Here is a 230686-nt window from a genome sequence, read left to right as displayed (position 1 = left end):
CCTGTTTATTGGCGGCTAGGGCAGATTTGCAGTGGGCCTGCCAGCGCTCAACCGCCGGCTTACAGATATTGTCAATCGCCGCGTTGCTCTTACTCTTGATAAAAAAGGCTGCGTAGAACTGCTCTACTTCTGGCCTGGTAAAGATGCCCACAGCTGTCGAGAAAATCAAAAATCAGGTCCGGGTCGGTGACGTTGGCCAGCTAGTATTTCAATTGCTCGGAGTAGGGCGCTTGGGTGGCCGCGCTGTCTACGATCAAAGCTAGTTTTTTAGCGGTTATCGGTGAATGACCAGAGCGCAGACATCAACCCAGCCACGCTCACCATCCTAGGCATAGCCACTATCGCAGTCGGCTAGCTAAACAGCATCACCAGCCCAGGCCCGGAGGCACAAATCTGCGTGTTAGCAGGAATCAAACATCTTTAGCGGCATACCCAATAACGGCAAACCCTTCGCACAAGAGGACACCCTAGCGCCCGCCGTCAAGCCCGGGACACTATCGACGCACAACTGCAGCTAGAAGAGCTGGCCATACAAAACGATCCGCCGGGCATTGCCAGTAATAGCGAGCGCTACCTAGTGGCTTCAGGCAGCGGCGCCTGGGCCGGCAAAGTCGGCCAGCTTGCCCGCTATGTGGAAATGTCAGGCTACAGACAATTTTGCCTGGCAAAAGTGGCCCCGAATAAAGCGGACAATCCGCTGTATATGAAAGGCAACAGCGGCTGGCATATCGCTTACCGCTAGGGCGGCTCTGCCGAAGATCATTGGGAGTGCAAGCAGCGATTTGGTTGGGGTGCTGGGGCAGATGTTATCCGCGTTAAATAATATTTACTGGGGTAACCAGGTTAGTTGATCGCTCTGCTTTTAACTGTTGGCTTAGTTGGTACGTATATAAGGTGAAAATTTTGGGGCATGGGGAAAGAATGAAATAAAATACTTCGGATAGTTTTGGCCTAGCTGTTTTAGGGTTGTAGCTCTGTAAAGGTATTTTTTCACAATTTGGAGACGTCCAAGAGTGCGATTAATGCCGATTATCAAGCTGCAGGCCTTATTAGGGTTGGGCATTAAAAAACTGTCCGAAGTTTTATTTGTTTCATAGTATATGTAATAGGTTGTAATTTTGAAAAAACTGGCTACAGAATCCGCTCTGCACAGGGCTGTGTTGAAAAATTCTATCGGTGGTATCACCTTTATCTGTGCATCGGCACTGGTTCATGCGGATACAATCAGTACAAAAATAGATCTAGGTGAGCCATTTCCCTTTAGGATGGAAGATGGAATTAAACATGAGGTGAATTTAGATATTGGCTATCAATTCGATACCATTAAGAAAGTTTGTATCAATACGAAAGTTAAAAATGGAACTGCGGACGGAGTATCTTATGAAACAAAAAGTGAACCTGCAGGACCTTTCACTTTTCCTTATTTTGAATCGCAAGCGTTGATGTTGTTTAGGAGCATAGAGCTTTCAACACCGGAAAACCCTAATCCTGTACCACAGCTGCAAGAAAGCATCAATATCTGTGGGGAAGAAAACAGTCTCTTAGCAAAAAATTTTCTCGATGGAGAAGGTAAATTTACATTCACTGTGTCTGGTGGTTATATAGATTTCTGGGACTTTGAGCTGGTTGTAGAGGGGGATGTCTCTGATACTCAGTTAGCGATTGTGCTTGACGAACCTGTCGAATTTTCAGTTCCTTCCTATGGAGGAAGAGTCAATTATGATGCAAGTATTCGCAATTTAGATTCTTCACAATCATTGGTTACTCTTGAGCAATGGAGCGTGCTCACTCTTCCCAATGGGGATAATTACCCCATTCATAAATCACGTGATGTCGTGTTGAATTATTCTGAGGCAAAGGACTACACTCGAAATTATCTAACGATACCAGGGTGGTTTGAGGCTGGAGATTACGAGCTAACTTGGTATGTCGCTGACCCAAGCACCGGGATTCGGGTGAAAGACAGTCTGCATTTCACAAAAAGTGCTGACTAAGCTTTCATGTTCTAATCATATATGGCTCAGCTATCAAAATAAGCTGACTGCCTTTCGATGTTAAAGCACGGTTATATATTTCCCTTACTTGCCGTAACAGCTACTTTAAACGGCTTCTACTAAACCGAGCTCGAGGCTTATGATCACAAGCAGTGGCTTCCCCAGTGGTCCGATGCCGATGGTGGCTGTCAGAATACTCGCCAAGAGCTGCTGATTCATCTCTACTTGACTCCGGTGAACCTCAGAAATGAAAAGGCCTGTACCGATATGCCGCGCTTATGAAGCGGCCAGTTTTCCAAAAGGCTTCGGATCTGGATGTTGAGCATATAGTCCTGCTCGCTTGAGTCCATAAGTATGGCGGTGCCAATTGGGCCTGCGAGCAGCGCCGCGTCTTCGGCAAAGACCCGGCCACCTGTGGCTGGTGGAAGAGGGTCATAACCAGAGCAAGGGCGATAATGGCCCCGATGAACGGTCCCCTTACCAGAACCATCTACAAGCGGCAGTTTGGGATAGTGGCTAGTAAGTATGGGCTGATGTGGCGCAAAGAAATTAGGCCCGATAAGTAGGGCCTATTTTTTAATTACATGCTCATACCTGAGTTTGAAAAACGTTGCTCTTGCAGAAGGCTTTCAAGTTTTGTAAGCGCAGCAGCTTTGCTTCTGTGAGTGAAGGTGACGCCTACGGGTGTTCTGATTTCATAAGTAGTGGTCACAATGCCTGCGCCATCGACTTTCGTGATTTCATTAAGAATGAAGTCGCTTTCTTGAAGTACATTGGTTTCGGTGTGTACTTCAATTTTCTTTTTTTTTAGAGGTTTCAACATTTATATATTGACTACTTACTAGCCCTTTAATTCAACAAATTATCTATTAAGATAAGTTTCCCTCGGTGTAATGCAGTTAATCGAGAAAATGAATTGGGAGATATACAATCATTGATCAACAACTGTTCGGTTTCGTGCATGTATTGAGGAGGCAGACAATGCCAAGCAATAATTTGATCTGGATCGAATGTAAGCCCGATTTAATAGTTCGCAAACTCTGTGTTGAGAGGGCGTGAATAACCTAGAGAGCATTTCACTGGTACTCATTGCCGGGATGACCTACTGCGAGATCATCCTGTTCCTTTTGCTGGTACTCTTGCAGTGCCTAAAGTTCTCGCCTTGAGGGGGGGGGCACCAAGCATTCCCAAGTGTGTCAATGCGCCCAGGAGGACAGACTGGCGCCGCTTCGGCCCGCCGTCCAAGGTGGTGAGGTTGGAAATTGATAGCAATATGCGGATGCGCTCTATTGAAATCCTAATGAAGTCCAGCAGGCGCCGCATACTGGAGTTTTGGCAAAACCGAAAATCGGGCTTTTAACTCTACATGGTGTTTAGTTAGTTGCGCTAGTCGACAGAGTGGAAAAGTGGTTATGTCCATCTTTAAAGATGCTTTTTGTGAGGGCGTTCAACTGCTTTTGTAGCAGCTTAAAATTTTCTTGGTCCTGAGCAAAAATTCCAGCCGACTGCGAGGCAAGCTCAGTTGATTTCCTCAGATCTTCAATCAGCGTTTGTACTTCTGGCTCGAAGTGCGGCGCCAGTTTCCCCAGCCTTTTATCAGCTTTATTGAGGTGCGAGATGACGGCTTTTTTGGATTTTGTAGCTTTGCAGTCTGGACTATTGTCTTTTCCTATTTTTTCGAATTCAGTAAGAAGAAGGTTTAGTTTCGACTCCAGGCCACTTATCAAAAGCACGGCATTTTCGTATGCCTTCATCTTTTCATCATAAAGGGCTTTTTTCTCAGGAATCCTGTCTTCTAAGCTTTTTAGTGGCTTTGTTACACGCCAGACTATAAAAGCGCTAATTAGGAAAAAGGTTATCGTGACAACGGCAGTGCGAATGATCTTTGTTCCAAGTTCGAGCTCGTCCATGGTTTCTCCTGAGTCATTATTAAAAATAGTCATACGATGCAGCAGCTTCTGAGTGGTTACTCCTCAGTCTTCACCGCAAATAAATCTGGCTGCTATTTCCGTACTATCGAAAACTCGAGCCTGGTAATCAGTCGCCCTGTTGGTTGTTATGGGGCGCACCGTTATTGGGTATAAATTGATTCGCCTCATTTGTACCCCTTAACCTGCGAGAATGTAAACCAGAAATCTGTACACCTTGAAGCGGTCGCTGAAGGCTCCGGGCTTGGGGCCTGTAGGATAGCTGCTATGCCAGCAGTGTGCAGATATTCCGGCCGGACCTGCATGCCCACCGGGTGGTGATTTTCTCCAGCAATTATCCACTGTATGGCGGTACCTTCCAGCGGGTGAAGACCACCCTGCGCGAGTTCGGCCCGAATGTGGAAGTCTACAGCATTGATGAGGTGTTTATGGACCTGCACGGGATGTAAGTGGATTGGCAGGGCTAAGGCCGCAAGATCCGCAATACCCTGTGGCGCAATATCCGCATGCCTGTGGGAAAGGGTATCGCCCCAGTAAGCTGGCCAAGCTTGCTAACCGCGTGGCCAAGGCTTTGGTAAAGATTACAAACCCTTTTGAACCGTGCGGGATGTCCCTAGCAGAGTCAGGGTGCATCGTCGGACTGCGCTAACTCATTTAGTTAGTCAATAATCTCCCTCATCGTTACTGTCATGCAGTGATTGTAAGAGATCTAAAAACTTCTATTCAAGTACAGGAAATTGAGCTAACGAATAAAACCAAAAAAGATGGTACAGAAGAATCTGATAGTCCTTCAACTTTGTTTTTTCGGGCCGGAGATACAAAATCAACTTATTTGAATATCCTGGATGAATTGATGACATCGTATAAGGATGAAGGTCTAACTGCGATGAGCTGGAAGCGAAGTTATATTACTGAAAACACTTCTGTACGAGAGTACTTGGGCCATCCAGACAATAAAATAAAGAGTGAACAAGGTGCGCTGGAGTCATGGATAGAAAGAGCAGCTCAGAAAGTAATCGGTATGTAACAGAGTATCAGCTCCTAATTTTATTAAAATCATGACTATTTAGTATATCTATTGCTTTGTAATTTAAATGACATCTAGCTCATAGATTAAAGTCTACTTGGGCAGTTTGAAGGTTATAGATATCTCTTTAGAGTTAATTGGGGGAGGCTGCTTACTACCCTGTTAATTTAAGTACGCAGTTTTATAAAAATTCTTAATTCCACCTTTTCATAAATTTTTGCTAGGCAACAGCCAGATATTATTGAGGCTGTATTTGGCTTTAGGTGTCCGGTTTGAAGTGGATGAATTTATAACCTGCTACGACCTCAGAAAATAATTATTAGTTGGTACTTATGTAAAGGTTGTTGTGTTTTTAATGATCAGATTTTGGTGATTAGATTTTAAAAATTAATTTCTCCCCTTTAGCATGCGAATGAAAATTTAGAATGTTGTTGATTGTCCTTTTATTCTTATGATAAAAGGTGCGCCTAATTTACAGGGATGTACTGTTTTATTTTTACTTTTAGTGACTCTAACAGTTCTTCCTTGGTGTGAAGCTTTTTCCTGGATGTAGTCTGGCTATGATGAAAAGGATTTCTTTCTTTAGTTGTTTGCTTTTAATACTTTTTACTGAATTTGCTAATGCTGGGGTTTGGGCAAGCACCACGAATTCAAATGGAAAGCATACGATTCGTTGGAGTATAAATTCATCTGCAGAGTACTATGCAATAACCGTCCGTAAGGACTCTAAAAGCATTGCCTCTTATCATTCTTTTAGTAGTACATCTAGAGAATTTACTCACTTAGAAAATGGTATCTATGAATATTCTGTTTCCGCAGTGCCTAATGAAGTATGGAATCCTAGAATCGGGGAGTGGGTTGCGGGAAAACTCATACCATTGGGTAGCGTTACAGTAACAGTAAAATTACAAGCACCCCCTAAGCTAGGCAATCTAACAGCCCCCACAAATAGTTCGAATGGTTCTTTTACCTTATCCTGGCCAGTGCCTTCAGCTGTTGTCTCTCGCTATGAGGTCTATAGGCAGATTAACAACGGGGCTTGGTCTCCCCTCAACGGTATTGGGGCAAGTTCCACCAAGATTTCAGGTTTATCTACAGGAGCATGGGATTTCAAAGTCCGAGCCTGTAATAGTACCGGCTGTGGGGCTTTTTCTAACGAACGCCGGGTCAATGTTGCCCGTACACCGAATACGCCGGCTAGCATTGTCCTTAAGGATATAACAAGTGGCACTGTCGACCGTGAGGGGCGCATAAGCGTCGATTGGTCAGCACCTGGTTCGGGTTATGCTGTTACGGGCTATCAGATACAACAATGTAAAGATTCCTGCTCAGGTTGGACACAAGTTTACTCTAGTGCAAGCACAGCCACTGGGCCGACGCCTGTTCCGGCGTCTGGAAGTACTCCGCTAACTAATGGAACTTATAAGTACCGTGTTAGGGCCTATGCAAAGGGCGGTTCCTATGTCACTTACAGTGGCTGGAGAAATTCCTCTTCAGTGACTGTGAGTCGACAGCCTGATACTGTGCGGAACTTTACGCAACCTGACCACGGGACCCAGAGTAGTAGTTTTAAGGTAGTATGGTCTGAAGTTACCGGCTCATTCGATGCGGTAACACGTTATGAGCTTCAGTGCAGTATCAATGGAGGGAGTTACACCTACGCTAAGTGCGGTAGTTCCAACTTGGGTACAGCAACCTCTATGGAGGTTACACTCAACTCCAGTGATCCCAGTGGCGAATATCGTTTTATGGCTCGGGCCTGTAATGACCATGGTTGTAGTGGTTGGACTCCCAGTGATAGCCGTAAAGTTGTGATGGTCAATGTGCCGTTGCCCGCACCAGACGCACCGAAATTTACTTCTTTCCCTAGTGACAGTGAGTTTGGTGATTACGATCTCAGTTGGAGTGAACCAAGCCTTACATGGACCTCTTTTGAGTTACAGCGTGAGCGCCGCAATGACCCAGACACAAGCTGTGGAAATAGTTGCTGGAAAGTGGTCTCAGGTAATCTAGAAGAAGGGACTTATTCAGCTCGCGGAGACATAGAGGATAAATATCGCTACAGAGTCCGCGCCTGTAATGGTCCTGAGTGCTCTGGATGGACAACAAGTGATTGGATTGATGTACACAATCTGGAGGGTATCGAGCCGGCGGTCAGTCTTGCAATTGCAGATACACCAGGAACTGCAAATTATAGTGCAAACGTTAATTATGAAGGGGACGCGGTTATATCGATTCCTGTCGAAGTAGCGCCGGGGGTTAATAACTTGGTCCCTAGCTTGGGCCTTCAGTATTCAGGTGCTCGATACCGGGAAAGAAATAATGAGATGTTGCCAGAAGATATTCTGGGCTATGGATGGAGGTTGAGTGGTCTGCAGGAGATCCGCCGCTGTGTGAAGAATCGTCCCAACACAGACCGCATTAAGTTGGATGATACGGATTCGCTGTGTTTGAACGGTCAGCCATTGGTCCTTGTTTCCGGTGAATATTGGGCCTCTGGTTCGAAGTACCGAAAGCTTAGAGATGACTTTAGCCTTATTGAACTAAAAGAGACAGGTGGTCAGCCTTGGTTCCTGGTACATAAACCTAATGGTGAAGTTCATGAGTTTGGTAACACAAATAACAGTCGAATCCGCGCTGGGAAGAACCCGAGCTTTGCTTGGAGCATCAACAAGGTTACTGATGCCTTTGGGAATAGCATAACGTATCAATACCATCTTGATACCGTTGAAGGTATTAATTATCCACTAGAAATCACCTACGGTAATGGAAACGATGCACGTATAGAGTTTGCCTATGGCACCCGCAGCGATGCCCCCCCGCAACCACTGGCCTCGGGAGAAATTGAGCAAGAGCAGTTGGTTCTACTCCACCATATTAATGTTTACCTAGACAATAAATTATTAAGAGAGTACCGCTTAATTACTGAGCCAGAACCTGCTAGCAAGTATTCCCAGCATTACCGCCGTCTGCAGCAAGTTCAACTCTGCGGTTATGATAAGCATGGTACTGGCTATCAATGCCTTAACCCCCTCATATTCAATTGGGAAGAGGTTAATAGCTCTAGTGACCTGGATCTCGATACCGGTATCTGGCAAATTATCGATGGTTTAGGCAAAGCTACTAGGTTCTATCACACTACGGTACGTGAGGTAACTGGCCAAGCCTCTGTCTCTGGTAACGCTACTTTCTTGGAAAGGCCCTTTGGGGATGGTGTTCTTCCCGAAAATGCGAAAAATCTTGAGGCCGATAATGGTGACTATCGGACAGTAGTCGGAGAAGTGCACAGATCCAATGGGCTGGCAAATGGTTTGGCAGATGATTTGGAAAATGGTTGGCATAAAACCAAGTATTACTATCAAGGTGTTGGCGTTGTCAGTACCAAGGGATGGGGATTCCTGGGCTTCTACGCACAAAAAATCCATGATTTAGCGTCGGATATCGTTACTTACCGCCAATTCCGTCAAGATTTCCCGCATTTTGGTAAGGTGGCGAGAAAGCTGCAGTTCCAGGGAAGTTATGGTTCTCATGCGCAGAAATTGGCGGATGAGCGTCATCGTTATAGCGTGATGGAGCTATCCACTGGCTTAGATAAGAGTTACTACCCCTTCTTAGAGAAAAGTGTTGAAACCCTGATCGAAAAGAGCCAGGTTCTTGGTTATCGTTCTCTACAAAACAGCTTTGGAAAGAGAAGCTTTGGTACACTCGGAGAGCTGCTTGAGAATCAAACTTCAGTAGAGAAAACAGCGAAATCCCTATCTGGGGCCGCTGATCAAGATGGCTTGGGCGGTATTACTCCCCCTTCCTTTGGACAAACCGATAAACTCCCGACCTTACCAACTAAACCGGTTACCTGGGGCGAAATTTCTGACTTTTCCTTGAGTGGCGTTGAAAGAAGTCGCGAGATTTTCACTAGTTTTGAAAACCGAGTTGGAAATGGTCAATGGTTAGTGGGCTTTGCATCCGGCCTGGAGCTTAGGGAGTATGATGGTGGCCCCAGTGGTACTCCTGATCGTACTCAAACCGTGGTCTCTCTTCCTTATTTATCAACGAACAAGGTCGCAACTAGGGTCAGCTTTCCCGATGATGCAGATCTAAAATTAAGCACTGATTTTGATTATGACACCTCGGGTAATTTGGTCAGTGAAAGTACTAGCGGAGCCCATGTAAAAACAAGAACAACGTCTGCAACTGATTTTGTAGATAACCGCTACCCTGGGACATTAACCAATGCTCTCGACCAGAAGGTCTCACTAACTTACGATCACCGCTTTGGCTTGGTATCTGAGATCACTGATAGCAATATCCGTACTACTAGTGTGCAATATGATGCCTTTGGGCGCGAAATCGAGAAGACCAATACCGATGGAGTGGTGTTTAATACGACATATTCCGAATGCTTTGCTGGCACTTGTCCAGTAGCTGGTAATATTCTTGCAGCTTATAAAATAATCAAAGATTCTTCAATTTCTCCCAAAGTTGAACTCTACTATGACTTGCTGGGGAGAATAGTGCAGCAGGATCAAAAGGCATTTGATGGAACACGTATCGCCCGGCGTGAATTTAATTATGATTTGCAAGGCCGCTTATATCTAGAAACTGATCCCTTCTATCTAGGGGAAAATAAACCACTGACCATCTATCATTTCGATATAAAGGACCGTATTGAGAAAATCACAAGCTCAGATGGTAGTGAAGTCCGCACTAAGTACTATCCAGATACGGCTCAAAAACTAATCAGGGTCGAAGCAGAAGAAGATATCTTGGATAGTAATGGCAGCTTGGTTGAAACTCAGACTAGGCATCACTATTACAATATTTCTGGTAGCCAGGTGAAAGTAGTTGAAGCTGTGGGAACTAATAAACAAGTGACTACAGAATATGACTACTATGGCAGTGGTTTATTGAAATCAGTGCTTGTTAACAATGACTTATCAACTAAAGCCAGTTTCTTTTATGACAATGCTGGTAACAGTACAAAAACCATTGATCCTGCTTTCGGTACTGTGGTCACTCACTACAATGGACTCGGTCAAATAAGAGAACAGATAAATAACAAGGGGGATAGCTTAAGTTATCTCTATGACAAGCTTGGACGTATGCGTGAGCAGGTCGATGCTCTAGGCGTAGCCAGTTGGACTTATGATGCAGCAAATGCAATAGGTAGCATTGCAAATCGAAGTTATAGTCAGAATGGATTAACTCTATTTTCTGAAGACTATATCTATAATTCTGCGGGTCAATTGCAGGATTTAAAAACCTCGTTACAAGTTGGCGATTTGCAGCGCAACTATCAGCATACTTATGGTTATGATAATTTAGGTCGCCTAGATAAACTCGTTTATCCTTCTGGTGCTGAGGCTCGCTATCATTACAATAACCAAGGTTTCTTGTCAGAAATTACTGATGGGATAAGTATCCTGAAAACCTTTAAAGATCGGGATGCTTCAGGGAAAATACTAGAGTTTACCTTTGGTAATTCACTAACAACGAAAAAAAATTACGATCCGAATACCGGCCGTATTACTTCCATTAACACTGCTGCTGGCTCTATCCAGAATAATATTTACAAGTGGCGTTCTAACGGTACACTGGAAAGTCGCTTATCGATGAGCGGAGCCAATAAAAAGGAAGAGCGCTTTTCCTATGATGCACTCAATAGATTGGAAGGCAGCGAGACATTACTGAATGGCAGCCATCTTCGTAGCCTAAGTACACTCTATGGCTCCCTGGGCAATATTCTTAGCAAATCAGCAACGGGAAATGTGAGTAATCAGGTGACTGGTTACCAATATGAGCAGGTTAACAATGCCGGTCCCAATGCTGTAACCCAAGTTAATATCAATGGTGTGGTCAATAACTTAGGCTATGACCAGAATGGCTCTCTAACTCGCTATGATGCTGCTGTGGGTGACGATCGGTGGATTACCTGGAACGCGCGTCAATTGGCTGAAGAGATTACTCTGGGCAGCGCAAAAGATACTGCAACTCCCACAGCAAGAGATCGCTTCCAATACGGCCCCAATGGACAGCGCTACTACCGAGAATCCAGCTGGTGGGACGAATCCAAGCAGAAACTGATGACCGAAAAAGCCTTTATTGTGGGTGACTATGAAGATCTGCTTCCGGCCAATGATCCCGACTATCAGCAGATCGAGAAGGTGCAAATTGGTGGAGATATCCTACAGGTCTCAGCTACCGATCATCTTGGCATCAAGGTTCAGGTCTTCGAATTTTTACACCGTGACCATCTGGGTTCTATTGAGAAGGTAACCGATGAATCTGGGGCTGTTATCCTGGATACGGCCTTTGATCCTTTCGGTGCCCGCAAGAAGAGTGATTGGAGCGGAGAGTTAAGCAAGGCTGATATTGAAGAACTAATAGCAGCGCAGGGGCTAAGCACCAAGAGGGGTTTTACCGGACATGAACACCTGGATAGAACCGGCCTTGTTCATATGAATGGCCGGATCTATGATCCCACCCTGGGCAGGTTCTTAAGCCCTGATCCCATTGTGCAATTTCCATCGACCTCTCAGAATTGGAACAGGTATACCTATGTACTTAACAATCCGCTGAGTTTTGTTGACCCTTCTGGTTTTGCTATTGATGAGGTAACTGTTACAGGTCGTAAGCCTCGCGGAGGCGATATGGGTCTACAGGGAGCGCTTAGTGGGCTTGTATTGACTGGCGCTGGTGCTTCTGCACGCGAGAGTGAGGGAGGATCTTCTAGCTTTTTTTATTCTTCGGTACCTTCGAGCATGGGAGTTCTTAAGTCTGATGATGATAGTGATGACTCGGACTCAAAAGATGAGGAAGATCCTGAAGAGGTAGTAAAAACAGCCAGCTGTGAAGACTATAAAAGAGCTGGTATGTCTTGTGATGGACAAAAGGGGACTTACTGGGATGCGTTCAGTGATAAATGGAATGAGCGTGTAGGCCAAATCACTGGTGCAGCAGATAGAGCTGTTGATTATTGGGTTGAACGTGACAATCCAATAATGGGCACTATGGCGATGATGATGACGGATAAGTACATCGGTTATACAGTGTCTGCATTGACATTACAGGCTGGAGGATTACATGCCATCAGAAATATGAGGCTAGCCTACCAAGCCGGACTTACTCGGGTAGCTGGGTTTGTTAGCAAACCTTATAGCAGAGAGGTTATAGCACGGGGAATAGTTCGTGGGCGAAACCAAATTAAATACCTGACAAGGCCCCCCGGCATTCGGAATTTACTAGGAAGGTACCATAGGCCATTTTCTAGAGATCTGATCTCTCAAAAAGGTGTAGAAGGTGTTATCAGTAGGGGGACGGTTACGAATAACGGTTCTAATAGATGGCTAGTAGGTTGGTAGGCTTTTAAAATGGTTCAACTAGTAAATTTTTTAAATAGATCAGAGAGTTTTCTCTTCGAGAAGAACTTATCCAAGTTGACGCCAAACTCAGTTGAATATTTTAAGTCAGATCAAAGCTCCTTTGGATATGGCGTTTTCTATTTAAGTTTGAAGCGGTGGAGATTTGCATGCTTATATTTAGAAAATGAGAGTTTATTTTTCAGTGCTGATGATTTCTCAATAGAATTAACCCCTGATATACAGTTTGGTTGGAGTAGACCGCTTCCAGGATTTCTTCACAAGTTTTGCGTTTCCTCAAATGATAAGGTTTTAACCAATCAATCTTATGTTAACCCAGTTTTGCAGCGGCCCTTTCTGCTTTTGGATAACAGTTTTGATGGGTTAGATAGGGAGTTTGTAGACTTCTTTTATTGGCTTTCAATTGATCTAAATAGCAAGGAATGGAGAGAAGAAACCATACGGCGGTGGGAAAATGGTATTTGAACTCAATTGGGAAGTATCAAAGTGAGGTAAAACCCGCGTCGGGGCAAAAAAATGATGAAGAGCCAGTGGCGCCGGGAAAAATGGTTGTTAACTCGCTGATTGCGCTAGGGAAAATGGAAAGTTAAGGTACGACTGGCCTCGGGGTGATGTCTTTGCACAAAAGGGTGATTATGGTGTTTTTAGTGGTAATGCCTGCTCTCCATATTATGCCGGTTGCTATTATGCATATAAAGGCTTGTATGCAGGCTGGGGAGCTAAAAATTCTGCTAGGAAAATAGTAGTAATTTTTAGTCAGAAGCAATTAGCTAGGAAATTTAAGCATGCTGTAGATTTCGGTATTACTACAACGAAAAAGAATCCCAAGACTTTCGCTGAATTTCAAGAAGCAATTAAAGCTCATCTTAGAGATGCTGCGACTATGCAAAGAGGAACTTACGGGTTGGTTAAAGGCTCAAGGGTGTTTTTCAATTCACGGACAAATAATGCTGTTGTTTTAGATAGGTCTGGGAGCTTTGTTACTGGTTTCAAGCTCTCATCTGGGACTAAGCAGTTTGATAATTTTATGAATAATGGTTTGTTACGATGAGTACTACAATTTTAGCATTGGCTAAGTCTTTCTCAAAAGAAAGATTAACAGCTGATGAATTTGCAAATGCTTATATAGAGTTATGGAAGTTTGAGCGTGATTGCAATCTGCTCCAAGAAGATGAAGATAACTTGAATGAGTGCCTTTCTAGTATTTTTTGTTTGGCTGATTTATTTAATCCAGATACTGATCGTGAAGAATATGAACTGGATGAAAAGCAGCTTCGCACTAAAGTGATTGAACTTATAGAAAAATTTAAAGTGTAATAAAAAATAATCTTGGGAGATGACTCTGCCGGTTCTCTAGTTGTTCAGCCGTCAGCCACCTGATCTTGGTCGACGTATTAAGCTTACACCTAGCCTGTTCACGCTAGTGTCCTGATCGTAATCTATGGTGCCGGCAGAGTCATATCTAGTGGAGTGTGTTAGTGACAGGCCTGCTGAATCGTAGCTATTAGCATCTCACTAATAAACTTCTAGTTGGCCATGGGGAGTAAGGTCCATCAGGGTTTTGACAATCATGAAATCTATATTTGTTTTTTTGAAAGGGCTTTTTTCCTTTAGGTTTTTCCTGAGTGGTTTTTTTGGGTTGATTACGTATTCAGTCTATTTTTTTAGAGTTGAATTGGGACGGTTTGGTTGGATCCCACTCATAATTTTGGTGTTGTGGGTGATATCTAGCATAATTTTTTATGTAGCCAAAAAAGCAAAGTCTATGTGACATTTTGAAAGAATTTTCTATCAGGATGCCTGTTATAGCCATTGAAAACGAGCTTCTTTCCTATCAGTTAAAATGAGCAAAGCCTCGGCTGAGTAATTTTCCGGGACTTTGTCTTTATAGAATGATATATATTTCCCTCTATTTTTACAGCACCTGGATTGTTTTATGAAATATCTTTTTTACGGAGGGTTGGGTGGGTTGTAGTTTGAGTAAATCCTTAATTTCTAACTATAGATATTTTATTTGTTGAGTTGATTGATAATTAATTAAGTGCCGAGTAATTTTTATGCTGAGAGTTATCTTTTTTGCTATACCGCTATTTTTTTCAATGTTAGCTTTCTCAAAAGAAAACGTCATTAAAGTTGACCCTCCGACAGGTAGCCATATCAAGCGTGTAGCAGTATCTGGAAGAATTCCTTTTGATAGGCCCTATAGTGAATTATCTGAAAAAGAAAAGCGGATATTTACTTCGGATTATGAGAATTTTCAAGAAGGAGATGAACCTCCATTCCCTAAAGAGGGGCTCAAGGCACTACATTGGCCTCTATACAAGGGGCATGAAATATCGATGAAGCGGGGAGTGCTAGATGTTATCGCAGTTATCAATGAGGATGGTGATCTTGAGAAAATCTCAATTTATGAGTCTCCAAATAAGTACATGTCTGACTTAGCCATTGCTGTATTTAGAGAAACAAAATTTAAACCCGCGATATGCTCTGGAATGCCCTGTACTATGGAGTTTCCCTTGAAAATCAATTTTAAAGTTAAATAAATACTTGGGGAAACCTACACAAATATCCGCCAGCTGGATCAGTATCACCTGCGACGGTTCATGCATTCCGCTCACGTACTTGTTGAGGTGGGGTTAGTGGATACCTAGCTTGCAGGCCTGCTTCTTCTGAGGCTAATCCCACAGTTTGCTCAGTTCTCGGAGTCGTTTTCCGTAGGTTTGTATGATGTCCTGATCCTGCATGACTTGCATAGGCCCACCAATGATGGTGCATGAGGAGACTCAGATACACTTCAAGGTTATCAAGCCAGCATTTTGTTCAATGGGTAAAGGAGTAGTAACAATTCCTTCGTGCATCCCAGTATGCAGTTGAGAATGGATTAAACTGGCAAGGATCTCCTGTGATCCATGGGAGTTGGCACAGTATCGGTCCTTGCCAGAAAGCTCTCAATATAAAAAGTATGAAACATTATTGTTAGCTTACATACGGAACTGTCAAAATATACAGGTTATGAGTGATTACCCAACTTAATTTGCACCACAACAAAAAAAGGCTTACGCCGAGAGACGTAAGCCTTTGCTTTGTATGGCGCGCTCGGGAGGATTCGAACCTCCGACCGCCTGGTTCGTAGCCAGGTACTCTATCCAGCTGAGCTACGAGCGCGTTACGGGTGCGGATATTATAGAGACGATTTACCCAAGTCAACTATTTTTCTTAAAAAAATCGTTACAAATCATTGTCTTACCCCATACATACTGATTTTGCCAAGCGCTACACCAAATAGCGGGCCAGGGTGTCCCAGTCGAAGCGCCGTGTTTTGCCATCGCTGAACTGTACCTCCACACGCTGATCCTCCCATTTTAAAACCCGCCCTTGGCCGAGCTTGTTGTGGCGCAGGGCTTCGCCTTGGGTGGGCTTGCGTATGGGGGCGGCGGGTGCGCTGAGGGTTGGGTTGTAGTCGCAGGCCTCTAGGTAGCGCAGGGCTTGGCGGGAGACCGGAATATCGGTATGGATATGCTCGGGACGTTCGCGCAGGCATTGCGCCATCAGCTGGCTGAGGGGCAATTGCATTTCGTCGATAAACAGCGAGGGCTGTGCGGCCTCGGGGTCTTTGCGTTTTGCCTCCTCGGTGGGGGCCAGCAGAAACAGCTTGGACTTTGCCCGCGTCATGGCCACGTACATTAGGCGGCGCTCACTTTCCAGGGAGGCTGGGGTGCTGAAATCCCGCTGGGACTGGTAGGGCATATTGTGCTGGGTGAGGGTGGGAATAATAACCTGGTCCCACTCCAGCCCTTTGGCCTGGTGCATGGTGGTAATTTGGATAGCCTCCGCCGCAGTCTGCTCGCCTTCGCGGTGTTGCCGTTGTAGTTCCTGTAGGTGCGCCAAGGCTTCTGCTGGAGGTTGCTTGAGGGTATCCAGATATTGGCAGAAGGCCAGAATAGTTTGCTGCCTCTCCTCACCCTGCTGGCGGGTGAAGGCGTCTTCGGCAATACCGCTGAGAAGTTCCAGCTCGCCAATATGCCGGCGCAGTAGCTCGCCGGCGTGACCACGCCAGCTCTCTATTTGTATCAAAAGCTCCGCTCTTTGGCGCAGGCGCTTGACCTGCGGTTTGCTTAGGCTCTCGGGCAGTTGCGCAAGCAGCTGTTTGCCCCAGCCTTTCTCTTGTGTGGCGAGGGTGGCACAGAGGGGTTCAAGTACTTTGCGCGGGATGCGCACATGCGGCGCGGTGAGCCATTCGTACAATCCTTGCTGGCGCCGTTTGGGAGAGAGTTCGCTAAAACGGCCCGAGGCGATATTCAGGCTCCAGAACAGTGGCCGCAGTTCACGGCGCGACAGCACCGTGTTGCGGCTGGCGGAATGGTAGGGGATGCTGTTGGCCAGCAGCGCCAGTTCCAGTGGTGCGGCAATGGACCAGAGGCGGACCAGTACGGCGATACCCGCTAAAGATTGGCCCTGCTTTTGGCAACGGCGCAGGTGCTCTACCAGCCAGCGCCCCTCTTTATCGGTGTTCACCAGTTCGATGGGGGTTTGCCGTTCGCCATCGGCGGAGACACAAAAAATCTCGGCACGGTCGCGGTTGTTCTCAATAAAGTGGTTAGCGGCCAGGGACAGCTGATGCCCGTAGCGAAAAGTACGGCTCAAGTGGTAAATGTGAGACGGTGGAAAATCCTGGTCGAATAATTTGAGCAGGAATTCCGGCTTGGAGCCGCGCCACTCATAAATGGTCTGGTCGGGGTCGCCAATGGCGATCACATTGCCATTGCCGCCGTGCAGCACTCGCAACAGAAAGTGCTGTATCTCATTGATGTCCTGGTACTCGTCCACCAGGATATCTTCAAAATTTCCACCGTATTGTTGTGCCAGCTCCGGCTTTTCATGGAGTAATTTTGCCGGGTCGTAAATTAAGTCGGCGTAGGTCACGGCCGCCTGGCTGCGGCGCCAATCTTCAAAGGTGCGGAATACCTGTAAAAAATAACCGTATTCGTCGCCGAGTTTTAGTTCCTTGAGCGCGCTGTGTTCGCCGCAGAGAAGGGTTTTGCTGTAGTCGATAAAAAATTCTGCGGCCTCGATTTCCGACTGCTTGCGTTCGCGAATTTCTTCCAGCTCATGGGTGGGAGCACACTCCTCGATGGCCTTCCAAATTTGTAGCTGTACACTGGATTGTGACAGGGGGCTGAGATTCGCTGTGGCGATATGGCCGCTGGCAATCATGCGCTGGTAGAGGCGGTAGCCGATGCTGTGAAAGGTGTGCACTGCCGGGGTATGGTTGCTGGCCAGCTGGCCCATACGGCGTTCGAAATCTTCCCGCGCGCTGCGGTTGTACATCAATACCAGCAGCTGGGCGGCAGGCGTGCCGGCATCCAGGCGATTTTTTACGTAGTGCAGCAGGGCGGTGGTTTTTCCGGAGCCGGCTACGGCAATAATTTTGGCATGGCCACCGGAGTGATCCGCAATGGCCTGCTGTTCCTGTGTCAGTGTATCGCCAGCCATGGTGTCCTTCGCCCAAATACTGGATATTTTGCCAGTGATTGGTGGTGGCAGACAAGTTTACCAAATTGTGGGTTAGCTGGGGTCGGCGGGGGAGGACGGTGTGTTGGCTTGGCCGTCGTCATGGATATTGTGATGGCGCAGGGCCAGCTCGGCGATATAGGCGGAGAGAAAAACCCGGCCGGTTAATTCCTGTAGCAGCTTGGAGCGCCCCAACCGGTCCAGAACAGGGCCCTTCACCTCTGCCAGGTGCAGGCGGATATTGCGCTCGAGCAAATCTTGGTTGACCTGTTGCAAGCGCTCAATGGCGGTGCTGTCGATACGGTTGACCGAAGAAAGGATCAATACCAGGTCGTGCAGGCTTTTCTGCCGCTGAACTTCCGCAAACAGGCGGTCTTCAATCGCGCTGATATTGCTGAAAAACAAGTTTTCATCGATGCGCAGGAAGAGGATATCTGGTTGGGTTTTTACCGTGTAACGCAGCACATTGCGAAAGTGCTCGGTGCCGGGAACGCGCCCCACCACGGCGATATGGGGGCGGCTGGCTCGCCAGATTAGGGTGGCGAAAGAGAGCCCCACGCCCAAGCCGATACCGGCCTCAACACCAAATAATATAACGCCCAGCAGGGTGCCACCCATGGCCAGGCCATCGGTGCGGTCGTAGTGCCAGTGGTGCGCCAGCGCACGCAAATCGATCAGATTGGCTGCCGCGACAATAATCGTTGCAGCCAAAACGCACACCGGCAGTTCGGTGAATACCTTGGTGGCGTAAAGCAGTACCAGGGCAATAAATATTGCGGCGATAACGCCACTCAGTGGTGATCTCGCCCCAGCCTCATCGTTCACTGCGGTGCGCGCAAAGCTGCCAGTTACCGCAAATCCACCGGAAAAAGCGCTGAGGAGATTGGCGGTGCCGAGGCCACGTAACTCTGCATTGGCGTCGAGCTTCTCCCCCCGCCGCAGGGCGATGGTATGGGCTACCGAGAGGCTTTCGACAAAGCCGATCAGGGCGATAATCAGGGCTGGCAGCAGCAGCTGATAAATCATGGTGGGGTTAAAAACCGGCAGCGTGAAGTCCGGTAGCCCCGCGGGAATTTCGCCTACCACGGGTAAATCCTGCTCCCAGTGAAAGATGGCGGTAAGGGCGATGGAGAGCAGTACAACCAGCATGGGCGCCAGGCGCGATAGCAGCTTTGCCCGTGTGCGCTCAACGCCCAGTGTACGCAGTAACAGGGGGAGCCCGAGGCGGGCGATAACCAGGCTGAACAGAGCGATCAACCCCATTAATGCCGCATCCGGGTCGCTCATGGGGCTGTTGTCTATGGTGCTCAATAGTATCTCCAGGGCCGTGTGGCCCTCACTCTTGGTGCCGAGCAGGGGAGCTATTTGCCCTGCAATGATCAGCACCGCGGCGCCGGAGACGAAGCCGTTGACTACAGGCAGGCTCAGCAGGTTGGAGAGGCTGCCGAGGCCGAGAAAGCCCATCAGTAGCAGCATGATCCCGCTGAGCAGGGCCAGCAGTATGGCCCCGTTGATATATTCGGCACTGCCGGGTGTGGCGATGGGAGTGAGGGCGGATGCGGTCATCAGGGCCAGTATTGCCACGGGCCCTACAGAGAGTACCGAGCTGGAGCCAAACAGGGCATAGCCCACCAGAGGCAACAGGCCCGCATAGAGGCCCAGGTAGGGGGGCAGGCCGGCCAGGGCAGCATAGGCCAGTGCCTGGGGAACCAGCATCATGCTGGCGAGGATTGCGGCAACGGCATCCCCTATCAGCCACTTGGGCCGGTAGTTTTTCAGCCAGGAGGGGATCAGCTGGTGCGCACGCATACCTTTATCTTTTGGGTATCGGCACCCGCTGTGCGAGCGCCCTGAAACAACAAGATAGACCGCTGCGGCGGCGTGGGTTATTCGTAGCAGTCGCCGCCCACAGTCTTTGGCCTTAACCTTGCGCCGGGACCATCTTGCGGGCACTGAGCCTGAAAATCCCCATACCGGCCAGCATGGCCAGGGTGAATATCAGAGCTTTTTCCTGCCCGGCACCACTCGCCACAATGGCCGGGCCGGGGCAGAAGCCCGCCAGCCCCCAGCCGGCACCAAACATCAGGCCGCCAATCAGCAGGCGGCGATCAATATGATTATTTGTCGGCAGCTGTAAGGTTTGCTTCAACAGGGATTGGCTGCGGCCTTTAAATAATTGGAAGGCGGGCAGGCTCACGGCGATAGCACCAGCCATCACCAAAGCCAGGGAGGGGTCCCAAGCGCCGGCAATATCCAAAAATCCGAGGACTTTTTCCGGGTTGGCCATGCCGGATAACAGTAGCCCCAGGCCAAAGATCAAACCCGCCAGCAATGCAGTCAAAGTAGTTTTCACAATTCGATCCTCGCTTAAGCGGCCAGCAGGTGGCGTACAACGTAAACAGTGACAAAACCCGCTGCCATAAATACCAGCGTGGCGACCAGAGAGCGCGGGGAGAGACGGGAAAGACCACAAACTCCGTGGCCGCTGGTGCAGCCGGACCCCAAGCGGGTGCCAAAGCCCACCAGTAGACCGGCGGCGATCAGGGTGGGGTAGCCGGCTTCAATTTCTATGGGCGGCAGGGTGGAAAATACTTGCCAGGCCAGTGGCGCAGCCAACAATCCGATAACAAAAGCCAGGCGCCAGCCGATACCGGGGTTGCCCTCCAGCAGGCCGCCCAAAACGCCAGAGATACCGGCGATGCGGCCGTTAAAAATCAGTAACAGGACACTGGCGAGCCCTATAAGAATACCGCCGGCGAGTGCCGAGGCAGGGGTGAAAGCGGTCCAGTCGATGCTCATGGCATTACTCCGCGCAGTAGAGTTGATAGAGGGTTTGTAAAAGGGCCAGTACCCGTGGGTCGGCTACCCGGTAATAGACGTGTTTGCCCTCCCGACGGGTATCTACCAGCCCCTCGCGGCGCAGGACCCCCAACTGTTGGGAAAGACTGGGTTGGCGAAGCCCCAGACGCTCCTCAAGTTCGCCTACATTTAGTTCTTCCTGGCTGAGCTGGCACAGCAGCAGCAAGCGGTCTTGGTTGGCCAGGGAGCGCAGCATGGCCGCGGCTTGGCCGGCGGAATCACGCATCTTGTCTAAGTCGAGGTTTGTGGTATCGGGCATGAACTTGGCCTGGCAATAATTTACAGATCAATAATATATTGTTTTATATATTATCAAAATGTATATTGTTCTGGTAGTGAAATTTGGAGGGCATAAAATGTCGCAGTTAGAGCAAGGCACCCAGGTGCAGCCATTCCTAGACAAGGAGACCGAAACCTGGAGCTATGTGGTGTATGACAGGGACGGCGGCTCGGCCGCGGTGGTGGATGCCGTGCTTAACTTTAACGCGGCATCTGGGCGTACCAGCAGCAAGGGCGCTCAGGCGATAGTGTCGTTTATCCGCGAAAAGAACCTCACCCTGGAGTGGATACTGGAAACCCACGCCCATGCCGATCATCTCTCTGCGGCACCTTTCCTGCGGGAGCAATTGGGCGGGCGCATCGCCATTGGTGAGCAGATTTGCCAGGTACAGAAGATTTTTCGTGAGGTCTTTAACCTGGAGCGTGAGTTTCTTGCCGATGGCAGTCAGTTCGATCACCTGTTCAAAGACGGTGAAACTTTTCAGGTGGGGACGCTGGAGGCGCGGGTAATTTATAGCCCCGGCCATACGCCGGCGGATATGGCCTGGCTGATCGGCGATGCCCTGTTTGTGGGGGATACCCTGTTTATGCCCGACGTGGGCAGTGCCCGTTGTGATTTTCCCGGTGGCGATGCCGCGCAGTTGTATTTGTCGGTGAAAAAAATATTATCCCTGCCGGACGAAACCCGCATGTTCATGTGTCACGATTACCCGCCGCAAGACGAGCGGGATTATCAGTGTGAAACCACGGTGGGTGCCCAGCGCCGCGAGAATATCCACCTGCGCGACGGCATTAGTGAAAGCGAATTTGTGGCAATCCGTAAAAAGCGCGATGCCAGTCTGCCTATGCCGCGGCTGATTATTCCCTCGGTGCAGGTCAACATCCGTGCAGGGCAACTTCCCCCGGCGGAATCCAATGGCACTGTTTATTTAAAGGTTCCGCTGAATCAGCTATAAAAAACCAGTTAATCCCAGCGCTGTAGTTCTATTTTAATGAGGACTGCTGTCATTTCGAGACGACTATGAATATTAAAAAGTTAGATGAACAGGTGAGTGTTTCTGAACATATTACCTGTGAGGCAATGGCACCGTTGGCACAGAGTGGTGTACAGGTGGTGGTTTGCAATTGCCCGGAGGGAGAGAGTGAAGTACATCCTAGTTACAAAGCTATGGAGCGGGCCGCCCAGGACGCCGGCTTGCGTTTTATTGCGATCCCTTTTACCCGTGGGCGAATGACGCGGGAACACTGTGAGGCCTTTCGTGATGTATTGCAGGGCGGTGAAAAAATCCATGCATTTTGTCTTACCGGCAATCGTTCCAGCCAGGTGTGGGCTGGCGCCAAAGTTTTAATGGGCGCAGATAAAAAACAGTTGTTCGGCCAAGCGCAGATGGCCGGTTTCGATGTCAGTGCCGCGCTGGTTGCTATTGAGCCCTAATAAAGACATTTCAATGGCCGGCTAGGTCATACCCAGAATTGCGGCACAGTTGTGAAAGTGTGCCGCAGTTAAATGCCCGTGATGTGCCGTGATAAAGCGGGAGATACCGGCGTTGTTAAACAACAGAGTGGAAGGTGAACCAAGGTTATGCAGCAACTCTCCCGATGGTTTCCCATCCTCACTACTTTTCAATCCTATAACCGCCGCACCTTAAACCGCGATCTGCTCGCCGCCGCAATTGTCACAGTGCTACTGATTCCCCAATCTCTTGCCTATGCCCTGTTGGCGGGCCTGCCGGCGGAAGTCGGCCTCTATGCGAGCATGGTACCGCTGGTGGTTTACGGTATTTTTGGTTCCAGCAGTACGTTGTCTGTGGGGCCGGTCGCGGTGATCTCACTGATGAGCGCCGCCGCCCTGGGAGAGGTCACCGCCACGGGTGAGGTGGACTACCTGAGCGCTGCCGCCGCGCTGGCACTGCTTTCCGGGGGAATACTTTTTCTGCTGGGTACATTACGCCTTGGTATGCTGGCTAACTTTCTCTCCCACCCGGTGATCTCTGGTTTTATTACTGCTTCGGCATTACTGATTGCCCTCAGCCAGTTGCGGCATTTATTGGGGGTGGCCGCCCAGGGTGATACCGCACCGGAGCTGCTGCTATCACTATGGCAGAACCTGAACAGTATCAATAGCCTTGCTTTGATCACCGGAGTGGGGGTGTTGATTTTTCTCTGCTGGAGCAGGGCCCTTGCTGCAAAATGGCTGGAGAAAATGGGCTTGTCTAGCAGCAATGCCGAACTGTTTGCCAAGGCGGCCCCGGTAGTGGGTGTACTGGTAACCATTGCCTTATCCGTCGCCATAAATTTTGAAGCGCAACAAGTGGCCTTGGTAGGCGCTATTCCTGCCGGTTTACCGCCCCTATCACTGCCGCACCTCTCACTGCCGCTGCTGCAATCTTTATTTGTGCCCGCACTAATGATTGCCATTATTGGCTATGTAGAATCCATATCGGTGGCCAAAACCTTGGCCGCCAAGCGCAGGCAAAGAATTGATAGCAACCAGGAATTGGTTGCCCTAGGGATGGCCAATATAAGCTCAGGCATTTCTGGCGGTTTCCCGGTGAGCGGTGGTTTCTCCCGCTCGGTGGTGAATGATTCAGCGGGGGCGCAGACACAATTTGCCAGCCTGTTTACCGCATTGGGTATCGCCCTGGCTGCACTCTTTTTAACTCCTTTTCTATATTACTTACCGAAAACCACACTAGCCGCCACCATTATTGTTGCGGTTCTCTCCTTGGTGGATTTCTCCATCCTGCGTAAAACCTGGCACTTTGCTAAAGCAGACTTTATTGCCGTTACCCTGACCATCGCCGTTACCCTGCTAATGGGCGTCGAACCCGGTGTGGCCTGTGGTGTTGGCGCATCCTTATTATTATTTATTTATCGTGCTTCCAAGCCCCATATCGCCGAAGTGGGCCTGGTGGAGGGTACCGAGCACTTCCGTAATATTCACCGGCACCAGGTAAAAACCGTTCCCGAGATTCTCACCTTCCGCGTAGATGGTCGCTTAATCTTCTCCAATATCGGCGTATTGGAAGAGCGCATTTATACCGGCCTTGCCAATAACTCACAGGTAAAACATGTCATTCTGATGTGCAGCGCAGTGAATGAAATAGATTGGAGTGCCTTGGAGGTACTTGAGTCTATTAATAGCAATCTATTGGATAGAGAAATTCAACTGCATCTATCGGAAGTTAAGGGGCCGGTGATGGATTGCCTGGAGAGAAGTAGTTTTCTGCAGAAGTTATCTGGAAGTATATTCTTGAGTCAGTACCAAGCGTTTTCTTCTGTTACGGAGTATTAACTACTCGGAATCCACTTAGATTGTTGTTCATTAAAAATGGAGAGCAAGGCTCTCCATTTTTAAGTTATTAGTGATTTCTCTATAGATGAATTAGTTAACACTGTTTGAATGGTAAATCATCGCTTGCCAAACATTTTGCTTGCCGCCACCGTAATTATCATAGGTGGGGTTCTTGATGTATGACCAAGCTACTTTACCGTTGCCAAGGAAAGTGGGTTCATCCAAGCCACCCCAACCAAACTTGGTTAGTTTTACTGGCCCTTCTAATACATTGAGGTCTGCGTCAATCTCCATAACATAATAGGCCTTGGGGACCAGCATACGCATTGCGCCATTCTTCGCTGAACTTCGGTTGTACGATAGGTTATCGGAGATGCACTGAAATTGTGCGTAGCCAAACAGGTAGCGACCATTTTTCAAATCAATAAGTTGAGGATCACTGATTTGACAGTCGGGCTCTTCTACCAGCCATTTAAAGCCTTGCCCCTCGATACTGCCGTTACCATCGACTTTGGCGATACCAATACGGGTTAAAGAAGAGGCGTCCAAGGCATCGCCTCCGCGTAGGCCCTGCCTGGAAATGGTTGGGTTGCTGCTGCTTGACATATAGGAGAAGAAGCAATTCGTACTAACTGAACACTGCTCATCAAAGGGGCCGCCACTACTTGTATCAATGCCGTATTCGCTTTGTAGGAAGCGATTCATTTCCTCGTCATCAATATACTTGGGGGAGACGATAAGCGATAGATTTGTGTCTTTATCAACCGGCACTACCGTGTGCCCACCGCCATTGGAGAAGAATGCATTGTCGGAGGGAACAAGGTAATTGTAACTTCCTTCAAATCTACTGGTAGAGGAAGTATCCTCCATCTTGATCGCAATAGTGTTTAACCCGCGAGACTGATTATATTTTCCGCCATCGCTGGTACAAATTGCTCCATACTTTTCATTACCTGGATTATAGAAGGCGCGAATGTTTAATACGTGGCCATAGCCACAAAGCCAATACCAACCTCTATTATTACTTCCACTCATGTTTAGGGACCAGTTATCCCGATCAATAACCGTCATTCCTGCAGAGTAGTGGGAGCCACCATAGCTGCCGTCAAATACTCGTGCTGTTACGGAGAAGGCATAGCTGGTGCGGCCTTGGCTATCATTGTCCACATAGATAAGCTCCTGGGCTCCGGCATGGCCACCACCGTGCATCTTGTTCACAACATAGGCCGCAGGCTTTTCACTGAGTGGTTGATCGTCCCACTCCATGAGCCAGATCTGGTCGTTATATTTATAACCTCTCTCACGAATGTACTCGACCATCGCGTTATAGTCGGCTTCAGAGAGCTGATCGACGATATAAGCCATCTCCTCTTGCATCTCTTTCCCTTTAATGGTCTTAAAGGATGGAGAATCACCAAAATCGGTCTCTGGGAATTTAGCTTTAAGCCCAGGGAGGAAGTCCTCAAATGTCAGGGTGGCATGATCAGTAAAGTAGCCGATGTACTGACTATGATTGGTTGATATCATCAGGCCGATGTCCCTTTCAATACGGGCATCAATAGGGCTGATGTTATCTTCCATTTTCATCCAATCGCTACCGTATTGCTCTACCAAGTCACCCTGCACCTCATAACGCTTGTTGGCTTGGTATTCCGTGTTGCACAAGACCGCAACACGGGAGCAATCTGAGCTGGCCGCAATACCGTGCGACTCGTAGCATTGTTTTAGTATCGTTGTGTTACCGGTTTGATCGAAGCTTGAAGTCTCTGGGTTATATTGCAGCTCATAAACAGTGCCATAAGTGACTTCATCATCTCCACTACCCTCGCTTAGGGTCTTAGAAACAAACATTCGAGGTTTGTCGGTGTCAGTTGCGCAGGCAGCTGTGTAACTTCTCATGGGGACCGACTTTAGGGTGTCGTCCTGGGTGCTGTCTGTTCTGGCAATATAGTGTGGGAGCCCGTGAACCTCTTGGGCATTGGGTTGGCCATTCGGTAAGGTGATATCCCGAGAAGTGATTCGGGCAAATCCCAAGTCTGCAGTTTCAATATCGCCAACAGTCACTGTGCCGGGTTCATTGTCTGGAAGTGGTGTAGTGCTACCTGATCCGCTGCCGCCAGTGCCGCTTCCTGAGCCCTGGCCACTACCATCTCCCCCTGTGGGTGGGACTGGGTCGGAATCCGAAGAGGAGCCTCCACCGCCGCTGCAAGAGGCCAATACAACAGTAAGCGCCAATGCCAAAACTTTCTTGCTAAATAGCTTATCCATAGTCTGCTCGAAGATACATTATTTAAATCGAATGCAATGTGGAAACTTGTGGACCACTTCACAATATTGAAAAAGTAAAATTAGGGAGACATTCTAGTTTCCTTTATTTACTTTTCTGTGCAGTACTTAATATATTTCCCACTGAACCTTTTTTTGAGCGAGGATCTTGAAAAATTTAGAGAGCACGCAACTCTTGAAGTTTAAAAAAGTATTATGATATGAATCCTCTCTGTTTGGATGGTCTCCAACTAGAGAGGACGTATACAGAACTTTGAGCAATCTCGGATATGTTCAATTCCAAGTGGGAAAATCAATAGGTAGTAAAGAAAGGTGGGCGATCTAGTTGGGAGAGAAATCACCAGTAACTATGGGATTCGAATCTCAAAGTGTCTTGGCTGGGTGCCTGACATATTCAGTACTATCTCGTTGTCGATATAGAATGCGATGTGGTGGTGATTGCCCATTACTGCATAGGCAGCGATATCTAGCGCAAATTTTCCAGCTGGTTTATGCATTTGAAAATCAATCCACAAGCGGAAATATTTGTAGCCTCAATATTCTAAAGACCTAACTTATGAAGGTTGTAGTGGTAGTTATGATATTGATAGCCGGTGTTGTCTATTTTTCCAGACCGGAAAAAGCAAGTGAGTTACTTGCTGAATACTGCAGAGATTCCTATCCCGATAGGTCATTAGAGAAATGCAGACAGCAAATAACGACCCCTAAAATCAGGTGTGATATTCTGAAAGGTACCCTGGAGGAAGGTGATGTGTGTGTAAGGTGGGGGCCTCCAAAAGGTTCTCGGCGGCCTCTTGATAACGATATCAATTTATAAACTAAAGATTTGAGAGGTTTCACTGATTGTAGCCACACATAATAAAGCAACGATACTTGATGCGCTAATTAAGATAGTTAAAACTAAACTCACTTGAAACTAGTAGTCAATACGAGCAACTTCCACGATCTTTTCCCTCAACCATTTATTTGCCGGATCATCCTTATTTTTTAAGTTCCAATAGGCTTTCATAGAGTATTGGGGGAGGGCGATAGGCGGAGTAAAATGCACAATATTGAATTTGCCGGTTATAGACTGGATAAATTTTCTTGGTGCGGTGAGGATTCCGTCACTGCATTCTACGATGTAGGGCGCACTGGAAAAATTTGCTACTTTAAATTGAACATTTCTGGATAAGCCAATTTCTTCTAGTGCCTTATCAACTGTTCCGCGGTTATCTCTCCCCGTGCCTGCCATAATATGCGGATATTGACAAAAACTATGAACATTTTTCTTGTCTTTCAAAAATGGATGATTATTTCTTACCGCTGAGACAAAAGAGTCTTTATACAAGGTTTTTACCATCAGGCTTGGATGACTTGATTCCATAACACTGATAGAAAGATCCGCCTCGCCACTCTCAATCTGGTTGGCGATCCTGTGCTTATCTAACTTTATAAAAATAACCTGAACTCTCGGAGCGTCTTTTTGCAGTAATGCTATTAGGGGGGGAGCGATACTTTGCTCCACCAGGTCGCTCGTCGCGATATAAAAAGTGCGTTGCGTACTTTCAGGATTGAATTCTTCTTGATTTAAAATATTCCGCTCAAAATCACTTAGCCAGCGACTTAACGGGGTTTGTAGGGATTCAGCCCTTGGAGTCAGTACCAGTTGATTGCCTTGTCTTATGACTAATGAGTCATCAAAGCTGTGGCGGAGTTTCTTCAGCGTATGGCTTACCGCAGACTGCGTTAGCCCTGCACGCTCACCAGCCCGGGTCAGGTTTCGGGTCTCAAATATAATCTGCAGGAGCCTTAGTTGGTTCAGCTCAATGTCCGAAATATTGCCCATTCTAACCAGTCTCAGTCATTATTTATGCTCATGCCTATATTAGGTTAATTAATTTCATTAATGAAGCCTGGGGTCCTATTCTGTCGCCACTTCAATTGATTCAACCCTAATTTCGAGGAAGTGATTATGAACTTGAGGAAACTGCTTGCGATGGCAGCATTGCTAGTCAGCCCACTGGCGGTGGCAGATAACGTTCTGGTTGTGATGTCAGACGTGTCAGAAATGAAGCTGAAGGGTGGTAGTGACTACAAAACGGGCTTCTATTTGAATGAGCTTATGGAGCCGGTCAAATTGATGATGGAAGCTGGCCACACAATAACATTCGCTACCCCGATGGGGCTGGCGCCGACATTGGACCCGGTCTCAGACACGCCTGACCATTTCTTGGATACTAGTCAAGAAAACTACAATGCCCATAAAGCTTTACTCAACCAGCTAATGCTGACTGACAAAGATCACAGCCCAGTAGTTAGCTTTGCTCGCATTGAGCAAATCGGTATAGAGAATTTTGATGCGCTGTTTGTACCTGGAGGTCATGCACCTTTAGGTGACTTGGTATCCAATGATCAATTGGGCAGCTTCTTACGTCATTTTAACGCTGAGTCCAAGCCTACCGGTTTAGTGTGTCATGGCCCAGTTGCGCTGTTGTCCGCATTGCCTAACAGCTCTGAATTTGAAACCCAAATGAAAGCCGGTAAGAAAGCTAAAGCTGCCAAGGGCTGGGTATATGACGGTTACAAAATGACCTCTTTTAGTAACTCAGAAGAAGCTGTAGCTACTCAATACTACTTAGGTGGTGATGAGCTGTTCTACTGGCCTCAAAATGCACTCACCAATGCCGGTGGTAATTACTCCCGTAGCAAAGAAGATTGGCAGCCGCATGTAGTTGTTGATCGTGAACTGGTAACAGGCCAGAACAACAAATCCTCCATTGCTGTTGCTCAAGAGCTTCTAAAATTGATGAAATAGTCGTCTATTTTAGTAACAGGCTTCTTCAGGCAAAACTCCATTGAGAGTCTCAAGGCTATAAAGAATGATTTCGGTAAATAGCCTATGCCTGAAGGAGTAGTATTAATACCGTATTTCACAAACTCTAATTTATGTCTTTGACAATAATCCAGGAATCCCAATGAGCACATCTACTATCTTTCAGCCGAATAATGTTGCAGTTATTACTGGTGGTGCCAGCGGAATAGGTTTTGCGGCAGCAAAGGCCGTATCAGAAAGAGGGATGAAGATTTGTTTAGCAGATGTTAACAAAGAAAAACTGGAAGAAGCTAAGCGCGCTCTACCAAATGATACTTTAATAGTAGAAACCGATGTGAGTGATTTTAGCTCGGTAGTAGCGCTCAAAGATCAAGTTAAAAAAGAATTCGGTCGTATCGACTTTCTTTTTAACAATGCAGGAACTGCTGTTAAAAATGGAAGTTGGGAGAATTTAGATGGTTGGAATAAGATTATCAACACAAACCTTTGGGGTGTGATTCATTGTATTCATGCATTTGCCCCCGAAATGATCAGTCAAAACAGCCCATCTGTTATCGTTACGACTGGATCTAAGCAGGGAATTACCACTCCACCGGGAAATCCGGCTTACAACGTTAGTAAGGCTGCGGTAAAAGCTACTGCGGAGGCGTTACAGCACTCTATCCGAAATACACCTGGAAGCCAGGTCTCATCCCACTTGTTAATTCCTGGCTTCACTTACACGGGTATGATTGGTAGCCCTAGTAAACCAGATGGCGCATGGACTGCAGATCAAGTGGTCAATTTTATGCTGGAGAGCGTCGAGCGTGGTGATTTTTACATTCTTTGCCCGGATAATGACGTAGATCGTGAAACTGATGTTAAACGCATGAGCTGGGCGATAGGGGATATTATTAACAATCGTCCGCCACTCTCTCGTTGGCATCCCGACTACCGTGAGGCATTTGAGGCGGAGATGGGTAAACAATGAGAATACATTTTTCCTTGTGGAAAAAATAACTAGAGTTATCTAAATGGTGTGCAGGTAGGGCTTAACTCAATTTTGTAATTGTTTAAGTTCTATACCTGTATGGTGCTAGATGACAGTTTTTAAGGTCTTAATTCCTTAGACTGCTTATTCAAAATATCTTATGGCTTTTTATTCTGTACGTTGTGTCTAGCTATTTTTCCACTAAAAACTAGATGCAAAATCTGATAGATAACCAGTGCGGATCTTAGTGCTGAAGGCCTTTGCTCTTAATTTTTTTCAAAACCCCCTGATTGAATATCTGATCAATAGGGGTGGCTTATGAAGCCTTTTGCGTACTGGTTTTGTGGCTATTATTTTTATTCATTGCTATATGCATTAAATCAATTTCATTAATGCACGTGCAAGTCTTAATCTTTACACCAGTTGATGTGATGCAAAATTTAAGGAGACAATCATGACTCAAACAGCGCTTATTACTGGTTCAAATAGTGGTTTTGGTTATCTAATTGCCAATACACTTGCAAATAATGGCTACAAAGTCATCGGCACCATGCGAGACCCAAGTGGCCGCAATGCTTCTGTAGCTAATGAGCTTATTACTAAAGGTATCGTTGTCGTCGATATTGATGTAACCGATGATGAGAGCGTCGCCAAGGGTATTGCTCAAGCAACTAAAGAAGTCGGCCCAATTGATATCTTAATTAATAACGCGGGAGTCGGTACGCTCGGGTGGCAGGAAAGCTTTACCATCGAGGACTTTAAAAAGGTTTTTGATATCAATGTTTTTGGCGTTCAACGTTTAATACGTGCAGTGTTGCCGCAGATGAAACAGCGCAGCAGTGGAACTCTTATTCAGATATCAAGCATTTTAGGTAAGTTCGTATTACCTTTCCTTGGTTCTTATAATGCCACCAAACATGCGGTAGAAGGAATGGCAGAGAATTATCGCGTAGAGCTGGCGCAATTTGGTATTCAATCTTTGATTGTTCAACCCGGCGGATTTGGAACCGATTTTGGCTCAAACCTGTTAAGAGCAAGTGACAAAGAAGTGGCTGCGAGTTATGGTGAATATGCATATGCCCCGGAGCAAATGTGGGCTGGTACAGAGAAGGGCCATGAATCAGAGAATGCCCCCAGCCCACAATTGGTTGCAGATGCGGTTCTGAACTTACTGAATACAGAGCCTTCAAGTCGACCGTTTCGAACAACTGTTGATGGTACAGGATTGAACCCTACGATAGAAAAGATCAATCAAGTTACCGAAGAGGCAATGCAGGAAATATATTCAGCATACGAAATGGGTAATTTATTCCAGCTTAAAAAGTACTAAACGGCTTATGATATTAGTGGGCACTCTGCATACTTTCACAGGTATAAAGGTGCCTTTTTGTAAATGTACCTATCAAAAATTCTTGAGTACGTTTTTTTGATTGGCCCGAAAGTAACATTTTCTCAATGGAAGTTAACTATAGTTAGTATATGGAGCATGAGGGAGAGGGATAATATAGACGCTTATATTGCGAAGTTTTCAGAGCCATACCCATATAGAGAATTTTAGGCCCTTAGTGGGCCTTTCCTATTGGAGACGTAGGCTCTCAGCCACTTCGGTTTATCAATTTTCTTTCCTCTTGAATGCGTATATAAATTTCTTCACGATGCACAGGTAGGAATTTGGGGGCATGTATTCCTATCTTTACTTGATTACCCTTAACCTCCAATACTGTGATAGAGACATTTGTTCCAATTCTTAGATTTTCGCCAGTCCGGCGTTTTAAGATCAACATTTTCTTTTCCTACTGATATGCAAGTTATGGCTAGGCATTCCGTAATGGGAAGGCGGCTTGAAGGGCGGTGTTTGCAGGAAATTTGAGGTGGAGCACGGGAACGGTAGGCATAGAAGAAGAAAAGGCGGGCGCAACGCTCCCAGAGCTTGGGGAATCGCTCCAAGCTGCTGAATGTACTCCACTTTATTGAAGACGAGCGGGTTTCTAGCGTACTATGCATATAGCCATCTTGATAGTCTGTGTATCAATTTGGTCAGCTGGCCCCTGGTGTTCCCGCACCATGGGTCAGCGCCTTTTACTTACTCTTATGTCACGCTACTGTTCTCCTATAAGTAAATGGATTATTTGGAAAGCTTTTCGGATTTTTAAACTTGAGCTATGTGCCGATTAAACTCGCACAGTGACAGCCAAAAATACCGATAAATATCTACCAATTCTACGCAGCTTTGACACTAAAACAAACTTAATAAAATCCAATAAGATTATTTTTGTGCCTATATTTCGTTCTTTTTCCTCTAGATATATCTGATTTTTCTCTCAAGAAACGCAAGCTAAATTCGCATTCTTTATAGATTCTTGTGTTTTAACTAGCTGCTAATAATTTCCTCATTGCGAGCAGCCTGAATGACTTAGAATTTGTCTGTATGAATGGGCACGCTAAAGAGTGACTAGTTATTCATTTAAGAGCTAATGTGAGGAATCAGATTGTTCCTGTTATCTCTGTATAGCGGTCTAAGGTAGTTAAGCGCTCAGTGTTCGTACAAACCCCTTATATTGAACAACAGTCATTATGGAAGGTGGTGCTATACCCTGTTAGCCTCCATTGCATTACAAATCGGGGATGGTAAGGAATATGCAGGAGTCAGATGTTGCCAATCGGTTGATAGAAGCGGCACGAGAGTGCTTTTTGAACGATGAGTATCACCGGGTTACCACTCGCCAAATTGCTGCCAAGGCGGGGGTGGCGGTATCAATGATTCGATATTACTTCGGCAGTAAGGATGGCTTATACGAAGATATGATTCGTCAAACCTTACTCCCCCTGATTAATGCTGTTGAGCAGCTGAGCCTCGATGGCGACTGGGATTTTGGTGACTTCTTCGACCTCTACTATGCCACAATGCAGGAGAATCCCAAGTTTCCAGCCCTAATCTTGAAAGTTATGGCGCTTAACGAGGGGCCAGGAAAGAATGTTATTCGCCAACTCTTAGAGCGGGGGCGCCAACGGGGGACCAGGAGATTGGCGGAAATTCAGGGCGCTGAACCTTCGGGCGCTGGCACTGAATATGATTTGCTCAGGATTGCGTTTGTCAGTCTTGCCATGTTGCCCATGCTGGCCAAGCCAGTTCTTGAGGAGCAAATGGGCCAGGAAATGGGGCCTGAGTTTTTAAAGCAGCTTGCCGATTTTAATGGCCGAATCCTAAAGGCCGGTTTACAAAATATGTAACCTTTCAAGTCTCTGTTTGTAATAACAGAGATGTTTATTTTATTGGATATTTTTATCAGACATTTTATTCTGAGGAGTTCTTATGCCCGGGTCTATGCAAAAGAATAGGGTCTCTAATTGGGTCTTTCAGAGGTTTTCCAATGCGGTTTATAGTTTGTGTAATATCCCAAATCGCCTGATCCCGGCTCCCTTTCGTTTGATGCAAATAGGATCTTTATTTTGGCAATCTCGCTGTTTATACGCCGTTGCCTGTCTTAATATTGCTGATCATATTGAAGATAAAGCCATTTCGATAGATAAGTTGGCGGATGCTTGCAAAGCCGATAAACAGTACCTCTATCGATTGATGAGAATGTTATGCGCAATGGGGATTTTTAAAGAAGAGGAACCAAAATGTTTTTCGCATAATAGAAATTCAAGAGCGCTTCGTACTAACGCCGACAACAGCGTAAAAAATATGATCCTGATGCATAATTCCCCTGAATTTAGCAGGCCATGGTTTTCAAACTTTGAGGGGCATATCAAGGAGGGCAATGTGCCTTTTGAAGGTGTGTATGAAAAGGAGATGTTTGATTATATGAATGATCACCCGAAGGTTAGTGACCTATTTTCGGATGCAATGGATACTGTTGATCATCTTACCGGTTTACAATACCTGCAAGACTTTAACTGGAAGAGTTTTGATCGAATTATTGATTTGGGTGGCGCAAAAGGTAGTAAAAGTGCCAGTATCCTTTCTTCGTACAAACACTTGACTGCAGTTGTTGTTGATAGGAACAATGTTGAATCGACTGCGCGAGAGTATTGGGATAGTCACCTCGGTGATGATGTTAGGAAACGATTAGATTTTTATCCTACTGATATCCTAAATGACCCACTTCCAGATGCAGTAAGTGATAAGGACATCTATTTGTGTGTGGCTATTTTTCACTTGCTGAATGATTCCAGGGCTAAAGAGCTTTTAATGAATATTCATCGGGCGATGGGTGAACGTAATACTACTTTAGCGATTGTTGATGCTGTACTGCCAGAGAAAGGGGCAGATCTCAATTTAGCGGCAATGGATATGCAGATGCTAATGGGAACAAAAGGGCGTGAACGAACGGTCAGTGAATGGAATAAGTTATTTGCTCAGAGTCCTTTCTACTTGGTTGAGACTGTCAGCGTTCGGTCTTTCGCTAAAGTGATGGTTTTAAAGAAAAGAGAAGGGTTAAAGTGAGCTGCCAGTCATTGTGGCATCTCTAATGGGGTTTGAAGTTTCACTTCAGACCATTCGACACCAGTGGTGGTATCTGAAGCTCAATTTCCTTTGCAATGGCGAGAAGTGTTAAGTCGGCGCCGGGCACTCCATCCAGTTCCAGACCAACCGGTAAGCCATTATTGCCTCGCCCAATAGGAATGCTTATTCCGGGAGCACCGGTGACTGCTGCTGTGGCATTGTTGTGTATGAGTGTGTCCAGAGTTGGAAGTATTTTTCCGTTTAGTTCAAGTTGGTTTGATGAAGTACTAATAGATTGAGCTTCGATCGGTGCTGTAGGGAATACAATCGCATCTAGTTGGTGCTGCTGGATGATTTTTAGGTAGTTGTCGCGTACTCCAGGCATCTTCTTTAAAGCGGTTTGATAGTCGGCATTTGATGGTGCCTTGGGGCCCAGTACTGACTCCTGATAGACAGCCTTTACATCATTACTTTTGATCATTGCAACCAACTCAGCCAGTTGGGTATTAGGCTGGTAGCTCGCCAGAAATTGGGTCATAGCGGTTTTCATTTGATGAAATCCGATAGGAAACCCAACATCAAGGACTGCGCTCACTAACGAGGATAAATCGATTTCTATTAGGGTGGTTCCCGCGGAGCTAAGGGAATGTAACGCAGCTTTAAAAGCTTGGTATACACCTGGTGAGAGATTATTAAATAGCGGGTGGGCAAGCCCAAGGCGCAGCTGATTAAGTGGCTTTGCCTGGGGTAGGGCAGACCCGGTTAATATCTCAAACAGATAAGCGGTATCCTCTACGTTGGCGGCCATGGGGCCAGAGGTATCAAACGCTGGTACAGAGGGCACTATTCCCTCGGTACTCAGGCAGCCAGTGGATGGTCGAAAGCCCACAATTCCCGTGAGGGCTGCTGGTAGCCTGATTGAACCGGCGGTATCTGTGCCCAGGCCTGCAGATACGATCCCGGCGGCAATGGCTACTGCTGTTCCCCCGGATGAACCACCTGGAAAGCAGGATTTATCCCAAGGATTCCTGACGGCACCATAGGCGGCGTTATTCGAGGTTACGCCGAAGGCGAGTTCGTGCAAATTGGTTTTGCCAATGACGATAGCTCCGGCCTTCTCTAGACTCTCAATTATTGGTGCAGAAGTCTTGGCCTGGAAGTTCATACCAGGTGTGCCCGCAGTCGTTTGAAAACCTCTCACATTGATATTGTCTTTGACAACGATGGGGATGCCAGCAAGAGGCCAGTTATTGCTGCTTTCTTTCAGCTCGTTATCAATGCGCTGTGCTTTCTGTAATGCGCCATGCCTATCCAGGCAGATAAAAGCATCTAGATCTGAGTGGGCCACCGCATTATCGCAGGCCTCTTCAATTAAGGATGTCGCTGTGATCTTTCTTTTGCGGACCATTTCAGAGAGCTGGCGTAGAGACGTTGTCATGATTTGGTTTGTATGAAAAATTGAATCAATCTTAGTACATGCCAGTCATAATCCTGCAAAATTAAGGTTATGAATTATGATAGGCAGCGTGTTTGGTTGCCATACATGATTAACCGTTAGAAAAAACATCAGATCATTATAAGTATAGAATACATCAATCACGCTACGTCAGTTGTGTTTGATATAAGGTGTTAATCGTAACTAATATTAATCAGGATTAGTAAAACTAATTATGACTGTGCCATTGGAATATGAGAAAGCATCTGAAAAATTTTTTCAATATTTAGTTGATGCTCGAGATATAGCTGGGCTTTGGAGTACGCATGTTACCTATACAATGACACAGGGCGTTTTTCATGTGTTCCGCCGTCGAATTTCTACATCCGATGCTATTGCGTTTTCCAATGTCTTACCCGTTTGCCTGAGATCTTTGTTTGTGGCCGACTGGGATTTTAACGAAGAAAAGAAAGACTTTGATAGTGTTGAGGAAATGACCAGGGAGGTGCGGTTATTACGAGGAGAGCACAATTTTTCAACAGTTACAGCAATTAAAGATGTTGCTAAAGCTTTACGGAAACATGTGGATGAAGAGGTATTTGATGAGTTGCTTTTAAAGCTTCCGGATGGGGCCTTTGAATTTTGGCGGCCCTAAGCGGGTAGATGCTCATAAGGAGGGTGGGAAAGTCTATACACATTGAGTCCGCTTTACGGTTTGGTGAGTTCTATGGATTTTTATTGCATTCAGAGGATATGACTATTGGATAAGGCGATGCAATTGCCAGAAGGACACAAAATAGTAGAGTAAATTTTACGAGGAAGAAATCGCTAAAGTAGAGGGTGGCCACAAAGTAAAAAGTATAGAAATCCTGAAACAGGGAGAATGGTGGATTGGAAACAGTTGAGGAGTCTATGGAGGTTGATCCGTATTGTTATTGCTTCTTGAGCTTACCACCGCCCATAACTGAAAGCCTGCCTAAGAGGGTGGTATTTGTATATATTTTATACATGCAGTGAGCTGATTGCCGCCATCAGAATAAGAATCAGGCAAAATTCACAAGGACGTCAGGCGCTATATAGCCAAGTTGATTACAGTGATTGCCAGTTACCCCCTGATCAAATAAGGATAAGTCATGAGGCATCGTTCTACTTCAGTCATTTTACTTTCCCTGCTAACTCTAAGTGGTACCAGCTATAGCAAGGATACCCCTGTAGTACTTGAGGGCCCTTACCTTGGACAGAAGCCACCTGGGCTGACTCCACAACTGTTCGCCCCTAAGCCTTCGAAAGAGTATCGTGACTGGGGCGGTTACTTCACGCCCGATATGAAAGAGTACTACGTTACAAGAAGATATCACCAAAGTGGCAAATCCTCGAAAGTTGTATTCAAGCTTGAGAACAATCGATGGCATGAGTCTAAAGTGGCCTGGGGCGGTTCCATCTCACCGGATGGTCAAACGATGTATGCTAGAAATCAATATAGAGAGCGTACCGCTAATGGTTGGTCAGAGCTTAAAAGTCTTGGCTCACAATTTGAAGACATTCGTATTATGCGCCTTACTGCTTCTGCGAAAGGAACCTTTGTATTTGATGAGGTAGGTCAAAACGGCGATGGTATTCTTCGCTATTCACGACTGTTAGATGGTAAGCGTGAAACGCCAAAGCCTTTTGGCCAACAGATAAACACGGGCAAGTGGACTGCTCACCCCTTTATTGCCCCTGATGAGTCTTACATCATCTGGGATAGTGAAAGAGAGGGCGGGTATGGTGATAGCGACATGTATATCAGCTTTCGCCAGCAGGATGGCTCATGGGGTGAAGCTATTAACTTTGGTGATAAAATCAATACAGAGGGGGAAGATGGTGGTGGGTATGTAACACCAGATGGAAAATATCTTTTCTACTGTCGTCGTTGTACCCCCCCGAATTTTGAAATAATGTGGGTAGATGCGCAGTATATAGAGACTCTAAGGCCCAAATAAATTCTATAGTATTAAATCTAGAGTGACGCTCAAAGATAATAAATCTTCTGCGAGAGCTATCTATTTCTAGAGGTAAAGTATCCGGCCATTTAACTACGCAAGTCGAATGAAGATTGATTTTAATTTGGCTGCAAACTTAATTGACTTTCTTAGTACGGACAAGGCTAAATAATTACCATTCGACAATGGTCTTGAATTCTCTGGTTATGAAAGGATTGCAGAAGATTTAGAGGTCGATATATATTTTGCCCACCTATATTCATCCTGGGGAGGATTAACGAAAACACTAACGGCCTCATTCGACAGTATTTCCCAAAGGATGCCGACTTAAATAAAATAACAGACGAGTAGGTTCAATTTGTAATGGATCGTCTGAATAGTAAACCTAGAGAGAGCCGGAGTGACAGGTCACCGAATGAGTTATTTAAGGAACAGCAAGATGATCTACTACAGCATAAGGAATTGCAGTTATTAATTGAAATCAAGAAGTATTACTACAGGTAAAACCAAAACTTTGTTCCAGAATGGGCTGCAATTGCTCATCAGGAATATAACCCCTGAGCCAGCGCAGCGGCTTACCATTGGGTGCTATTAGAAAACTGAAGGGGGTGCCGGGAGTTTCACCCAGCACTTGCTGGAGTTTTCGATTCGCCTGGAACATGGGAAATTCCGGGCGCAATTTTCGATACTCAGCCAATAGTGCTTTGCGCGATCCGTTAATACCCAGGGCAAGTGGCTGGAACTGTTGTGAACACTTGTGTGTAAGCCGGTTGAGTGCTCGAACCTGACGAAAGCACCAGGAGCAGTCGGGTTCTACCAGTACCATCAGGCTTGGCTTGTCTTTGAAGTGCTGCAAGTTGATACGCTCAGGCCCGGCAAGGCTGCGCAATTCAAAATCGAATAGGGAAGTGGGAACTTCAGCCGCGCCAGTTGGCGCGAACAGAAGTGTGAGGAGTAAGAGCCAGGCTCGCATTACAGGTTCCAGTCGAAGCCCAGGTAGAATTCACGGCCGCGCAGGGGACCATAGATATAGGCTACGTCATAGGCACCACTGGCATCCCAGAACAGAGGGGTTTCCCCTTCCTCGACCTGGGTGTAATCCGTGAGATTGTTGCCGCCCAGGTACAGACTGAGGTTTTCACTCACATCAAAGGTCAATTTCATATCCAGTGTCCAATAGGCGTCTGCGTTTGTGCTCTTTAACGAGACGTCGCCCAATTGGTTAAAGCCCTCATAGCCAAATTCATCCAGGTCGCGGGCGCCTACCCAGGTGGCGCTAGCGTATAGCATCCAGTAATCGGCTTTGTAATCCAGATTGAATAGTGCACGTTGCTCCACAGGGGCAATGGCAAAGGACTCCCGGAAAACATCGCCGTAATCGTAGGTCTCCAGAGTGCTGCCAATAGATAGATTGTCGTTCAGCGCATAACTGAGAGTAATGTCGGCAGCGCCTACAGAGGCACTTTCCTGCATTTGGCTAAGCAGCGGTACCCCGTCCTCGGTTTCACTTAATGCCGCGAGGTTATCTACTTCGGTAAATGCCAATGACAGGGTACTGTTAAGGCGCTCCCCTTCGAAGCTCAGCGCATAAGTTGCAGATTGAGACTTCTCCAGACTTTCAATGTCGATGGCAAAGCCATCTCCGGCATCCAGGATGCCGTGATCCGTTTCGAAAAAGGATAGGGGGGCTCGGTAGCCTCGCCCCATCGCTACGCGGGAGGTCCATTGATCGTCGTGCAGGTAGCGCAAGTCTATACGCGGGGCCACCACAGTTTCATCGATCTCGGTACCGGGTTTTTGCTCGGCGACGAAATCGGCTTTGGCATTATCCAGGCGTATGGCTAGTGCCACCTCAAGTTCTGGTGAGACTGTCCAGGTATCCTGCAGGTAAAGGCCGGTAGTTTGGTAATCGAAACTATCTTCAATGTAGTTGTCGCTTTCCTCTCCTGCAGCAGAGTCGGAGCGCATGGATTCATCGCGAAGGTCGACACCAAACGTCAGCATATGCTGGTCGTTCAGGATCAGGTTGTTGCGCAGGTCGAAGTAATTGAGCGTGTCGGTAGCGCTGTAGTCGAACCCCTCGTAAAAGGAGTCCTGCTTATGCTCAGACCAGGCAACTGTCAGCAAAGTGTTATAGGACTCGTTAAATTCGTGTAGCCAGCTGCCGGAAATTTCACTGCGGGTGGTGGCTATCCATTCGGTGGTTTCCCAGGGTTTACCGATATATTGCTGTCGCACATCGTCGTCGACAAATAAGTGGTCAGACTCCACACCATCGTATCCGTGCAAGACTGAGCCAATGCTGTCTCCCTGGGGTCCACCAAAAATATTGGAGTCGGTGTAGGCCGTGCGAAGGATCAGGTTGCCCCTTTCGCCCAGGTCTTGCGAGAGACGCACCACGTAACTGGTATTTTCCTGTAAGGGCGCTTCGCTGATGCCGTTATCATCGTTGTCCATCTGGTGATGTTTGTCATCCTGGATGACTAGCGATGTGCGGGTATGTTCATCATCGCTCAGATACCCTGCCATCAAGCCAAGAAAATAACTGTCGTTGTCCTCCATGGAGGCATTTATATTGACGCCAGTTTCTTCTATCTCCTTGGAAATCACATTGATGGTTCCGCCGATTGCTTCGGGTGCCAGCAGTGATGCGCCTGCACCGCGGGCCACTTCGATACGTGAGATGCCGGTGGTGGCCAGTGCATCTACCGCGTAGTAGCCAGCCATCATCGTGTGTAAGGGAACGCCGTCGGTGAGGATGGTGGAATGCTCCCCGCGCATACCATTCAGCATTACCCGCTTAACCCCGCACATAGAACACTCATTGGAAACCCTTACACCGGGGGATTTCTCAATGGCATCCGTCAGGTTTACCGCTTGTTGGGACTTGATCAGGCTTTCGTCTACGACTTCAGTCTTCTGTATGGCGTCTAAGAGGGCGCCGCGCTCATATAATCGCTGGCGGACACCTATCACTAGGGTCTCCTCCATTACAGCGTTTTGTCCGAAAGACGCGTCATTGGCAAAAGAGGCAGGGATTGCTGAGGAGAGGGCGATGGCAATCAAGCTTTTGCGAAACATGGGTGATTCCCCAGAAGTGAATTCATCTCACATGGTAATGATTCGCATTTGCGGTACAAGTGAGCAAAGGTGGTAGTTTTTTGCGACTTGAGGATTGGAGGGGGAGGGGCTATGACTAGTGCCGTTCAGGTAGCTCGTTGTTCAATAATTGAAAAATGGTCGAAATATCAGATAAAGCCATCAGTATGAATTACGATCTGCTGACTGGGTTGGCTGCTCAATTATTGAAAGCAAGAAGTAGATAATGATATTGCCATGTAAATCAAGAATTTTATTTTAATAAATACTCCCCACCTTATTAAGGGGGGAGTGAATACAATTGCTCTAATTATTCATCACAAGGAATAATTTGGATATTTAAAAGCAACTGTGCTCCAACATCGGCAGAACGCAGAGAAAATAGGCTGTCGGCACCGATTACTGTTGCAACGGTATCTGCTCTCGCAATAAGGGCCTCCCCATCGCACCCGGAATAGTAGGCAAATGGTGGGCGATCATTGAGGACAAAGTTCTCAAAGCCAGAGCTATTCCAGTTATTGTCATGGCTCGGGCCTTGACTGCCAGAAAAAAAGTATTCTCTATGGAAATTGATAAGGGATCCATCGGCAGAAAATACTGTACCCCGCCAGTCAATATCTAATATGCCTACTGAAAACCCAGGTTCTACACTTAAAGGTATTGCCAAGTTACAATCAGAGCTAGCAATTGGATTTGAAGAATTTGTTACGGCGCTATATTTACTGAAAAGTATCGCGATATTTTTATTATCATCTGTTGCCGTAGCCGTTACTGACCCTACAGGGCAGCCTGTACCATTAACGGCGACTTCTCCAATCTCAATTTGTTGACCATCAATTAGTAAAGTTTTTGCCAAAGTGGGGATAGAAAAGATTGAACAAAGTGTGAGTGCTAGAATTCTATTAAGCATTGATACTCTCCATTCCTTGAAAAGTGTGAGCGGTTAATCTTTGTAAGTTCTATGTGTTAATTCCCAATTAATCGTTCTGTTGCTGGCGTCTCCCAATGAATTAGTTGGCTCATACTGCAAAATTCATATTTGCAATGTCAATTGGTTGCAGGCGTAATCATTGGTGGTGGTTTAGCTTTGAATATGTTTGTGAGCTGGGTCACGATTGAGTTCAATGATAATTTATTAATACGGTAGGGTTAGTGATGTTGTTATCTGAGGTTGTGCGTGGTTAATTATAGGGGGCGAAAAATATGTGTGAGTGAGTGCGTTGTAATATCTACATGGGTGGTGTTTCTATAGGGTGTTCATTAATGTTATTTGATTTATGATTTATGATTTATGATTTATGATTTATGATTTATGATTTATGATTTATGATTTATGATTTATGATTTATGATTTATGATTTATGATTTATGATTTATGATTTATGATTTATGATTTATGATTTAATGGCCCATTATGGATTGTAGAATTGTTGTGAGGGAGTTGATTTATAGCGTGGGCCTTTTGGCAGTGATGTTTTTTTGGGTTTTAATAATGATGAGATAAAATACTCGATACTGGATAGTTTATAAGTAATAATTAAAATAATTAAATGCAGCGCTGAATCATTTAGCTTCGGCCTGAAGTATCATTCAGATGCCGCTTTCGCAATGAAAATTCAGTAGTAAGTTGCTGATGTTATGGATGTAAGATCCCCCCTTTGATTAAAGGGGGAGTTAAGTAACCAAATTATTTCAGAATTAAATATGGTAGTTCTAAGAAAGAACTCTGCAAAGACTGCTACTCCTCTGAATCTGGTGATTTAAGGTTTTCTTTCTTTGAAGCTTCAGCCAGAATTTTTCTTCCTCTATTCGCGATCTTCTCGGCTTCGTTGCTTGGATCACGGTTCCATCGCTTAGGGATCTTATCCCAGTCACTATATATGGTAAAAGGGTTATGAGTTGCCCCCTTAGGAGGCATTCCTGTATACCCGCGGTGTTTAATCTGATAAAGATAGTTGTTCGATAGTCGCTTATCACGAGCCTCTTCAGCTAGTTGAGGATAAAGGTCAACTTTTGTCATACCCTCACTGCCATCTAGAGAACATATGATGTTCCCATCATAATCGCAGGCCATTGAGCGACCAAAATAAGAGTAGGAACTATCTTCTCCAGTATGATTGACCGCTACTACATAAGCTTGGTTTTCATAAGCCCGCACTTGATTTGTAATCCCCCAAATATGATCCCATGGGTACATATATTTAGCAGGTCTTAGAATTACATTTGCACCCTTCCAAGCTGCTTCACGTGCCACTTCTGGGTAGTCAAAATCTGAGCAAATCGCAATGGCCAGTTTCGACCCTTTTGGACCATTACAAACTGACATTTCAGGCCCGGGACTCCAGGGCTCCATAGGACACCATGGAACCATTTTGCGATAGGAAAGAGCGACCTCACCATCACCATTGATCAGGACCATTGCGTTATATGGTTTCATATGTGGCTCAGGTGCAAGCTCGACAATTGATACACACAGCCAAACACCATATTGCTTAGCTATTTTCCCAAAAGCTTCTGTTTCAGGTCCCGGTATGGTTGTAGCAAGTTTTAAATGCTCAGCATATGGATGGAAGCCAAATCCGTAAGTGCTGTATTCAGGAAAAATGATTAAATCCACGCCCGGGAAACATAAAGATGCACGATCAACATATGCTTCAATTCTCTTTATGTTTTGTTTGATGCCTTCTGAATCAGAGGCTGGGTAAGGCGAAAATTGGACAAGCACTACACTCATCGCATCTGGAATAGGGTTGATAGCCGGCACTTTATTTCTCCTTGAGAAAATTTGGCGGTCTCTTGGAAGAGAAAATCTCTATTGTTACTTGAAGAAAATTATAATTTGATGATTTTTTAGTTTATTTTAATTGTCTGTTAGTTTGAGTAAAAGGACGTCCGAATTTATTTGTAAGCGAATAAATGCCAGTGACAAATCAGTTTGTTTGATCACTAATCTGTTCTTGTTAGTATAGGGTTGTTATTATGTGCGCTCGGTGTTAATGATTGTTTGTCCGGTAGAGGGTAAGATTAAACTTTGTGATAGTGACAGAGGTTATGATAGTTTCCAGAGCTATGATCTTGTATGAAGAAAAAAGTGTTATTCATATTGATATGTGATGGATAAAAGGCCGCGCTATTATTATTGGTTAGCCGCTGTATATGTTAGTTAATGAGAAAGCTAAATCCTACATAAAGCGGTCAGCTCCGCCTGATGCCTCAATACTATCCCCAGTGATAAAATTATTACGCGCAGAACAAAGGAAGGCCGCCAGAGTAGCAATGTCTTCTGGTTCCCCTGGATGTTTTACAGGCGTACATTCGTTCGATACTCGAACAAGAATTTCATCATCTGTAAGTGTTGCATACTCTGGCGTATTACTGCGGATAAATGGGATCATGTTATTTTTCCAGTTATCCGTTTTAATTGCGCCTACTCCAATCGAGTTAACTAGTATATTGTACGGTGCAACCTCTAATGCAAGAGATTTTGATAGATTATTGATTGCTGCACTTAGGACATGAGATATGAGTAGCTTTGGGTTTGGGTAGGTGCCGCCAATAGATGACATGTTAACTATTCTTCCCCAGCTTTTTTGCTGCATATAAGGGATGGCAGCTTTGCACATTCTCCGCATAGAAGTGAGTTTTACTGCAGTCATTTGTTCCCAGTCTTCCTCAGTTGAGGACATAAGTCCACCAGCATGGGCGCGCCCAGCATTGTTGACTAGAATCTCTGGTGCTCCAAAGGTGTTTAGGGTTTTATCGATTATCTGTTGTGCAGCATGATCTCGAGTTATGTCTATTGAGATAGAAGTGACCTCAGACTTTGAGTTTTTATGTAGCTTATTCTCTGCTTTTTGTAGATGTGCTTCGTTTCGTGCAACCAGAACTACCTTTGCACCATTGGCAAGAAGCTCTTTGGCAATGGCATAGCCAATTCCTGAGCTGGAGCCAGTTACAATAGCTACTCTATTCGTAATTCCAAGATTCAACATTGAACTCCGCTAACAGTGTAAATGTTGTGATGTTAGGTTTTTAACTTACAGTTAGTACCTAACTGCTGGCAGTTTCTTAATTAGCTGAGAACCTTTCATTTTAAAGATGGCAGTGTAGGTGATTTGGGTGTCAAGTCTTAAGGTAAAACTTCAAGATTTTAAATCAGCTTAATTATAGGTCTAAAAGTTGTTGTTCTTCCTATTTTAGGGAGTGCAAATATTAATGTGTGTGTCAATAGCAGGCTGGAGTTTAAGCTTAGGCTGTCTGAGGAGGCGTGAGATGTAGGTCATCTTTATGAGGTGGGAGTTGCTCAAGTACCCAAGAGTTATTGAGCATAGAGTAAGAGCTCAGTCGGATTGGTAAATATTTTTTAGCACAACCACGCTTATAGGTCTGGATAATAGATCTTCTATATTCTTTCGGTAGTTAATGTAGTGAGCTGAAGATTTGTGTTCACTGAGCGCGGTTTCATCTATATATTTCTCTATGAGACTATAGATTATTTTGTGATCTTTCTGGTCGATCTGTTCGCAAAGTTCATACAATAAATTACCAGGCTCCGCTCTGGATGGTGAAACCATCTCTGTGAGCAAATTTTTGACAGCTTGTTCCTTGTCGGGTTTTGGGTAAAAGGAAGCAAAGACTAAAACAGGTGTTTTCATTGGGAGTCTCAAGATGAATCAACTCAAGGTGGTTGTTATTGAGTAGTTGTAATTATTTTGAAATCTTTGCCGCCTAAGCTTGAACTTAAATTTAGACGGCGATGGCTGCTGTGCAAGTTATTTAGCTGAACTTGAAAGCTAAATCCATTCAAGTGAAAGCCAATTGGTAAATCTCCAGATTTTGTTGGAGGGACTGGATCTACACTGTTATATTGGGATTTCTAATAGCTATTTCAATACTCCAATCTGTTTCAAGAAACCATATTTGTCCCAGGTCACCCAGGTTTCTAGTATTTTTCCATCCTTGATTTTAACAAACTCTACGGCATCCCAGGTGATGGTTTTATTTGTTGGAATTTCTCCCATAAATGATCCTGTGTGATTGGCGCTAACTTTTACATGAGTTGCGACAAGATCTCCCTCGGCGACCTGCATTGAATCAATCAGTTTTACATTTTTGAAGGCCGTATGAAATTTGGCGACTTCGGCTTTGAATTCCTTTAAATTACGTTTTTGTGAGCCGATACTCAAATTTGTGGCCGAGTCTAGATTGTTGATATAGTTAGGTGCCAAAATTGAATCAGGATTGACCTTTGACCCACTGTGCCATAGGTCGGCTGCCTGCATGGCAGTTTTTTTATTTTCTTCAAGGTTATTTGATTGGGCAATCGCATTGCAGGCAATAACTAACAGCAAGAAAGTTACAGTTAATGCCAAAGAGTAAGGGTGCTTGGACATCTAAATTCTCCCAATGTTAAGTTTTTTACCTGATAGGCTGGTTAGGTGTGAAAATGATAGGGCCTAAATAGCTTTAGAGTATGGAGGCAAACTTGGGGATTTGTAGCGTGAGCAGGTAATTTGGCAACTTTCACTTCATTGTAGGGTAGTTAGGTTATAAAAATTTCACGAATACAAACAAGAAAAATTGTGCGAGTGCCAAAAGGAGGATGGAATAATCTGAATAGATATTGATGCGACTAAAACAAAATGATTTAATTTTTTCAATTATGAAAAATAACTTTGAAATGTAGAGCTATTAATGGCCAATGACTCGATGAAATATTTGCCCTTTTAATGCTCGGCACCGTATTTTCTTTAGAAAGGGTGTACTTCCATACTAAATTACTTCAGCAGCCTCTCGATACTTTCAATAATTTTCTCAGCTGTAAACTCGAAGTACTGCATGACTTCCTGGCCGGGTGCAGATTTGCCAAAGTTATCCATTCCGATGATTTCACCGTCAAAGCCTACGAACTTGTGCCAATAGTCTTTATGACTAGCCTCTTCCACCACCCGGACGCGGAGAGTACTGGGGAGAACTGATTCACGGTACGGTTCTTCCTGTTCCAAAAAGGTTTCTATGCAAGGCATGGACACAACCCGAATTCTCTTGCTAGTGAGCTTTCTTTTAGCAGCTATGGCCTGCTCGACTTCAGAGCCGGTCGCAATAATGATTGCCTCAGGAGCGCCTTCGCAGTCGGACAGTACATAACCACCTTTTTCAATTTGTGCTATCTGCGTGGTATTTCGTTCCTGCGGAGCTAAATCCTGACGACTGAATACTAGTGCAGTGGGCCCCTCTTTGCGTGTAATAGCCATCTTCCAGCTTACCGCTGATTCCGTAGTATCACAGGGGCGCCAAGTGTGTAGATTCGGTGTAGAACGCAAGGCGCTGAGTTGCTCCACCGGCTGATGAGTTGGGCCGTTTTCACCTATTCCGATGGAGTCATGGGTATAGACGAATATAACTTGTTGCTTCATTAATGCCGCCATACGCACGGCATTTCGAGCATACTCCATAAAAACCAAAAAGGTAGCACCATAAGGTATAAAACCTCCGTGCAGGGCAATGCCGTTCATTATGGCGCTCATACCAAATTCACGAACTCCGTAGTGTATATAGTTGCCTGAAGCATCTTTCTTGTTCAATCTTTTAGAACCGGACCATAGGCTAAAACAAGGGCCGGCTAAATCGGCTGAACCACCTAGGAGTTCGGGCAACAGAGGCCCGTAAACATTCAGTGTATTCTGGCTCGCTTTACGAGAGGGGATTCTTAGTGCATCTTTTTGACATTGCTTAATGTAGCTATCGGCTTTTACCAGGAAATCTGGTGGAAGTTTTCCACTCTCACGACGCACAAACTCGAATGCCATCTCAGGATACTCCTCACGGTATTTAGCGAAGAGACTCTTCCACTCCTTCTCGAATGCTTTACCTTTAGACCTTTGATCCCAATATGCATAGATATCTTCAGGGATCTTAAAAGGAGGGTAGTCCCAACCAATCGTTTTGCGAACGAGAGCTATTTCCTCCTCCCCGAGTGGTTGACCATGGCATTCCTTTCGGCCTTGCTTATTCGGGGAGCCGAAGCCGATCACGGTTTTACAGCAAATAATGGTGGGTTTATCAGAACATGCATGGGCTTTTTCAATTGCTGCTTTAATCGCAATTGCGTCATGGCCGTCAACATTAGGGATGACGTGCCAATGGTAGGACTCGAAACGCCTGGGTGTATCGTCAGTAAACCAACCTTCAATCTGCCCATCGTCAGAAATGCCGTTGTCGTCATAGAATGCGATCAACTTGCCCAGGCCTAAAGTACCAGCCAGAGAACATACTTCATGGGATATACCTTCCATCAGGCATCCATCCCCCATAAATACATAGGTGTGGTGATTGATCAACTGATAGCCAGGGCGGTTAAATTGAGCCGCCAGTACTTTCTCCGCCAGGGCCATACCTACGGCATTAGCAACCCCCTGGCCTAGGGGGCCTGTGGTGGCCTCAACACCAGGTGTGCAACCATATTCCGGGTGGCCCGGGGTCTTGGAGTGCAATTGGCAGAAATTCATCAGTTCTTCGATTGATAAGTCGTAGCCGCAAAGGTGCAACAGGGCATACAACAGGATGGAACCGTGCCCATTAGAGAGGACAAAGCGGTCACGGTTAGGCCAATTCGGGTTAGCTGGGTTGTGCCTTAGGTAATCGTTCCATAAGACCTCCGCAACGTCTGCCATCCCCATAGGTGTACCAGGGTGCCCGCTATTGGCTTTTTGGACTGCATCCATGGATAAAGCACGAATCGCATTGGCCATGCTTCTTCTATAAGGAGAGGAGACCATGTAAATGTACTCTGGTGCTTTGAAAGCTGAAGCATCACCTTTGCAAAAGGAGATCCCCAACTTAATAAGTGACAAACTAGTAATATAATAATTTTGCAGTTTAATTTCCTATAACATAAACAATGAGCAATTTGTTGGTCTTTGAAAACGATATTGACCTGCATTTGGCGGCATTAGTGATGATAAGGAGTTATTTGCGTCTTTACAAAAATAGCCTGTTTTTCAAGAAATTTACAATCTAAAGAATTGTAATAATCATGATAAAAAGAAATAAAGGTTGTATTTTAAAGATCTGTTGTGGATTACATATCTTGAAATATCTCTACCACCGGGATCATTACTAAATTTCTTGGGGGAAAGTTAGTGTACATGTCAATGAGTAAGAAAAATCTAATTACATACTATGTTTCATTCAGTGATCTGTTGATGCTCTTGGAATAAATAAGGATAACTAAAGATCAATAGTTGTTGATTTACATGTCCCCATCATAAAGGTTAGAGGCAATGTTATGAATACAAGGTATTTTCAATGAGTCCAGAACCATTTTCGAGAGAGCTTGGGCCCCAAGAAGCATTATTTATTGAAATGAATAGGTTATCTCGTGGTGGCCTGCAATTTGTTTCTTTTATAAAAGTCTGTGAGCCCTTGCAAATGGAGTCCTTGCGTGAGGGGTTGGCTTACTTGCATAAGCGTCATCCATTTTTGAGGGCGCGTGTAAAAAGGGGTGAGCGATTAAGATGGGTTTGTGATGTTGATTTTGTTGATGTGCCAATAGAAGTAACTCTAATTGTTGATCAGCTTGATTTGGAGAAAGAGTTTAGGGACCTTGCTGAGATCTTCATTAAAACTGAGGAGCATGTATATAGATTAAGGGTATATACAAATAAACAAGGCTTTGTTGAGTGGATTTGTTTTATAAATATACATGCCATACTTGATGGCAGATCCCTCATGACGCTGTTCTCTGATCTTGACAAGTTCCTATGCCTTCATGAAAAGCCAAGGCATGCCATTAAATCACTCCCTTTGCTAAATAGTATCGCTAGTCAACTAGAGGCTTCTGGATATTGTGGTGAGAAGGAATTTGAGCATCAAATAGAGGGGGGAAGCCGTTGGGCGGTTGAGAAGCAAGCGTCTGTTGCTGATAGAAGAGCCTGTGCTAAATCCTATTTAGTATCACCTAAAAAAATCGAGGGATTGGCTTATTTGGCTAAAAAAAATCAGATAAAGCTAACGGCGCTTTATTGTGCTGTTGCATCAGTTGCTGCCCGGGTTATACCAGCATGTAGAGATTTGACAGAAGTTATTTTCACGATGGATGCTCGACTATTGTGCAACCCTATTATCCCTAGTGATCATGTTGGTTCATTTTCAGAAACTGCCAGCCTAAAATTACCACCAAACGCAACAAGCTCCGATATTTTCGAGGTGGCCAAGCTTTTGAACAATGAGATTAATTTAGTGCTCCTCAAACAAAAACCAATGACAAAAAGCTTAAGATCTGACTATAGCATAGAGGAGGTCACCCGCATGGCTGCTGAGATCACTGCGCCGAAAGAATGCTTTCCTGCAGGTATTCTTGTTTCAAATGTAGGGAATATGCGCCTTCTTGCAAATGAAATGCGATATTTTGAAATTCGAAAAGGGATGATTAGTTTAAAAACTGCAATTAACCCCTTAATGATTATAAATTATACGACTTATCGCAACTCGGCTTTTGTCTTCGGTTATTGTGAGCCTTTGATTAGCGAAGATAGTATCTCTGCGTATATTGATGAATATATGGGTATCATTAACAGATTGATCTCTAATGTTAAATGTTAGTTTAATATAGCGTCTAGCAAACTGTTGGTCAGTTGATTAACTGAAATATTTCCCGAAGTATAAGTATCAGTCATATTGCAATGCATTCTATTGAACACAATAATTTGATGATTTAGCCCTACAGGTCTGATTGATTAAATGGTTAATAGTATGATTCGTTGATGGGGTATATATCAGAAAATCTGAGATGTAGCTAAGCCGCAGAATTCGAACCATATAATTTTAATATGGGTTAATCTTTATAGTTAAGACTTGGCTTGACCGTACACTTTATTTAAATAGGAAATGATCCTACCAAGTCTGAACTAATCTAACTGATACTTTACTCCACTGCTATTTTTTAGGCTTGAATCTTAGAGGCTTAACATTTCACGTAGCCGAGTGGCTGGCCGTCTGGCAACCTCTATTTCTTTCCCATCGGTCATGGTTATTATTAATCCACTATTAACCCAAGATTCTATATTCTTAATAAAGTTTAGATTGATAATTTGTTGTCGATTTACACGGAAGAATACTTCTGGGTTTAATCGTTGTTCTATTTTGGTTAGAGATTTATAGATAAAAGGCTTGCTGTCATCGAAAAATACTTGAGCATGGTTGCCGCAGTTTTCAAAGTATCGAATTTTTCCAATTTCGATTAACCAGCAACGCTCCCCATCCTTGATAAATATTTTATTGTTGGAGTCTAAATAGCTTGTTGAGCTATTTGTGTGCTCGGTGGGTGTTTCACTTGACGTCTTATCGAGAGCCTTCTTTAGTTTTTCAGGGTTTATGGGTTTTAGTAGATAATCCAGTGCATTTACTTCAAAAGCTTGTATGGCGTATTCGTCATAAGCTGTTGTAAAAATAACCTGAGGTGTGAAATCCAGTTTTTCAAGTATGTCAAAGCCATTGCCATCAGGAAGATTGATATCCAGGAATACTAAATCAGGCTTTTCCTCTGATATAAGGAGAATAGCTTCTTCACAGTTTTTTGCTTCTGCTATTAAGTTTATATTCTTATAAGGTTTGAGTAACTCTCTTAATTCATTGCGTGCGAGTCGAGAATCTTCAACGATAATGGCTTTCACTTCTTATACCACTAATTGTAAGGGAGAGGAGGGAATATGGCACCGAGCAACTACCTGGGAGCCCTGCTGTTCAATTCCAAAATATGTCTTGTCTCCATATTGTATGGTTAACCTTTTTTGTATATTGATTAACCCCAGGCCGGTATTACCAATCTCTTTGGTTGACTCTCTGATGAGAGTACCTGGATTTATCACAGTGATTACCATATGATTGTCTTCTTTGGTGATTTTAACCACTAGTTCACCGCCTTGTTTACATTTTTCTATTCCATGGCGAACGGCATTCTCGGCAAGCAGCTGGATTAGGAGTGGAGGTATTCGCTCTCCCATTAAATCTTCGTTAACTTCCAATGTGAAAGACAATCGATCTTCATATTGTATTTTCAAAAGTTCGATATACTGACAAACGATTTCCAATTCATCTCTTAATGATACAGTTTTATGCTTATGGGCCATTAACGTATAACGTAGAAGGTCGGACAAGTTCGTCAACATATCTCTGGATTTAGCTGTATCTTCAAGGATTAATCCTCGAATATTATTGAGCCCATTGAATAGAAAGTGAGGGTTTAACTGCCCCATTAGAGCGCTCATTTTTACTTCGTTCAGTTGTAATTTAAGTTGTGTTGCATCATGTTCGGCTTTGCGTAATTGCTCTTGATTTACCAGAGTAAGATAAATGAAACTCCAAATAAATATAAGAATGGTAAGATAGAACCAATTGCTAACAACAACCTCCCAAAAGGAAGATGGAATTTCATATCCTACAAAGATGTAATATAAATATCCAAAGCCAGTTGCAATATAGGCGCCTATACCGCCAAGAGGAATGGCAGCTAATAGGAAGCCAATCCATTGTTGATACCCGTTTTTATCAAAGAGGCTAAATCGATATATGATTTCTCGAGTAAGAAGGGTAGAGATCCCTGTAATAAACCCTACAATAATAATATTAATCACGATTTTATCGGTGTGATTCTGAGATAGAAGCCCTAAAGAGAAAACATTAACTAAAGAAAATATCAACCAGCCACCAAAATGGTAGGCTAAAAATTTTGCGGATGGAGTTGGGGATTTGAAAATACTCATTGCACATATATCTAAGTAAGTTGGCTCCTAAATCAGGAGCCATGTCTTGACATTCTTATCAAGTATCAGAAGCGTTCATTCAGCCACGAGGACATTACTTCGAGAGCAATAGGTGAAAAACTCTCCTCTAGCTCGGCATACTCTGAAAATGAGCCCTTATTGGCTATTTGAAAAAGGTGGTTCATTTTGTTCAGCTCGATAGTTTTAAAGTCTTTATGTCCAGCGCTGCTCAATATTGATTGTATATTACTTAGGTTCATTTTTGCATCAACCTGGTAGTCAAGTGAGCCATTAAGAGCCAGAAGTGGTGACTTTGTTTGTTTCAAATAAGGTTCAGGATTGAACTTAACAAAATAACGGAACCAAGGAGTAGTATACTGCTTCTTTAGTTGTTCAACCTGAGCATCCAACTCCTCTTCCTGAGCGCCTTCGAGCTTCACGCTTTCATAAAGCAGCTCATGAATCTCATCATTAAGACTTTCATTCATTCCGAGTTGAGCAATTCTTTCAAAAATCTCCTTATCTAACTGGCTAAGTCTTTGCATATTTTGTTCAGGTAAGTTATTGAACTTACGATTTCGGTGCCACTGATCAACCAGTAGCTCAGGTATTTTAACTCCAGGTCCAGCAAGTAAGATGGTAAATCCAATATCATCTCGACTACTGGCAACCATGGGAGCTATCATACCGCCTTCGCTGTGTCCTATTAATCCAACTTTACCCTTTGGGAGATCTTTACGGCTGTTTAAATAATCTACAGCTGCGTTGGCGTCACTGGCGAAATCCTTGCTGGTGGCTGCTCGAAAGTCACCACTTGAGCCGCCAATCCCGCGGTCGTCATAGCGAAATACTGCATATCCTTGCCGTGTCAAATGATCGGCGATTACCGCAAATGGCTTATGGCCAAACAGGGTTTCATCCCGGTCTTGAGGCCCAGAACCACTGATAAGAACAGCAGTTGCTTTGATATTAGACTTTGGTTTGGTCAGTGTTCCCGAAATGATATTGCCTGTCGCTGCATTCTTAAAGCTTACTTCCTCTATAGCATACGGAAATGGGCCCTTTGGTGTTTGGGGTCGCTTGCTAGTCCTGTTCTTTGTATCTTCAGATGCCCGGCTAAAGTTCAGTGGGGATGTCACTTCCTGGCTGATAGACCCAAATACAAGATCAACTGCTGCACTGTAAGTGCCTTTGTAGTTAATCTGTAAGTCTTCTACTTCGAAAGTGATACTGCTGTCCCGGATTTCCAGCATAGATATTTCTACTCCCTTAGCCCCAAGGGAAGGGCTATCTAAGGAGCCTTTCCACATACCGTTATCTTCTTCCAGGTGAATGACTACAGGTATATTCTTTTCACCATTAATCTGGGCTACGGACCTCCAATCACCCTCTAAACCTGAAGCCATTACATTGGTTGATATTAAGCCAGTTGTGAGGATTACTGTTTTCAAGTGCCACTTGGCTTCTGCAAAGAGTGTTTTGATAGGCTGCATTTGTACTCTTCCTGTACCTACTTGTTGAATGGTTGATATTCTACCTGTCGATTAGCCTGGTGTTATGAATTTAGTAGGAGTGGCTTCCTGAGGGGATGAATGGTAGGGAGGGGCGATGAGCGGTCTAGGATTACTCTGAATAGGAAATTCAAACAGATATCTTGCTCATAAAGTGGTTGACCATAGATTTGAGACTGGCGTGCAAAGTATTCTATTTTTGCTATGATCGATTTCTCTATAAGGGAATTAGTCGGCCGATAGATCTTTGAGGGTTTACTAATTATCAGCTCCAGTATGGGGCGTTTATTATCAATATCTATAAGGTTTTGCCAATAGATTTTAATCTTTAGGTTAATTTAAGTATACCCACTCGATTTGATTTTATTAAATAGCATTTCGTTTGAATGTAATAAAATGGCTCCCAAATTGGAGCCATAAATTCTAGTCAAATCTAGATTTTGAATCGTTCGTTTAACCATTCAGAAATTACATGTAATGCTTTTGGCGAAAAGCTTTCTTTTATTTCAGCATACTCAGTACTTGAACCTTTGTTAGCTATTTGAAAAAGATGATTCATTCTGTCAAGTTCAATGACTGTAAAATCTTTATGTTCGATTCTATTTAATACTGATTGTATATTACCTAAATTCATTTTTGCATCAACTTGAAAGTCTAAAGAACCATTAAGAGCCAATAGCGGAGCTTTTGTTTGTTCTAAATAGAATTCTGGATTGAACTTTAAGTAATCACGAAATATCAATGTAGAGTACTCTTTCTTTAGCTGTTCAAATTGGGTATTTATGTCCTCTTCGGGCACCCCCTCAAGCCTGATGCTGGAATAAATAAGATCCTCAATGGCATCATTAAGCGGTTCATTTAATTCAAGATTACCAATTTTCTCTAGGATTTCCTTATCTAACTCTTTGAGTTTGTTTAATATTTCTTCGGATAAACCATTAAATTTACGACCACGGTACCACTGATCAGCAAGCATAGTTGGTATTTTAACTGCAGGTCCAGCAAGTAAAATGGCAAATGCAATATCATCACGCCTACTGGCAACCATAGGAGCTATCATACCGCCTTCACTGTGGCCAATTAAGCCAGTTTTACCCTGGGGTAGGTCGCTACGGCTGTTTAAATAGTCAACAGCTGCGCTGGTGTCACTTGCGAAGTCTTTAGTAGTTGCTGTTTGATGGCTACCACTAGATCCACCAACCCCTCGGTCATCGTAGCGTAATACTGCATATCCTTGCCGGGTTAGGTGATCGGCTATTACGGCAAAAGGCTTATGTCCATAAAGAGATTCATCTCTATCTTGGGGACCACTACCACTGATAAGAACAGCCGTTGCTTTAATTCTGGATGCTGGCTTGGTTAAAGTTCCCGAAATTAGATTGCTTGTCTCTTTATTTTTAAAATTGACATCTTCAATAATATATGGAGTAGATTTTTTTTGTGTTTGTGAATGATTGCTAGAACCATCAATATGGTCATTTATTCTGCTAAAAAATGTAAGAGATGATGCCCCTTTCTTAATGTTTGCACCAGCGATTAGGTCTACCTGATTAATGTAACTTCCCTCGTATTTGATATCTAGGGCTTCTACTTCAAAAGCAATTCTATTGTCTGCAACCTTCAGCTCCGTAATGTCTAATTTCATTTCCTCTAAAGATGGGCTATTTAATACGCCAGTCCATTCACCGCTATTCTCCTCTAGTTGAATCACTATTGGTATGATCTTCTCATCATTTGTTTTAAGCATCGATCTCCAGTCACCTTCAATGTCAGTGGCCATAGCGTTGGAAGTCAATAAAGCGGCTAGGATTAATGACTTTAATCGCCACTTGGTTACTATAAATTTCGTTTTGATCGTCTGCATCATTAATTATTCCATAGGGTTAGTTGAATGGCTGGCATTCTAGATGTTGATTAACTTTATGTAGTTAATTTAGTAGGGGAGGTTTTATATAATGGATGAGCGGTAAAGAAAGATGATGAATGGCTAGGTCCTGCGCAAAAGTAAACAGGTTCTATCGTGCCATTTACTTTGAGCAATGTCCTTTCAGCTTGTTTTTGTTCGTTAGGCGAAAGATGGTTCTGTGTAGACGGTCAGTTTTAGCAGTTGAGCATACAGCATAAGTAGCTCAAAAGGACCATTCTTACTGTCAATCGCTCTAAAAGTCAGGGGAATCTCGGAGTTATTATGAGGTTTCGTCAATGTTATAGTTTGGTGAGTGTCCTTTCTTATACACTAATACTGTTCTCATAAAGCGCATAAATAGTTCGCCATCTTGCTTGAAGCCACGAGTCTCAACCGTCACTATTCCCTGAGTGGGGCGGGAATGTGATTCTCGTTTAGATAGGATCTCACTCTCAGCGTAGATGGTGTCCCCCTCAAAAACAGGTTTCAGTAGCTGTACCTTATCCCACTCTAAATTGGCTACTACCTTCTTGCTGATAGTGTTTACTGTCATTCCAGTTATAATCGCCAGGGTTAAAGTACTATCCACTAGCGGTAACTGCCACTCGGTTTTTTGTGCATAGTGGGCGTCAAAGTGTAACTGTGCCGTATTCATTGTTAATAGTGTCATCCAGGTATTGTCTGTTCGAGTTAATGTCCTACCTGGACGATGTTCAATGATCATACCTTCTGTGAAGTCTTCGAAGTAAAATCCAAAGTCTTCCCGGTAGCGATTATCGTTAATTCTTTTATATGGCTGGAATTGCATGACCACCACTTCCCTTTAAGTTTTAGTTTAGTTTATTGAATATAGAGATAACTTGCTTTGCTTTGGAGTAAACCGGTACATCAATCATCTCCCCTTGGTATTGACAGGCTTTACCCTTTGAATTGTTATAGATTTCTACTATTTTCTCTGCTTTTTCGTATTGTTCTTGAGTAGGTTTGAAAGAGGAGTTGATAGCAGAAATTTGTTTGGGGTGAATGGCGGCCTTGCCATTGAATCCCATCCCCTTAACGATATTTAGTTCTTTATTTAGTCCATCTTCATTATTGAAATCAAAATAGGGGGAGTCAAAGCAGGCCAGATTGTTTGCTGCTGAAGCTTCCACGATTTTACTACGTGCAGAGCTTAGGGCGTCTATTGAGTTGTCACAATTGAGGTCGTTGGCATAGTCTGCGGCACCAAACATTAAGGCCTGCAGTTTTTTGGGGCTGTCCTTAACAATATTGTGGATATTCATTGTTCCACAGGCAGTTTCGATTAAAGCAATAATGGCTATGTCCGTATAAGTTTGAGAGAGGAGTTTTCCAAGCTGTTGGATATCATTAGGCGACTCTGTCTTGGGGTAAAGTACAGCGTCGATGTGTAACTTGGTTGTAGTAATGGCAAGTATGTCTTTTAGTCCTTCATTGCTCGTTAGGTGGTTGATTCGAATAATATTGGCAGTATTGTCGCTTTGGCTTTTGGAGCAGTAGTGAATAGTATTGTCTCTGGCTAATTGCTTATCACTAGTGGGTACACTGTCTTCGAGATCAATAATAATTGCGCTGGCTTCTACCTCTGTTGCTTTCTGAAAAAGATTGGGCTTATTGCCTGGCGTAAAAAGTAGTGCAGGATAAATGTGTAGGTTGATCATATGCTTGGTTAGATAAAGTTGTGTTCTTTAGCCTGCTTTATCAGGTTGTCTCTAAAGTCTGGGTGTGCAATGTTAATTAGGGCATGTGTGCGTTCTGTGGTTGATTTACCCATAAGCTGGCAGCAACCGTACTCAGTAACGACATAGTCAACATCCAGTCTAGAGTCTGTTGTGATTGTATTTAGGCGCGGTACAATCCGGGAAATTTTCCCTCCCTGTGCCGTAGAACTGCTCGCCAATATGGTTTTACCATTTCTTGAGTAATATACGCCTCTGATAAAATCCAATTGTCCACCCACCCCAGAGAATTGATGATCGATAAATTCTGCATTTACCTGCCCATTGAAATCGATCTCAATAAAGGAATTGACTGAGATCATGTTGTCAATTTGAGCAATAGTTTGTGGTTCATTTACGTAGGAGACTGGAAGGCAGGCCATTGAAGGGTTGTTATCAATAAAGTCATAGAGTGCCCTATCCCCTATGGCAAAGGTGAACACATTGAGGTGTGTGTTTAGTTTTTTGCGTGAATTATTAACCGCACCAGATTTGATTAGGTCTATCATTCCGGAGGTGATAACCTCGGTATGTATCCCAAGATTCTTCTTGTTTGCCAGCTGCACGCACACGGCATTGGGAACACCTCCAATCCCCATTTGAATTGTAGCGCCATCGGGTATTAGTGGTGCAATATAATCGCTAATTTTCTTATCCAGTTCAGAGGTTTCTCTTTGCGGTTCTTCAATTAATGGGGTGTCGTTTTCTATAATTGCATCTACTTCACTAATGTGAAGTAATGTGCCCCCAGAAGTTCTCGGCATGTTTTTGTTGACTTCAACGATGAGTTGGTCTGCATGTCTGGATAACTCAATCGCATAATCTCCACTAGTACCAAAATTGAAATATCCATATTTATCCACTGGGGATACAGTTACTAGGAAAGCATCCAGATTCACTTGCCTTTTTATAATTTCCGGATATCGACTAAAGGAAATGGGAACATAATTGATATACTTCTTTCCTTTGGCGAAGCCTTTCTTTGCGAGCTTGACCTCGTCTTTGGTAAGCATGGATGAGAAGGGCCTGACGCGGTCTAGCAAGTCCTCCTGAAAGATTGTCTTCATCGCGACACCGCCACAACGCATGTAATAAACCATGAGTTTTTTTATGTCGCCTGTCCGAACCCGGTTTTCTAAAGCTTTAAGTAAAGCTGGCGGGGTTGCGACGCGCATACCCATGGAGATGATACTCTCGCTGGGGATAGAGGCTACGGCATTATCGGCTGTGGTTAGCTTTCTGTGGTATTGATCTTCGTGATTCATAGTGGGCTAAATTTCCAGTGCCTTAGGTGGGTTCTTGCCGTGGTTTTGGTAGATTTCTTGTCTTTCGTGAGCCTTGACTTTGAGGTATATGGTTTGAAATATTTTTTGATCTGTTTGGGAAGATAAATATTCTGCAGGTTTACCTTGCGACGCATCTATGCCATTGTTCCAGGGCATTATAGGTGACATTTAGAGGGCTAAGATCGATGAAGTGATATATTGGGGTTGTTTCGCGACTATTTTTCTAGAAACTATTTCAAAGTTTCATTAGATTAATTGATTTGCAGGCAATATAGAAAAATGCTCTTTAAGTAGATAGATAGCAATTCTCCCTGGCGACCAAGCGGCGGTAGTTTCTTTATCATGTTAAAGTTCGCCCAACCTTACTGTGTCGCACATACCTTCTAAACTTTCTGCCATGTTGTTTCAACGGTACCCTTCTATTCCTGCGGTGAGGGCAAAACAGGCCAATTCTATGGCGGGCAGGCTGTATCGTAGCAGACTCCCAATCCGGAGCTTTGTTGTGCTAATAGGCGTCGTTTCTTTGACTTTATATCTTGCCCCTGAGTACAAAATCCACAAGAGATCTTCGAAATAAACAGAGTTATCAATGAGGTTGGGACCATCTTTGCCACGTTTTAGTTGGGGGAAGACCTGGGTGATAAATTTCCACTGAATGTCTGTTAAATCTGGCTTAAATCTACTCGCACCTACTGTTCTTATCATTCTATTCGATCGTAAGAATAACCGGTTTAAAGTTATGAAACATTTCCTAATATTTTTTAATCCTCACTGGTGAATTGACTCTTTCCATAAAATTAATGTTAGCAATGTTTATTAAATTTATGGGAAATGAATTGTGATGCTTTACTTTGGTTGTGTTTGTGCGTGGGATTGTGAATAGATTCAATAATCATGAATTTACGTGATGTGGAATAGAGGTTTGATCAGGTTTGTGTGAGCAGCGGGATATAATCTAGAAGCTGTTTCATAACTTATTTAACGTAATTAACATGCATGCAATATAGAAAAAAGCACGATAAGTGGACAAATATCGCTCCCATCTAACAACCAAACGGCGGTAATTTCCCAACCACGCAAAAGTCCGCTCAACTTTCCAACGGCGAGTATACCTTCTGAGCTTTCTACCATCCTGCCTTGAGGCTTTTTTCCTATTTATCCTGTGTGGACAGATAAGGTCGATTCCACGACTCAACAGACTATCTCTAAGAGGATCAGAGTCCGCCGCTTTATCATAAACTAAGCGATGAATCTTTGTATTTTTATACGTAACATCAAGCAATGGATGTAATAACTTTACTTCTGCTGGTGAGGCCGAAGTAATGGTGCCTCCCAGTGGAATACCTTCGCCATCGACCACCACCATCCACTTTGAACCCTTGCCCCGCTTGGTTTTCCCGACTTCGAAGCCCCCTTTTTTGCTGGTGCAAAGCTACCATCAGAAAAGACTTCCTCCCAGTTAAGCAAAGACTGTTGATCCAATAGCTCCAGGAATCTTCTCCATGCATGTAGCCAAGCTCCTTGCTCTTCCCAAAACTGAAGCCTTCTCCAACATGTACTCGGTGATGGATAGTGTGAAGGAAGATCTTTCCATCGCGCTCCAGAACGCAAAACCCACAGGATGCCTTCAAAACAAGCCCGATTATCAATGGGTTTTGGGCCTCCCTTTCCTCGTTTTAATTCAGGAAGACATGGTTCGATCAATTTCCATTGATCATTGGTTAACTCTGACTTGAATCGGCTCACTATTGCTGAACTTTTTTTCTATGTAATTGCGTGAGAATAACCGATTTCAAGTTATGAAACAGCCTCTAATAAAATGTTGGCTTATTTTGGTGTTTGTGGTTTTGGCGATGGTTAGAAATTCAGCTTATAAATTATAGCGATGTAAAGCGACCGTGAAATATCATAAACCAGACTTGATAGGGTTTTAGGTGGGCTGTATAGAAAATTTCGTCAGGGCCTCCCTAGGTTTAATTGAGTTTTTTTTTAAATTCCTGGTGTGTAAAAAACGGGGGCTTATTGCCATAAACCCCCGAATCCTGTGAGATAAATTATTGATTGGTTACTTAGCGCCAAACACCCCATTGCCCGGTTGTGCCTGGCTCTTCACCCCTGGTCCACCATCCGGCAGTCCATGTTTTACCATTATGGCTTACCGTGTCCCCTGCAGTGTAGATTTGGTTACTGTCCCAGGTTTGAATGGTGGGATCTGTGGGATCTGTGGGATCTGTGGGATCTGTGGGATCTGTGGGATCTGTGGGATCTGTGGGATCTGTGGGATCTGTGGGATCTGTGGGTGTCGAGGGTTCAACGACAAAGGAGTAGACCTCGTCATCATTGGCAGAACTACTACTTACGGTTAACTTGAAACTCAACTCGTGTCGGGCATTGGTTAAACTTGAAGTGTCAATAACCAATGCACCACTCGGCCCGGCTGCTGTTTCCACTGGGCTGCCACTCACTTGAGACCATTGGGTATCTGTGATGTTTCCTGTACTTTCTCCTGTAGAGAGCACCAGTAATTCACCGTGCTCCACCTTGGCTATGTCGAGAGGCCTTAACACCTTGGGCGTAATAGACGCAATCAATTCACTGCCATTACTTGTGATGCTGAACTGGCCTGAAGCGCGTGCATCTTTAGAGTTAAAATAGTTGCCATGCAAGTCACCTTGGAAATACATGTAATGGTTCATTTCCTCATGCCAGCGACCGATAAAGACATTTCCATTGTGATTGGATTGATACCAGCCAGTAACTTGAGATGCTAGCAGTCTATCCCAATCATTTTTATTGTCCTCAGTAATTGCTAATGAAAACGATGAGTGTTCCTCACTATTTTTATTGAAGACCGTATAATTGACAGTATCCCCTACAGCTACTGAATCGATATTAATTCCCTGCGGGATAAAGGTGTTGCCTTGAATAAGGTATGGCTCTGTTGTACCCGGATCAGGTTCGGTAGGCGGTTGAACATCACCATTTACAATGGTGATATCACTACAGTTGTAGAAACCTTCACCCGCTGCATCTACTCGTTGCCAGCGTACAAATAAAATCGCATTGCCTACTCTGTCTTGAGGGATCGTAACATTCATTCGGTATTGGCTATTCACAACTGGCACATCGCCCACTTCCTGAATAAGCTCCAAGTCATCCCAGGCGAGAGGCTTTGAAAGGTCAGCGTTGGGCTTGGTTAGATAAAACTGCCAAAAAGAGGGGTTGTGCGGTGCTGTTGCATTGAATACGTATTCAAAGATTCCAGCGTTAACTTCAACTCGGCTCCAAGTGTCTGTAGCTGCACCCATGCCCTTTTTTTGTGGGTCATTGGCATAGCAGAGTGTTCCATCTGGAATGGCTGCTTTTACGGCCGTAAAATTATTGTAGTCAGGAATGTTGATGGAAAATTCATTGTGTTGCTGAAATGGATAAGACCCAGAGATGGTTTTTGCTAATGCACAGCCAGGATTTGGGGGAGTTCCAGACCAGACATTCCCTTGGTCATAGCATATTTTTTGCCTCGCCTTTGGGTATTCAGACCAGCCGTGAGCTTGAACCTGCAAGCTGAAAGGCATCAGTAGTAATGTGGCAATGGCACATTTTGTTCTTAGTAGCATGGATTTACTCCTGGTATCTCTATTTTTGTGAGTCCGTTAACTTCGTGAATAAGAGTGCTTCACGGTGGTTGAATTCTTGTAATAAAAAACTGTTTGTAGAGTGTTCCTTTAGATGATGTCGAAAAAATCTAGGTGACACTCTAAATTTAAAATCCAGTGTGAACTGTGACGAAGGTTGAGTTTTTTATTACTTAAAAAATGTAAAAAAATTTCGAATTAATATTTGTGTTTGTTCAGTTGCATCACTCAAACAGACATTCGGTTTGGATGTGGGTTCCCGTTGGTAGGGTAAAATCTAACTTCTTGGTTTCTCTTTCCGGATAAATTGTCGGTGACCAGCTTTGCTATTTTGGTCTAGATATGTCTTTTTTGATCCCGATATCTCAGCTAAATAAAGTCAAAATACGATGTTAAGGGTAAAACTTCTGGTTTTTTTCTCTTTAGCGGATTTATATGTGGCTTCGTGAACATCTGGTTTTAGTGACCGGGATGGGTAAAAAAGCTGGATAGTCCGTATGGTCATTTCTTTTTATTGCAAACATCGTGGCTCAATGACCACAGGGCCACACTGTGACGATTTTGGCATAATACGCTTTCAGTTTGCTTGAGGGGCTTCAGGTAAATTGCTTGGGGTTAAAGGCACTGTGGGAATTTTATTTAGGGCACTTATTTGGTGGTTTATTTAAGGTTGTGTTCTATGCCCATTTGAACAGGCCTTCTCTAAAGCTTGTGTGAGCAATGTTGTCAGTGCGTGTGTGTTAAGTCGTGGATTTTCCCATTAATTGACAGTAGCCATATTCTGTAACAATGTAGTCAACATCAAGTCTCGAGTCTGTTGAGATTGTATTTAATCGAGGCTCAATTTTTGAAACGCTTCCCTCTTTAAATGGTAGAGCCACTTGCTAATATTTTTTTATAAAATCCAGCTGACCATCAACACCTGGAATTGATGATCAAGAAATTTGACGTTAACCAGCCCATTGAAATCGATCCCAATAAAGGGACCAACCGAGATCAAGTTGTCAATTTTTCATTCTGGAATGTAAAAGCAGTCTGTTTGTTGGAATGCCTCAAATTGCTTGTATGTACACCGATTTGTACGATCCATGAGGAAGTTGCTGATGTCGCTATGAGCTTGTGAACCATTCAATAGGCAGTAGGCTATTTGTTTTACGAAAAGGTAAGTAAAAGAGATTGTTATTGAACTTGGCAGTAAAGCCCTTATAGCGGCGTGGCGTGGAGAAATAGAGGTGAAGATTGAGTGAGTGGCCGGTCAATGACCGGCCGTTTGATATTCCAGTCTTTATTCCACAGAAGACCGAATTAAGTAGTCAAACGCTCCCAGTGCCGCTGTGGCCCCTGCGCCCATTGATATCACAATTTGCTTATAGGGGGCTGTAGTGGCATCGCCGGCAGCGTAGACGCCTGGAATGGAAGTTGCTCCGCGCTCATCGATTTGAATTTCACCCATACGATTCATTACGACATCACTCTCTTTGAGGAATTCTGTATTTGGCACTAGTCCGATTTGCACAAAGACTCCTGCAAGGTCGAGCTTTTTACTCTCTCCCGATTTGCGATCGGTGTAGGCAAGGCCATTGACTTTGTTACCATCCCCCAATACTTCGGTAGTTTGTGCATTGAGGATAATGTCGATGTTGTCCATTTGTTGTGCCTTGCGCACCAGTACTTCATCGGCACGCAATGAGTCAGCGAACTCCAGTACGGTGACATGTTCGACAATTCCAGCAAGATCAATAGCCGCTTCAATACCAGAGTTACCGCCGCCAATAACCGCTACGTGCTTACCTTTAAAGAAGGGCCCATCACAATGGGGGCAGTAGGCAACGCCCTTGGTACGGTATTCCGCTTCGCCAGGTACACCAAGCTCTCTCCATCTTGCACCAGTGGCCAGCACCACAGAGCTACAGGATAGAGTGGCACCGCTCTTTAGTTCTATATCTACCAGTTCATTGCGCTGTAAATTTGCTGCACGTTGGTCAGTAATAATATCTACACCGTATTCTTTAACGTGCTGTTCCAGGCTGGCTGCTAGCTTCGGGCCCTCTGTATAAGGTACGGAGATAAAGTTCTCGATACCTACAGTATCCATCACCTGGCCGCCGAAACGTTCGGCTACTAGCCCGGTGCGAATACCTTTACGCGCAGCGTAGATGGCAGCTGCTGCGCCGGCAGGTCCACCACCAATGACTAGTAGGTCGTAAGGAGCCTTGTCATTCAGTTTTTCAGCTTTGCGTTTTGCGGTACCTGTATCCAGTTTGCCAATAATCTCCTCAAGGGACATTCTGCCTTGGCCAAAGTGTTCGCCGTTTAAGTAGACCGCAGGTACCGCCATTACATTGCGTTGCTCTACTTCCTGCTGGAACAACCCTCCATCGATCATCTCGTGGGTAATGTTCGGGTTGAGGGTGGCCATCAGGTTCAGTGCCTGTACGACATCTGGGCAATTTTGGCAGGAGAGAGAAATATAGGTTTCAAAGTGAAATTCACCTTCCAGATTACGTACTTGCTCCAGTAGCTGCGGGTCTGCCTTGGATGGGTGGCCACCCGCTTGCAGGAGTGCCAGAACCAATGAGGTAAATTCGTGGCCCAGGGGAATACCGGCAAAGCTTACGCGGGGTTCCTCTCCAGCAGGGGCGATAGCCATGCTTGGTGTGCGCTTGGCCTGGCCCTGTTGTGCAGTAATTTTATTGGAGAGCTCGGAGATTTGATCTACCAGGGTTTCCAGCTCTTTCGATTTTTCGCTGTTATCTGTGGACACACGAATCTCGATCGGTTTGACGATATTCTGCAGGTAAGTGTCCAGTTGTTTTTTCAGGTTTGCGTCCAACATCGGTGTATCCTTTCTCTAACAAATTCAGGCTTGGTTGTTGCCCATCATCTAGATGGGCCGGGTCAGAGGTATTGGGTTTATATCTTGCCTACCAGATCGAGGGAGGGCGCTAAGGTTTCTTCACCTTCCTTCCACTTAGCAGGGCAGACTTCTCCGGGGTGGGCGGCGATGTACTGGGCCGCTTTGATCTTGCGTAACAGCTCACTGGCATCGCGGCCTATTCCGCCGGCTGTGATCTCCACAATCTGGATACGACCTTCCGGGTCGATGACAAAGGTGCCGCGATCGGCAATGCCTTCTTCTTCGATCATCACTCCGAAGTTACGAGTGATGGTGCCGGTAGGGTCGCCAATCATGGGGTATTGAATTTTACCGATGGTGTCAGAAGAGTCGTGCCAGGCCTTGTGGGTGAAGTGGGTATCGGTAGATACGGAGTAGATCTCCACACCCAGCTTTTTGAAGTCTTCGTAGTTGTCCGCCAGATCACCCAGCTCGGTGGGGCACACAAAGGTGAAGTCTGCGGGATAGAAGAAGAACACCGCCCACTTGCCGTTTACGTCGGCGTCGCTCATATCGAAGAAGTCGCCATTCTGGTAGGCCTTAGCGTTAAAGGGCTTTAGTTGGGATTCGATGTAACGTGACATGGATAACTCCTTATTCATCACTTTCTATTCAGTCTTTGTCTTTGGAACGGCATTGATACTATCGATTCATTTAGCTTAATAAAAATTATCAATATAAATGCTTCTAATAAATTTTCCCAATCGATCATTGGTTTTTAGGGGAGGGGAAGGCGCCAGTTGGCTGATGTAGCCTTGTCGTTACAGGCTCATGAACAGAAATGACTTGGAGTCTAAATGGGAGGACGTTAGCAATGAGTTAAAGAAGTAACTCGGATTCATGTGAGCCTGGATGGTCGATTTGATATGAGATTGCCCCTATGAACCAAAATGTGGTGCATGTCATCGTGATTGGTGTTGGCTTGCCAGGGGAGTCAATCGGATGGCTACATCTTTCTCAGTTGATGAGTATGCCTAATGTCGTGGTAGATGCCATCGTTGAGCAGCACTGGCTCTCTGTTGAAGTTTCGTCTTCCAAAAAAGGGATGGCATTTCATGAGGAGATGGCAAGGCTCAAAGATCAATTTGGTGACTTCAAACTCTATTCCTCTTTAGAACAATTACCTAAGGCAAATCTTTCCCATAAAAGTTTGGTGTTGATTTCAGTTAGAACTCAATCAACGAAAAGGATTTTTGATTTTGTAGTAGGCAAGGGGTATAGAAATATCTACTTGGAAAAACCTGGCGCCGACTCACTGGAAAAATTGCGTGACATGGAGAGACGTGCTGGTGAGGAGCATGTAAATGTTGTTATAGGCTATCAGAAGCATATCGCCAGCTACGTCAGCGAAGCTGAGAGAATTAATGAACAATGGCAGTTAAAGTCCAGAAGTGTGGGATTTATACATCACAATCCACACCCAGAGGCTAATTTGGAAAGCATCTTCAGGCAAAATGCCGAAGGTATGTTACTTAACCAATGCTGCCATGAGCTTGAACTTTGTGTCGCAAAGTGGAATCTAGCCCCCCACAACATTGTGGATGTAGTGGTGAATCAGGATGAGACGGCACAGAAGCAATTTGGTGATATTGAGGATTTCAAAAAGCTATCTTTTACTTTAAAAACCAATTTGGGAATCAGTTTTTCCTTTCTGGCTACCCGTTGTGAAGGTGTAGAAAACTGTATAGTGATGCGGAAAGGGCTCAGGGGCAGGCCGATTTTCATTCGACAAGCTATGCCGGATAGGCTTGATCGCGCGCTTGAACTTACAAGAAAGGAAAAGGGGGCCATATGGTATTGCTATTTATTTGAACAAGATTATCGTGATTTGAAGAGGCTTTTCATTGAATCTATCTTGGATGATGATAATGAAAAATACCAGCAGCTACCGCGGTTAAATCATGCATGCAGTGTACTTGAGTTAGCCGCATTGATTGAGCCTAGTATCAAGGCCCAAGTGCGAGCAGACGAAAACCATCACTCTATTGTCCAAGTTTCAGACACTATTTGTCAGGCCCCTACAAATCAGAGAATCTGGTATCACCACGGGCTGTTTGACCTCGGCAATAGGTTTCTTATTGAGCTGTTAAGGCCCCCAAAGAACAGAATTATTTGTTGTGTTGATGACAAGGTTTGGGGTTTGTATGAAAAATCTATCATTGCGTGGGAAAAGTCTGTTGGGGTTAAATTTATTCCAATTGTTATGCAGGGCGGTGAGCAGTCAAAAAATATTGACAGTCTTTTAAGAATGATTGATGAAATATGGAAGGTCAACCCTCTTCGTTATAGAGAGCCAATTGTAGCTATCGGGGGGGGAGCGGTAACGGATACAATAGGGTTTGTCAGTGCGGTATGGCGACGAAATACGCCCTGGATACGTATCCCAACCACTCTAATGGGTATGATTGACTCGTCTATCGGTATTAAGGTTAGTGTAAACCACAACATCAAAAATGGGATAGGTGCTTTTCATAGCCCTTTGCACACAATAATTGATCCAACCTTCTTAAAAACTAATCCACAGCGAGTGCTGAAAAGCGCGATTGGTGAAATGATCAAGGTTGGCGTGGTATTTAATAGAAACGTACTCGATACATTGTCAGCCCAAGGTGCATCATTATTAGAAAATAAATTTCTGGGACCTGATGGGCTCCCGGGAGAAGCATCCTATAAATTATTAATAAATTGTATCGATGCAATGCTTGACAGTATTGCGGGAGATTTAAAAGAGGAGAACTTATCTAGGCCAATGGACTTTGGACATACGCTATCTCGATGGTTGGAACGTGATGAGGCTTTTAGGTTGATGCATGGTGAAGCTGTGGGTATTGATTGCCTATTTACTTCACTGGTTGCTGAACAGATGGGATTGATATCTAAGGCAGAAGTTAAATTGCTGTTTGACATTTACGTGAATCTGGGACTTTCCGCTAGTGTGAAGGGGTTGAGTCTGGATGTATACAAAACGGCAATTAAACAGATTTCAATCCACCGTTCAGGAACGTTACGCGCGCCTCTACCTGCACCTCTCGGAAGGTGCATATGGGTGAACAAAATAAAGGGTAAACATCTTGAGGGTGCTTGGAATAGCCTGCAAGAGAGGCTTTACTACCACCCTGAACTCGTATTAGATCCCGATACTATAGAAGATGAAGAGGGGCTGATTGAGGACGTAGAAATAGCGAATGTTTATACTCCAGAGAGGGTCTCTCCCCAAAAGCTACGTTGGGGGTTTATTGGTTGTGGAAGGATTGCGAATGATTTTGCCATAGTGATCAATTATCTGGAATCTGCAGAAATTCATGCTGTGGCTTCTAGGGACTTTGGGCGGGCTAAAGATTTTGCAGGTAAGCATGGAGTCTGTCGAGCATATGGAGATTACCAGGAATTAGTTTCTGACCCAGAAGTCGATATTGTCTATATTGCGACTATTCCCGAGTTGCATCGACAGCATGCTGAATTGGCTTTAAGGGCAGGGAAGCCGGTACTGATTGAAAAACCTATAGCGCTGACCGTCGAAGATGCCCAAAAGATTAAGGATCTTGCCAATAAAAAGCGGCTTTTTTGCATGGAAGGTATGTGGATGAGATTCTTTCCAGCTATACAACACTGCAGAAGCATAATAACTTCCGGTGGCATTGGGGATGTTTGTCAGCTGCGGGCTGATTTGAGTTTTGATTTACGCATGGACGAAGGGCTTCAATCTCCTAAATGGAAAGTTGGGGCAGGTTTGGATGCCGGGGTATATCCAATACATGCAGCGTTGATGATGCTGGGTAGGGATACATCAGACCTGGAGTTCTCTGGGGTACTTGATGATCATGGATTTAAGGAAGATGGAGCCGGACTGATTTATGCCCACTTTAATTCTGGATCTACTGCAGTTGTTTCTTGGAGTCACCTGGTGGAGGGAGCAGAAGAGTTGGAGATCTATGGAACTGAAGGCAGGATAAAAGTCTTTGCGCCAGCGCATTGTCCAACAAAGATTTCAACAACTAGAATTTCAGGCGATAGAAGGTCGAATAATGTTTCTAAGATGTATGAATTCCCGCTGCCGAGAATTAGGGGTAAATTTAATTATCCCAACTCTGAGGGGCTATACTACGAGGCTCGGATTGTGCAGCAATGTTTGGAGAAAGGTTTAATTGAGTGCCCGGAACTTCCTCTAGCAGACTCTGTGCGAGCGATTCAGATGGTTGTGGAGTGCGATCACTATATTAAAAGAAGAGCTGCGTGAAGCGAAAGATCTATTGGTTTGGATTGTTATCCTGTTATGGAGCGCTATTTCTTCTAGGTTTTATAGAGGTTTATAAGGCGCCAATTTATCCTCAAATCTTGGATTACTTTTCTGTAACCCCTTCTAAGGGTTCTACCTTTTTCTTTTTGTCTACTTTTTCTGCCTTATTAATGACTCTATCAGGATCCTTATGGGTAAAGAGAGTTAGAGTGATATCGGGTTTGGGGTTGTTTGTTGCTTTTATGGGGGTTGGCTCAATATTATCGGGAGTTTCTGGTTATTATCATTCCTTTCCCACTCTTATTTTAGGAAGTTTTATTTTTGGAATGGGAGCAGGGGGCTGTATGGTGCTGATTAATGTAGCAATCCCTCTTTTTGTTCCTCAAGATCTCGCGCGTCAAGGGTATTGTGGGTTGCATAGTACCTATGGAGTTGCATCGATACTATCTCCCTTAATACCTGCATTATCCTATAAGTATCATTTTGATTGGGAGGGGGGGTTCTATTTATTTGGCGTGCTATCTGCCGTCATTCTTCTATATATTTGTGTCGGCTTATTCAGGAGAAAAGGAAGGTATCAAACGGGAGGTGGGGACTTTGATCCTGGTGCTTATCGAGAAAACAGTAAGCGAGATAAAGAGCCAAAAGAATGGTGGATTGCAATTGGGGGTGGGTTAATTGTTTCTGCATATAATGGATCTGAACACATCCTTGCTAGTCGACTTGTGTTATTTCTTGATGCAAGGGGTGGTCCATGGGCTGTTGAGGCAGATGTTTTACTTTCAATTTTTTTTGGCCTGCTGTGTATTGGAAGGATATTTTTTACCTTTATCCTTCTAAGGGGTAGTGCATTTATTTGGTTGATAATTTCTTTTGCATCAACAGCAGTTGTATTTCTTCTTGGTTATTGGGTTAATCCTTTGTGGTTGCCTGTATGTGGTCTAACTCTATCTTACCTTTTTCCCTATACGATGGAGTGGTTGACGCGTAGTTCAAGAAATCCACCGTTTACTGTTTCATTTTCTCTTGGAATGGGGGGCGTGTTTTTGATATTTGCCCATGCCTTAGTAGGATGGCTGGATGAGAATTATGGTATACAAACTGCTATCTATATAGTTCCAGTATTTCTTCTGGCGGGGATTGTTTTCTGCACACTGGTAGCCTTTATTGAGAGGTTGGTAAAGTCTCGGTAAGTTCCTGACAATCCATATTACCTTTATGGCTCAGAAAGAAAGTTAACCCGTTGAAATTCTTAATGTGCAGGGTTATTTAATCCTAACCATTCACTTACAGATGAATCAGTCTGACTATAAGAGAGTGGTTTGAACGAAAATACTGGCGGGTTGTTAAGGTACCCCCTTCCTACAAGTTGAGACTTAGAAAGCTACTAGATGGTCGGATTGGTGGCGCAGTGTTCAGTACCAAGTCTCGATGGAGAAGCATGTTAGGTTACTCTAACCGCTAGGATAGTAGGTATCATCTAAGTTGATTGGTTTGCAAATAGTGCTTGAAATATATTGGCATATTAATTACGCTAAGCGCCTTTAATAGATGCCCACGCCTTGGGAAATACTAATCTAATATCTTGTCCGGAGTCATTTACGCCGATGAATTAAGCCCTGCGCATAACTGGAACTAAGTTCGCACTCTATCGCTGCGGACCTAATCAATCCTTTGCAGGTGGCGTATCTTCCTCAAACACCTATTGGCTGATAGCAGAAATACGCCGCACGGTCCTATGATCGGAGGGCATATGACAGCTATTTGTACTCTTGAAAACATCTCCCTGATATTTGGGGACACCCCGATTTTCCATAAAGTAAGCTTGGAATTACCTATTGGAATCACTGGATTAGTTGCACCTAATGGCAGCGGGAAATCCACACTACTAAGTGTTCTTCACGGTCAAGCTTCCGTTACTGGTGGTAAGGTCTCTTGGAGAAGACGCCATCATCTGGTGAAACAGCTTAATCCCCGACTTGATTTGCGGATCGTCGATTGTCTTGCAGATGGCCATTTGTATGAAGTTTTTTTACGGGTAGAGCAAGGGCATGCATCAGAGGATGACCTGATATCCGTTGCGGACTATTGGCATCTGCCTCTTACTTGGCAGCGCCAGCTAGAGGAAGCAAAAATCAATGCGCCATTGGATACGCCGATAGAACGATTGAGTGGTGGTCAGAGAGCCAAGTTAAGCCTTGCCTATGCATTTTCTCTCTCAAGTGACTACTTACTGCTAGATGAGCCTAGCAATCATCTTGATCAGAGTGGGCGGGAGTGGCTGCAAGAGAAAATCTTAAATCATGCAGGAGGGGCACTGGTCGCCAGTCATGATGTAGAGCTGCTGGAAAATGTCCGACAAATAATAGAGATTTATCAGCGAGGATTGAAAACCTATGGCGGCGCATACAGTGCGTATATGCAACAAAAAGAATCAGAGCAAGCAGCCCTGCTCCAAAGGGCAGAGGATAATCGAAAAGAATTCAACCAACTAAATAATGTCAGGCAGAAAAGTCTGCATAATTTCGCTACTAGACAACGGCAGGGAAAAGGCAAGCGGAACTCTCAAAGTAAGAGTCTTATGGACTCACAAAAAGATCGCGCAGGGAAAGGTCTTGGAAAATTAAAGCGAAAGTTAGAGCAGCGCCAGTTACAGTTAGAGAAAAAAAGAGAGGAAATAAGTAAAATAACAGTAATTGAGTCACAGAGACTAAGACCGCAAAAGCTATCCCTCACTAAGTGTGATTCTCGCAAGTCAATACAATTACATCTTGAAAATTTGCAGCTCCCATATGGTTCTCATGATAAGCCTATATCTTTAACAGTCCGCAAGGGGGAACGTTGGAGGATAGCGGGTGGCAATGGTAGTGGAAAATCCACTCTGCTAAAGGTCATAGCTGGTCAGCTAAAAGCTCTAAGTGGCGTCTGCCAAACTCGTGGAAGTTTGTGTTATTTAGACCAGGACTTCAGTTTTCTCAATAAAGAGTTATCCGCCTTAGAGAATCTTTTCTATCTTCACCCCGGTAGAAAAGAATCTGAATGGCGTACCATGCTAGGTAGTTTGCGGCTAAGGGGAGATACGCCGCTGCTGCCTCTCAGGCTCCTAAGTGGAGGGGAGCAACTAAAAGTGGCATTACTTGCCGTTACACGGGGCACCATTGCCACAGACTTGATACTGCTAGACGAGCCAGATAATCACTTGGATCTGGATTCCCGCCAGCTATTAGTAAATGCCATTATGGATTTTTCTGGTGCTGTCTTATTGGTCTCACATGATCTGAGTTTTATTAATGCTATAGGTGTAGATAGTCAGCTCAATTTGGATTGAAGAATCTTTATCGTTTGGTAGGTAAGGGGTGTTTGTAGGTAGTGTGTCACAGGTGGCAATCTATATAGTTGATCATGATAATAGCTAGGTTACTTTGTATTTTTTATCAATAATCTCTGGACATTTGCTATTATCGAGAGGCTTTGGGGTGGGTTTTCACCATAATTCCAAGTCTTGGATTGGCTAATCTTTCGGGGGGGTACAGGGGGCTTAGCCTGGTTAGCTCTCTGTAAGATCTACAGCACATCTGTTGTTCAACCCTATGAAGCCTTAGTTTAAATTGGGTTTAGCTGGAAGTGGGATATCTATAGTTTATCCTTGTCCTCTCTTGTCTCTTATTATCCTCCCAATATCCTTTTCCATTTCTTCATATTCTGAAACTTTCCATGGTTCCTGTATGGCCTGACCTATCCATTCCTTTAAATTTGGTAAAGCCAATATCTTGTTGAAATATTGGTTTGTCTCTGTGCTAACTGATAAATTGTAGTTATTTATTTTAATGATTGTTGGAGAGTAGAATGCATCTGCGGCGGTAAACTTTTCGCCGGCAAGGAAAGGGCCACCAAAATTTCCAAGTCCTTCCTGCACCAGATCATCAATTCGGGTGACCGCTTTACTAAGATTATCTGGTATTACTGGGGTGTTAACTTCTGTCGCGCAGCTTAGCGATTTGCTATTGAAGAATTCAAAGTCTGAGTGCATTTCTGCTGAAATACTGCGCGCCCAAGCCCTGGCAAACTTATTCATTGGCCAGATGAGAGAGAGTTTTTCGGCTAGATACTCTGTAATTGAAAGAGAATCCCAGATTAAGAGATTGTTATCTTTCAGGCAGGGTAGTTTTCCGCTAGGTGAGAAGCTGGAAAATTTTTTCCAACTATTCCCATCCTCAAAAGTGATCATTTTTTCCTCGAACGGTATACACATCTCCTTCATTAAGAGCCAAACTCTTAAAGACCATGAAGAGTAGTTTTTATTGGCAATAAATAGCTGGTACATGATGGTTTGATTAATTTAATTAAGGTGTAGTACTGGAGGTAAGTATATTGTGTTGGTTGAATATCTCGATTAATGAAATATTGCTATAGCTACTACCTACTCTTATAAGAATTAAGATCTCCTAAAAGGTGTTATTTAAAAGTCAGCCAAGGGTCATTAAAAACTGTCATTTTAACTCGGTGACTAATTGGTCGCAGTCTTGGATTGCTTCAACCTTTGAGCTCTGCCACGTTTGTTTGGCGGTACATCCCTCTTTTTCATTACACTGGTGTTTAACAATTTTATTGGAGATAAACCCAGTGAGCCTATATACATCCGCGTCGGGTATGGTTGTATCGCCTATGGATAATCTACCTATGGAAAGTGAGCGGGTGTATAGGTGGGGTTTTATTGGTTGTGGGAAAATTGCAAACGACTTTGCCTTGGTGCTGAATTTTCTTGAGTCAGCCCAAGTCTATGCAGTTGCGGCAAGGGATATTGGCCGTGCGCAGGCATTTGCAATATTGCATGGGGCTAAAAGATATTATGGGAATTATGCAAACTTGGTGAGTGACCCTCTTGTAGATATAGTCTATATCGCAACCACAACAGAGTCTCATGCTGAACATGCCATTTTGGCTCTAAATGCAGGAAAACATGTCTTTATTGAAAAGCCAGTCGCTCTTTCTGTAGAAGATATCGTTAAAATAAAAGTTCTGTCCAGGGAAAAAGGCCTGTTTTGTAGTGAGGCTATGTGGATGCGTTTCTTTCCAGCAATTGAATACTCACGAAAAATAGTTGAAAGTGGTGATATCGGAGAGGTCCAGCAAGTTAGAGCAGATTTAAGTTTTGACCTAAAGCGTGATGAAGGATTAAATTCGCCAACCTGGAAAACAGGAGGCAGCTTCGATGCTGGGGTTTACCCTATTCATCAAGCTTTAATATTTGGTGGAAGTAATATTAAAGAAACTGACTGTGCTGGAGTAATTGATGGCTATGGTTTTGGGCAAGTGGCCGCAGGCGCAATGCATATCCATTTTGAAGGGTCATCAACAGCAATAGCAACCTGGAGCATTTTATATGAAGGTGCGGAGGAGATGGATATATATGGGTCGAAAGGTCGGATTAGAGTGCAAGCCCCCGCGCATAGTCCAACATGTCTTTCATTAATTAAGTACGGTGGAAGCCGCCGTAATCCAAAAAATGTTGTTGAAACACAGGTTTTCCATCTCCCTAGTATTCAGGGGGAATTTAACTTTCCAAGTTCAGAGGGGCTCATTTATGAGGCTGCAGCGGTACAACGCTGTATTTCTGCAGGACGCACTGAATGCCCTCAAGCTCCTATGGATGAATCATTATTGGCTATTCAGTTATTATCCGAGTGCGATCGTATCATCAAAAGTAGGGAGAACTAGATTCTTACTGCACTCAAATTTGTGATGATCAGGTGAGCTTTTTCTGAAAAGAAATCAGTGGTAATGCTTACTCTATTGAATTTGTTCGGATCAGTTTGTCAGAATTTATAAATGACAATGCCCACCAAAGAGTGGGCAAAGCCAGTTCCAATCCTGTGAGGGCTTGGGAAAACTTAAATCTTACCTACCAGGTCGAGAGACGGGGCTAAGGTTTCCTCGCCTTCCTTCCACTTGGCCGGGCATACCTCACCGGGGTGTTCGGCCACGTACTGGGCGGCCTTGATTTTACGTAGCAGTTCGTTGGCGTCGCGGCCAATACCACCTGCAGTGATCTCAACGATCTGAATACGGCCTTCCGGGTCAATTACAAAGGTGCCGCGGTCTGCGATACCTTCTTCCTCAATCATTACGCTGAAGTTGCGGGTGATAGTGCCGGTGGGATCACCAATCATCGGGTACTGGATCTTACCGATGGTTTCAGAGGAATCGTGCCACGCTTTATGGGTGAAGTGGGTATCGGTGGATACGGAGTAAATCTCCACTCCCAACTTCTTGAACTCTTCATAGTTGTCGGCCAGATCGCCCAGCTCGGTGGGGCAAACAAAGGTGAAGTCGGCGGGGTAAAAGAAGAATACCGCCCACTTGCCTTTGACATCGGCATCGCTGACGTCGTGAAACTCGCCATTTTGGTAGGCTTTGGCGTTGAAGGGTTTAAGTTCGGATTCGATGTAACGGGACATGGGTAACTCCTTAAGTGAATACCGCGTTGTGTCAGTAATTTCTCTGGGCTTAATACTATTGGTGGTTTAATTTTGATAAAAATTAACAATTTAAATGTGTCAGATAGCTTGTCGCTATCTTGCTGCCCTGGGGCTTGACCGGCTTGGTTGTTAGATTGTGGATGGAGACGACATCAGAGATACTCCAAAGACTTACAGCGGGCGCTGAACAGCGCCGCAATGGATATTTGGCCGCAGGACAGTGGTATGCGATTGATACGCTTATTGAAATATGACTTGGCGCGTGAAGCCGAGGATTGGGTGGATGACGGGGTGATCAGCGAGGCACAGGCAGAGTTAATCTGTGCCCGCTACCAGGTGGATTATCGCAGTGCCCGGCAGCGCTCACTGGGTTACAACGTGTTAGTGGGGCTCGCTTATCTATTTATCGCGCTTGCACTGATCACCCTGATTGGCGCCAACTGGGAAGAAATCCCCCGCGCGTTGCGTATGGGCGGTTTGATTGCGCTCACGCTGGTCACTCAGTGGGTTGCCTTGCGAGCTTATTGCACAGGGGACCGCCGTGCCGGCGAAGGGCTCTTTCTGCTGGGGAACTTCTTTTTTGGTGCCGCGATAATTCTGATCGCACAAATCTACCATCTGGGTGAGCATATGCCCGATGGAATCTTCTGGTGGGCACTGGGCTGTCTGCCATTTGCCTTGATTACCCGCAGCCCTTGGCTGGCCATTCAGGCTAATGTGCTGGCACTGCTGTGGTTCTTTTTACAGGTGAGCATGGGCTATTACCCGGCGCTCTTCCCGCTCTTTATAGCGCTATCTCTCTATGTACTTTTACGCGGGCGAGCGAGCACCATTCTTATGCTGCTGCTTGTGGTGAGCATCGGCTTCTGGATCGAATTCTCGCTATCGGAATTCTGGCGTGGCGAGCAGCTGGGCGCAGGGCTGGAATTTTATTCAGAGAATCTGGCGGTGGCGGTCTCCCTTTTTATTCTGCTGTATACCTTTAGTCATTGGCTGGCGCTGAGGGCTTCGCCGGTGGCCAAGGACTACGCTGCGGTGATCTCGGTGTGGTGTCTGCGTTTTGCCCTGGCCAGCCTGTTGGTATTCAGCTTCGAACAGCCTTGGGAGGCGTTGATCGAGGCCGATTGGCAACACCGGTTGTCTATGTGGCTGGTGGTGGCCGTGATGGCCACTGTTACTCTGCTGTTGGCACTGCCGGCCAGGCGTTTGATATCGAGTGGTTTGCTCTATGTGTTCTTTATTGGTGCCCTCATCACTGTCAGCAGCAGTGATAACCAAGACTTGGCGATGTATTTGCAAGTGGCTACCAATTTCGCCCTTATTGGCTGTGGTAGCTGGTTAATTTACCGGGGTATTCACGATGGTATTTCCCATTATTTCTTCCTTGGGGTGATGTCGATACTGATCACTGCATTGCTGCGTTATATCGATCTGATCGGTGATTACCTGGGGGCTTCGCTGATCTTTATTTTATTTGCGGGCCTGTTATTGGGCGCCGCCAAGTACTGGAAGTACCACCAGGGCAGGGAGGGAGCACAATGAAAAAGGGACTGACTTTTGCCTTGGGTATGGCGATAGCTGCACAGTTTTTGATTCTGGTAGGCATGTATGTAAAGGCACAGGTGCCGCTTTGGACTGGAGAGCCAATCCGGGTAAAAACGATACCGGTAGACCCCCGCTCCCTGTTTCGCGGCAACTATGCGCGCTTGAATTACGACTTTTCCCGTATTGCCAAGTCAGCCTTAACGGGAGAGCGCCCTATACGAGAGGGGGAGGTGGTGTATGTCTCCTTGAAAAAATCCCCCTCAGGACTTTATGAATTTTCTGCGGCGAGCCTGGAAAAACCGATCGAGGGGATATTTATTAAGGGGCGGATTGCCGGTGCTAATCCTTGGAGTGCAGAGCAATTTTACCGCATCAAGTACGGTATAGAGGCCTACTTTGCCCCCAAAGAAAAGGCCCTGCAGTTGGAGCGGGAATTACGCGATGGTGGGATTGCCGAGCTTATGGTAGCGCCCAGTGGTCAGGTGAGCCTCAAGAGTGTAATAGGGGGCGGCTGAGTCACTCACTTTATGCTCTGGAGTTGTAACGCGAGGCTGTATTGGGCCAAGAGTCGAGGGAAAAAAACAGCTCTAAAGAATGGAGTCAGAATCTATGTCACAGGGAAAAAAGCGCCAGATAAATATCTTCGGCACCATGATGTGGGTGCAGGGGGCTTGCCTGTTGTTGGCAGTGATCGGACTTTGGCTTTCCGATGTGACGCTATCACCAGCAAGAGGCGACCCGTGGAGTTCTATTGCCTGGGGAGTCTTGGGCGCACTGTTTAGCTTTGCTGTGGTTGTGGCATTGACCCGCGCCCATCATCGCGTGGGGCGTACTCTGCGTTGGTACTGTGCCCAGCTGGCGCCAATTTTCTGCAAAATGCCCTTGGCCCAGGTGGTACTGTTGTCTCTCGCCGCAGGTGTTTGTGAGGAGTTGTTATTTCGTGGCTTTCTGCAAACCTGGCTGTCGCAACTGAGCTCCCCGCTGCTGGGGTTGCTCGGAGCTTCTTTCGTTTTTGCCCTTCTTCACTGGGCTTCGCTGATCTATGTGCTGCTAATTTTCGCATTTGGCTTAATTCTTGGTTTTGTCTACCAAGCCAGCGGCAGCCTATTGGGGGTGGTTGTCTGGCATGCCCTCTACGATTTTTTTGCCCTGGCCACACTTGCCTATTACCCGAAAGTACTGGGTGCGGACCGTTGGCTGGTCAAGTAACAGACGCATTTTAGTGGCTGAGTGCGTCAGCCTTAAAGCAGGGTATGCGCTAGTAGTAGGGTTAGTAGGGCGGTCATGGTAAAGCCGATCAGCGCTAGCAAGCCATCGTGAGCCACCAAGGCCAGCCCAAAAATAGTGAGGGCGAAGCCGGCTGTAGTGGCCGAAAAGGGCACCAGTTCCATCAGCGGCATTGTCAGGGCGATAAGTGAGCAAGTAGTGGCAATAGCATAGGTACCACTGCGCTTTACCAGAAAATGCAGGCGTGGCTGCATCCAGTGATCGGCAAACTCTGCCGGTCGCCTCAACCAGTGCAATGCTCGGGTGAGCTTCTTCTTGGAAATCGAACGGTTTAATAGCCACTGGGGCAGCCACACATGTTTGCGCCCCAGTAGCAGCTGAATGGCCACTAGTAGGAGTAATGCTGCCATGGAGGTAGATATGCCGGGCACGCCGCTTAGGGGAGAAAATAGAATCAATCCCACCACCAGCAGAAAGGGCGCATAAGAACCGAGCCCTACGGCATCTATTACCAACTCTAGGGAGACCCGTTCAGTATGCCGGCAGCTGGCTTCTATGTGTTCCAGCAGCTGGCATAGGCCGGTAAATTCCTGGGGCATAGGCTTAGGCTTCAATGCCCATTACTGATTGATCGGACAAGAACGGTGAGTCGGGATCTTCCATCTGGGATCTTCCATCCGGGATCTTCCATACTGGCGCTTATGCCGGTGATAGGCTACGTAGATAAGCAGCAGGGAGGGGGCTAAAGACAGGAGCAGCCTAGATAAATAGTGCACAAACAACAGCATGGCGTTCACCGCAAAGGGAATCCTATAGAGATAGTCTGTGCCGCCAAAGCCTCAAGCGCCAGCCCAAAAAGGCGCTAGTTGGAAAACAATTCATCCAGAGTGAAGGTTTCTTGGCCTTTGCCCTCTTTAAGACTCTCTCTCACCATCTTTGCCGCTACCTGAGCCCCCTCAATTGGGCGAAAACGCTGTAGTCCGGGGAGTCGGCAGATCCAGGGTAATAATATGGCGCCAATTTTCTCTGCTGGACGGGAATCGCCCCGCTCACCTAAAAGTAGGGAAGGGCGAAAGATACTGGTTCGGGCAAAGGACAAAGATAAAATTTCCTGTTCAAGTTCCCCCTTCATTTGCAAGTAGGCATTGCCACTTTTGGTATTGGCACCGCTAGAGGATACCAGCAGGTAATGCGACACCCCATTATCCGCAGCAAGCTTTGCCGCCTGGTATTGATACTCCACATCCACCTTATGTTGTTGCTCCAGGCTGCCTGCTTGTTTTTTGGTAGTGCCAAGGCAGGAAAAAAGCAAGTCACCACGGAATAAGTCTGCATAGTCCGTCAGATGTTCAAAGTCCACAATTTCATTGCGTACCTTGGGGTGGCGAATAGGGGCATTTCGGCGGGTAAGAGTGATTATCTCATCGATAGCGGATTCCTTTGCCAACAGTTCAACCAGTTCACTACCAATCAGTCCCGTTGCACCGATAATAATTGCCTTCATTATAAAAATTTCCGATTCATACATTTGCCAATTAGCTGATGATCCACTATTTAGGGGTGGTGTTGTCAAGTGTATTGGTCCCTTTCCCCGCTGTAAATTTTCCGACTATTTTTTTAAATAAATGGGCGATTTATTTAAAAAAATAATTCCAAAAATAAATGTAGAAATGTTTGCTTATTACATATTAATCTCCTTCGTAATTGTTAGTGAAGGTATCAACCCTTTTAGGGAGTCGGATTGAACAATGCTATTTGATTACTCGAAACAGAAGTTGCCTATTCGTGAAGGTCTACGTGAGGCAAATTTAAAAGCCTGGCAGTTTATTGGGGAGACCGGTAATTGGTGGTCTGCCCAGCAGCACCTTGCCATTGCCAGAGAGGTGCGTGCAGCACATGAATGTGCATTTTGCCGAGAGCGGAAGAAAGCGCTTTCACCTTATCAGGTGGAGGGGCGGCATGAATCTAATTCGGAACTTTCCGAAGTTATTGTCGATACAGTTCACCGTATAGTGACAGACTCCTCCCGTTTAAGTGACGAGTGGTTTAAAAGACTAATACCCTCAGAAATCTCCAAGGGACAGTATGTGGAGTTGGTCGCTGTAGTTGTATTTGTCATGAATGTGGATACCTTCCATCGGGCACTGGGTTTACCTTTGGAGGCATTGCCAGAAATTCAAACTTTAGTGAATGAATCGCCATCGCAATATATTCCCGGAGGCTTGGAAGAGGACGCAGCCTGGGTGCCAATGATCGGCAAGAGCCAGTGTGCAGAGGAGGAGCAAGATTTATATAGGGATGTCCCCAAGCCCACTAATGTGCTTAGAGCTTTGAGTTTGGTACCAGAGGCGGTGCGTTGTCAGCGCTATATGGAGAATCGTTATTACTTTTTACCCTCTGAAGTCATGCAGGTAGGTGAGAGTCACGATCGTGCACTATCTCGTATAGAAATTGAGTTAGTCGCTACCAGGGTGTCGATGAATAATGAGTGCTTCTATTGTTCGGCGTCTCACGCAATGTTGTTACAAGTAAGCGGAGAGGTGCAGGGTAAGCAGCAAAATATCACCGACTTGCTCTCTTCGGAAAGAGCGGCAGCTAGTGAAAATAATGGACCTGGTAATGGGGGAATTTCCGGGGAGTATGCGGAGCTTATTGGCTTTGTGGACGCTGCTATGGGGGATGATAATCAGCAACTTGTCCTCGCCAGGGAGAAGTTATCCAAGGAGCATGGTGATTCTGCACTGGTGGATACGGCCGCGCTAATAGGCAGTTTCCAGCGTATGAATCGTATTGCCAGCGCCACAGGAATAGAGCTAGATCAAGAAGTGGATCTGTTAAGTCAGCAGGTACAAAGTCAACTGGCGCTGGATACATATGCCCAGGCAAGTGAGACGACGGCCGGGGGTAAGGCATTGGGGTGGCTGTTTGCCAAGGTTCGCCCGATTTTGTTTAAAATGGTGGGGAAAAGAGCCAGGGATAGGGCTTAAGTAGCAAGCTACTCTCCCTTTGGAATAGTGAGCCAGATTCAATTGATAAAATGCCTATGGTGGGCTAGAAAAGCCCATATGCCAATGAGGATGAAGCGTCTACCGTTATAATCGTTATCGGTATAGTGTGGATCTTGATGGGCCCGTTTCTATAGTGGCTTCAAAGGTCCTCTCAAGGTTTGAAGCAGTAAATATAGAGCAAGGTGCACGACGGAGAAATTGGGTGTAGTCATTCCTGGCAAAACTTTCTGGTCAATCTTGGTGCAATATTTAATGAACCAACAGATACAGTACATTTACCCAAAAGTACTTCACTGGGCTGATGGCTGCCCTGCATCTCCTGCTTGCGCATAGGCATACGGTCTATGCGCTGAAAAATTTCTACAGGGGAAAAGGTAACTGTACGATATTTTTCTCTGCCATCCTTGCCAATTAGCACAACTTGCTCACTATTTCCCTTGAAATATTCATCGCGAATATTTTTACCAAAATCCCCGGTAATTTTTCCTGCATAATTCGTTTCAATTTTGTCACCTGAAAATAAAAACCAGAGAAGTTGCCTCTCAGCAAATTGTGGCCCCAGCTTGAGCAGTGACTCTAGGGTTTCAGGGGGCTTTGGTGGGTTTGCTAGCAGTAAAATACGATTTTTCCATTGAAAATCTTTGAGGTTACTTATAGCTGTTTCTTCAGCGGCAAGCTGTAAGGATTGAATAAGTAATAGCAAGAAAAATAGTGTACGCATTATCACAACTCTGCTATTTAGATTGCTAAATACATTGGAGTTTAGCTGAGTAAACTCAACTAAGCTTAAGTAGTACCCTTTGTGGCACTCCAAAAGAAACGGTTTTGGGTGACCCTTTCAAGCTTACCGGTTTTTGTAATCAGGTTTAAGGATAAAAAATCGAATCTGCGATAGATTAGCGTATTGCATGGTGTGGTCGAACTCCCCTGGCCTAACAATCAAATTGGAGTTTCTGAAGCTGGTACCATTTATGGCACATATGCAGGAGCCTACCCAGCAGTCAAACCGTTTAGGCCTATTAGCCATTTATGTTGCCCTATTTATCATTGCCATTGATATCAGTGCATTCTCCCCGGCGATTCCCGCCATAGAAAGGGAGATGAATATGAATATTACCACTTCACAGTGGGTAATTAATGGCTATGGGCTGGTTTTTGGGGTAATGGTTGTTACCGGTGGCCGTATTGCCGACATTATTGGGCGGCGCCGTACCTTCATCATTGGTGCGTGTATATTCCTTATCTTTTCCCTACTCGGAGGGCTAGCTGTAAATGTTCCAATGCTGTTGGCTGCCAGGGCTGCAATGGGTATTGGGGCCGCCTTAATGTGGCCATCAATTCTGGGGATGGCTTACAACCTTATGCCAGAAGAGCGCGCAGGGGAAACCGGCGGATTAATTATGGCCATCTGCGGTCTTGCCAATACTTTGGGGCCAGTAGTGGGGGGAGTGTTGGCAGATCTACTAAGTTGGCGCTGGCTATTCTTTTTCAACTTGCCCATCGCTACTGCGGCGGTCTATATGTGCTGGAAATATATCCCGATAGATATACCTTATGACCCAAACGAAAAAATTGACTATTTGGGGGTTTTGACCCTTACGGGTTCTTTGTTAAGTTTTCTCTTGGCCTTAAATTTCGCTTCTGAAAATGGCTTTATGAATCCCTTGGTAGTGGGGTTATTAACCTCCTTTCTTCTGTTTACGGTTGCTTTTGTACTGATTGAAACAAAAGAGCGAGATTTCGCCCTGATACCTCAGGATATCATTAAGAATAAGCGATTCTTTGCCGCAGGAGCTGTTACCCTTTTTACCTCCGTAACTTTTTTTTCCGTGATCTTGTATTTGCCACAATACTTAACCAATGTGCGGGGTTTCTCTACTATTCAGTCCGGCTTGTCCCTGGTACCCATGATGGTCGCTTTTGGCATGATGTCCTTTATTGCAGGTAAATTATATTTGCGTACCGGAGGGAAAATATTGGTATGTGTTGGAATTTTGGGCATGAGCCTGGGGATGTTTTACTTGTCCAGGCTGGGAGAAGGGTATAACTACATCTTAGGGCTGATTATATTAGGCGCTGGCCTGGGGCTGTTTAACCCCTCGACAACCACAATGGTTATTGCGGTTGTAAATCCCAACCGCGCTAGTTTAGCAAGTGCTATTATTTATATGCTCAAAATTACCGGTGGAGCGGTAGGGCTTGGTGTAAATGCGGCCATATTGGGTTTCTCTCCAGATATCACATCGGGTATTAGCTTGGCATTTGAGGTAAACGCTTGTTTTGCTTTTGTGGGCTTTGTTGTTGCTTTCATGTTTATGAGCGCTCCTAGAATTCCAGAGCGGGAAGGCGGGTAGTCACTGAAGTGCAAGACCATGTGATGAAAGTGAAGGAAGCTGCGAATCTATCCGAATGGATTGCAGAATTGCTGAGGGATTTATAGGGGTGAGTCAGCTACAGATTTCCAGAGGGCAGGTTTATGGCTTATTTGCTGCCGCTCTGGCCTTATTTATGATCGCGATTGATATGAGCGCCTTCTCCCCTGCATTGCCAGCTATACAGCGTGAGTTTGGATTTGATATCACCACTTCGCAATGGGTGATTAATGGTTATGTACTTGTCTTTGGTATTTTGGTGGTCACTGGCGGTCGCATAGCGGATATCTATGGCAGAAAACGTGCATTTATGGTGGGAACGGCCATTTTTGCTCTCTGTTCATTAATTGGTGGCCTCGCTATTGATATGGCCATGTTACTGGTAGTCCGCTGTCTGATGGGGATAGGTGCAGCGTTAATGTGGCCCTCTATTATAGGTATGACCTATAGCCTGGTTCCCAAAGAGTATGCTGGGCAGGTTGGTGGGGGCTTGATGGCAGTATTGGGGGTGGCAAATATTGTTGGGCCTGTGGCTGGAGGGGTGTTGGCTGAATATTTAAGTTGGAGGTGGATTTTTTTTATAAATATTCCTCTTGCGATTACCATAATTTGTTTTTGCTGGAAGTCAGTTCCAGATGATGTTCCCAAAATTTCACGAGAGAAGATAGACTACCTGGGAGTTTTGACGTTGAGCATTTCTCTGTTCAGCCTTTTGATTTCTTTGAATTTGGCTGCCGAAATTGGTTTCAGGGATCTATTGGTGATCTATCTGATAATGCTATTCTTAGTGTTCATCTGCTTGTTTATTATTGTGGAAAAGCGCAATCAAGAGATTGCATTAATTCCTGCTGATATTGTCTCTAATAAAACATTTTCCCTGGTAAGTTTGGTTACTCTTTTATCGGCAGTGATGTTTTTTGCCGTTATTTTGTTTTTGCCCCAGTTTTTAATTGAATATCGGGGGTTTACGGCAGTTCAGTCTGGTGTGGGAATGATCCCCATTATGGCAACCTTTGCACTGACCTCCTATCTATCGGGTGTTCTGCATAAACAGCTGGGGGCTAAATTGTTGATATGTGGGGGACTTGTCTGCAAAGGCGCTGGAATATTTTCACTATCTTATCTGAACAAAGAAACAGAATATCTTGAGCTTATACCCGGATTGATTATTTTGGGGATTGGTATTGGCTTGTTCAATCCGGCAGTGACTACCGCTGCGATATCAGTTGTAGATTCTGCGCGCTCAAGCTTGGCGAGTGCGATTCTTTATATGTTCAAGATTGCAGGAGGTGCCTTGGGCTTGGGAATCAATGCGGCTATTGTAGGTTTTGCGCCAGATGTGGTGAGTGGTATTGGTTGGGCCTATACGGTAAATGCTTATTTTGCTCTTAGTGCGTTTGTGATTGCTGTTTTCTTTCTTCCCGGGCAGTTACCAAAAGCCTTCTCGAGACGGAAGTAATAATGAAACTTAATCGTTTTAAAAGATCCTGTGTTGGGTTTGTAAATGTGCTCAGGAGCATGGTTTGATAATGTGTTGAGTTCGATTTGAGATCTAGTGCGCAGGAGGTTTCAATTAATGCCCGCGCTAAATTCTACTCTAGGAAAGGAGCAATATTTAGGGCTCGCGGCCTTGTCAGTGGCTGTGTTCCTTGTGGCAAATGACTTTACGGCTTTTGCTCCTGCATTACCTGCTATTGAAAGTGAATTTAATGTAGACATTACCACTTCCCAGTGGATTATTAATGGCTATGCGCTGGTCTTTGGGGTGCTGATCATTACTGGTGGCCGGCTTGCTGATCTCTACGGTAGAAGAGGTGTATTTTTTTGCGGTACCCTGATTTTTATATTTTTCTCCATTTTAGGCGGATTGGCAGTTAATGCTAATATGCTGTTGATTTCCCGAGCTTTGATGGCAGTTGGGGCAGCGTTGATGTGGCCATCAATTCTGGGGATGACCTATAACTTGATGCCCGATGACCGCTCTGGCCAGGCTGGCGGGCTGATTATGGCAGTTTGCGCTTTTGCTAATGCCGTAGGCCCAGTACTGGGAGGAATACTGGCGGACCTTTTAAGCTGGCGATGGATTTTTTTAATCAATATCCCTATAGCATCAATCGCACTATTTGTCTGCTGGAAAGTAGTTCCGTTTACACCACCAGAGCAGACAGAAGAGAAAATTGATTATCCAGGTGTAGCAACACTTTCTATTTCACTATTTGGACTATTGTTTGCGTTGGATATTTCTGGGCAGATTGGCTTCAAGCATCCATTGGTTATTGTTTTGTTGACGATATTTTTAGTTTTTATATGTTTATTTTCCGTTATTGAATGTCGCATAGGGCGTACTGCATTGGTTCCAGGTGATGTTATCGGCAATAAAAAATTTCTTTCAGCAAGTGTTGTTACCCTGTTAGTCGCTGTTTTGTATTTTTCAGCCTTACTTTATATTCCGCAGTTTTTGACAAAAACACAGGGGTATAGCGCGATGCAATCTGGTATGTCATTGATTCCATTGATGGTTGTTTCGGGAATCTTTGCTTATATATCAGGGCGTTTTTATGAGCTGATTGGGCCAAGGTGGTTGGCTGGGGCAGGCACACTCTGTATGTGCGTAGGAATGTTTATGTTGTCTCATCTAAGCGACCATACCGGGTTCATTAGCCTTTTGCCGGGTATGATAATGCTGGGTACAGGCATTGGCCTCTTTAACCCTGCAATTACCACTGCTGCAATCACTGCTGTATCACCAAGTCGAGCCAGTTTGGCCGGAGCCGTAATATATATGTTTAAAATTGCTGGAGGTGCCATTGGTCTTGGGATGAATGCGACTATCGTGGCTTTTTCACCAGATATCTCTTCAGGTATTGACCGGGCGTTTACGGTTAATGCTTATCTTGCACTTGCAGGGTTGGTTGCTTGTCTATTTTTTGTTGGTGCTAGCCAGAAGAAAGAGGTATCTGGTTAGTATTCCTTTTGAGAATATCTATAAGTAAATAGCTCTTCAAAAGAGTGATGATTTTAGGGGTGACGGAGGGCACTTTATAGTAACTATCATAGTTTTCAAGCTTCTATCCGCTCTTAATTACTAAAATAGCAGAGTTGAATTATTTCTAAGTTTCTATTTTTCGAAAATAAATATGGTCGCTATAAGTTTTTCCGCCAATCATATGAGCTTCTGGGATGATCATATCAAGATGAAAGCCGCACTTTCCGAGCACTCGCTCTGAAGCAATGTTGCCTTCTGTTACCACTGCCTTATAGTGCGCAATACCATGCTCTAAATATGCCCATTCCATTAAGCCGCTAAGCGATTCGGTACCATAACTTTTTCCATGGAATTCTGGTAACAGTAAATAGCCAACTTCAGCTATGCCATCCTCCAAATGAAACCCAGTTACACCCATTTTCTGGCCGGAGAGCTTATCTATAATAACCATACACAACCAAGTATTAGAGTTTGCTTCCCAGGGGGTAAGTCTTGATTCAAACTTAGACTTTAATACTGTTTCATCTGGCGTATCGAAACATAACTGGATTACTTGAGGGTTAGTATGCAGACTTACAAAAAGTGACCAATCACCCTCGGTGATTAGTGACATGGTTAAGCGCTGGGTACTGACTTTCATTGTCTGCTCAAGATTCCATTAGTTCATTAATTTTGATGATATTTCAGGTTTGTTTAAAAGTTGATCTACACCTTTGAGTGGGAATGAATCTGCGAAGTAAGTTTGAAATAAATTCAACTTCGCAGATATCTAAAGATTAAGAGGTTATTAAAGTTTTTGCTCTTCAATGGTGGAATTCATTATGGCTACACATGCACTCCCTGGCCCAGCGCAGGGACCTTTCAAAATGTATGTGGCGCGCTTATTACAGCCGGAAGCGCCGTATGTACGCCGGTCAAGTTGATGGATCGTCATTGATTTAGCATCACAGTTTAAGTCAAAGGGTGCTCTTTTTGTGACAGTTTCCTCCATGAGGGAGGTGCAACCACTTAGTGAAGCAATCAAAATGCTTGACCACATTAATTTACGTCCCACGGGTAATCCTTTTCGATAAAATTGATGAAGTAGATAGGGAAACATACACAGGCCTAAGCTTGTGGAATGTTAATAGATTTATTAATACAAACTTGACTATGTTTCCTGTTGCTGAAAGTTAGATTTATTTCCCTTTAAGGTCTAGGTAACAATTATATTGTTAAAGCTATCCTTTGGGGAGTAGCCATTCTGGCTTTTGTCGTAAGTTAACGATCTCTTAGGGAGGGATGATCGTCTTACCTTGATCGTTAGTACTAGTTAATCCTTTCATGATCACCCACCTGAAGGTGGTATGTTCGGCTTCCAAGCTGATTGCACCTTAAATCGTTTAATAAGATCCTGAATCTTGGAGCTCATACAGCTTGCGGATACTATTTCTTGGTATACCCTGTCAGTTGCTCGTTTACCTGCGTCTAGAAGTATCTGCGCTGTTTGTTTTTCTGTTAGTTGGGGCCTTTTCTCTTTAATGTATTGAGATGACATACGTGTTACCAGCTCATAATTTGCCAGGAATGAAGCTAACTCTGGTTTTTTAGGTTGGTAACACTTACCAGCAGCAGCACTAGACAAGGTGAAGTGTTCATACATCTTAAGGATTTCAGGCGTACTCTGGGTAGCGGAGTTTGAGCTGGATAAAAGTGCGATGGATAGAGTTATTATGAATTGCATAACATTTCCATATGCTAAATGGTCTGCACTTATTTTAACTTAGAGAGCTTAGTTTTTACACTGTTTGAATAATTGATTTTACTATAAGGTGGCTTACTTGGCTGGAAAATAGATTTTTTGGTTTTACCAGAAATGCCAAGTAGCCACCCATATTATCACTATAGTATTTTTGGTCATCTTTGGGTTCACATTTACTACTGAGAGGGTAGGGGGCTGAAAAGCTCCTTTTTGTATTCCATCCATTTTTTCATGGATTCAGAATTTCTTATAAGTTCTTGCATTTTATGCATGGACTCTAGATGCTTCGTTTCTTTTTGCTGATACATCTCTATGCCATGTTTCTTACTAAGATCCGCAATCTCTTCAAAGGAGTTTGCTTGAAATTCAACATCACAAGCGCCATCTAATTGCTTGCAGGTCATAGTTTTCATATCGAACTCCTTTTGTGAAAGGCAATTGATTTTTTGGCGTGCTAATTTTAAGACAACTGTAGATTTTAAGAGGTAATGGTGGAGAGGTACAGATTGGGAGACTTGAGCGATAGATGGTATTGCTAAGCTTGCTGCAGCTCTTTGAGAGGGCTTTTGAGTGTACTTATGGGTATTTACGGGCCTTACAAAGGGCCACGTGGCCACAGTTATTAGACTCAAAAATCTTATGCGTGCCTAACCATTACCTTAATAGTAATATCTTACGCTTGTTTGAATGCTCGTGATAGGGACTAATTGTGCAAACCTCCTGAATTAGATACTGTGCATATGGGGCTGGCTGGAGAAAATAAAGAGTGGTGGTTCTTGTGTGCTAACTGGATAAAAATTTATGAATTTATTTTTTACTTGGCCTAGAGAGCTAGTCATCTAATGACATAGGAATCATTAAAGCACAATCCATGTGGTGGTGAGGGGTATAGGTATGGCTAGGAATGCTAACAATTCTACTAGCTATAAGTTATGCCTTGGTATTAAGAGGCTGTTGTTTTGCTTTATAACTCTAAAACTTGTTGCGCAAGCGCTATATACATCTCCAAGCCAACAATATAGTTGCCGGAAGCAGTACAACAAACCATCCAGTCCTTGCTGCAGGTTGATAGGGCTAATCAAGAAGGTAAGAACCATCATTGGTAGTACCTACTTTGCAGTATCAGTAAAAACCCTTCCCCATTATGAAATGCTTCATCTGTTTTTTTTGTGAACCACCAAGATATCAGATTTACTGTGCTCGATCGTGATAAGTAAACCGAAGAAAAGTGAGAGCACGTCGAGAAGATTAGTAAAAAGGTAATGAGTATTCATCGAAGTCCCTTTTCATTGTTATATTTTTTTAGCTTAAATTTATAGCTTGGGTTGCCCCCATTGTTCATCTATTTTAAGGTTTTAATGTATAAATGTGGGTTTCAAATGGACACTTTTGTGTCGGTTAATTTTGTGTAATTTATATGGTTGAATCCAAAAAGTGACCTCCTGCCAAAAAGACGTAGTTTGTCGCCAGGTTTGAGATCCTCCCATGACTTTTTTGTCACGCCGCATATCTGATTGCTCATTAAGGAGTTGTACTCACTCAGAAGGATTCTACCTTTGCAATGCTTCTCTCGGTATCTAGATGATTTTCCTGAAACTGTTACATCTATGCTGCCGTGAGTTGATATGAAAAAATGTAATGTTGCTGGTAATCCTCTTGCTATTGAAAGATAGATGGTAATTGGGATCCCCATAGTTAAAGCTATCCCCATCAAGAGAGGACTTTTTTTCTGATCTGCAATAATTTTCCTTATTGTCGATTTTCTTCTGGGGAGAGAAATGAATAAGATTGTGAGTAGAACTATAGAAAGAGTGATGCTAGTAGAAGCAAGAAACTTAGCCTTTTCATCACTAATCAAAAGTTCACTGGAAGCTCCAATTGGGAGTAGGCAGACTATGCCAAAAGCTATACATGCATATATCTTGTGCTTAAGTGTTGCTCTTTTCTCGAGTGAGGAATCCATCGTTACCTTTTGTACGGCTGACTGATCATTTATTGAAGTCGCAATATATCATTTGATGTATGTGCTTCCCAGGCACTTACAACGATTTATAGTTCAGTTGGTTATTCTTTGGAGGGTAAATCTTTAAAGTGACAAAAACATAAAATTCAAGTCGTGATTAATAAGGTTAACTAAGGAGTGGTAAATTTTTCAGTAAAAATGGTAGCTTAGTCAGCTATATGGCACTTCTCAAAAGTTCATTTATTGGTATTCAGGTTGCTTATATTTGCTCGTTGGTTCTATCTAGGTGATGCTGCAAATACTCACAAATAAAATCCACACATAGTTTAATTTTTGGTATTTGATATTTACTGCGCTCGTAAAGAAGAAAGATGCCAATATCACCTCCAGGACTGACAGAGACTTTACCTTGGGTGGGAACCTGTACTAATTCTCCAGATTCCAGGTGTTCACAAATACTCCATGAGGGTACACAGAACATACCGCGATGGTTCAGTGCTGCAGCCAGTAAAGCTTTGCCATTATTGCTGATCAGGTGGGTGGATAGCTTTAGTGGCACCCAATGATCATCATCGAAATAGTGCCAGTCAATCAGTCCTCTGGGGCCGCGGTATTGGAGGGCGTGGGCAGATTCAATAGCCTGTTTGTTTAACGGTAACTCTTTCCCTAGGGTGTTTAGGTACTGGGGTGTGGCGGTGAGTGAGAATTCATTCTTGGATAGACGCTTGGCGATGACATGCTCATCGGGAGCGGAGCCTCCGCGAATGGCGACATCTACAGGGTCTTTACCTAGCTGGGTAAGATCGTCGCTATAGTGCAGGTCAAAAACAATGTTTGGATAACGTTGGACGAATTGTTCCAGTAGGGGGGTTAAGTGCTGTTCGCCGTAAGAAGGTAGGCAGCTGATACGGATCAACCCGCTGGGGGCTTCGAAGGTTTGGCTCACCAGCTCATCTGCCTGCTCCAGTTGGCGAATGGCTTCATTAATCATGGAGTAATAGAGCTTACCCAGTTCGGTAACTTCCACCTTGCGGGTGCTGCGCTGCAATAGCTCTACTCCCAGAGACTGCTCAAGGTCCCGCACACGCCGAGAAATAGAAGAGGCGGGAACATCGAACTCCTCAGCCACTGCAGTAAAACTACAGAGTTCTGCCACACGCTTAAAGTAGCGTAATGCCCGGATTTTGTCCATAAAGCCCCTATTCTTGCTTGTTTACACGGCAACTTAGCATTCATTATTGTCAGAAAGACAAAAGAGTTCCACTAAATGCTCTCTGTTTCTCAGTTGGGGCAGGGGGCACTATCGCTCTCATTCTTGAACTGATGACTAGAGAGATTAATGAAAGCACTCAAAATTACCCAGTATGGCGATATCGATAGCAGCCTGGCTTTCCAGGAAGCGAATGTACCCGAGCCAGGTGCGAGCGAGGTGTTGATCAAGATCAATGCCGCCAGCATCAACCCCATTGATCTAATGGTGATGCGCGGCGAGATGAAAGCGCTAAAGAAGCTCAACTTGCCGGTGGGAATTGGCCGGGATCTGAGTGGTGAGGTGGTCGCAGTGGGTAGTGGAGTCTCACCATATCAGCCCGGAGAGGAAGTGTTCGCCAGGGTGGGGGAGGATCACGTGGGCACCCTTGCCCAGTATCTGGTGGTGGATGCTACGCATCTGGCGAAGAAACCTGAAAACCTCTCCCATGAAGAAGCTGCAAGTATCCCTTTGGTGGGGCTGACCTCCTACCAGGCCTTGATCCAGGTTGCTGGTTTGAAGAAGGGAGAGAAAGTATTGATCCATGCGGGTTCCGGTGGCATCGGCTCTATGGCGATTCAGCTTGCCAAGGCCTACGGCGCTTATGTGATTACTACAACCAGTAGTGCCAATGTGGACTGGGTGCGCAAACTCGGTGCGGACCAAGTGATCGATTATAAGAAAGAAAACTATCTGGATTTATTGTCTGATATTGATGTGGTGTATGACACCCTAGGCCAACAATACACAATGGATGCCTTTAGAGTATTGAAAAGAGGCGGCAGAGTAGTATCTATTGCTGGGGTGCTGGACCCGTTGACGGCGAGGGAGTTGGGTATCAACTGGTTTTTCCGTAAGCTAATCGGGCTTAAGTCTCGCCCGGTATTGAAACAGGCGAAAGACAAGAATGCGTTTTACCGTATGGTCATTATGCAGGCGAATGGGGATCAGCTCAGTGAGCTAAGCGCCTTATACAAGGACAAAATCATTTCTCCTGTAGTTGATAAAGTTTATCCATTTAGCCAGAGTCTGGCGGCTTTCTCCTACCTGAATACCAAGCGTGCAAAGGGTAAAGTAATCATTTCATTGAACAGCGGCGATTAGATCGCCGGGCTATTTGAGCGGCTTCTTTCCAAGTTGGCAGTCATTCCTGTATCTATTGGGTGATTGCCAATGGCTAGCCCCCGCTTATTTTATTGCTAGTCGCAAATGATAAATGATTATCGATTGCACAGCAGGTACTTTTAATATTTTATAGGTTGGTAGTTTTGCTTGTGAAAGACTTTCACAATGAATCTATAAAGCAGTAGCCATTAATATTTCGGCGCGAATTTAGAATTAATGAGATCTGCCTCACATAATTGCTCAGTCGCATCACTTCTCAGTGCAAAAAATTAACAATTGCCGGTTTTCCTAGATTTGACTTTCCTCACATCTGCCTATTTCTCTATTCACTACAATGCCGCTGGCTGAAAGGTCCCTGTTTACAGGCACTTCAATGTGGCCCTCAAGGGGTTTGCACATCGCTGGTTTTCATTGATAAGGATTGGGTCAGAGGTAGGCCACATGTTCAGAATTTTACAGATAGCTCTCCTTCTTTTACTGGCTGCCGCAGTGAATGCGCAGAATGTCAGTCGTGATGATATCCGTGGTTTGGACGAGCAAATCCAGGATGTTAAGAAAGATGTAATTGATCTGACAGCAACTTTGGCACAGTTGGAAGAGAAACTGTTGTTTCCTTCCAATACTCAGGTGGCTTTGTTTGTCTCTGTCGCAGACGAAAAGCCTTTTGAACTGGAATCCGTAGAAGTCACTCTCAATGGTGAAATCGTGGCGCACCACCTCTACACCTATCGGGAAATTGAATCCTTACAAAAAGGGGGGGTGCAAAAAATCTATACCGGTAATGTGCAGGCTGGTGGACACCCATTACAAGTGCGCTTTATAGGCAAGACCCCTTCCGGTAAAGAGTATCGAGCCAATGCTTCTTATCAAATCGACAAGGCGGTAGGGCCAAAGTTTGTCGAGATCAGAATTTCCGGAACCGAGTCCGAGATTAACTTCAAGGACTGGTAACCATGCGTATACCCCTGCTTTCGGCATTTCCCGGCGTAGCTGGAGCTGGCCTGCGAGTTCTCAGCTTTACATTATGTAGCTTGTCTCTACTCCCTAGTGTGGCTGGCGCAGACGATGATAAAGAAGAATTGCGCGATCTGTTCTTTGGTGCGGCCATGTACTACGCCCACCAGGAAAACTACTTTGATGCGATTGTAGCGCTGGATAACGAGCTGGCCCAGTATCACCGTCTGGATGAGCCCGAGTTAGACCCCTTCAGTAATCATCTTGGGCAGGCTGAATTCTCTGTGGGTGACATGGAGCTTTCCTACCGTATGCACCGGGAAGCGGGGCGCGCAATTGAAGCGGTGCTGAAGGGCAATGTTTCGCAGGAGGTGCGCAATGAAGCCGCCTATCGTCTGGCTAAAATTCACTACCACAAACAGCAGCCTCTAAACGCTTTGCATGCGCTGGAAATGATTGAGGGCAGGGTGCCCTTGCGGGTGCGTGCCGAGGAGCAATTCCTGCGCGCGCGGGTTTTTATGGAGTTGGGGCGTCTCGAAGAAGCGGTAGAGCTACTGAAAGACCTGAAAGGTGAGGAATCCCTGGAGGGCTTTGTGGAGTTCAACCTGGGCATTGCCCAGTTGAAATCCGGCGAGGAAGCACGCGGGGTGTTGGAGCTGACCGCTCTGGGCAAGCGCCACAGTGGCGACCCGGCCGATCAGGCCCTGTACGACAAGACCAATTTATTACTGGGTTCCCACTTGATGGAGGCCGGCGAACTGCAGCTGGCGCGCCCTTATTTTGACCGGGTGAATCTCGAAGGGCCTTTCTCCAATCGGGCGCTGCTCGGTGCCGGTTGGGTGGAGGCCCGAGCGGGGCGTTTCGATCGCGCCCTGGTGCCCTGGCGGATATTGCAAAACCGCAAGGGCACCAATGAATCGGTGCAGGAAGTGATGCTGGCTGTGCCTTACGCCTACGGAAAATTGGATGTACACAGTACTGCGGCAATTCATTACGGCCGCGCCCTGGATGCCTTTGGTCGTGAGATCGACACACTGACGGCTTCCATCAACAGTATTCGTCAGGGCAAATTTCTCGAAGCTTTGCGGCGCAAAGAGGCTACCCAGGTACAAAACTGGGTGGTGGCGCTGCGCAATCTGCCGGAGGCACCGGAGACTCACTATCTCCTCGACCTCATGGCCTCCAATGACTACCAAGAATTCCTGCGTAACTACCGCGACTTGAATGATCTCTACGAGCGCAATAAAGAGTGGCTTAAAAGTCTCACTGCCTTCGAGGATATTATCAGCGCGCGTCGGGCTTACTACGAGCCCCTGTTACCACAGCTGGATGAGCAGTTCCGTACCTTGGATGCACGGATCAAGCTGCGTATGGAGCAGCGCGATCAATTTTCCAGTCGCATAGAGCAAATGCTGGTTTCCCGCCGCCCGGAGTATCTCGCCACCGCCGAAGAGCAGGAAGCGCGCCTGCAACTACTGCAGCTGCATAAGCAGATCGCACGCAATCCTAAAGGTTTTACCGAGCAAAGCCGCAACCGTGTTGAGCGCTTGCAGGGTATTTTGGATTTGCGTCTCTCTACGGAATATCACCAGCGTCTCACCGAGGCCTATAAGCATTTGCAGGCCCTCAATGCTGAGATCGAAAAGTTACAAACGGTGTACCGCTCCTATGTGCGCAGTCGTCAGGCGGCGACCCACAGTTACACCGGTTATAACAAGGATATCCAGCGTTCTCGTGCGCAGATTCGTTCGGCCCAGCAGCGTCTGGAGATGTTGATGGCGCGCCAGGGCAGCATGCTGGAAGCACTCGCTGTTGAAGAGCTGGAGCGCCGCCGCAGCCAACTGGAGAGTTACCAGATCAAAGCGCGCTTCGCCCTAGCCGACAGTTACGACCGCGCCAATGAGCTGCAGGAGCAGCGCGAGGATCAGCGCAAGATTGAACAGCATCGTGAGGCTCAGCCTGAAACTTTGCCAGGGCAAAACCCTCCCGAATTGGAAGCACCGGAAAGCGAAAATGGGCTGCAGGAGCAGAGCCAAGCAGCCCGGCCGGAAACTCTGCCTGAGAGCAATCCTGCCGAATTGAAAGTGCCAGAAAGTGAAAATGGGCCACTGGAGCAGGGTGAGCAACCCCAAACAGGCCAGCCGGAAATTTTACCTGAGAATAAATCCACTGAACGGCAAGTTTCAGAAACTGAGGGGGATAAGGCGTGAAACCTGTAAATCATCGCGTAAGCCTCTCTGCTAGTTTTGCGATCGAGCCAATAACTACAGGGCGGAAGCCCAAAAATGCACTGCGCTATGGTGCATTCGCCGCGGCATTACTGTTACTTAATGCTTGTGCGGTGAACAGCGGTAAAACAATTGGCAGCCTGCAAAATGTCGATATTGAAATTAAAGAGGAATATATCGACGGCAGCCTGGAAAAGGCCCTGGCAAGTTATCAGCGCTACCTGCAGGAAACGCCCGAATCGAGTCTCACCCCTGAAGCGATGCGTCGGATTGCCGACCTGAAAATTAAGCAGGCGCACCGGGCCGAGGATGCTGCCATTGACGGTATTGCTCCTGCCACAGCAAGCAGTGGTGCTGTGATTGCCATCGAAGCACCGGAGGCAACTGCAGAAAATACTCTGGAAGCCCCGGCTGAGGTAACCGCGCCTGTTGCCAAGGTGCAGCGTATCCCCACTGAGCATGTAGCAGGTGCGGAGTCTGATGCGGACTTTGAAGCCCGCGCTAGTGGCAGTGTGGATATCGCCGCAGACACCACTCCACTGCAGGTTCCTGAAGAAGGCCCGGAAGCGCTGATGTCGGCGAATGCCCGAGAGGCCATCGCGCTGTATCTCAACCTGCTGAAGAAATACCCTCTTTACGACCGCAACGACCAGGTGATGTACCAGCTCTCCCGCGCTTATGAAGAGGCCGGGCAAATTGATGCCGCAGTAGATGTATTGCGGCAGTTGGTGGCCAAATACCCGGATTCCCGTCATATCGATGAAGCCTGGTTTCGCCTGGGGGAATATTACTTTACCCGCAAAAAGTATCTGGATGCGGAAGAGGCCTATGGCCGGGTAATCACCATTGGGCAGATTTCCAGTTTTTACGAGCTGGCCCTGTATAAACGCGGTTGGTCCCTGTTTAAGCAGGATATGTACGAGATGGCCCTGGACGATTATGTGGCCATGCTCGATTACAAAGTCTCCCAGGGTTACGACTTTGACCAGCAGACCAATACGGTTGAGCGCAAGCATGTGGACGATACTTTCCGCGTGGTGAGTCTGAGCTTCTCATATATGGAGGGCCCGGATTCAATTGTCGACTATTTCTCCCGCAAGGGCGCGCGTCAGTATGAATACCTGGTGTACAGCCATCTCGGTGAGTACTACCTGAATAAGCGGCGCTACCAGGATTCGGCCAAATCCTATATCGCCTTTGTGGAGCGCAATCCACTGCACAAGGTTTCTGCGGACTTTTCCATTCGTGTGATCGAGATTTACAGCAAGGGCGGTTTCCCCAAACTGGTGCTTGAAGCGAAGAAGACTTTTGTAAATACCTATGCCCTCAATGCCGACTACTGGACAGTATTCGATATTAATGAGTTCGGCGAGGTGGTCGAATTTCTACAGGCTAACCTGATCGACCTGGCCGGCCATTACCACGCCGCCTACCAGAACAAGAAACTGAAGGATAAAAAGGGCGAGCACTACCTAGAGGCAATTCACTGGTATCGCCGTTACTTGCAGTCCTTCCGTGAAGCTGAGCGTGCGCCGGAAATGAACTACCAGCTCGCCGGCTTGATGCTGGAAAATCGCGATTTCCACAATGCCGCTCTGGAATATGAGCGTACCGCCTACGAATACCCTGCCCACAAGGATTCCAGTGAGGCGGGTTACGCTGCGGTTTACGCTTATCGCGAACATCTGGCCAACAATCTGAAAGAAGCCAGTGCAGATCAGCGCGCTCCATTGTTGCGTGAAATTATCCGTTCATCGTTAACCTTTGCCGATACCTTCTCACAGCACGCCAAAGCGCCGCAGGTAATGCTGGGTGCGGTGGAAGATTTGTACGGTCTTAAAGACTATACGCCGGCGATCGATAACGGGCGCCAGCTATTGGAAAAATTCCCAGCGGCAGAGCAGGAGATTCGCCGCTCCGCCTGGATGGTGGTGGCCCACGGCTCTTTTGATACCCATGCCTATGCCGATGCGGAAGTGGCCTATGGAGAAACCCTGAATCTCACCGCCACCGATGCCAAGGATCGTGCTGGCCTGGTCGACAATCTGGCGGCATCCATTTACCAGCAAGGTGATATGGCCCGCAAGCAGGAGGACCACGCTACTGCTGCCGGCCACTTCCTGCGCATTCGCGCTGCGGCTCCGGGAGCCACTTTACTGGCCACCGCCGAATACGATGCTGCTGCCTCCCTGATTGTGCTCAAGGATTGGACCCAGGCCGCCACAGTGCTGAACAATTTCCGTGGGAATTTCCCAGAACATGAACTGGCCAAAGATGTCACCAAGAAACTGGCGGTGGTCTATCAGGAAAGTGGCGAGCTCTTATTGGCAGCGGCGGAGTTTGAGCGTATTGAGCGAGAATCTGAGGACGAGGAAATACGCCGCGAAGCTCTGACGCAGGCAGCGGATCTCTACAGTACCGCTAAAGACAGCGACAGGGCGTTGGCGGTGTTGAGGCGCTACGTGAAGCTGTTCCCCAACCCCATGGAGCCCGCGCTGGAGACGCGGCAAAAAATCGCCGATATCTACAAAACTACTGGGCAGCAAAAACGCTATATGCAGGAACTGCGTGAGATGGTGCGCATAGAGAAGCGGGGCGGTTCCCAGCGCAGTGATCGCACCCGCTACCTGGCTGGTAGTGCCGCGTTACAGCTGGCTGAGCCCAGTTATCGGGCCTTTACCCAAGTGGCGCTGGTTAAGCCAATCGAGCAGAACCTCAATTTGAAACGCAAGCGCATGAAAAAAGCGATTAGCGATTTCTCTGCCCTGATTGATTACCAGGCAGCGGATGTGACCGCCGCAGCCACTTATTACCTCGCGGAAATTTATTTGCACTTCAGTGTGTCTCTGAAAGAGTCCGAGCGCCCAACGAATTTGAGTGCGCTGGAACTGGAAGAGTACGAGCTGGCTCTGGAAGATCAAATTTATCCGTTCGAGGAAAAAGCGATTTCCGTGCATGAAAAAAATGTCGAGTTACTTGGGATGGGTATCTACAACCCCTGGATCGATAAGAGTATCGGCCAACTTGCCGGTCTGATGCCGGCCCGTTATGCCCGTGTCGAAGAGGCTGGTGACTATCTGCAGAGTATTGTCCCTCTGCCACCGGAGCCGGAGGCCTTGGAATCAGCGGAAGTAGTTTCCGGCCAGTAATAGCGAGAATGGAGAAGAGGGCTATGCAAATAAAACTGCGAGTGGTTTTCCTGTGGGTGGTTACGCTGTTTTTGGCTGCCTGTGCGGGAGTTCAGACCAAGTCGGGCAAGGTTTCTGATTATTCCTCTGTGCGGGTGTCCGGCAGTGTGAGCCGGGACTTTGAACGATCCCTGGAATTCCTTGCGGATAAGGAGTTTGCGCGCGCGATTGAGTTGTTGGAGACGGTAGTTGAGCGGGAGCAGCGTTTGCCCGCGCCTTATATTAATCTCGGCATTGCCCAAATTCAGGTGGCAGAAGAAAAAAAAGCGGAAGAGGCTTTTCTTAAAGCATTGGAAATAGATGCCGAGCACCCGGTGGCCACTAATGAATTGGCAGTGCTTTACCGCAAGCAGGGTCGTTTTGCCGATGCGCGCAAAATTTATGTGAATGCCTTGGCAGAAAACCCCGAATACCTGCCATTGATAAAAAATCTCGGCATATTGTGTGATCTCTATCTGCAAGATCTCCAGTGCGCTCTGGCACAATTCCAGCAATATGTACAGCTGGAACCCGAGGACCAGGATGTGTCTATCTGGCTGGCGGATCTCAAACGGAGGGCGGGCAAGTGATAGCGCAGTGTAAATGGATTTTGCCGTTTATGATGGGGTTTGCCATTTTTCCTTTTGCCGGTGCGCAGGCACAAGAAGGTGAGAAAAACCAAGCCACAGATAAGAAAGTGGATACCAAAGTTAAAGAGTTATCGGGTATTTCCATTATTGGTAATAAGGAAGCGCCCAAGTCTCTGTATATCGTTCCCTGGAAAAGTTCCGAGGTGGGTGTCGAAAGTGATCTTGTCTCCAGTTTGATGGACGACAAGCTCAAGCCGCTCGACAAGGAAGTTTTCATGCGTGAGCTGGAGTTCTACCAGCTCAGCCTGTCCGGCGATTAACGCCGTCCTTTCTCTGGCTAAAGCCAGAGCAGCAACCAATTACTGCAGTATTTCTCAAGAGGGTTTGTAATGGACTTTTTCAACAGCGTCATCGAGTTTTTCCAGACGGGCGGTACTTTTATGTACCCCATTCTTGTGGTGGCCGCCCTGGGTGGCGCAGTAGCAATTGAGCGATTTATTCGCCTGCATTACGAGCGTCGTACCAACCGCACTATGTGGGATAAATTGCAGCCAATCCTCTCCAGTGGTGATTTCGATCGTGCGCGCAATCTGGTTAAGCAGGATAACTCCAGTGTGGCAAAGCTACTTTCCATGGGGCTGGCCCGTCAGGGTGCAGTGCGCCGCCGCGAAGATATCGAAATCGCGATGGAAGAGAGCATGATGGAAATCACTCCGCAGCTGGAAAAGCGCACGCCCTACGTAGCACTGTTTTCTAATATCGCCACGCTGCTGGGTCTGCTCGGAACTATTATGGGCCTGATTGAAGCCTTTACCGCAGTGGCCAATGCCAACCCGGCAGAAAAAGCCGACCTTCTTTCCGCCAGTATCTCGGTAGCGATGAACACAACGGCTTTCGGTCTGATGACCGGTATCCCCCTGTTGATTGTGCATGCACTGCTCAACTCCCTCACTGGAGAAATTATCGATAGCCTGGAAATGGTTTCCGTAAAAGCCTCCAATCTGATTGACAGTTCAACCCGCCGTCGCTTCGAAGTCGATGCGCCTGCTTCAAAAAATAAAGGTGAAAACAAGTCGGCTAGCAAGTCTGAGAAGCACACCAAATCACAACCAGTGGCCGAGGCCAAAACCGAAGAACAGCAAACGGAAACTGCGTAATGAGAAGGCGGCGCCACGGGAGAGATAAAGAGGCCCCGGAGCTGGACATCACCGCCTTCCTAAACCTGATGGTGGTGCTGGTGCCGTTTCTGTTGGTATCGGCGGTGTTCTCAAGGGTAACAATTTTAGAGCTAAATATGCCGAGCGGAGCCGGTGGTGGAGCGCCGGATGATCCCACGGTCACGGTAGAAGTCGTCGTTCGCACAGAGGCGCTGGAGATTAGTGATGGTGAGAAAGTCATTGCGCGTTTTCCAAACCTGACGCAATCCGAAGAGGGTGAGTCTGCGCCGCTGGAAGCGGCTACAGAGGAAGGTGCCGGGGAGGGTGAACAGCTTGCTCTGTTGCCAACCGCGGAGGTCTACGACCTGAAAAAACTCACCGAGTTTTTACTGCAGGTAAAGGCCAGCTATCCAGAAAAAACCGACTCCATTTTGTTGATGGAAGCGGATATTGCCTATGAGCACTTGGTGGGTGTAATGGATACCGTGCGCGGAGCCGAGGTGCGTGTGGAAGGCAGCGATCCCAGTGATCCAAGTGCTGTAGAGAAAGTGGTGCTGTTTCCCGATATTTCCATAGGAGATGCGCCGTGAGACATGAAAGCCGACGTATGAAGCGTATGGCGCGCAGCCATAAGCGTAAAAAAACCTCGGGTATGAACCTTACCTCGCTAATGGACGTGTTCACCATTTTGGTTTTTTTCCTCTTGACCAACACCTCCAGTAATGAAGCGTTGGAGCCACCCAAGGTGATCACACTGCCGGATTCGGTGGTGGAGACCAAACCAAGGGAAACCGTAACCCTGATGGTGACCAATGAGGAAATTCTGGTGGAATCCAATTCAGTGGTGGCTACCAGCGAGGTACTTGAGAGTGAAGAAATCATTATCGAGGCCATTAAGCAGGCGATGATCGCCGAGATGGGTAAGGCTATCGGTGTGGCCCAGGCCTCTGCTGAGGCGGAGGCCGAGGAAGCCGGCACCGAGGGAGAAGTTCAGCCGGAGCCACCGGAAGTCAATATTCTCGCGGACAGGGGCATTCCGTTCAGTTTGCTTAAGAAGGTGATGTCCAGTTGTACGGAAGCTGGTTACACCAAGGTATCGCTGGCGGTTATTCAGAAAGCATCTCAGGGTTAATGGAAGTTTGTGAGTAATTTTCTACAACAACAGCAGGCACTTAGCGAATCGCTCAATGCGGTTCGCCAGCGCATGCTCCTGCTCGAGGATGAGCGGCAGCAGATAGAGGCACAGCTGGCCGAGTTGCAGGCCAATGGCACCAAGTTCCAGCTGCTTGATGAAATTTCCGAGCGCTTGCGCAAGCTCGAAGAGGCCGGCGCCGGTGAAATGTTCTGGGCCGAGGATTACAGGGTCGATGCCTCCGAGCGGGTGATTGCTCGAATCGGTGAGTCCACCCGCGATTTCAACGAACAGCTGGAGCAGCTGCATCAATCCCGCCGGCAAGTGCTCGATAATATTGAATACTGCAGCGAGGAAATCTTTGCTCTGGACGAGCAGGCAGATGAGCTGCGCCGTGAAGAGGAAGAGTCCAAGTACGAGTTTGAAATTACCCGTGAGTTCGAGCAACCGGATTTTCGCCCAATGGTTATGCCCTGGCATACGCAGGGTGAAGATGAAAAGCGTTTCCGTCTCTGTGTATTCGCCTCTCTGTTTATTGCCACTTTATTAGGTTATCTGGTGCCACTCTATACGTTGCCGGAACCGGAAAGCGAAGTGGTTGAGATTCCAGAGCGTTTGGCCAAGCTGGTAATCGAGAAGAAAACCAAGCCCAAGCCACCGCCGGAGCCGGAGAAAACCAAGCCCAAGAAAGAGGAGAAGAAGCCCGAGCCCAAGCCTGAGCAGAAAGTGGCCAAGCAAGAGCCCAAGCCAACCAAAACTGAGAAGAAGCAGGCGCGCAAGAAAGCTGAGCGCACAGGTGTTCTGGCCTTTAAGGATAATTTCCAGGATCTGATCCAGGATGATCTGGATAACCGTCTCGGCCAGCAGACCCAGCTGAGCACGGCGGGTAAGAAAGAGAATCGCAGCCAGCGCTCTCTGATTACGTCTGCCGCAGCCAAGGGCAGTGGTGGCATCAGCGCTTCAGATGTGAGTCGCAATGTGGGTGGAACGGGTTCTTCCCTGGGTGGTGTCGAGTTTGCACGTGTTGAAAGTGCTATTGGCAATGAGGGTGACTTTGCCGGTGAGGACCGACCGCTCAGCGATGGTGTTGGCCCGTCTCGTACCGACGAGGAAATCCAGATTGTCTTCGACCGCTATAAGAATGCGCTCTATCGCATCTACAACCGCGAGCTGCGCAACAACCCGGCTCTGCAGGGCAAGATGGTGCTGAAGATCACTATCGAACCGGATGGCTCTGTGTCCCTGGCACAAGTGGAGTCCAGCGATATGGATTCGCCGGCACTTAATGCCAAAATTGTTGCAAGGGTCAAACGGTTTAACTTCGGTGAAAAGGCTGGTGTTCCAACAATCACCATTCTCTACCCGATCGACTTCCTACCGCAGAGTTAATCAAATGGGCCTCCTTCTCGCTTGTGCGGGAAGGGGCCCCTTTTTTTCGGGCAGTTTTTGTCTGCTTTCACAGCTTTTTCCCTCCTGGGTTTGCCTGAGAACCACTTGGCAATCTTCAAAAAAGTCCTCCTGCTGGGCGGTATTTATGACCTGCTTCACGGCCACTTTTCCCCTCTGCAATTAAAGTTCGCGCACCGGGCAGACCCTGTGCGGCGGCAGTACCTGAGGGTGCTGTCAAGGATTTTGTAAACAGAAAAGCGGCGGCTAATAAGTGACGATGATGTCGGAAGTAATTGGACGGAAATCCTGGAATAATGCGCTTGTTGGTTTAGTGCTGCTCTGTATTTACATTGCTTTATTTTCTCCGCAGGCAAGGGCGGATCACAATTGTCCCTCATCTCCGGATAACCCCGCATTTTTTAATATCCTTGACCATAGCTATAGTAATAGCTGGTGTGAACTCTGTGGCGATGGCCAAGTGACCATCGAAATTGTTGTTCCCAGCATCCGCAGTGGTTTTATGGGAACCCAGCATATTGAAAATATTGTGGTCACAGAAAACCTGGGGACTTCACAACTGGAATATATCCCCGGTTCCACTACAGTAAGCTCTGGTGTTGTTTTAAGCGAACCTACTGTCAGCGGCACTACTATCCGTTGGGACCAAAACGACCTGTCTGCACTCGCTGCCCGTAATGAAAGTACTACCTTATGGATTACTTTCGGTGTACGCAGTAGGGCAGACCGTGAAGAAGATTTGGTTAATAACAACCGCACTATTAATGCATCTGCCTCTTTCGACTATTGTGGTGATTCGGAGACAGATTACGATAGTATGGAGCTGGCTATTAAAGAGCCGCTGCCCTCCGTAGATAAACGCGGGCGTAATATCGATGCGGGTCAAACTAATTACACCAATAATGTTTATGGCAATATTAATGATGACGTGATCTGGCGTATCGCTATCTCCAATGCTGGGGATGCAGATATGCAGGATGTACGCTTTGATGATTTGATGACCAACCCGAATATGGACATCAATTATGCTTGTTCCAGCGAATCAGCGGCGCAGGCTATCGCCAATAACAATGGTTCCAATCCAGGTGTCTCTGGGTGTGTTTCAGCCAGCAACAATATCAATAATTTTGAGCTGAATGGCAGCTTCTCCGGTGGTTCAGGACGCACAGATGTTCCGGCAAACTCAACCCTGAACATCTATCTGGTAGGTAAGGTAAACACCTCCTGTAGTGACGGCACGAATACGGTTTCAGATATACAGTGGGGTTGCGAAATTGATGACGATACCGGTGTTGGGGGGATTTCCTCTCCTGCAGTAGGCTCAGGGCCCGGTTCAGATTCCGAAGCAATGTATGCCCGAGTTGCCGATGCACTCGATATTACCCAGGCCATTACCGGCACTAATTTGAATCAACCACTGGGTTCGGCCGGTTTTGTAACTATTACCATCAATAACCAGACACGTGGCTCGGTTAAGGATATCCAGTTCGTTAGTGATCTTCCGGATGAATATGTGGTGGATACCACCTATACACCACAGATTACCCGCGAGCGCCGTGGCGTTGATGGACATGGGGCCAACTACAGCTCCACTTACCCCGGTAAGGCCGATACCCTGCAATGGCGTGTGGGTAGCAATTGGAATCAATGGCACACTGACCCACTGCAAAATAACAAGCCGGAATTCCGCCTGCTGAGTAGCACCACGCACCCGAATTATTCGGACCAGCGCAATATGATGCGCCAGGGCGATGAGATACAAATCCGTTTCCGTATTGTTACCACTGAGCCTGACTTTTTCGACAAAATGGCCGATCTCGATGTGGAAGTAGAATCGGCAGGTAACGGCAAAGACCCGAACAGTAATATTAGCCTCGCCAATAATGTTTTAACGGTTGACTACGAGGATTTCTGCCCCAGTACCAATCCTCCCACGCAGATTGAAAATCAGTCGGTTACCCCGAACCCGGAAGATCTGGATATCAGCACCGTGCATCCTCTGTACATAGTGCGGGATAGCGGTACGTCTGAGCTGACGGTAGATGTAACCAACAATGGTGGACACGATGCGGATAACTACGATGTGTATGTCACCTTTGGTGAAGCCATGCGCGTACTGTCAAATGACCGCGCCTGTACTCCAGTTGGCAAGCCTAACCCCGGCACCGTGCCCGCACACCCGCTTTGGAACCAACCGGACTTTCTGCCAGCTTCGGCTGCGGTTTATCGCTGTACCAGTCTAGATGGTGTCATTGAACCGGGAAGAACCGAGCGTATTATTTTCCAGGTAGAAAAAAACCATTCTGCCACCGATGATGATCTTACCTTCCGCGCCGATGTGGTGGGAGAGATAACCTTGTCCGATGGCACTCCGCTGTATTTCCCTAATCCAGCGGTGTTGAATGAAACAACGCCCCAGAAGCAGTTGGCCAATAACTACACCCTCGACGGTATGCGCGCGCGGGTCATGGGTTTTAACCTGATCAAGGAGCGCTCTGATCAGTGTAATGAATTAACTTCCGAAGCTGCATTCCCCAATAGCAATGTGTTGATTGGTGAAGAGTGTCGCTTTGAAATCCAGGCCGGAGGCTGGTTTGGTTTCGACACGCCCGGATTTACCCTGATTGAAGTGCGCGATATTGATGTGCGCGATGACCTGCCGGATGGTCAGGGCTATATCGCCGATGCTCCGCTTACTTGTGCGGATGTCATCCTGCCGCACCCGGTTTCTCAGGCAAATTGTGTAGTGATTCCCAGTGGCGATATTGTGGAGACCGGGGGCTTGAATATTCCCCTTAGCGAAGCAGACTTTCTCTGGGATGTGACCTCCAAGATAACCCTGCGCGATCGCTGGTTCCTTGCAGATATGACCACGCGCTTACTCAATGATCCGGTGGATACTGAGAACACCGATCCGAATCAGCATGCCAATCCCAGCACCGATTACGCACGCGCGCAATTTACCGCGGTTTTCGACACCGAAACTATTGTGGTGGATAACTACAATACCAGCGGTATTTTTACCAATATTGATGGTGTGCCTACTACCGTACCGGGTTTCCCAGATATTACCGAGTGGTCGGAAACTGTAACCGTCTCCGAGCCCCATATCGAAGTTGATAAAAAAGTCTGTAACGAAAATCTCTACGGTATAGGTACCAGCTGTACAAATTTCGTGGACTTTACTAACGAAGGCCACCGAGACCAGACTTACATTTTCCGCCTGACCCTGACTAATCGCACAGCCGATAGCGGTGTAAACCGTGCTCCTGCCTACGATCTGGTGATCACCGATACGCTCGACCCTTCCGGTCAAATGTGTGTGCAGGCCCTGAGCAGCGATGGCCTGGATAACGATGGTGATGGCTCAGCGGAAACGAATAACGGTGATGATGGATGGGTAGGCACCACTACAGGTGCTAATAATTATTCTGAAGCCAGCCATTGTAGTAGTGGTGGAACTCCGGCGATTGTCACTTTCTCTTATGAGCATTCCACAGCGCTGGAGCGCATTAATCCCGGTGACTCGGTAACCCTTTACTACCGCGTTAAGCCACATCGCTCCGTAGCGCCACTACAAATTTTTAACAATACCTTTTATGCCCGCTACGACAGCCTGGAAGGCAATTTTGGCCAACAGACCGCCACACAGATCGATAGTGACGTGGACAATGATGGCGTTGGCGATGGCACTCCCGCAGCAGGGCGTGCGCGCCACTATAAATCTGCGGATGCACAAGCGCGAATGCAGATTATTGAGGTGAAAGCGGAACCGAAGCAGGCTTTGCAATTATCCAATGGTGCTGCCAGCGGCACCAATAAAGATACTGCGGTTGTGGGCGAGGAAATTCGCTATCAGCTGACCGCAAAAATTCCTGCAGCTAAATTGCGTAACTTTATTATCCGCGATGAATTGCCGGCGGGAATGCGCTGTATTGAAGGGCAAACCGTAAACCTCGATGCATCGCCCTACGATGCTGCTGGTTTTATTCCCGGTGGTACTTTTAGCGCTACCTGTACCAGCACAGGTAGCGCTGATTACGTGGAGTGGAATTTTGGCGATCAGGAACTCACCACGGTAACCGGTAGCCTGTTTGATTTCCCGGTGGAATTTATTGCGCGCATTGAAAATAGCAGCAATACCGATGACGGTGATGTGCTGGGTAATGGTGGTAGTTACACCACTGCCCAGGTGAGCTATGTGGATGAGGCTAATCAAAACGTTACGGTACCTTTTGCCTCCCACGAAATTACCGTGCTGGAACCCAAGATACAGCTGAACAAATCGTTCGCAGTAACTAACAGCGATGCGGATGATATTCTCACAGTAACTGTCACTGCAGAAAATATCGGTACCGCCGCCGCCTATAACCTACAGGTACTCGATGACCTTACCGGCTCCAAGTTGGTTTATATCGGCAATATTGGAGGTAATGATCCACCCCAAAATGTCGATATCACTTCCGTGGGTGCTAATGCACCGATCTTTAGCTGGAATCGCAGTAATGCGGATTACAGCATCGCCGTGGGCGCTACCAAGTCATTCACCTTTGATGTGCGTGTAGAGCAGGGTGTAGAGCCCCATGAGATTCTGGATAACACCATTCAGGCCCGCTGGCAGTCCCTGCCGGGCAAAGATATTTCATTGAATAGCAGTAAGACTATTGGCAATGATGGAGCTGCTGACGGTATGCGTATCGGCGTGTTACCCAATGGTGGTGACGCGATTAATGATTATGAAACCAATGCCAGTGCCCAGACAGAAGTCTTGCCGCTACAGATAAACAAAACCGATTTACAGCCCGCTTTAGCTCCCACCATTGGTGCTCATAAAAAATTCCAGCTGGAAATCCGCTTGCCAGAAGGTATCAGCCAAAATGTAGCGGTTACCGATCAGCTCGGCAGCCCGGAAGGCTATGTGCTTAGCCATAATGCCGATTTCGATATTACTTATGATTTTGTCGGTATCGAAACCATTAACGGCGCAGCGCCATCTGAAACAGCATTCAATAGTTTCCCAGCAGATAATACTGCCGGCAATGCCACCTGGAATATTGGCACCGTGGATACTGCCAGTGAAAATGACACGGTTGGCGGTACTATTGAACCACTGATTCGTATTACCTACTTTGCCCGTATCGCCAATGATTTGGCTACAAATAATGGCGATTCCCGTCGCAATGGTGCCACCCTGTCTTACCGCAATGGCGAAACCGGAGCCGGGGAAAATCTTAATGACAACACCGCTGCGGTTACCGTGGTAGAGCCTTTGCTAGCGGTCAGTAAAACCGTCAGTAATGCGACCAACCCCGGCAATTTGCCTGTGGGTGGTGATGTACTGGAGTACGAAATTACCGTGGCCCACGATGGTGGCTCCACAGCAGCTGCTTACGACTTAAATCTGGTGGATACACTACCTTCGGAATTGCGCCTGGACAGCAGTTTTACTCCAACGGCATTAATTAATGGTGGTGTTGTGGCAGGTTTTGTCTCAACACCGGCGGCAGCGCCCAATGGCCCCTTGCTTTGGGGGCGGGAGAACGGTGATAACAGTCTGGACCTGCAACTGGGGGAAACTCTGGTTATTACCTACCGCACTCAGGTGAATGGGGTATTTGGTTCGCCCATTAGCAATAGTGTGATGTTGGATTGGACCTCTCTCGACAACAGCAGTACAAATGATCAGGCTTATGAACGCGATGGTGCTGGCTGCCCAAGTATTTCGGCACCGGATGATTACTGTGTGGGCCCGGCCAGCGCCAGTATCGACACGGTGGATAACACCACTATTTCCAAGACAGTCATTGCAGATTCCGATAGCGCCACTCCAGTGGGTACGGTACGGGTTGGTGACACTGTTACCTATCAGCTGGTTCTGAATCTGCAGGCGGGCACCACACCGGCGGTAACCGTTACCGATACGCTGCCGAGCGGATTGGAGTTTGATTCCATTGTCAGCGTGAACGGTGATACCACCGCGCCCTACGATGACAACTTGAATGATTACACCTATGCGGCAATTGCCGTGCCTGGCGCCGGGGATACTGGTACCGTGACCTGGAATCTGGGCGATATCCTCAGTAACTTCGGTAACACCAATCAATTTATTATTGAGTACACCGCCAAGGTACAAACCGGCGCGGGCATTGCGGTGCCCACTGCCACCCTCACCAATACTGCGCAACTGAATTACACCGGTGCCGCCAGTACATTGCAGGACAGCGCCAGTATTACAGTACTGCAGCCGCGCCTTGCGAATCTGACTAAAACCGATGCCAACTGGCCCAGTTCCCATATGAATGTGGATCCGGCCAATGATGTGATGCAGTTTACTTTACAAGCCTGTAACACTGGCTTGGCTCCAGCGTACGATCTGTCTTTGACCGATGATCTGGCGACGCAGATGGAGCAAAGTTCCATCGCCAATTTACGGGTCTCCCTGGATGGCTCAGTACTGACTCAAGGTACTGATTACAGCTACACTGCACCGGTCAATCGCGGTGACGATATGCACTTTACTTTACAGGTGCCTATCGACGCTGGTGCCTGCTTGGATATTTATTATGAAATTGGCTTTTATACTGATATCGGCGGCGGTGAAAACTGGGTAAACACTTTTACAGCAAATGAATTCTGGTCACTGCCTAGCAAGAGTGGTGAACAGTATGCTGCAGTTCCCCTGGCAATGCCTTACCCGATGGGTACTGTTGCCACTACGGTAACGCCTCCGCAGAAAACGCTGCTTACTGCCCCCACAGCGGCAGTGGGTGAGGAAGTAATATACCGCATTCAAGTACCGGGTAGCGCCACTACTGCGGCGATTCACGATTTGGTGATTACCGATGTGCTCGACCCCAGCCTGACACTGGTGCAGCTGCAGGAAATTAATGGCCGCGCATTTACCGATAACACCAGCAGTAACAATATTGCCCTGGCTGTTGACATGCTTCCGGCCGGCGAAGTGGCAATTTTTGAAGTGCGCGCACGGGTTGCCAATAATGCAACCGCGCAAGCGGGGCACAACTTTGCCAATCAAGCCAGTTATACCTTTGCCGCGACTAAAGGTGGGGCTGCACAGGCCGGCGGTGTCGGCACTGCGCCGGTGCTTACTATTGTGGAGCCGGATTTATCCGCAACCAATACGGTGGTCAACCAGACCAGCCCCGGTAATGACCCCGATGCGGGCGATATTCTGCGCTTTACCCTGGACCTAGCCGCTGCGGGCAGCCCGGAGAATTCCGCCGCTTTCGATTTGGCTATCCTTGAGCAGCTCTCTCTGGGGCTGCAATTCGTACCGGGCAGCGTCACCTTTGCAGGTGCCGCCCAGGCCGATCCCACGGTAACCGGCGATGGTGTTAATACTGCGCAAATTCTCGAGTGGAGCCGTGCCAACAGCGATCTGGATATCTCTGCCGGTAATAACAGCCTGTTGGTATTCGATGCTCTGGTACTGGATGAAGTGCTGGCAGCTGCCACACTTTCCACCACTGCGCGTATCGAGTGGACCAGTCTGGATGAAGATAACAGCAGTCCCCATGAGCGCAATGGTGCTGACGGTGTCGGCGGTTTAAATGATTATGTCCTGGAAAATATTGCCGCACAGCTGACCGCCGCCAATGACAGCGTACTGAGCAAAACCCGTGTTGACGATAGCTACGGTAGCACCGATGTGCAGTTGCGTATCGGCGATCTGGTGGAATACGAGCTGCGTCTGGCCCTGCCAGAAGGTACAGCACCGAAGGCGCAGATTGTCGATACCTTGCCCCAGGGCATGGTATTCGCCGGCACTGTGTCGATTAATGGCGATAACAATGCACCTTTCGTGGCTGTGGCACCTTTCCTCCACAACGATATCGCCGAGCCGGTGCAGGCTGGTGACCCGGCCGCGGGCCCGACCACACTGAGTTGGAATATTGCTGATTTGCGCAACCAAGGCGATAACAACGCAGCTAATGATGAATTTGTGCTGCGCTATCGCGCGCGGGTATTAAACCGCGATGTGCACCCATGGCCAGCCAACAATACTGCACTCACTAATAATGTTGTTTTCAGCTTCGATGCCGCTACCGGTAATGAAACACGCAATGACAGTGAAACTCTGGATCTGCTACAGCCAGACCTGGCAATAGCAATCAGTTCGAATCCTGCTGGGGGTACCACTCTCTCCGCCGGTGATAGGGTCGATTACACCATTACAATTACCAATAATGGTTCTGCGCCCGCCTATGATCCGCTCTTTAAAGACTTGATTCCCCTCGGCCTGCGCCAGGCTGGTGTCAATGTGCAGTCAGTAACTGTCAATGGCGCTACTGCAACGGCTGTTGCTCCAACTTTCGACAGCAGCACTGGCGCAGCGATTTGGGATTTCTCCGCGGGTACCGGTTACGCCATTAACCCAGGCCAGACTTTACAAATGGTGTACCGCGTTCAGGCGGATGCTAATTTGGGCGCGGGCCTTAATCTGCAAAATGCCGCTTATGTGGAGACTTATTACTCTTTGGATGGCGACAATCTGCCTTCTCTCGGTATGACGGCCGTGATTGCGGATATGCGCGAAGACTACGGCCCCACAGCCCCGGTGAGTGTGCAGTTTAATACTCCCAATGCCGCGCCGCTTTTCATTGAAAATACTCAGCCTACGGCTTCTATTGGCGAGCCGTTCAATTACCGCATTACTATTCCGCAAACGCCGCAGCCAGCAGCCCTGCACGATGTTAGCGTGTTGATTGACCTCAGTGCTTCCGCGGCGGATTTGGAATTTATTGGTGCGGCCAAGGTTTCCGGTAAAAATGCATTTACTCCGCAAAATACCGGTTCCGCTTCTGCACTGGTGATTGCCGATACTACCAACGGCATCGATGTGCCCGCTGGTGAGCAGGTGGTTATTGATGTAACGCTGCGCTTGCGCGACAGCAATCCACCCAATGTGGATGGCTTCCTGTTTAGCAACAGCGCCAGTTACAGCTACAACTACGATAATAACAACCCGGCCATGGGGCAGGGTGCTGGTGCGGGTAATTCCACCTTGGATATGCAGGTGGTAGAACCCACGGCGATTACCCTGACAAAAACCGGCCCGGCCAGTGTGCAGTCCGGTTTACCTGGCACCTTTACTTTGGACTTACACAATATTGGTACCGGCCCAGCCTGGGATATCAGCGTGACCGATATCCTGCCGGACAATAATCCCGGTGGCATGTGTGAAACCGCACCAAATAATTTTGCCGCACAAATCACCGATGCGGCCGGTACTGCGATTGCCACCCTGACTGAAGGTACCGATTTTAATACGGCCTTTGATGCAGCCAGTTGTACTCTTACCATCACATCAATTGGCGCTGGGGCAATGTTGGCTGCGGATCACCATCTGCTGCTAAGTTACGACGCTACTCTGGATGCAGATACCCGCGATGGCGAAACGCTCACCAATATTGCCGGGGTAACGCTGTGGCACAGTTGGGATAGCAGTGCGCCTGAAGCGCGTCAGTACACTCGTCCGGCGCCTACCGATGGCACGCCTGGCGTGCTCGATCATGAGGATGCCTATACCCTAAGTGCTTCAGTACCCAAGGTAACTTTCTACAAGACTGTCGAGAATGTTACTCGCGGACAAAATCCGGCTGCCACGGCCAGCCCTGCAGAAGTATTGCGCTACACCCTCACTTTGAAAAATATCAGCGGTGTGGATGTCAGTGGTATTGAGATTACTGATGACTTGGGCCGCCTAAACAGCTTGCCATTGTTCCAGTCGGGCTCCCTGCAACTGGTTACTGCTCCGGCGAGTAGCGATAGTAGCGGGACAGATGCTTCTGCTGGTACCCACGGCAGTGGCTTGTTGAAGGTGACCAATCTTGACCTGGCGGCAAGTGGCAGTGCGGGTGATTCCATTCAGTTGATCTATGAAGTAAGTCTCGCCTCTGTAATTGACAGCGGTACAACTGTGTTGAATCAGGCTCAGGTACAGTTGCCCGGTCAATTACTGAAAAACAGTGATGATCCCAATATTAACGGTACTGATGATCCTGACGCTGCGGGGGATGAAGATCCTACTCAGGTATTAATTGAATCTGAACCACTGCTGGTAATTCATAAAACCTCAGCAGATATGACCGGTGACCCGGACCTGCTGATGGTGGCGGATACCCTGCGCTATACCATTCGCGTGGAAAATACCGGTAACGAAAATATCGTTAACGGGATGTTGCGTGATCAGATCCCAGCGAACACTACTTATGTTGCTGGCTCCACCACCTTGAATGGTTCTGCGCTTACAGATGTAAGTGGCGCTTCGCCGCTTGAAGCGGGTATGAACATTAATACATCTGGCGAAGCCGATGGTTTCATTGCTGCAGCGGCAACTGGCGCTGTGCCTGTGATGGTTACCTTTGATGTCACCATTAATGACGTCAATGACGGCACTATTATTTCAAACCAAGGCTTTGTTAATGGCGAAGGTGCTGGTAGTGGCCCCTTCGATGAAGTCCCATCGGATGACCCCGCTACAGATGCCCCCAACGATCCAACAATAGATATTGTTGGCGATGTTCCCCTGCTGGTTGCTCATAAGACCGTGGCAATTACGGTGGATAATATTTCTACGGGTATTGTCGACCCCGGTGATGTGCTGCGTTACACCATTGCGATTACCAATATGGGGGGGGTTGATGCGCTGCAGGTCGCACTCACTGACCAAGTGCCTGCAAATACCACTTATGTTGCCGGCAGTACCACCTTAAATGGTATCGCGGTTGCTGATAATGCCGGTGGTATGTCACTGCTGAATACTGCATTGCCGGTATCTTCTGATGACCTAACCCCACCTTTGCCAAGTGCCAACGAGGGGGTGATTACTTCTGCACAAACTGCCACCGTAACTTTTGATGTAATGGTGAATATGGATGCTGCCAGGGGCACGGTAATCAGTAACCAGGGCAGTGTTACTGCAGAAAAACTGCCATTGGTACTTACTGATGCAGATGGCAATCCGGCCAATGGTGCCCAACCGACACTAGTGGTGGTGGGTGATGCACAGCTGCTTTCAATTGTAAAAGAAGTTGCCGTTGTCGGTGGTGGCGCAGCCGAAGCCGGAGCAGTGCTGGAATATCTGGTGACCATTGAAAATATCAGTGGTGTGCCGGCGACCATGGTAAGTATTACTGATGATCTAATGGTTGCCGGCGATGGTGTCCTTACCTACGTTGCAGACTCTGCCATGCTCAATGGCCAAGTAGATGGAGTCAGCGTTGCCGGTACGGTAATTACTGCTGACTACTCCACAACTTATGGAGATTTGCTGCCGGGTGAAAGTGTGACATTGCGCTTCCAGGCAAAACTTTCCGACAGCCTGGAAATTGGCTACACCGTGGTGAATACCGCGGAAGTGCACTGGAATGATCCACCTTCAAGCAACCAGGCCAGTGTTGCTATCGATGTCGGTGGCACACCGGGAATCGCTAATTTGGCCGGTTACCTGTGGCACGATGTGAACTTCAATAATCAGGCCGATGCTGATGAACGCCTGCTGTTGAACTGGGCAGTGGATCTGTATTTCAACGGTGCATTGCTGGAAACAATTCAGACCGATGAAAATGGCTATTTCCACTTCCAGGGACTGGTACCCAACAATTATGGTGGTCTTAGTTACGAGATGCGCTACACCGCGCCGGATGCCAGCGAAAGTACCGCATCTCTGGGTAATCCGGTTTCCGATTTCACCAATGGTCCCCAGCGTATCAGTGAGATCTTTGTGGAGTCTGGTGCTAATCCGCAAGACTTAAACCTGCCGCTTACGCCAAACGGAGTTATTTACAACTCCATTCTGCGTGCTCCGATTACCGGCGCTACGCTGAGTATGCTGCGTGCCAGCTCAGGCCAGGAGTTGCCGGATCGTTGCTTCGATGATGAAAAGCAGCAGGGCCAGGTAACCCGTGCCGGTGGCTACTACAAGTTCGATATTAATTTCGATGATGCCGCCTGTCCGGCCAATGCGGACTACCTGATTCGAGTAGAACTGGCCGATGACAATTATGTCGGTGGTGAATCCCTGGTTATTCCAGCGCAGACCAATGAGGAGACTGCCGGATTCGATGTGGGCGCCTGCCTCGGCAGTAATGCAGATATGGTGCCGGGTACTGCGCAACACTGTGAGGTACAGCTGTCCCCGGCTAATCCGCCGCTGGATATAGAGGCGCGTGATACCTTGACCAACTATTACCTGCGCCTGACTCTGGATAACAAACAAATTCCAGGGGATAGCCAGTTGTTCAATAACCATATCCCCCTGGACCCGAAATTAGAGGGGGCGCTCTCTATTACTAAAACTGCGGCCATGTTGAATGTGACCCGCAGCCAATTGGTGCCTTACACCATTACCTTCGGCAATAACCTGCCAGTACCGCTCACCGATTTGCAGCTGGTGGACTTCTTCCCCGCGGGCTTCAAATACGTGGCCGGCTCGGCGCGTCTCGATGGCGAACCGGTGGAACCGGAGATGAAGGGGTTACAATTGATCTGGTCGGACCTGCGTGTAGAGGCGGATCAGACCCGCGAGTTGAAACTGCTACTCGTGGTAGGCTCCGGTGTGGGGGAGGGCAAGTATGTCAACCGTGCACGTATGTTCAACCAGCTCTCCGGGCAGACGGCGTCTGGTGAAGCCTCGGCGACCGTGCGTGTGGTACCGGACCCCACTTTCGACTGTACCGATGTGATCGGTAAGGTCTTCGACGATAAAAATATGAACGGCTACCAAGATGCCGGTGAAGGTGGACTGGCCGGTGCGAGGGTCGTCAGTGCAACGGGTCTCAATGCCACTGCCGATGCCCACGGTCGATTCCATATTACCTGTGCGGTGGTGCCGAACCCCGATCGCGGTTCCAATTTTGTGCTCAAGCTCGACGACCGCAGTTTGCCAAGCGGCTATCGTCTCACCACAGAAAACCCGCGCGTGGTGCGTGCGACCCGAGGCAAGATGGTGAAGTTTAACTTCGGCGCCAGCCTGCATCGGGTAGTGCGCCTGGATATGGCCGAGGCGGTCTTCGAACCGACAACTACCGAGATGCGTCCCCAATGGCAGTCCCGTATTGAGCTGCTGCTGGAAAAACTCAGCGAAGCACCCTCGGTATTGCGCCTGTCCTACCTCGCGGAAAATGAAGACCCGGATTTGGTGGAAGAGCGTTTGCAAACGATCAAGGCGGATATTGCCGAGCAGTGGGCGCGTAGTTATGGCGACTACGAACTGACGATTGAAACGGAAGTGTTCTGGCGGCGTGGTGCGCCGCCCAGCAAAGGAGGGTGGCAGTAATGTCCTTTGCAGATGGCAATAAAAAGCGCAGTAACTTGGAGTGTTCGCGCACACCTGGCACAGCGGTTGTTGCGAAAAAAAACACTCGCACATTTCGTCGGCGTGAGCGTTGCCTGGCCACAGCGATTACTTTGGCCTTGGCAATGCCTGTACACGCGCAGCAGCAATCTGATACCGAGGTAGCCGAACCTCTGGAAACCAGCTGGTGGCAGGTGTGGCAAAAAATTCCCGGACTGGCCCCAGAGGTAGAGGAGCCGCAGACGGAGTTTGAGGAAAAATCCATAGGCAGCAATACGGAAACGATGTTGCTGCGCGCCCCTTCCAATCAATGGCTGCAGGATGCGGGCACTTTTATTGCCCCTCCCGAGCCGATTGTGGTGGAAGACTTTATCGAGCCATTACAGTTTTTCGCTGTGGCTGATGAAGTTTCTCCTGAGGCCATCGCGTTATTGCGTGAAAAGCTGGATGAGCTGGGAGAGACGCCCAATTTCCAATTGCATTTTATTGGTCACACCGATTCGGACCCGATGCAAAAAGAATTCGTTGCGGATTACGCAAGTAAGGAAGAATTTACCCTTGCCCGCGCTCAATTTGTGGCAGATTTTTTCCAGCAGGCTTTGGAACTGCCGGAGGAGATGATCGCGGTGGAAAGCCGCGGTGACGCAGAGCCCATTGCCGACAATATCACCACTGCCGGACGCGAACTGAACCGTCGTGTGCAAGTGCAGGTGAGTTACGATGCTCTGGATGCAGAGGCTATGGCAGCCCGTGCCCGCGCTGAAGCCCTGGCACTTAAACGGGTCAAAGTGTGTCGGCAGGAAACGGTTTGTAGATTGAATTATACCGCTGGCACTGAACAGCGCGCGCGCTTAAAAAACCTGGTTAATCCTTTGCGCTGGCAGCCGGGGCAGGCGAATTTACCCGAGGCGTTCTTACGGCGTATCCGCGAAGTGCGCACAAATCTGGCCAACAAAAATAATCTGGTGATTCATTTTGTTGGTCATACCGATGCGTTGCCTCTGCAAATTGGTGAAAGCTCTGAGCAGCAACAGAATGCCTATCGGGAAAAGTCCCACAGCGAAGCCCGCCGTGTTGCTCTGGCGGTGCGCGATGCCCTGGGCCTACCGGACGCCATGATCTCCAGCAGCGGCAAGGGCGCCAGTCAGCCCATAGCCGCCAATGACACACCCAAGGGGCGCACCCTAAACCGCCGTGTGGAAGTGGAGTTCTGGTACGACGATCCCCTCGAAGTGGCGGTGGATGGCGTACAGGCCTGCCCGGAAGCGGCAGCCGCGGAAACCATTACCATTGCCCACCAATCCCTGCGTGGCGATATAGCGCCTATTCGTTTCGATAATGGCGATCCGATTATTACCCAGGCGCAGCTGACTCAAATTCGCGCTGCCATGGGGGAAATTTTGAGCAAAGCCAATGTGCGCCTGAGCTTTATTGGTTATAGCGAAAACAAGCGCATGGACCGCCGGGAAGCCATGGTCTACGGCGATGATGTTGGGCTCTCTGGTGCCCGCGCGCGCCGTGCGATGGAGCAGGTAAAAGAACTTCTCAGCCTCGAAGACTCCCAAGTGGAATTTGAAGGGCGCGGTTATGTACAGTCCGACGATGTAGTGGCCAACGGTTTCACCCTGGATGAAGGTGCGAGGGTTGAAGTGCAGGTGCTCTACGATGAGCTGGCGATTCTGGCGGAGAGCGACCGCCTGGAAATCGAGCGTATTAACCGCGAAGCTATCGCTAACAACCCCTATTCACTGAATTTAATGCGTATTACTGTGGATGGCAGCCCCGAATACGATCCCTATAAAAATTCTGCCGATCTGCAGCGCTGTACCGATGTGGCGCTGGATAATGCCAATATCCAGTTCCGCTTCGATAACAAAAAAATGCAGCCGCGTCTGAATATTTCAGCCTGGCCCAATACCATTCGCTACGCGGATAACCCGGATACCGAGCACAGCGAGAACCGCGTGGTTTTCCGCAGCTACACCAACTATCCCAGTTTTATTGAGCGGGCAGAGGTACGCCTGTTTGAAGAAGGGCAGTCCCTGCGAGACACCCCGGTTGACATAGTCCCGTTGGCTGCCGGAGAAGGGGAGTGGTTTGCAGAATTTTCCCATTTCCAGGCACCGCTAAAAAAACTGCACTATGTCTTGCGGGTGTACGATAAAAAAGGCCGCTTCGATGAAACTGCCGAACAGACTTTGTGGCTGGTGGATAAGGTTGAAGAGTCAACGAAAGAGGTAAACGTTTCTCAGGAATTATTGGTTGGCTACGGTGAAAATCGCCTAGCGCGAAGAAATATTCCTCTGGATGGCAACAGTGTGCTGGTGAACGGTGCCGAGGTACCGCCAGGGCACACCGTGTGGCTGGCGGGCAACCCGGTACCGGTCAACGAACAGGGTCAGTTTGTCGCCGAACAAATTTTCGACCCCGGTATGCACACCGTCGAAGTGGCTGTTCTGGATGAAGAGGGCAATGGCGAATTGTTCCTGCGCGATCTTGAATTTGCCAAAAACGACTGGTTTACCGTGGGTATTGCCGATCTTACGATCGGCTATGACAAAACCAACGGCCCAGCGGCGCTGGTTACCGGCGATGAAACCCACTACGACAATTCTGTTAGCTACGATGGCCGCTTGGCGTTTTATACCAGCGGTGGTTTCGGTGAGGGCTGGCGCCTCTCTGCCAGTGCGGATACGGAAGAGGGGCCGGTGGCTGATTTATTTTCCAACTTTATGGAAAAAACGCCCGATGCCCTGTTCCGCCGTTTAGATAGTGATCTTTATTATCCTACCTTTGGTGACGACTCCACCGTAGTGGAAGACGCACCCACCTCCGGCAAGTTTTATGTGAAGTTGTCCAAGTACGACGACTACGGCTTGTGGGGTAATTTCAAAGCGACCTATGCCGATAACGAACTGGCGCAAATAGACCGCGCACTCTATGGTGCTAACGGCCACTTCGAAAGCGATGCTATGACCAGCTTCGGGGAAAAACGCTTTCAGGTGGATGCCTTTGGTGCGGAGCCTGGCACCATTGCCGGGCGCGATGAGTATCGTGGAACCGGTGGCTCCCTCTATTTCATGCGTCATCAGGATATTCTCAACGGCTCCGAACGCCTGCGGGTTGAAGTGCGGGATAAAGACTCCGGCTTGGTACTGGCCGTAAAAAATCTCTCCCCGGTAATCGATTACGATATCGATTACATTCAAGGCCGCGTACTGCTGAACAAGCCCTTGTCTGCCTTGGCTAACGATAATCTGTTAATCCAGGATGGCTCTTATAACGGTAACCCTCAGTATCTGGTAGCCCGCTACGAATACACCCCCGGCTTTGAAGAGATGGATACTCTTGCCTTTGGTGGCCGCGCCCATTACTGGTTTGGAGATTACGTAAAGCTGGGGCTCAGTGCTACCCAACAGGATGAGGATGACAACGAAACTGCGCTGCAAGGCTTTGATTTAACGTTACGTAAAACGGCAGGCAGCTGGCTGAAAGTAGAAGTGGCCAACAGTGAAGGCGGTAACCTCGATAGTACCAACTCCTTAGATGGTGGTTTTACTTTTGATAGCGGTCAAACTTTTGATCCTGAGGCTAGCGCTGCTGCCAACAAAATTGAAGCTAGCCTACAGCTGGGTGATTTCTTCGAAAGCCTACGCGGCTCCGGTAATTTCTATCACCAGCAACGGGAAGCGGGGTTTTCTGGCCCCGGTCAATTTGCCCGCGGTGAAACCACCCAGTTTGGAGCGGGGATCAACCTACCTCTCGGTGAAAGTTTCGATGTGGGCTTGAAAGCGGATAGTAAAGAAGAGGAATTCGGCCTGCACACCAGTGCAACGGATTTGATGCTCGGCTACCGTCTCAACGATCACTGGCATCTCAGTTCCGGTGTGCGCAGCGATAGCCGCGAAGATTTCTCCCAAGTTGTAGCGGCCACCCAGACCCAGGGCGACCGCACTGATATGGCAGTGGAGGCCAGTTATGATTCTGGCGAAAATTGGAGTGCTTTCGGCTTTGTTCAGGGTACCGTAGAGGTGACCGGCACTCGTGAGGAAAACAATCGTTTTGGTGTCGGCGGTGCCTACCGGGTGAGCGACAGACTCACCATGGATAGTGAGGTTTCCAGCGGCGATACCGGCATGGGCGCGCGACTGGGCACTGACTTCCTGGTGAGCGACAGAACCAGCGTATACCTGAATTACACCCTCGATAACGAGCGCAGCGATACTGGCGTACGTGCCCGCAAAGGCAATATGAGTACCGGCTTCCGCAGCCGTTATTCCGATACCCTGAGTATGTATGGTGAGGAGCGCTACAGTCACGGCGATATCTCCACCGGCCTGACGCATGCCTTGGGTATGGACCTGGCGCCCAATGATCGCTGGACATACGGCACCACGGTAGAGGCGGGCACCCTGGAAGACCCACGCACTGGTGCCAAAACCGAGCGCAACGCCCTGGGCCTTAATATGGGCTATAGCCAGGATGCGATCCGTTTGGCCTCGGCGGTGGAATACCGTACCGATGCCATGGAAACCTCAGTGGATGAAAACACCGTGCTGGAATCCGAGCGCGATACTTGGCTGTTGAAGAACACACTGAGCTACCAGCTCAATCCAGACTGGCGCTTGGTCGGCAAATTCAATTACTCCGATAGCAAAAGTTCCCAGGGCGAGTTTTATGATGGAAAATTTACTGAAGCGGTAATGGGCTACGCCTACCGCCCGGTGAATCACGACCGCCTCAACACGCTATTGAAATACACCTATTTCTATAACGTGCCCACTAAAGATCAGGTAACCGTAGAAAACACCTCGGCTGAATTTATTCAGAAGAGCCATATTTTCTCCGTGGATGCCAGCTACGATCTCACCCAACGCTGGACCCTGGGAGGCAAATACGCCTACCGCCTTGGCCAGCTGAGCCTGGATAGAGAAGACCCGGAATTCTTCGACAGTCGCGCCAGCCTCTATGTGCTGCGCGCAGACTGGCATTTTGTAAAACGCTGGGACCTCCTCATCGAAGGGCGCCTGCTCGATTTACCCGACGCGCAGGACAGCAAGAGCGGTGCATTAATTGGCCTATATCGCCATATCGGTGATCACCTCAAGCTGGGGGTGGGCTACAACTTTACGGATTTCTCCGATGATCTCACTCAGCTGGATTACGACAGCCAGGGGATGTTTGTGAATATTGTTGGGAAGTTGTGAGCGTTGATTGTGTGGCCCGGCGGGAGCCGGGCTGATGACAGTGCCTAAGTGGGCAAACTCGGGGCCTGTCTTGCCAGGTGGTTGTCTAATGACTATTAGATGTTTTTATCCCAGGAGAATTGACAATTTATCTAATCCTTAGATAATGCACGCCGTTGATATTGACATACTTATTTTCGGTAGTAGCTGTACTTCTTAGCTTGTGAATTATTAGATCGTTCTTCTCTCTACGACTTCCCTCCTTAGCCTTCGTAAATAATATCGATGGCCTCACGCCTAAAAATCTGTATTTATTATGATGAAATCGTTGGTCGATCAATTTTTTATTTGGATTTCATCATTAACTTATATAAACATTCTTATTTATTGGTTGGACTTAATTACTCTGGATTTATTGTTTGTTGAGGGAGTCTTGAGGAAAAAGGTTCTTCACACGAGTAAGCTATCTATGAACTATTGGCTTCCATTTGGAGTGTTAATGCCCGTGCTTTGGGTGCTTAGGCTTACGGAACCTATGATTATTGATATATTAGTTTTGGGGGCACTTGTGCTATTTTACGGAGTTTTAAGGCCAGCCATATATAGGTGTATGCATAGTGACAAGTCATATGGTTTCTGAGTTAAAAAATAAGTCGATGACCCAAAGCCTAGATTGCCACCATAAGTGACACACGCTTACCCACCAAAAACTCTATTTGGACTCGAGTAATTTAACACCTTCCTTGGTCGAGTATTGATTCGAAACACTGCATCATCAATACGGCTTTTGGGTATCTTGCCAATTCCCACTCCTTTCGGGAAGAGGCGTCTCAAAAGGTCATCTGTTTTTTCATTCAGCCCACGCTCTCAGGAGTGGTATATTCTGTACCCTAGCTTCTGCGTAATCAATTGATGATCTGTAAATTCTCCGTCATTATCGGAGGTGATGGTTTTACAGATGGCCTGATATGGCTTCAATATCCGCTTGTTTGCCCGCCCCAATGTTTTCTTGCTCTTATTTGGGATTCTGCGAGTGAGCAATAATTTGGAAGCTCGTTCAACCAGTGTCACTAGATAACCATCTTGACCATAAACTGTATCACCTTCCCAGTGACCAATCTCAGTGTTTTCATCAAAAATCACAGGTCTTTGAACAATATCTATGCGCTCTGAAATAAGCTTTGCGCTTGCCTCTGAACCTCTCCGTTTATGGTAAGGTTTACCCCTCTTTCGTAATCGTGACCTCCAGTTAAGTTGACTGATCCCGCGAAAAAGTTGAGCAGCTAACCGCTTTCGCCCAGCGATTTGTTCAGGACTTGCATTTTTAGCTGGTGGTCAATTTGTACTTGCATGGTAAAGTCGAGCTTGGAATGCTTAAGGGCTCCGCGTCCCCGTTGCAGTGCAAGACGATATACACTCTCGGCACAGTAATGGCTGCGACGACCAAGCTCACGAGAGATGGTCTTATTGGACTCAATGGAGGTGTTGAGCAATGGCTCGGGCTGAACAGTTCTGTCCCGTGAACGCATCTATCTGGTATAGTTCTTTCAAGATCAGCTGGTTGGAATGGGTTCCCATGGGATTTCTGACTTGTTTATGTAGAATCTAACCAGCCTACGGTCAACTGATCCCTTTTACTATTGCCAAGTGTATTGATTGTTAAAGGAATCTAGGCTTAAGGTTAAGTTACTATGACGGATCAAGAAATATATTCTGAAGTTGCAAAATTGCTATATTGTGAGGCTCCAGATGTTTCGAGTGAAATACATGCTCTTGCTATGCATGTTGAAAAGCCTTCTTTTATTTCTGTTTGGGTCGGAGAGTTAAGATCTGTAGACGGAGCATTTGATCTATCAGTGGAGGCGCTTAGAAAGCTTACAATACTTGTAAATGAGCTAAAAGAGTATTGTTTAGATAGAGATATGGGGGGTTGGAATATTGTTCATTTTATTGCGTCTCCACCTTTAAAGACATTTGAATGTGAGTTTGATTATTCTGCACAGCTGGATGAGGATGAGATGACTTTTACTGAGTACTCTAGAAGACTTAATCAAGCATCAAGAGTTCGTCCATAGTAGCGATTAATTGCCTAATGGAGTAGTGTTCAGAGTTCTATAGTAGTCAGGCTTGACCTGACCGTTACCAGTTTTTCAGAGGTTCTCTGTCATGTCAAATTCAGTTTATGAGTTTATCCTTCCCGATATTTTTATCCTCTACGAGGGTTGCCATCGGTGTGTGACCACAATACATTTTACCATGATGTCTGTCTGAACGGAGATAAATTTAAGAGGTTGGTATTCTCAAGATGGGCTGATTAAGATTCTATATATAGCTGTGCCTTAAACTTTGTATATTTTCAACTTGAACTCTCTCTCATTAATAGTGACCTGGCTTTAACCAATGATGAGGGTTGTTAGCTAAAGCCAGGTGGCCTATAAGAGCGGTTAGCGTAAGTTCAGAACTAATCTATTTAGAATGCTTCTCGGCTAATTTTGATATATCAACTTCAAGCCCTGCCAGGTGAGCAGTAAGCTCTTCAGGGATTTCAGGATTCAATTCACCACCAAGGTGCTCAGCAAGAAACTCTTCCATCTTTATTAAATAAGCCATCAGGTTAATGCGCTTGCTAAATCCATGCCCCTCATCTTTAGCTAAAATATACTCGACATCCAAGTCTTCTTGATACATTTTTATAGCAATTTGATCAGATTCAAGTTGAGTAACACGAGGATCATTTGCACCTTGCACTAATAGTAAAGGAGCTTTAATTTGATCCGTAAAGTTTATAGGTGATCTGGTTTGCATATCCTCTCGATCAAACTGAATCAAAGGGTCACCGACTGCTTTGAACCACTGGGAAAGTTTTGGCCGATAATACTCAGGAAATGACTCTGTTAGAGTAATTAAATTCGAGGGGCCAACGAAAGATATCGCGGCTGCGTATACATCTGGGGTGAAAGTTAATCCAGAAAGTGCTGCATAGCCTCCATAAGAGCCTCCCATAATTGCCACTCTATTTTTGTCTGCAATACCTTGTTCTACTAAATACTCAACACCATCCGTCAGATCATGCTGCATCGCACCGTTTCCCCACTGGCGATTACCCAAAGCGATAAAGGTTTCACCAAAGCCAGTCGACGCACGAAAATTAGGTTGCAAAACGGCATATCCACGATTTGCTAACAGCTGGGACACACGGTTGAAAAAGCTATCACTCAGTCTCCAATAGTCTCTAGCCCATGGGCCACCATGCGGCAATACCACTAGCGGTAACTGACTACTCTTGCCGTTGGGTAGCGTCAAATAGGCCTGGATGGTGATACCGTCACGGGCCTGATAGGTGATAGAACGTCTTTCTGCTAGAGACTGAGAATCTAGCTTCGTGTCTTTATCAATCAAGCGTGTTAGCGATTGGTCTACTTGACTGTAGGTATAAAAAGCTCCCAGATCGATATCGCTAGCGATGTCCAACAGCCAAGTTCCCGATTTTTCATTTATAGAGACAACATCAATTTCTACTCTGCGTGAAAATTGACCATTGATATATTGCCAGTGCTTTTGGAACTCTTTGCTAATTGGGTAATCTTCGCGGTATCCATAGTAGTAAGAAACCAATAGAGGTTCACCATCCTTATTGAAGAATGTCTTATAAACATCAGATTGTTGATTGGGATCGGTGTGAACATCAACAATTATCCCTGAATTTAAATCCAGCTGCTTTAACCCTGAAGTATCAGTCTCGCCAAAGCTGGATTCGAAGTACACCCTCTCAAGATCTGAATTATATTGAGTAAGTTCTAATATTTCTCCTGGTTTTGTTGTTAGAGTTTTTTGCCAGGAATTATCTTTGAGAATATACATCTCTGCTGAGGTGTCAGGGTTATCCCTGACTCCTACTACAGGCTTTCCTTCATCATCAATTAGTATGCTCTGGAAATGCTGAGTGTTCGACATTAATAAGCTTAACTCACCAGATTTTGTATTTAGTTGATAAATATCTAACCTTTTTGGATCGTCATGATTAGCCATAAGAGTGAGGCTTTTAGCATTTCCTGAAGCCTGTCCCGCTAGGGTATAATTTACGCCAGCTTTCGATGTTAATTTTATGGTATTGAGCAGATTTAGACGTTTTGCTCTTTCCTCCAGATCCAGCCGATAGATCTGATGTTGCTCGTTCCCATTGGAGTCTTTAGAAACAAACATACCGAGCTGATGCTTATCCCAAGAAAAGCCATCGACTCCGTCAGTAAAAGTGGTTAGTGGGAAAGCGTCTTCAATGTTCCCGTTACTCGGCATTACATAAATATTTGGTGCTCCATTGTACAGCTGGAACCAGGCCAGCCACTGCCCATCTGAAGATAATTTGACCCCACTAATTACAGAGTCATTAAAGAAACTCTCAACTGGGAGTAGCTCCTGCTGAATTTCTGCCGATGCTGAATCCTCCACGAGAAGGTTCACACTGCAGCCACTAAATGCGGCTGCAAGACTCAGCCAACAGATGGCTTTGCGTACTGACCAGCGATGATTTTGTAATTCCATGAGTTTTACTCCTTATCAACAATGACTACGCGGAATACTGTAGATGAGCAATAAATTATTGTAAAGCAATAATTTATTACTTAATTGCAGAAATATTATATTGTTGTATAATGCCTGCCTATCCAGTGGGAGCAAAATTGTGAACTACAAGATCCAGGTTTTAAGTACACGTCTACGTTGGGCAATCGTGGTAATTAGCCTTATTGCTGTTACTAGCTTACCAATCATTTATTTTTTCTATGACATGAATGGCTTCAATAGTAGTAATCCAGTTTTTCAAGAGTTGTGGGGGGTAGGTGATCAGTTCAGACCGATGCTATTCCTCGGCCAATTACCAACTTTTGTGCTTTCCGGTTTGTTTATCTACTGGCTTTGGCGACTTTTTGGGCAGTATGCCAAGGGTGATTATTTTGGTAAGGAGAGTGACCGATGCTATCTATGGCTAGTTTGGCTATATGGAGTTTCAATCCCACTAGGTATGTTGGAGTCGCTGTGGCTTAGTTATCTATCGTATGTGCATAATAATGAGTTTACTCTATTCCTTGCACTTGATATCGGCAGGTTATTTACATTGTTCGTGCTAGTGAGCGTCCTCTATATTTTGCGTGCAGCAAAACAAATCGACCAAGAAAACAAAGAGTTTGTTTAGCATGGCTATCATTGTCAATTTGGATGTAATGCTGGCTAAGCGAAAAGTCAGTTCAAAGTCGTTGGCAGCAGAGATAGGAATTACTGAGGCTAATCTGTCCCTACTGAAACGTGGCAAAGTAAAGGGAGTTAGGTTTGACACCCTATCGGCAATATGTGAGGCACTAGAGTGTCAGCCCGGTGATATTTTAGAGTTCAGGCGGGATGAGTGACTTGCTCACTGGATTTTTTATAGGAAAAGCTTAAGGGGCTAGGTTATAGTCAATTAAAATTTCGCCAGAATCTAACATTAGTGTACGGGGTTACCTTTAAGAATAAACTTTTGGACTCCGTATATCTTCATGCATTGTATTACTTTCCTAAACATTTTTTCCGTAGTGGTTCATTAACTTCCCACACTTAAAGCTGACCAGTAATTCAGCAGCTATCTTCTTTTATGGCTAAGCTATACCCTATAATTGTTAGCCGCAATATGGCAATTGGTAGTTTCCACTCATCAATATAAGTTTTCGGGTGATAGTAGTGGCCTTTAAACTGCATATCATTGCATATTTATATTTACTTTCTTTTTCCCTTATAGCTTTTGCTAATAACTTTTCTGGTCAGTCAACCCTTGTGGTGGCACCGCCCTCTGAAGTTGAAATGGCTGTCTCAGAAGTGAAAAGTCGAACTGGGGATATAACGTTAACTTGGCATCCTCCCCCAGAGACGGTAGACAACTATGAGCTTGTAAAGCAAAACAATGATGGAGATTGGTCTAAGCCCATAAAAATTGCCGGGCATTCTTATCGGGTTAAAAAGCTATCTACAGGATCTTGGGGGTTTAAGGTCCGGGCTTGTAATAGTAGTGGATGTGGCGCTTACTCCAATGAAAAGTGGGTAAATGTAGCTATCCCACCTTCTTCGCCAAGAAATGTTGCCGCTTCTGGTGGCGAGGGAGAGCGAGTTCAGCAGGTACAGCCTCCTGTACAGTCAGCCCCCTTATCAGTGATTACAGCTTCAGACAATCCAGAATCTCATGGAACGGTCAAAGTTCAATGGGAAGCTCCAGATACTGGAGCAAAAGTATCAGGGTATGAAATTGAACAGTGTAAAGATGATTGCGCAACATGGTCCTCAGTCTATATGGGAGCAAAAGCTGTTTCAGTAACCCTCCCAATTGAAAAAAATAATCGATTAAAGAGTGGCTCTTACAAGTTTCGAGTTCGGTCTTATGCTACGGGAGGTCGTTTTACGTCCTACAGTAAATGGGTAGCATCCCCAAGGATTGCTGTGATCCGAAAGGGGCTGATAAATCCCAAAGAAGTTAGATTTACCCAGGATAGTATTAAGCCAACGTTTTCAAATGGTCGTAAAGTTGAAGATTTAATTCAAAGTCTTAAAGAGGGTAAAGTAACTGCGTATGATGTCCCTCCTATTCGGGTCTTTGGTCGTGACGGAAAGATTTACTCCCTGGATAATAGAAGGCTCAAAGCTTTCCAAGAGGCGAATAAGCCGATAAGAATAATTCCCGCCACATCAGAGGAATTATCTACCAGATCATTTAAGTTTACCAGTCGTAACGATGGTACATCTATTCGTATCCGTGAAGAAGGTGAAGATCGATGAAATCACTAGATCTGCCAAATAAGCTGGGTGAAATTAAAACAAGGGCTGATTTTTCCAGTTTCATCTTAGATCTACTTGAGGATTTCAAAAATAACGCATCAACCTGGGAAAATACTGATTTAGCCAATTTTCTCGAAGCAATGGCTGCATGGACAGAAGATATGGATGGATTTTATGCAAATCAAGGGAAGGGTATGCCTGAAAATGTTCAGTGGAAAGTCTTTGCTGAAATTATTTATGCGGCAAGAATTTATGAATGATTTGCCAGGGAACCCTACTTATCTCCTAGGATAATATGCTTAGAAATTAATAAGCGGTTATCCTGGAGTTTGCCAAATGTTTTCCATTGGTGATTGGGTAGGCAAGATGACATTCCCTGATAATGGTCTAAATGGTGTTGGGTGAAATCCATATTTACACCTTCAAAGTTATTTAAGTGATATAGTGATTCTGAGTAATCTTATTCTGACTCTTGTCGCTGTTTACCTTAAGGTATCCATTTTTTACTCTCCAGATATAAACTGTGAGTAAATGTTTCTATTGGGGTCGATACATGAGTAGTCGCTCAATTTTATGCTATTTGACTCTTTATAATGTCATTTATTTAGTATGTGGCTTATTAGTACCTTTAAAGGTTGATTCTGCGACACTGGCTCAGCCCTTTTTTTCAGGGCCTAATCCGTTCTGGCAGGAATCTAGTGCCATTAAAGGCAGTTGCGTTATTGATTCTAGATGTTATGTCATTAATTTATTTGTTGGGAACTCAAAGAAAAATAAAAGTTGGTTGCCTGTTGGGATTGAGTCCCATCAATATGTATCAAATGAGACTTCCAAAAGCGATCGGTCATCATTCCACTCTGAGAAGATCGAGGGCTTTGATGAGTTATATGCAAAAGCTCCCGCAGCGAAGAAAGAAATTGACCTCCTGGCTGATAAAATAGCGGCTATGAATGAGGGGAGTGTTGCTAAAGTGCCGATAAAGTCATTAGAGAGATCTAAGGAGAAAGTTATTAATGATTACGGCGGTGACCCAACTCGAATCAAGGATCTTGCAAGGAATACCATTGTTGTACCGCAGGATAAAATCCCTATAGTGGTTGGAATGCTTAGGGCAAAAGGAGCAATGGTAAAAGTTATCGATGGATCTGTGGATCCGTTAGGTTATAGCGGAGTAAACTCTAAAATTAAAACGAGTAGTGGTTTGGTTGCAGAAATACAGGTGAACTCCCCTGAGATGATATATGCAAAGGAATCTCCTGAGTCTGCAATAGCTCTACTGGGTAAGGACGCATATGCATCTATTGCAAATAGAGCCACAATTGAAGGTGGAAAAGGGCATGAGTTATACGAGAAATGGCGCTCTTTGAAAGAAGATGATCCACGAAGAAAGAAGATTGAAGTTGAAAGTAAAAATTACTATACGTCTTTGAGGTCTGAGCTGATGCCGATTAAAACAGGTGAATATTTAAATCTAAGGCATATTTTTATTGACTATCCTTTTGAGTCAGTCATGTTTAGGAGGGATCATCAGACTAAAAATATATACAGAAAATTTTATGGTGAAGAGGAAGGTCAAACTCCAGTTCCCAATAATAATCGACTGTTTAATGATGCTCTTCGGTATGGGCAGGAAATATCTCAGGAAGAATATCTTAGGGGGAAAGGGAAAGGGAAAGGAAATGAGGGTTAATGTCTAATTATGAGTGTATCCAAAGAGTTAACGATAATAACCTCTTAGTCTTTATGGTGGTGTGGCGCTTATAAGATGTTTTGAATTTTTGTGGCTGGGTTTGTTGATGGGGGTGCTCTTTTGTGTCAGGTTAAATTATAAGGTCTTAAGGTTTTTGAAGGCTTCAAAATTGAATTGTTGCTTGTCAGTTTTAATTGTAATTTTAGGGTCATGAAACTGCCTCCCATAGCTGCACGCTAACTCGAAAAATTAAAATCAACCCAGAAACAAACATGATCGAAAGTGCGTAGCTGTTAAATTTTTGTATGCTTATTATCTTTAGGAAATGTTTTGCTATAAACATGCCTGTCATAATTCCCAGTCCAATGGTCAAGCCGTAAGTGATCAATTCAGTGTTAAGCGCGCCAAAATGGAAGTAAGCGACAAGTTTCGTCGAGTGCATCATTAAAGAACTCACCCCCCTGGTTGCGACTAGTTCCTCTTTGTTAAGTCCGTAATTTAAGAAAAAAGGATTTTGTACAGGGCCTACAGCGCCAATAATTGAAGAGAAGAGTGTGGTGACAAAGCCGAGCATTGGAAAATACGGCAGGTACATAACAAATGAACGTTTCTTATGCCCGAATCCAAACTGAAATATGGTCGAAACTAAGAATAAGCCGACAGTAAATTCTATTAATAGCGGGTGCATCTGGGTGTAAACGTAGGCGCCAATAATTGCTCCAGGTATGATGCCTGGGATTAGCCATAATGCCACCTTCCAATCTATGTGCTTCCAAAATAAATACACGCCGAATGGAGATGCAATCGCATTTCCTGTTGTTAATACCGGGGCGACTAAATGGGGGCCAACTAGAAATCCTACTAGGGGGACTAGCAGCAGTGCGCCACCACCTGCAGCCATAATAGAAATGTAGCCAGTAACCAGGCCGAGAATTAGAAGGAGGGTAATGATCATGTGTCAGAGGATTTTCGTGCCTACAATAGGGATTTTTATTTCTTAAAGGTAAGCATAAAAATATTTTAAGGCTAGTGGTTGTGGTAAAGGATATCTATTTTGGAGTAAGTCGAATTATATGAAAATATCTACAGTTTCCTCACATTATTTCACGTCAAATCTGCCTTGTTAGGCTGGTAAATAATAGAATGTTATCACTCAATAGTTTTTTATGATGGCAGATAAAAGTACGCTCACATCACTTCACTATTGGGGCTTATCTGTTCTCTCTCTTGCCGTCTTCTTGGTTGCAGGGGACTTTACAGCTTTCTCTCCTGCATTGCCGGCGATTGCTGCCAATTTTTCCTCAAATTTTACTTCAGTCCACTGGGTAATAAATGCTTACTCTCTTACTTATGGAGTGATCATTGTGACTGGTGGTCGACTGGCAGATGTTTACGGCCGTAGGCGATTATTTATATTTGGCGTTATTGTCTTTGCGTTGTCCTCGCTTGTGGGTGGTTTGGCACAAGATCTATGGGTGCTTCTCTTATGTCGGGCATTAATGGGGTTTGCTGGAGCGTTGATCTGGTCCGCGATTCTTGGGATGGCTTATAACCTGTTACCTCCAGAGAGAGCCGGTTTGGCGGGAGGGTTAATACTGGCTGCCCTTGGTTTGTCGACATCCCTAGGGCCCATATTGGGTGGTTTTTTTAGTGAGTACCTAACCTGGAGGTGGGTCCTTTTTGTCAACATACCATTGGCATTTATAATAATTTTTTTGTGTTGTAGGAAGTACCCAGCTGATGAAGTAGTGAGAATTGAGGAGGATGTTGATTATCTGGGTGCATTATTGCTTTCAGTGTCACTATTTTGTTTCTTGCTGGCTATGGAAGTGCTGGCTCAAAAGCATGCTTTTGGGTTATTTTCCACTTTATTGTTGTGTTCTTCAATGGTATTTCTTGTGGGGTTTGGTTGTAGAGAGATCAGTAAGGGATCTGCTGCGCTAATACCCGTTGAGTTGATAAAAGATACCAGTTTTCTATCTATAGTGTTTAGTGTTTTGTTGGTTGCAACAGCCTTCTTTGCTGTCCTTGTTTATATACCTCTACTTTTTATTAAGGTTCATAAATATAGTGCCCTTATGGCAGGGGCTGCACTTTTGCCAATGATGATAAGCTCCAGCATTTTTTCTTTTATATCTGGGCTGATACACGAAAAGTGTGGTGCAAGGCTGTTAATTTGTAGCGGAGCCTTTGGCATGAGTGTCGGGCTCTATTGGCTGTCAGTACTCAATGAAACCACAAGTTATGTTTTTTTTATCCCTGGGTTGGCATTGGTGGGGGCAAGTTTAGGAGTCTATTCGCCAGCCGCGGTTACTGCTGCCGTTGCTTTGGTTGATCCCAGTAAGTCAAGTCTCGTGGGGGGGATTGTTTATATGTTCCGTTTTTTGGGTGGTGCGCTTGCCCTTGGGTTCAACGCAATAATCTTGGCCTATTATGATGATATTGCTGAAGGTGTCTACAGGATTTTTGAGGTGGATGCTTATATAACTTTTCTTGGTTTTTTATTGCCACTTTATTTTTTGAAAGGTGTTGATGTTCGTTTGTCTTGAGGTTGGTTTTGACGCTTTATATATCTTGTCTGCTGGGTAAAATTTCAAAATCAATTTTGATGATCTGTTTAAGGAGCAATTCAATTTAACAGTGCTTTGCAGGGTGTGAGATCTTACTCTTTTTACCGAATGGAAGATTGAAGGCTTTGTGTTTGGGTAAACATCAGCTTCTTTTTCAGTATTTTTCTATTGTTCTTGGCTAATGAATGATTCACTTCATGATTTACAGTTATGGAAGGGGGCTAAGGTTTATTTTTAAGCGATGGTCGCTAATGAATGCTCTAATGAAATAGTGAGAGGGGATGCTGTTTTAGTGTGATTTTTGACTTGGCAGGTAAAATTTAACGACTTATAGAAAGGGCTTTAATAATGCTTGGAGTGCAAAGTAGCGGAGTTTTAAAATTGCCGTATTTGTTGGGGGGCAGAAAATGGAGTAGTCGATAAAACGTGTTTTATGGCTAGGTGAGTAAAAAATAGTGAATTTAAAGGGGTTGACGGTTTCCGAAGCCCGCAGTTTGGGGCTGGCGGCGTTAATTTTCTCTATTTTCCTTATTGGGTATGACTATACGGCCTTTTCTGTTGCCCTACCTGCGATCCAAAAAACCTTTAATATCGATCTTACTACAACGATGTGGCTGGTTAATGCTTATGCCATGGCTTTTGGTGTTTCTGTAATATCATGTGGGCGTTTAGCCGATATGTTGGGTAGGCGCCGAACTTTCTTCATAGGCGCCTCGCTTTTTTCGATGTTCTCATTACTGGGGGGCTTTTCCATTAACATCTGGATGTTGATGGGGTGCCGCGTAATGTTAAGTATTGGTGGTGCTTTGATGTGGCCCGCCGTGATTGGAATGACATACCACCTGTTGGATAGTAAACGCGCAGGAGTGGCTGGTGGGTTATTAATGCTTGGCTGTGCTGTCGCTAACGCACTTGGCCCAATTATTGGCGGTATTGTGACTGATTCTTTAGGCTGGCGGTGGATTCTCTTTCTTAACCTCCCGATAACTTTGGTAGCAATGTTGGTTTGTTGGCGACTGATTGGTAGTGACTTGCCTGAGGCTCCCTCTGAGCGCGTGGACTTAATGGGGCTACTCTTCCTCTCATTGGCATTACTTGCGCTATTGGTTGGATTGGACCTGTCGGTAGATATGGGATTTGCTAACTATCGAACCATACTTTTATTTTTGGCGTTTGCGATTTTCTTTACAGTTTTTATCTGTTTGGATTACCACTCCTCAGAAGAGCCGCTAATTCCCATCGATGTGGTGAAGAATAAGAAGTTCTTAGCGGAGGGAGTGGCGACCCTGCTGGTCTCTGTGGCATTTATTGCTGCACTTATGTTTATCCCCCAATTTCTAAGCAAGATTTGGAGTTTTTCTGCGATCCAATGTGGTATTGCATTGCTCCCCATGATGCTTGCTTTTGGTGCCACCTCTTTTCTGGCTGGACATCTCTATGGGCGGTATGGGGCCAAGCGCCTTTCCAGTCTAGGGGCCTTATTTATGTGGGCCGGTATGTTGGTTCTTTCGAGGCTTAGTGCTCAAATTGATCCAACTACTTTTGTCCCGGGCCTGATATTGATGGGGGTTGGTATGGGCTTGTTCTATCCAACTGTGACGACGGCAGCGATATTGATCCTTCGTTTCAACCGTGCAAGCCTCGCAGCAGCCATTATTTATATGTTTCAGATTATTGGTGGTGCTATTGGCCTGGGCTTGAATACGACAATCGTTGCACTGGCTCCAGATCTAGCAACAGGTATGAGTAGGGCCTTTTTGATGAATGCACACTTGGCTTTGTTGGGTGTGGTGGTGAGTGTGTTTTTTATTAATGGAAGGAAGCGAATTGTAGGGAATGGTTGCTGTTGAAATAGGAGCTTTTATATTTTATTCGTTGATTGCTTCTAAGTATTCCTCTGAGTTTTTTTTGAGTAGATTGGCCCAAAATTATCAAGAAACCTATTGTAAAGTTCTATATCATACTCGCAAAGCTTTTCAATTTTCTTCAATGTCCCCGTTTCGGATTTTATCTGTTGAGCAAGTTCACTGTTTGGGCTTATGTTTATTTGGGGTATGTTTAAATTGACTTTAAAGTCTTCGCTTACCTGGTTTGCCAGCAGGTGTAAGTGTTTGGTTGTGCCAACAATTGAAAATTGTTGCAGGTTGGAAAGTGCTTGTTCGATGTAGTCTGCAGGGCTTGGATTACGGGTTAGGCTTAAATTTGAGAAATAGTAGAGAAAGGTTTGGCCGGCAACAATTCCTTTGTTAGATTGGATGTATTTATTTAAGGGGAGTGTGTTTTTAGACCATTTACTTTCTTTGAAGCTGTTGTAAACATAGAGTGATATCCATCTTTCGATAGGGTCCCTTAATACTGTTAAGAAATTCCATTCGTGATAGAAGTTTCTTATCAGGTTGGGACGGCAGAAGCAGTGCCCCCGGCCAAAAAAGTTTGATTTAATGGATAGATTGTAAGCAAGTACAGTCTCTCTTACAGACATCATTGAGGTTTCTAATATGTCGGCTGCATATTTACTTTCCTGCAGTTTGATATCGAACTCTCCCAGTCTATAGGGAGTATAAATATCCTTTTTAAGAGATAAGTAAACTGATGAGCCTGCGCATTTAGGGACATGGCTGAAATAGATTTTTTGGGGGGGAGGGGAACTCTGGGGGAGTATTTGGCTATGTGAAACTTTTCCGTCTGAAATATCCTCAGTAGAGGGAGTAAAGGTCAATTTTCGTAAGAGCTTTTTCATTTGAATTTTTGTAATGATAATGAAAAATCTACTTGATAGAGATTGAGTAATAAGTTGTTTGTACTACCTAATATTCGCAGGTTATGCCATAACGGAAGTGCATTAAAGCTAGTTTGCTTTTTAACTTTTGTAAATATAGTTTTTAAGGGGAATAAGACTTATATCCATCACAAACTTAATTTGGCGCGAATTGCCTTTAAAGTTTATATACAATTTTGTGTGAAATAAAAAAGCCCCGCCAAATGGCGGGGCTTTTTAGTGAGGTAGGGCGGTTAGTTATACACTAACTTCCTGGATCTCAGTCGCTGCGATGCGCTTGCCTTCTTCGGCAGACTTCTGGAAGTCTTCAATCTGATCGAAGTTTAGGTAGCGGTAGATCTCGCTGGACATGGAGTCCAGGTTCTGTGCGTATTCCTGGTACTCAGCCGGAGTCGGCAGTTTACCCAGGATGGCACCTACAGAAGCCAGCTCAGCGGAGGTCAGGTACACGTTGGCACCATCGCCCAGACGGTTGGGGAAGTTACGGGTAGAGGTGGACAGTACGGTGGCATTTGGGGCCACACGCGCCTGGTTACCCATACACAGGGAGCATCCGGGCATCTCGGTGCGGGCACCGGCAGAGCCGTAGATGTTGTAGTAACCCTCTTCCATCAATTGGTGCTCGTCCATCTTGGTGGGCGGGGAGATCCACATGCGAGTGGAGATGCCACCTTTGTGTTCTTGCAGCAGTTTACCGGCAGCGCGGAAGTGGCCGATGTTGGTCATACAGGAGCCGATAAAGACTTCGTCTACCTTATCGCCAGCAACGTCGGACAGCAGGCGAGCGTCGTCTGGATCGTTAGGAGCACATACGATCGGCTCTTTGATCTCGGCCAGGTCGATCTCGATGACTTCCAGGTACTCAGCGTCGGCGTCTGCTTCCATCAGTTTCGGGTTGGCCAGCCACTCTTCCATGGCGCGCGCGCGGCGCTCCAGGGTGCGCTTGGAGCCGTAACCTTCAGCGATCATCCAGCGCAACAGGGTTACGTTGGAGCGCAGGTACTCAGACATGGTGTCTTCGGACAGCTTGATGGTACAGCCAGCAGCGGAGCGCTCGGCGGAGGCGTCGGACAGCTCGAATGCCTGCTCTACCGTCAGGTCTTCCAGACCTTCGATTTCGAGGATGCGGCCGGAGAAGATGTTCTTCTTGCCTTTCTTCTCAACGGTCAGCAGGCCCTGCTTGATGGCGTACAGAGGAATGGCGTGAACCAGGTCGCGTAGGGTGATGCCAGGCTGCATTTTGCCTTTGAAGCGCACCAGTACGGACTCAGGCATATCCAGCGGCATAACGCCGGTAGCGGCGGCGAAAGCTACAAGGCCGGAACCTGCAGGGAAGGAGATGCCCATGGGGAAACGGGTGTGGGAGTCACCACCGGTACCTACGGTGTCTGGCAGCAGCATGCGGTTCAGCCAGCTGTGGATGATGCCGTCAGCCGGGCGCAGGGAAACACCGCCACGGTTCATGATGAAGTCCGGCAGGGTGTGCTGGGTGTCGATATCGACGGGCTTGGGGTAGGCCGCAGTGTGACAGAAGGACTGCATTACCAGGTCGGCGGAGAAGCCGAGGCAGGCCAGGTCTTTCAGTTCGTCACGGGTCATGGGGCCAGTGGTGTCCTGGGAGCCCACAGTGGTCATTTTCGGCTCGCAGTAGGTACCCGGGCGGATACCTTCAACGCCACAGGCTTTACCAACCATCTTCTGCGCCAGAGTGTAACCCTTGCCGGTGTCAGCAGGTTGCTCAGGCTTGCGGAACAGCTCGGAAGGCGCCAGGCCCAGGGCTTCACGGGCTTTACCGGTCAGGCCGCGGCCGATGATCAGGTTGATACGACCACCAGCCTGAACTTCGTCCAGCAGTACGTCGGACTTGAGGGCAAACTCAGACAGGACTTTGCCGTCTTCGGCCAGGATCTTGCCGTCGTAAGGGCGGATCTCGATCACGTCACCCATACCCAATTCGTCAACCGGGGCCTCGAATACCAGCGCGCCGGCATCTTCCATGGTGTTGTAGAAGATCGGGGCAACTTTACCGCCGATACAAATACCGCCCCCCTTTTTGTTGGGCACGCCAGGCATTTCTTCACCGAAGTACCACAGCACAGAGTTGGTGGCGGACTTACGGGAAGAACCGGTACCTACTACGTCACCAACGAAAGCAACGGGCAGGCCCTTGGCTTTAACTTCTTCGATCTGCTTCAGCGGACCGGTAACACCGGCTTCTTCTGGCTCCAGGCCGTCGCGCTTCATTTTGTACATGGCCAGCGCGTGCAGGGGGATGTCCGGACGAGACCAGGCATCCGGTGCCGGAGACAGGTCGTCAGTGTTGGTTTCGCCAGTGACCTTGAATACGGCAACTTTGATGCTCTCGGGCACTTTGTTGCGCTTGGTGAACCACTCGGCGTCAGCCCAGGATTGCATTACCGCTTTGGCGAATTCGTTGCCGGCTTTGGCTTTCTCTTCCACATCGTGGAAGGCGTCAAACATCAGCAGGGTGCCTTTCAGCTGCTCGGCAGCCAGTTCGGCCAGATCTTTGTCGTCCAGCAGCTCGACCAGGGTGGAGATGTTGTAGCCGCCCAGCATTTGGCCCAGCAGCTCTACAGCGTGTTTGCGGTCGATCAGCGGGGACTCCGCGTTGCCCTTGATAATGGCGGACAGGAAGCCGGCTTTAACGTAAGCGGCTTCGTCAACACCGGGGGGTACACGGTGGGTTAGCAGGTCAACTAATTCCTGCTCTTCGCCTTTTGGCGGATTTTTCAGCAGCTCAACCAGGCCAGCGACTTGCTCTGCGTCGAGTGGCTTCGGTGGGATGCCTTGTTCGGCGCGTTCTGCGACGTGTTTACGATAGGCTTCAAGCACGGATAAGTCCCTCTTGGTGTGTGGGGTGGCACCAACAGCGGGTGGAATTCCCGATCTTTGTACTGTTGTCGGGATTTTTTTTTCGAGGCCGCTGAAGGCGGGGTGGCGAATACTACAGCAAAGCCCTACGGCTGTTAAGTTTATCGAAAAATCAATAATTTAAGTGAATTTCGACTATTCGCAGGGCAAATTTTACTGTGCCCACTACAGCTGCCTCACCTCTTTTCTTAGTGGCCGAAACAAAATAGTCTACGCGCAATTTTAATCCAGGCCCGCGTTGCCTGATCGGCTAAATCTGGTTAATTGATGTACAAAAAAGTCCGTACACCTTGCATTGGTGTCTGTTCAACGGGAATAGGTGATGATGTCTGTCGTGGGTGCAAGCGTTTTGCCCACGAGGTGATCGACTGGAATGCTTATACCGAAGAGCAGCGCCGTATTATTGCCTCCAGGCGGGAGGGCTATTTAACCAATGCTGTACGCAGCCAGCTGGAAATCATTGATGAGTCGTTGCTGCTTTCCCAGTTGCGCCATCAACAAATTCGCTTTGATGAAAGCCAAAGTGCCTATTGCTGGGTTTTTGAGCTGCTGCGCGCCGGTGCCAGCCAGATTGGCGATCTGGGTGCTTACGGCCTGCGCCCGACGGCTCAGGCCAGGGAAGTGAGCCTGGTGGAAATTCGCCGGCGCATCGATGAAGATTTTTATGCTTTGTCTGTGGCCTACTATCAGCGCTTTATCGCCCCTGGCTTGATACAAGACTGACTTACAGCTTCAGCTCATTCTTACGTGCCTGGGCTACTGTATTTCCCGAGGCCGCTTACCCCTTTAGAATTGATGTTCATCTTTCCGGTAATGGAGAACCGGCTATCAGCTCAGCTCACAAAAATCCGCGTAGAGTACTTCTCGTGGTTAATCCAAAAAGCCGGAATGGTGCCGAGGCGGATATCGACAGCGGCCTAGCGCGCTTACGCGCTGACGGAATAGAGGTTGAAGTCTTGCATTCCGAGGGCCCAGAGGATACCGAGGCTGCGATCCGGCAGAGTCACAAGAACCTTGACCTTGTGATAGTCGGTGGCGGAGATGGCACCATCAGCTCCACCGCTCGGGTATTGAAAGAGTGCCAACTGGCCCTGGCAATTCTACCGCTGGGTACCGCGAATGATTTGGCGCGCTCCCTTGGCATTGTCGACTTGGAGCAGGCTTTTGATGTCATAATCGGCAACCATCGCCAGCTAATCGACCTCGGCGTTGTCAATGGTCACTATTTTTTCAATGTGGCCAATATGGGGCTTGGGGTAAAAGTGACTGAAGCACAGGACTCCGAGATTAAAAAGCGCTGGGGGGTTCTGAGTTATCTGAGAGCCTTCTTTATTGCCCTGAGGCGTACACAAAAATTCCGGGTAAATCTGGCACTAGATGAAGAGCGTTGCCAAATGCGGTCAATCCAATTGGCCGTGGGCAATGGTCGTTATTACGGTGGCGGCAACCTGGTTGCAGAGAAGGCACGCATCAATGATGCCAAGCTTAACCTCTATAGTCTGCGTCCGCGCGGCCTGTTGGAGTTGCTGGGCATGGCACTTTTGCTCCGCGGTGGCAAGCACCATCTAACCGAGGGGATTTTTAATGCCAGTGCCCAGCGAATAGAGGTAGAAACCAAGCCGCGTCTGCAGATTCATGCGGATGGGGAGCCGATTGCTGAAACCCCTGCAACCTTTTCGGTGATTCCCAGAGCGCTTGAGGTTCTGGTGCCACGCAATTCAGAGGAACTCCTCAGTAGAAAAGAGAGAGGGCAATGACACTCATTCGCACTGATATCCAGGCAGCATTGAATGATCTTTTTATGCTTATTAGCCGTAGCGAGGAGGATTACCGTGCAGCGGCCGGGCAACTTGAAGAAAAGTCGGCAGCTAATTTCTTAAACACAATTACCAAACGCCGGCAGGTGCTTGCTGACAAGTTAGAGCGGGCGATTCGTGCCGAAGATAGTTTGCCCTCTGAGCCGGATAGGGACCTCAAGGCTGGTGAACAGCTACTGCAGAGCTTTGCGCCCCTAATGGCTGAGGACAAAACCAAAGAGATTTTCAAAAAGCGCCAAGACGCCGATCGTGAGCTACTTGCGCGTCTTAACGATGATGAGTTGAGTGCTCTTGATAAATCCCACAAGGCGCTTAAAGAAGCCTGCCGGACTCAACTCGAAGAAACATTGGCGGAGCTGGCTCAAAGGCTCCGGTAGCCCTTTGGGCGTTCCGGTTAACCGGCGCTAGCGTTGCTGTCGCAAGAAGACACGCAGGGCAGGTAGGAATGGCTCTGTGGAAATAGCCAGGTCCCTTCTTTGTCGGCGCCGGCTGACACTGGGTTGATGATCGACCCGAGTAAATTCAGGCAATCCCCCGGCTTCATTCGCAGCCACTAGTATCGGCATGGAGGAGTAACCCACTTGTCGATACTGGTCTTCCTCTCCAGCTTCCTGTGCGAAGAAAATTTCGGCGACCTGTAGATTGGGGCGGCTCTGCACTTGTACCTGGCGCAGGTCCTCCTGTTGGCTTTTGTGCAGGCCGGCAAGCAGTTGCCGTTGGTATTGGATGCCGGGATCTGCACCGGTTGGGTCCATCTGGACCAGCTTTTTTTCACACCACTGCACTGTGACTTTGCGAATGGACTTGCGTGCCTTTATCCAGGAGAGTGTGATGGCATTCGGATGCTGTTCGCAGAGTAAAACCAGGCGGTAGCACTGGCGCAGGTGCGCGCGGGGGTAGCCTGCTTGCGCCAGTACCTCGCGCACGTTGCGGTCTCGCTCTGCCATGGGCCGCTCTGCTAAGGCTGATCGGTACTCGGCGATAGCATTGGCAAAGGCCTCTTTGTCGCTGTTGAGTTGTTTTGCCAGTGCCAGAGTCTTGTCTGGAACCGCCAATAGACCCGGGATTTGCAGGGTTGCACGGGCATCGCCTCCGGTTCCGAGAGGTTCGGCATAATCCAGCTGGTTATACAGGGCGCCAGCAAGAGAAAAGGGCCGCTCAAAGCTTTCTTGCAAGGACTGGGCTGCTTCCAAGGCAAAAGGTGGCTGCAGCAGATAGTGTTGCCAGGGCTTACTGGCAGTTTGAAGTTGTTCAAGAGAGTCGCGTAATTCTGCTGCGCTGCTGTGGATCTGCTCCAGTAAGGGGGGGATGCTGAGTGCCAATTGCCGATGGTCTTTCATCGCCGAGTTCCACTATCTAAAAGATCAATATTTTAATGCACTTAATAAACCGTTAACAAATTTCTATTTGGACTGTTTAAAACTGGGGGGTGCCTGGCGTGTGAAGTTGGTTAGAGGTTGGCTAGAGGTTGACTGAAGGGGGTGCGTCATAGGGAAAAGGATAGATAGCTATTTACAGTAAAAGCTGTCCTGGAGAGCAGCGCTTGATTTCTGTTGGGGCCTGCCTTTCTGCTGTTGTGCCGCTATAATCCCGCGCCAAATGATTGATACCAGATGAAATACTGATCCCATGAGTGCCCAAGTTCCCGATTTGTCCGCGATTCACGAATTCCTGCTGTGCGCCACCCCGGATGCCTGGATTGAGGCAGCACTGGCTGAGCCGGAAATGATGCTGGTGGACCACGCCAACTGTGAAAAGAAGGCGGCCGGTACAGCGCTCAACCTGATGTTTCGCTATCTGGGGGATTTTGAGCTGCTGCACAAGATGTCGCGTTTGGCTCGTGAGGAGTTGCGCCACTTCGAGCAAGTACTGGCCATTATGGAAAAGCGCGGCATTGCCTATCCCCACGTGAGCGCCTCCCGCTACGCGGCTGGGTTGCGTGCCGAGGTGCGCAGCGCAGAGCCAGGGCGCCTTGTGGATACTCTGATTTGTGGAGCCATTATTGAGGCACGTTCCTGTGAACGCTTTGCCCGTATAGCGCCACACTTGGATGAAGAGCTGCAAAAATTTTACCTGTCTCTGCTGAAATCTGAAGCTCGCCATTTCCGCGACTATCTATATCTCGCGCAAAAAGCCGCAGATGAAGATATTGAGCAGCGGGTGCAGGCGTTGTTAGCGCTGGAGAAAGAGCTCGTGCTGAGTGGCGATGGTGAGTTTCGTTTCCATAGCGGTGTGCCGGGAAAGTCGCAGGGCTAGGGTCCGTTAAAAATCATTGAACTGTCACTGATGGAGATCACTTTCTTGCCTAACTAGACAGGAGGGCTGTGAAGTTGTTCTACATCAGTTGCAGGCATACATTGGACACCAAAATGCTGTGTGCCTATTTAGGTGCTGCTTAGGAGCTACCGCGGTTTAGGAGCTACCGCGGTTTAGGAGCTACCGCGGTTTAGGAGCTACCGCGGTTTAGGCGCTACCCTGATGCTAGTCCACTGGGGAGCAACGGCGCTTAAGGTATTCATTTCTGATCAAGACTAGCCAGTAGGCGTATAAAATCCTGTAGCTCTCTGTCGTTCGAATAATCGATAGAAAACTTATTGTGAAAAAAGACGGTGAGCTTCACTTTTGCTGAGTTGATAAATACGGTGTAGCCATCAAAGTCGGTGCTCACTGTCAGCCCCTTGTAGTGCCAGCCGTCTGTTTCCTTGTGTCCCTCCCGGGTGACACGATCAAATACCCGCAAGGCCTGTTTGACATCAATTTTGCTCTCCTCTTCCATACTGGCTTCCCCGTGCCACTAAACTTGTTGTTTCTGTTCTCCCTTACTGTATGGAAGATTAGACAGCATGGATAGTAGCGGCTATCAGCAGCCGGTGGTGGATACCCGTTTATTTGATGCCCTGGCTTACCTGGGGCTCTGTCCTTTTGTTGTCGGTCTATTGTTGCAGCTAACTGAAGTCTCCCTCCTGGGTATTGATGCCAGCCTATTCTTTACCGCTTACAGCGCAGTGATTCTCAGCTTTTTGTGTGGTATCTGGTGGGGGGGCGCGCTGAACCGGCCCGGCCATCCTCATCGGTTGGCGTTGATCGTGCTCAGTAATGTGGTTGCGCTTGCCGGGTGGGTGGGATTAATGCTTTATCAAAGTGCTTGGGGGTTGCCCATTCTCGCAATAGGTTTTGTCTTTGTGGCCTGGATGGAGGCCCGCTTAAATCCCAATCTGCCTGGTCGGGAGCAGTATTTTCGTACTCGCAGTATCGTGACCTATCTGGTGATTGCTTGCCATATCGGCATGATACTGCTGCGTTAACACTTGGAATAACCGTTTCTCCGTCGTTCTGAAAGCTAGACTTTCACCAGAAAGCGATACGAGAATGCCAGGTATGAAATCGATTGCCCCTCCAGCATTAGATCAATTATTTTTTGAAGCTAGAACACATAGTTACTGGCAAGATAAACCGGTGCCGCAAGAGTTGCTGAAAAAGTTGCACAATCTTGTCAGGATGGCGCCCACCAGCGCTAACTGTTGCCCGATGCGGGTTGTTTTTATTGTGAGCAAGGAGGGAAAAACCCGGCTTAAACCGGCTTTGAATGCGGGCAATATCGAGAAAACCATGTCGGCACCGGTGACAGCAATCATCGCATTTGATATGCGCTTTTACGAATATCTTCCCAAGTTGTTTCCCCACACACCGGCGCGTGCATGGTTTGCCGATAATCCAGAGTTGGCAGAAACGACGGCATTTCGCAATGGTTCAATACAGGGAGGCTACTTTATTCTGGCGGCGAGGGCTTTGGGCCTGGACTGCGGCCCTATGTCTGGGTTTGATAATGCCCTAGTAGATCATGAATTTTTCAGTGATCAGTCCTCAACCCCAGCCTTTGTACAGGAACACTGTCCTGGCCATATTAAATCCAACTTTCTCTGTAATCTGGGATACGGTGTGGATGCCAAGTTACATCCGCGCAATCCGCGCTTTGAATTCGATGAGATATGCCAAGTTGTTTGAGGGCACTGTGTGAATGCCACCAAGATTTCAAGAAGAAGGTTAAAAGTGAGTTAGATGAATGGCTCATAGGCAATTGCAAAATCTATTTCGCCCGAATAATTACTTTTTACCCAGAGATGAAGAGGTTTTGTATGAGTTGTTTGGCAGGGATATCAGCCGGCCGGTAGTTGAGCGTTTTCTCGCGTTTCAGGATACTGAATATTTACGCTGTGTCTCATCTAAAAATAAAGGAATTTACCGGGCTGACCAGATGCTTCTGGATTGCTATGCCAGAAAAATTAATGAAGAAGCGGTTTTGGGTAAAAAACTGCTGTTCAGCAAGGAGGAACTAGAGCCAATTATTTCGGCGTATCGAAATGAATCGCGATACATGAATCTGGGGGGAGAGAGGGTGTCTTTACCCCATGACGTGATTTCTACCGAAGAATTTATTCTGCACTTACAGGCCACCATTGTTAAAGCCTTGGAAAAAAAGAAAGAGGCCGATGATTTTGTCGTGGTAATTCCTACCACCAGTTATAAAGGGGAGCTTATTCCCAAGGCAATCTGCAGTAAGGCAAAACTGGATGATGAAACTTTCAAAAAGCAGTGTCAGTTGGGTTTGGTGAGAAACCAACACCTGCAATATGTGCTCAGTAAATCTTATCTTTGGACCCTAGCCCATGCCTGGCCCTTTATCACAGGTAGTGAGGTGGGCAGGGGGCGCTTTCGCGGGGTTGTATTCCGGCAGTTTGATCTTGGGTGGGACCTGATCTGCCCTGATCTCGATAGTGATACCAATGTTTTTGTCATTACCGATGCAAGTTGTTCCGGTGGCGAGGCTGAGCAAATTCGCAGTCGCTTGCTGAGGTGTGATAGACGCGAGAAATCTGCAGTTATTATTCCACTATGTAAAAAGAAAGCCTTAGAGCGGTTGAGTAAAACCCCGGACGGTTTTGCCGATATTATCGCAGGGGTTGTGCTGGAGGACTTTAAGCGGCAGTGGAAAGATATGGGGGAGAGAGCAAGCTATAAAATACTGCGGGGAGGGCGTTAAGGCTGAAATCGTGTATTTGGCCATCATCAAATTTTCGTGATGCTGTTTAAAAGGAGGGCTTGGAAACCATCAGGTAAACGATAGCAATCGTTAAGGGAAAAGCCAGAGCACCTAGCAGGCACCAAATGCGCATGATCCCACGGATTTGACTGTGGCTATTTTTTTGGTTTGCATGTGCGCGCAATTGATATTGAAGGTAGACAACCGGTAGCCACAATAGGAAAACCGCTAGGGTTAGCCCGGCAGCCAATTGCAGCCAGGTTTGTTCTATCCATGCCGGGTTAATCACCAGCATCCCCATGGCACTTCCCAGTAAACCGAGCACTGCGCTGCCGGTAAATATCCAGTCTGCTCGCACCGTTTCCTTGCTCACCCACTGAATCACCTGGGAATCACCGGACAGCCAGCCGCGCAAAGTATACCAGGCAATCCCGGTACCGGTTCCGAGTACGATAATGGCGCAGAGAATATGTAGTGTCTTGAGTGCGAGGTAGTAATTCATAAAGCGGCAGACCAAAATAAACCGGCAATAAGGTAGAGTTTTAGCGCATAACTTTCAATCCTATAGGTTTGATTTGGCTATGAGTTTCAAACCAGAAAAAATTATCAGCGGTGGGCAGACCGGTGCGGATACTGGTGGCTTGATCGCCGGGCAACGATTGGGTATTGCCACCGGTGGTACTGCCCCGCAGGGGTATTGGACCGAAGTTGGAGAGCGCGCCGATTTTCTCAAAAGCTTCGGGCTGATTGAACTGGCATCTGGGAATTTAGCAGAGCGCACTCGAGAGAATATCCGTAATTCTGATGCAACTTTGATTTTTACCGACAATCCTGGCAGTGATGGTACCTCTTATACCATTAAGTTTTGCCGGGAGCTGGGTAAACCCTTTCTGGTGATTGATCCCTGGGATGACTGTTGCAAACAAATCCGCGATTTTATCGGTAAAAATAAACCTTATATTTTAAATGTGGCTGGGAATAGGGAATCAAATTCTCAGGGAATTACCTGGCGCACGGCCGAGACCATACAGCGCGTATTTAGTGGTTAAGTGGTTGAGACTGTTGGTTCGAAACTTGTGGTTGTGGGGCGCGCAGGCGAAGCTCTAGGTCTGCATGCTGGCCCACGGAAAACCAGAAAAAAACGCACAGCGCAGTGACTGTTGCGCCGAGGGTAAAGTATTGCACCCACTTTGGCTCCGGTCCGCCGGGTAGCCAGTGTTTCTCTTCGACGCTGCGGCGGCGATTTAATATCAGCGCATAGAAAATAACGGTGGCAATAACAAATATCAGCGACCAGCGCGTCTGTTGGCCATCGGAGCCCACCAGTGCCACCAGGCAATAGATGGCGGCAATTAGCAGTATTACAGTAAACAGTGTGTATTGTTGCTGCGGTATTTTGCCGTAAGCGAGTACCCGCAGTGCAATTGCCGAGTAGATATAGGGCAGTAGTGTCATGATGACCGCCACCGAGGCGATCTTGCCAAATTGCTGGCTGGCGCTGGGAGAAATGGTGGCGAGTACCAGTAAGGACATCAGAATGGCCACCAAAGTCAGGCCGACAGAGGGCACCCCTTTAGGATTGGTTTTGGCAAAGGCTTTGGAGAAGAGACCGTCATCAGCTGCAGCCTTGGCAGATTGCCCCACCAAAAGAATCCAGCCGCCGAGAGAGCCGATACAGCCTACTGCTGCACAGACTGCAACAATATTCGCGGCGGTATTGCCTAACGCCAAACGTGCGGCGTCGGCAAAAGGTGCCGAAGAGGCGATGAGTTCTTTGTTAGGCAGCATGCCCATAATGACTGAAGAACTCAGGACATAGGCTACCGATGCCAGCAATACCCCGCCAACAGTGGCGATCGGCACATTGCGGCTGGGGTTTCTCACCACTGCTGCGGATACAGATGCGGTTTCCACGCCGATAAATGCCCACAGGGTAAAGGTGAGGGTGGCCATAATTGCACTGGCATTGCTCTTGCCGGAGACATTCCAGCTGGCGTTGAATGTCTGGCTATCAAACCAGAACCAACCGAAGAGTGCTGTACCGAGAATGGGAATAAACACCAAACTGGTGGTGAGCGATTGGATACGACCAACCATGCGCGGCCCGAGGATATTCGCGTAGGTAAGTAGCCAGATCATGGCCACCTGGGCCAGGGCAAAGGTCATAGGGTCCTGGAGTGGGGGGAAGAAATGGGTGATATAGCCCAGCCCGGCGGTGATCAGTGCGACATTGCCGATGACATTGGCCAGCCAATACACGAGGTTGGTCTGGTAGCCGATATAGTCGCCAAATGCCCTGCGTGCGTAAGCATAAGGGCCTCCGGCGGCTGGGTCCAAGGCGGCAAGGCGGGCAAAAACCAGTGCTAGTGATACGGCGCCCACGATGGTGATTAACCAGCCAATCAGAGAGATGCTGCCTATAACTGCCAAATTGGCCGGTAGCATAAATACGCCGGAACCCATCATATTGCCGGCCACCATCAGGGTGGCTGGCACCAGGCCGATTTTATTACTCTCCGCCGTCTGGGGGGTTATGGCGCGGTCCCCCGGTTCAGGGTATACACATGGTAGTGCCCCTTGTGTACGTCGACTCCGTGGTTGTCATGGCCGAAGCCGGGAAATTCCCGGTCGAAGGACTCCAGCACGCGTAAGTATTCCAGGGCTGGACTGCCCTCGCTGCCAAAATTTTCTCCCGGCATCAATAGCGGAATACCCGGTGGGTAGGGAATAACCCCGGTTGCTGCGCTGCGCCCTGCCAACTGGCTCAAGGGAAGCAATTCCACTTCGCCGCGCACCAGGGCTTCATAGGCCTGAACGGGGCTGCAGTCGGCCTGTGGCAGAGCAGAAAAACCAGCGGACATTTTTGCTGTACTGCGCAGCTCCTTCATACGGGTAAACATTTTTTGCGCCAGGTCGCGTAGGCCCATATCGGCATAACCAGAGTGTTTGGCCAGCAGATTGGGCAGACACTGGCTGAGAGGCTGATTGGCATCGTAGTCCCGTTTGAAGGCGAGTAGTGCGTTGATCAGCGTGCCCCATTTGCCCTTGGTTATGCCGATGGAAAACAGGAACAAGATGGTAAAATCAGTGGTCTTCTCGACAATAATGCCGAGGTTATCCAGGTACTTGCTGATAATGCCTGCTGGAATACCCCATTCCGCCAGCTGACTGTTGCGCTGCATGCCCGGGGTAGTGATGGAGACCTTAATGGGGTCGAGCATGCAATAGCCTTTCTCTAGCGTGCCGAATCCGTGCCAGGAGTCTCCGGGATTCAACAACCAGCAGCTGGCTTCGCTGCACAGTAGCTCTGTAGGTGCGCTGTGAAAGGCGTATTTCTGGCCGCTTGAAGGTTCTGTTACCTGATCCGGCTGCCAGCCATCGAAAAACCACTCCCCCTTTTCCCCATACTCTCGTTTCAGTCGTGCCAACACTTGGCGAAAAGCCACCGCCTCAGCGATAGATTCGCCCGTGAGCGCAGTGCCGCCAGGGCCGTCCATCATCGCCGCACTGACATCATTCGAGGCCATGATGGAGTAGAGGGGTGAAGTGGAGGCGTGCAACATAAACGCCTCGTTAAAGCGGCCGTGTTCGATGGGGCTACGCCCATCGCGGATATGAATCATGGAGGCCTGCGATAAGGCCGCCAGCAGTTTATGTGTGGACTGGGTGGCAAATTTTGTCGGGCCTGTGTGAGGCTCATCGTCCTCGCTGTCATACATCGCGAAGCGATCCCGGTAGATCGGGTTGAAGCGCGCATAGGCGTACCAGGCCTCATCAAAATGCAGCCGGTCTACGGACTCACCCAGCAATTCCTCCACCCGGCGCACGTTATAGCAGAGGCCGTCATAGGTGGAGTTGGTGATCACCGCATGTACCGCCCGCTGGCTATCGGCGCTGCCCGCCAGGGGATTGTTAGCAATGGCCTCTGAAATGGCTGCTTTCGTCAACTGATCCGGGGGAATCGGGCCAATCAAGCCGTAGTGATTGCGCAACGGTATCAGGTAAGTAGGAACAGCGCCGGACATGGTGATGGCATGTTCTACAGACTTGTGACAATTGCGGTCGCACAGGGCCAGCTGGCCGCGGGTCACAGAGGCCATCACAATCACGCGATTGGAGGTGGAGGAGCCGTTGGTGACATAGTAAGTGCGATCTGCGCCGAATACCTTGGCTGCGTAGCGTTCCCCTGCGGCGATGGGGCCTGTGTGATCGAGTAGGGAGCCCAGCTCTGTTACAGAGATGGACAAATCTGAACGCAGCATGTTTTCGCCGAAAAAATCATAGAAGGCGCGCCCTGCAGGGGACTTTAAAAATGCGGTGCCACCAGTGTGGCCGGGCGTGTGCCAGGAGTATTCATGCACATGGGAAAAATGGGTTAGGGCGGCAAACATGGGCGGCAGCACCGCCTGGCTGTAGCGCCTTATTGCACCCTGGATACGCCCGCCGATAAAAGTGGGGGTGTCCTCCAGAATCCAAATGAAGTCATTGGCCAGCTCCAGGGCGCGGCGCGGCATATTGCTGACGGTTTCACGGTCTGCGAGCAGAAATACCGGTAGATGCAGATTACGTGCTCGCAACTGCTCCAGCACATTCAGCGCTGGGGGGTGACCGCTGCCGGGCAGTTCCCAGTTCAGTAGCAGACATTGTATTGCTGGGTTGGCGCGCAACATGGCACTGGCATCGTCGCTGGAAACTGTGGTGATCAGGTCGATGCGGCGCTGCGCCAGCTCCTCCTGCAGGCGTGTGGCGGCGCGGCCAGGAGCGCTGTTGCTGGCGATCTCCCCACTGGCGAGCAGGGCCAACATATTGGTGGGCACTTGTTTTCCGAGCTGGTGCATGAACCTCCCGCCTGGGTTGCGTCTCGGGTCGAGTTGGCCGGCTCCTCGTCAGCGTAGAAAGTTGTCTTTCAGCAGGTCAACCACTTCATCTGCGCGTCCGTTGAGTATGGCTTTGAGGCCAAATAGCGCGGTGGAAGACACTTGCTGCGCTGTCACCTCTGGGGGCATCACCAGTTCCAGCCGGTTTACAGTGACGTCCAGTAAGGCAGGTCCTTTGACTGCCAGCCAGCGTTTCATCGCGTCCTCGAGATCATCCGCTTTCTCGACTTTTTCTCCAGGAATACCAATCACTTCCGCCATGCGGCTGAAGTCGGGGTTCTGCAGGTCGGTGTAGCTATCCAGCAGTCCCTCAATACGCTGTTCCATTTCCACAAAGCCGAGGGAATGATTGTTAAAGACCAATAGTTTGAGAGGGATTTTTTCCTGCACCAGGGTCAATAGATCGCCCATTAGCATGGTCATTCCGCCATCGCCACACATCGCAATTACCTGGCGATTGGGGTCTGCCTTAGCCATACCCAGACCCTGGGGGTAGGCATTGGCCATGGTGCCGTGGGAGAGACTGGTGAGGAAGGAGCGCTTGCCATTGGCGCGCAGGTGGCGCAGCAGCCAAACCATGGGAGAGCCGCCATCGGCGGTAAATGCAGCTTCGTCGCTGGCGAGTTTGTCCAGGGCTTGGGCAACGTACTGTGGGTGAATCAGTTTGGGATCTGGCTCGTGGCCCCGCTCTTCCAACTGCTCCAGGTCTTTTTGATAGCGACCGAGCAGGTCCTGGAGAAATGCATTGTCACTGCGGTCTTTTAATCTCGGCAATAGGGCTTCAATGGTCGCGCCGACATCGCCGACCAGGCCCATATGAATGGGCGTGCGTCGCCCGAGATGGGAAGCCGCAATATCCACCTGAATAATGGTGGCTTTTTCCGGGTAAAACTGGGTGTAGGCGAAATCGTTACCCAGGCACAACAGCAGGTCACAGGTTTGAACTGCGCGATAACCGGCAGGGTTGCCGAGGATACCATTCATGCCCACGTTGCAAGGATTGTCGTATTCCAGATATTCCTTGGAGCGGGTGGTATGCACTATGGGTGCTGCCAGCTGCTGTCCCAGCTTAACTACTGCATCGTGCGCGAAGCGGCAGCCGATACCGCCATAGATAACAATTTTCCCTGCTTGGTTGAGCTTTTCTGCCAGCGCATCCAGCTCCTCATCAGTGGGGCGTGCTAACCACTGGGGGCGGTGAACAGCCCAGGGAATTGAGTCTTTGATCTTGGTCTTGAAGATATCGCCACTGACCTCAACCACCGCAACGCCTCTGTGGTTGAGAGCTGCCTGGGCAGCTTGGCTCACAATGCGGCGTGCCTGCTCAGGGTCGGAAAGGGTTTCACAGAATACTGCGCACTGCTCGTAGAGTTTGATCTGATCGACATCCTGCGGGAATCCCAACCCCTGCTCGGCTCGGTCAATGCGGGTGGCGATCAGCAATACCGGTGCGCCATTGCGGTGGCTCTCAAAGATGCCGTTGAGAAAATGCAGGCTGCCGGGGCCAGCGGTACCGGCACAGACACTGAGCTCCCCGCTCAGGTAAGACTCACCGCCCGCAGCCAGGGCACCCACCTCTTCGTGACGAACGTGGACCCACTCCAGCTTGGACTGGCGCACGGCGGAGGTGAAATGATTGATGGTATCGCCGACGATGCCATAGCAGCGCTTTGCTCCGGCTTTTACCAGGGCATCGACAATAATTTCCGAAACGGTCTCCATGGAAATCTCCAGAGTAAGGGGCAGGGCTTACAAGCGCCGCAGTGCGGAGTGATCATCGTGGTGAGCCAGGTTGACTGCGGGCCGGAATGAATCAGCCCTGGCGGCCTGCCACCAATGCCGGTAAGGCGTCTCCTCAGGGGCGTCTATCAAGGCTTTCTCATTGAGAAAGTGCCAGATGCGATCAATAGGATATGACTCGGTACCATTGATGCGGTGATAGAGATGGTAGGGTTGTAGGTCGCGCGGTTCGGTTAAACCGGCGGCGGCGACAATCTCCCCCAGGGCCTCCAGGGTCTTGGCCTGGAAAGCCGCTGCGCGCTTGCTCTGCACATCCACCACCAGGCCCCGCTGGCGCTTGGGGTCCTGGGTCGTGACACCGGTAGGACAGGTATCGGTGTGGCAGCGTCGCGACTGAATACAGCCGATGGAAAACATAAAAGGCCGCGCGGCATTGCACCAATCGGCGCCTATCGCCAGACAGGCTGCGAGTTCTGAAGCAGAGTAGATTTTACCGCTCGCCGCCAAGCGCACTTTATCGCGCAAGCCGGTAGCAACTAAGGCATTGCGGACTACGATCAGTCCCGACAGCAGTGGCATCCCCACATGGTTGGATAATTCCAATGGCGCGGCACCCGTCCCGCCTTCGGCGCCATCGACCACGATAAAGTCGAGATATTTCTCTGTCTCAAGCATGGCTTTCATAATGGCCAGTACTTCAAAGACTTGCCCCACGCACAGTTTGACGCCCACCGGTTTGCCACCGGACAGCTTGCGCATCTGATCGGCAAATTCGAGCATTTCAATAGGGGTGGAAAACATCGAGTGGGCGCGTGGAGATACGCAGTCGACGCCCGGTTGGACTTTGCGGGTAGAGGCAATTTCCTGGGTAACTTTTGCTCCGGGTAATACACCGCCATGGCCAGGTTTAGCGCCCTGGCTCAGCTTAATTTCCGTCATCTTTACCTGATCATCGCAGGCTTCGCGAAAAAGGTCGGGATCGAAGCTGCCGTCATCCTTACGGGCACCGAAATAGCCGCTTCCCAGCTCCCACACCAGGTCCCCACCGTGTTTGCGGTGATAGGGGCTGATGCCACCTTCTCCGGTGTCGTGATAGAAACCACCGATAGCTGCACCCTGATTCAGTGCCTCAATCGCAGCGGCGGATAAGGCGCCAAAGCTCATGGCGGAAATATTTAATAGCGTTGCCGAATAGGGTTTTGCACAGCGGCCAGAACCCACTTCGATGCGGGACTTTATATCAGCCTCTTTGGCCGGGTTAATGGAGTGCGTGAGCCACATGTATTCATCACTGCGTACATCCAGCTCAGTACCAAAGGGGTGCATATCCGAGAAACCGTCGGCGCGGGCGTAGACCAGTCTGCGCGCCTCATAGCTAAATGGTCTGCCCTCCTCATCACCCTCCACTATATAAGCGCGGAAGTAGGGGCGCAGATTCATAAATAACCAGCGTATGCGTCCGGCAACGGGGAAGTTACGTGTCAAACTCCAGTTGGGCTGGAGCATGTCATAAACGCCCAGTAGCACTAAGAACAGGCTGAGTAGCAATGCGATCACCCACCAGGCATCGACAGCAATGGTGAGTATTAAAAATATCGGTGTCAGAACCAGGGCGGTCACTGGAATGATGGCGCGCTTGATTCCATTCCGACTGGCATAGGCGCGCCAGGCTGTGGAGATGATCATAGTGTGTGGGTTCAATCTCATTACTGGGAGTTCCGATAATGAACCTAGATCATCACAGGGGGCTTTGCCGCTATCGGTCCACGATCTGCCGCAAAACTGACCACCCCCAGTATGAATCTTGCCAATCTACTGTCTGTAGGCGCGTAAATACAGGCTTTAGGCATTGAGTGTATGCAGCTGTTTATTTCCATGCGGGGAGGCCTGCAATACTTAATAAGGGAATGGGCCTCTGAATAATTCAGTAATTTCAATTGAGTCTTGAAGGTCGAGTGGTATGGGGGTGGGCCTTTGCGAATGGCTGAGTACTTTGCCGGAGCATTCCAGTAGTCGCCTAACAAGATTCTGGCAGAAATAAGATTGATTGAGCGTTCACGGGAGATAAGCATGTCGGGATGGAAGCATGCTGCGGATGTACCCTTATCGATTACCGAGAGGAGTATCTACAACTTACATTATCGAAAAGCCTTGGCAGATATGATCGCCCGTGCAATCAGTATCAAGGGCACCCTCCAGATCGACCTGTTCAGAGAGGCGGTTCAGCGAACTGTCAATACTTACCCTATTGTTCGTTGTCGCTATACCCGCGAGCCTGTTCGGCGGATTTTTGCAGATGTCGAATTGGATATATTGGATGTTCGGGGCATGAGTGACTCTCATGTAAAGAGCTTCTTAACCCAATACAGTAATTCGCCAATAGCACTGGATACTGATCAGCTGTTGAGCTTAAGCCTTATCCGTACCGGAGAGGATGAATACATCTTCTTAACGAAGTGTCATCACATCATTACCGATGGGATTAGTTTGTCACTGCTTTGGGGGTTGATACTGAGCACTTATCTGGACCTTGAGAGCGGGGCTGGTTTCCGTCCTCAGCCCGAAATCATTGATTACGCCGATTACGTGGGTTTTGAAAATAACTACATCCGTAGCCAGCGGGGACAAAAAGCTCTACAACATTGGCAAAATAAGCTGGCCCGTCAAAGAGGCGCGATTGAAGTGGCCTCATCAGGGAAAGGAGTCTCTCTGTATTGTGAAGACTTGGTTTGCACCCTGTATAAGAAAGAGTTCTCCCATATTAAAGAGCGGGCAAGGGCTGCCGGGGTCAGTCACTTTGTCTATCTGTGCGCAGGATTTCAGCAGGCTTTATTCGAACTCCTACAAAAAGATTTTTGGATGAATACGAGCTTGTCACTGCGGATAAAAAGAGAACATCGGAAGGTTTTGGGGCCAATGTTTCGCCAGGTAAATCTGGCAGTGGTAGCTGAGGAAGCCTGGTTGAAAAAACTACGGAGGATGTGCAAAGAAATACACTATGCCGTGCGAACAGTTTACGTGGCTGACTCGATTGGTCCCCATGGCATTATTGGCAATAACCTGCCTGCTCCCTGTACCTATTTGATAAACTTTCTGCAAACAGAGGTACAGCAGGAGGGACTGCAAGCGATTTATAACGATGCTTCCTCGAACTGGGTCAATTTAAATGAGAGAGTAAAAATGCGCTCAATGAGTTTGCCCACCCGAATTACACCCTATGGAATCTATCTTTCTCTGGCGGCCTACGGTGGGCACCTTCATAGTAACTTTGTCTATAACGCCAACTGTTTCAGCCGTGACACCGTGCAAAAACTCAGTGATCGGTGGCGTTTTATCTTAGAGAATGGCTGTTAGGCCGAGTTTGCTTGAATTACCGAGCCAAAAATATCGGCAAACTCTCACTGGGTACGGGGGCAAATCATTCACTTTGCACAAGCGTTGGCCTGGTTACCGCCTAGCCAGCAAGTGCTGGCATTCGCTCGCGGGAGTGGGTCTCTATAGCCGTAACGATAGAGTGATCATTCAGTTCAAGCAGAATCTCATCCAGACTTAGTAACTGCCAGCAGGCTCTTGCTCCTGCCTCTTCTATTTCTCCGCGTAGAAACTTACGCGCTAGTGCTGCCGCTGGGGCTGCAGGAATCCAGGGGCCATCGCCATTTAGGCCTAATACCTGCCAGGTGCGCGAGGCGCTTTCTCCATGGGCATTTTCCCCTGTAGCACGCACGATCATGCCGCCGTGTGGTGTGCCTCCCGGCCAGCGGTCACTGATCTTATGGCCAAGTTGGGCTAGGCGCGCAGTGGTTGCCGGTAGTTGTAGGCGCGCCAATTGGGCGCAAGCGGATAGGCCGATTTGCAGGGTTAGAGGCTCAAGGCCAGTGGCGAAGCGAGCACTGTGCATCTTGGGAAAATACTTCGGGCAGAGCTCTAGGTCGGGCACATCAAAGTCGCACAGCCAGCGTTTGCCCACTGGGTGGGCCAGGTTGATGGGGCGTAGATTTTTCCCTGCGTGGGATTCGCGCCAGTAGCCGCTCTGCAGCTGTGGAAAGCTGTGGCCAAGGGATTCAAAGCCAGCGCGTACAGTCGCCAAGCCGCGGTCTATTCGGTGTGCAGGTGCTATGGCAATGTCTACGGAGTGAATCACTGGCAGTTCAAGCTGGATCTCGGCGATTGCGGCGGAGCTCAGCCCGGGTAGGCTACTGGCGCCCGATACCATACTAATGCCCGCGGCCTCTGCGGCGGGGGATAGGCGGTGAAAATCGCACACGAAGCGACGACCATCGGAAATATCAATGTAAGGTGTGCGTGACTCAATGCAGGCTTTTGCAACCCGATAATCACTCTCTTTTTGGAAGGGGCCTGCGCAGTGAATCAAAAGATCCAGGTGGAGGGCTTTGAGTTGCGCAGCCAAGTTGACGGCATCTCTCTCCAGGCGTAAACCTTCGGCGAGCCCGCCGAGTCCCTCGGCACACTGGTCTGCCAGAGCCTTGTTGCGGCCGGCAATAATCAGCTGAATATTGGGCTCGGAGCTCAGCATTTGCGCAATGCGCGCGCCAAAGTTGCCGTAGCCGCCGAGTATTAATACTCGTTTGTTCAGGTTATTAATCACCTGGATCGCACTCCTCTCCCCTGAGGTTAGTTAGAGTGGATCATGCAATGGGGCAGTGACGTAAATCAAGAGAATCTTAGTGACTATTGATTAAATGACTGGCTGGCGATTTATCACGATTTGCCTTTGCTTGGTGAGTACCGACGAATAAATAGTAATCTTAGGGGGACAACTATGACGTAAAAAGGGTCAACGGATTACCCCCGGCAGGGTTCGTTATTCACGCCTTATCGGCTGTTAAATCGAAAACCAGGCGCTATCCCTTAGCCTTATCTGGTTTGTGTCTTACAGGGGCTAATCGATGACACTATTCACTCACTTGACGGTAACCTGATCGGCAGTCTTGTATATTATTTATTCATATCTTTTGGTGTTTGGCGCGGACTTTTCTCTGGGGAGGTTAATATGCGGCAAAACGGTAATGCCCATATTCTGGTGTTGGGGGGAGATGGTTTTTGCGGTTGGCCTACGGCCTTGTTTTTATCGCGGCAGGGATACAGGGTCACTATCGTGGATAACTTCTCAAGGCGTCGTATCGATGAGGAGTTGGGGGTGGAATCCCTGACACCGATTGAGAGTATTGGGCAGCGCCTGCAGTGTTGGTGGGAGACGACCGGGCTAAATATCCGGCTGCACAGGCTGGACTTGGCTTGTGACTACGAGCCGCTAATGGAGTTGATTGCCGAGACCCAGCCCGCTGCTATTGTGCACTTTGCAGAGCAACGCGCAGCGCCATATTCCATGAAATCCTCGCGTCATAAACGCTACACCGTTTCCAACAATATCAATGCCACTAATAATCTTCTCGCCGCAGTGGTGGATGCCGGCGTCGATTGCCATATCGTTCATCTCGGTACTATGGGAGTTTATGGTTATGGCTCTGCGGGCATGAAGATTCCAGAAGGTTATCTGGATGTGGAAATACCGATGGCAGACGGCCAGAGGGTGTCCCAGCAGATACTCTATCCGACTAACCCTGGCAGTATTTACCATCTGACGAAATCCCAGGATCAGCTGCTCTTTGCCTACTACAACAAAAATGATGGTGTGCGAATTACAGATTTACACCAGGGGATAGTGTGGGGGACACAAACCGTGGAAACCTCCATGGATGAGCGCCTAATCAACCGCTTCGACTATGACGGTGATTATGGCACTGTACTGAACCGCTTTCTGATGCAAGCCGCTACCGGACATGAATTGACTGTACACGGTACCGGCGGGCAAACCCGTGCATTTATTCATATCTCCGATACCGTGCGCTGTATCCAGCTGGCGATTAACTCTCCTCCTGTCGCAGGAGAGCGGGTGCGTATCATGAACCAAATGACCGAAACCCATCGGGTGCGTGATCTCGCCAAAATGATTGCCGATGTGAGCGGAGCCAAGGTGGCATTTGTCGACAATCCGCGCAATGAGGCTGCGGAAAATGATTTATTTGTGGAGAATGCCAGCCTCTGCAACCTGGGGTTAAAGCCGACTTTTTTGGCCCAGGGATTACTGGAGGAAATCTCTGAAGTAGCAGGTAAATATGCCTATCGCTGCAATGCAGACCTGATCCCGTGTCGCTCTTACTGGCGCACCCACAAAGTCCAGGAAAGTACTCCAGATGTTGAGACACCACACCTGCACAAGGTACTTGAGGGGGCCCAGAATTTGATTCGGCCCACTAACTCTTAGCCGACGACTGGAACTCCTATGCCAGGCTGGGATTGCTCTGCGAATGTGCCTCTGTCGATTACGGAGCAGAGTATTTACAACCTGAATCACCGCAAGGTACTGGCGGACCTGATTACCCGCGCCATGCGTATTAAGGGGGACGTAGATGTCGAACTGTTTGAGCGGGCTGTGCCCACGGTTGTAAACGCTTATCCTATTTTCCGCTGCCGCTACCGGGATGAGCCGGCTATTCGAAGTTTTGATGATATCGAACTGGACTACATGGATATTCGCCATATGAGCGAGGCGCATATCACCAGCTTCCTGCGCCAGTTCAGCAGCTCCCCCATGGATTTAAATTCGGACCAGCTGCTAGGCCTCAGCCTTTTTCGCACCGGTGAGGATGAATATATTTTCTTGACCAAGTGCCACCACATTATTACCGATGGTATTAGTCTGTCTCTGTTGTGGGCCGAATCCCTAGCTGCCTACCTGGCAATGGGAGCAGGGAAATCCTATAAACCCCGCGGGGAGTCCACCGATTTTGCCGACTATATAAATTTTGAAGAGACATATCTTGGGACGGAGCGTGGGCAAAAAGCCAGTTACTATTGGCGCAATAAGCTAGAGCTGCAGAGAGAAGCCGTTTGGCAGGCTTCGCACCAAGAGATTGTCTCAATTAATTGTGATGAGGTGATTCTCAATATTGACGGAGCCGATTTTACGCAGATTCAAGCCAATGTCAGTGATGCAGAAATCAGCTTGTTTGTCTTCTTATGTGCCGCCTACCAGCAAACTTTATGTGAATTTCTTCATCATGATTTTTGGCTAAATACCAGCTTGTCTCTGCGCTTAAAGCGAGAGCACCGCTATATTCTTGGCCCCATGTTTCGCTATGGCAATTTGTCAGTTTGCAGAAATGAATCCTGGTCAGAAAAACTTGTGCGCCTGTCACGAGAGATCCGGCATGCGATGCGCACGGCCTACGCTGCTGATTCAATTGGCCCTCACGGCAGTATCGGTCACAACCTTAACGCCTCAAGCTGCTTTCTAATAACTTTTCTTCAGGCGGAGGAGCATCATGAAGGGTTTACCGCTGTGTATACCGGCGAAACTTCAGAGTGGGTAGAAATTAGTGAGAATTTGAAAATACATACGACCCCGCTGCCAACGCGTCTCACCCCTTACGGAATTTACCTCTCACTGGCAGTCTATGGCGGCCAGTTACGGGCGAGCTTTATCTATAATGTGAACTGTTTCAGCCTTAAGCAGGTGGAGAGCATTGCAGATCGCTGGTGCCTTCGCTCAATCCATGGAGCGGATGAGAAAATGCCTCCCCTGTGAGTCTCCCATAGGCATTTCTAAGTGCTAGGCAGTGCGTATACCTAACTAGTGTTAAACAGATTGCAGTAGCCATCATGTCTCGTTGTGCCTTTATTACCCTCGTAAACAGCCCGGATTATGTGATTGGTGCGGTTGCGCTAAAACGTTCGCTGGAAAGGGTGAGGGCTACACACCCTTTGATAGCAATGGTGGTTGCCGATTCTGTGGATACGGAACTGCTGGAATTATCTGGATGCCTGGTGCGGGAGATCAGCCCACCAGATTTTTCTGAGGCATTTATCCAGCGCCACGAGCGCGCAGGACTTCACATGCGCGCGCCTTTCGATAAGGGGGAAAAACCTCGGTTCCATATTCCTCTGAATAATTTTTGCAAGCTGTCCCTCTGGCAGCTGGAGGAATATGACAAGCTAATTTTTCTCGATGCAGATATGTTGGTACTGCGCAATATCGACCACCTGATGGAATACCCTGAATTTTGTGCCGCGCCCAATCTCTATGAAAGCTTGGACGGCTTTGGTCGAATGAATTCTGGCCTGTTTACTGCCGTACCTTGTGTAGAAACCTACCGAGCAATGATGACCTTGTTAGACAAGCCGGGCGCTTTTTGGCGGCGCACGGACCAGACTTTTCTGCAGGCATTTTTCCCTCGCTGGCACGGTATGCCTTATATCTACAATGCCTTGCAATATCTGTATCTGAATCTACCGCAATTATGGTTGTGGAGTAGCATCCATGTGATTCACTATCAATACGAAAAACCCTGGCAAAAGGACCATACGAAAATGGAGCAGCTCAGACCCTTGATCGAATTGTGGTGGGCAGTCAATCAGGGTCGTGATATCGGTGCGAGAATCGAGCAGTTGACCCGTGAGCAGAGTCAGTCAGTGAGTAGTGCCCAGTGAATATCGGCATCACTGGCGCCAGTGGCTATGTGGGGCAGTTTATTGTCCGTTACTTTCTCGATCATGGTTATAAAGTGCGAGCACTATCCCGCACAGGTCATAAATCTGGGTTATTTCCTTTTGCTACAGGTAGCAACTTTGAGTGGGTTGCTGGCGATATGGCGGATCGTGCAGTTCTATCCAGATTTGTTAGTGGTTTGAATGCGATAGTGCACTGTGCCTATGATCACTTGCCTGGGCGTTATCGTGGTGGGGAAGGGGAGAATCTTTCCGGTTATCTCCAATCTAACCTGAACAGTACGCTGCTACTGATGCAAGTGGCTCACACTGCCTCCGTGGATAAATTTGTTTTTATTTCCAGCAGGGCCGTGTACGCGACGGGGTGTTTGCGAGGCAACTTGTACGAGCATCAGGCGGCCTTGCCCGATACATTTTATGGGGCTTACAAATCGGCGGTGGAAGCGATGGTTTCCGCTTGGGCCCAGCAGCGTCAATGGCACGCGGTCTCCCTGCGTCTCACCGGAGTCTATGGTGTGGTGAATCCCCTCGAGCGCAGTAAGTGGTATGACATTGCTCGCGCAGTGGTGAGCGGTGAGCCCTTCACTCAAACCAGAGTTGCCACAGAAGTGCATGGGGAAGATGTCGCCAGGGCAGTGGAGTTGGTCCTATCGGAGGCGGATGCCAAGGGGAGGGCGGTGAATTGCAGTGATCGCCTAGTGAGTTTCCGAGAGGTGGCGGAGATTTTGCAGACCATGTTGGGAAAGCGTAGCCCTCTGCCCCCAGAAGCTCAGGGGGAGCGGCCAGCAATAATGGATTGCGCTTATTTACAGGCCAAAGGGTTCCGCTTTGGTGGGGCGAAGCGTCTGCGCCACAGCCTGCGCCTCTTGGCGGAGGCTGTGAAGCTCGAACAAAAGCTCTGTCACTAACTATTGGGAAGCTGGATGTGGGTAGCCCTGCTTCAGCCGATTGGCCAGTGCATCAGTTCCAATGTTTCCCCACTCGCTTTTAGGCACCAGGCATTGCGATCCCAGTCTCCCAGTACAATGCGCTCTGCTGCAGCGTCATCAAGTGAGAAGGGGTGGCGACCGGGCCTGTGGGTGTGGCCGTGGATCAGGGTATTTACGTTGTATTCACGCATCACTCTTTCCACTTCCTCAGGGGTAACATCCATGATGTCTTCCGCTTTGCGACTATTCATGGCTTTGGAGGCGGCGCGAATCTGTGCGGCGATAGCGCGGCGTTCTCCCAAAGGCTTGGCCAGCAACCCCTGTTGCCAATTGGGGTCCCGCGCCTGACGCCGAAAAGTCATATATTCCTCGTCGCGAGTGCAGAGGCTGTCGCCATGCATTAAGAGAACCTGCCGGCCAGCCAAAGTGAGGGTAGTTGGGTCTTGCAGTAGCACCGCACCTGTGCGCTGGGCAAAATCGGTACCGAGCAGGAAATCGCGGTTGCCATGCATTAGGTACAGTTCCACCCCGGTGCCACTGTAGTGGCTTAACTCCCATACCACCTCTTCAATCAGGGGGGCATCGTCGTCATCGCCAATCCAGGCCTCGAAGAAGTCGCCGAGAATATACAGTGCTTCGGCACCGGCGGCGGGGCCGCGCAGAAAATCAAAAAAAGCCTGGGTAATCTCCGGTCGGTTCTCATCGAGGTGCAGATCGGAAATAAAATAAATAGACAATGTCCCCGCCTTAGAGCCTAAATGGGCTCGAAAAATTACTTGTCTGCGTAGTCGTCAGAAATGCTGATACCGGTGATTTCGATGGTTTCCATGGGTACGTCCTGGTGGAAGCCCTTGCTGCCGGTTTTTACGCTCTTGATCTTATTGACCACGTCCATACCGTCGGCCACTTTGCCGAATACGCAGTAACCCCAGCCCTGGGTGTCTTTACTGCGGAAGTTCAGGAAGTCGTTGTCCTTTACATTGATAAAGAACTGGGAGCTGGCGGAGTGGGGGTCCATGGTGCGGGCCATGGCCAGGGTGCCGGTGTCATTCTTCAGGCCGTTGTCCGCTTCGTTTTCAATGGACTCGCGGGTTTCTTTCTGCTCCATGTCGGGGGTCATGCCGCCACCCTGAATCATGAAGTTGTCGATCACCCGGTGGAAAATGGTCCCAGTGTAAAAATCTTCACGGCAATACTGCAGGAAGTTGGCAGCAGTCTTTGGGGCCTTGTCGAAATCCAGTTCGATAGCAATATCTCCGTGGGTAGTGTGCAAGGTGATCATAAAATGTCCTATGAGGGTTGATTTCGGCCGGCATAATACCTTTTAGTCAGGAGCTGTAAAACGCCGAGTCGCGATATCATAATGGATTGCCTAAAAAGTGTGCGTCAACAGTAAAAATCATCGTCAGACGCTCAGCTAAATAGGATATTCTGTGGCTCAACTAGGGTATAATTCGCCGTTTATGTTCGCACAGCTGTAAATAAGAGAATCCTATGACATCCGAGAGCAAGCCCGCTCACTTTTTACAGAACCTTATTCGTGAAGATTTGGCTGAGGGCCGGGTTACGCAGATCGCGACCCGCTTCCCGCCAGAGCCCAACGGCTACCTGCATATTGGCCACGCCAAGTCCATCTGTCTGAATTTTGGTCTGGCGCAGGAATTCGGTGGCACCTGTAATTTACGCTTTGACGACACCAACCCGGCCAAGGAAGAGGAAGAGTTTGTCGATGCGATTAAGCGCGATGTCTCCTGGCTTGGTTTTGAGTGGAATGGCGAGGCCAAATATTCCTCGGATAATTTTGATCAATTGTACGAGTGGGCACTGCACCTGATTAAAAATGGCAAGGCCTACGTCTGCGACCTGTCCGCAGAAGAAGCGCGTCACTACCGTGGCACGCTGAAAGAGCCGGGTAAGAACAGCCCCTACCGCGATCGCTCCGTCGAGGAAAATCTGGCGCTGTTTGAAAAGATGCGCAACGGTGAAATGGAAGAGGGTCAATGCAGCTTGCGCGCCAAGATCGATATGGCCGCGCCCAATATCAACCTGCGTGACCCGATCATCTACCGCATCAAAAAGATGGCTCACCACCAGACTGGTGATAAGTGGTGTATTTACCCCAGCTACGATTTCGCTCACGGCCAGTGTGATGCGATTGAGGGTATCAGCCACTCCATCTGCACCCTGGAGTTTGAAGATCACAAGCCGCTGTACGACTGGTTGATCGAGAACCTGCCGGTGCCTTCGCGCCCGCGTCAGTACGAATTTGCCCGCCTGCACCTCAACTACACCGTGGTGTCCAAGCGCAAGCTCAAGCAGTTGGTAGATGAAGGCCATGTGGACGGCTGGGATGACCCCCGCATGCCGACCCTGTCCGGTATGCGCCGTCGCGGCTTTACTCCGGCTTCCATTCGCAACTTCTGCGAGATGATCGGTGTAACCCGCTCCGACTCAGTTGTCGATGTGGGCATGCTGGAATACAGCATTCGCGACGATCTGGATAAAAATGCACCGCGCGCCATGTGCGTGATGGAGCCTTTGAAGATCACCCTGAAAAATTACCCGGAAGGCCAGGAAGAAATACTGTCAGCACCCGGCCACCCGGTGCGCGATGATCTGCCGGCCCGTGAACTTCCTTTTGGCCGCACTCTCTATATTGAGAAAGAGGATTTCCGCGAAGAGGCCAACAAGAAGTACAAGCGTCTGGTGCTGGGCAAAAAAGTTCGCCTGCGCAACGCCTATGTGATCTTTGCGGAAGAAGTCGTGAAGAACGATGCCGGTGAAATTGTTGAGGTGATCTGCTCGGTTGATCTGGACACCCTGGGCAAAGACCCGGCCGACGGCGTTAAGCCAAAGGGCGTTATTCACTGGGTATCTGCGGACAACAATGTCGATTGCGAAGTGCGTCTATACGATCGCCTGTTCAATGATGCGGCGCCGGATGCCGGCGGTAAGAACTTCCTCGACTGCGTAAACCCGGACAACCTGCAGATCCTAAAAGGCTGTAAGGCGGAAATCGGCCTGGCCAAAGCGGAGCCGGAGCAGGGCTACCAGTTCGAGCGCAACGGCTACTTCTGTCGCGACAGCAAGTACGGCAGCGCAGAAGCGCCGGTGTTTAACCGCACCATTGGTCTGCGCGACAGCTGGGCCAAAGAGCAAAACAAATAGTAAAGCGGAGGGCTGCCCGAGCGGCAGTTTTCGCGGCTGGGTCAATGATTGGCCCAGCCACACAGCAAAAGAATTCGAGAGAAAAGATGTCTCTACAGGTCTACAACACGTTTTCCGGGAAGAAAGAACCCTTCGTACCATTGGTGGAAGATCAGGTGCGCATGTATGTGTGTGGCCCCACCGTGTACAACCGCGTGCATATTGGCAATGCCCGCCCTGTGGTGGTGTTTGACACCCTTTACCGGGTACTGAAAAGAAATTTCAGCGATGTGATTTACGCGCGCAATATCACCGATATTGACGACAAAATCATGAAGACCGCGCGGGATAACGGCGAGGAAATTGGCGTGCTATCTGCCCGCTATGCCCAGGCTTACTACGAGGATATGGCAGCGCTCAACAACCTGGAGCCGGATATTGTCCCCTATGCCACCCAGCACTTGCCGGAAATGATCGCGATGATCGAAAGCCTGCTGGAGAAAGGTCACGCCTACGCCGCTGAGGGCCATGTGCTGTTCGCCGTGGAGTCCATGCAGGAATACGGCCAGCTGTCCAAGCGCTCCCTCGACGATATGCTCGCCGGTGCGCGGGTGGAAGTAGCGCCTTACAAAAAGTACGCTGGCGACTTCGTACTATGGAAGCCGTCCGCCGATGACGAGCCCGGCTGGGACAGCCCCTGGGGCCGTGGACGCCCAGGCTGGCACTTGGAGTGCTCGGCCATGATCAAGAAGCACCTGGGTGACACCATTGATATTCACGGCGGCGGTCGTGACCTGACCTTCCCGCACCACGAGAACGAGCGGGCCCAAAGCTGCTGCGCCAATGGCGTGGATTTTGTGCGCTACTGGATGCACAACGGCTACGTGAATATCGACGGCGAGAAGATGTCCAAGTCCCTGGGCAACTTCCGCATGGTCAAAGACCTGTTGGCGCTTTACCCTGGCGAAGTACTGCGCTTCGCACTGCTATCTGCCCACTACCGTTCAGAACTGAATTTCAGTGCTGACCTGCTTGACCAGGCTTGGCGCACCCTGGATACCCTCTACGGTGCACTGCGTGAAACCGAAGTGGTTGAGGCGCAAGCGGCAGATTTGACTGACACAGCCTTCCTTAAAGCGCTGGAAGACGATCTGAATACGCCGATCGCCATTAGCGAACTGCACCAGATTGCCCGCGATTTGAACAAGGCCGAAGACGCCGATAAAGCACGCCTAAAAGGTTTGTTGCTGGCGGCCGGTGAAATGCTTGGTATTTTGCAGCAAGACCCGGAAGCTTGGTTCAAGCAGGCCCGCGGTGGCGAAGAAACTATTTCCGCAGAGGAAATTGAAACGCTGATTGAAGAGCGCGTGCAGAGCAAGAAAAACCGTGACTTTGCCCGCGCCGATGAGATTCGCGAAGAGTTAAAATCCAAGGGTGTGGTGCTTGAGGATAGCCGCGAGGGCACTAAGTGGCGCCGCGAGTAGGGTGCCTCTAGCCCCTAAACTACATCCTTAAAAACTACGCTCACTGATTTCTCCCTGGCTGCTCGCAGCTGGGGAGAAAAAGCCACTCGAATTTCATTTGTAGAAGCGAACCATGAAAAAAGTACTTGTTCTGATCTGTTCCGCTGTTGCCCTTGTCGCACTGACCGCCTGTGAGCCCAAGCGCGGCTCCGATGCCTGGTGTGAAAAAATGGATAAAGTGCCCAAGGGCCAATGGACCCTGGATGATGGACGCGACTACACCAAGTACTGCGTCTTCAACCAAAAGCCGGAAGAGGAATAAGCGGGCCTATAGTCGTTGTTCTTCGTCGATTCCTACCAGCACTTCTTCCGCCCGCTGACCGGTAAATACCGCGAGCAGGTGGTTGAGTGCTTGCGTCTTTTGTATGAGCGTCTGTACACCGCCAAGGCTGACTACGGCGAGTCTCTGCTGCGCGAGCAGATCCTGGAAATTTTTGCCGAGGCCCTGACCCGCGCGCCCCAACTCGATAGTGAAGATGGAGTGCAGGACCCCGAGGGCCGCTTCCGCAGCCTGCGCGATCAGGCCGTCTGGGTACTGAACAGCCTGGTGGAGTTCGGTTGGCTGGAGAAGCAGGTGGACAGCGCCACGCTCACCGCTACCTATCCGTTTAGCCGCCGGGGCCGCCTTTTCACTCAGCCGCTGGTTGAAGTGAACGGCACCCGCGTGCGCACTCGCCACCGCAATACCCGCAACACCTTAAATGCCCTGGAAGCCTTTGCCAGCCGAGGTGAAATCCACGACTTGATCGATGCCTGGGAATACTCCGAGCGTATCGTGGCGGATTTCACCGATATGATCGCCGAGCTGGAAGAGCGCAAGCGGGAAATGGTGAGGGAAGTGGAGGCTCAATTGCTGGTGCAGCAGGCCACCGATGAGTTTTTCTCCTTTATGGAGAGCCGCTTCCAACCGGACCTGGCTATCCGACTGTCTGCGGACAGCGTGGAGAAGCACCGCGATTCCATCAACCGGGTGATTGACTGCATTCGCCGCAAGGAGGATATGCAGAAAGCGGAGTGGGAGAAGCGCCTGCGCCAACTGCTGCCGGAGTTGGTGCAACCGGGCCACTCCCTGCTGTGGCTGATGCTTGATACCATCGAAGACCGCATGCGCCGCGCCTGCGAGGTGAAGTTGCCCGCTTTGCGCCGCGCACTACAGGGCTTTACCAAGCGTGCGGATATTATTATCCGCCAGCTCAGCTACCTGCACAGCCAGGCTGAAGGTGAATTTGCCGACCTGTGCCAGCGTCTCGGTGAGAGCCAGCAAAAAACACAAATTCTCGAGCAGCTGGGTGAACAGTTAGGTGGCTTCCAGCTGCGCCTGTTTGACCCCAAACAAACCCAGCTGTGGCAGCGCAACCGCCGCCAGCCGGTGAATACCCGGGTTGAAGATGAAACCCCCATCGGTGAGGAGAACCGCCGCGAGATCGAGCTGCAACAATTGCTCGACCAGGCGTTTAATTTCAACAACAGTAACCTGCGGGATTATCTGAGCGATGCCCTCGGCACCGGCCGCCAGATCAACAGCCGCAACCTGCCATTGCGCGATGCGCGTGATCTGCTCGCTATGAGCCATGTGATCGAAGCGGCGGCGGTGAACCAGAGCGGCGCCGCCGACTTGCAGGTGAAATTTACCGGTGAAATCGTTAGCAATGACTATTTCACCGAATTTGACGAATATATCCTGGAGCTGAAAAACAGTGATTGAACAGGCTTTGGAAGAGGCCCTGGCGCAGTGTCGCCTGAACCGCAGCGAATTTTCCGAGCTGTTGGTGCGCCTGTTGGATTACGGCGTTATCTGCCGGGATGAAAGCGTTATCGAAACCACCCTTTACGATCGCTTCCAGCGCTGCGAGCAGCTGGTGCGCGAGTGGTTGGCCCCATTGGGATTGCGTTTGCAACACGACAGTCGTTTCCAGTTTATCCGCGTGTATCCGCCCGGCGCCGAAGTGCCGGGTTTGCCGGATCAGGAAGAGCCGCACCACGGCGGCTTCCGCGCCCGCCTCAGTCAGCAGGAAGTGGCCGCGATTCTCGCCCTGCGCGTGGAATACGATAAAGCGCTGCGGGAAGGGCAGGTGGATGAGAGTGGTTGCGCCGCGCTATCGATGGAAGCCCTGGAACTGGGCATGCGCAATCTGTTGAAAATGTCCCTGCCGGATAAACAGGCCGAGCGCAAAAATCTGTTGAAGAAATTGCGCCAGCTGCGTTTGGTGCAGTTCAGCAGCGAAGAAGTGGAGACCAGTGCGGAAGTCTGGCTGCGCGTGCGCCCGACCATCGCCCACTTTGTCAGCGAGTCGGTATTGCACCAGCTGATCGACAGCGAAGTCCCGCCCGCAGTGGAGAGCGGGACCACTCAAGCTGATGAAATTGATGAGGCTGAAGAAGCAGAAGAAGAGCAAGCGCTCGAACGCATCACTCCAGAAGTCGAAGATAACAGCCTGTTTGAGAGTGAAGCCGCTTCCTAGTTGAAAATAGAGGCCGCGCTAGCGGCTATAAAAAATCGAAAACATTCGACCGCCCGGGTTTGCGTAAATCGCACCCGGGAGCCTCGGAGAGGGGTGTCGGCTTCCCGCCTGCAAAAAGACCCTGCTTTTGAAAAGACCGTTTTTTTGAAAAGACTATGTTCCTAAAAAAACTGATCCTGATTAACTGGGGCAATATCCCGCAGTTGGAATATGATTTCGGCCCGATCAACCTGTTTTCCGGTGGCAACGGTTCCGGTAAAACCACGGCGGCTGATGCTATCCAGACATTGATGACCGCCGCCCACGATACCCTGTTTACCTTTAACCCGGGGCAGGATGAAACCACCCAGCGCGGGCGGGGTGGCAAGCAGGTGCGGACGCTAGCTTCCTATGTACTGGGTTGTGACGATGGCAGTTACGCTCGTGTAGAGCCCACCGACTGTTACATCGCCGGTATTTTTCATCCCACCAGTGGTGAAGACGATGCTGAGCCTTTTACCGCAGTGATGGGGATTCGCGCGCACCTGGATAACAGCAGTAAACCCGCCCAGGCCCGCCAAAGTGATTTGCGCTTTTTCGTATTCCCCGGCGAACAGTTGGTGATGGGGGATTTTGTCCGGGATTACACCGACGGCAAGCACCTGCTGCCGCTGGATAAATTCAACCAGGTCCTAAGCAAGCAGTTCGAAAAAGTAGAGCAGTACGACAAGAAAAAGGCCTACCTGCGCCGCCTTTACGGCGCCCTACGCGGACGCCGCGATGCGGTCTCCGATCGCGAGGCCATGCACGCCGCGCGCACCTTTGCCAATTTTATGGCCTATAAGCCGGTTAAAAGCATCAACGATTTTGTCGCACAGGAAGTGTTGGAAAAGCGCGATCTGGGTGATGCCATCCGCTCCGTTTCCGAACTGATGAAAACCATCCACAGCATGGAACAGGAAGCCCGTCAGATTGTGGAGCGGGTCAGTTCCCTGGAGGCCATCGCCCAGTCGGTAGAGCTCTACCGGGAGCAGTGGTTGCAGTTGCGGGTGCAGGAATATTTGTGCGCACGCCATCGCCAGCAGCGGGTGCAAAAGAGTTATCTGAGCGGCAAGAACGATCAGAAAAAACTGCGCAGCGATCTGGACAACAATGAAAGGGAGGTGCGCGTCGCCTCCGAACGCGTCGAGCAGCTCAATGGTCAGCTGGTAGAGCTTCAAGCCCAGCGCCTGGGTATTGATGCGCTGCGCAATAAGGACGAACTGGAACAGCGTATTAACAATGCCCTGAGCCTTCTGTCCCAGCAGCATACCCCCATGTCTGCCGAAGAGGCCCGCTGGCGCGAGAACCGCGAGGCCGCCGAAGAATTATTAAACCTGCTTAACTCCACCTCCGCCGAGCTGGAAATTCCCGCTTTCTCCGATAAAGCACTGGTGCAGGCGATCAAGCAGGTAGCCCGCGAGGAAGACCTGCCGGATCTGCACAAGTTGTTGGGCAAGGACTGGATTGACCTGGCTGCATTGGAGCCACTGCGCGAGCGCGCTGCTAGCAGCGAAGCTCTACAGAACCGCCTCTTCGATCTGCTGGATAGCAATGGTAAAGCTGGCGCCGGTGACGAGGTTTCCCCCAAAGAGCAGATTGCCCAGCAGGCCTCCCGCTGGGAGCAAAAAGTGCAGCAACTGCAAAAGCAGCTGCGCACCCAAGAGAGTCGAATTCAGCATCTCCAGGCCAACCGCGTGCGCTACCCCCAATCGGTAGAAGTAGCCCTGGCCGCAATTCGCGAGCAGTGCCCTGAAGCGGAGCCCCGCGTCCTGTGTGATTATGTGGAAGTGCTGGATGAGCGCTGGCAGATGGCGATTGAAGGCTATCTGGGCGGTGCGCGCTTCTCGATTATTGTGGAGCCGGAACACGAGGCCCGCGCGATTCGTATCGTGCGCAGCCTGCCTGGGCGCAACAACCGCGCCCGGGTGATCCAGGGGGATAAAGCCCGCCGCGATGCGGAGCGTCTGGATACGCCGTCGGGCTCCATTATCGAACTGATGGAGTTCACCCATAAAACTGCCGAGCACTATTTGCGCGCCTCCTACGGTGCCGTGGTTCAGGTGGAGGATGAACACGAGCTGCGCGGCACCCGCCGGGGCCTGACTGCCGACGGTATGGCCAGTGGCAACTACAGCATGTGGCGCTGCGATATGGACGATGCCGAGTTGGTCTTCGGTCAGGGCGCCCGAGCTCGCGCACTGGCGGCGCAGCAGCGCGCTATGGAGCAGTTGCTGGAAGAGGCCGCCCACGTCAACGAGCGCCACCAGCTCTACCGCCGAGTCACCAACGCGGTGCGCGGACTGGCGAATATCAAGCTGTTGTCCATTGTGGATTCCGCCCTGGCGGCCCAGCGGGAATGGCGCAGCGCTGAACGGGCCCTGGAAAACCTGGACCTGAAGGACTTCGAGCAGTTCGAACAGCAGGTCGATGAACTCAAGGCCCAGCTTAAAGACCAGCAGAAGCAGTTGTCTGACCTCCAGCGCAAGCATGGCTCTCTGGAGACCAAGCTAAGAAGCAACGAAAAACTCTTATACGCGCTGTCTGGCGAGCTGGAGTCCCTGGACGATGCTGCCAGTGACAGCGAGGAAATGGTAAGGCGTATTACCGCCATCGATCCCACCTTCGATGCCGAGCAAGTGCTGGTTACTGCCGACGAGCAGGTAGAGCGCGCCGCCGACAACTTCGACTTCTCAGCGGATATCGAAAGTTGGCAGGGGCAGCTGGAGAAATACAGTCGCCAGCTCGATCGCGCGGTGATGGAGTACAACGCTACCTGTGCCAGCGTCGATACCCTGGTGTTTGAGCCCGACTTGAGTGGCGGCCACAAAGATGGCTTGTTCAAGTTGATCAGCGGTCTCGGCGATCAGGTAGAGACCCTGCGCAACCGCCTGAAGAACAACCTGCTGGTGGAGCGCCACGATCAACTGCTGGGATTGAAAAAATCCTTTAACACCACTTTTGTAACCCACTTGTGCCACGCTATTTATCAGTCCATTAACGATGGTAAGCGCGTGTTGGATGATCTGAACAAAGAGCTGGAACACCACCGCTTTGGCGCCGACCGCGAGCGCTTCCGTTTCGACTACCAGTGGGTGGCGGAATTCAAGGAATATTGGAGCTTCTTTAAGGCGGTAATCGAACTGCCTAATCTGGGTGAAGAGCAGAGTCTGTTCGACACGGACTTGGCGCCCAAGCACCGCAAGGTGCGGGATCGCCTGTTGAGTATGCTGCTGAGTGAAGACGAGCAGGTGGCGCGACGCGAGCTGGATCGAATCAGCGACTATCGCAACTACCGCAGCTATGAGATCTATAAGGAACCGGAAGGCAAGGAGCCGATTGCGCTCAGCCAGTACGGCACCGGTTCCGGTGGTCAGCTGGAAACGCCGGCTTATATTATCCGCTCCGCAGCGGTCACTTCGGCCTTCCGCTTTGGTGAAAGCGGCAGCCATTTGCAGATGGTACTGGTGGATGAGGCCTTCTCCAAAATGGATGAGTCCCGCTCCAAGGAAGTGATCCGTTACCTGACTGAAACCCTGGGCTTACAGCTGCTGTTTATTATGCCCAGCAGTAAATCCGGGCCTTTTATGGATCTGATCTCGAATCAGTTTGTATTCAGTAAGTGCCCCAGTGCCAAGCCCATCGGCCAGCTGAATACGCGGGTGTATGTCGATCGCAAGGTGTGCAACCAGGAGCGTATCGCCGAACTCTGGGCCAACCACCGCCGCACGATTTGCCAACAGGCATCGCTGGATTTTATGGACCTGGTAGAAGTAGAGGGATAGGTATTTTCGGGGGAAACCCCTCCATTGGCAGGGAGGCAACCGATGGAAAAGGCATTGCCCTATTGGGTAGAGGAAAACCCGCTGTTAATCGGCATCCTGAATTTTATTCTGGATCGGCGGGATAGCCAGCTGGAACGGGGCAAGGAAGCCCGCATTAGTTTCAGGCTGGATTTGCGCGCTGGCAGTAAGCGTTGGTTGGAAGTGTTGGAGCCCCTCAGGGACCCCGACCAAGACGAGCAGGAGCTGTGGAATGAATTGCAGCACTTTGCCAGTGAGTATCAATGTTTTGCAGTAAAACCGAACCCTAAACGGCGACCGGGTGTTGCAGAGTGGCAGGGCGCTCAGCTGATCTTTCGGGACGCCAGTGAAGAGCAGCTGCGCCTGTGGCTCAATCGTCCATCCCCCAACTTGCGCAAGTCTGCCTGGACCAGTCTGCTGGAGCCCTATGCCGATCGCTTTGAGAATCCCGCGGCTTTTCCCGTAGAGGGTTTGGAGCTTCAAGCGGGGTTCGACTCTGCCGAGGAAATGGTCTCCTGCTGGGCCGCTATAAGTCGGGAATTGATTTTTGCCGAGCAAATCACCTGGCGGCAATTGGCCGCGCGCTGCTTTAAAGGGGATTCCAAATATCTTGATTTACCTAGTCGCCAGTCCCTGGTGCGTAACCTGTTTCCGGAGCTGAGCCGAAAAATTCGCGAGCGCCAGTTATTACTTCACGCCTACCTGCCGGAACAGTTTGCGCAGGTGATTTTTATAGAGAACCAGAATACTTTTATCAGCTTGGCGGAATTGCAGCCCAGCTCCACGGCGCTGGTGTACAGCGAGGGCTATCAGGGTGGTGCGGAGCGGATACGCAATTATGGCATTACTCGCTTTAGCACGATTAATTCGGCCACTACAGTTTCTCGGAAGCAATTTTCACAGTGGTGGTATGGCGATAATTTGGGTTCACTTCCCGTTTTCTTTTGGGGGGATCTGGATTATGAAGGGCTGCGTATAGCCGCCGCGCTGAAGAAAAGTTTTCCTGGGTTGCAGTGTTGGCGGCCCGGCTATGATTTGTTACTCAACTCTCTGCACGCCGGCAAAGCCCATTCTCCCGACTTGGCAGAAAAGCTCGGGCAAAAACCCATCGAAATGATCGGCTGCCAATATGCGGATGATTATTTGATCCCAGCTATCTCGGCTAATAATTGTTTTGTGGATCAGGAGGCCGTCAAAACAGAGGCTTTGCTGGAGACTCTCCCTTAACGCTGGGCTTTTTGTCGCTATCGGATAAATTTCCCTTCCTCTTTATTGTGCGCTGGCTGTTGCAGTCGTTTCAGTCAGCCTTAAAGCTTGTTTTTTATGCGCGAGATCTCGGAAGATACAGAAAATATACGGTAAAAATGCCCTTTAAAAATAACAAGGGAAGCTTCTGGAGATCTCTATGCGTCAGTTTTCCATTTTGGTCATTTTTGCTTTGGCCTTCGGCGGCGCCGCTGTTTTATATGAGAAGGAAAGCCGTAAAGTTAAAGGCGTACTGACTCAGATTACCGAACTGCAGGCGCAGATGGGAGATTTGCAGGCAGAGGTCAATCGGCTCAACAGCGAGTTGGAAGCGGTTAAGCTGGCCGAGCGCCGACGACCAACGCTAAGCACTATGGCCAGCCGTATCCGCCGGGAGTCCAGCACCTCCATGCCGCCCAAGCCCGTCGTGGAAAAGCGATTCGAGCAAAAACGCTCCGCTTTAATTGCCTCCGATGTCACCAAGGCACCCCCTGCTATCCAATCGGGGGAGGAGCAGGGTGGCCGCGAGAGTAATGAGTGGTCACGTCCCACGATGGATGCAGACCAATATCAACGGGAGTCCTCAAAAGAGGAGGTGCTGGACCCCTACCAGTAATTTTCAATCACCGGTTGATTCCTGCTGTAAAGCCCGCAAAATACCTGCCTCTTGGCACACAATACGCCAGGTATTTCGCGGGTTTGCTGTGTCTGGCAAACGCGTTTTATAGCCACTGATTGTGAGGGGGCGATCCGGCCATGTCGTTAAATAAATTCTACTCATCGCTCAATAGTCAACTCGAAGGTCTGCTATCTGCCGAGAGGGATTGGCTGGCCAATACTGCCAATGCCAGCGCTCTGTTGTTTATGGAGTTGGAGGATATCAATTGGGCGGGCTTCTACTTTTTGCATGGTGATGAACTGCGTCTGGGACCCTTTCAGGGCAAGCCCGCCTGTACTCGTATTCCCGTAGGTGCCGGAGTTTGCGGTACGGCAGTATCCAGCGGAGAGTCTCAACTGGTAGAGGATGTGCACCAGTTTCCAGGCCATATCGCCTGCGATGCGGTTTCTGCTTCTGAAGTGGTCGTTCCACTTTATGATAATAACGGCCACTGCCTTGGGGTGCTCGATATCGATAGCCCGACCGTTGCCCGTTTCACCGCAGAAGATCTGGCTGGCTTACAGGGCTTTGCCCAAGTACTGCTGAAATCTTCAGACCTGCCACAAAGCTAATGGCACTACTGTGGCAGAAGCAGGTGGGAGACACCTGTTATGAGGTGCGCAACCACGGCGCCAGCGTACGTTTGTACAGCAATGGGGTTTTCCATTCCCAGTGGAATCCCCGCGATCCCCTTAAGGGCTCCCTGTGGGAGCTGCTTCTGCTGCCGGCCTTCTTTCTACCCGAGAAGCGTCTGAACTCTGTATTGTTATTAGGTGTTGGGGGCGGTGCCTTGATCCGCTTGTTACAGGCTTACACCTCGGCGAAACGTATTGTTGGGGTGGACCTGGACCCGGTTCACCTAAAGGTGGCCCGCCGCTTCTTCGGAGTTAAGGATGTAGAGCTGGTACATGCCGATGCCAAAGAGTATGTGGCAGATTACCTGCAAAACCCCTCTGCTGAGCCGTTTGATCTGGTAATCGATGACTTATTTGGTCATTTTCAGGGGGTGGCACAGCGCGCCGTGCCCGCAAGTCAAGAATGGTGCGCCAACTTGATGCGCCTATTGCATCGGGATGGGGTTTTAGTGAGTAACTTTGGCGATCTTCAGGAGCTCCGAGACAGTGCCTGGCGTCAAAAGGCTTTGCGCAGCCGTCTGCGTGGCGCCTGGATGGCCTACATGCCCCAATACGAAAATCATATTCTGGCGGTGAGCAGGAACACGCTTTCACTGGCGGAGCTGAAGAAGCGCGTTCCAGCCAAAATCAATCCCGGTAGCCCCAGTTGTCGCCTGTATGCTCATCATCGACTTCTGCGTTGAGTTATCTGTCTGGAGCGCCCTGGCGGCTCGATAGGCAAAGAGAAAACTGCCACTGTCGTTTTTTTGTTGGGTGTTGTTGGCGCCCTTTCTCACTGCCTGTCTATACTGACATTAGCGACTTATTACTCCAGGGCTCGTTAATGCGGTACAAAACAGTTGAGGAAGTTATTCAGGAAGGAAGGGATTTTCATGCCAAATTGGCGCTGCAATACGAAGAGTATGAGCAGCTTGCCACCAACAAGCGGGTTGAGCTGCTCCTAGATCAGCTTCGACGACGGGAAGACTCCATGAAGCATTCACTGGAGAACTTCCACGCCGATTTGCCGCCAGGTGCCTTGCACACCTGGGTGCAATTTGCCCCGGAAGGGCGCGAGAAGGAGTTTCTGCAGCGCCTGCGCAGTATCGATATAGATAATCTAGATGACATTGCCAAACTGGCTATGGATATTGAGATTTATCTGGCTGACCAATACCGGGATCTGGCCCAGGGGGCGGAGACTCCCTCGGCGCGTGAAGCCTTCGAGCGCTTGCGACAATTGGAAGAGCTGGAGGAGCACACCCTCTCGATGAACCTGTTTAATTTGCGCGACTACTAATTCTACCGACTCAGCTGGTCCGCAAATTTGATTTTTGTCTCCTGGCGACTGCTCGCCTAATTTAGATAAACGCCGGCAAACTGCGCCCTAAGGGCGCAGCCGGTATACACAGAAGCCTTTTTCTTTGGTGATCAACTGCACCTCAGAAAAGTAACGCGGCCCCTTCTTGGACAGCGGAATAAACTCATTCACCACAAAGAGTGCCGTACCGGTTATTTTCAATAACCGTGCGCTCTGTTGCAAAAAGCGATCGGTAAGATCGCCTTCCACCTGGAATCCCTGGTGGAAGGGCGGGTTGCACAGCACCAGGTCCGCAGCACCGCTTTCCAGCTCTGCCCCGGCATCGGAGGGCAGAACGACGCCCTTGATACCCTGAGTTTGAAAATTTTTCTTACAGGCGAGTAGGGCTGCGGCATTATTGTCGATAGCGGTAAAGTGGAAGCTCCCCAGTGATGCTAGTCGGGCACTGAGATAACCGTAGCCACAGCCGAGGTCGATAACTTGGGCACCTTCCTTGGGAAGCTCGGTGGTGAGCTGTTGGGCCAGCAGGGCGCTGCCCTTATCAATCTTATTCCAGCCAAACAGACCGGGCTTGCTATAAAGCCCCCCAAGCTCCGGCAGGCTGCGTAGCTGTGGGTAATCCTCCTCACCGATAGGTGTTCCACCCTGGGGATGCTCCACCCGGTTTACACTGCAATAATCGTTGCCGTACTTTTGCAGATTTTTACCGCCATCCAGGCGCTCGGCAACTTTAGCCGCGTAGCTTTTAATGCCGCTCTGCTTTTCCCCTAACAACACCAGTTCACCGCCCTCACCGAGAAACCGTGGGGCCTGGTTGATAATATGGTGAACGACGGCTTTTTCCTTGGAGACCGAATAAACAATGCGGCGGTAGCGGCGATCCAGCTCTTCAAGGTGAAAGTCGTTATAGAAGCTGCGCCCAACCTTACCCTGGGCCAGCTCGGCAATATCCCAGCGGTTGGTAAGGAGGTCACCTTCGAAGTGAAAGCCCGGCTGTAGTAAAGGCTTGCTGTTTTCATCGGCGATCCACAGGGTTTCACTCGGCACCTGTGAGATTTCCTGGAGGAGAAGCGAGGACATAGTCTTTATTGTACCGAAGCGATTTCTTCAGAAGTTAACAGCCGGTATTCGCCTTCCTGGAGCTCTTCATCCAGGAAGATATCGCCGATTCTCTCCCGGTGCAGTTCGATTACCCGGTTGCCCAGGGCGGCAAACATACGCTTGACCTGGTGGTAGCGGCCCTCACCGATAGTGATGCGCACCTCGTTAGCGTAGAGAATCTCAAGCTTGGCCGGCTTGGTTCTTTTCTTTTCATTGTTGAGCCAGATACCTTTGGCAAACTTTGCCACCGCATCTTCCTCAATTTTCTCTGCCAGCAGAGCGTAATAGGTTTTCTCACAGTGGTGGTTCGGCGAGGTCACTTTGTGTGACCACTGGCCATCATCGGTGAGTAGCACCAGCCCGGTGGTATCGATATCCAGGCGCCCGGCGATATGTAGCCTGGCTTTGTTGGGCTCGTCAATCAGGTCCAGCACCGTAGGGTGTTCGCCATCTTTGGTCGCGCTTACATAGCCCAGGGGCTTGTTCAACATAATGTAGCGTGGCCCCGGTTCGTGCAGGGGCTCGCCGTCCAGGTACAGTGCATCGCTGGCCTGTACCTTGGCGGCCGGATCGGTGATGACCTCGCCGTTAACGCTGATGCGCTCCGCCTTGGCGGCGCGCTTCACATCGGAACGGGAGAGGTCAGTCACCTGGCTGACCGCCTTATCCAACCGTATAGAACTAGCCAATCTTGCGTTCACCGGAATCGACAGATTGGTAGATCAGGGTATTGATGGTCATTGGGCCAACACCGCCGGGCACCGGGGTGTAGGCGGCAACGCGCTCAGTGAGCGGGCCCAGTTCAATATCGCCCACACCGCCTGGGTGGTAGCCGGCATCCACAACTACAGCGCTATCTTTAATCCACTCAGCCTTAATAAACTCCGGTTTGCCCACGGCGCCCACTACGATATCGGCGCGGCGGATATGTTCGGCCAGATCTTGAGTGCGGGAGTGGCAGATAGTTACGGTGGCGTTGGCGTTCAACAACATGGCAGCCATCGGCTTACCCAGGATAGGGCTCCGGCCCACAACTACGGCGTGCTTGCCTTCCATTTCGATATTGTAGGCTTCCAGCAGGCGCATAATGCCTTTAGGGGTTGCACAGCCATAGGCCTCTTCACCCATGGCCATACGGCCAAAGCCAAGGCAGGTCACGCCATCTACATCTTTCTCCAGACTAATCGCGTCGAAACAGGCACGCTCATCGATCTGTGCCGGCACCGGGTGCTGAAGTAGGATACCGTGGACGTTGGGGTTGGCGTTGAGCGCCTCAATCTTGGCGAGTAACTCTTCAGTGGTGGTGGAGGAGGGCAGTTCCACCTGCATGGAATCCATGCCGATACGGCGGCAAGCATTGCCCTTCATCTTTACATAGGTAGCTGAAGCGGGGTCATCACCCACCAGGATGGTCGCCAGGATTGGCGTTTGCCCACCGCTCTTCTCTTTTAGTACGGCTACCCGAGCCGAGAGTTCTTCTTCAGTTTTCTGTGCCAGGGCCTTGCCGTCCAGAACCAGTGCAGACATAGATGCTATCTCTAACAATAAAAAATCGATGGCTAATAGACCGGAGTCTGCTCCAGCACCTACTGTATATAGAAGGGCGGAAGCAGGCGATTTTTAAAAACGCTTACTTTTTATCCGGTCGGATTTGCGAAGTGCGCCATTTTCGCACAGGTTGGAAATAATTTCGCCACTTCTGGGCCCAGATAGGCAAAAGGATAAACTTCTTTAAAAATAATAGCTTAGAAGCGTTGACATGGGCCGGGGGTATCATTACTATGCACGCACTTCGCAGCTACAGCGACTTACACAACCACCTACGGGACGGTTAACAGGGTCAAAGAGGTGCGAATGATTGGAAAAACGGGGCATAGCGCAGTCTGGTAGCGCGCCTGCTTTGGGAGCAGGATGTCGGGGGTTCGAATCCCTCTGCCCCGACCAATTTTCCGGGTTCACCTTGCGCCCGTAGCTCAGCTGGATAGAGCATCCGCCTTCTAAGCGGATGGTCGCAGGTTCGAGTCCTGCCGGGCGTGCCATCTTCACAAGATGGTGCTGGTTTGGCAAAAAGGACTTGGTCTGAAGCCAGATTGGCTGCAAGAGATATCCGGCAATCAGTACTGCCACAAGGTGCTGAAGTATATCACTTTTATGGTGGCCGTAGCTCAGTTGGTAGAGCACAGGATTGTGGCTCCTGAGGTCGCGGGTTCGATCCCCGTCGGCCACCCCAGATTCTTCCTTGTTTATCAAGGACTTAAAACCTCGCCTAGTGCGGGGTTTTTTAGTTTTTGGCCCCGCGGTGCCAATTCCTGGTGCCAATTTTGGCCTCAATCAATGTTGAGGTTTAATTTTGACAGGTCTTGAGCCATGTCCATCTGGCGGTAAAAATCTCCCCCTCCCCTGTTGAAATCACTAAGAAGTAGCTTGGAGCTGCAATGAAGTATCTGCTGTCCGTCTTTTTCCTAACTTGCTCTATGTTCGCCTCTGCTTCTGGGAGCTTAAATTTTTCATTAGGTTTGGGTGAGGACCATGGCGGGCTCGGGGCAAAGTACGCAATTAACCGGGGTGAAGATAAATACTTTGTCGCTTTGGGTTTGTTGGGCTACTGAGGGCATACCGGTTGGTCCGAAGGTTATGGCATTGGTTGGGAGCGCTTAGTGTCTTCCGATCGCCACTCTCTGGGAACATTCCTGGGGTCTGTTGGTTACGATAGTACAGGTGATGACATGGCTCGCTATCATGGGATTTCCTTGCTCTACAACTACTATTTTCTAGGGTTTTCTGAATCTTCATGGGTAATAGGTGGCGATATTTATGTCGGTGTTAGCGATAGTGGTGAGTGGTACTTTGAAGATGAGCGATATGGTATCAAGTTGAAGTTTGCTTATCGGTGGTAGGGGGATAAGTCATGCGGGCCTTATCAGTCTTAGCTGTTCCATACAATTTCGTGGCTTCAATAAGTTCGAGGTCGTATTTGGATTAGTTTTTAACTTTAGTTTTAATATCCAGATTCGCCCCCTTGCCGATTTCTTAGGTGTCAATGCTCAAGCCTACTTGGGTCTTTGGTGGTTGGGTGTATCTGGATTGTGAGGTGTTCAGAGTTACTAAATATCCACCTTGGCTGTATAAGATAGGGCCAGATACTCAAGCGAAAAGTAATGAGGTGGCTTAATAAGTGTTAAAAACTAAGTTGTAAAAGGGAAAGTTGCGGATAGCTTGGGAATTTTTTCTTTATTCAGATGTGAAGATTGAAGGGGGCTATAAGCGCTATGGCTTATAGCTGAGGCTTGTTTGATGATATTTGTTAATTTTAATAGTTTCTAGAAAATTACCCTTACTCCAAATGCTCAAGTTTTGAGTCGGTGATTTTTGCATCTATATAAGTTACTTGGGTGAATCGTCCTGTCTCTGAAACATTTGATTTCCAGTCTATTTCAAAATTTATTATTAGTAGGACATCTTGTTTCTGGTCATCCCAGGATGTCATTTCAAAGGTTTTTTCGAAGCTAACATCTTCCTTCCAGAGAAAGGTGTGATCTCCTTCTAGGGCAACAAACTGAGATTTTCCATGTCTGGTAAAATATCCCCCGCTTTTGGGTTCCCACTTTGTGTCTGGCTCATGGAAGTTGCTCGATGGATCAGCTATCTTACGAGGGTCTTGCCTTATGTCGCTAGCTAGATTGGCCAAAATTTCCGAAATACTGTGATCTATTGCTAGCCCGGTTTTATTATCTTTGCCAAGGAATTTTCTGGTTGCCTTGTCAATAATTGAACTCACAAAAGAGTCTGTGAAATCTTGATGAAGAAGACGAAAGTAAGATTCAACGTCATCTAATGATGACATAACTTTTATGAGCGTGTTTTTTTTGAATTCTTTTTCGGCGGTATCTCTGAGAAGATTGTCCGCACTTAGAAATATTATATGTTTTTCAGGGTTGTCGGAGATATACTTTTTTAAGGTTTCAAAAATTAATACATCCCTAAAACCTTTTTCATTTTTTTCAGCACTTTTTGGTTTTTTATTGCCGGTCTCCTCTGAGAATGGAGGGATCCTCCAGATTGATTTGTCAATGATGTCATCCCAGTCAATTGAGTCGGTAGGCGTTGGAATAACTTTGGCTTTTTTGCTTTTGACCCAGCGATCAAGGCGTGCCTTAACCTCTTTTTTTACTCGTATATCTGTTACTTGGTGGGAGTAATTTTTTTTAGTTTTTCTATTTCATCGTTTGCTTTCTTTAAGGTTCGTAATGAGGATGATGTTTGTTGATATAGAAGTTCTCCAATTACTACCGAAGGAATTTTTAAATAAAGTTCGAGCCTGGGTGAGTGTTCTTGCCAGAAAGTATCAAATTCGGGGTTGGCAACTAAAGATTTATCGGCATTGAAAAGAATATTTGTATCAACAAAAATATCATGACATTCAATTATTTTCTTGGTTAGGGCTACCATAATCGTTTTACTGTCTTCTGGATTTTTTAACAAAACTCTGTAGTTATTTTTGTCCCGCGTTTACTTTTGGGGCAAATCATTTTGGCTGGTTAGGTTGGCGCCAAAAGGTAATTAATGATGTTAATTGGGTTTTGTTGGAATTTAAAGAGTTGACTTATATGTAGGGGGGAGTGTGGGCTTATTACGCTCTAAGCTGGCTACTCTATCGGCGGTGCGGTTATACCTCTCCGTCATTGATCGAGTCCTATGTCCGGTGAATTTTTGAACATCGCCATCAAAGTCACTGGCCGCTTTGATTTTCAAATCATGGAAGCGAAAGCGCTGTTTGATTGCGCCAGACGCTAGGGCAGCTCTCTGCTCGCGAAGCCATATAGCATTGAACCCGGTGCGGGTGTAGGCGCGGCCAACGCGGCTGCGGATGATATGGGTGGTTTGGATTTGTGCTTCTGTGTTATTGGCTACTGCGCGATCGACAGCTTCTTTGAGCGCTGAGCTCCAAAGTTTTAACTGGGCTTTTCCCGTCTTGGCTTGCACAATCAACAGGCCGTCTTCTTGAATCTCTGCGCGGGTGAGGGCGAGTACATCTTGTTGTCTTGCAGCGCAAAGGTAGCTGATTTCCATAGCGCACTGGTGCATCACATGGCCGCGATCGCCCAGCCATTGCCAGAAGGCTTGGTACTCCCAGTCTTCTACGTAGCGCCCACCTGCTTTCTCTTTCAGGCTTTTAACTACCGCCGTTGGGTCTTCAATCTTCACGAATCCTCTGGCTTTACCCCACTTCATAACAATGCCGAGGAATGTTTTCTCGCGGTTTGCGGCTGTGGGATGTTCGGCTCCACGGGCATCAAGGAACATCTGTACCAGAGGGGAGGTGATGTTATCCGGTTCCATTTCCCCAAATACCGCCAAGATACGCAAGCTATAGCGGTGATAATCTTTCTGGGTTTGAGGCTTGATGTGCTTAGTGTATTGAGGGGAGGCGAAGTAGAGTTCTGTTAGGTCTGTGAGGGTGAATGTCTTTTGTACCAATCCTGCCTGATACTTTTCGTAAGCGGACCACACTTCTGATTTGCTAGCGTTGAGGTCGGCTAGATGCTGTATAGGCCAGCCTCTGCGCCTTACGCGGTATCCGCGAGGGTAGCGGACAACGTAAGGTGGCATCCATGCATTTTCGGGGTTGCGCCTTCTGCCCATTAGCTTGCTGCTCCAAGGTTAAAGCCTGGGGGTAGGTTAACACCGGCTAAGTCAGGTTTTGAGGCCCCTCGGGCCAGAATGGCTTGATTAACCATTTCCCAGGTGAGTGCAGGGGACCGGTCTTTTTTCAGCACATAGGGAATTCGATTGGCATCGAGAATACGCTTTTGCTCCTCGGCATTTTCGGCGCTAGCGCCCGTGAGTCGGCCTATCTCATGCTTGGTTAGCAAGTTACCCATCGCACATCCCTCGCGTTGTTGTCTTCTACCTAAAAAGCCCGCGTTTGGCGGGCTGAGAAAGCTATCTTTAGTTGAGCTCAGGCGTACTGCGGTTCTACCTGGGGTTTTGATTCTGAGTTAGGGCAGTCTTTGGGTTTCTCTTCAATGACTTTCTTATCGACTATGCGATAAATTTTTGCCTTGTCGGTTTTCTTGTCGAATATCTGTGCCCAGTCGGTAAACGGGTCATTTTGAGCGATGCGATGCACTTCTTCGAAGGCCTCTTCTTCTGTGGCGTAGGGGTGTTTGAAATCTTTGATGCCGCCCATCAATAGGTTGTAGGAGCCAGTAAGCAGTGCGTATCTTTTCATTAGATTTTCCCGTTTTTAAAAATGGGCTCCATACCGGCAGCCCAAGGATGGTTACCTCTGACTGAATGCGCCGGGGCGCGGTTAAATTTCTAGCTGGCTTGGGAGATGGAGTTCTTTTCGATCAGATCCCGAATCCACACCATGCCTTTCGATGTCACTTTGGTATTGATATACGGCACATTCACCGGGCCACGGCTATATTCAGCATTCTCTGCAACCAGTAGCCCCTGCTGTACGGCGGACTTTGTCGGTGAGTTGCGCATAGGTTCACGGCTATGCAAAAGGTCGCTATTTCGTAGGACTTTTAACAGGTTGTTTCTGCCCATTTCTAAAGTTCGGGCGGCCTGGGTGATGGTGAAGAGTTTTTCCTTTTTCACGCTGCCTCCTGGTCCTTCAAGTTTTGTTTTGATGGTTGGCCCTGAATAGCTTCGGAGAGAGCGGCTATCTGCTCGTGCATACCGTTTATTTGTAACCGCTGGGCTTCTACCGTGGCCATTAGGTCTTGGGTGATTTGCAAGAGCTGGGAAAACTCATTCATGGTTTGTGCCTACCACTTTCTTGAACTTTCTTTCCCGGCCAATTGCCGGCTCCCAGTATTTGCAAAGCTGACAACTCCAGCCACGCAATAACAGCTTCCCGTTGAATACTAGTTCTGTGGGTTTTCCGCAGTGGGTGCAGTGTATTCGCGGTAGCTGCTGCGGCTGGTTCATGCTGCGCCTTTCCTCTGGGTTTCAAGGTGAGACCACTCGACACAAAGGGTGTGAAATTTTTTATCGCCCTGTGCGATTACGTTTTGGGGCTCCTTGCCTTGATAGCGAAGTGTCATCACGTTGAGGGCGTGCTGATAGTTCTCCCCATCAAGTAGCGATAACTCGGCAACGGGAACCGTAAAATCGTTGCTGTTCCAAGCCGAAAGCAACACCTGTGCGGCAATTGCACTAGCACCGGAGTATCCGTTGGCAACGCGGAGCAGAGTTTCCACGCTCAGGGTTGGGTATAAAGTATTCATGCGGCATCGCCTCCAAATGGTGGCCAGTTATTGTTTTGTGTTGGCCGTGCAAAAGTGGGTTTTGGCTGCACTAAACGGATGTGGGTTTTGCGATCGGGGTTGGCGATATCGATGCGGTGTTTGAGGCGATCAACATCGTTTTTGCTTATGGCCGTTGGATGTACAAACACGGTGGCGGTCATGCGATTCCCTCCCGGTTGTTGCGGATGCGAATGGTTCGAACTGTGGGGCGGTGCTGGAAGCGGGTGCGTAATTGGTCTTGAGCATCAACTCCCATACCGCTGAGTACGCAGGCGAGCAGGGCGAATTGAATCAATCCGTGCTTTACCGCTTTGGCCACCGCTTCAGTGTTATTGCGGATGCAGCTTGTAAAAGCATTCCGCCAGTAAGTTGATGACATTCGCTACAGAGCACTGCATAGCTTCGGAGGCCTCTTTGTTGGAGAGCCCACGGGAACGATATGTAAGCGCTTCAGCTTCGCGTGGCGCCAATCGCTTTAGATTGCTGGCTGTGTGCATTTTGATGCCTTGTCCTTGGTTAATAATTGCAGTAGCCGAAAGTAAATTGTCTGGTCAATAGTCGTAAGTTAATTTCTTAAAAGGTTTTCACCTTGATATGCTCAGGGAGCGCTTATCACGGAGGATAAGAATGAAAAAAATAAGACATGCAGTAGTAGGAGTTCTGCTAGCGACTGGCCTTGGTGGCTGTACTGCAACGAACCAGACGCCAGTGTTTATCAGTGAGTACTTTGCTTTAGAGCACCTTTCAACAAAACAAGAGGTATTGAGTAAGGCGAGGCAAGCTTTGTTGAGGGATGGGTTTCAGATTTTATCCTCTGATTTAGAGGCGGGTTATATCTCTACAACCCTAAAAAACTGGAAACTTACGCCTGAGCAGGCCAATTGTGGTGCTAACGAGGGCAGAGATTATTTAGAGGATAATTACACCAAGACAGAAGTTGCCTTTAATGTGGTTGTTGATGATAGGGATGTGATTGTTCGTTCAAACATTCAGGGCGAATACTTACCGGGGAAGCCGGCACAAGATCTCACTTTGAACTGTGTTTCTCGGGGTGTTATTGAAGTTGAGATGGTCAAAAAAATTCTGTTGTGACTCTCAGCATTCAGAAAGGCCCGCTAATGCGGGCTTTTTTTTGTCCTACTTAGGGGTGTAGGAGCTAATAATTACGCCACAAAAGGATATAATTTTGCCTGTAACTTCCATCGGAGAGTAGGTTGGGTTGATGGGGCGTAGATAAATATGGCCCATGTCTTCTGCATAGCTTTTGAAGATGACCTCACCATTTATTTTGGCGATAACTCGGCAGCCATTGGTCAGAGGTTTGTCGGGGTCGACAAAAATGATTGTCCCTTCTGGATAAGAGCGCTGGCCTGGGTAAAGGCTAGTCATGCTATCACCATTTACTCGTAATGCGTAAGAGAGGCCTGAGTGAGTACCGGGGCAGGGCAGCGAAGCTTCGGCTTCCCCGGGCTCTAATAGATCTACTGCGCTACATGGAAATTTATACAGGAGGTGGGTGGTGAGCTTTGAAGCTGCGGCATGGGCCATTAAACGCAGGACCAGAACACCAACAGCAAAGCTGGTTTTAATCGCGTTGGCCGATTGCCATAACAGTGATACCGGGCAGTGTGACCCGGGCAATGCTTACCTGGCTGATGTTGCGCAATGCACAAAGCGTTCTGTGATTAATGCTATCGAAGAGTTGGAAGAGTTGGAAGAGTTGGAAGAGCTGGGCTACCTGAGCGCCGAAAAATCCAACGGGCGCAGGACCAATTATGACCTCTTTTTACACGTAAACCGGTGTAATGATTTCACCGGTGAAAATAAAACACGAACCGGTGAAAATGACAACACGTCCTTCTCTATAGAAGCAGTAAGAACCAATAAGAAACCAGTAGAGAGAGGCACAGTTCCAAATCGCGCCAACTCAAAACGCGGCACACGCTTGCCTGGAAACTTGGTTCTCACGGACAAATTCCGCACCGAAGCCCAACGCCTCCGCCCAGACCTGATCCACAGAATCCACGACATTTTCGAAAGTTTCCGCGATTACTGGATATCCCAGCCCGGGCAGAGGGGCGTAAAACTCGATTGGCTCGCCACCTGGCGCAACTGGCTAAAACGCGAGAAGTACTTCGCACCTCAACCTCGGGCGTCAGGGCAGCGGCTTACTCGAAACCTCAGCGCAGTAGAAATCTCAACGGATATCAATTGGTAAAACCCAATCACCAAGGAGAGCTCACCATGTGCACAGTCACCATCCCAGAGGCCACCGAAAGGATTTCCACAACCAACCCCATCAGCCCTCTAGCCGTATTCCGCACCAAGTACGCTCACCTCGTGGAGGTTGTGTTCGCGAATACGGTGCTGACCCAATTCTGGATAAACCAGGGTCATATAAATTATCTGGGCACGTATCACCGAGACAATCTGCACGCAGCCGAAAGGCGATTTCAGGAGTACTACGAGAGCATGCCGCAGGCGGCGTGATGGGGTGCTTGGCTGGTTTTTGGTTACTTGAAAATTGCTTGGGGGGCATGACATGAGATTCGATAGTGCTAGACAAGCGTGGCACGACGCCTTTGATAGCTCCACAGCTGCATTTGATTATGAAGCCATGGGTGGCAGAAGTACGGTTACCTCAGCTGGGCGAGGGCGAAAAGTTGTAATTTGCGGAGAGGTGCAGGGTAGGGCCAATCAGGTAATTTGCCGAGTGGATGCTCCAAGAGTCAGCGCGAAAGAAACCCCTGGGGCCAGGGACAGCGGCAACCGCATTATGGATGCCTGTGAAAAGGGCTTAATTCAAGATGCAGTTGCCAAGCTGCGAGTGAGTGATCCGTTGGCATACTACTGGGGCATGGCCGCCTACGCCCCGCCAGCCTCAAGAGTCAAAGAGCGAGCGACACTACTGAAATACTTGATGAGTGAGTTCGACAAGTGGCAGGAACCGCACCCGCGAGAAAAGGTTAGCCAGCTGGCGCTATTTTGTATTAATGCGTGTGCGTTGCGCGATGTAAATGGTCGATTAATAGATCTGGGCCATGCGCGGACAATTTTAGGATGTGATAAAAAGCGTTGGGATGGGGAGTGGGTAAAAATTTGGAAACGTTTGCAGCGGCGTTTGGACTCTTTACCCGCAAGAGCTTTAGGGCCTATTTCTGAGATTGTGCAGGAGTACAGAGGGCGGCTTAAAGCCGCTTGTTGACAGCTTTGTCCTGAGTAGGTATAAATTCCCTAGCGTGCAGTTTTTCTGCTTTGCAAAATTAAACCGGCCACTGAGCCGGTTTTTTGTGCCTGAGTGAGCGAGGGCATCGCCCGATAGATTGGCAAGCTATCACAGGGAAAATCAACAGCCGGCTCGGCTGCTGAAAAATGTCTTTAAAAATTGTAGGTCAGGGCAAGGGAAGAAAGGCTGGGTTTCTCTTTGTCCATGTTAAAAATAGTATGCTCTAAGCTAAGGCTCCAGTTGTTGTAGTTCCATCCAGCGGAAATTCCATAGTAAAGATCTTCATCTTGTGTGCCATCTTTGCCAGAGACTTTATAGCCAGTACCCTCAATATCTAATACATTTCCATTGTTATCAGCCCAAACATGTTGAATGTTGAGAGAACTTTTATGTTTCAAATCCGCATCCCACGAGTGAAGCCCTGTGCGAACTCCAGCATAAAAATCTTTGGTTATATCTGTGGTTAGTAACATACCCAGCATTTTTGATTTTAAGCTGAGGATTCTCTCCCTGTTTTCTTCACGGCGGTAGGTGTAGGGGCCAAAATCATAGTCATGTGAATATCCCGTAATGTCAGTGTCACTGCCATTAGCATCCCCTAGATCTGCATACCCAGCTTCAAGGGAGATGAAGTTGTTCAGGCGGTAACCTAAAGCTACGGACCAACCCTTAGGGTTAGAAAGCTCTACACCTAGTGTTTCTTGAGTTTCACGTGAGGAAAAATCTGTGTCTACCTTTCCATAAGAAGATCTAAGATAAAAATTACTTTCCGTTGCCATTACGTTGGATGCAGAAAAGAGGATGGCGGAGGCAAGAATTAGTCTGTTCAAAAAATATCCTTAAATAAATGCAAAAGGGCTGTCTAATTCGAAAGTAGGCGCTGGTAAAACTTCTGTGGTAGTACAGCTGAAACCGCGTAATTTACTGCAGGAAGGTGTCAAGGGATAATTGCTTTAACAGCAGGCAGAACATATCAGCTCCCAATTTTTTTGCGCATAATGCAACAGCCAAGCGCCTCAGTCAAAAATAAATCCAATACCCCAGGTTTGGCTTTCTCCACTTTTCAACATTTAAACACCGAGACACTATGTTCCAGAATGACTACTTCAAAGAGTCGGAATTGGCCTGTCGTTGTTGTGGCAAAAATCATTTCAAAGATGAAACGCTCGATCGGTTAATTCTAGTTAGAGGGCGTTTAGGCAAACCGATGATTATTAATTCCGGTTACCGCTGCCCAGCTCATAACGCCAGATTAAATGCGACCATGACCCATTCCACCGGGCAGGCTGTTGATGTTTCTGTGGCTGTTGGCGGGGCGCATCAGCTTATGAAAATTGCCTTAGAAGAGGGGTTCACCGGTATAGGGGTGAAGCAGAAAGGGCCGGTCAAAAGGCGGTTTATTCATTTGGATGACCTTGATTCAATTCCTGGCGAGCGTGCGCGCCCTACGGTGTGGAGCTACTAATGATTTCCGCTATATCCGACTTATTCGGCAAGGTCATAGACAAGGCATTCCCGGATAAGACAGAAGCCAATCGCCTAAAGGCGCAGGTGGATTCAAAGTTAATCTCAATGGACCTGGAGGAGCTGAGAGCGGCTACCCAGGTAATCACTACAGAAGCTGGGGGAGAGTCATGGCTACAAAGAAACTGGCGGCCAGTAACAATGCTCACATTCGTGGGACTGATCGTCTTTCATTGGCTGGGGTGGACAGCGCCAAACCTCAGCGAGAACCAGACTCTTGCACTTCTGGAAATAGTAAAAATCGGCCTCGGTGGTTATGTCGTGGGGCGCAGCGTTGAGAAGGCAACTATTGCCTGGAAGCAGTCATGACACTTCAGGATGCCCTCAGAGAAATAGCGGATAAGGCTGGCTATATGACTGCCATTGGTGCGGGAACTTTTGCGGGTTGGCTTGCTAACAACTGGCTTGGCCTTGCTGGTGTGCTGATAGCTGCGGTAGGTTTAATGGTTAATTGGTATTACAACCATAAGCGCTTGAAGCTGCAGGAGCAGCAGGGCGGGGACGATGGACGTTAGTGTAAAGCTGGATACTTCAAAGTTTGATCGAGCATCTGCTGAATTGAAAAAGCAATTGCCTTATGCCAGCTCGGTTGCCCTAAATAACGTGGCCTTTCGTATACGGGGAGAAGAGCGCTCAGCTATGGGGCGTGTATTTACAAACCCTGCAAAGTTAACGCTGAACTCTGTATTGGTAAAGAAAGCCACGAAGCGTTCTGGTATTGCCAAAGTCTTTATTCGTGATGAGGCAACCAAGGGGACGCCGCCGAGTAAATACTTAGCGCCAGCCATACTTGGTATTGACCGCAATGTGAAGAGGTTCGAGCGGGCTTTGCGCCATGCGGGCTTACTACCTGCAGGAATGTATGCAATGCATGGTGAAGGGGCTAGGTTGAATAAACACGGCAATATCTCGGGCGGCACTTATAGCAAGATCCTGTCACAAGTGCGGGCCAGCCGTGATCCAACGCAGAACGCAACTAACAGTAAGCGCAGTAAGGCCAAGCGGGGCATCACAAAGGGCTACTTTGTAGGGAAGATTGAAGGCACCTTGGGAGTGTGGCAGAGAGTAGGGTACAAGCGTCGCCGATCCGTTAGGCCCATTCTTATCTTCGTGAAGAAGAAACCAGAATACCGCAAGCGTTTTCCTTTCTTTCGTATTGCCGAAGGTATAGCGCGGCGGCACCTTCCAGTTGAACTAGATAAAGCAATGGATCGAGCAATTGCAACGGCCAAACAACGTTGAACGGGTCCTCCTGAGAAACTCAGCACACGGGTAATTCGGACCCCGCTTTTTTAACAGATATCTGAAATTTCCTAGGGGGTTATACCTTGGCTGGTGATATCTCTCTTGATGATCAGGCCACTCAATCGGGCTTTGCTCGCCTGGTTGGTGCTTCTCAACCGGCTATTGCCAAGCACTACAAAGCTCAGCTTTTTACTGAAGGTGCCAGTTTCAGAGTTTGGCTACAGGAATATTGCGAGCGGTTACGTACAGAAGCGGCAGGCCGTCAGGTTAGTGATGCCCGCAGCCGCCGCGATATGGCTCAGGCGATTGAATCCGAAGTGAATGCACAGCTGAAAATGCGAGAGCTGTATAAGGATGATCAGCTGATTGTCGATATTGAGTCCGTACGTAAGGCGATGGTGGAGTGGTCCACCATTGGCAAGAATGAATTTTTAGGAGCGGTGGAGAGCATCGTTATTGCTATCGAGAGCCAGCATGCAATTACCGTCGACCGCGAACCCCTACAGCCAAACATTGACGCTGCCCTCAAAGCTATTGGCAGTTACGAAATTGAATCTGAAGAGGCTGGTGAAGGAGGTACGCCAAGCCTGGATACCGCAGCCTAAAATCCCGCTGATTGAGTGGTTGCCGGACAATATCAAACTGCCGTCGGAGGATAGCGATAACGCCGGTTATTACCGCAACGACTATGTGCCCTATTTCTGGGGCGTGATGCACGCGCTGGATAATCCGGTGTCGTGGATGGTGGTGATGCAGAAGGCCGCGCAGATCGGTTGGACGGTTCTGCTGGCCACGGATATCTGTAAGGTCGCCGTGACCGACCCGGCCCGTATCCTGATGCTATTTCCCAAGGATGAAAAAGGCCGGCTGTTTATGGATGAAAAGCTGGTGCCGATTATTGAAGGCTCACCAGCAGTGAATCGGGTGATTGATGTCACCACCAGCCGTAAGGGCGGCAGCCGCTCAACGCGGAAGAAATTTCCCGGTGGTGAGGTTCGTACCACAGGCTCTAATTCTGTCTCTAACGTGAAATCCACTACGGCCCGTCGGGGCTATGTAGAGGAGCCTGACGATACCAATAAAGATGTCGGCGATCAGGGCGATTCTATTCGCCACCTGCGCGAACGTATCAAGCGGAACCGCAATAAAAAATTGGTTATTGGTGGTACACCTTCCGTTGCTGATCTTTCCCAGGTAGAGCACTACACCAAGCTCGGCACCATGCGCGTACTGCCGGTGACCTGCCATGACTGCGGCGAGTCCCATGTATTGGATTGGGAAAACGTCCGCTGGCTGAAGAAGGAAGAGGGTATACCGCACCCGGTATTCGGCCTGCATCAGCCTGATACGGCTATCTATGGCTGCCCGGAATGTGGCAGCGAATGGGATGACTACCGCCGCCAGGCCAATATCCTGCAGACCTGCAAAACCGCGCGGGAAAGTGGTGATGATTTTGCCGGCTGGGTCAAAACCCAATGCGGTGAAGATTTTGGGCCCGATGAAATCGAACCGATAGAAACCTTTATGGAGTTATCGGAACTCTATGTGTGTATCCCCGGCACCGGCCTCGCCGATGTGGTGCGGGATTTTCTCGAAGCGGAACACGAAGCCAAAAGCGGCGATGAATCCGCGCGCATCGTCTTCCAGAACAACAAATTGGGCAGGCCCTACCAGTATGCCGCTAGCCGCCTCCTGGACCATGAAAAACTACAAGAGGCCGCAGAGGATTACCCGGAATTATCCTGCCCTGCCGGTGGCCTGTTGGTAACTATTGGTATCGATGTGCAGCACGACCGCTTGGCAATCACCATCCGTGCTTTCGGTCGCAATGAAGAAAGCTGGCAGATGTACTGGGGCGAAATCGACGGCGACACCGCCGACAAGCGCGACGACTGCTGGGCGGCCCTAGACAAGTTGGTATTCCAGCCTTTCGAGCACGAGCGCTTTGGCGAAATCCGCGCAGCGGCAATCAGTATCGACTCCTCCGATGGGGGCACCAGCAACGCGGTCTATCACTGGGTGAGAACCCGAGATAAAAAACACCGCGGCGTGCTGGTGATGGCTATCAAGGGTGACAGTAATGACTTTGGCACCAAGGAGATTTTTACCCAACCCAAGCAGGTCGATTTCAATAACCCTTAGCGCCGCACCAAGGCCGACCGCCATGGGGTTCGGGTTTATATGGTGGGCACCCACAAGGCCAAGGATCTGATCGCCAAGCGTCTGCTCGGCACCAGTGCTTATATGCACAGCTGCAAGCATGTACGCCAGGATTACTGGGAACAAGTTACCGCCGAGGTCAAAGCCCCCAGCAAAAAGCATAAGGGTAGGGAAACCTGGCAGCAGCGCCCCGGCAGGCCCAATGAGGGCACCGATACCGAGGTCTACGCCCTACACGCAGCCCACGCCAAGGGCATGCACAAATACAACGAGAAAAAATGGTCCACCATCGAATCGCAGCTGGGCCAGCGCACCTTGTTTAGCGAGCCCGATCAATCACCGGATCAGCCCAAACCAGCCCCGAGTAAACCACACCGGCTAGCACAGCCGGTTGGCTCCCTACTGGATAGTTAAATGTCAAAAACCGCACAAGCCATGGTCGACCTCTATATCGAGGCCGAGATAGACGTGCTCGCCGGTAAAACCACAGTGATTAACGGCCGCCAATTTACCGCAGAGAACCTGCAGGAAATTCGTGCCGGCCGGCCGGCAGGAGTGGGAGCGCCGCGCACTGCAAGAACAACTCAAGGCTGCCGGCAAACGCCGCGGACCCGCCTACGCGAACTTTTACTAATGAACAAACTGGATTCTGTAATCGGGTTCTTTGCGCCCGAAGCCGCCCTGCGCCGTGTGCAAGCCCGCCGCGCCCTGGAGATCGCCGCCGCCTATGAAGCCGCGCGACCCAGTCGCCTGCGGAAAAATCCCGGTGATAACCGCAGTGGGGATTTAGTCATTGAAGGCAGCGTGGAAACCCTGCGCGGCCAGGCCCGGCACCTGGAGCAAAACCACGATTTTGCCTTTGGCATTCTCACTACCCTGACCAACAACATCGTCGGCCCGCGCGGTATCGATGTGGAGTTCCAACCTAAAACCTGGGATGGCGATATTCACGAAGGTCTCGCCAGCCAAATGAATGAGGCTCACAAGGAATGGGCGCGTCGCCCGGAATGTACCCGGCAGTTCAGCTGGGGCAAATCCCAGCGGCTTTTGTGCAATACCTGGCTGCGCGATGGCGAAACCCTACTGCGGCACCTGCAGGGCACAGTGCCCGGTTTAAAGCACCGTACCAATGTGCCTTACACCATCGAATGCCTGGAACCGGATTTTCTGCCGGTGGATTTCAACGATCCCAGCAAACGCATAGTGCAGGGTATTGAGAAATCCGCCTGGGGCGAAGCCAAGGCCTTCTGGCTCTACGACGAGCACCCCGGAGCCTCATTGAATTGGCGGATGAAACGCAGGCGCCACACTGCCGAAAATATCGAGCACCTGAAATTTGTGCGCAGGCTGCACCAAACCCGAGGGGTTTCCATCTTTGCAGCGGTAATGAATCGCCTTACTGATATTAAAGACTATGAAGAAAACGAACGCGTTGCCGCCAAGATTGCCTCGGCCATGGTGGGTTTTATTCAAAAGGGCAGTCCAGAAGATTACTCGCAGAACGAAGTTGATGATGAAGGAAATCGCACCCTGGATATTCGCGCTGGTGCTATCTACGACGATTTACGCCCTGGGGAATCTGTCGGCACTATCCAGAGCAATCGCCCAAGCGGCTTGCTGACCCCGTTTTTAGAAACCATGCACCGCATGGCTGCCGCCGGTACCATGGCCAGCTTTAGCAGCATCAGTAAAAACTACAACGGTACTTATAGTGCGCAGCGCCAGGAACTGGTGGAGCAGTGGACCAATTACGAAACCCTCAGCCTGGAATTCTGCGAGGAGATTGTAGAGCCGGTTACCCGGCGTTGGGTGCAAATGGGATTACTGGCAGACGCCTTTCAAGTGCCTGCTGATGTCGATCCTGCCACCCTGATGCATGTCGATTTTATTACCCCGGTCATGCCCTGGATTAATCCAGCCCACGAAGCCAGCGCCGATGAAACCCTGCTGGAAAATGTATTGGTCAGCCCACAGCAAACCATTCGCCGCCGTGGCAAAAAGCCGGACGATGTGATCAAGCAAACCGCGGCCTGGCAGAGAAAGCTGGAAGAGAACGGTATCACCACCCCAGACAAACGCGCTGCGGTCCCCGTGCAAGAAACTGAATCCGAGAAGGAGTGACTTATGCCTGATCAATCCTGGTACGACATGAAGGTGCAGGCCAATGGCGTAGCTGAAGTTTTTATTTATGACGAGATCGGAGCCTGGGGAATCCCTGCAAGTGTATTTGCTAGGGATCTACGTGCACTGGGCAGCATCAGCAAGATTAATCTACGTTTTAATTCGCCCGGTGGTAGCGTGTACGACGGTACTGCTATGTATACCTTACTGAAGGAACATCCAGCCGAAATTGAATGCTGGATTGATGGGCTCTGTGCAAGCATGGCAACCATTCTGTTCCTCACAGCAAAGCCTGAAAAAAGGCACATTGCCGCAAACGGCTACTTCATGATCCATAACCCAGCCCGTAGTGCGTCGGGAGATTATCGGGCTATGGAAAAGGCCCGCGATTTACTGGCCAGAGTACGCGATGTGATGGCTCGTGAATATTCTGATGCAACCGGGTTAGATACTGAACAGCTCTTACCATTAATGGATGAGGAGACTTGGTATATCGGCGAGGAAGCGGTAGCTGCAGGTTTTGCCAGTGACACCACCGAAGCAATAGAGATGCAGGCCTACGCCAGCAAATCCTTGGTATCGGCTTTCAAAAACACACCTGAAGCAATCCGCACTCAAAGCGCTGCGGAAGTAACCCACAGCATATTGGTAAATGGTTCAGGGAATTCCTCTGAACTTACCGCTGCTATCTCAAAATATATTTCAGCTTCCAATAATTCATCTACTCAGTCTTCGGTTGCAGGCAACCCAAACCAAACCCATAGCCAGGAGGCGCAAGCCATGACTACAACCACCTCCACTACGCCAGCTGCAACCGCTGCGACCGAGGTTACCCCAGAAATGAAAGCGCAGATTGCCGCCGATGCCAGAGCACAATTTGCAGCGGATGAGAAAAACCGCAAAGACACTATTAAAGCCGTATTTAAAGGCTTCGAAGCGCACAGCACGGTAATGCAATCCTGCCTGGATGATATGGATTGCACCGCTGAAAAAGCCAAAGATAAACTGCTCACAGCTCTGGGTAATCAAACCCCAACCCCGGTGCAAAGCTACAGCGTAGTGGTGCAGGAAGGTGAGGGTATCAAGCGCATCAAGGCAGACGCTGAAAACGCGATTGCTATGCGCGCCTTTGGCGAGAAACGCACAGATGGTAATAGCATGGCCGGCTATACCATGCTGGAAATTGCCCGTATGTTTATGCACGCCCACGGACAGAATTTAGCGGGCCTGGATAAAATGGGCGTGGTTGCCGCAGCGTTTACCCATAGCTCTGGTGACTTCGCGACGGTCCTCGGCAATATCGCCAATAAATCCATGCTGAAGGGCTACTCGGAAGCCCAGGAAGTATTCCCGCAGTTTACCGCCACTGGAAACTTGAGCGATTTCAAGATAGCTACTCGCACGGATCTTGGCACCTTCCCCTCACTGCGCCAAGTGGCACCCGGAGCAGAATTTAAATATGTGAGTATCGGGGAGCGCGCCGAAACCGCTGCACTGGCCACTTACGGGGAACTCTTCTCCATTACTCGCCAGGCGATTATCAATGACGACCTGGGGGCCTTCACTCGAATCCCGCAAAAGATGGGCCTTGCTGCTATTCGCACCGTGGGGGATCTGGTGTTCAGTATCCTGATCAACAATCCCAAGATGGCCGATGGCAAGGCCTTATTCCATACCGACCATGGCAACCTAGCCGAAAAGGCAGGCATCAATACAGCCAGCATCGACGCCGCGCGGGTATTGATGGGTAAACAGAAGGACGGTACCGCTTTCCTAAATATCCGCCCAAAATTCCTGCTGTGTGATATTGCTGACGAGGGTGCCGCAAAGGTTGCTCTGGAGTCAGAGTTTGAAGTGGGTGCTTCCGAGAAATCCAACACTGTACCCAACAGCGTGCGCAATATTGCCAGCGTGATCTCCGATGGTCGCCTCAGCGGGCACAATGGTTGGTACCTCAATGCCGACCCGGTAGCGCACGACACCATCGAAGTGCTTTACCTGGATGGCCAGCAAGCCCCAGTGCTGGAACAGCAAAACGGCTGGAATATCGACGGGGTAGAATTCAAAGTACCCTTGGATGCTGCTGCCAAAGCCTGGGACGCAAAAGGCATGGTGAAAACGCCCAAGACCTAATACCCAGCTCAAACTGAACCAAATCTTAAAGAATCCGAAAAAGGCCGCACATCGCGGCCTTTTTGCTTTCAGTAATTTACTCAATTGAGAGAAAGAGAATGGCTTCCAATTTTGTACAAGACGGGCGCATGCTGAATTACACAAATAGCACTAGCGCGGTAATTACCTCTGGCCAGGTGCTAGCAGTAGGCGCAGTACTGGGTGTGGCGATGGATAATATCGCCGTGGGTGAGTCCGGTGTGATCGCTATTAAAGGTGTGTTTAGTGTACCCAAGGTATCCGCCGCAGAGATCAGTCAGGGGGAAACCCTCACCTGGGATATCTCTGCAGCAGCCTTTGACGATAGCGCCGCAACAGCCGCAACCGGCGATATCACTGGCCCCACCGCCTTTGCCGTAGAGGCAGCCGGTAATGGCGTTTCCAGCCTAGCGGTTAAGTTTACCGGCGTGCCGGGTACCGTGAAGGCCTAGGTGAAGCATGGATCTGGACCAACGAGCCGCAGAGCGCGCGTTCCGCAAGTGGGGTAAGCCCGCTACCTATACAGACGATAGTGGTGCTGAGCCTATAGATTGCCGAGTGATAAAAGATCAAGAGATCGACGAGTTCGAAGATGAGGAACGTGTGCGGGTGCCGCGTATCGAATTGAGTCTGTTGGTGAGCGAAGTAGGGGTTTACAGCTCAGAGGCGGTGATTACGCTTGGTGGTGTGGAGTATTTAGTACGCAAGCGGCTTTCGGATGATGGAATTGTTTGGCGGGTGCTGGTGGATGGTTAAAGAACAAATGTGAGGCTACCCACTGGGGGCACAGAGGTGTTGTAAGGGTATAACTTATTGATTTTTCTGAGGTCTCCAATATGATTCAATGTATAAAGTAACTACATAATAGTTTCTTTAAATTTAATGTAATGAAAAAAGGATAAGAATGAAAAAGAATACTGCGCAATACTTGACTCTAATAGGTATAGCGTTTGCTCTTTCTGTGCCTACAGTCATGGCGGATGAGAAAAAAGAAAAAAAAGATGAGCAATTTAAAGAGTGCTTTGCAGCGAGACTTTGGAGTGTCTCTGGCAGGTCTTTAAATAACGGCGAACTGCCTGAAAAAACAGTTAAAGTGCCGGAGGGCTGGAAGGTAGTAGCGGGAGGTGGAGGAGCAAGTGGGGCACGAAATGAAGCTTTTATGATCCTTTGTCGCTAATAGGAAACAGTAGAAAAAAATCCTTGCTGTGAATTTTTCTTTTGAAGAATGATAGCTTTGTATGGCAGGTACGGGTGATGGGTAATCCAAACTGCCGGATTGGCGATTTTTGTGGCAATACTTTACAAATTGAACAGCTGGTAGTGATGAGGCAATAACCTCCAAAATATTCCTCCCCGCTTGTGTGGTAATGCCCGCAGAGGTAGGGTTACAGTATCGCCCGTTACTCGCCTATTGAGTAGCGCTTAAAAACCCCACTAGCTCGCGCTGGTGGGGTTTTTTATTGCCTGTGGTATCGGGCTGTATAGAAAAACATATTTTTGGAGTGATTAAACGGAGATTGGAGTAGGGGTAGCCTAACCTTAGGCTGAAGAGCTTGACAGCTCTTACAGGGTTGGTGGTCACTGAGGGTACTAAAACTCTATCAGCGGTTTCCGCACCCGTTAGACTCTGCGGTTTTTTTGTGCCTGTAATTTGGCACGCCTAGCCTTATGGCCGGGTCGAGAGGCGTAATACAAGACCCTTATGGGAAATAGGCCCGGAGCTTCTGATAGAGCTCTAGTTGAGACCCGGCTGCCAGCTACTAACTGGCAGTCGCAAGAAACTAAAATCTAACAGGAGGCCGCCATGGCCGATTCCTAATTAATCTCTAAGATTGATAACTCTCACTGTGCGCTACAGCCGGCTCATGTCCAGCAGTTACGCGATTTGCAGTATTTAAACATGGCTCGCCAGCGCATTCAGGAATGGCCCGATTCCCCAGTAAAAAACGCCGCACTCAATGCCCTCTGTGGCGAAGAGAGCGCGGAGCTGGATGGATTGACTTTTGCAGCCGAACAACTGGTTCGCGGGCAGAATACTGAACATTAACAAGGAGAGTGGTATGAATAACGTAATTCCATTTGGTTTCAAAAATCGTCAGCTTCGTGTACTTGAAGAGGATGGTGAATTTTGGTTTGTAGCGAAGGATGTAGCAGAGGTTCTCAACTACTCTGACGCTCATAAGATGACGAGTAAACTGGATGACGACGAAAAGTCAAACCGCCAGATCGGCGGTTTGGGAGCTCCTAGGGGGGCGTGGCATTACAGTTATTAACGAGTCCGGTTTGTACTCGGTGATTTTAACAAGTCAGAAAACAGAAGCTAAAGCATTCAAACGCTGGGTGACACATGAGGTCTTGCCCAGTATTCGAAAAACGGGTCAGTACAGCCATCAACAACCTAGTGGCTATCCAGAGCTGGAAATTGCAGAGTGCGCCGCCCGAATGCTACGGATGAGTGATAGCAGCAAGGTTCGTATGCTCAGTACCATTTGCACCGAGCGGGGTGTTAGTGACCGCTTCCTGCCGGACTACGTTCAGGAGGCGCCCGTGAAGGCCCACAGCGACTTATTGAAGGAGCACGGGGCATCGTTATCAGCCCGTGCCGTTAACCCAATCCTAATAAGTATGGGTTATCTGGAGGAGTTGCAGCGACGTTCCAGCAGAGGGGGGATCAAGAAGTTTAAGTCACTTACTCAGGCCGGATTACGCTTTGGCAGGAATGAAACCTGCCCAAGGAACCCTAGAGAGACTCAGCCCCTGTACTACGTCGAGACCTTCCCGGAATTACTGGATCAGATAAATGCTTGGAAAAACGCCGCCTGATTGATGGCACTCTATTCCGATAAGTAGGTCTGTGGTTTTATGGCGGCCATGAGCGTGAATACAACACCGAAAGGAAATAGCACTCGTCCACTTTTCATTCTCCTTTGGATGTTCAATGGCTGCCGCCTTTTAAAGTGAGGTCGGCGCTTACAGCTCTGAAGCGGTGATTACGCTTGGTGGTGTAGCCTATACCGTGCACAAGCGGTTGTCGGATGATGAGGTTGTTTGGCGGGTGTTGGTTGAAGTAATGACTTGAAAATCGGAGAATTGTCAATTATTTGTTTTTCTAGTTTTATTTAAATATGATTCCAAATCTATCGAAAAATTTTGGTGAGTTTGGCAGTAGTATTGTTCGTGACTCAAATATATTTTCAGAAGGGTATTGAGTAGGGGATATGTTTAATTTTAAGGCAAATGTAGTAGTGCTGTTGTTGCTTAGTTTTATTTCACCAGCATCACTATCGTTCGAGTTTACTATTGTTACACACAATATCTGGGACTCATTAGCAACAAGCTATGATATAACGACCAAAAAGGACAATGGCCTATTGAACTGTAGTGAAAGTGCTGAGAAAGAATTTGATGAGCGGTTTCAGACATATTTGGCTCAATTGGATGAGGTAATAGATAGAGAAAAACCATTCATTATTGGCTTTCAAGAGGCAATGAATAGGACTAAATATGTCTGTGATAAGCCTTTTATTCAAGAGGTAGATGAATATTTCTCTCCCAATGTGGTAAATCGTTTTTATGGTTTGGTTTCCAAAAGCTCTTATGGTGATAAAAATGGAGGGTTTAGCGCCCGAACTGGGCCTAGTGGTATTGTTGGTATTTACAAAGGTGAGGCTGTAGTTACTAATGTTAAAATTGAAGATGAAAAGTACTTAGAGCTTACAGGTGCAGAGGGCACCGATACAGGAGCTATAGCTCTATTTCACGATTTTGGTGATGGAAAAAACATCTGGTTCGTCACAGCGCACTTTGTTTGGGCTAATGGTGATGTTCAGAAAAGCCTAATAGATGCGAAGGATATGATTCGGCAGTTTAAGGCTGAATTTATAGAAAAACCGGCACCAGTTATATTTGTTGGTGATTTCAATATCGATTACCAGATAAATGACCAATATAATAAACTCATTGAGGAGTTTGAAAAAGAGTTCCCTGGAGTCGTGGATATAACTCAACACATTGCGAATACTAAACACAACGCTTCAAAAAATAGTCCTGAAAAGATAGATTACATATTTTACTATTCACCTGAGGGAAAGATTAAGCCGAAAGTAGATCAAGTGGTTGTTGGGGGGGAATTTCTATCCACTTTCAATGTGCCAGCTGCATACACAGAAGAAGCAATTTGTGTGATGGAGAAATGTACACCTGATCACAAAATGATCTGGGCAAACTTTGAATGGATAGATTGAAAGTACCAGTTAAGTTTCTTGTTGTTATCAATTTATAAGTAGTTAATGGAGTTTAAAACTAAATGAAGAAATTTATGTTAGGTGTCGTAGTCTACATGATGACAATGACAGTTTGGGCTGCCGGTTCTGGACTAGTTGGACCTGCGACAATTAAAACTATGTATGTCAATGGGGGCTGGACACAAGTTAGAGCTCCAGAACTTGACGCCTCAAATCACCCTGGTGAGGAAGCTGCCTATAATCCAAGTGGGTGTGAAAAAACTTACTATTTTGCTATCCACCCAACAGATGATAATTACGCAGCAATTCATTCAACTTTATTGTCCGCGCAAATGACGGGAAAAAAAGTTAGCTTTTGGTTAGATGGCTGCGGTGGACAAGATGGAGCCTACCCGCGTATACGTAGTGTTTGGCTATTCACCGACTAGTCAATAAATCTACATTTTGATTGCAGAGATTCATTAAAGTATAGGTGGCCATCACGAGCTTCCTAGTGCGAGTGGGCTCTGCCGTATTGTAAATATGAAAACCCGCATCAGCGGGTTTTTTTTATGCCCCAAATTCCTGGAGCACATACCAATGACCCAACGCATCACCATCCGCGATGCCGTTTTAAGCAAGCTGCAAACTCTATCCAGCTACACATTTCCACCCCCTGGCACCACAGAAGAAATCGATCCAGAAAAACTGCCGGCGATTGTGGTGGATTTTTCCACCGAAAACACGGACCACGAAATGTATGGCGGTTCAGATCGGCAACTGGATTTAACTGTTGCCGCCGTAGTGAAGAGTCGCGGCGATGTCTATGCCGCACTGGATCAAGCCGCTGAAGAGATCGAGCATGCACTACAGGATGCCACTTTAGATAACACCTGTGACTTATTCCTACTCAGCCAAACCCAGTTTGCCCTGGATCAGGATCACCCACTGGGCGAGGTTCGATTGATCTATAGGGCCCAGTATTCCACCGAACCCTCAGCCCTTTAACTCAACAATTCAATAAGGTCTTAGCTATGGCACAAGGTTATAAAACAAAATTTTCCCGCAGCGATGATGGCACTTCCTATACACCAGTGGCGGGCATGCTGGATATCGACCCCGGTGAGGAATCGCGCGGTTCAGTTGAAATGACGCCGATTGATGGCACCAGTGGCTATATGGACTATGACCCCTCCGGCTTACGCGATGCCGGCGAGGTTTCAATTACTTTGATCTGGAAAGAGACAGATAGCGGCCAGCAGGCACTGCGGGCAGATTACGACTCCGATACCAATAAGTATTACCAGATTGAATATCCTGAAGGTACCAAGGTGGAATTCACCGGCCATATTACCGGCTGGGGTAAGGCTGTGCCCAAGGATGACAAGATTACCCGCACCGTGAAGTTCAAAATCTCTGGTAAACCCACAGTAACCGCAGGCAGCTAACAATGAATTTGGTTCCTACTCCTATTTTAGAATCCGAAACCGTTGTATTTGGCCAGCAGGAAGTGGAGTTGTTTGAGCTGAGCGCCTACCACCGCTGTGAATATCTGCAGAAGACTACCGAAGATATTCCATTGCCGCAGGATGAAGAGTTACCGGAAACTGAGCTGGAAAACTTTGGCCAGCTTTGGGCGTTTCGTGCTGGGGAGGTGAGCAAAAAATTGCTGTTGGTAGCCTATGCCATCTGGATGAAGCCGGATTGCCAGGCATCACTGGAGCAGATCCATCAGGGCTTAATCCGCAGCGTTACTCCTAAGTTGTACGCGCAACGGTAACGCAAACTACCGAACCTGCATCCATTGAGGCCAAAGCCGCCGCCGTTTTAAAATGCACCATCGCGGTTATTGATGACCAAAACAAAGTACAGATTGACGGCGCTGGTGACGAAATGAGTAGCGTGTATGTAACGACCAAAATCCTGCAGACTGATGCGGGGCAGGCCATCAATGTTGCCGACCATGCCGCCGATCTTGTAGCCGACTGTATTGTTGAAGTGGCGAACCGCCTAGCTGTACATAGCTCGATTGCGGCTATGGCGATTCCTAGTGGGTGAGTGAGAGGTGGTAAAGACCGTACCGGCAAAGACGGCCAGCTCGCGCGCTATGTCGCAGACCCAGGCTACTGGCAATTCCTCCCAGCAAAAGTGGCTCTGAATAAAGCGGACGGGTTGCTGTATGTAAAAGCCAGCAGCGGCTGGCAGATCGCCAACCGCCCGTCTGCACTGCCGCAGATTACTGGCGACACAAGCAGCGATTTGGTTGGGGTGGTTGGGCAGATGTTAAGCGCATTGAATGGGGTGTTTTGGGATAATCAGGTGAGTTAGGCAGTATCTGAGTGAATGCAGAAAAGAAGAGGGGGTTTGTGAAGGCTAGTGGTGAAATGCCAACCCCTTTATATAAAGGGGTTGGCAAAACGGTATTAATTCAATTTATAAACTACTTGCAAGTAGTGTGTTTGCGTTTGCCAGCATAGGCAGGTTTAACCTCGCATAGCTGTCCATTATATGGAAGCCTAACTTTATTAGAGCTAGGCAACAGTGGAACATAAATAGTGCATCTGGTGTTTGTGTTCCAGATGTATCCATCTTGTACTTTTCCACCCCACATGTCGATTTCTTTTGTTGTGCACTGTTTAGGGGTGACAACGGTGCCTGTGTGCCAAATAGGTGTCATATCTGCCTTGTAGATTACAAGGTTACCGTCGTTTTGTAATACAAGTTTTGAGTTTTTGTTATTGAAGCTTGCTCTTTTGAAGGTAGACCAAATAGGGCCATTGTTAGAGCTATAGACTACAAAGTTGCCATCTGAAGCTTGCATTACTGCTTTTATCCCAGTGTTGCCAGTTTTACTTCCTCTCCAGTTATCACTTCCATGAACCATGGAGGACCATACAAATGATGACTCTTGACGTAATTGTAAGCTTCCGTTACTTGCTAAGAGAAGTTCATGCTTTCCATTACTAGATACTAATTTATCACCTGGATAAAGATACTCGCCGCCGTAAAGAGTGTCTTTTGCGTGGGCTTGTCCGCACAGAGCAAAAAAGGTGGAGAGAATAAATGCAGAAATTCTTTTCATTGAGTTACATCCATTAACAGCTTTTTGATTTGCCAAGTTACTTTAAGATCATTTTGGCGCACGGGAATCTACGCGATAGAATTTTTTTAGTAAAGCCCTAAGCACATTTATTTTTCGTAAATGAGCTTTAGCTGAAATTTGAGCATGGCGATTTTTTCTGCCGTAGTTATCATGCCAAGTGGATGTCACTATGGGAGTTGTGGGTTCAGCAGGAGCCACTTGTTTGTCTCTCCCTGGCTCCGGTAACCTTCAGTAATGAAAAGGCCTGTACCGTCGTGTCCGGCTTGTGGATGGATCCCTATACCCGCCAGTTTTTCCAACAGGCTTCGGACCTGGATGTTGAACATATTGTCCCACTTTCATGGGCCCACAAGCACGGCGGTGCCAATTGGACTCGCGAACAGCGCCGCGCCTTTGCCGAAGACCCGGCCAACCTCTGGCTGGTGGATGATGGCCACAACCAGAGCAAGGGCGATAAAGGTCCCGATGAATGGTTGCCACCCTATCAGCCCGCTCGCGCTATTTATGCCCAACAGTTTAAGCTCATTGCGGAGAGTTATGGGTTGAAGTGAATAATTAAATTATTTTAATTTTGGCTGTCGCCAAGTGTGCCGGTAGTTGTGGGAACCTTTGAAGTACTTAACCTGTATCTCTAGGTTACATTGTGGTATGGATAAGGGCTCTATTGGGTATCGATATTGTTACTCAAGCAAATTGGAAGCATTAATTGCCATTGATATATGGTGGTTAAAAATCAAACCTACAGAAAGGATTCACTAGGTAGTATGGCTGGACATTACTTATTAAGGCAGCCCCATGAAAAGACCTCTGTAATAACAGAAGGGGGTTTGAATTACACTATTCAGATTAGCTATCATGATGTAGCTGGCATTACCGGAAAAGCGGTGGGAATCAAGTTTACAAATGCTAGTGGAAGTATGGATTCTTCAGTGACGGGCAAAACCAATGGACTATCTTTGGCCAGGGCCATTGGAAACCGAGCGACAGAAATGATCCTGCCGGATTTGCCTGGCATTTCTATTGTAGGCTTTTATCTTTTGACTGATGATCTGGGTAGGCATAAAGCCAATGCAATTCATATAAAAAATCGTGCATATGGACATGGTGCAAGGGAGATTTATAAACATCTCAAACACAAACTCCCGCATTTTATTGCTCTTCATACCGATGGTGGTATTGGGTGGTTTATGAGCGACGTGAAAATTTCAGAAATAGATCAATACCGAATTTTTGAGCAAGAACTTGCGAAACCTTTGGAGGTCTTGCCATGTTAATCAAAGCTGATGATGACCAGTACTTTGTTCTTCCTGACGATATTGCTGAGTCAATAATATCTGACCCTACCATTGATCCCGCAATGGAGGGCGTACCCGATTTCACAGCCCAGGATGTCAATATATTGGTGCATTCTAGTCTGGGTTACATGATGGATGACAAGCTCTCGCTGGAAGAAAATTTTCAGATGATTCGCGAGGATTTCTCAGGTCGCCGACAAGCATCAGAAGAGAACCGATTAAAGGCCAGGCAGCTCATCGAAAAATACAATAATGAAATCACCATAAATCAAATTGGTGTTTGTAACGTTGAGGACGTTATTCAGACAAAAGAAGAGCAGGAAGCTATTCTGAGGGAGCGATACCCCGAATTTGGCAAGTTGCCAATTAAGAATGAAGACTAATTCTGGTTTCTGGCTATGCTTGCAGTTGATGGTATGGATTGCCTAAATGTTCACTGTTTAAGTGAAATAGCTAAAGGAGGTGCAGTGTGGAATACCAGCCGTACATTGAGGTTGATCCGCAAATAAGGGGAGGGAAAGCCTGTGTGACAGGGACCAGGATAGCCGTAGTGGATATTTTGCAGATGCTCAGCGCTGGCATGACCACTAGCGAAATCATCGAAGACTTCCCCAACCTAGACGAAACCAAAATACGCGCGGCAATAGGATATGCCGCCGATAATCTTCCGAAAGGCAATGAGGTCTAATTTAACGTCGGCTCTTCCATAACTGGTAGGTGCTCTCAATCATCCGATGTATATGCCTACGAAACTCTTGCGGTAGCTTCGAATAAAGCTGCGCAATCAGCGGCGGAAAGGGAATCTGCGCGAAGTGGTGCAGGTACTCGATGCCGTACACCTCCGCCATAGTAATCTCCACCGCCTCACACCAAGCCGGCAGCAGCTCCGCGGGTATCTTCTGCTTGCCTGTTTCCATCTTCGAAACTTGAGATGGCGCCAGTCCCAGCTGCCTGGCCAGCTGTGCGATCGTTTTCCCCTCCTGTTTCCTTGCGTTGCGCAGGCGTTCGCCCAGTGTTCCGGCCTCGTAGTCATCCATTGCCCTTGCCGATTGCTGCCTTCTGGTAATAAACTGTATAAATATACAGTTTTCAAGGTTTCCAGAATGAAGCTTTCCCCACTCTATGGCCACGGCATTGCCTGTGGCTTTCCCTCTCCTGCCGATGACCACAAGGAGGCGGCCCTTAGCCTGGATTAGCATCAGGCCCGGCGGTGATTGTGATGGCCGTGGTCGCGGTCGCCGCTGCGGCTGCCGCCATGTATTTTGCTAATCAGATCCCCGATAACTACAACCAGACCACACCCGATGGTTCCACCATCTACAACCCCAACGCTCAGGGTAATCAGGCGCGGCTGATGGGTGTGGTGCCCGAGATTGCCGGCCGTCATAAAGTCTTTCCCGATTTGCTTAACCAGCCGCGCCGGGAATATATCGGCAACGATCAATATCTGTATTTAATGATGGCGGTGGGCGTTGGTGAGTATGCCGTGGACCCCGAGGAAATCTTTATCGGCAACACACCGGTCAGCCGCTATTTTGGCGATATCGACTACAAGCTGTTTGGCCCTGGTGAGAGCATTACTAGTCACGAAGCACATCGCAACGTGTATACCTCGCCGGAGGTGGGCAGCAGCGGCGGCCAAACCGGGCTGGAATTGGAGGGGAGTCTCAGCTCTTCAGGTTCCGGTTTCAGCCGCACGCGCTGGAGCATGGCCGGCCACACTCTGAGCTGTTACGAATATGACGCAGAGAGTGGCAGTTATCTTTCATGGCCATTCCCTTATGGGGTGAATGAAATCATCACTATTAGTGGCAGTGCCAGCAATAACGGTGATTACCGAGTGGTTTCCAAGGGCTCTGTGAATAGCGCCACTATGGAAAAGGTGGACGGCAATGGTGACCCGGATGTGGCCTGGACCGGTTTCACCAGCTCCCAGCATGAGTCCATCACCATCGCTAGTAGCAGCCCGAGTGATACCAGCTATAGTGGCCCTTTTTTCGCCTGTCCAGCCAACGAGCTGACAGACACAATTTGGCTGGATTTTTTCTTGCCGCAGGGGCTAGGCCGGTTAAAAGATAACGGAGACTTCGAAACTCGCTCTGTCACCATTGAAGTTGATTACCGGGCCGAGGGCAGTAGCAGCTGGACCACCATCAGCCACACTTTCAGCGGCGCCACCAACGACCAGATAGGCTTCACCAAAAAAATTAATCTCAGCAGCCGGATGCGTCCAGAGGTTCGCGCAAAGCGCACCACCCCAGGCACTGACGATACCCGCGTATACGATAAAGTGCAGTGGACTGTACTTAAGGCTGAGCTGGACAGCGCCAGCCGTTATGAAGGCGTGACCACGATTGCAGTTAAAATTCGTGGCACCAATGCACTGGCTGGCAGCGCCGAGAATAAATTCAATCTCATCGCAACCCGCAAACTTCCCGTCTATGAAAATGGCAGCTGGTCTGCGCCTCAACCCACTGAGGATATAGCCCCGTTCTTTGCCTACGTGATTAAGAGCGTCGGCCATACTGATCACCAGATTGGCCTGGAGGAGATGGAAGGGCTCCATAGCCTATGGAGCGCGCGTGGCGATACCTTCTCGGCGGTATTCGATAACAAAACCACCCTGTTCGAAGTCCTGAAAAAAGTGTTAGCGGTGGGCTATGCCGAACCCACTCTGGACTATGGGCAAATCATTCCAGTGCGCGACGGCCCGCGCACGGCATTCGAACACATGTACCAGCCGGACAATATGGTCGGCGAGTTGGAAAGGGATATAAAGCTGTTTGATCCCGACGAGCCGGATGGCATCGAGGTGGAATACTTTGACCCGCAAACCTGGAAGCCGGCCACAGTGCTCTGCACCTTGCCGGGAGACCTGGGCCAGGCACCGAAAAAGGTCCGGGCCTTCGGCATCACCGATAAAACCAAAGCCTGGCGCTTTGGTATGCGGCAAAGGCGCACCCAGCGCTACCGCCGCACCCGCTACAGCTTTAAGACCGAAATGGACGGCCTCAACAGCCGTTATCTGAGCTACTGCGCCCTCGCCGACGATATCCCCGGCTACTCGCAGACGGGCAGGGTGCTGGCAGTAAACGGCCGACTTATCACTCTGGATGCGGAGCTGGAGTGGGGCACAGGTACGCACTTCCTCGCCCTGCGCAAACCAGACGGCACCCTGTCTGGTCTCTATGCGGCAACGCCAACCGATAGCGCCAACGTAGTAGAAATCAACTCTAATCTGGATTTTACGCCCACATTAGATGGAAATATGGAACCGCCGCTGTATATGTTTGGCCAGGCCGAGCGCTGGAGCCACCCGGCACTCATCACCGATATTAAACCCAGCGGCACCGAGCGGGTGAGTATGACCGCTGTGAATTATGATGAGCGGGTTTATGCGGATGATGATGGTAGTCCGGGTTGATTGCAGAGGCGGCACATAGCCTAGCCGGCATAGTTCTATTGCAGCTATGGCGATTCCGAGTGGGTGATACTGGCTTCGGTTTTCAGTAGTGGAGAGGCGTGTCGCCAGTGCGAAGGCCCGAATTATAGAGCCATGGCTTACATCTGCAGAAAGATCCCCCCTAACTTATTGATTTAATTATGGGTAAAATGTGCTCAAGAGCGGGAAGTTGAACCAGACGACTTGAGCCAATGGCTTACTATCTCTGGTTACTATTTAGACGGCAGTTTATAACCTGCTGTAAATAAGGGCTTTTTTTATGGAGCTTGAAGGCTCCATTCCAGAAATAGTGGCCAAATGGATAGTGAGCCACTGGCTCTTTAATAAACTGTTAGTTGCTCAAGGAGATTACAACCATCATCTTATCAGACAACGAAAAGTGGCTATTGGTTGAATTGACTGATTTCGGTAAAACTCTACCAGAGTTAATATCAGAGATTCATTCTGATGCTACGGAAGGTAGCCTCATTGAAAAATATGAGCTGGCAATTGGCCTTGTAAAATCATTGGTGTCAAAGGGCCTGATTTCACTCTGTCAGATTGATAGAGCTTCCAAAGAGCCATACTCTGTTGAGTCTGTAAAGACATTAACCAATGATGATTTGGAAAGCTTCATTAATGATCCATGGAACTGGAGTAGCTCATTTTCAAGAGACAATAAATGGCAGTATGAGTTGGCTCCAACTAACCGAGGGGAGGCCGTGCTAGATGAGATTTTCGGAGTCCAAAAAAGCAACTAACGAGGTGCTGCAGCTGACGGCGTTAGTTGCTCTTAATGAAGATAATGAAACATAAATGCCCACACTGTGATAAAAAGGTGATTTCGAATTGGGGTAAATTCAATTCCAGCGCGTTGCACCCCGCCATTTGTCCAAACTGTGGTGGTTACTCTAAGCAGCACTACGCTGGTACAGCACTTGAGAGCTTACTGGTAACTTTTGGTGTTCCCGTAGTCTTGCTATGGTCTCTCCTCGCTAAAACCTGGTGGCCAGTCTTTGCCTCTGTGTTGGTTGTTATATCTAGCGGTATTCTTAAATTCTTATACGTCCCGATGGTTGCGGTTGACCTACAGGCAGCCAAAAACTATCACTGGTTTGCTTTTGGGTGCTTAGTTATAGTTCTAGCTTGGGTCTCCTATGAGGCACTTGGAAGTTAAGCAACTAACAAATCAATTAACTACGCGCCTTCGGCGCCCGACAGCTTACACTCCGCTTCGCTGCGTTCCAGCTGCGGGTTATTGAGGCGTTATGCACTGAATCTAATATGAAATCTGATTACAAGTGGCTTGACAGCTGGGTAAAAGAGATAAAGGGGAAGTCAGCTCTAGAGCTTGGTGCAGGTACGGGTATAGATACGCAGATTCTTAGATCTATTGCGAGTAAACTGATAGCGACTGACTTGGTGCGAAATGATCCGTTGGATATTGAAGAGCTAGATCATAGCGAGCCATTGCCATATGAGTCGAATAGTTTTGAAGTGGTCGTAGCAAGTCTTTGCTTACATTACTTCGATTGGAATAAAACTGAAGAGATAGTATCCGAACTTTACAGGGTATTAACGCCTGGTGGTATGTTAATAGGCCGAGTAAATTCGAAAAATGATACCAACTACGGAGCAACTGGTTACCCTGAAGTTGAATCGAACCTCTTCATTGTAAATAATCAAGCTAAGCGTTTCTTCGACAAAGCTGACTTAAGTAGGCTCTTCAACAAGAAATGGGATATCTCGTTCATTGTGGAAAAGACTATAGATCGCTATAGCATGCCGAAAACTATTTTGGAGTTTAGGGCTGCCCGTGCATAACAAACGCAAGCAGGTTGCTCTGGCCCTTCGGGCCTCCGCGGGACACCCAACGCTATGCATATTTTGTGCAGATCGCTGCGCTCCCAGTTTTGCACAAAAGGTGCACAGCATTGGTTGCCCCTGTTGCGGGCGTTATGTTTCTATGATGACCCGAATATTTTTTGTATTGGTGACAATCAGTGTTTCAGCGTGTGCCATGCAGCGCGCGCACCACAATGTCGTAATCGTAAGTGAAGCCCCGGAGGGGTGCAGAAAAGTCCACTGGTATTCGGTAAGAGCTAATTCGGAAAATTCTATATCTGAGAAAGCAAAATCAGACGCGTATAGACGTGGAGCAAATACAATATACAGTCCGTCAGGTACTGAGGTTGCGTTGCACTCAAAATATCAAATGGAGCAGTATTTTCAGTCATATGTGTGCCCAAAAACATAACAAAGCCGGGCAGTTGGCTCCGGGCCTACGGCCCTCCGCGGGACAGCTTACCTTGTGCAAATTTTGCACAGGTCGCTGCGCTCCCATTGTCGCGCAAAATGTGCACAAGGTAAGCTGCCCCTGCCGGCGGCGTTATGTGTAGGCCGTTATGAAATCGATAGTTCTACTTCTATTTATAATTTCTAGTAACGCCATGGCATCTGGCGCATGTGTTTGTAAAGGCGATGCGACCGTAATTAGTACTTCTGAAGTAGCGGTCGAGGTTTCTATCTCTGAGGGGGTAGCTTGTGAGGGTAATGGTTGTTGTATAACTGGGAACTCTAATTACTCTGTCTTCTTTGAAAAAGAAAATAGCGTAGAACCTTTTCATCGCTATATGTCAAAATCGGGGGCATACCTGAAAAACATGCCAAAATCATATGAATTCGGTTTCGTCTATTCGTGCAGTACAAGTGAAGAAGGTGGTTTTTCACAGTGGCTTATAGAACCACAGAAATAAAAATACATAACAAGTGCCGGCACGACCGCAAATGCTGCGCATTTTCTGGACCTTCGGTGCTTCGCACCTCCGGCCCGTGCGGCAGGCGTTAACTGCGTATGAAATTCATGCTTGCGTACAACATTGAGGATCACGGATGGGCCAACTCCACGTTACAGTGCAATGGGGAAACCTATGAAATCGATTCGATCTCTTATTTGTCGGATGCTTTCGCAGAGCTTTCTCAAGCTGTTCTCGATTTGCTTAATGGCGTACCGGAATCGGATTGTGGGTTTGACCATGAGCCGGGAAGAACAAAGCTTCGATTTACCGTCGAAGGTGACGACGTTCTAATTCAAGTGTATGAGTTTGATAATGAGCTAATGGATGAGCCTTGGGATAGAGGTAAATGTGCTCAACGTTTCAAAACGCGAATATTAAGACTGAAATCACAGTATCTTGAAGAGGCTGATAGAATTTTGGAAAAGTATGGCGCTAAAGAATACGAAGAGCTCTGGGGGTATCCGTTTCCAATGGATATATACAAAAGAGTAAAAGCAGTTAACAAGTAGCTGCACAGGAAAAACTACTCGCTTCGCTCGCATTTTTCTTGTGAGCTAGGCGTTAGTAGGCATAAGCAATGAGCGAACTTAGTCAAGACACTAAAAATCTTGTTCATTCTCTGTATAAGTCCAGAGAAGCTCTTGAGGTTTGTGACATGCTAGAAATTGAATGTGGAACTGAAGCACTGTCATGTGAAGGCTGGACACCTAAGCAAATGGAGCGCATCCGATACGCTGTATTGAGGCTTGCAACTGAAAAATCGATGAGCTTCGAAGCTATCAATCTTGCTAAAACAGATTGGCGGAATCTTTTAATGGCAGCAGAATTTGGCAATGAAGTAGATGCTCATGAAAAGTGGGCGCACCGACATGCCAACTAACAAGCCGCTGAAATTCGTTCCGTCCACAAAAAGCGTGGCATCCACCGGACTCGCTAACGCTCGCCGTTTAGCTGGGCGTTATGAATAAAAACTATGTCTAATCTCAAAGACCGTCGATGGCGTCGAAAAGGCCTCGATAGAAAAATCGAGACTCCTTCATGGGGGGAGCTTGCTTTTGGGAAAAAGCTTTTCAATTTGCGGCATATGTTACTAGCTGTATTTACTAGTGGCTTCATATCTTTTGCAATGCTATATCAGCTTATAACCTATGGGCATTGGGAGGCCAAAGGAGCTAAAGTAGATGGTGCCGTGGGCTATGGTGTTGCCTTTTTCCTTCTAGTAATTTTCATAGCCCTACTTATTGCAACTATTAAAGACTGGCGGAGAGGCTAATGCATAACAAAAAGCAGCACGATTGCCCACAAAATATGTGGGCTGGACGGCCTACGCTTTGCTTCGGCCGCCCGTGTGCTAGGCGTTAGCCTTCTTAGGAGACAGAATGCCCATAGCTAGAACACTCTCAGTTAATAGGTTGGAAATACAAGATGACATTTCAGAGTCTTGTATTGACGGTGTTGTAAATGATCTAAAAGTGAAAGTAATACAGACTTGCGGTCCTATTACTACTGAGAGCTGGAAACTACTTAATGATCTCCTGATACCTAAACGTCCAGATATTGAGATAAGGATCTATGGTCATTATTCGAAAGTATGCGACCTAAGTACTCTGGCTTATATACCATCTGTTGAAACCTTGTCTATCGATTGTCTAAGAGAAGTAAGTGATCTAGAAAATATCACGCATTTGAAAGCACTAAAGTCATTATCTGTAGGTGTTTATAATCTAGATAACTTTGATTTCCTAGAATCCCTGCCTCAATCAATGGAGGCATTATTTCTCGGCGCTACAAAGTCAAAGAAACCTAAGTTAGATGGCTTGTCAAATCTACCATATCTAAAAGAGTTGTATATCGAGGGGCAAAACAAAAATATTGAAATAGTAGGTGAGCTCGAATTTCTAGAGAAGCTTACTCTAAGGTCTGTTAGTCCAAAGGACATTAGCTTTCTACGAAAACTCAGTAGATTGTGGTCTTTAGATATCAAGCTTGGCGGAATAAAAGATCTTAGTGCGATTGAAAGTTTGGAAAATCTGAAATACTTGGAATTATGGCAGATCAAAGGTCTATCTGATATCTCTGTAATATCAACTCTCACCGGGCTGCAGTATCTATTTCTCCAGTCACTTCGAAACGTAGACGAATTTCCAGATCTAAGTAATCTTACAAAATTAAGAAGGATATATTTGGAAACAATGAAAGGGCTGGAGGATTTAGATGGTTTGTTCAAAGCCCCAGCTTTAGAAGAGTTTATTCATGTATGTGCCCAAAATATGGCTCCAGATCAATACGATCAGTTGTTGGAACTGAAGTCCTTAAAGAAAGCATTGTTCGGCTTCGGTAGTGACAAAAAGAATAAACAGATGGAAAGTATGATGAAGCAGAAAGGCATTGAAGAGTATTCGCATGAACGATTTCTGTTTAATTAGGTATGTCAGGGCTAACAAGACGCTACTGTCGGACAAATTTTCCGCTGCGCTTCAAACTTGCCGCAGGCCGTGACGTTAGCATTCGTATGAGATATAGATGAAGTTTTTGAGAATCGGCACGCTAATCGTAACCGGGTTTTTTTTAGGGTTTACGACTTCCGCCTTTATGGAAGGCAGAGACAGATTACTTTATGAAATGGAAGGGTACAGCAGAGAGGCAAACTTCGTAAATATCCTTTTGGATCGTTACAGCCAAGACTGCGATAAGTTTAATTATGGACAGTACTATGCATTTCAAGACCATGCATTAACACGTTATGAGGGCCTTCTTTCTAAAAGTGCCAAATTCCCATACCTATTGAGAAGTGATGAAATGACTGTGCACTATGATTCCATAATTTTCTATAGAGAAAATTGGGCGAGTACAAATATGGCGTTGGAAAGGTGTTAGAGGGGAAAACAAGACAAAATGCTAACAAGGCGTTGCAGCGCGACGTCCAAAGCTGGTAACTACTTTCGATTACTCGGTGAATATGCAAGCGAAATTCCTATGGTAGCTGTGCATATAGACGAGCTATAAGTGGCGGAAAGGGGATCTGCGCAAAGTGGTGAAGGTTCTCGGCCCCGTACACTTCCGCCAGGGTAATCCCCACCGCCTCACACCAAGCCGGCAGCAGCTTTGCGGGTATCTTCTGCTTGCCTGTTTCCATTTTTGAAACTTGAGATGGCGCCAGCCCCAGCTGCCTAGCCAGCTGTGCGATCGTTTTCCCCTCCTGTTTCCTTGCGTTGCGCAGGCGTTCGCCCAGTGTTCCGGCCTCGTAGTCATCCATTGCTCTTGCCGATTGCTGCCTTCTGGTAATAAACTGTATGAATATACAGTATTCAAGGTTTCCAGAATGAAGCTTTCTCCACTCTATGGCCACGGCGTTGCCTGTGGCTTTCCCTCTCCCGCCGATGACCACAAGGAGGCGGCCCTCAGCCTAGATGAGCATCTGGTCAGCAAGCCGGCGGCGACCTTTATGGCGCGGGCGAATGGGGATTCCATGATGGGGATTGGCATCTTTGATAAGGATCTATTGATTGTCGATCGCTCTCTAACCCCTGCTCATGGTGATGTGGTGGTGGTGGCCCTGGACGGCCAGCTTACCTGCAAGGTGCTGGACCAGCAGCAGGGGCGGCTGCTCTCTGCAAATGATGATTATGCCCCAATCCCCATTTGGGAAGGGCAGGAATTGATTGTGGAGGGGGTGGTTAAAGCTTCGGTGCGTTACCACCGGCCGCGCTGAATGCTGGTATTGGTGGACTGTAATAGCTGTTACGCCAGCTGTGAGCAGATATTCCGGCCGGATCTGCGTGGGCGCCCGGTGGTGGTACTCTCCAATAACGATGGCTTTGTGGTGGCGCGCTCCAAGGAGGCGAAGCTGTTGGGCATCGGCGATCTGGAGCCCTTCTTCAAGGTTCAGCACCTGCTGCGCGCGCACCGGGTGGCGATCTTCTCCAGCAATTACCCGCTGTATGGCGATATCTCCCACCGGGTAATGACCACCCTCCGCGAGTTCAGCCCCAATGTGGAGGTCTACAGCATTGATGAGATGTTTCTAGATCTGCACGGGCTGCAGGAGGATTGGCAGGATTACGGCCGCAAGATCCGCAATACCCTGTGGCGTAACATCCGTATGCCTGTCGGTGTGGGTATCGCCCCCAGTAAGACCCTGGCCAAGCTCGCCAACCGCGCGGCCAAGAAAATTCCTAAGTGTGATGGCGTCTGTGCGTTGGATACGCAGGAGAAATGGCAGTGGATGCAGCGCCGCACAGCTGTGAATGATGTGTGGGGTATAGGCCGTCGCCTTACAAAGCGTCTGGTGGATTTCGGTATAGAGACCGCCTATGACCTGGCGCAGGCCAACCCGAAAATCCTGCGCCGCCGCATCAACGTGAATATTGAGCGAACAATCGAAGAGCTAAACTGTATCCCTTGCCTGGGCTTGGAGGAAGAGCCCCCAGCGAAAAAGCAGATCTATTGCACCCGCTCCTTCGGCGAAAAGCTCACCGACTTAGCGCCCATATTGCAAGCCGCGACCCCCTATGTCAGCAGGGCCGCGGAGAAACTGCGCGCACAGAAATCGATGGTTAAGTCGATTCACGTATTTCTGCACACCTCACCCCATGAACCCAACTACTACAGCCGCAGCGCCGTAGTGCAGACCCCATACTCCACCGACGACACGCGGGTAATCGTGCGGCTGGTGAGAGAAGCCATTGCGGACTTGTACCGCCCCGGCTGCCGCTTTATGAAAGCAGGCGTAGGGCTCATCGAAATTATCCCCCGCGCGCTGGGGCAGGGTGATTTGTTCACCCCTGGACAATCGCTCAGGGCAGGGCAGACCATGCAGGCGATGGACAGGGTCAATAAAAAGTTCGGTCGCGGGACGTTGTTTCTTGGGGCAGAAGGTATCCAGAAAAAGTGGAAGATGCGGCAGGCATTTACATCGCCTGCCTATACCACCCGGTGGGGGGATTTGCCTAGGGTGGTGACTTGAAGCGATTGCGGAAATTTTACTTTTAGGAAATAACCTTTAAATCAGGTGAGATTTATGGCTCACCTGATATAAAAGGTAAAACTATTAATATTTCATTACTGGCTTCTTAAAGGGTCAAGCTTTTCCAGCCTGATGATGCGCAAACATATAGTAGCGATTCAGATTGATGTATGGTCATGCGACCTACATCGGATGAGCTATTACAATCAGAATCGGGAGGAGTTCCTGCAGAAGTATCTAACTGTATATACCCTGGAGAATCGTCGTTCTCGATCGGATTTTTGACAGAGAAATTACCTGCATGCGTAATCCTCACCACTTCATGGAATTCGCCTTCGATGTTTTTGTCGTCAAAATTGTCCTCCATTGAGGCTTCCCATGTTCCCATTTGAAGGTATTCACCATCTTTCCACGCGATATCTCCTTCATCGGGCCCTGCACCTTCGATATAGAGTCCAGGCTCATTTTCGGGATTTATAATATTAAAGCGACCCTTAAAATAATTTTTGTAATCGTCAAGTACATTTTTAGAGCCTACACCAACTCGCCCCTGTTTGTTTATAGACATCCTTGCTTTGCCATCCGTAAAAAAACCAATCCAGCCGCCATGCTGGCTATCCTGGTTACCGTAGAAGTGAGCACCGGCTCCATTGTTATTTGGGTTAACACCGTCAGAGACGGCTCTCAGTGCAAGCTCTTCCCTATATGGTAGGCATTCATTCAATTCTGTATCTTTGCACTCCTTATCCAGATTTACATTATGGTCCTCGGGTCGAATGAAACCTGAATAATGGAATATAGTTGAATGGCTATTGTCGCCAATTAATTTCAATCTAGTTTTAGTGTTGCCGGGCACAAATTCACTGTGGCCGGATTCCTTTATATCGTTCTCGGATTCCTTAACATTTTCAGTGTCAATCTCCAGCCAGTTAATATAGCTTTCGGTAGAATCTATCCAATTTCCAAGCTGGAATGTATCATCATTCAAGACCGCAATATCACCTTCAGTAGAGCTGGCACCAGATATTAGTATCGCGGGTTTTTTTGATCCTGAGTCTTTGATGTGCAAAGTGGCTTGAGGACTTGTAACTCCAATGCCAACATCTTCATAAAAACTTTCCGCAACGGCTACGCCTGAAGTGACAAGACCAATTAAAAATATAACGTGTACTTTATTCATTCAACATCCCTTATATCCTATTTATAAGCAGCAGATCTAATTTTACCTGACAGTTTGTTCCCCAGCATTTTTTCAGCGATATGGGGCTCGGTCAGTTAGGAAAACTTGCCATGCCGCCTTGCGCAAGTCATGCACCGATCAGTGTTTCATTTCATAACCTCTGAGCAGGCTTAGCCTCTGAAGGGGATTGTAAAGTATTAATAGCGGTAAAACATATCACTGTTCCAGAAATAGCTGGGGGAACAATACAAGCGCAGGACGGATTCAACAAAACGCTTGGTTAAGGGTCACTATGTCTGGGTGCTGAAAGAGTACAGGAAATTGGCATAGGCAGGCGTTTATATTGCTTGCCTATATCTTTCAGTGAGATCAACTGTCGGTGATTGCAGTCTAGTTGCTGTGTAAGTGTACAGCTTTTAAGTGTGTCAAAAATTGACCAGCTAAGTAATCATGGGGTTTATTGCGATGCTGAACCACCTTGATATTTACACATAAAGGCCTGTAAATGTATGATAGTTATAGAGATTTAGGTTTGATTGTGGCTCCTGAGGTCGCGGGTTCGATCCCCGTCGGCCACCCCAGATTCTTCCTTGTTTATCAAGGACTTAAAACCTCGCCAAGTGCGGGGTTTTTTCGTTTTGGGGCAAAATGTACATATACAGTGTACGAATTTTACCACATGGCAGTTTTCTCTACGCTCGAAGGTGTATATATCCCCAGTACACTGCGCTCTACTCATCACCCCCTTTTTCCCCGCTTTCCCCACCCCTATTTAGCGGGATAACCTTGTCGGGGGTGCGATTGTAGCGCTCGGCCATGGAGGTTGTTTTATGGCCAGTGAAGTGTTTCACGTCTCCCTCAAAGTCACTTGCGGCTTTAATCTTCAGGTCGTGAAACCGGAAGCGCTCTTTGATGATGCCTGCGGCCAAAGCTGCACGCTGCTCGCGCTGCCATACGGCATTGAAACCTGTGCGTGTATAACCCTGTGGAGCACGCGCGGTGATAGGCGGTATTCGATAACAAAACCACTCTGTTCGAAGCCCTGAAAAAAGTGTTAGCGGTGGGCTATGGCCAGATTATTCCGGTGTGTGACGGCCCGCGCACGGCGTTCGAACATATGTACCAGCCGGACAATATGGTCGGCGAGCTGGAAAGGGATATAAAGCTATTTGACCCCGACGAGCCGGATGGCATCGAGGTGGAATACTTCGACCCGCAAACCTGGAAACCGGCCACAGTGCTCTGCACCTTACCGGGAGATCTGGGGCAAGCACCGAAAAAAGTCAGGGCATTCGGCATCACCGATAAAACCAAAGCCTGGCGCTTCGGCATGCGGCAAAGACGCACCCAGCGCTACCGCCGCACCCGCCACAGCTTTAAGACTGAAATGGATGGCCTCAACAGCCGCTATTTGAGCTATTGCGCCCTCGCTGACGATATCCCCGGATACTCGCAGACGGGCAGGGTAGTGGCGGTTAATGGCCGACCCATCACCCTGGATGCGGAACTGGAATGGGGCACCGGTACGCACTTTCTAGCCATGCGTAAGCCAGACGGCACCCTATCCGGTCTCTATACGGCAGCGCCAACCAGCAGCGCCAATGTCATCGAGGTAGATTTCAATCTGGATTTTACCCCCACACTAGATGGCAGCATGGAACCGCCGCTTTTTATGTTTGGCCAGGCCGAGCGCTGGAGCCACCCGGCACTCATCACCGATATTAAACCCAGTGGCACCGAGCGGGTGAGTATGATTGCGGTTAATTACGATGAGCGGGTTTATGCGGATGATGATGGTAGTCCGGGGTGATTGCAGAGGCGGCACATAGCCTAGCCGGCATAGTTCTATTGCAGCTATGGCTATTCTGAGTGAGTGATACTGGCTTCGGTTTTCAGTAGTGGAGAGGGCGTGTCGCCGGTGCGAGAGCCTGAGTTATAGAGCCATGGCTTACATCTACAGAAAGATCCCCCTAACTTATTGATTTAATTATGGGTAAAATGTGCTCAAGAGCGGGATGTTGAACCAGACGACTTGAGCCAATGGCTCACTATCTCTGGTTACTACTTAGACAGCAGTTTATAAGCTGCTGTAAATAAGGGCTTTTTTTATGGAGCTTGAAGGCTCCATACCAGAAATAGTGGCCAAATGGATAGTGAGCCACTGGCTCTTTAATAAACTGTTATTGGTCGCTCGCTCCAGTTTTGTGAGGGTTCCGTTAAGAATAGCAGATGATTATTGGGGTTCTGTATAAAAAAACAGTATTGGCGGGGGAGCCCATAGTCAACGGTTCGACCTTCGTGTAAGCTTCGAAGCTTCAGCGACGCTCGCATAACGAAGTTGATGCGGACGGCGCAGCCGCCTCGAAGCAAGGCCGCGAACCTAGAGCTGCTAATTTCTCTCTCCGAATCGTGGTAGACAGTAGCAAGAAAGATATTTGTAGTGGATTTGTACACAATGCCACGAGCAACAAATAACAACCCGATGATGCGGAAACCTAAAAGTTGTCATTCCCTTTGCTTGCGCAAAGGTACCGCCAACTTCCTTAACGGTTCCGCATATCTATTTTCGTTAGCATTCAGTAAATATGAAATTTTTATATAGAATACTGCGTTGGCTGTTTCTTTGAACTATTGGAGTTTCAGCAATCCTTATATTCTTAACTATAGGATTTGTCTGGTTGTGGGATATAAACTCTATTAACTCAATCGGCGAGGCTAAAGAACTTCTGAGCAAACATGGCAGTATCGAGCACGAGCTAATAATTAATGAGTGCTCGAAGTTAATAAAGGATGGAGAAGAGCGCACTTTAATGCATGAGGATATCCCAGAAGTGCTAAAGTCGTTGTCGCCACAATATGTCCGAGCTTCAGAGTACTCATGTGAGGTAAACCTTTACAAACAGCCAGGCAAAGGAATTGGCTACTTTGTAAAAAAAGCTCCCAGTGGCTCTTTCATCCTTAGTTGGTTTAACCACTTTGAAAGTTGGGAAAGTCATGATATTGAAGTCAAATAGTGAACATGCTAACAATCACAGGCAGTTAGCGTCGGCCCCTATAGGGGCCTCTGCGGGACGGCCTACGCTTCTCTTCAGTCGCCCCTGCTGTGGGCGTTAGCTGCCTATGGAGAGTTTAATGCAAATAGAAAGTTGGTTAGCATTCTGTTCGATTGCCTTGTTGGCAACAGCAACTCCAGGACCAGCAACTTTGTTGGTATCAACAAACAGTTTGATGTATGGTTTCAAAAAATCATTGATTACGGTTTTGGGTAATATTTCTGGGCTACTTCTTATGTCCAGCTTTTCTGTTTTAGGCTTGAGTGCAATTGTTCTCAATTCGGCTATTGCTTTTACTATATTAAAAATCGCAGGTGCAATTTACCTTATCTACATGGGTATAAATCTATGGAGGAAAGGCATAACGCCAATGGGATTAAAGCAAGCAAAAAAAGGTAAGAAGCATACTGTCAGTCTATATTTTCAGGGTATTTTGGTTTCCGTTACAAATCCTAAGGCGATTGTTTTTACAACAGCATTATTCCCACAGTTCATAGTAGTTTCAGAGTCATTGCTTCCACAGTTCACTGTGCTGGTTTTGAGCTTTATGTGTTCATCGTTTGTCTGCCTATCTACATATTCGTATCTGGCGCAGAGAGCAAAGAACAAAACAGCCAAAATATTTTCAGGTTCTATTGCAGGTAAAGTATTTGGCTCAACATTCATCGGTGCCGGTTGTATATTGGTATCAGCATCAAGGTAATCGGCAGCTAACAAGTGGTTGCAAGTGGCGTCTACGGCGCACTTTTGCCAAGCGTTAGAAAACAATTGAAATAAAATATGAAAATTGCTATATCGGGTTCACACTGCACAGGAAAGACAACTATTTTAGACGATCTTGGTATTTCGCTTGACAACTTTGAAATTATAGAGGAGCCATACATTCTGCTTGAAGAAAAGGGACATGAATTCAGCGACTCACCAAGTGAAGATGATTTTATAGCTCAGCTAGACTATTCCATTGAATTGATAACAAGTAGTCAGAACAATAGGTTGTTTGAACGTTGTCCATTAGATTTCGTCGCTTATATAAATGCTATAAATAACAACTCGGTATCACTGGAAGAATACCGTGAACAAATTCTAGAGGCGATGAAGCTAATCGACATTGTCATTTTTGTCCCAGTGGAAAACCCTGATAGAATTAGATGTCCTGATTCGGAAAGCCCAGAGCTGAGAAAGGAAGTCGATATTCAGCTTCAAGATCTAATATATGAATTTGAAGGTTCTAATGAGTTTCAGGTTGTTGAAGTTAGGGGGAATCCTAAAGAAAGAATCAAGCAAATTACGTCGTTTTTAGACTCAATCTGAATTTTTTTAACAAGTCGCTCCAGCTGACCTAAATCCGCCGCCGCTGCGCGTCTCAGGATTCGGTCAGCTGCACTCAGCGTTATCGCCGACTTTTCCATAGCTGGTAACTACATCTGTTCAAGTATTTCGGCTCTTAACAAAGTGTTGTGCCGGACAGGCCGGTGGGCACGGCGCTATGTACCGTTGCATAATTCCAGCTGATTTTTAAAGTAAGTAGTTTTTATGAATCATACAGAGTTAGACCTAATTGTTGCTGAGCTTATGTATCCAGTTTTGGTCGATTTGGCCCCAAGTGGGAACACAATTGGATATAAAGAGATTGCAGAACTAATAAAAGATAGAAACCCGAATGTTACTGAGATTAGAAATATCACCCAGCGCCATATCGGTAGAAAACTTGGAACAATTTGGGAGTTTACGAAGTCACAAGGATGCCCGCATATTGGCTCATTGGTAGTATCTAAAGGTGGCGAATGTGGAAGTGGTATTACGAGCATAGTAAAAGATCTACCTGGAGAACGAAAAAAGGTAAGAGAGTTTGATTGGACTAAAGTGTCACTTGGCTTTGAGTCCTACATGTCAAAAATGAAAATTCAAAAAAAGGAGCGTGATGCTAAAAAAATAAAACGATCCAGGGGTGAGGCAAAAGATTGTTTTTACTCATACTGGAAAGAGGTCAAGGATAAAGCGCCTGTATCCATTGAAGAAGCCAAAAAAATAAAGGAAAAGATACTGGAGTTGGTTCAGGGTGGGATGAGTCCTGAGGAGGCATTTTCTCAAGAGCTCATCAGGATTTTTCAGGGTAAGAAAAATGAAACTCCATCTGTTGGTTTTATATTTCTCGGAGAATATATTGATTCGGAAACAAGAGAGCCGTTATTTAATCAGTTTAAGGTCGGATATTCATCGAATCTCGAAAAACGTGCAAATACCTTAAGTGGTGGCGTGTCAGGTCCTCTTGAATTCGATATTAAGTTTTACTGGGAATTTGATTCTTGTGAAGCTTTTGCGGTAGAACAGGCCTTGCATGGTAGGTTTTCTTGTTATAGAAAAAAGGGTGAGTTTTTTGATAGTTTAGATTGCATTTTACCTGAGCTGATTGATGATGAAATAACCAGTAAATTCGGTGGCCTGCTTAAATCAACGAATTTTGGTGAAAATACATAATGCGCTTTTTACTGCCTATCCTCCTTTCTGCTGCCTTGGCCGGCTGTTTTAAAGTTGAAGCCAAAGAAGAGCGCGGCTATGACCGCCATGAGTGGCTACCGAAGTGGTCCGACTCTGATGGCGATTGCCAGAGCACTCGTCATGAGCTTCTGGTGCAATACTCCCTGGCCCCGGTCAGCTTCACCAATGAGAAAGGTTGCACGGTAGACACTGGCCTCTGGTTAGACCCCTACACCGACAACTTCTATACCCTGGCTTCAGACCTGGATGTTGAACACATCGTGCCGCTGTCCTGGGTGCACGAGCACGGCGGTGCTAATTAGACTGTAGAGCTGAAGCGCCAGTTTGCGGAAGACCCTGAGAATCTATGGTTGGTCGATGACGGCCGGAACCAAAGCAAGGGTGACAAAGGCCCGGACGAGTGGATGCCACCCTATGAGCCCGTCCAGGCCATCTATGTACAGCGGTTTATGGCGATAGTGGAGAAGTATGGGCTGAAGTTCTCAGAACAGGAATCAGCCCAGATTTTGGCACTGCTGGACGAATAAACCGCACCCTCCCAGCTTCTACCAACCTTACAGGGTGCCACCCCGGCACCCGCCATCCTCCTGTATATCCTGACTCCCTAAGCCCACCAGTGTGGGCACCGTCTTCTTTTTGTTATCGGTACTGTATATGCATGCAGTATTTTGATAGATTGCCTTTGTGGCGCTAAAAGCTCCACTAGAAAATTAAGTGTCCATGAGAGCCCCCTCAACCCAGGGTGCTCATGACGCATAAGAACTTCTGGCCATGGGAATATAAAGGCCTAACCAACAGAAAGAAGGAGTTGAAAATGGCGTTTTTAGAAACCAAAGACGAAATACAAGCTTGCCTGAACACTATTGATATAACTGCAGATGCAGTTGACCCGAGGTTTAGGCATATCCTCAAGGTGCAAATAAACACCCTGGACGCAGCAACCAATAACTTAATCGATGACTTAAATGCGCTCACCGAAAAGCAAGAACGGCTTAGAGAATTATTAAAGTAGTCAGGCAGGGCCAAGAGGTGGCGCAGTGGCCGATATCAACGTTGGTAAATACCTCGAAGGATATCGCTATGTGCCGTTTGATTTGTTGGTTACTAAACATTCTTCAGAATCGCCCGCGTCGTGATGTTCGGCTGTCATTGCGGTTTAGTGATTCAGGAGGTCAGTTACTGTTGCAGTGGGGGCCAAGCAAAAATAATCAGGATCGCAGCCCTGAATGAAGGTAACAGGAGAGTTGAGTAGGTTGGCTATAACAAGATAGCCAACCTTCAAAGCGCTTAGTGCGAGCAGTTTTCTGGGCAACAGTCAATTCCAGCTTCAGGGCCGGCTTGGATATCAGTCTCTAATTGCATGGGGTATGTCCTTATATTTGTTGGGTAATATAAAACCGATCGACCGGAAGCACATTACGAGTTTCATTGTCGCTGACCGGTCAATTCGTATGTGGAATCTAACGTTACCTAAAATGAAAAGATCGAACAATATTTAAATCTGGTTTGGTATGTATTTTTTTGATAGCTGCTTGTACCAATTAGGTACTCCAAAATTTTTGTGGATCAAGGGTAGGGGGCTGCATCCCGTCTGATCCCACCTGCCTTTTGCTCTTTTTTATTCTTTCTGCAGGTCTTCCTGTGTTCTGTGGCGTCAGCTGCGGCTTCCCCTTACCAGCAGATGACCACAAAGAAGAAGCTCTCAGCCTGGATGAGCATTTAATAACTAATGGTCCGGCGACATTCATGGCTCATGACAATGGCGACTCTATGCAAGGGGTGGGAATCTTCGACCGGGACATTCTCATCATTGACCGCTCCCTGACGCCAGTGAATGGTGATGTGGTAGTTGTGGCTCTGGATGGGCAACTGACCTGTAAAATCTTGGATAGAGGAAGAGGGCGGTTACTGGCAGCCAACGAAAAATATCCGCCAATCCCTATCTGGGAAGGTCAGGAGCTGATTGTGGAGGGGGTGGTTAAGGCGTCTATTCGGTACCATCGTATGGGTGACAAAAAGCACTGATTGCATGTCCAGCTTGCATAAGGGGTAACTATCGATGTTTAATACCCGCATCGCGGGGTAATATACTGGATTTTTATACAGTGGTTACCCCTGAAAATGGTGTAAGCGGTTGATTTTGAAAGGGCGGGCCAAACCTTGTGGCTCCTGAGGTCGCGGGTTCGATCCCCGTCGGCCACCCCAGATTCTTCCTTGTTTTTCAAGGACTTAAAGCCCCGCCTAGTGCGGGGTTTTTTAGTTTTGGGCCTTTGAGGGGTAATTCGAAGGGGTAATTTTTACCACAATCGATTTTTTCAGCCCCTCCGATTGGACATTCATCCAGTGTCCTTTGGCGTGTCTTCCTTTCCTTTAATCCTCGCCTTATTAAGAGAAACAACTTTATCGGTGGTGTGGTTGTAGCGCTCCATCATGCTGCGAGTCTTATGCCCGCTGAACTCCTGCTTGTCGCCTTCGAAATCTGAGATGCCTTTAATCTTTAAATCATGAAACCGGAAGCGAGCGGGTAGGCGCCGGCCTCATTGGCAGCTTTCTGTTCGCGGCTCCAGGTGCTATTAAATCCATCTCGGATGTAGCGTTGCCCAATTCGGCCACGAATCAGATACATACTTTGTGACCTGGAGCTGGTGTTGCTTTTAAGTGCCAGCTCAACCGCGTCCTGTAATCTCTACGTCCAGAGCTTCAGCTGCTTCTTGCCGGTCTTCTGTTGGCAAATTAATAAACCTTCCTCTGTAATGTCCTGTCGTTTTAATGCGAGAACATCTTGCTGTCGAGCGCCGCAGAGATATGAGATTTCCATGGCAGCGGCGTGTGCGGTGTGGCCCCTGGATTCAAGCCAGGTGTAAAAGGCTAAATATTCGGAATCTTCGACATAACGCCCACCCTGTTTTTCCTTGAGAGGATTCATCGCCTTAGTTGGGTCGCCGATCGACACGAATCCACGGGCCTTTCCCCAGCGATAAAGATGGGCGGTCAGCATCCATTAAATCACAGGGTGGCGGCCAGGCACATAGCCACGGTATTGGCAATAGCGGCTCCCATACGCATTCTGTTGACGTGCGCCCGCCATACTATGCACTTGCTTGGATAATAAAAACTTCTGAAATCACCAGTGAGAATATTGCTGACTTACTGGTTGAGTTGAGCGGCGATGAGGATACCTAATGGCTTTCTATCCTATCCGACAGTTGGGTGAGCGCGGCATTAATGTTGATACGCCTCCATTCGAGCTGCCCGTCAATGAATTCTCGGCGGGCAAAAACGTCCGATTTGCCAACGGCGCGGCACAGACTATGCCATCGCCAAAAATACTAGAGCCCCTGGCAGAGGCTCCCGTATGGGGTGCCGGCTGGGTTTCCGATGGTGTGCCGCAGCTGGCCTATGCCTCGCAAACAGAGCTGTATATACGCGAGAATGAAACCTTTGTTAAACGCACCAACAGCACAGATTTTTCCACCGGGTATTCTCCTTCGGAAAACTGGCAATCGCTGGTGTGGGGCGAAAGTGTGATATTCAATAATGGCGTAGATGTCCCGCAGATTCGTGAGCCGACAGACACGGAATTCAAAGCGCTACCTAACTGGCCAAGCAACCTACGAGCCAAATTGCTGAGCGGTTACAAAAATTTCATGGTGGCCCTGGGTATTACCGAGGACGGGGTTAACTATCCAAACACAGTGCGCTGGTCTACTGAGGCTGAGCCAGGACAAGTACCCTGGACTTGGGATGTGGTGGACCTGTCCGGCCTTGCTGGTGCTAACCCGGTGGACTCTGGAGCAAGTGAGCTAGTTGATTGTCTGCCTCTGGGTGGGGCCAATATTATCTACTCTCAGGAAGCCACCTATCTGATGCAGTTTGTCGGCGGGCAATATGTATTCGCCTTCGACAAACTACTCGACCAAGGCATTCTTTGCCGGGATGCTGTTGCCGCGTTCGACAAGTTTCACTTTGTAATTGGTTCTACTGAAATTTTTGTACACGACGGTTCCAGTACTCGACCGGTAGCGCATCGGAGAGCGAATAAAACTTTTTACAATGAGGTGGGTGACCGCACCAAGGTGCGTTGCGTAGCCAACCATAAAACAAAAGAAGTGTGGACCTATTACACTACAGGCGCGGGTAATGCTAACCGGGCTATGGTTTACAACTGGCTGGATAATACCTTCACGTTTGTAGATGTACCGGGCGTTGCTTGTGCAGTCTTTGCACCCAAACAGGGTGAAATTGTGACCTGGGAGGAGCTGACGCAGAGCTGGGCGGACCTTACTCAGAGTTGGGGTGAATTTGCTGATACCGCTTTCTACCCGGTGATGTATTACTTCAGCAGCGACGGAGCTGCCCACACCCTGCAGGAAGCCGACTTCCTCAGCACAGCGAGCACAACTCAATCGGTTTACCTGGAGCGCACCGGCATCGACCTGGACCAGCTGCTGAAAGCGCCTACGAAACAGTGGAAATTGATTAGACAAATCGTTCCGCAAATCCACGGTACAGGCAAAGTTCGCATTACCGTAGGCGGGGCCTCAACAGCCATGGGTGACGTGCACTGGCGCCAGCCGCGGGAGTTCGACGTGGCCAAAGGACTCAAGGTGGATGTACGGCTTAAGGCTCGCTATCTCGCCATCAAAATCCAATCCGTAGACGCCGGATTCTGGCGGCTGACCGGCTGGGACCTGGACCTGATTCCGGTGGATGGCCGATGAGTTACACACCGGGACCGGCGCAGCCGAGAAACCTTGAGGAGCTGTGGCGATATTTACAGGCGGAGCTGAGCAAGATACAGCGCGCTTTTACCGATTTGGAGGCGCTAGCGCCTCTCTACCGTGAGCCGCCACGACGCCCGCTGCTGGGCCTACTAGTGACTGCCGACGGCACAGACTGGGACCCCGGCCAGGGGAAGGGCCTGTATATCTGGGAAGGCAGCGCTTGGGTGCAGGTGCAAGTGCTGTGAGGTTAGAGAGAATCAAACCTGTTGCCCAAGAGTGTTGAGAACACGGAGATCAACAAGGGGGCCTGATGTTTGGAGTGTATCCAGCGCACGCTAAATCCGCGTGTGGTGATTGGGAAAAAAGTAGCTTCTCAGGGGTTGCCTGAGTATCGCCTTGAGTAGGTGGCGATTAATTATAGCCGCACCATTAGAACATTGGCGCAAATTTAATTCTTGAGAGGAGGCCGCTGCTAAATTGGTCTAGCCTGAAATCGTGACATATATTTGGGGTCATTAGAACTTAGCTAGGACTTGGCCCCATAAGATTGAGCTGGAATTCTTTACATTTAGGTGGTGCTTATGACTCGGATAAGAAGTGATGATGACGTTTGGCCTAAAAAATCTGGTAAAGCTGGTCAGTCTATCGCCCAATCAGAACATAAATCTGAGAATCAAGAATTAATTGATTTCACTAAAATCAAGGTGGCTAAGGACCTTGTCGGAGAATACGTGCTAACTGTATGGGGGAAAAACGACCCTGAAATAGAGCCTTTACTTGATCCAAAATATTATCCAGCGAAACCGGATTATTATGAGATAGAAGTATTAGGAAAACGCTTGGATAGTCCTCCCCCTAAAAAGGTGGAAAGATTTCCACTCAAATTAAGCCTTAAAAACTATATGGGTGAAAAAGGCATAGAAGTTATTGGTGCGACCAAGTCTGTTAAGTGGGACTTGCCAGAGGGGTAGAGGGGATTATGCCATCGAATCGCCTAGCCGTTCCTAGCTCGATTGCGGCTATGGCGATTCATGGTTACATTTTTAATTCT

At 48.0% G+C, this 230686-nt stretch carries 206 protein-coding genes, 4 tRNA genes and 4 pseudogenes (2 of these 214 only partly in view); 130 read left to right on the top strand and 84 right to left on the bottom strand.

Annotated elements, in window-relative coordinates; translation table 11 throughout:
* Positions 1 to 169, bottom strand: the 5' portion of a protein-coding gene (locus ACJJIJ_RS10665; protein WP_252082245.1) for a hypothetical protein. Its footprint begins 152 nt before the window's first position; the window shows 169 of its 321 coding nt (coding positions 1-169); it begins with the start codon at positions 167 to 169; its stop codon lies off the left edge, out of view.
* 408 nt (positions 170 to 577) lie between these two features.
* On the opposite strand from ACJJIJ_RS10665, the gene ACJJIJ_RS10660 reads away from it, so the two are divergent.
* The 3 genes from ACJJIJ_RS10660 (at position 578) to ACJJIJ_RS10650 (ending at position 2514) form a co-directional block, all read left to right on the top strand.
* The gene (locus ACJJIJ_RS10660) at positions 578 to 742 is read left to right on the top strand and encodes a hypothetical protein (protein WP_252082244.1); all 165 of its coding nucleotides are present in this window, start codon (positions 578 to 580) and stop codon (positions 740 to 742) included.
* Between the two features lie 376 nt (positions 743 to 1118).
* Positions 1119 to 1994, top strand: a complete 876-nt coding sequence (locus tag ACJJIJ_RS10655) for an RbmA family biofilm matrix protein (protein ID WP_444937381.1) — start codon at positions 1119 to 1121, stop codon at positions 1992 to 1994.
* A gap of 367 nt (positions 1995 to 2361) precedes the next feature.
* Positions 2362 to 2514, top strand: a complete 153-nt coding sequence (locus ACJJIJ_RS10650) for a hypothetical protein (protein WP_252082242.1) — start codon at positions 2362 to 2364, stop codon at positions 2512 to 2514.
* Positions 2515 to 2574: 60 nt separating this feature from the next.
* Here ACJJIJ_RS10650 and ACJJIJ_RS10645 read toward each other — a convergent pair whose 3' ends face one another.
* Together ACJJIJ_RS10645 and ACJJIJ_RS10640 are read right to left on the bottom strand one after the other, a co-directional pair.
* A complete protein-coding gene (locus tag ACJJIJ_RS10645; RefSeq protein WP_252082241.1) occupies positions 2575 to 2817 on the bottom strand; it encodes a hypothetical protein in 243 nt (80 codons plus the stop codon).
* Positions 2818 to 3367: 550 nt separating this feature from the next.
* Entirely contained in the window at positions 3368 to 3904 is a 537-nt protein-coding gene (locus ACJJIJ_RS10640) for a hypothetical protein (protein ID WP_252082240.1), read from the bottom strand.
* A 296-nt stretch (positions 3905 to 4200) separates the two neighbouring features.
* Between ACJJIJ_RS10640 and ACJJIJ_RS10635 the strand changes: the two genes are divergently transcribed.
* The 7 genes from ACJJIJ_RS10635 (at position 4201) to ACJJIJ_RS10605 (ending at position 14868) form a co-directional block, all read left to right on the top strand.
* Complete coding sequence (locus ACJJIJ_RS10635) at positions 4201 to 4371, top strand: Y-family DNA polymerase (RefSeq protein ID WP_252082238.1); 171 nt, start codon at positions 4201 to 4203, stop codon at positions 4369 to 4371.
* Between the two features lie 245 nt (positions 4372 to 4616).
* Entirely contained in the window at positions 4617 to 4949 is a 333-nt protein-coding gene (locus tag ACJJIJ_RS10630) for a hypothetical protein (RefSeq protein ID WP_444937380.1), read from the top strand.
* 560 nt (positions 4950 to 5509) lie between these two features.
* Positions 5510 to 12307, top strand: coding sequence for an RHS repeat-associated core domain-containing protein (locus ACJJIJ_RS10625; RefSeq protein ID WP_444939546.1), 6798 nt, complete (start codon positions 5510 to 5512; stop codon positions 12305 to 12307).
* A 9-nt stretch (positions 12308 to 12316) separates the two neighbouring features.
* Entirely contained in the window at positions 12317 to 12790 is a 474-nt protein-coding gene (locus tag ACJJIJ_RS10620; protein ID WP_444939545.1) for a hypothetical protein, read from the top strand.
* A gap of 235 nt (positions 12791 to 13025) precedes the next feature.
* Entirely contained in the window at positions 13026 to 13376 is a 351-nt protein-coding gene (locus tag ACJJIJ_RS10615) for a colicin D domain-containing protein (RefSeq protein ID WP_444939544.1), read from the top strand.
* A complete protein-coding gene (locus ACJJIJ_RS10610) occupies positions 13373 to 13642 on the top strand; it encodes a colicin immunity domain-containing protein (RefSeq protein WP_444939543.1) in 270 nt (89 codons plus the stop codon). The genes ACJJIJ_RS10615 and ACJJIJ_RS10610 overlap by 4 nt, the downstream gene beginning before the upstream one ends.
* Positions 13643 to 14382: 740 nt before the next feature.
* Complete coding sequence (locus tag ACJJIJ_RS10605; protein WP_444939542.1) at positions 14383 to 14868, top strand: energy transducer TonB; 486 nt, start codon at positions 14383 to 14385, stop codon at positions 14866 to 14868.
* A gap of 545 nt (positions 14869 to 15413) precedes the next feature.
* Here ACJJIJ_RS10605 and ACJJIJ_RS10600 read toward each other — a convergent pair.
* From ACJJIJ_RS10600 to ACJJIJ_RS10575, 6 genes are all read right to left on the bottom strand, one after another.
* Positions 15414 to 15490: transfer RNA gene (locus ACJJIJ_RS10600), tRNA-Arg, on the bottom strand.
* A 108-nt stretch (positions 15491 to 15598) separates the two neighbouring features.
* Positions 15599 to 17818 (bottom strand): ATP-dependent helicase, encoded by a 2220-nt coding sequence (locus ACJJIJ_RS10595; protein ID WP_444939541.1) that lies wholly within the window; start codon positions 17816 to 17818, stop codon positions 15599 to 15601.
* Between the two features lie 72 nt (positions 17819 to 17890).
* The gene (locus tag ACJJIJ_RS10590; protein ID WP_444939540.1) at positions 17891 to 19645 is read right to left on the bottom strand and encodes a SulP family inorganic anion transporter; all 1755 of its coding nucleotides are present in this window, start codon (positions 19643 to 19645) and stop codon (positions 17891 to 17893) included.
* A 112-nt stretch (positions 19646 to 19757) separates the two neighbouring features.
* The gene (locus ACJJIJ_RS10585; protein ID WP_444922911.1) at positions 19758 to 20189 is read right to left on the bottom strand and encodes a DUF6691 family protein; all 432 of its coding nucleotides are present in this window, start codon (positions 20187 to 20189) and stop codon (positions 19758 to 19760) included.
* A 14-nt stretch (positions 20190 to 20203) separates the two neighbouring features.
* Complete coding sequence (locus ACJJIJ_RS10580) at positions 20204 to 20635, bottom strand: YeeE/YedE family protein (protein ID WP_444886620.1); 432 nt, start codon at positions 20633 to 20635, stop codon at positions 20204 to 20206.
* A 4-nt stretch (positions 20636 to 20639) separates the two neighbouring features.
* A complete protein-coding gene (locus tag ACJJIJ_RS10575) occupies positions 20640 to 20954 on the bottom strand; it encodes an ArsR/SmtB family transcription factor (RefSeq protein ID WP_444884373.1) in 315 nt (104 codons plus the stop codon).
* Between the two features lie 97 nt (positions 20955 to 21051).
* On the opposite strand from ACJJIJ_RS10575, the gene ACJJIJ_RS10570 reads away from it, so the two are divergent.
* The 3 genes from ACJJIJ_RS10570 to ACJJIJ_RS10560 all read left to right on the top strand — a co-directional run bounded on the left by ACJJIJ_RS10570 (position 21052) and on the right by ACJJIJ_RS10560 (position 24269).
* Positions 21052 to 21930, top strand: coding sequence for an MBL fold metallo-hydrolase (locus tag ACJJIJ_RS10570; RefSeq protein ID WP_444939539.1), 879 nt, complete (start codon positions 21052 to 21054; stop codon positions 21928 to 21930).
* Positions 21931 to 21995: 65 nt separating this feature from the next.
* Positions 21996 to 22409: a protein tyrosine phosphatase family protein gene (locus ACJJIJ_RS10565; RefSeq protein ID WP_444939538.1), complete on the top strand. Its 414-nt coding sequence runs from the start codon at positions 21996 to 21998 to the stop codon at positions 22407 to 22409.
* Positions 22410 to 22556: 147 nt separating this feature from the next.
* Positions 22557 to 24269 carry a SulP family inorganic anion transporter gene (locus tag ACJJIJ_RS10560; RefSeq protein WP_444939537.1) on the top strand — a complete coding sequence of 571 codons (1713 nt, stop codon included), beginning with the start codon at positions 22557 to 22559 and terminating at the stop codon, positions 24267 to 24269.
* A gap of 90 nt (positions 24270 to 24359) precedes the next feature.
* On the opposite strand, the gene ACJJIJ_RS10555 is transcribed toward ACJJIJ_RS10560, so the two are convergent.
* From ACJJIJ_RS10555 to ACJJIJ_RS10545, 3 genes are all read right to left on the bottom strand, one after another.
* Positions 24360 to 26537: a hypothetical protein gene (locus ACJJIJ_RS10555; protein ID WP_444939536.1), complete on the bottom strand. Its 2178-nt coding sequence runs from the start codon at positions 26535 to 26537 to the stop codon at positions 24360 to 24362.
* Between the two features lie 365 nt (positions 26538 to 26902).
* The gene (locus tag ACJJIJ_RS10550; RefSeq protein ID WP_444939535.1) at positions 26903 to 27052 is read right to left on the bottom strand and encodes a hypothetical protein; all 150 of its coding nucleotides are present in this window, start codon (positions 27050 to 27052) and stop codon (positions 26903 to 26905) included.
* A 419-nt stretch (positions 27053 to 27471) separates the two neighbouring features.
* Positions 27472 to 28383 carry a LysR family transcriptional regulator gene (locus tag ACJJIJ_RS10545; protein ID WP_444939534.1) on the bottom strand — a complete coding sequence of 304 codons (912 nt, stop codon included), beginning with the start codon at positions 28381 to 28383 and terminating at the stop codon, positions 27472 to 27474.
* Positions 28384 to 28509: 126 nt separating this feature from the next.
* On the opposite strand from ACJJIJ_RS10545, the gene ACJJIJ_RS10540 reads away from it, so the two are divergent.
* From ACJJIJ_RS10540 to ACJJIJ_RS10530, 3 genes are all read left to right on the top strand, one after another.
* Positions 28510 to 29352, top strand: coding sequence for a type 1 glutamine amidotransferase domain-containing protein (locus ACJJIJ_RS10540; RefSeq protein ID WP_444939533.1), 843 nt, complete (start codon positions 28510 to 28512; stop codon positions 29350 to 29352).
* A gap of 160 nt (positions 29353 to 29512) precedes the next feature.
* The gene (locus ACJJIJ_RS10535; RefSeq protein ID WP_444939532.1) at positions 29513 to 30340 is read left to right on the top strand and encodes an SDR family oxidoreductase; all 828 of its coding nucleotides are present in this window, start codon (positions 29513 to 29515) and stop codon (positions 30338 to 30340) included.
* A gap of 454 nt (positions 30341 to 30794) precedes the next feature.
* A complete protein-coding gene (locus ACJJIJ_RS10530) occupies positions 30795 to 31670 on the top strand; it encodes an SDR family oxidoreductase (protein WP_444889917.1) in 876 nt (291 codons plus the stop codon).
* Between the two features lie 265 nt (positions 31671 to 31935).
* Here ACJJIJ_RS10530 and csrA read toward each other — a convergent pair whose 3' ends face one another.
* Positions 31936 to 32124 carry a carbon storage regulator CsrA gene (csrA, locus tag ACJJIJ_RS10525; RefSeq protein WP_444886612.1) on the bottom strand — a complete coding sequence of 63 codons (189 nt, stop codon included), beginning with the start codon at positions 32122 to 32124 and terminating at the stop codon, positions 31936 to 31938.
* Between the two features lie 853 nt (positions 32125 to 32977).
* On the opposite strand from csrA, the gene ACJJIJ_RS10520 reads away from it, so the two are divergent.
* The gene (locus ACJJIJ_RS10520; RefSeq protein ID WP_444889918.1) at positions 32978 to 33571 is read left to right on the top strand and encodes a TetR/AcrR family transcriptional regulator; all 594 of its coding nucleotides are present in this window, start codon (positions 32978 to 32980) and stop codon (positions 33569 to 33571) included.
* 82 nt (positions 33572 to 33653) lie between these two features.
* Positions 33654 to 34790 carry a methyltransferase gene (locus ACJJIJ_RS10515; protein WP_444939531.1) on the top strand — a complete coding sequence of 379 codons (1137 nt, stop codon included), beginning with the start codon at positions 33654 to 33656 and terminating at the stop codon, positions 34788 to 34790.
* Positions 34791 to 34830: 40 nt separating this feature from the next.
* On the opposite strand, the gene ACJJIJ_RS10510 is transcribed toward ACJJIJ_RS10515, so the two are convergent.
* Complete coding sequence (locus tag ACJJIJ_RS10510) at positions 34831 to 36228, bottom strand: amidase family protein (protein WP_444939530.1); 1398 nt, start codon at positions 36226 to 36228, stop codon at positions 34831 to 34833.
* A gap of 232 nt (positions 36229 to 36460) precedes the next feature.
* On the opposite strand from ACJJIJ_RS10510, the gene ACJJIJ_RS10505 reads away from it, so the two are divergent.
* The 3 genes and pseudogenes from ACJJIJ_RS10505 to ACJJIJ_RS10495 form a co-directional block, all read left to right on the top strand.
* On the top strand, positions 36461 to 36880 hold the full coding sequence (locus tag ACJJIJ_RS10505; RefSeq protein WP_444939529.1) for a DUF2267 domain-containing protein: 420 nt from the start codon (positions 36461 to 36463) through the stop codon (positions 36878 to 36880).
* A gap of 478 nt (positions 36881 to 37358) precedes the next feature.
* Entirely contained in the window at positions 37359 to 38207 is an 849-nt protein-coding gene (locus ACJJIJ_RS10500) for a TolB-like translocation protein (protein ID WP_444939528.1), read from the top strand.
* Positions 38208 to 38379: 172 nt separating this feature from the next.
* A pseudogene (locus ACJJIJ_RS10495) lies at positions 38380 to 38711 on the top strand (IS30 family transposase); the annotation flags it as partial.
* On the opposite strand, the gene ACJJIJ_RS10490 reads toward ACJJIJ_RS10495, so the two are convergent.
* From ACJJIJ_RS10490 to tkt, 8 genes are all read right to left on the bottom strand, one after another.
* The gene (locus ACJJIJ_RS10490) at positions 38689 to 39180 is read right to left on the bottom strand and encodes a TlpA family protein disulfide reductase (protein WP_444939527.1); all 492 of its coding nucleotides are present in this window, start codon (positions 39178 to 39180) and stop codon (positions 38689 to 38691) included. The pseudogene ACJJIJ_RS10495 and the gene ACJJIJ_RS10490 overlap by 23 nt on opposite strands.
* Complete coding sequence (locus tag ACJJIJ_RS10485) at positions 39180 to 41288, bottom strand: TonB-dependent receptor plug domain-containing protein (RefSeq protein WP_444939526.1); 2109 nt, start codon at positions 41286 to 41288, stop codon at positions 39180 to 39182. The genes ACJJIJ_RS10490 and ACJJIJ_RS10485 overlap by 1 nt, the downstream gene beginning before the upstream one ends.
* A gap of 328 nt (positions 41289 to 41616) precedes the next feature.
* Positions 41617 to 42216, bottom strand: coding sequence for a DUF4360 domain-containing protein (locus tag ACJJIJ_RS10480; RefSeq protein ID WP_252082183.1), 600 nt, complete (start codon positions 42214 to 42216; stop codon positions 41617 to 41619).
* A gap of 828 nt (positions 42217 to 43044) precedes the next feature.
* Positions 43045 to 44070, bottom strand: coding sequence for a nitrilase-related carbon-nitrogen hydrolase (locus ACJJIJ_RS10475; RefSeq protein WP_444939525.1), 1026 nt, complete (start codon positions 44068 to 44070; stop codon positions 43045 to 43047).
* Positions 44071 to 44488: 418 nt separating this feature from the next.
* Positions 44489 to 45298, bottom strand: coding sequence for an SDR family NAD(P)-dependent oxidoreductase (locus tag ACJJIJ_RS10470; protein WP_444939524.1), 810 nt, complete (start codon positions 45296 to 45298; stop codon positions 44489 to 44491).
* Positions 45299 to 45646: 348 nt separating this feature from the next.
* Entirely contained in the window at positions 45647 to 45961 is a 315-nt protein-coding gene (locus ACJJIJ_RS10465) for a putative quinol monooxygenase (RefSeq protein ID WP_444900405.1), read from the bottom strand.
* A 228-nt stretch (positions 45962 to 46189) separates the two neighbouring features.
* Positions 46190 to 46699 (bottom strand): ester cyclase, encoded by a 510-nt coding sequence (locus ACJJIJ_RS10460; RefSeq protein WP_444939523.1) that lies wholly within the window; start codon positions 46697 to 46699, stop codon positions 46190 to 46192.
* Positions 46700 to 47083: 384 nt separating this feature from the next.
* Positions 47084 to 49084: a transketolase gene (tkt, locus tag ACJJIJ_RS10455; RefSeq protein WP_444939522.1), complete on the bottom strand. Its 2001-nt coding sequence runs from the start codon at positions 49082 to 49084 to the stop codon at positions 47084 to 47086.
* A gap of 529 nt (positions 49085 to 49613) precedes the next feature.
* Between tkt and ACJJIJ_RS10450 the strand changes: the two genes are divergently transcribed.
* A complete protein-coding gene (locus tag ACJJIJ_RS10450; RefSeq protein WP_444939521.1) occupies positions 49614 to 50909 on the top strand; it encodes a hypothetical protein in 1296 nt (431 codons plus the stop codon).
* A 353-nt stretch (positions 50910 to 51262) separates the two neighbouring features.
* Here ACJJIJ_RS10450 and ACJJIJ_RS10445 read toward each other — a convergent pair whose 3' ends face one another.
* The 13 genes and pseudogenes from ACJJIJ_RS10445 to ahpC (ACJJIJ_RS10385) form a co-directional block, all read right to left on the bottom strand.
* The gene (locus ACJJIJ_RS10445) at positions 51263 to 51979 is read right to left on the bottom strand and encodes a LytR/AlgR family response regulator transcription factor (RefSeq protein ID WP_444889931.1); all 717 of its coding nucleotides are present in this window, start codon (positions 51977 to 51979) and stop codon (positions 51263 to 51265) included.
* A 3-nt stretch (positions 51980 to 51982) separates the two neighbouring features.
* On the bottom strand, positions 51983 to 53068 hold the full coding sequence (locus tag ACJJIJ_RS10440) for a sensor histidine kinase (protein WP_444939520.1): 1086 nt from the start codon (positions 53066 to 53068) through the stop codon (positions 51983 to 51985).
* A 65-nt stretch (positions 53069 to 53133) separates the two neighbouring features.
* Positions 53134 to 54561 carry an alpha/beta hydrolase family protein gene (locus tag ACJJIJ_RS10435; protein ID WP_444939519.1) on the bottom strand — a complete coding sequence of 476 codons (1428 nt, stop codon included), beginning with the start codon at positions 54559 to 54561 and terminating at the stop codon, positions 53134 to 53136.
* A 451-nt stretch (positions 54562 to 55012) separates the two neighbouring features.
* Positions 55013 to 56446: an alpha/beta hydrolase family protein gene (locus ACJJIJ_RS10430; RefSeq protein ID WP_444939518.1), complete on the bottom strand. Its 1434-nt coding sequence runs from the start codon at positions 56444 to 56446 to the stop codon at positions 55013 to 55015.
* Between the two features lie 319 nt (positions 56447 to 56765).
* Entirely contained in the window at positions 56766 to 57293 is a 528-nt protein-coding gene (locus tag ACJJIJ_RS10425; protein WP_444939517.1) for a MaoC/PaaZ C-terminal domain-containing protein, read from the bottom strand.
* 22 nt (positions 57294 to 57315) lie between these two features.
* Complete coding sequence (locus tag ACJJIJ_RS10420) at positions 57316 to 58164, bottom strand: HpcH/HpaI aldolase/citrate lyase family protein (protein ID WP_444939516.1); 849 nt, start codon at positions 58162 to 58164, stop codon at positions 57316 to 57318.
* Between the two features lie 8 nt (positions 58165 to 58172).
* On the bottom strand, positions 58173 to 59486 hold the full coding sequence (locus ACJJIJ_RS10415; RefSeq protein WP_444939515.1) for an acetyl-CoA hydrolase/transferase family protein: 1314 nt from the start codon (positions 59484 to 59486) through the stop codon (positions 58173 to 58175).
* A gap of 988 nt (positions 59487 to 60474) precedes the next feature.
* Positions 60475 to 60903: pseudogene (locus ACJJIJ_RS10410) on the bottom strand (IS5 family transposase); the annotation flags it as partial.
* Complete coding sequence (locus ACJJIJ_RS10405; protein ID WP_353505425.1) at positions 60804 to 61253, bottom strand: transposase; 450 nt, start codon at positions 61251 to 61253, stop codon at positions 60804 to 60806. The pseudogene ACJJIJ_RS10410 and the gene ACJJIJ_RS10405, both read right to left, overlap by 100 nt.
* Before the next feature lie 323 nt (positions 61254 to 61576).
* Positions 61577 to 63124 carry a lytic polysaccharide monooxygenase gene (locus tag ACJJIJ_RS10400; RefSeq protein ID WP_444939514.1) on the bottom strand — a complete coding sequence of 516 codons (1548 nt, stop codon included), beginning with the start codon at positions 63122 to 63124 and terminating at the stop codon, positions 61577 to 61579.
* Between the two features lie 758 nt (positions 63125 to 63882).
* Positions 63883 to 64023, bottom strand: coding sequence for an acetyl-CoA hydrolase/transferase C-terminal domain-containing protein (locus ACJJIJ_RS10395; RefSeq protein ID WP_444909231.1), 141 nt, complete (start codon positions 64021 to 64023; stop codon positions 63883 to 63885).
* Between the two features lie 404 nt (positions 64024 to 64427).
* On the bottom strand, positions 64428 to 65978 hold the full coding sequence (gene ahpF, locus ACJJIJ_RS10390) for an alkyl hydroperoxide reductase subunit F (RefSeq protein WP_444939513.1): 1551 nt from the start codon (positions 65976 to 65978) through the stop codon (positions 64428 to 64430).
* 77 nt (positions 65979 to 66055) lie between these two features.
* Complete coding sequence (gene ahpC / locus ACJJIJ_RS10385) at positions 66056 to 66622, bottom strand: alkyl hydroperoxide reductase subunit C (RefSeq protein ID WP_444939512.1); 567 nt, start codon at positions 66620 to 66622, stop codon at positions 66056 to 66058.
* 296 nt (positions 66623 to 66918) lie between these two features.
* Between ahpC (ACJJIJ_RS10385) and ACJJIJ_RS10380 the strand changes: the two genes are divergently transcribed.
* The 3 genes from ACJJIJ_RS10380 (at position 66919) to ACJJIJ_RS10370 (ending at position 73603) form a co-directional block, all read left to right on the top strand.
* Positions 66919 to 70275, top strand: coding sequence for a Gfo/Idh/MocA family oxidoreductase (locus tag ACJJIJ_RS10380; protein ID WP_444939511.1), 3357 nt, complete (start codon positions 66919 to 66921; stop codon positions 70273 to 70275).
* Positions 70272 to 71468, top strand: coding sequence for an MFS transporter (locus tag ACJJIJ_RS10375; RefSeq protein ID WP_444939510.1), 1197 nt, complete (start codon positions 70272 to 70274; stop codon positions 71466 to 71468). The genes ACJJIJ_RS10380 and ACJJIJ_RS10375 overlap by 4 nt, the downstream gene beginning before the upstream one ends.
* A 560-nt stretch (positions 71469 to 72028) precedes the next feature.
* On the top strand, positions 72029 to 73603 hold the full coding sequence (locus ACJJIJ_RS10370) for an ATP-binding cassette domain-containing protein (protein WP_444939509.1): 1575 nt from the start codon (positions 72029 to 72031) through the stop codon (positions 73601 to 73603).
* Between the two features lie 312 nt (positions 73604 to 73915).
* Here ACJJIJ_RS10370 and ACJJIJ_RS10365 read toward each other — a convergent pair whose 3' ends face one another.
* Positions 73916 to 74599: a glutathione S-transferase family protein gene (locus tag ACJJIJ_RS10365; RefSeq protein ID WP_444939508.1), complete on the bottom strand. Its 684-nt coding sequence runs from the start codon at positions 74597 to 74599 to the stop codon at positions 73916 to 73918.
* A gap of 356 nt (positions 74600 to 74955) precedes the next feature.
* Here ACJJIJ_RS10365 and ACJJIJ_RS10360 point away from each other — a divergent pair, with 356 nt between their 5' ends.
* Positions 74956 to 75993: a Gfo/Idh/MocA family protein gene (locus tag ACJJIJ_RS10360; protein ID WP_444939507.1), complete on the top strand. Its 1038-nt coding sequence runs from the start codon at positions 74956 to 74958 to the stop codon at positions 75991 to 75993.
* Between the two features lie 173 nt (positions 75994 to 76166).
* Here the strand turns inward: ACJJIJ_RS10360 and ahpC (ACJJIJ_RS10355) are convergent, their stop codons facing one another.
* On the bottom strand, positions 76167 to 76733 hold the full coding sequence (gene ahpC, locus ACJJIJ_RS10355) for an alkyl hydroperoxide reductase subunit C (RefSeq protein ID WP_252082162.1): 567 nt from the start codon (positions 76731 to 76733) through the stop codon (positions 76167 to 76169).
* Positions 76734 to 76979: 246 nt separating this feature from the next.
* Between ahpC (ACJJIJ_RS10355) and ACJJIJ_RS10350 the strand changes: the two genes are divergently transcribed.
* The 3 genes from ACJJIJ_RS10350 to ACJJIJ_RS10340 all read left to right on the top strand — a co-directional run bounded on the left by ACJJIJ_RS10350 (position 76980) and on the right by ACJJIJ_RS10340 (position 79508).
* On the top strand, positions 76980 to 78296 hold the full coding sequence (locus ACJJIJ_RS10350) for a DUF2157 domain-containing protein (RefSeq protein WP_444939506.1): 1317 nt from the start codon (positions 76980 to 76982) through the stop codon (positions 78294 to 78296).
* The gene (locus ACJJIJ_RS10345; protein ID WP_444889944.1) at positions 78293 to 78814 is read left to right on the top strand and encodes a GDYXXLXY domain-containing protein; all 522 of its coding nucleotides are present in this window, start codon (positions 78293 to 78295) and stop codon (positions 78812 to 78814) included. The genes ACJJIJ_RS10350 and ACJJIJ_RS10345 overlap by 4 nt, the downstream gene beginning before the upstream one ends.
* Before the next feature lie 94 nt (positions 78815 to 78908).
* A complete protein-coding gene (locus tag ACJJIJ_RS10340) occupies positions 78909 to 79508 on the top strand; it encodes a CPBP family intramembrane glutamic endopeptidase (protein ID WP_444939505.1) in 600 nt (199 codons plus the stop codon).
* Between the two features lie 32 nt (positions 79509 to 79540).
* Here the strand turns inward: ACJJIJ_RS10340 and ACJJIJ_RS10335 are convergent, their stop codons facing one another.
* Together ACJJIJ_RS10335 and ACJJIJ_RS10330 are read right to left on the bottom strand one after the other, a co-directional pair.
* Positions 79541 to 80125 (bottom strand): exopolysaccharide biosynthesis protein, encoded by a 585-nt coding sequence (locus ACJJIJ_RS10335; RefSeq protein WP_252082158.1) that lies wholly within the window; start codon positions 80123 to 80125, stop codon positions 79541 to 79543.
* A 263-nt stretch (positions 80126 to 80388) separates the two neighbouring features.
* A complete protein-coding gene (locus ACJJIJ_RS10330) occupies positions 80389 to 81030 on the bottom strand; it encodes an NAD-dependent epimerase/dehydratase family protein (protein ID WP_252082157.1) in 642 nt (213 codons plus the stop codon).
* Positions 81031 to 81274: 244 nt separating this feature from the next.
* Between ACJJIJ_RS10330 and ACJJIJ_RS10325 the strand changes: the two genes are divergently transcribed.
* Positions 81275 to 82513 carry an alkylhydroperoxidase-related (seleno)protein gene (locus ACJJIJ_RS10325; RefSeq protein ID WP_444939504.1) on the top strand — a complete coding sequence of 413 codons (1239 nt, stop codon included), beginning with the start codon at positions 81275 to 81277 and terminating at the stop codon, positions 82511 to 82513.
* 229 nt (positions 82514 to 82742) lie between these two features.
* Here ACJJIJ_RS10325 and ACJJIJ_RS10320 read toward each other — a convergent pair whose 3' ends face one another.
* Positions 82743 to 83255: a DUF4174 domain-containing protein gene (locus ACJJIJ_RS10320; protein ID WP_444939503.1), complete on the bottom strand. Its 513-nt coding sequence runs from the start codon at positions 83253 to 83255 to the stop codon at positions 82743 to 82745.
* A gap of 250 nt (positions 83256 to 83505) precedes the next feature.
* Here ACJJIJ_RS10320 and ACJJIJ_RS10315 point away from each other — a divergent pair, with 250 nt between their 5' ends.
* The 3 genes from ACJJIJ_RS10315 (at position 83506) to ACJJIJ_RS10305 (ending at position 87871) form a co-directional block, all read left to right on the top strand.
* Positions 83506 to 84888, top strand: a complete 1383-nt coding sequence (locus ACJJIJ_RS10315; RefSeq protein ID WP_252082154.1) for an MFS transporter — start codon at positions 83506 to 83508, stop codon at positions 84886 to 84888.
* Positions 84889 to 84976: 88 nt separating this feature from the next.
* The gene (locus ACJJIJ_RS10310) at positions 84977 to 86365 is read left to right on the top strand and encodes an MFS transporter (RefSeq protein WP_444939502.1); all 1389 of its coding nucleotides are present in this window, start codon (positions 84977 to 84979) and stop codon (positions 86363 to 86365) included.
* A gap of 117 nt (positions 86366 to 86482) precedes the next feature.
* On the top strand, positions 86483 to 87871 hold the full coding sequence (locus tag ACJJIJ_RS10305; RefSeq protein WP_444939501.1) for an MFS transporter: 1389 nt from the start codon (positions 86483 to 86485) through the stop codon (positions 87869 to 87871).
* A 145-nt stretch (positions 87872 to 88016) separates the two neighbouring features.
* On the opposite strand, the gene ACJJIJ_RS10300 is transcribed toward ACJJIJ_RS10305, so the two are convergent.
* From ACJJIJ_RS10300 to ACJJIJ_RS10285, 4 genes are all read right to left on the bottom strand, one after another.
* Positions 88017 to 88532: a GNAT family N-acetyltransferase gene (locus ACJJIJ_RS10300; protein ID WP_444900430.1), complete on the bottom strand. Its 516-nt coding sequence runs from the start codon at positions 88530 to 88532 to the stop codon at positions 88017 to 88019.
* Between the two features lie 1277 nt (positions 88533 to 89809).
* A complete protein-coding gene (locus ACJJIJ_RS10295; protein WP_444939500.1) occupies positions 89810 to 90046 on the bottom strand; it encodes a DUF1059 domain-containing protein in 237 nt (78 codons plus the stop codon).
* 962 nt (positions 90047 to 91008) lie between these two features.
* Positions 91009 to 91596 carry a hypothetical protein gene (locus ACJJIJ_RS10290; RefSeq protein WP_444939499.1) on the bottom strand — a complete coding sequence of 196 codons (588 nt, stop codon included), beginning with the start codon at positions 91594 to 91596 and terminating at the stop codon, positions 91009 to 91011.
* A gap of 259 nt (positions 91597 to 91855) precedes the next feature.
* Positions 91856 to 92788: a LysR family transcriptional regulator gene (locus tag ACJJIJ_RS10285; RefSeq protein WP_444939498.1), complete on the bottom strand. Its 933-nt coding sequence runs from the start codon at positions 92786 to 92788 to the stop codon at positions 91856 to 91858.
* Positions 92789 to 92935: 147 nt separating this feature from the next.
* Between ACJJIJ_RS10285 and ACJJIJ_RS10280 the strand changes: the two genes are divergently transcribed.
* The 12 genes from ACJJIJ_RS10280 to ACJJIJ_RS10225 all read left to right on the top strand — a co-directional run bounded on the left by ACJJIJ_RS10280 (position 92936) and on the right by ACJJIJ_RS10225 (position 123130).
* Entirely contained in the window at positions 92936 to 93949 is a 1014-nt protein-coding gene (locus ACJJIJ_RS10280; protein WP_444939497.1) for an NADP-dependent oxidoreductase, read from the top strand.
* 462 nt (positions 93950 to 94411) lie between these two features.
* Positions 94412 to 94921 carry a hypothetical protein gene (locus ACJJIJ_RS10275; RefSeq protein ID WP_252082145.1) on the top strand — a complete coding sequence of 170 codons (510 nt, stop codon included), beginning with the start codon at positions 94412 to 94414 and terminating at the stop codon, positions 94919 to 94921.
* A gap of 2 nt (positions 94922 to 94923) precedes the next feature.
* Positions 94924 to 97134: a tetratricopeptide repeat protein gene (locus ACJJIJ_RS10270; protein ID WP_444939496.1), complete on the top strand. Its 2211-nt coding sequence runs from the start codon at positions 94924 to 94926 to the stop codon at positions 97132 to 97134.
* Entirely contained in the window at positions 97131 to 100301 is a 3171-nt protein-coding gene (locus ACJJIJ_RS10265; protein WP_444939495.1) for a tetratricopeptide repeat protein, read from the top strand. The genes ACJJIJ_RS10270 and ACJJIJ_RS10265 overlap by 4 nt, the downstream gene beginning before the upstream one ends.
* Before the next feature lie 23 nt (positions 100302 to 100324).
* Positions 100325 to 100909, top strand: coding sequence for a tetratricopeptide repeat protein (locus ACJJIJ_RS10260; protein ID WP_444884439.1), 585 nt, complete (start codon positions 100325 to 100327; stop codon positions 100907 to 100909).
* A complete protein-coding gene (locus ACJJIJ_RS10255) occupies positions 100906 to 101229 on the top strand; it encodes a hypothetical protein (protein ID WP_252082141.1) in 324 nt (107 codons plus the stop codon). Before ACJJIJ_RS10260 ends, ACJJIJ_RS10255 begins: the two co-directional genes overlap by 4 nt.
* A 69-nt stretch (positions 101230 to 101298) precedes the next feature.
* Entirely contained in the window at positions 101299 to 102066 is a 768-nt protein-coding gene (locus ACJJIJ_RS10250) for a MotA/TolQ/ExbB proton channel family protein (protein WP_252082140.1), read from the top strand.
* Entirely contained in the window at positions 102066 to 102656 is a 591-nt protein-coding gene (locus ACJJIJ_RS10245) for an ExbD/TolR family protein (RefSeq protein ID WP_252082139.1), read from the top strand. Before ACJJIJ_RS10250 ends, ACJJIJ_RS10245 begins: the two co-directional genes overlap by 1 nt.
* Positions 102653 to 103198, top strand: coding sequence for an ExbD/TolR family protein (locus ACJJIJ_RS10240; RefSeq protein ID WP_252082138.1), 546 nt, complete (start codon positions 102653 to 102655; stop codon positions 103196 to 103198). Before ACJJIJ_RS10245 ends, ACJJIJ_RS10240 begins: the two co-directional genes overlap by 4 nt.
* 9 nt (positions 103199 to 103207) lie before the next feature.
* A complete protein-coding gene (locus ACJJIJ_RS10235; protein WP_252082137.1) occupies positions 103208 to 104587 on the top strand; it encodes an AgmX/PglI C-terminal domain-containing protein in 1380 nt (459 codons plus the stop codon).
* 280 nt (positions 104588 to 104867) lie between these two features.
* Entirely contained in the window at positions 104868 to 117905 is a 13038-nt protein-coding gene (locus ACJJIJ_RS10230) for an isopeptide-forming domain-containing fimbrial protein (RefSeq protein ID WP_444939494.1), read from the top strand.
* A complete protein-coding gene (locus ACJJIJ_RS10225) occupies positions 117905 to 123130 on the top strand; it encodes an OmpA family protein (protein WP_444939493.1) in 5226 nt (1741 codons plus the stop codon). The genes ACJJIJ_RS10230 and ACJJIJ_RS10225 overlap by 1 nt, the downstream gene beginning before the upstream one ends.
* An 846-nt stretch (positions 123131 to 123976) precedes the next feature.
* Here the strand turns inward: ACJJIJ_RS10225 and ACJJIJ_RS10220 are convergent.
* Together ACJJIJ_RS10220 and ACJJIJ_RS10215 are read right to left on the bottom strand one after the other, a co-directional pair.
* Complete coding sequence (locus ACJJIJ_RS10220; protein WP_444939579.1) at positions 123977 to 124372, bottom strand: IS30 family transposase; 396 nt, start codon at positions 124370 to 124372, stop codon at positions 123977 to 123979.
* A 20-nt stretch (positions 124373 to 124392) separates the two neighbouring features.
* Complete coding sequence (locus ACJJIJ_RS10215; protein WP_444939492.1) at positions 124393 to 124638, bottom strand: hypothetical protein; 246 nt, start codon at positions 124636 to 124638, stop codon at positions 124393 to 124395.
* Between the two features lie 162 nt (positions 124639 to 124800).
* Here ACJJIJ_RS10215 and ACJJIJ_RS10210 point away from each other — a divergent pair, with 162 nt between their 5' ends.
* Entirely contained in the window at positions 124801 to 125184 is a 384-nt protein-coding gene (locus ACJJIJ_RS10210) for a hypothetical protein (protein ID WP_444939491.1), read from the top strand.
* Between the two features lie 391 nt (positions 125185 to 125575).
* On the opposite strand, the gene ACJJIJ_RS10205 is transcribed toward ACJJIJ_RS10210, so the two are convergent.
* Positions 125576 to 127651: an alpha/beta hydrolase family protein gene (locus ACJJIJ_RS10205; protein ID WP_444939490.1), complete on the bottom strand. Its 2076-nt coding sequence runs from the start codon at positions 127649 to 127651 to the stop codon at positions 125576 to 125578.
* 139 nt (positions 127652 to 127790) lie between these two features.
* Between ACJJIJ_RS10205 and ACJJIJ_RS10200 the strand changes: the two genes are divergently transcribed.
* From ACJJIJ_RS10200 to ACJJIJ_RS10180, 5 genes are all read left to right on the top strand, one after another.
* Complete coding sequence (locus ACJJIJ_RS10200; protein ID WP_444939489.1) at positions 127791 to 128300, top strand: hypothetical protein; 510 nt, start codon at positions 127791 to 127793, stop codon at positions 128298 to 128300.
* Position 128301: 1 nt separating this feature from the next.
* Positions 128302 to 128511 carry a helix-turn-helix domain-containing protein gene (locus ACJJIJ_RS10195; protein WP_252082131.1) on the top strand — a complete coding sequence of 70 codons (210 nt, stop codon included), beginning with the start codon at positions 128302 to 128304 and terminating at the stop codon, positions 128509 to 128511.
* A gap of 310 nt (positions 128512 to 128821) precedes the next feature.
* Positions 128822 to 129907, top strand: a complete 1086-nt coding sequence (locus ACJJIJ_RS10190; RefSeq protein WP_444939488.1) for a fibronectin type III domain-containing protein — start codon at positions 128822 to 128824, stop codon at positions 129905 to 129907.
* On the top strand, positions 129904 to 130167 hold the full coding sequence (locus ACJJIJ_RS10185; protein WP_444939487.1) for a DUF7660 family protein: 264 nt from the start codon (positions 129904 to 129906) through the stop codon (positions 130165 to 130167). The genes ACJJIJ_RS10190 and ACJJIJ_RS10185 overlap by 4 nt, the downstream gene beginning before the upstream one ends.
* Positions 130168 to 130460: 293 nt before the next feature.
* Complete coding sequence (locus tag ACJJIJ_RS10180; protein ID WP_444939486.1) at positions 130461 to 131597, top strand: hypothetical protein; 1137 nt, start codon at positions 130461 to 130463, stop codon at positions 131595 to 131597.
* 208 nt (positions 131598 to 131805) lie between these two features.
* Here the strand turns inward: ACJJIJ_RS10180 and ACJJIJ_RS10175 are convergent, their stop codons facing one another.
* Entirely contained in the window at positions 131806 to 132552 is a 747-nt protein-coding gene (locus tag ACJJIJ_RS10175) for a sulfite exporter TauE/SafE family protein (protein ID WP_444886542.1), read from the bottom strand.
* Positions 132553 to 132763: 211 nt separating this feature from the next.
* On the opposite strand from ACJJIJ_RS10175, the gene ACJJIJ_RS10170 reads away from it, so the two are divergent.
* Together ACJJIJ_RS10170 and ACJJIJ_RS10165 are read left to right on the top strand one after the other, a co-directional pair.
* Positions 132764 to 134146, top strand: coding sequence for an MFS transporter (locus ACJJIJ_RS10170; protein ID WP_444939485.1), 1383 nt, complete (start codon positions 132764 to 132766; stop codon positions 134144 to 134146).
* Positions 134147 to 134622: 476 nt separating this feature from the next.
* On the top strand, positions 134623 to 136017 hold the full coding sequence (locus ACJJIJ_RS10165; protein WP_444939484.1) for an MFS transporter: 1395 nt from the start codon (positions 134623 to 134625) through the stop codon (positions 136015 to 136017).
* A 35-nt stretch (positions 136018 to 136052) separates the two neighbouring features.
* On the opposite strand, the gene ACJJIJ_RS10160 is transcribed toward ACJJIJ_RS10165, so the two are convergent.
* Positions 136053 to 136907 (bottom strand): hypothetical protein, encoded by an 855-nt coding sequence (locus ACJJIJ_RS10160; RefSeq protein WP_444939483.1) that lies wholly within the window; start codon positions 136905 to 136907, stop codon positions 136053 to 136055.
* Between the two features lie 276 nt (positions 136908 to 137183).
* Positions 137184 to 139799 (bottom strand): bifunctional aconitate hydratase 2/2-methylisocitrate dehydratase, encoded by a 2616-nt coding sequence (gene acnB, locus ACJJIJ_RS10155; RefSeq protein ID WP_444939482.1) that lies wholly within the window; start codon positions 139797 to 139799, stop codon positions 137184 to 137186.
* A 306-nt stretch (positions 139800 to 140105) separates the two neighbouring features.
* On the opposite strand from acnB, the gene ACJJIJ_RS10150 reads away from it, so the two are divergent.
* From ACJJIJ_RS10150 to ACJJIJ_RS10140, 3 genes are all read left to right on the top strand, one after another.
* A complete protein-coding gene (locus tag ACJJIJ_RS10150) occupies positions 140106 to 140561 on the top strand; it encodes a DUF1289 domain-containing protein (protein ID WP_444939481.1) in 456 nt (151 codons plus the stop codon).
* 68 nt (positions 140562 to 140629) lie between these two features.
* The gene (locus ACJJIJ_RS10145) at positions 140630 to 141595 is read left to right on the top strand and encodes a lipid kinase (protein ID WP_444939578.1); all 966 of its coding nucleotides are present in this window, start codon (positions 140630 to 140632) and stop codon (positions 141593 to 141595) included.
* Positions 141592 to 142032, top strand: coding sequence for a hypothetical protein (locus ACJJIJ_RS10140; RefSeq protein WP_444939480.1), 441 nt, complete (start codon positions 141592 to 141594; stop codon positions 142030 to 142032). Before ACJJIJ_RS10145 ends, ACJJIJ_RS10140 begins: the two co-directional genes overlap by 4 nt.
* A gap of 27 nt (positions 142033 to 142059) precedes the next feature.
* Here the strand turns inward: ACJJIJ_RS10140 and ACJJIJ_RS10135 are convergent, their stop codons facing one another.
* The gene (locus tag ACJJIJ_RS10135) at positions 142060 to 142995 is read right to left on the bottom strand and encodes a hypothetical protein (protein ID WP_444939479.1); all 936 of its coding nucleotides are present in this window, start codon (positions 142993 to 142995) and stop codon (positions 142060 to 142062) included.
* Positions 142996 to 143284: 289 nt separating this feature from the next.
* Here ACJJIJ_RS10135 and ACJJIJ_RS10130 point away from each other — a divergent pair, with 289 nt between their 5' ends.
* Complete coding sequence (locus ACJJIJ_RS10130; protein ID WP_444939478.1) at positions 143285 to 143911, top strand: MiaE family protein; 627 nt, start codon at positions 143285 to 143287, stop codon at positions 143909 to 143911.
* Positions 143912 to 144170: 259 nt separating this feature from the next.
* Here ACJJIJ_RS10130 and ACJJIJ_RS10125 read toward each other — a convergent pair whose 3' ends face one another.
* Positions 144171 to 144431 (bottom strand): DUF3081 family protein, encoded by a 261-nt coding sequence (locus tag ACJJIJ_RS10125; protein WP_444889987.1) that lies wholly within the window; start codon positions 144429 to 144431, stop codon positions 144171 to 144173.
* A 67-nt stretch (positions 144432 to 144498) separates the two neighbouring features.
* On the opposite strand from ACJJIJ_RS10125, the gene ACJJIJ_RS10120 reads away from it, so the two are divergent.
* The 3 genes from ACJJIJ_RS10120 (at position 144499) to ACJJIJ_RS10110 (ending at position 146696) form a co-directional block, all read left to right on the top strand.
* On the top strand, positions 144499 to 144960 hold the full coding sequence (locus tag ACJJIJ_RS10120) for a DUF3429 domain-containing protein (protein ID WP_444939477.1): 462 nt from the start codon (positions 144499 to 144501) through the stop codon (positions 144958 to 144960).
* 73 nt (positions 144961 to 145033) lie between these two features.
* Entirely contained in the window at positions 145034 to 145660 is a 627-nt protein-coding gene (locus tag ACJJIJ_RS10115) for a malonic semialdehyde reductase (protein ID WP_444939476.1), read from the top strand.
* 58 nt (positions 145661 to 145718) lie between these two features.
* Positions 145719 to 146696 (top strand): hypothetical protein, encoded by a 978-nt coding sequence (locus tag ACJJIJ_RS10110; protein ID WP_444939475.1) that lies wholly within the window; start codon positions 145719 to 145721, stop codon positions 146694 to 146696.
* A 46-nt stretch (positions 146697 to 146742) separates the two neighbouring features.
* Here ACJJIJ_RS10110 and ACJJIJ_RS10105 read toward each other — a convergent pair whose 3' ends face one another.
* The gene (locus tag ACJJIJ_RS10105) at positions 146743 to 147198 is read right to left on the bottom strand and encodes a DUF2269 family protein (protein WP_444939474.1); all 456 of its coding nucleotides are present in this window, start codon (positions 147196 to 147198) and stop codon (positions 146743 to 146745) included.
* A 79-nt stretch (positions 147199 to 147277) separates the two neighbouring features.
* Here ACJJIJ_RS10105 and ACJJIJ_RS10100 point away from each other — a divergent pair, with 79 nt between their 5' ends.
* Positions 147278 to 147745 carry a YpsA SLOG family protein gene (locus ACJJIJ_RS10100; RefSeq protein ID WP_444884463.1) on the top strand — a complete coding sequence of 156 codons (468 nt, stop codon included), beginning with the start codon at positions 147278 to 147280 and terminating at the stop codon, positions 147743 to 147745.
* Here ACJJIJ_RS10100 and adiC read toward each other — a convergent pair.
* The 4 genes from adiC to ACJJIJ_RS10080 are packed head-to-tail and all read right to left on the bottom strand — an operon-like array spanning position 147735 to position 155020.
* Positions 147735 to 149231 (bottom strand): arginine/agmatine antiporter, encoded by a 1497-nt coding sequence (gene adiC / locus ACJJIJ_RS10095; protein WP_444885905.1) that lies wholly within the window; start codon positions 149229 to 149231, stop codon positions 147735 to 147737. The genes ACJJIJ_RS10100 and adiC overlap by 11 nt on opposite strands.
* Complete coding sequence (locus ACJJIJ_RS10090; RefSeq protein ID WP_444939473.1) at positions 149228 to 151534, bottom strand: Orn/Lys/Arg family decarboxylase; 2307 nt, start codon at positions 151532 to 151534, stop codon at positions 149228 to 149230. The genes adiC and ACJJIJ_RS10090 overlap by 4 nt, the downstream gene beginning before the upstream one ends.
* 48 nt (positions 151535 to 151582) lie before the next feature.
* Entirely contained in the window at positions 151583 to 153295 is a 1713-nt protein-coding gene (locus tag ACJJIJ_RS10085) for a thiamine pyrophosphate-dependent enzyme (RefSeq protein WP_444939472.1), read from the bottom strand.
* Positions 153296 to 153322: 27 nt separating this feature from the next.
* On the bottom strand, positions 153323 to 155020 hold the full coding sequence (locus ACJJIJ_RS10080; protein WP_444939471.1) for an FMN-binding glutamate synthase family protein: 1698 nt from the start codon (positions 155018 to 155020) through the stop codon (positions 153323 to 153325).
* A 363-nt stretch (positions 155021 to 155383) separates the two neighbouring features.
* Between ACJJIJ_RS10080 and ACJJIJ_RS10075 the strand changes: the two genes are divergently transcribed.
* Positions 155384 to 156667: a condensation domain-containing protein gene (locus ACJJIJ_RS10075; protein WP_444939470.1), complete on the top strand. Its 1284-nt coding sequence runs from the start codon at positions 155384 to 155386 to the stop codon at positions 156665 to 156667.
* A gap of 100 nt (positions 156668 to 156767) precedes the next feature.
* Here ACJJIJ_RS10075 and ACJJIJ_RS10070 read toward each other — a convergent pair whose 3' ends face one another.
* A complete protein-coding gene (locus ACJJIJ_RS10070; RefSeq protein WP_444939469.1) occupies positions 156768 to 157919 on the bottom strand; it encodes a saccharopine dehydrogenase family protein in 1152 nt (383 codons plus the stop codon).
* 405 nt (positions 157920 to 158324) lie between these two features.
* Here ACJJIJ_RS10070 and ACJJIJ_RS10065 point away from each other — a divergent pair, with 405 nt between their 5' ends.
* From ACJJIJ_RS10065 to ACJJIJ_RS10050, 4 genes are all read left to right on the top strand, one after another.
* Entirely contained in the window at positions 158325 to 159599 is a 1275-nt protein-coding gene (locus ACJJIJ_RS10065; RefSeq protein ID WP_444939468.1) for an NAD-dependent epimerase/dehydratase family protein, read from the top strand.
* An 18-nt stretch (positions 159600 to 159617) separates the two neighbouring features.
* Entirely contained in the window at positions 159618 to 160922 is a 1305-nt protein-coding gene (locus tag ACJJIJ_RS10060) for a condensation domain-containing protein (RefSeq protein ID WP_444884470.1), read from the top strand.
* A gap of 74 nt (positions 160923 to 160996) precedes the next feature.
* Positions 160997 to 161824 carry a glycosyltransferase gene (locus ACJJIJ_RS10055; protein WP_444939467.1) on the top strand — a complete coding sequence of 276 codons (828 nt, stop codon included), beginning with the start codon at positions 160997 to 160999 and terminating at the stop codon, positions 161822 to 161824.
* Positions 161821 to 162750 carry an NAD-dependent epimerase/dehydratase family protein gene (locus ACJJIJ_RS10050; RefSeq protein ID WP_444939466.1) on the top strand — a complete coding sequence of 310 codons (930 nt, stop codon included), beginning with the start codon at positions 161821 to 161823 and terminating at the stop codon, positions 162748 to 162750. Before ACJJIJ_RS10055 ends, ACJJIJ_RS10050 begins: the two co-directional genes overlap by 4 nt.
* A gap of 32 nt (positions 162751 to 162782) precedes the next feature.
* Here the strand turns inward: ACJJIJ_RS10050 and ACJJIJ_RS10045 are convergent, their stop codons facing one another.
* Together ACJJIJ_RS10045 and ACJJIJ_RS10040 are read right to left on the bottom strand one after the other, a co-directional pair.
* Positions 162783 to 163508, bottom strand: coding sequence for a UDP-2,3-diacylglucosamine diphosphatase (locus tag ACJJIJ_RS10045; protein WP_444939465.1), 726 nt, complete (start codon positions 163506 to 163508; stop codon positions 162783 to 162785).
* 35 nt (positions 163509 to 163543) lie between these two features.
* The gene (locus tag ACJJIJ_RS10040) at positions 163544 to 164053 is read right to left on the bottom strand and encodes a peptidylprolyl isomerase (RefSeq protein ID WP_444939464.1); all 510 of its coding nucleotides are present in this window, start codon (positions 164051 to 164053) and stop codon (positions 163544 to 163546) included.
* Between the two features lie 212 nt (positions 164054 to 164265).
* On the opposite strand from ACJJIJ_RS10040, the gene ACJJIJ_RS10035 reads away from it, so the two are divergent.
* The 11 genes from ACJJIJ_RS10035 (at position 164266) to ACJJIJ_RS09985 (ending at position 177541) form a co-directional block, all read left to right on the top strand.
* On the top strand, positions 164266 to 165939 hold the full coding sequence (locus ACJJIJ_RS10035; RefSeq protein ID WP_252082099.1) for a glutamine--tRNA ligase/YqeY domain fusion protein: 1674 nt from the start codon (positions 164266 to 164268) through the stop codon (positions 165937 to 165939).
* Between the two features lie 86 nt (positions 165940 to 166025).
* Entirely contained in the window at positions 166026 to 167402 is a 1377-nt protein-coding gene (gene cysS / locus ACJJIJ_RS10030) for a cysteine--tRNA ligase (RefSeq protein WP_252082098.1), read from the top strand.
* A gap of 112 nt (positions 167403 to 167514) precedes the next feature.
* Positions 167515 to 167703 carry a DUF3012 domain-containing protein gene (locus ACJJIJ_RS10025; protein WP_252082097.1) on the top strand — a complete coding sequence of 63 codons (189 nt, stop codon included), beginning with the start codon at positions 167515 to 167517 and terminating at the stop codon, positions 167701 to 167703.
* A 15-nt stretch (positions 167704 to 167718) separates the two neighbouring features.
* Positions 167719 to 169146: a Wadjet anti-phage system protein JetA family protein gene (locus ACJJIJ_RS10020; RefSeq protein ID WP_444939463.1), complete on the top strand. Its 1428-nt coding sequence runs from the start codon at positions 167719 to 167721 to the stop codon at positions 169144 to 169146.
* Positions 169139 to 169903 (top strand): DUF4194 domain-containing protein, encoded by a 765-nt coding sequence (locus ACJJIJ_RS10015; RefSeq protein WP_444939462.1) that lies wholly within the window; start codon positions 169139 to 169141, stop codon positions 169901 to 169903. The genes ACJJIJ_RS10020 and ACJJIJ_RS10015 overlap by 8 nt, the downstream gene beginning before the upstream one ends.
* A gap of 155 nt (positions 169904 to 170058) precedes the next feature.
* Entirely contained in the window at positions 170059 to 173706 is a 3648-nt protein-coding gene (locus tag ACJJIJ_RS10010) for an ATP-binding protein (RefSeq protein ID WP_444939461.1), read from the top strand.
* 42 nt (positions 173707 to 173748) lie between these two features.
* The gene (locus ACJJIJ_RS10005; protein WP_444939460.1) at positions 173749 to 174951 is read left to right on the top strand and encodes a Wadjet anti-phage system protein JetD domain-containing protein; all 1203 of its coding nucleotides are present in this window, start codon (positions 173749 to 173751) and stop codon (positions 174949 to 174951) included.
* Positions 174952 to 175129: 178 nt separating this feature from the next.
* Complete coding sequence (locus ACJJIJ_RS10000; protein ID WP_444886512.1) at positions 175130 to 175585, top strand: hypothetical protein; 456 nt, start codon at positions 175130 to 175132, stop codon at positions 175583 to 175585.
* 140 nt (positions 175586 to 175725) lie between these two features.
* On the top strand, positions 175726 to 176199 hold the full coding sequence (gene msrC, locus ACJJIJ_RS09995) for a free L-methionine (R)-S-oxide reductase MsrC (RefSeq protein WP_252082091.1): 474 nt from the start codon (positions 175726 to 175728) through the stop codon (positions 176197 to 176199).
* On the top strand, positions 176199 to 176945 hold the full coding sequence (locus ACJJIJ_RS09990) for a methyltransferase domain-containing protein (protein WP_444939459.1): 747 nt from the start codon (positions 176199 to 176201) through the stop codon (positions 176943 to 176945). Before msrC ends, ACJJIJ_RS09990 begins: the two co-directional genes overlap by 1 nt.
* A 140-nt stretch (positions 176946 to 177085) precedes the next feature.
* Positions 177086 to 177541 carry a hypothetical protein gene (locus ACJJIJ_RS09985; protein ID WP_152453116.1) on the top strand — a complete coding sequence of 152 codons (456 nt, stop codon included), beginning with the start codon at positions 177086 to 177088 and terminating at the stop codon, positions 177539 to 177541.
* An 87-nt stretch (positions 177542 to 177628) separates the two neighbouring features.
* Here ACJJIJ_RS09985 and ACJJIJ_RS09980 read toward each other — a convergent pair whose 3' ends face one another.
* From ACJJIJ_RS09980 to folD, 3 genes are read right to left on the bottom strand one after another with little or no spacing between them, the layout of a single operon-like run.
* Positions 177629 to 178609: a class I SAM-dependent methyltransferase gene (locus ACJJIJ_RS09980; protein WP_444939458.1), complete on the bottom strand. Its 981-nt coding sequence runs from the start codon at positions 178607 to 178609 to the stop codon at positions 177629 to 177631.
* 38 nt (positions 178610 to 178647) lie between these two features.
* Positions 178648 to 179352: a 16S rRNA pseudouridine(516) synthase RsuA gene (gene rsuA, locus ACJJIJ_RS09975; protein ID WP_252082088.1), complete on the bottom strand. Its 705-nt coding sequence runs from the start codon at positions 179350 to 179352 to the stop codon at positions 178648 to 178650.
* Positions 179345 to 180190 carry a bifunctional methylenetetrahydrofolate dehydrogenase/methenyltetrahydrofolate cyclohydrolase FolD gene (gene folD / locus ACJJIJ_RS09970; protein WP_252082087.1) on the bottom strand — a complete coding sequence of 282 codons (846 nt, stop codon included), beginning with the start codon at positions 180188 to 180190 and terminating at the stop codon, positions 179345 to 179347. The genes rsuA and folD overlap by 8 nt, the downstream gene beginning before the upstream one ends.
* Positions 180191 to 180530: 340 nt before the next feature.
* Between folD and ACJJIJ_RS09965 the strand changes: the two genes are divergently transcribed.
* From ACJJIJ_RS09965 to ACJJIJ_RS09945, 5 genes are all read left to right on the top strand, one after another.
* A tRNA-Pro gene (locus tag ACJJIJ_RS09965) sits at positions 180531 to 180607 on the top strand.
* A gap of 18 nt (positions 180608 to 180625) precedes the next feature.
* Positions 180626 to 180702, top strand: a tRNA-Arg gene (locus tag ACJJIJ_RS09960).
* A 115-nt stretch (positions 180703 to 180817) separates the two neighbouring features.
* Positions 180818 to 180893 (top strand) — tRNA-His (locus ACJJIJ_RS09955).
* 205 nt (positions 180894 to 181098) lie between these two features.
* A complete protein-coding gene (locus ACJJIJ_RS09950) occupies positions 181099 to 181272 on the top strand; it encodes a hypothetical protein (RefSeq protein WP_444939457.1) in 174 nt (57 codons plus the stop codon).
* 48 nt (positions 181273 to 181320) lie between these two features.
* Positions 181321 to 181560 (top strand): hypothetical protein, encoded by a 240-nt coding sequence (locus ACJJIJ_RS09945; RefSeq protein WP_444939456.1) that lies wholly within the window; start codon positions 181321 to 181323, stop codon positions 181558 to 181560.
* Between the two features lie 437 nt (positions 181561 to 181997).
* Here the strand turns inward: ACJJIJ_RS09945 and ACJJIJ_RS21080 are convergent, their stop codons facing one another.
* The 11 genes from ACJJIJ_RS21080 to ACJJIJ_RS09885 all read right to left on the bottom strand — a co-directional run bounded on the left by ACJJIJ_RS21080 (position 181998) and on the right by ACJJIJ_RS09885 (position 186422).
* On the bottom strand, positions 181998 to 182840 hold the full coding sequence (locus ACJJIJ_RS21080) for a PIN domain-containing protein (RefSeq protein WP_507011603.1): 843 nt from the start codon (positions 182838 to 182840) through the stop codon (positions 181998 to 182000).
* A 5-nt stretch (positions 182841 to 182845) separates the two neighbouring features.
* Complete coding sequence (locus ACJJIJ_RS09930) at positions 182846 to 183145, bottom strand: hypothetical protein (RefSeq protein ID WP_444939454.1); 300 nt, start codon at positions 183143 to 183145, stop codon at positions 182846 to 182848.
* Between the two features lie 108 nt (positions 183146 to 183253).
* A complete protein-coding gene (locus ACJJIJ_RS09925) occupies positions 183254 to 184306 on the bottom strand; it encodes a tyrosine-type recombinase/integrase (RefSeq protein ID WP_444939453.1) in 1053 nt (350 codons plus the stop codon).
* Complete coding sequence (locus ACJJIJ_RS09920) at positions 184306 to 184545, bottom strand: hypothetical protein (protein ID WP_444939452.1); 240 nt, start codon at positions 184543 to 184545, stop codon at positions 184306 to 184308. Before ACJJIJ_RS09920 ends, ACJJIJ_RS09925 begins: the two co-directional genes overlap by 1 nt.
* Before the next feature lie 77 nt (positions 184546 to 184622).
* Positions 184623 to 184895 (bottom strand): hypothetical protein, encoded by a 273-nt coding sequence (locus tag ACJJIJ_RS09915; RefSeq protein WP_444939451.1) that lies wholly within the window; start codon positions 184893 to 184895, stop codon positions 184623 to 184625.
* Positions 184896 to 184984: 89 nt separating this feature from the next.
* Positions 184985 to 185272, bottom strand: coding sequence for a phage antirepressor KilAC domain-containing protein (locus ACJJIJ_RS09910; RefSeq protein WP_444939450.1), 288 nt, complete (start codon positions 185270 to 185272; stop codon positions 184985 to 184987).
* Positions 185269 to 185433 (bottom strand): hypothetical protein, encoded by a 165-nt coding sequence (locus ACJJIJ_RS09905; protein ID WP_444939449.1) that lies wholly within the window; start codon positions 185431 to 185433, stop codon positions 185269 to 185271. The genes ACJJIJ_RS09910 and ACJJIJ_RS09905 overlap by 4 nt, the downstream gene beginning before the upstream one ends.
* Before the next feature lie 168 nt (positions 185434 to 185601).
* Positions 185602 to 185904, bottom strand: a complete 303-nt coding sequence (locus tag ACJJIJ_RS09900) for a DUF7673 family protein (RefSeq protein WP_444939448.1) — start codon at positions 185902 to 185904, stop codon at positions 185602 to 185604.
* Positions 185901 to 186086 (bottom strand): hypothetical protein, encoded by a 186-nt coding sequence (locus tag ACJJIJ_RS09895; protein ID WP_444939447.1) that lies wholly within the window; start codon positions 186084 to 186086, stop codon positions 185901 to 185903. The genes ACJJIJ_RS09900 and ACJJIJ_RS09895 overlap by 4 nt, the downstream gene beginning before the upstream one ends.
* A complete protein-coding gene (locus ACJJIJ_RS09890; protein WP_444939446.1) occupies positions 186083 to 186244 on the bottom strand; it encodes a hypothetical protein in 162 nt (53 codons plus the stop codon). Before ACJJIJ_RS09890 ends, ACJJIJ_RS09895 begins: the two co-directional genes overlap by 4 nt.
* Positions 186245 to 186254: 10 nt before the next feature.
* Positions 186255 to 186422 carry a LuxR C-terminal-related transcriptional regulator gene (locus ACJJIJ_RS09885; protein WP_444939445.1) on the bottom strand — a complete coding sequence of 56 codons (168 nt, stop codon included), beginning with the start codon at positions 186420 to 186422 and terminating at the stop codon, positions 186255 to 186257.
* 130 nt (positions 186423 to 186552) lie between these two features.
* Between ACJJIJ_RS09885 and ACJJIJ_RS09880 the strand changes: the two genes are divergently transcribed.
* Positions 186553 to 187017, top strand: a complete 465-nt coding sequence (locus tag ACJJIJ_RS09880; protein WP_444939444.1) for a hypothetical protein — start codon at positions 186553 to 186555, stop codon at positions 187015 to 187017.
* Positions 187018 to 187062: 45 nt separating this feature from the next.
* Here the strand turns inward: ACJJIJ_RS09880 and ACJJIJ_RS09875 are convergent, their stop codons facing one another.
* Positions 187063 to 187473 carry a LexA family protein gene (locus tag ACJJIJ_RS09875; RefSeq protein ID WP_444939443.1) on the bottom strand — a complete coding sequence of 137 codons (411 nt, stop codon included), beginning with the start codon at positions 187471 to 187473 and terminating at the stop codon, positions 187063 to 187065.
* On the opposite strand from ACJJIJ_RS09875, the gene ACJJIJ_RS09870 reads away from it, so the two are divergent.
* A complete protein-coding gene (locus ACJJIJ_RS09870) occupies positions 187445 to 188143 on the top strand; it encodes a helix-turn-helix domain-containing protein (protein ID WP_444939442.1) in 699 nt (232 codons plus the stop codon). The genes ACJJIJ_RS09875 and ACJJIJ_RS09870 overlap by 29 nt on opposite strands.
* 324 nt (positions 188144 to 188467) lie before the next feature.
* Positions 188468 to 189130, top strand: a complete 663-nt coding sequence (locus ACJJIJ_RS09865; RefSeq protein ID WP_444939441.1) for a hypothetical protein — start codon at positions 188468 to 188470, stop codon at positions 189128 to 189130.
* A gap of 173 nt (positions 189131 to 189303) precedes the next feature.
* On the opposite strand, the gene ACJJIJ_RS09860 is transcribed toward ACJJIJ_RS09865, so the two are convergent.
* A complete protein-coding gene (locus ACJJIJ_RS09860; protein WP_444939440.1) occupies positions 189304 to 189981 on the bottom strand; it encodes an outer membrane beta-barrel protein in 678 nt (225 codons plus the stop codon).
* Positions 189982 to 190238: 257 nt separating this feature from the next.
* Between ACJJIJ_RS09860 and ACJJIJ_RS09855 the strand changes: the two genes are divergently transcribed.
* From ACJJIJ_RS09855 to ACJJIJ_RS09755, 21 genes and pseudogenes are all read left to right on the top strand, one after another.
* Entirely contained in the window at positions 190239 to 190616 is a 378-nt protein-coding gene (locus tag ACJJIJ_RS09855; protein WP_444939439.1) for a D-Ala-D-Ala carboxypeptidase family metallohydrolase, read from the top strand.
* Entirely contained in the window at positions 190616 to 190984 is a 369-nt protein-coding gene (locus ACJJIJ_RS09850; RefSeq protein WP_444939438.1) for a 3TM-type holin, read from the top strand. Before ACJJIJ_RS09855 ends, ACJJIJ_RS09850 begins: the two co-directional genes overlap by 1 nt.
* The gene (locus tag ACJJIJ_RS09845; protein WP_444939437.1) at positions 190981 to 191190 is read left to right on the top strand and encodes a holin; all 210 of its coding nucleotides are present in this window, start codon (positions 190981 to 190983) and stop codon (positions 191188 to 191190) included. Before ACJJIJ_RS09850 ends, ACJJIJ_RS09845 begins: the two co-directional genes overlap by 4 nt.
* Positions 191180 to 191917 (top strand): hypothetical protein, encoded by a 738-nt coding sequence (locus ACJJIJ_RS09840; protein WP_444939436.1) that lies wholly within the window; start codon positions 191180 to 191182, stop codon positions 191915 to 191917. Before ACJJIJ_RS09845 ends, ACJJIJ_RS09840 begins: the two co-directional genes overlap by 11 nt.
* 86 nt (positions 191918 to 192003) lie before the next feature.
* Complete coding sequence (locus tag ACJJIJ_RS09835) at positions 192004 to 192525, top strand: hypothetical protein (RefSeq protein ID WP_444939435.1); 522 nt, start codon at positions 192004 to 192006, stop codon at positions 192523 to 192525.
* Positions 192488 to 194494, top strand: a pseudogene (locus tag ACJJIJ_RS09830) (terminase gpA endonuclease subunit). The gene ACJJIJ_RS09835 and the pseudogene ACJJIJ_RS09830 overlap by 38 nt, the downstream one beginning before the upstream one ends.
* The gene (locus ACJJIJ_RS09825) at positions 194495 to 196201 is read left to right on the top strand and encodes a phage portal protein (RefSeq protein WP_444939434.1); all 1707 of its coding nucleotides are present in this window, start codon (positions 194495 to 194497) and stop codon (positions 196199 to 196201) included. It abuts the pseudogene before it with no gap.
* A gap of 3 nt (positions 196202 to 196204) precedes the next feature.
* Complete coding sequence (locus tag ACJJIJ_RS09820; RefSeq protein WP_444939433.1) at positions 196205 to 198334, top strand: ClpP-like prohead protease/major capsid protein fusion protein; 2130 nt, start codon at positions 196205 to 196207, stop codon at positions 198332 to 198334.
* A gap of 98 nt (positions 198335 to 198432) precedes the next feature.
* Positions 198433 to 198804 carry a capsid cement protein gene (locus ACJJIJ_RS09815; protein ID WP_444939432.1) on the top strand — a complete coding sequence of 124 codons (372 nt, stop codon included), beginning with the start codon at positions 198433 to 198435 and terminating at the stop codon, positions 198802 to 198804.
* A 7-nt stretch (positions 198805 to 198811) separates the two neighbouring features.
* Positions 198812 to 199108, top strand: coding sequence for a head-tail joining protein (locus tag ACJJIJ_RS09810; protein WP_444939431.1), 297 nt, complete (start codon positions 198812 to 198814; stop codon positions 199106 to 199108).
* Between the two features lie 148 nt (positions 199109 to 199256).
* On the top strand, positions 199257 to 199529 hold the full coding sequence (locus tag ACJJIJ_RS09805; RefSeq protein ID WP_143732435.1) for a hypothetical protein: 273 nt from the start codon (positions 199257 to 199259) through the stop codon (positions 199527 to 199529).
* A gap of 723 nt (positions 199530 to 200252) precedes the next feature.
* Positions 200253 to 200399, top strand: coding sequence for a hypothetical protein (locus tag ACJJIJ_RS09800; RefSeq protein ID WP_444939430.1), 147 nt, complete (start codon positions 200253 to 200255; stop codon positions 200397 to 200399).
* A gap of 13 nt (positions 200400 to 200412) precedes the next feature.
* On the top strand, positions 200413 to 200625 hold the full coding sequence (locus tag ACJJIJ_RS09795) for a BRO-N domain-containing protein (RefSeq protein WP_444939429.1): 213 nt from the start codon (positions 200413 to 200415) through the stop codon (positions 200623 to 200625).
* A 19-nt stretch (positions 200626 to 200644) separates the two neighbouring features.
* A complete protein-coding gene (locus ACJJIJ_RS09790; protein WP_444939428.1) occupies positions 200645 to 201175 on the top strand; it encodes a BRO-N domain-containing protein in 531 nt (176 codons plus the stop codon).
* A gap of 395 nt (positions 201176 to 201570) precedes the next feature.
* On the top strand, positions 201571 to 202596 hold the full coding sequence (locus tag ACJJIJ_RS09785; RefSeq protein ID WP_444939427.1) for an endonuclease/exonuclease/phosphatase family protein: 1026 nt from the start codon (positions 201571 to 201573) through the stop codon (positions 202594 to 202596).
* A gap of 62 nt (positions 202597 to 202658) precedes the next feature.
* Positions 202659 to 203024: a hypothetical protein gene (locus tag ACJJIJ_RS09780; protein ID WP_143732432.1), complete on the top strand. Its 366-nt coding sequence runs from the start codon at positions 202659 to 202661 to the stop codon at positions 203022 to 203024.
* Positions 203025 to 203175: 151 nt separating this feature from the next.
* Entirely contained in the window at positions 203176 to 203583 is a 408-nt protein-coding gene (gpU, locus tag ACJJIJ_RS09775; RefSeq protein WP_444939426.1) for a phage tail terminator protein, read from the top strand.
* 26 nt (positions 203584 to 203609) lie between these two features.
* Complete coding sequence (locus ACJJIJ_RS09770) at positions 203610 to 204023, top strand: phage tail tube protein (protein WP_444886477.1); 414 nt, start codon at positions 203610 to 203612, stop codon at positions 204021 to 204023.
* Between the two features lie 2 nt (positions 204024 to 204025).
* The gene (locus tag ACJJIJ_RS09765; protein ID WP_444939425.1) at positions 204026 to 204355 is read left to right on the top strand and encodes a phage minor tail protein domain-containing protein; all 330 of its coding nucleotides are present in this window, start codon (positions 204026 to 204028) and stop codon (positions 204353 to 204355) included.
* 113 nt (positions 204356 to 204468) lie between these two features.
* A complete protein-coding gene (locus tag ACJJIJ_RS09760) occupies positions 204469 to 204633 on the top strand; it encodes a hypothetical protein (protein ID WP_444939424.1) in 165 nt (54 codons plus the stop codon).
* On the top strand, positions 204634 to 204903 hold the full coding sequence (locus ACJJIJ_RS09755; protein ID WP_444939423.1) for a hypothetical protein: 270 nt from the start codon (positions 204634 to 204636) through the stop codon (positions 204901 to 204903). It begins immediately after the preceding gene.
* Between the two features lie 112 nt (positions 204904 to 205015).
* Here the strand turns inward: ACJJIJ_RS09755 and ACJJIJ_RS09750 are convergent, their stop codons facing one another.
* The gene (locus ACJJIJ_RS09750; protein WP_444939422.1) at positions 205016 to 205657 is read right to left on the bottom strand and encodes a hypothetical protein; all 642 of its coding nucleotides are present in this window, start codon (positions 205655 to 205657) and stop codon (positions 205016 to 205018) included.
* A gap of 182 nt (positions 205658 to 205839) precedes the next feature.
* Here ACJJIJ_RS09750 and ACJJIJ_RS09745 point away from each other — a divergent pair, with 182 nt between their 5' ends.
* The 4 genes from ACJJIJ_RS09745 to ACJJIJ_RS09730 all read left to right on the top strand — a co-directional run bounded on the left by ACJJIJ_RS09745 (position 205840) and on the right by ACJJIJ_RS09730 (position 207661).
* The gene (locus ACJJIJ_RS09745) at positions 205840 to 206229 is read left to right on the top strand and encodes an HNH endonuclease family protein (protein ID WP_444939421.1); all 390 of its coding nucleotides are present in this window, start codon (positions 205840 to 205842) and stop codon (positions 206227 to 206229) included.
* A 213-nt stretch (positions 206230 to 206442) separates the two neighbouring features.
* Positions 206443 to 206952 (top strand): hypothetical protein, encoded by a 510-nt coding sequence (locus tag ACJJIJ_RS09740; protein ID WP_444939420.1) that lies wholly within the window; start codon positions 206443 to 206445, stop codon positions 206950 to 206952.
* On the top strand, positions 206946 to 207356 hold the full coding sequence (locus ACJJIJ_RS09735; protein WP_444939419.1) for a hypothetical protein: 411 nt from the start codon (positions 206946 to 206948) through the stop codon (positions 207354 to 207356). The genes ACJJIJ_RS09740 and ACJJIJ_RS09735 overlap by 7 nt, the downstream gene beginning before the upstream one ends.
* Before the next feature lie 86 nt (positions 207357 to 207442).
* A complete protein-coding gene (locus tag ACJJIJ_RS09730) occupies positions 207443 to 207661 on the top strand; it encodes a DUF433 domain-containing protein (RefSeq protein ID WP_226644417.1) in 219 nt (72 codons plus the stop codon).
* A gap of 1 nt (position 207662) precedes the next feature.
* Here the strand turns inward: ACJJIJ_RS09730 and ACJJIJ_RS09725 are convergent, their stop codons facing one another.
* A complete protein-coding gene (locus ACJJIJ_RS09725; RefSeq protein WP_444939418.1) occupies positions 207663 to 208010 on the bottom strand; it encodes a helix-turn-helix domain-containing protein in 348 nt (115 codons plus the stop codon).
* 182 nt (positions 208011 to 208192) lie between these two features.
* Between ACJJIJ_RS09725 and ACJJIJ_RS09720 the strand changes: the two genes are divergently transcribed.
* From ACJJIJ_RS09720 to ACJJIJ_RS09690, 7 genes are all read left to right on the top strand, one after another.
* The gene (locus ACJJIJ_RS09720) at positions 208193 to 210397 is read left to right on the top strand and encodes a host specificity factor TipJ family phage tail protein (RefSeq protein ID WP_444939417.1); all 2205 of its coding nucleotides are present in this window, start codon (positions 208193 to 208195) and stop codon (positions 210395 to 210397) included.
* A gap of 374 nt (positions 210398 to 210771) precedes the next feature.
* A complete protein-coding gene (locus ACJJIJ_RS09715) occupies positions 210772 to 211176 on the top strand; it encodes a hypothetical protein (protein WP_444886469.1) in 405 nt (134 codons plus the stop codon).
* A 523-nt stretch (positions 211177 to 211699) separates the two neighbouring features.
* Positions 211700 to 212239: a class I SAM-dependent methyltransferase gene (locus ACJJIJ_RS09710; protein ID WP_444886468.1), complete on the top strand. Its 540-nt coding sequence runs from the start codon at positions 211700 to 211702 to the stop codon at positions 212237 to 212239.
* Between the two features lie 1030 nt (positions 212240 to 213269).
* The gene (locus ACJJIJ_RS09705; protein ID WP_444886467.1) at positions 213270 to 213722 is read left to right on the top strand and encodes a hypothetical protein; all 453 of its coding nucleotides are present in this window, start codon (positions 213270 to 213272) and stop codon (positions 213720 to 213722) included.
* Between the two features lie 68 nt (positions 213723 to 213790).
* Positions 213791 to 214093 carry a hypothetical protein gene (locus ACJJIJ_RS09700; RefSeq protein ID WP_444886466.1) on the top strand — a complete coding sequence of 101 codons (303 nt, stop codon included), beginning with the start codon at positions 213791 to 213793 and terminating at the stop codon, positions 214091 to 214093.
* 93 nt (positions 214094 to 214186) lie between these two features.
* A complete protein-coding gene (locus ACJJIJ_RS09695; protein WP_252082806.1) occupies positions 214187 to 214486 on the top strand; it encodes a hypothetical protein in 300 nt (99 codons plus the stop codon).
* Between the two features lie 106 nt (positions 214487 to 214592).
* Positions 214593 to 215639 (top strand): leucine-rich repeat domain-containing protein, encoded by a 1047-nt coding sequence (locus ACJJIJ_RS09690; protein ID WP_444886465.1) that lies wholly within the window; start codon positions 214593 to 214595, stop codon positions 215637 to 215639.
* 548 nt (positions 215640 to 216187) lie between these two features.
* Here ACJJIJ_RS09690 and ACJJIJ_RS09685 read toward each other — a convergent pair.
* Positions 216188 to 216469, bottom strand: coding sequence for a helix-turn-helix domain-containing protein (locus ACJJIJ_RS09685; RefSeq protein ID WP_444886464.1), 282 nt, complete (start codon positions 216467 to 216469; stop codon positions 216188 to 216190).
* Positions 216470 to 216535: 66 nt separating this feature from the next.
* On the opposite strand from ACJJIJ_RS09685, the gene ACJJIJ_RS09680 reads away from it, so the two are divergent.
* Positions 216536 to 216925: a LexA family protein gene (locus ACJJIJ_RS09680; RefSeq protein WP_444886463.1), complete on the top strand. Its 390-nt coding sequence runs from the start codon at positions 216536 to 216538 to the stop codon at positions 216923 to 216925.
* The gene (locus tag ACJJIJ_RS09675) at positions 216926 to 218179 is read left to right on the top strand and encodes a Y-family DNA polymerase (protein WP_444939416.1); all 1254 of its coding nucleotides are present in this window, start codon (positions 216926 to 216928) and stop codon (positions 218177 to 218179) included.
* A gap of 106 nt (positions 218180 to 218285) precedes the next feature.
* On the opposite strand, the gene ACJJIJ_RS09670 is transcribed toward ACJJIJ_RS09675, so the two are convergent.
* Both ACJJIJ_RS09670 and ACJJIJ_RS09665 read right to left on the bottom strand, forming a co-directional pair.
* The gene (locus tag ACJJIJ_RS09670) at positions 218286 to 219359 is read right to left on the bottom strand and encodes a hypothetical protein (protein ID WP_444939415.1); all 1074 of its coding nucleotides are present in this window, start codon (positions 219357 to 219359) and stop codon (positions 218286 to 218288) included.
* A gap of 731 nt (positions 219360 to 220090) precedes the next feature.
* Entirely contained in the window at positions 220091 to 220288 is a 198-nt protein-coding gene (locus tag ACJJIJ_RS09665) for a site-specific integrase (RefSeq protein WP_444939414.1), read from the bottom strand.
* A gap of 92 nt (positions 220289 to 220380) precedes the next feature.
* On the opposite strand from ACJJIJ_RS09665, the pseudogene ACJJIJ_RS09660 reads away from it, so the two are divergent.
* From ACJJIJ_RS09660 to ACJJIJ_RS09625, 8 genes and pseudogenes are all read left to right on the top strand, one after another.
* Positions 220381 to 221169: pseudogene (locus ACJJIJ_RS09660) on the top strand (host specificity factor TipJ family phage tail protein); the annotation flags it as partial.
* 1322 nt (positions 221170 to 222491) lie between these two features.
* Entirely contained in the window at positions 222492 to 223115 is a 624-nt protein-coding gene (locus ACJJIJ_RS09655; protein WP_444939413.1) for a LysE family translocator, read from the top strand.
* A gap of 77 nt (positions 223116 to 223192) precedes the next feature.
* Entirely contained in the window at positions 223193 to 223723 is a 531-nt protein-coding gene (locus ACJJIJ_RS09650; RefSeq protein ID WP_444939412.1) for an AAA family ATPase, read from the top strand.
* A 222-nt stretch (positions 223724 to 223945) separates the two neighbouring features.
* Complete coding sequence (locus ACJJIJ_RS09645) at positions 223946 to 224890, top strand: GIY-YIG nuclease family protein (protein WP_444939411.1); 945 nt, start codon at positions 223946 to 223948, stop codon at positions 224888 to 224890.
* The gene (locus tag ACJJIJ_RS09640) at positions 224890 to 225213 is read left to right on the top strand and encodes a hypothetical protein (RefSeq protein WP_444939410.1); all 324 of its coding nucleotides are present in this window, start codon (positions 224890 to 224892) and stop codon (positions 225211 to 225213) included. The genes ACJJIJ_RS09645 and ACJJIJ_RS09640 overlap by 1 nt, the downstream gene beginning before the upstream one ends.
* Before the next feature lie 102 nt (positions 225214 to 225315).
* On the top strand, positions 225316 to 225438 hold the full coding sequence (locus tag ACJJIJ_RS09635; RefSeq protein WP_444905010.1) for a hypothetical protein: 123 nt from the start codon (positions 225316 to 225318) through the stop codon (positions 225436 to 225438).
* Between the two features lie 287 nt (positions 225439 to 225725).
* Positions 225726 to 225923 carry a hypothetical protein gene (locus ACJJIJ_RS09630; protein ID WP_444939409.1) on the top strand — a complete coding sequence of 66 codons (198 nt, stop codon included), beginning with the start codon at positions 225726 to 225728 and terminating at the stop codon, positions 225921 to 225923.
* 629 nt (positions 225924 to 226552) lie between these two features.
* A complete protein-coding gene (locus ACJJIJ_RS09625; RefSeq protein WP_444939408.1) occupies positions 226553 to 226936 on the top strand; it encodes a LexA family protein in 384 nt (127 codons plus the stop codon).
* 472 nt (positions 226937 to 227408) lie between these two features.
* Here the strand turns inward: ACJJIJ_RS09625 and ACJJIJ_RS09620 are convergent, their stop codons facing one another.
* Together ACJJIJ_RS09620 and ACJJIJ_RS09615 are read right to left on the bottom strand one after the other, a co-directional pair.
* Positions 227409 to 227537 (bottom strand): hypothetical protein, encoded by a 129-nt coding sequence (locus ACJJIJ_RS09620; protein WP_444939407.1) that lies wholly within the window; start codon positions 227535 to 227537, stop codon positions 227409 to 227411.
* 60 nt (positions 227538 to 227597) lie between these two features.
* A complete protein-coding gene (locus ACJJIJ_RS09615) occupies positions 227598 to 227909 on the bottom strand; it encodes a site-specific integrase (protein WP_444939406.1) in 312 nt (103 codons plus the stop codon).
* A 184-nt stretch (positions 227910 to 228093) separates the two neighbouring features.
* On the opposite strand from ACJJIJ_RS09615, the gene ACJJIJ_RS09610 reads away from it, so the two are divergent.
* From ACJJIJ_RS09610 to ACJJIJ_RS09600, 3 genes are all read left to right on the top strand, one after another.
* Positions 228094 to 229632 carry a hypothetical protein gene (locus ACJJIJ_RS09610; RefSeq protein WP_444939405.1) on the top strand — a complete coding sequence of 513 codons (1539 nt, stop codon included), beginning with the start codon at positions 228094 to 228096 and terminating at the stop codon, positions 229630 to 229632.
* Complete coding sequence (locus tag ACJJIJ_RS09605; RefSeq protein WP_444939404.1) at positions 229629 to 229880, top strand: hypothetical protein; 252 nt, start codon at positions 229629 to 229631, stop codon at positions 229878 to 229880. The genes ACJJIJ_RS09610 and ACJJIJ_RS09605 overlap by 4 nt, the downstream gene beginning before the upstream one ends.
* A gap of 336 nt (positions 229881 to 230216) precedes the next feature.
* Complete coding sequence (locus ACJJIJ_RS09600) at positions 230217 to 230606, top strand: hypothetical protein (RefSeq protein ID WP_444939403.1); 390 nt, start codon at positions 230217 to 230219, stop codon at positions 230604 to 230606.
* A gap of 72 nt (positions 230607 to 230678) precedes the next feature.
* Here ACJJIJ_RS09600 and ACJJIJ_RS09595 read toward each other — a convergent pair whose 3' ends face one another.
* Positions 230679 to 230686: the 3' end of a potassium channel family protein gene (locus tag ACJJIJ_RS09595; protein ID WP_444939402.1), read on the bottom strand. 829 nt of this gene lie beyond the right edge of the window; 8 of the gene's 837 nt are visible here — the last part of the coding sequence; the start codon falls outside the window, past its right edge; the stop codon is at positions 230679 to 230681.

The organism is Microbulbifer mixtoriginis (SeqCode) (genome assembly GCF_052467945.1).
This window is presented reverse-complemented; position numbering and strand designations above follow the sequence as displayed.

What these genes read in the sequence shown, in the direction of transcription:
- ACJJIJ_RS10645 (WP_252082241.1), bottom strand. Translation starts at nt 2,817, where the DNA reads ATGTTGAAACCTCTAAAAAAAAAGAAAATTGAAGTACACACCGAAACC.
- ACJJIJ_RS10640 (WP_252082240.1), bottom strand. Translation starts at nt 3,904, where the DNA reads ATGGACGAGCTCGAACTTGGAACAAAGATCATTCGCACTGCCGTTGTC.
- ACJJIJ_RS10625 (WP_444939546.1), top strand. Translation starts at nt 5,510, where the DNA reads ATGATGAAAAGGATTTCTTTCTTTAGTTGTTTGCTTTTAATACTTTTT.
- ACJJIJ_RS10620 (WP_444939545.1), top strand. Translation starts at nt 12,317, where the DNA reads ATGGTTCAACTAGTAAATTTTTTAAATAGATCAGAGAGTTTTCTCTTC.
- ACJJIJ_RS10610 (WP_444939543.1), top strand. Translation starts at nt 13,373, where the DNA reads ATGAGTACTACAATTTTAGCATTGGCTAAGTCTTTCTCAAAAGAAAGA.
- ACJJIJ_RS10605 (WP_444939542.1), top strand. Translation starts at nt 14,383, where the DNA reads ATGCTGAGAGTTATCTTTTTTGCTATACCGCTATTTTTTTCAATGTTA.
- ACJJIJ_RS10595 (WP_444939541.1), bottom strand. Translation starts at nt 17,818, where the DNA reads ATGGCTGGCGATACACTGACACAGGAACAGCAGGCCATTGCGGATCAC.
- ACJJIJ_RS10590 (WP_444939540.1), bottom strand. Translation starts at nt 19,645, where the DNA reads ATGCGTGCGCACCAGCTGATCCCCTCCTGGCTGAAAAACTACCGGCCC.
- ACJJIJ_RS10580 (WP_444886620.1), bottom strand. Translation starts at nt 20,635, where the DNA reads ATGAGCATCGACTGGACCGCTTTCACCCCTGCCTCGGCACTCGCCGGC.
- ACJJIJ_RS10575 (WP_444884373.1), bottom strand. Translation starts at nt 20,954, where the DNA reads ATGCCCGATACCACAAACCTCGACTTAGACAAGATGCGTGATTCCGCC.
- ACJJIJ_RS10570 (WP_444939539.1), top strand. Translation starts at nt 21,052, where the DNA reads ATGTCGCAGTTAGAGCAAGGCACCCAGGTGCAGCCATTCCTAGACAAG.
- ACJJIJ_RS10565 (WP_444939538.1), top strand. Translation starts at nt 21,996, where the DNA reads ATGAATATTAAAAAGTTAGATGAACAGGTGAGTGTTTCTGAACATATT.
- ACJJIJ_RS10560 (WP_444939537.1), top strand. Translation starts at nt 22,557, where the DNA reads ATGCAGCAACTCTCCCGATGGTTTCCCATCCTCACTACTTTTCAATCC.
- ACJJIJ_RS10555 (WP_444939536.1), bottom strand. Translation starts at nt 26,537, where the DNA reads ATGGATAAGCTATTTAGCAAGAAAGTTTTGGCATTGGCGCTTACTGTT.
- ACJJIJ_RS10550 (WP_444939535.1), bottom strand. Translation starts at nt 27,052, where the DNA reads ATGCATAAACCAGCTGGAAAATTTGCGCTAGATATCGCTGCCTATGCA.
- ACJJIJ_RS10545 (WP_444939534.1), bottom strand. Translation starts at nt 28,383, where the DNA reads ATGGGCAATATTTCGGACATTGAGCTGAACCAACTAAGGCTCCTGCAG.
- ACJJIJ_RS10540 (WP_444939533.1), top strand. Translation starts at nt 28,510, where the DNA reads ATGAACTTGAGGAAACTGCTTGCGATGGCAGCATTGCTAGTCAGCCCA.
- ACJJIJ_RS10535 (WP_444939532.1), top strand. Translation starts at nt 29,513, where the DNA reads ATGAGCACATCTACTATCTTTCAGCCGAATAATGTTGCAGTTATTACT.
- ACJJIJ_RS10530 (WP_444889917.1), top strand. Translation starts at nt 30,795, where the DNA reads ATGACTCAAACAGCGCTTATTACTGGTTCAAATAGTGGTTTTGGTTAT.
- csrA (WP_444886612.1), bottom strand. Translation starts at nt 32,124, where the DNA reads ATGTTGATCTTAAAACGCCGGACTGGCGAAAATCTAAGAATTGGAACA.
- ACJJIJ_RS10520 (WP_444889918.1), top strand. Translation starts at nt 32,978, where the DNA reads ATGCAGGAGTCAGATGTTGCCAATCGGTTGATAGAAGCGGCACGAGAG.
- ACJJIJ_RS10515 (WP_444939531.1), top strand. Translation starts at nt 33,654, where the DNA reads ATGCCCGGGTCTATGCAAAAGAATAGGGTCTCTAATTGGGTCTTTCAG.
- ACJJIJ_RS10510 (WP_444939530.1), bottom strand. Translation starts at nt 36,228, where the DNA reads ATGACAACGTCTCTACGCCAGCTCTCTGAAATGGTCCGCAAAAGAAAG.
- ACJJIJ_RS10505 (WP_444939529.1), top strand. Translation starts at nt 36,461, where the DNA reads ATGACTGTGCCATTGGAATATGAGAAAGCATCTGAAAAATTTTTTCAA.
- ACJJIJ_RS10500 (WP_444939528.1), top strand. Translation starts at nt 37,359, where the DNA reads ATGAGGCATCGTTCTACTTCAGTCATTTTACTTTCCCTGCTAACTCTA.
- ACJJIJ_RS10490 (WP_444939527.1), bottom strand. Translation starts at nt 39,180, where the DNA reads ATGCGAGCCTGGCTCTTACTCCTCACACTTCTGTTCGCGCCAACTGGC.
- ACJJIJ_RS10485 (WP_444939526.1), bottom strand. Translation starts at nt 41,288, where the DNA reads ATGTTTCGCAAAAGCTTGATTGCCATCGCCCTCTCCTCAGCAATCCCT.
- ACJJIJ_RS10480 (WP_252082183.1), bottom strand. Translation starts at nt 42,216, where the DNA reads ATGCTTAATAGAATTCTAGCACTCACACTTTGTTCAATCTTTTCTATC.
- ACJJIJ_RS10470 (WP_444939524.1), bottom strand. Translation starts at nt 45,298, where the DNA reads ATGTTGAATCTTGGAATTACGAATAGAGTAGCTATTGTAACTGGCTCC.
- ACJJIJ_RS10465 (WP_444900405.1), bottom strand. Translation starts at nt 45,961, where the DNA reads ATGAAAACACCTGTTTTAGTCTTTGCTTCCTTTTACCCAAAACCCGAC.
- ACJJIJ_RS10460 (WP_444939523.1), bottom strand. Translation starts at nt 46,699, where the DNA reads ATGTCCAAGCACCCTTACTCTTTGGCATTAACTGTAACTTTCTTGCTG.
- tkt (WP_444939522.1), bottom strand. Translation starts at nt 49,084, where the DNA reads ATGGTCTCCTCTCCTTATAGAAGAAGCATGGCCAATGCGATTCGTGCT.
- ACJJIJ_RS10450 (WP_444939521.1), top strand. Translation starts at nt 49,614, where the DNA reads ATGAGTCCAGAACCATTTTCGAGAGAGCTTGGGCCCCAAGAAGCATTA.
- ACJJIJ_RS10440 (WP_444939520.1), bottom strand. Translation starts at nt 53,068, where the DNA reads ATGAGTATTTTCAAATCCCCAACTCCATCCGCAAAATTTTTAGCCTAC.
- ACJJIJ_RS10435 (WP_444939519.1), bottom strand. Translation starts at nt 54,561, where the DNA reads ATGCAGCCTATCAAAACACTCTTTGCAGAAGCCAAGTGGCACTTGAAA.
- ACJJIJ_RS10430 (WP_444939518.1), bottom strand. Translation starts at nt 56,446, where the DNA reads ATGATGCAGACGATCAAAACGAAATTTATAGTAACCAAGTGGCGATTA.
- ACJJIJ_RS10425 (WP_444939517.1), bottom strand. Translation starts at nt 57,293, where the DNA reads ATGCAATTCCAGCCATATAAAAGAATTAACGATAATCGCTACCGGGAA.
- ACJJIJ_RS10420 (WP_444939516.1), bottom strand. Translation starts at nt 58,164, where the DNA reads ATGATCAACCTACACATTTATCCTGCACTACTTTTTACGCCAGGCAAT.
- ACJJIJ_RS10415 (WP_444939515.1), bottom strand. Translation starts at nt 59,486, where the DNA reads ATGAATCACGAAGATCAATACCACAGAAAGCTAACCACAGCCGATAAT.
- ACJJIJ_RS10400 (WP_444939514.1), bottom strand. Translation starts at nt 63,124, where the DNA reads ATGCTACTAAGAACAAAATGTGCCATTGCCACATTACTACTGATGCCT.
- ahpF (WP_444939513.1), bottom strand. Translation starts at nt 65,978, where the DNA reads ATGTTGGACGCAAACCTGAAAAAACAACTGGACACTTACCTGCAGAAT.
- ahpC (WP_444939512.1), bottom strand. Translation starts at nt 66,622, where the DNA reads ATGTCACGTTACATCGAATCCCAACTAAAGCCCTTTAACGCTAAGGCC.
- ACJJIJ_RS10380 (WP_444939511.1), top strand. Translation starts at nt 66,919, where the DNA reads ATGAACCAAAATGTGGTGCATGTCATCGTGATTGGTGTTGGCTTGCCA.
- ACJJIJ_RS10370 (WP_444939509.1), top strand. Translation starts at nt 72,029, where the DNA reads ATGACAGCTATTTGTACTCTTGAAAACATCTCCCTGATATTTGGGGAC.
- ACJJIJ_RS10365 (WP_444939508.1), bottom strand. Translation starts at nt 74,599, where the DNA reads ATGTACCAGCTATTTATTGCCAATAAAAACTACTCTTCATGGTCTTTA.
- ACJJIJ_RS10360 (WP_444939507.1), top strand. Translation starts at nt 74,956, where the DNA reads ATGGAAAGTGAGCGGGTGTATAGGTGGGGTTTTATTGGTTGTGGGAAA.
- ahpC (WP_252082162.1), bottom strand. Translation starts at nt 76,733, where the DNA reads ATGTCCCGTTACATCGAATCCGAACTTAAACCCTTCAACGCCAAAGCC.
- ACJJIJ_RS10350 (WP_444939506.1), top strand. Translation starts at nt 76,980, where the DNA reads ATGCGATTGATACGCTTATTGAAATATGACTTGGCGCGTGAAGCCGAG.
- ACJJIJ_RS10345 (WP_444889944.1), top strand. Translation starts at nt 78,293, where the DNA reads ATGAAAAAGGGACTGACTTTTGCCTTGGGTATGGCGATAGCTGCACAG.
- ACJJIJ_RS10340 (WP_444939505.1), top strand. Translation starts at nt 78,909, where the DNA reads ATGTCACAGGGAAAAAAGCGCCAGATAAATATCTTCGGCACCATGATG.
- ACJJIJ_RS10335 (WP_252082158.1), bottom strand. Translation starts at nt 80,125, where the DNA reads ATGCCCCAGGAATTTACCGGCCTATGCCAGCTGCTGGAACACATAGAA.
- ACJJIJ_RS10330 (WP_252082157.1), bottom strand. Translation starts at nt 81,030, where the DNA reads ATGAAGGCAATTATTATCGGTGCAACGGGACTGATTGGTAGTGAACTG.
- ACJJIJ_RS10325 (WP_444939504.1), top strand. Translation starts at nt 81,275, where the DNA reads ATGCTATTTGATTACTCGAAACAGAAGTTGCCTATTCGTGAAGGTCTA.
- ACJJIJ_RS10320 (WP_444939503.1), bottom strand. Translation starts at nt 83,255, where the DNA reads ATGCGTACACTATTTTTCTTGCTATTACTTATTCAATCCTTACAGCTT.
- ACJJIJ_RS10315 (WP_252082154.1), top strand. Translation starts at nt 83,506, where the DNA reads ATGGCACATATGCAGGAGCCTACCCAGCAGTCAAACCGTTTAGGCCTA.
- ACJJIJ_RS10305 (WP_444939501.1), top strand. Translation starts at nt 86,483, where the DNA reads ATGCCCGCGCTAAATTCTACTCTAGGAAAGGAGCAATATTTAGGGCTC.
- ACJJIJ_RS10300 (WP_444900430.1), bottom strand. Translation starts at nt 88,532, where the DNA reads ATGAAAGTCAGTACCCAGCGCTTAACCATGTCACTAATCACCGAGGGT.
- ACJJIJ_RS10295 (WP_444939500.1), bottom strand. Translation starts at nt 90,046, where the DNA reads ATGAAAACTATGACCTGCAAGCAATTAGATGGCGCTTGTGATGTTGAA.
- ACJJIJ_RS10290 (WP_444939499.1), bottom strand. Translation starts at nt 91,596, where the DNA reads ATGGATTCCTCACTCGAGAAAAGAGCAACACTTAAGCACAAGATATAT.
- ACJJIJ_RS10285 (WP_444939498.1), bottom strand. Translation starts at nt 92,788, where the DNA reads ATGGACAAAATCCGGGCATTACGCTACTTTAAGCGTGTGGCAGAACTC.
- ACJJIJ_RS10280 (WP_444939497.1), top strand. Translation starts at nt 92,936, where the DNA reads ATGAAAGCACTCAAAATTACCCAGTATGGCGATATCGATAGCAGCCTG.
- ACJJIJ_RS10275 (WP_252082145.1), top strand. Translation starts at nt 94,412, where the DNA reads ATGTTCAGAATTTTACAGATAGCTCTCCTTCTTTTACTGGCTGCCGCA.
- ACJJIJ_RS10270 (WP_444939496.1), top strand. Translation starts at nt 94,924, where the DNA reads ATGCGTATACCCCTGCTTTCGGCATTTCCCGGCGTAGCTGGAGCTGGC.
- ACJJIJ_RS10260 (WP_444884439.1), top strand. Translation starts at nt 100,325, where the DNA reads ATGCAAATAAAACTGCGAGTGGTTTTCCTGTGGGTGGTTACGCTGTTT.
- ACJJIJ_RS10250 (WP_252082140.1), top strand. Translation starts at nt 101,299, where the DNA reads ATGGACTTTTTCAACAGCGTCATCGAGTTTTTCCAGACGGGCGGTACT.
- ACJJIJ_RS10245 (WP_252082139.1), top strand. Translation starts at nt 102,066, where the DNA reads ATGAGAAGGCGGCGCCACGGGAGAGATAAAGAGGCCCCGGAGCTGGAC.
- ACJJIJ_RS10230 (WP_444939494.1), top strand. Translation starts at nt 104,868, where the DNA reads ATGTCGGAAGTAATTGGACGGAAATCCTGGAATAATGCGCTTGTTGGT.
- ACJJIJ_RS10225 (WP_444939493.1), top strand. Translation starts at nt 117,905, where the DNA reads ATGTCCTTTGCAGATGGCAATAAAAAGCGCAGTAACTTGGAGTGTTCG.
- ACJJIJ_RS10215 (WP_444939492.1), bottom strand. Translation starts at nt 124,638, where the DNA reads ATGCGTTCACGGGACAGAACTGTTCAGCCCGAGCCATTGCTCAACACC.
- ACJJIJ_RS10210 (WP_444939491.1), top strand. Translation starts at nt 124,801, where the DNA reads ATGACGGATCAAGAAATATATTCTGAAGTTGCAAAATTGCTATATTGT.
- ACJJIJ_RS10205 (WP_444939490.1), bottom strand. Translation starts at nt 127,651, where the DNA reads ATGGAATTACAAAATCATCGCTGGTCAGTACGCAAAGCCATCTGTTGG.
- ACJJIJ_RS10195 (WP_252082131.1), top strand. Translation starts at nt 128,302, where the DNA reads ATGGCTATCATTGTCAATTTGGATGTAATGCTGGCTAAGCGAAAAGTC.
- ACJJIJ_RS10185 (WP_444939487.1), top strand. Translation starts at nt 129,904, where the DNA reads ATGAAATCACTAGATCTGCCAAATAAGCTGGGTGAAATTAAAACAAGG.
- ACJJIJ_RS10180 (WP_444939486.1), top strand. Translation starts at nt 130,461, where the DNA reads ATGAGTAGTCGCTCAATTTTATGCTATTTGACTCTTTATAATGTCATT.
- ACJJIJ_RS10175 (WP_444886542.1), bottom strand. Translation starts at nt 132,552, where the DNA reads ATGATCATTACCCTCCTTCTAATTCTCGGCCTGGTTACTGGCTACATT.
- ACJJIJ_RS10170 (WP_444939485.1), top strand. Translation starts at nt 132,764, where the DNA reads ATGATGGCAGATAAAAGTACGCTCACATCACTTCACTATTGGGGCTTA.
- ACJJIJ_RS10160 (WP_444939483.1), bottom strand. Translation starts at nt 136,907, where the DNA reads ATGAAAAAGCTCTTACGAAAATTGACCTTTACTCCCTCTACTGAGGAT.
- ACJJIJ_RS10150 (WP_444939481.1), top strand. Translation starts at nt 140,106, where the DNA reads ATGTACAAAAAAGTCCGTACACCTTGCATTGGTGTCTGTTCAACGGGA.
- ACJJIJ_RS10140 (WP_444939480.1), top strand. Translation starts at nt 141,592, where the DNA reads ATGACACTCATTCGCACTGATATCCAGGCAGCATTGAATGATCTTTTT.
- ACJJIJ_RS10135 (WP_444939479.1), bottom strand. Translation starts at nt 142,995, where the DNA reads ATGAAAGACCATCGGCAATTGGCACTCAGCATCCCCCCCTTACTGGAG.
- ACJJIJ_RS10130 (WP_444939478.1), top strand. Translation starts at nt 143,285, where the DNA reads ATGAGTGCCCAAGTTCCCGATTTGTCCGCGATTCACGAATTCCTGCTG.
- ACJJIJ_RS10125 (WP_444889987.1), bottom strand. Translation starts at nt 144,431, where the DNA reads ATGGAAGAGGAGAGCAAAATTGATGTCAAACAGGCCTTGCGGGTATTT.
- ACJJIJ_RS10120 (WP_444939477.1), top strand. Translation starts at nt 144,499, where the DNA reads ATGGATAGTAGCGGCTATCAGCAGCCGGTGGTGGATACCCGTTTATTT.
- ACJJIJ_RS10115 (WP_444939476.1), top strand. Translation starts at nt 145,034, where the DNA reads ATGAAATCGATTGCCCCTCCAGCATTAGATCAATTATTTTTTGAAGCT.
- ACJJIJ_RS10110 (WP_444939475.1), top strand. Translation starts at nt 145,719, where the DNA reads ATGGCTCATAGGCAATTGCAAAATCTATTTCGCCCGAATAATTACTTT.
- ACJJIJ_RS10105 (WP_444939474.1), bottom strand. Translation starts at nt 147,198, where the DNA reads ATGAATTACTACCTCGCACTCAAGACACTACATATTCTCTGCGCCATT.
- ACJJIJ_RS10100 (WP_444884463.1), top strand. Translation starts at nt 147,278, where the DNA reads ATGAGTTTCAAACCAGAAAAAATTATCAGCGGTGGGCAGACCGGTGCG.
- ACJJIJ_RS10090 (WP_444939473.1), bottom strand. Translation starts at nt 151,534, where the DNA reads ATGCACCAGCTCGGAAAACAAGTGCCCACCAATATGTTGGCCCTGCTC.
- ACJJIJ_RS10085 (WP_444939472.1), bottom strand. Translation starts at nt 153,295, where the DNA reads ATGGAGACCGTTTCGGAAATTATTGTCGATGCCCTGGTAAAAGCCGGA.
- ACJJIJ_RS10080 (WP_444939471.1), bottom strand. Translation starts at nt 155,020, where the DNA reads ATGAGATTGAACCCACACACTATGATCATCTCCACAGCCTGGCGCGCC.
- ACJJIJ_RS10075 (WP_444939470.1), top strand. Translation starts at nt 155,384, where the DNA reads ATGTCGGGATGGAAGCATGCTGCGGATGTACCCTTATCGATTACCGAG.
- ACJJIJ_RS10065 (WP_444939468.1), top strand. Translation starts at nt 158,325, where the DNA reads ATGCGGCAAAACGGTAATGCCCATATTCTGGTGTTGGGGGGAGATGGT.
- ACJJIJ_RS10060 (WP_444884470.1), top strand. Translation starts at nt 159,618, where the DNA reads ATGCCAGGCTGGGATTGCTCTGCGAATGTGCCTCTGTCGATTACGGAG.
- ACJJIJ_RS10055 (WP_444939467.1), top strand. Translation starts at nt 160,997, where the DNA reads ATGTCTCGTTGTGCCTTTATTACCCTCGTAAACAGCCCGGATTATGTG.
- ACJJIJ_RS10040 (WP_444939464.1), bottom strand. Translation starts at nt 164,053, where the DNA reads ATGATCACCTTGCACACTACCCACGGAGATATTGCTATCGAACTGGAT.
- ACJJIJ_RS10035 (WP_252082099.1), top strand. Translation starts at nt 164,266, where the DNA reads ATGACATCCGAGAGCAAGCCCGCTCACTTTTTACAGAACCTTATTCGT.
- cysS (WP_252082098.1), top strand. Translation starts at nt 166,026, where the DNA reads ATGTCTCTACAGGTCTACAACACGTTTTCCGGGAAGAAAGAACCCTTC.
- ACJJIJ_RS10025 (WP_252082097.1), top strand. Translation starts at nt 167,515, where the DNA reads ATGAAAAAAGTACTTGTTCTGATCTGTTCCGCTGTTGCCCTTGTCGCA.
- ACJJIJ_RS10010 (WP_444939461.1), top strand. Translation starts at nt 170,059, where the DNA reads ATGTTCCTAAAAAAACTGATCCTGATTAACTGGGGCAATATCCCGCAG.
- ACJJIJ_RS10005 (WP_444939460.1), top strand. Translation starts at nt 173,749, where the DNA reads ATGGAAAAGGCATTGCCCTATTGGGTAGAGGAAAACCCGCTGTTAATC.
- ACJJIJ_RS10000 (WP_444886512.1), top strand. Translation starts at nt 175,130, where the DNA reads ATGCGTCAGTTTTCCATTTTGGTCATTTTTGCTTTGGCCTTCGGCGGC.
- msrC (WP_252082091.1), top strand. Translation starts at nt 175,726, where the DNA reads ATGTCGTTAAATAAATTCTACTCATCGCTCAATAGTCAACTCGAAGGT.
- ACJJIJ_RS09990 (WP_444939459.1), top strand. Translation starts at nt 176,199, where the DNA reads ATGGCACTACTGTGGCAGAAGCAGGTGGGAGACACCTGTTATGAGGTG.
- ACJJIJ_RS09985 (WP_152453116.1), top strand. Translation starts at nt 177,086, where the DNA reads ATGCGGTACAAAACAGTTGAGGAAGTTATTCAGGAAGGAAGGGATTTT.
- folD (WP_252082087.1), bottom strand. Translation starts at nt 180,190, where the DNA reads ATGTCTGCACTGGTTCTGGACGGCAAGGCCCTGGCACAGAAAACTGAA.
- ACJJIJ_RS09950 (WP_444939457.1), top strand. Translation starts at nt 181,099, where the DNA reads ATGAAGTATCTGCTGTCCGTCTTTTTCCTAACTTGCTCTATGTTCGCC.
- ACJJIJ_RS09925 (WP_444939453.1), bottom strand. Translation starts at nt 184,306, where the DNA reads ATGGGCAGAAGGCGCAACCCCGAAAATGCATGGATGCCACCTTACGTT.
- ACJJIJ_RS09920 (WP_444939452.1), bottom strand. Translation starts at nt 184,545, where the DNA reads ATGGGTAACTTGCTAACCAAGCATGAGATAGGCCGACTCACGGGCGCT.
- ACJJIJ_RS09915 (WP_444939451.1), bottom strand. Translation starts at nt 184,895, where the DNA reads ATGAAAAGATACGCACTGCTTACTGGCTCCTACAACCTATTGATGGGC.
- ACJJIJ_RS09905 (WP_444939449.1), bottom strand. Translation starts at nt 185,433, where the DNA reads ATGAATGAGTTTTCCCAGCTCTTGCAAATCACCCAAGACCTAATGGCC.
- ACJJIJ_RS09900 (WP_444939448.1), bottom strand. Translation starts at nt 185,904, where the DNA reads ATGAATACTTTATACCCAACCCTGAGCGTGGAAACTCTGCTCCGCGTT.
- ACJJIJ_RS09895 (WP_444939447.1), bottom strand. Translation starts at nt 186,086, where the DNA reads ATGACCGCCACCGTGTTTGTACATCCAACGGCCATAAGCAAAAACGAT.
- ACJJIJ_RS09885 (WP_444939445.1), bottom strand. Translation starts at nt 186,422, where the DNA reads ATGCACACAGCCAGCAATCTAAAGCGATTGGCGCCACGCGAAGCTGAA.
- ACJJIJ_RS09880 (WP_444939444.1), top strand. Translation starts at nt 186,553, where the DNA reads ATGAAAAAAATAAGACATGCAGTAGTAGGAGTTCTGCTAGCGACTGGC.
- ACJJIJ_RS09875 (WP_444939443.1), bottom strand. Translation starts at nt 187,473, where the DNA reads ATGGCCCATGCCGCAGCTTCAAAGCTCACCACCCACCTCCTGTATAAA.
- ACJJIJ_RS09865 (WP_444939441.1), top strand. Translation starts at nt 188,468, where the DNA reads ATGAGATTCGATAGTGCTAGACAAGCGTGGCACGACGCCTTTGATAGC.
- ACJJIJ_RS09855 (WP_444939439.1), top strand. Translation starts at nt 190,239, where the DNA reads ATGTTCCAGAATGACTACTTCAAAGAGTCGGAATTGGCCTGTCGTTGT.
- ACJJIJ_RS09850 (WP_444939438.1), top strand. Translation starts at nt 190,616, where the DNA reads ATGATTTCCGCTATATCCGACTTATTCGGCAAGGTCATAGACAAGGCA.
- ACJJIJ_RS09845 (WP_444939437.1), top strand. Translation starts at nt 190,981, where the DNA reads ATGACACTTCAGGATGCCCTCAGAGAAATAGCGGATAAGGCTGGCTAT.
- ACJJIJ_RS09840 (WP_444939436.1), top strand. Translation starts at nt 191,180, where the DNA reads ATGGACGTTAGTGTAAAGCTGGATACTTCAAAGTTTGATCGAGCATCT.
- ACJJIJ_RS09825 (WP_444939434.1), top strand. Translation starts at nt 194,495, where the DNA reads ATGTCAAAAACCGCACAAGCCATGGTCGACCTCTATATCGAGGCCGAG.
- ACJJIJ_RS09820 (WP_444939433.1), top strand. Translation starts at nt 196,205, where the DNA reads ATGCCTGATCAATCCTGGTACGACATGAAGGTGCAGGCCAATGGCGTA.
- ACJJIJ_RS09815 (WP_444939432.1), top strand. Translation starts at nt 198,433, where the DNA reads ATGGCTTCCAATTTTGTACAAGACGGGCGCATGCTGAATTACACAAAT.
- ACJJIJ_RS09810 (WP_444939431.1), top strand. Translation starts at nt 198,812, where the DNA reads ATGGATCTGGACCAACGAGCCGCAGAGCGCGCGTTCCGCAAGTGGGGT.
- ACJJIJ_RS09805 (WP_143732435.1), top strand. Translation starts at nt 199,257, where the DNA reads ATGAAAAAGAATACTGCGCAATACTTGACTCTAATAGGTATAGCGTTT.
- ACJJIJ_RS09800 (WP_444939430.1), top strand. Translation starts at nt 200,253, where the DNA reads ATGGCTCGCCAGCGCATTCAGGAATGGCCCGATTCCCCAGTAAAAAAC.
- ACJJIJ_RS09795 (WP_444939429.1), top strand. Translation starts at nt 200,413, where the DNA reads ATGAATAACGTAATTCCATTTGGTTTCAAAAATCGTCAGCTTCGTGTA.
- ACJJIJ_RS09785 (WP_444939427.1), top strand. Translation starts at nt 201,571, where the DNA reads ATGTTTAATTTTAAGGCAAATGTAGTAGTGCTGTTGTTGCTTAGTTTT.
- ACJJIJ_RS09780 (WP_143732432.1), top strand. Translation starts at nt 202,659, where the DNA reads ATGAAGAAATTTATGTTAGGTGTCGTAGTCTACATGATGACAATGACA.
- gpU (WP_444939426.1), top strand. Translation starts at nt 203,176, where the DNA reads ATGACCCAACGCATCACCATCCGCGATGCCGTTTTAAGCAAGCTGCAA.
- ACJJIJ_RS09770 (WP_444886477.1), top strand. Translation starts at nt 203,610, where the DNA reads ATGGCACAAGGTTATAAAACAAAATTTTCCCGCAGCGATGATGGCACT.
- ACJJIJ_RS09765 (WP_444939425.1), top strand. Translation starts at nt 204,026, where the DNA reads ATGAATTTGGTTCCTACTCCTATTTTAGAATCCGAAACCGTTGTATTT.
- ACJJIJ_RS09760 (WP_444939424.1), top strand. Translation starts at nt 204,469, where the DNA reads ATGAGTAGCGTGTATGTAACGACCAAAATCCTGCAGACTGATGCGGGG.
- ACJJIJ_RS09750 (WP_444939422.1), bottom strand. Translation starts at nt 205,657, where the DNA reads ATGAAAAGAATTTCTGCATTTATTCTCTCCACCTTTTTTGCTCTGTGC.
- ACJJIJ_RS09745 (WP_444939421.1), top strand. Translation starts at nt 205,840, where the DNA reads ATGTCACTATGGGAGTTGTGGGTTCAGCAGGAGCCACTTGTTTGTCTC.
- ACJJIJ_RS09740 (WP_444939420.1), top strand. Translation starts at nt 206,443, where the DNA reads ATGGCTGGACATTACTTATTAAGGCAGCCCCATGAAAAGACCTCTGTA.
- ACJJIJ_RS09735 (WP_444939419.1), top strand. Translation starts at nt 206,946, where the DNA reads ATGTTAATCAAAGCTGATGATGACCAGTACTTTGTTCTTCCTGACGAT.
- ACJJIJ_RS09725 (WP_444939418.1), bottom strand. Translation starts at nt 208,010, where the DNA reads ATGGATGACTACGAGGCCGGAACACTGGGCGAACGCCTGCGCAACGCA.
- ACJJIJ_RS09720 (WP_444939417.1), top strand. Translation starts at nt 208,193, where the DNA reads ATGGCCGTGGTCGCGGTCGCCGCTGCGGCTGCCGCCATGTATTTTGCT.
- ACJJIJ_RS09710 (WP_444886468.1), top strand. Translation starts at nt 211,700, where the DNA reads ATGAAATCTGATTACAAGTGGCTTGACAGCTGGGTAAAAGAGATAAAG.
- ACJJIJ_RS09705 (WP_444886467.1), top strand. Translation starts at nt 213,270, where the DNA reads ATGAAATTCATGCTTGCGTACAACATTGAGGATCACGGATGGGCCAAC.
- ACJJIJ_RS09700 (WP_444886466.1), top strand. Translation starts at nt 213,791, where the DNA reads ATGAGCGAACTTAGTCAAGACACTAAAAATCTTGTTCATTCTCTGTAT.
- ACJJIJ_RS09695 (WP_252082806.1), top strand. Translation starts at nt 214,187, where the DNA reads ATGTCTAATCTCAAAGACCGTCGATGGCGTCGAAAAGGCCTCGATAGA.
- ACJJIJ_RS09690 (WP_444886465.1), top strand. Translation starts at nt 214,593, where the DNA reads ATGCCCATAGCTAGAACACTCTCAGTTAATAGGTTGGAAATACAAGAT.
- ACJJIJ_RS09685 (WP_444886464.1), bottom strand. Translation starts at nt 216,469, where the DNA reads ATGGATGACTACGAGGCCGGAACACTGGGCGAACGCCTGCGCAACGCA.
- ACJJIJ_RS09680 (WP_444886463.1), top strand. Translation starts at nt 216,536, where the DNA reads ATGAAGCTTTCTCCACTCTATGGCCACGGCGTTGCCTGTGGCTTTCCC.
- ACJJIJ_RS09675 (WP_444939416.1), top strand. Translation starts at nt 216,926, where the DNA reads ATGCTGGTATTGGTGGACTGTAATAGCTGTTACGCCAGCTGTGAGCAG.
- ACJJIJ_RS09670 (WP_444939415.1), bottom strand. Translation starts at nt 219,359, where the DNA reads ATGAATAAAGTACACGTTATATTTTTAATTGGTCTTGTCACTTCAGGC.
- ACJJIJ_RS09655 (WP_444939413.1), top strand. Translation starts at nt 222,492, where the DNA reads ATGCAAATAGAAAGTTGGTTAGCATTCTGTTCGATTGCCTTGTTGGCA.
- ACJJIJ_RS09650 (WP_444939412.1), top strand. Translation starts at nt 223,193, where the DNA reads ATGAAAATTGCTATATCGGGTTCACACTGCACAGGAAAGACAACTATT.
- ACJJIJ_RS09645 (WP_444939411.1), top strand. Translation starts at nt 223,946, where the DNA reads ATGAATCATACAGAGTTAGACCTAATTGTTGCTGAGCTTATGTATCCA.
- ACJJIJ_RS09640 (WP_444939410.1), top strand. Translation starts at nt 224,890, where the DNA reads ATGCGCTTTTTACTGCCTATCCTCCTTTCTGCTGCCTTGGCCGGCTGT.
- ACJJIJ_RS09635 (WP_444905010.1), top strand. Translation starts at nt 225,316, where the DNA reads ATGCCACCCTATGAGCCCGTCCAGGCCATCTATGTACAGCGGTTTATG.
- ACJJIJ_RS09630 (WP_444939409.1), top strand. Translation starts at nt 225,726, where the DNA reads ATGGCGTTTTTAGAAACCAAAGACGAAATACAAGCTTGCCTGAACACT.
- ACJJIJ_RS09620 (WP_444939407.1), bottom strand. Translation starts at nt 227,537, where the DNA reads ATGTATCTGATTCGTGGCCGAATTGGGCAACGCTACATCCGAGATGGA.
- ACJJIJ_RS09615 (WP_444939406.1), bottom strand. Translation starts at nt 227,909, where the DNA reads ATGCTGACCGCCCATCTTTATCGCTGGGGAAAGGCCCGTGGATTCGTG.
- ACJJIJ_RS09610 (WP_444939405.1), top strand. Translation starts at nt 228,094, where the DNA reads ATGGCTTTCTATCCTATCCGACAGTTGGGTGAGCGCGGCATTAATGTT.
- ACJJIJ_RS09605 (WP_444939404.1), top strand. Translation starts at nt 229,629, where the DNA reads ATGAGTTACACACCGGGACCGGCGCAGCCGAGAAACCTTGAGGAGCTG.
- ACJJIJ_RS09600 (WP_444939403.1), top strand. Translation starts at nt 230,217, where the DNA reads ATGACTCGGATAAGAAGTGATGATGACGTTTGGCCTAAAAAATCTGGT.